General features: G+C 57.7%; 220 protein-coding genes, 1 tRNA gene and 21 pseudogenes (1 of these 242 only partly in view). 113 read left to right on the forward strand and 129 right to left on the reverse strand.

Annotated elements, in window-relative coordinates; genetic code table 11:
• The 3 genes from MK6180000_RS11935 to MK6180000_RS11945 all read right to left on the reverse strand — a co-directional run.
• Positions 1 to 117: the start of an ABC transporter ATP-binding protein gene (locus MK6180000_RS11935; protein ID WP_138934944.1), read on the reverse strand. 615 nt of this gene lie to the left of the window's left edge; 117 of the gene's 732 nt are visible here — the first part of the coding sequence; its start codon is at positions 115 to 117; its stop codon lies off the left edge, out of view.
• A 42-nt stretch (positions 118 to 159) separates the two neighbouring features.
• Positions 160 to 1,404 carry an ABC transporter substrate-binding protein gene (locus tag MK6180000_RS11940; RefSeq protein WP_138934945.1) on the reverse strand — a complete coding sequence of 415 codons (1,245 nt, stop codon included), beginning with the start codon at positions 1,402 to 1,404 and terminating at the stop codon, positions 160 to 162.
• 149 nt (positions 1,405 to 1,553) lie between these two features.
• A complete protein-coding gene (locus MK6180000_RS11945; RefSeq protein WP_138934946.1) occupies positions 1,554 to 2,480 on the reverse strand; it encodes a LysR family transcriptional regulator in 927 nt (308 codons plus the stop codon).
• A gap of 175 nt (positions 2,481 to 2,655) precedes the next feature.
• Between MK6180000_RS11945 and MK6180000_RS11950 the strand changes: the two genes are divergently transcribed.
• The 8 genes and pseudogenes from MK6180000_RS11950 to MK6180000_RS11985 all read left to right on the forward strand — a co-directional run bounded on the left by MK6180000_RS11950 (position 2,656) and on the right by MK6180000_RS11985 (position 10,731).
• Positions 2,656 to 3,861, forward strand: coding sequence for a CaiB/BaiF CoA transferase family protein (locus tag MK6180000_RS11950; RefSeq protein ID WP_138934947.1), 1,206 nt, complete (start codon positions 2,656 to 2,658; stop codon positions 3,859 to 3,861).
• Positions 3,858 to 4,217: a N,N-dimethylformamidase alpha subunit family protein gene (locus tag MK6180000_RS11955; RefSeq protein ID WP_138934948.1), complete on the forward strand. Its 360-nt coding sequence runs from the start codon at positions 3,858 to 3,860 to the stop codon at positions 4,215 to 4,217. Before MK6180000_RS11950 ends, MK6180000_RS11955 begins: the two co-directional genes overlap by 4 nt.
• Positions 4,217 to 6,457 (forward strand): N,N-dimethylformamidase beta subunit family domain-containing protein, encoded by a 2,241-nt coding sequence (locus MK6180000_RS11960; RefSeq protein WP_138934949.1) that lies wholly within the window; start codon positions 4,217 to 4,219, stop codon positions 6,455 to 6,457. The genes MK6180000_RS11955 and MK6180000_RS11960 overlap by 1 nt, the downstream gene beginning before the upstream one ends.
• A gap of 2 nt (positions 6,458 to 6,459) precedes the next feature.
• Complete coding sequence (locus tag MK6180000_RS11965; RefSeq protein ID WP_138934950.1) at positions 6,460 to 6,828, forward strand: nuclear transport factor 2 family protein; 369 nt, start codon at positions 6,460 to 6,462, stop codon at positions 6,826 to 6,828.
• Positions 6,829 to 6,848: 20 nt separating this feature from the next.
• The gene (locus tag MK6180000_RS11970; protein WP_138934951.1) at positions 6,849 to 8,309 is read left to right on the forward strand and encodes an aldehyde dehydrogenase family protein; all 1,461 of its coding nucleotides are present in this window, start codon (positions 6,849 to 6,851) and stop codon (positions 8,307 to 8,309) included.
• 31 nt (positions 8,310 to 8,340) lie between these two features.
• A pseudogene (locus MK6180000_RS20665) lies at positions 8,341 to 8,595 on the forward strand (site-specific integrase); the annotation flags it as partial.
• A 47-nt stretch (positions 8,596 to 8,642) separates the two neighbouring features.
• Positions 8,643 to 9,799 (forward strand): IS3 family transposase gene (locus MK6180000_RS11980; protein WP_425466841.1). Its coding sequence is split into 2 segments (ribosomal slippage): positions 8,643 to 8,880 and positions 8,880 to 9,799, totalling 1,158 coding nucleotides; the frame shifts between segments, so codons are not numbered across the junction.
• 71 nt (positions 9,800 to 9,870) lie between these two features.
• Positions 9,871 to 10,731, forward strand: coding sequence for a recombinase zinc ribbon domain-containing protein (locus tag MK6180000_RS11985; protein WP_138934953.1), 861 nt, complete (start codon positions 9,871 to 9,873; stop codon positions 10,729 to 10,731).
• 346 nt (positions 10,732 to 11,077) lie between these two features.
• Here MK6180000_RS11985 and MK6180000_RS20670 read toward each other — a convergent pair whose 3' ends face one another.
• Positions 11,078 to 11,329 carry a rhomboid family intramembrane serine protease gene (locus tag MK6180000_RS20670; RefSeq protein WP_246040500.1) on the reverse strand — a complete coding sequence of 84 codons (252 nt, stop codon included), beginning with the start codon at positions 11,327 to 11,329 and terminating at the stop codon, positions 11,078 to 11,080.
• Between MK6180000_RS20670 and MK6180000_RS20335 the strand changes: the two genes are divergently transcribed.
• Positions 11,211 to 11,453 carry a hypothetical protein gene (locus MK6180000_RS20335; RefSeq protein WP_171054478.1) on the forward strand — a complete coding sequence of 81 codons (243 nt, stop codon included), beginning with the start codon at positions 11,211 to 11,213 and terminating at the stop codon, positions 11,451 to 11,453. The two genes, MK6180000_RS20670 and MK6180000_RS20335, sit on opposite strands and share 119 nt — an antisense overlap.
• A 332-nt stretch (positions 11,454 to 11,785) precedes the next feature.
• On the opposite strand, the gene MK6180000_RS20340 is transcribed toward MK6180000_RS20335, so the two are convergent.
• From MK6180000_RS20340 to MK6180000_RS12005, 3 genes are all read right to left on the reverse strand, one after another.
• Positions 11,786 to 12,199 (reverse strand): hypothetical protein, encoded by a 414-nt coding sequence (locus MK6180000_RS20340; protein ID WP_171054610.1) that lies wholly within the window; start codon positions 12,197 to 12,199, stop codon positions 11,786 to 11,788.
• Positions 12,200 to 12,218: 19 nt separating this feature from the next.
• Positions 12,219 to 13,181, reverse strand: a complete 963-nt coding sequence (locus MK6180000_RS12000; protein ID WP_138934955.1) for an extracellular catalytic domain type 1 short-chain-length polyhydroxyalkanoate depolymerase — start codon at positions 13,179 to 13,181, stop codon at positions 12,219 to 12,221.
• A 316-nt stretch (positions 13,182 to 13,497) separates the two neighbouring features.
• Positions 13,498 to 13,992, reverse strand: a complete 495-nt coding sequence (locus tag MK6180000_RS12005) for a phasin family protein (RefSeq protein ID WP_138934956.1) — start codon at positions 13,990 to 13,992, stop codon at positions 13,498 to 13,500.
• Between the two features lie 271 nt (positions 13,993 to 14,263).
• Between MK6180000_RS12005 and MK6180000_RS12010 the strand changes: the two genes are divergently transcribed.
• Positions 14,264 to 15,646 carry a transposase gene (locus MK6180000_RS12010; RefSeq protein WP_138936481.1) on the forward strand — a complete coding sequence of 461 codons (1,383 nt, stop codon included), beginning with the start codon at positions 14,264 to 14,266 and terminating at the stop codon, positions 15,644 to 15,646.
• A gap of 167 nt (positions 15,647 to 15,813) precedes the next feature.
• Here the strand turns inward: MK6180000_RS12010 and MK6180000_RS12015 are convergent, their stop codons facing one another.
• Positions 15,814 to 16,623 carry an AraC family transcriptional regulator gene (locus MK6180000_RS12015; RefSeq protein WP_138934957.1) on the reverse strand — a complete coding sequence of 270 codons (810 nt, stop codon included), beginning with the start codon at positions 16,621 to 16,623 and terminating at the stop codon, positions 15,814 to 15,816.
• A gap of 49 nt (positions 16,624 to 16,672) precedes the next feature.
• Here MK6180000_RS12015 and MK6180000_RS20675 point away from each other — a divergent pair, with 49 nt between their 5' ends.
• From MK6180000_RS20675 to MK6180000_RS12030, 4 genes and pseudogenes are all read left to right on the forward strand, one after another.
• On the forward strand, positions 16,673 to 16,867 hold the full coding sequence (locus MK6180000_RS20675) for a hypothetical protein (RefSeq protein ID WP_246040501.1): 195 nt from the start codon (positions 16,673 to 16,675) through the stop codon (positions 16,865 to 16,867).
• A gap of 36 nt (positions 16,868 to 16,903) precedes the next feature.
• The gene (locus MK6180000_RS20680; protein WP_246040502.1) at positions 16,904 to 17,092 is read left to right on the forward strand and encodes a hypothetical protein; all 189 of its coding nucleotides are present in this window, start codon (positions 16,904 to 16,906) and stop codon (positions 17,090 to 17,092) included.
• A gap of 62 nt (positions 17,093 to 17,154) precedes the next feature.
• On the forward strand, positions 17,155 to 17,370 hold the full coding sequence (locus MK6180000_RS12025; protein ID WP_138934958.1) for a hypothetical protein: 216 nt from the start codon (positions 17,155 to 17,157) through the stop codon (positions 17,368 to 17,370).
• 31 nt (positions 17,371 to 17,401) lie between these two features.
• Positions 17,402 to 17,911 (forward strand): annotated as a pseudogene (locus MK6180000_RS12030) (GNAT family N-acetyltransferase); the annotation flags it as partial.
• 247 nt (positions 17,912 to 18,158) lie between these two features.
• Here MK6180000_RS12030 and MK6180000_RS12035 read toward each other — a convergent pair.
• From MK6180000_RS12035 to MK6180000_RS12060, 6 genes are all read right to left on the reverse strand, one after another.
• Positions 18,159 to 18,932, reverse strand: coding sequence for a potassium channel family protein (locus tag MK6180000_RS12035; RefSeq protein ID WP_138934960.1), 774 nt, complete (start codon positions 18,930 to 18,932; stop codon positions 18,159 to 18,161).
• 194 nt (positions 18,933 to 19,126) lie between these two features.
• Entirely contained in the window at positions 19,127 to 19,633 is a 507-nt protein-coding gene (locus tag MK6180000_RS12040; RefSeq protein WP_425466842.1) for a cell wall hydrolase, read from the reverse strand.
• Between the two features lie 386 nt (positions 19,634 to 20,019).
• Complete coding sequence (locus MK6180000_RS12045; protein WP_138934962.1) at positions 20,020 to 20,805, reverse strand: cyclase family protein; 786 nt, start codon at positions 20,803 to 20,805, stop codon at positions 20,020 to 20,022.
• A 169-nt stretch (positions 20,806 to 20,974) separates the two neighbouring features.
• Positions 20,975 to 21,424, reverse strand: coding sequence for a DUF2061 domain-containing protein (locus tag MK6180000_RS12050; protein ID WP_212751899.1), 450 nt, complete (start codon positions 21,422 to 21,424; stop codon positions 20,975 to 20,977).
• A gap of 225 nt (positions 21,425 to 21,649) precedes the next feature.
• Complete coding sequence (locus MK6180000_RS12055) at positions 21,650 to 21,919, reverse strand: oligopeptide/dipeptide ABC transporter ATP-binding protein (protein ID WP_138936482.1); 270 nt, start codon at positions 21,917 to 21,919, stop codon at positions 21,650 to 21,652.
• 47 nt (positions 21,920 to 21,966) lie between these two features.
• Positions 21,967 to 23,229: a multidrug effflux MFS transporter gene (locus MK6180000_RS12060; protein ID WP_138934964.1), complete on the reverse strand. Its 1,263-nt coding sequence runs from the start codon at positions 23,227 to 23,229 to the stop codon at positions 21,967 to 21,969.
• A 267-nt stretch (positions 23,230 to 23,496) separates the two neighbouring features.
• Here MK6180000_RS12060 and MK6180000_RS12065 point away from each other — a divergent pair, with 267 nt between their 5' ends.
• The 5 genes from MK6180000_RS12065 (at position 23,497) to MK6180000_RS12090 (ending at position 28,107) form a co-directional block, all read left to right on the forward strand.
• Positions 23,497 to 23,856, forward strand: a complete 360-nt coding sequence (locus tag MK6180000_RS12065; RefSeq protein ID WP_138934965.1) for an H-NS histone family protein — start codon at positions 23,497 to 23,499, stop codon at positions 23,854 to 23,856.
• 907 nt (positions 23,857 to 24,763) lie between these two features.
• On the forward strand, positions 24,764 to 26,323 hold the full coding sequence (locus MK6180000_RS12075) for an ABC transporter substrate-binding protein (RefSeq protein ID WP_138934966.1): 1,560 nt from the start codon (positions 24,764 to 24,766) through the stop codon (positions 26,321 to 26,323).
• 404 nt (positions 26,324 to 26,727) lie between these two features.
• On the forward strand, positions 26,728 to 27,147 hold the full coding sequence (locus MK6180000_RS12080; protein ID WP_138934967.1) for an MbcA/ParS/Xre antitoxin family protein: 420 nt from the start codon (positions 26,728 to 26,730) through the stop codon (positions 27,145 to 27,147).
• A gap of 186 nt (positions 27,148 to 27,333) precedes the next feature.
• Positions 27,334 to 27,684 carry a hypothetical protein gene (locus MK6180000_RS12085; protein WP_138934968.1) on the forward strand — a complete coding sequence of 117 codons (351 nt, stop codon included), beginning with the start codon at positions 27,334 to 27,336 and terminating at the stop codon, positions 27,682 to 27,684.
• Positions 27,685 to 27,927: 243 nt separating this feature from the next.
• Positions 27,928 to 28,107 (forward strand): hypothetical protein, encoded by a 180-nt coding sequence (locus MK6180000_RS12090; RefSeq protein WP_138934969.1) that lies wholly within the window; start codon positions 27,928 to 27,930, stop codon positions 28,105 to 28,107.
• Positions 28,108 to 28,494: 387 nt separating this feature from the next.
• On the opposite strand, the gene MK6180000_RS12095 is transcribed toward MK6180000_RS12090, so the two are convergent.
• Positions 28,495 to 28,767, reverse strand: a complete 273-nt coding sequence (locus MK6180000_RS12095; RefSeq protein ID WP_138934970.1) for a metal-sensitive transcriptional regulator — start codon at positions 28,765 to 28,767, stop codon at positions 28,495 to 28,497.
• An 88-nt stretch (positions 28,768 to 28,855) separates the two neighbouring features.
• Here MK6180000_RS12095 and MK6180000_RS12100 point away from each other — a divergent pair, with 88 nt between their 5' ends.
• Positions 28,856 to 29,377 (forward strand): DUF305 domain-containing protein, encoded by a 522-nt coding sequence (locus tag MK6180000_RS12100; RefSeq protein ID WP_246040504.1) that lies wholly within the window; start codon positions 28,856 to 28,858, stop codon positions 29,375 to 29,377.
• Between the two features lie 24 nt (positions 29,378 to 29,401).
• Entirely contained in the window at positions 29,402 to 30,217 is an 816-nt protein-coding gene (locus MK6180000_RS12105; protein ID WP_138934971.1) for a MauE/DoxX family redox-associated membrane protein, read from the forward strand.
• Between the two features lie 343 nt (positions 30,218 to 30,560).
• On the opposite strand, the gene MK6180000_RS20880 is transcribed toward MK6180000_RS12105, so the two are convergent.
• From MK6180000_RS20880 to MK6180000_RS12160, 12 genes are all read right to left on the reverse strand, one after another.
• On the reverse strand, positions 30,561 to 30,695 hold the full coding sequence (locus tag MK6180000_RS20880) for a hypothetical protein (protein ID WP_281284680.1): 135 nt from the start codon (positions 30,693 to 30,695) through the stop codon (positions 30,561 to 30,563).
• 77 nt (positions 30,696 to 30,772) lie between these two features.
• Positions 30,773 to 30,946 carry a CsbD family protein gene (locus MK6180000_RS12110; RefSeq protein WP_138934972.1) on the reverse strand — a complete coding sequence of 58 codons (174 nt, stop codon included), beginning with the start codon at positions 30,944 to 30,946 and terminating at the stop codon, positions 30,773 to 30,775.
• Positions 30,947 to 31,016: 70 nt separating this feature from the next.
• On the reverse strand, positions 31,017 to 32,219 hold the full coding sequence (locus MK6180000_RS12115) for a zinc metalloprotease (protein ID WP_138934973.1): 1,203 nt from the start codon (positions 32,217 to 32,219) through the stop codon (positions 31,017 to 31,019).
• A 60-nt stretch (positions 32,220 to 32,279) separates the two neighbouring features.
• Positions 32,280 to 33,248, reverse strand: a complete 969-nt coding sequence (locus MK6180000_RS12120) for an endonuclease/exonuclease/phosphatase family protein (protein ID WP_212751901.1) — start codon at positions 33,246 to 33,248, stop codon at positions 32,280 to 32,282.
• Between the two features lie 296 nt (positions 33,249 to 33,544).
• Positions 33,545 to 33,985, reverse strand: coding sequence for a c-type cytochrome (locus tag MK6180000_RS12125; protein WP_138934975.1), 441 nt, complete (start codon positions 33,983 to 33,985; stop codon positions 33,545 to 33,547).
• 95 nt (positions 33,986 to 34,080) lie between these two features.
• Positions 34,081 to 34,806, reverse strand: coding sequence for a copper-binding protein (locus MK6180000_RS12130; RefSeq protein WP_138934976.1), 726 nt, complete (start codon positions 34,804 to 34,806; stop codon positions 34,081 to 34,083).
• A 46-nt stretch (positions 34,807 to 34,852) separates the two neighbouring features.
• Positions 34,853 to 36,211 (reverse strand): multicopper oxidase family protein, encoded by a 1,359-nt coding sequence (locus MK6180000_RS12135; protein ID WP_138934977.1) that lies wholly within the window; start codon positions 36,209 to 36,211, stop codon positions 34,853 to 34,855.
• An 11-nt stretch (positions 36,212 to 36,222) separates the two neighbouring features.
• Complete coding sequence (locus MK6180000_RS12140; protein ID WP_138934978.1) at positions 36,223 to 37,686, reverse strand: TolC family protein; 1,464 nt, start codon at positions 37,684 to 37,686, stop codon at positions 36,223 to 36,225.
• A complete protein-coding gene (locus MK6180000_RS12145; protein ID WP_138934979.1) occupies positions 37,686 to 37,907 on the reverse strand; it encodes a hypothetical protein in 222 nt (73 codons plus the stop codon). The genes MK6180000_RS12140 and MK6180000_RS12145 overlap by 1 nt, the downstream gene beginning before the upstream one ends.
• A 75-nt stretch (positions 37,908 to 37,982) precedes the next feature.
• Positions 37,983 to 38,387: a hypothetical protein gene (locus MK6180000_RS12150; protein ID WP_138934980.1), complete on the reverse strand. Its 405-nt coding sequence runs from the start codon at positions 38,385 to 38,387 to the stop codon at positions 37,983 to 37,985.
• Positions 38,388 to 38,656: 269 nt separating this feature from the next.
• Positions 38,657 to 40,048: an ATP-binding protein gene (locus tag MK6180000_RS12155; protein ID WP_138934981.1), complete on the reverse strand. Its 1,392-nt coding sequence runs from the start codon at positions 40,046 to 40,048 to the stop codon at positions 38,657 to 38,659.
• Positions 40,048 to 40,770: a response regulator gene (locus MK6180000_RS12160; RefSeq protein ID WP_138934982.1), complete on the reverse strand. Its 723-nt coding sequence runs from the start codon at positions 40,768 to 40,770 to the stop codon at positions 40,048 to 40,050. The genes MK6180000_RS12155 and MK6180000_RS12160 overlap by 1 nt, the downstream gene beginning before the upstream one ends.
• Before the next feature lie 182 nt (positions 40,771 to 40,952).
• Between MK6180000_RS12160 and MK6180000_RS12165 the strand changes: the two genes are divergently transcribed.
• The 3 genes from MK6180000_RS12165 to MK6180000_RS12175 all read left to right on the forward strand — a co-directional run bounded on the left by MK6180000_RS12165 (position 40,953) and on the right by MK6180000_RS12175 (position 43,197).
• The gene (locus MK6180000_RS12165; RefSeq protein ID WP_138934983.1) at positions 40,953 to 41,252 is read left to right on the forward strand and encodes a hypothetical protein; all 300 of its coding nucleotides are present in this window, start codon (positions 40,953 to 40,955) and stop codon (positions 41,250 to 41,252) included.
• 654 nt (positions 41,253 to 41,906) lie between these two features.
• A complete protein-coding gene (locus MK6180000_RS12170; protein ID WP_138934984.1) occupies positions 41,907 to 42,605 on the forward strand; it encodes a DsbA family protein in 699 nt (232 codons plus the stop codon).
• A gap of 4 nt (positions 42,606 to 42,609) precedes the next feature.
• Positions 42,610 to 43,197: a cobalamin biosynthesis protein CobQ gene (locus tag MK6180000_RS12175; protein ID WP_138934985.1), complete on the forward strand. Its 588-nt coding sequence runs from the start codon at positions 42,610 to 42,612 to the stop codon at positions 43,195 to 43,197.
• 230 nt (positions 43,198 to 43,427) lie between these two features.
• Here the strand turns inward: MK6180000_RS12175 and MK6180000_RS12180 are convergent.
• Together MK6180000_RS12180 and MK6180000_RS12185 are read right to left on the reverse strand one after the other, a co-directional pair.
• Positions 43,428 to 43,898, reverse strand: a pseudogene (locus MK6180000_RS12180) (proton-conducting transporter transmembrane domain-containing protein); the annotation flags it as partial.
• Positions 43,899 to 44,165: 267 nt separating this feature from the next.
• A complete protein-coding gene (locus MK6180000_RS12185; RefSeq protein ID WP_138934987.1) occupies positions 44,166 to 44,372 on the reverse strand; it encodes a heavy-metal-associated domain-containing protein in 207 nt (68 codons plus the stop codon).
• Between the two features lie 74 nt (positions 44,373 to 44,446).
• Here MK6180000_RS12185 and MK6180000_RS12190 point away from each other — a divergent pair, with 74 nt between their 5' ends.
• Positions 44,447 to 44,692, forward strand: coding sequence for a hypothetical protein (locus tag MK6180000_RS12190; protein WP_138934988.1), 246 nt, complete (start codon positions 44,447 to 44,449; stop codon positions 44,690 to 44,692).
• A gap of 177 nt (positions 44,693 to 44,869) precedes the next feature.
• Here MK6180000_RS12190 and MK6180000_RS12195 read toward each other — a convergent pair whose 3' ends face one another.
• The gene (locus tag MK6180000_RS12195; RefSeq protein ID WP_138934989.1) at positions 44,870 to 45,748 is read right to left on the reverse strand and encodes an NAD(P)/FAD-dependent oxidoreductase; all 879 of its coding nucleotides are present in this window, start codon (positions 45,746 to 45,748) and stop codon (positions 44,870 to 44,872) included.
• Positions 45,749 to 46,020: 272 nt separating this feature from the next.
• Between MK6180000_RS12195 and MK6180000_RS12200 the strand changes: the two genes are divergently transcribed.
• The 13 genes and pseudogenes from MK6180000_RS12200 (at position 46,021) to MK6180000_RS12260 (ending at position 57,730) form a co-directional block, all read left to right on the forward strand.
• The gene (locus tag MK6180000_RS12200) at positions 46,021 to 46,614 is read left to right on the forward strand and encodes an EF-hand domain-containing protein (protein ID WP_171054612.1); all 594 of its coding nucleotides are present in this window, start codon (positions 46,021 to 46,023) and stop codon (positions 46,612 to 46,614) included.
• A gap of 179 nt (positions 46,615 to 46,793) precedes the next feature.
• A pseudogene (locus MK6180000_RS12205) lies at positions 46,794 to 47,177 on the forward strand (DUF302 domain-containing protein); the annotation flags it as partial.
• Between the two features lie 105 nt (positions 47,178 to 47,282).
• Positions 47,283 to 47,654, forward strand: a complete 372-nt coding sequence (locus MK6180000_RS12210) for a hypothetical protein (protein WP_138934991.1) — start codon at positions 47,283 to 47,285, stop codon at positions 47,652 to 47,654.
• Entirely contained in the window at positions 47,651 to 48,337 is a 687-nt protein-coding gene (locus tag MK6180000_RS12215; RefSeq protein ID WP_246040506.1) for a TVP38/TMEM64 family protein, read from the forward strand. The genes MK6180000_RS12210 and MK6180000_RS12215 overlap by 4 nt, the downstream gene beginning before the upstream one ends.
• Complete coding sequence (locus tag MK6180000_RS12220) at positions 48,330 to 48,563, forward strand: hypothetical protein (RefSeq protein ID WP_138934992.1); 234 nt, start codon at positions 48,330 to 48,332, stop codon at positions 48,561 to 48,563. The genes MK6180000_RS12215 and MK6180000_RS12220 overlap by 8 nt, the downstream gene beginning before the upstream one ends.
• Positions 48,564 to 49,078: 515 nt before the next feature.
• Positions 49,079 to 49,408 (forward strand): hypothetical protein, encoded by a 330-nt coding sequence (locus tag MK6180000_RS12225; RefSeq protein WP_138934993.1) that lies wholly within the window; start codon positions 49,079 to 49,081, stop codon positions 49,406 to 49,408.
• A 52-nt stretch (positions 49,409 to 49,460) separates the two neighbouring features.
• Positions 49,461 to 50,096, forward strand: a complete 636-nt coding sequence (locus MK6180000_RS12230) for an RNA polymerase sigma factor (RefSeq protein ID WP_138934994.1) — start codon at positions 49,461 to 49,463, stop codon at positions 50,094 to 50,096.
• 285 nt (positions 50,097 to 50,381) lie between these two features.
• Complete coding sequence (locus MK6180000_RS12235) at positions 50,382 to 50,690, forward strand: hypothetical protein (protein ID WP_138934995.1); 309 nt, start codon at positions 50,382 to 50,384, stop codon at positions 50,688 to 50,690.
• 469 nt (positions 50,691 to 51,159) lie between these two features.
• On the forward strand, positions 51,160 to 52,233 hold the full coding sequence (locus MK6180000_RS12240) for a YncE family protein (protein WP_138934996.1): 1,074 nt from the start codon (positions 51,160 to 51,162) through the stop codon (positions 52,231 to 52,233).
• 4 nt (positions 52,234 to 52,237) lie between these two features.
• Positions 52,238 to 52,906: a methyltransferase family protein gene (locus tag MK6180000_RS12245; RefSeq protein WP_138934997.1), complete on the forward strand. Its 669-nt coding sequence runs from the start codon at positions 52,238 to 52,240 to the stop codon at positions 52,904 to 52,906.
• A 170-nt stretch (positions 52,907 to 53,076) separates the two neighbouring features.
• Positions 53,077 to 55,506, forward strand: a complete 2,430-nt coding sequence (locus MK6180000_RS12250) for a heavy metal translocating P-type ATPase (RefSeq protein WP_138934998.1) — start codon at positions 53,077 to 53,079, stop codon at positions 55,504 to 55,506.
• 170 nt (positions 55,507 to 55,676) lie between these two features.
• Positions 55,677 to 56,981: an APC family permease gene (locus MK6180000_RS12255; RefSeq protein WP_138934999.1), complete on the forward strand. Its 1,305-nt coding sequence runs from the start codon at positions 55,677 to 55,679 to the stop codon at positions 56,979 to 56,981.
• Positions 56,982 to 57,043: 62 nt separating this feature from the next.
• Positions 57,044 to 57,730, forward strand: a complete 687-nt coding sequence (locus tag MK6180000_RS12260; RefSeq protein ID WP_138935000.1) for a DUF6629 family protein — start codon at positions 57,044 to 57,046, stop codon at positions 57,728 to 57,730.
• A 126-nt stretch (positions 57,731 to 57,856) separates the two neighbouring features.
• Here MK6180000_RS12260 and MK6180000_RS12265 read toward each other — a convergent pair whose 3' ends face one another.
• The 9 genes and pseudogenes from MK6180000_RS12265 to MK6180000_RS12305 all read right to left on the reverse strand — a co-directional run bounded on the left by MK6180000_RS12265 (position 57,857) and on the right by MK6180000_RS12305 (position 65,422).
• The gene (locus tag MK6180000_RS12265; RefSeq protein ID WP_138935001.1) at positions 57,857 to 58,768 is read right to left on the reverse strand and encodes a carbamate kinase; all 912 of its coding nucleotides are present in this window, start codon (positions 58,766 to 58,768) and stop codon (positions 57,857 to 57,859) included.
• A 2-nt stretch (positions 58,769 to 58,770) separates the two neighbouring features.
• Positions 58,771 to 59,772, reverse strand: a complete 1,002-nt coding sequence (argF, locus tag MK6180000_RS12270) for an ornithine carbamoyltransferase (protein ID WP_138935002.1) — start codon at positions 59,770 to 59,772, stop codon at positions 58,771 to 58,773.
• Positions 59,773 to 59,790: 18 nt separating this feature from the next.
• On the reverse strand, positions 59,791 to 61,020 hold the full coding sequence (locus MK6180000_RS12275) for an arginine deiminase (protein WP_138935003.1): 1,230 nt from the start codon (positions 61,018 to 61,020) through the stop codon (positions 59,791 to 59,793).
• A 12-nt stretch (positions 61,021 to 61,032) separates the two neighbouring features.
• The gene (locus MK6180000_RS12280; protein WP_138935004.1) at positions 61,033 to 62,475 is read right to left on the reverse strand and encodes a YfcC family protein; all 1,443 of its coding nucleotides are present in this window, start codon (positions 62,473 to 62,475) and stop codon (positions 61,033 to 61,035) included.
• 18 nt (positions 62,476 to 62,493) lie between these two features.
• Complete coding sequence (locus MK6180000_RS12285; RefSeq protein WP_246040507.1) at positions 62,494 to 62,697, reverse strand: methyltransferase family protein; 204 nt, start codon at positions 62,695 to 62,697, stop codon at positions 62,494 to 62,496.
• A 94-nt stretch (positions 62,698 to 62,791) separates the two neighbouring features.
• Positions 62,792 to 63,205 (reverse strand): annotated as a pseudogene (locus MK6180000_RS20685) (acetate/propionate family kinase); the annotation flags it as partial.
• Complete coding sequence (locus tag MK6180000_RS12295) at positions 63,198 to 63,383, reverse strand: flagellar basal body-associated FliL family protein (protein ID WP_138935006.1); 186 nt, start codon at positions 63,381 to 63,383, stop codon at positions 63,198 to 63,200. The gene MK6180000_RS12295 and the pseudogene MK6180000_RS20685, both read right to left, overlap by 8 nt.
• Before the next feature lie 18 nt (positions 63,384 to 63,401).
• Positions 63,402 to 65,156, reverse strand: coding sequence for a DUF3141 domain-containing protein (locus MK6180000_RS12300; RefSeq protein WP_138935007.1), 1,755 nt, complete (start codon positions 65,154 to 65,156; stop codon positions 63,402 to 63,404).
• Positions 65,153 to 65,422, reverse strand: coding sequence for a DUF5676 family membrane protein (locus MK6180000_RS12305; protein WP_212751903.1), 270 nt, complete (start codon positions 65,420 to 65,422; stop codon positions 65,153 to 65,155). Before MK6180000_RS12305 ends, MK6180000_RS12300 begins: the two co-directional genes overlap by 4 nt.
• 716 nt (positions 65,423 to 66,138) lie before the next feature.
• Here MK6180000_RS12305 and MK6180000_RS20965 point away from each other — a divergent pair.
• From MK6180000_RS20965 to MK6180000_RS12325, 5 genes and pseudogenes are all read left to right on the forward strand, one after another.
• Positions 66,139 to 66,597, forward strand: a complete 459-nt coding sequence (locus tag MK6180000_RS20965) for an EamA family transporter (RefSeq protein WP_342777738.1) — start codon at positions 66,139 to 66,141, stop codon at positions 66,595 to 66,597.
• A gap of 105 nt (positions 66,598 to 66,702) precedes the next feature.
• On the forward strand, positions 66,703 to 66,948 hold the full coding sequence (locus MK6180000_RS20690) for an EamA family transporter (RefSeq protein WP_246040508.1): 246 nt from the start codon (positions 66,703 to 66,705) through the stop codon (positions 66,946 to 66,948).
• Between the two features lie 174 nt (positions 66,949 to 67,122).
• Positions 67,123 to 67,611, forward strand: a pseudogene (locus MK6180000_RS12315) (IS3 family transposase); the annotation flags it as partial.
• Between the two features lie 280 nt (positions 67,612 to 67,891).
• Positions 67,892 to 68,398 (forward strand): YciE/YciF ferroxidase family protein, encoded by a 507-nt coding sequence (locus MK6180000_RS12320; protein WP_138935008.1) that lies wholly within the window; start codon positions 67,892 to 67,894, stop codon positions 68,396 to 68,398.
• A 72-nt stretch (positions 68,399 to 68,470) separates the two neighbouring features.
• On the forward strand, positions 68,471 to 69,187 hold the full coding sequence (locus MK6180000_RS12325) for a YetF domain-containing protein (RefSeq protein WP_138935009.1): 717 nt from the start codon (positions 68,471 to 68,473) through the stop codon (positions 69,185 to 69,187).
• A gap of 61 nt (positions 69,188 to 69,248) precedes the next feature.
• Here the strand turns inward: MK6180000_RS12325 and MK6180000_RS12330 are convergent.
• A pseudogene (locus tag MK6180000_RS12330) lies at positions 69,249 to 69,955 on the reverse strand (IS6 family transposase).
• 128 nt (positions 69,956 to 70,083) lie between these two features.
• Here MK6180000_RS12330 and MK6180000_RS12335 point away from each other — a divergent pair.
• The gene (locus MK6180000_RS12335) at positions 70,084 to 71,634 is read left to right on the forward strand and encodes a PAS domain S-box protein (protein ID WP_246040509.1); all 1,551 of its coding nucleotides are present in this window, start codon (positions 70,084 to 70,086) and stop codon (positions 71,632 to 71,634) included.
• A 2-nt stretch (positions 71,635 to 71,636) separates the two neighbouring features.
• Here the strand turns inward: MK6180000_RS12335 and MK6180000_RS12340 are convergent, their stop codons facing one another.
• On the reverse strand, positions 71,637 to 72,377 hold the full coding sequence (locus MK6180000_RS12340; protein ID WP_138935010.1) for a response regulator: 741 nt from the start codon (positions 72,375 to 72,377) through the stop codon (positions 71,637 to 71,639).
• Between the two features lie 165 nt (positions 72,378 to 72,542).
• Here MK6180000_RS12340 and MK6180000_RS12345 point away from each other — a divergent pair, with 165 nt between their 5' ends.
• Positions 72,543 to 73,223: a helix-turn-helix domain-containing protein gene (locus MK6180000_RS12345; protein ID WP_171054613.1), complete on the forward strand. Its 681-nt coding sequence runs from the start codon at positions 72,543 to 72,545 to the stop codon at positions 73,221 to 73,223.
• A gap of 39 nt (positions 73,224 to 73,262) precedes the next feature.
• Here MK6180000_RS12345 and MK6180000_RS12350 read toward each other — a convergent pair whose 3' ends face one another.
• Positions 73,263 to 74,297, reverse strand: a complete 1,035-nt coding sequence (locus MK6180000_RS12350; RefSeq protein WP_138935012.1) for an Acg family FMN-binding oxidoreductase — start codon at positions 74,295 to 74,297, stop codon at positions 73,263 to 73,265.
• 659 nt (positions 74,298 to 74,956) lie between these two features.
• On the opposite strand from MK6180000_RS12350, the gene MK6180000_RS20885 reads away from it, so the two are divergent.
• Positions 74,957 to 75,085 (forward strand): hypothetical protein, encoded by a 129-nt coding sequence (locus MK6180000_RS20885; RefSeq protein ID WP_281284702.1) that lies wholly within the window; start codon positions 74,957 to 74,959, stop codon positions 75,083 to 75,085.
• A gap of 830 nt (positions 75,086 to 75,915) precedes the next feature.
• Positions 75,916 to 76,470 (forward strand): hypothetical protein, encoded by a 555-nt coding sequence (locus MK6180000_RS12355; RefSeq protein ID WP_138935013.1) that lies wholly within the window; start codon positions 75,916 to 75,918, stop codon positions 76,468 to 76,470.
• Positions 76,471 to 76,782: 312 nt separating this feature from the next.
• On the opposite strand, the gene MK6180000_RS12360 is transcribed toward MK6180000_RS12355, so the two are convergent.
• From MK6180000_RS12360 to MK6180000_RS12420, 13 genes and pseudogenes are all read right to left on the reverse strand, one after another.
• Entirely contained in the window at positions 76,783 to 77,166 is a 384-nt protein-coding gene (locus MK6180000_RS12360; protein WP_138935014.1) for a hypothetical protein, read from the reverse strand.
• 437 nt (positions 77,167 to 77,603) lie between these two features.
• Positions 77,604 to 78,767: pseudogene (locus MK6180000_RS12365) on the reverse strand (IS3 family transposase).
• Positions 78,768 to 79,023: 256 nt separating this feature from the next.
• Positions 79,024 to 81,156, reverse strand: a complete 2,133-nt coding sequence (locus tag MK6180000_RS12370; protein ID WP_171054615.1) for an autotransporter domain-containing protein — start codon at positions 81,154 to 81,156, stop codon at positions 79,024 to 79,026.
• Positions 81,157 to 81,848: 692 nt separating this feature from the next.
• Positions 81,849 to 82,508 (reverse strand): SOS response-associated peptidase, encoded by a 660-nt coding sequence (locus MK6180000_RS12375; protein ID WP_138935016.1) that lies wholly within the window; start codon positions 82,506 to 82,508, stop codon positions 81,849 to 81,851.
• 954 nt (positions 82,509 to 83,462) lie between these two features.
• Positions 83,463 to 83,606 (reverse strand): annotated as a pseudogene (locus MK6180000_RS12380) (IS5/IS1182 family transposase); the annotation flags it as partial.
• Positions 83,607 to 84,117: 511 nt separating this feature from the next.
• The gene (locus tag MK6180000_RS12385) at positions 84,118 to 84,939 is read right to left on the reverse strand and encodes a type II secretion system F family protein (RefSeq protein WP_171054616.1); all 822 of its coding nucleotides are present in this window, start codon (positions 84,937 to 84,939) and stop codon (positions 84,118 to 84,120) included.
• A 171-nt stretch (positions 84,940 to 85,110) separates the two neighbouring features.
• Positions 85,111 to 86,046 carry a type II secretion system F family protein gene (locus MK6180000_RS12390; RefSeq protein WP_171054617.1) on the reverse strand — a complete coding sequence of 312 codons (936 nt, stop codon included), beginning with the start codon at positions 86,044 to 86,046 and terminating at the stop codon, positions 85,111 to 85,113.
• A 23-nt stretch (positions 86,047 to 86,069) separates the two neighbouring features.
• Complete coding sequence (locus tag MK6180000_RS12395) at positions 86,070 to 87,491, reverse strand: TadA family conjugal transfer-associated ATPase (protein ID WP_246040510.1); 1,422 nt, start codon at positions 87,489 to 87,491, stop codon at positions 86,070 to 86,072.
• Positions 87,492 to 87,496: 5 nt separating this feature from the next.
• Positions 87,497 to 88,729 (reverse strand): CpaE/TadZ family protein, encoded by a 1,233-nt coding sequence (locus MK6180000_RS12400; protein ID WP_138935019.1) that lies wholly within the window; start codon positions 88,727 to 88,729, stop codon positions 87,497 to 87,499.
• Positions 88,730 to 88,739: 10 nt separating this feature from the next.
• Positions 88,740 to 89,366, reverse strand: coding sequence for a TadE/TadG family type IV pilus assembly protein (locus MK6180000_RS12405; RefSeq protein ID WP_138935020.1), 627 nt, complete (start codon positions 89,364 to 89,366; stop codon positions 88,740 to 88,742).
• Positions 89,363 to 89,848 (reverse strand): TadE/TadG family type IV pilus assembly protein, encoded by a 486-nt coding sequence (locus MK6180000_RS12410; protein ID WP_138935021.1) that lies wholly within the window; start codon positions 89,846 to 89,848, stop codon positions 89,363 to 89,365. Before MK6180000_RS12410 ends, MK6180000_RS12405 begins: the two co-directional genes overlap by 4 nt.
• Positions 89,845 to 91,335 (reverse strand): TadE/TadG family type IV pilus assembly protein, encoded by a 1,491-nt coding sequence (locus MK6180000_RS12415; RefSeq protein ID WP_138935022.1) that lies wholly within the window; start codon positions 91,333 to 91,335, stop codon positions 89,845 to 89,847. The genes MK6180000_RS12410 and MK6180000_RS12415 overlap by 4 nt, the downstream gene beginning before the upstream one ends.
• 121 nt (positions 91,336 to 91,456) lie before the next feature.
• Entirely contained in the window at positions 91,457 to 91,645 is a 189-nt protein-coding gene (locus tag MK6180000_RS12420) for a Flp family type IVb pilin (RefSeq protein WP_138935023.1), read from the reverse strand.
• 317 nt (positions 91,646 to 91,962) lie between these two features.
• On the opposite strand from MK6180000_RS12420, the gene MK6180000_RS12425 reads away from it, so the two are divergent.
• The 4 genes and pseudogenes from MK6180000_RS12425 to MK6180000_RS12440 all read left to right on the forward strand — a co-directional run bounded on the left by MK6180000_RS12425 (position 91,963) and on the right by MK6180000_RS12440 (position 96,413).
• Positions 91,963 to 92,814 carry a helix-turn-helix transcriptional regulator gene (locus MK6180000_RS12425; RefSeq protein WP_138935024.1) on the forward strand — a complete coding sequence of 284 codons (852 nt, stop codon included), beginning with the start codon at positions 91,963 to 91,965 and terminating at the stop codon, positions 92,812 to 92,814.
• Positions 92,811 to 93,308 carry an A24 family peptidase gene (locus MK6180000_RS12430; protein WP_138935025.1) on the forward strand — a complete coding sequence of 166 codons (498 nt, stop codon included), beginning with the start codon at positions 92,811 to 92,813 and terminating at the stop codon, positions 93,306 to 93,308. The genes MK6180000_RS12425 and MK6180000_RS12430 overlap by 4 nt, the downstream gene beginning before the upstream one ends.
• Positions 93,309 to 93,774: 466 nt before the next feature.
• Positions 93,775 to 94,487, forward strand: a pseudogene (locus tag MK6180000_RS12435) (IS6 family transposase).
• Positions 94,488 to 95,435: 948 nt separating this feature from the next.
• A complete protein-coding gene (locus tag MK6180000_RS12440) occupies positions 95,436 to 96,413 on the forward strand; it encodes a response regulator transcription factor (protein ID WP_138935026.1) in 978 nt (325 codons plus the stop codon).
• Between the two features lie 546 nt (positions 96,414 to 96,959).
• Here the strand turns inward: MK6180000_RS12440 and MK6180000_RS12445 are convergent.
• The gene (locus MK6180000_RS12445) at positions 96,960 to 97,142 is read right to left on the reverse strand and encodes a hypothetical protein (protein ID WP_138935027.1); all 183 of its coding nucleotides are present in this window, start codon (positions 97,140 to 97,142) and stop codon (positions 96,960 to 96,962) included.
• Between the two features lie 488 nt (positions 97,143 to 97,630).
• Between MK6180000_RS12445 and MK6180000_RS12450 the strand changes: the two genes are divergently transcribed.
• Positions 97,631 to 98,401, forward strand: a complete 771-nt coding sequence (locus MK6180000_RS12450) for a class I SAM-dependent methyltransferase (protein ID WP_138935028.1) — start codon at positions 97,631 to 97,633, stop codon at positions 98,399 to 98,401.
• A 24-nt stretch (positions 98,402 to 98,425) separates the two neighbouring features.
• A complete protein-coding gene (locus MK6180000_RS12455; RefSeq protein WP_138935029.1) occupies positions 98,426 to 99,115 on the forward strand; it encodes an N-acyl amino acid synthase FeeM domain-containing protein in 690 nt (229 codons plus the stop codon).
• Positions 99,116 to 99,428: 313 nt separating this feature from the next.
• On the opposite strand, the gene MK6180000_RS21100 is transcribed toward MK6180000_RS12455, so the two are convergent.
• A complete protein-coding gene (locus tag MK6180000_RS21100; protein ID WP_484335611.1) occupies positions 99,429 to 99,548 on the reverse strand; it encodes a hypothetical protein in 120 nt (39 codons plus the stop codon).
• A gap of 332 nt (positions 99,549 to 99,880) precedes the next feature.
• On the opposite strand from MK6180000_RS21100, the gene MK6180000_RS12460 reads away from it, so the two are divergent.
• A complete protein-coding gene (locus MK6180000_RS12460) occupies positions 99,881 to 101,290 on the forward strand; it encodes a sensor histidine kinase (protein WP_138935030.1) in 1,410 nt (469 codons plus the stop codon).
• A 264-nt stretch (positions 101,291 to 101,554) separates the two neighbouring features.
• On the opposite strand, the pseudogene MK6180000_RS21010 reads toward MK6180000_RS12460, so the two are convergent.
• A pseudogene (locus tag MK6180000_RS21010) lies at positions 101,555 to 101,777 on the reverse strand (IS6 family transposase); the annotation flags it as partial.
• A gap of 238 nt (positions 101,778 to 102,015) precedes the next feature.
• On the opposite strand from MK6180000_RS21010, the gene MK6180000_RS12470 reads away from it, so the two are divergent.
• The 3 genes from MK6180000_RS12470 (at position 102,016) to MK6180000_RS12480 (ending at position 105,067) form a co-directional block, all read left to right on the forward strand.
• Positions 102,016 to 103,125, forward strand: a complete 1,110-nt coding sequence (locus MK6180000_RS12470) for an OmpP1/FadL family transporter (protein WP_138935031.1) — start codon at positions 102,016 to 102,018, stop codon at positions 103,123 to 103,125.
• A 328-nt stretch (positions 103,126 to 103,453) separates the two neighbouring features.
• Positions 103,454 to 103,693 (forward strand): hypothetical protein, encoded by a 240-nt coding sequence (locus MK6180000_RS12475; protein WP_138935032.1) that lies wholly within the window; start codon positions 103,454 to 103,456, stop codon positions 103,691 to 103,693.
• Between the two features lie 858 nt (positions 103,694 to 104,551).
• The gene (locus MK6180000_RS12480) at positions 104,552 to 105,067 is read left to right on the forward strand and encodes a hypothetical protein (protein ID WP_138935033.1); all 516 of its coding nucleotides are present in this window, start codon (positions 104,552 to 104,554) and stop codon (positions 105,065 to 105,067) included.
• Positions 105,068 to 105,594: 527 nt separating this feature from the next.
• On the opposite strand, the gene MK6180000_RS12485 is transcribed toward MK6180000_RS12480, so the two are convergent.
• Positions 105,595 to 105,918, reverse strand: a complete 324-nt coding sequence (locus MK6180000_RS12485) for a hypothetical protein (protein ID WP_138935034.1) — start codon at positions 105,916 to 105,918, stop codon at positions 105,595 to 105,597.
• Between the two features lie 133 nt (positions 105,919 to 106,051).
• Between MK6180000_RS12485 and MK6180000_RS12490 the strand changes: the two are divergent.
• Positions 106,052 to 106,270: pseudogene (locus MK6180000_RS12490) on the forward strand (integrase core domain-containing protein); the annotation flags it as partial.
• A gap of 79 nt (positions 106,271 to 106,349) precedes the next feature.
• On the opposite strand, the gene MK6180000_RS12495 reads toward MK6180000_RS12490, so the two are convergent.
• A complete protein-coding gene (locus tag MK6180000_RS12495; RefSeq protein ID WP_138935035.1) occupies positions 106,350 to 107,609 on the reverse strand; it encodes a response regulator in 1,260 nt (419 codons plus the stop codon).
• An 853-nt stretch (positions 107,610 to 108,462) separates the two neighbouring features.
• Here MK6180000_RS12495 and MK6180000_RS12500 point away from each other — a divergent pair.
• The gene (locus MK6180000_RS12500; protein ID WP_138935036.1) at positions 108,463 to 109,443 is read left to right on the forward strand and encodes a tyrosine-type recombinase/integrase; all 981 of its coding nucleotides are present in this window, start codon (positions 108,463 to 108,465) and stop codon (positions 109,441 to 109,443) included.
• Between the two features lie 165 nt (positions 109,444 to 109,608).
• Here MK6180000_RS12500 and MK6180000_RS21015 read toward each other — a convergent pair whose 3' ends face one another.
• Both MK6180000_RS21015 and MK6180000_RS20700 read right to left on the reverse strand, forming a co-directional pair.
• On the reverse strand, positions 109,609 to 109,686 hold the full coding sequence (locus tag MK6180000_RS21015; RefSeq protein ID WP_138936491.1) for an integrase core domain-containing protein: 78 nt from the start codon (positions 109,684 to 109,686) through the stop codon (positions 109,609 to 109,611).
• Between the two features lie 75 nt (positions 109,687 to 109,761).
• Positions 109,762 to 109,966 (reverse strand): annotated as a pseudogene (locus MK6180000_RS20700) (IS5/IS1182 family transposase); the annotation flags it as partial.
• A gap of 1,109 nt (positions 109,967 to 111,075) precedes the next feature.
• Between MK6180000_RS20700 and MK6180000_RS12510 the strand changes: the two are divergent.
• The 3 genes from MK6180000_RS12510 to MK6180000_RS12520 all read left to right on the forward strand — a co-directional run bounded on the left by MK6180000_RS12510 (position 111,076) and on the right by MK6180000_RS12520 (position 115,861).
• The gene (locus tag MK6180000_RS12510) at positions 111,076 to 112,641 is read left to right on the forward strand and encodes a calcium-binding protein (protein ID WP_138935037.1); all 1,566 of its coding nucleotides are present in this window, start codon (positions 111,076 to 111,078) and stop codon (positions 112,639 to 112,641) included.
• A 188-nt stretch (positions 112,642 to 112,829) separates the two neighbouring features.
• A complete protein-coding gene (locus tag MK6180000_RS12515; RefSeq protein ID WP_138935038.1) occupies positions 112,830 to 114,563 on the forward strand; it encodes a type I secretion system permease/ATPase in 1,734 nt (577 codons plus the stop codon).
• The gene (locus tag MK6180000_RS12520; RefSeq protein ID WP_138935039.1) at positions 114,560 to 115,861 is read left to right on the forward strand and encodes an HlyD family type I secretion periplasmic adaptor subunit; all 1,302 of its coding nucleotides are present in this window, start codon (positions 114,560 to 114,562) and stop codon (positions 115,859 to 115,861) included. Before MK6180000_RS12515 ends, MK6180000_RS12520 begins: the two co-directional genes overlap by 4 nt.
• A gap of 82 nt (positions 115,862 to 115,943) precedes the next feature.
• On the opposite strand, the pseudogene MK6180000_RS12525 reads toward MK6180000_RS12520, so the two are convergent.
• The 8 genes and pseudogenes from MK6180000_RS12525 to glmM all read right to left on the reverse strand — a co-directional run bounded on the left by MK6180000_RS12525 (position 115,944) and on the right by glmM (position 124,678).
• Positions 115,944 to 116,790 (reverse strand): annotated as a pseudogene (locus MK6180000_RS12525) (integrase core domain-containing protein).
• Positions 116,791 to 116,881: 91 nt separating this feature from the next.
• Entirely contained in the window at positions 116,882 to 118,303 is a 1,422-nt protein-coding gene (locus MK6180000_RS12530; RefSeq protein ID WP_138935040.1) for a mannose-1-phosphate guanylyltransferase/mannose-6-phosphate isomerase, read from the reverse strand.
• A 124-nt stretch (positions 118,304 to 118,427) separates the two neighbouring features.
• A complete protein-coding gene (gene rfbA, locus MK6180000_RS12535; protein ID WP_138935041.1) occupies positions 118,428 to 119,303 on the reverse strand; it encodes a glucose-1-phosphate thymidylyltransferase RfbA in 876 nt (291 codons plus the stop codon).
• A gap of 2 nt (positions 119,304 to 119,305) precedes the next feature.
• Positions 119,306 to 120,163, reverse strand: a complete 858-nt coding sequence (rfbD, locus tag MK6180000_RS12540) for a dTDP-4-dehydrorhamnose reductase (protein WP_138935042.1) — start codon at positions 120,161 to 120,163, stop codon at positions 119,306 to 119,308.
• Positions 120,164 to 120,192: 29 nt separating this feature from the next.
• Positions 120,193 to 121,245: a dTDP-glucose 4,6-dehydratase gene (rfbB, locus tag MK6180000_RS12545; RefSeq protein ID WP_138935043.1), complete on the reverse strand. Its 1,053-nt coding sequence runs from the start codon at positions 121,243 to 121,245 to the stop codon at positions 120,193 to 120,195.
• Positions 121,242 to 121,823 (reverse strand): dTDP-4-dehydrorhamnose 3,5-epimerase, encoded by a 582-nt coding sequence (gene rfbC / locus MK6180000_RS12550; protein ID WP_138935044.1) that lies wholly within the window; start codon positions 121,821 to 121,823, stop codon positions 121,242 to 121,244. The genes rfbB and rfbC overlap by 4 nt, the downstream gene beginning before the upstream one ends.
• 186 nt (positions 121,824 to 122,009) lie before the next feature.
• Positions 122,010 to 123,176: a nucleotide sugar dehydrogenase gene (locus MK6180000_RS12555; RefSeq protein ID WP_138935045.1), complete on the reverse strand. Its 1,167-nt coding sequence runs from the start codon at positions 123,174 to 123,176 to the stop codon at positions 122,010 to 122,012.
• Positions 123,177 to 123,334: 158 nt separating this feature from the next.
• On the reverse strand, positions 123,335 to 124,678 hold the full coding sequence (glmM, locus tag MK6180000_RS12560; RefSeq protein ID WP_138935046.1) for a phosphoglucosamine mutase: 1,344 nt from the start codon (positions 124,676 to 124,678) through the stop codon (positions 123,335 to 123,337).
• Between the two features lie 193 nt (positions 124,679 to 124,871).
• On the opposite strand from glmM, the gene MK6180000_RS12565 reads away from it, so the two are divergent.
• The 5 genes and pseudogenes from MK6180000_RS12565 (at position 124,872) to MK6180000_RS12580 (ending at position 127,997) form a co-directional block, all read left to right on the forward strand.
• Complete coding sequence (locus tag MK6180000_RS12565; RefSeq protein ID WP_138935047.1) at positions 124,872 to 125,897, forward strand: NAD-dependent epimerase/dehydratase family protein; 1,026 nt, start codon at positions 124,872 to 124,874, stop codon at positions 125,895 to 125,897.
• A gap of 461 nt (positions 125,898 to 126,358) precedes the next feature.
• Positions 126,359 to 126,661 (forward strand): annotated as a pseudogene (locus MK6180000_RS20890) (Bax inhibitor-1 family protein); the annotation flags it as partial.
• A gap of 115 nt (positions 126,662 to 126,776) precedes the next feature.
• Complete coding sequence (locus MK6180000_RS20895) at positions 126,777 to 126,938, forward strand: Bax inhibitor 1 family protein (RefSeq protein ID WP_281284706.1); 162 nt, start codon at positions 126,777 to 126,779, stop codon at positions 126,936 to 126,938.
• 91 nt (positions 126,939 to 127,029) lie between these two features.
• Positions 127,030 to 127,365, forward strand: coding sequence for a TFIIB-type zinc ribbon-containing protein (locus MK6180000_RS12575; protein WP_212751947.1), 336 nt, complete (start codon positions 127,030 to 127,032; stop codon positions 127,363 to 127,365).
• 140 nt (positions 127,366 to 127,505) lie between these two features.
• Entirely contained in the window at positions 127,506 to 127,997 is a 492-nt protein-coding gene (locus tag MK6180000_RS12580; protein WP_138935049.1) for an MgtC/SapB family protein, read from the forward strand.
• A gap of 142 nt (positions 127,998 to 128,139) precedes the next feature.
• Here the strand turns inward: MK6180000_RS12580 and MK6180000_RS12585 are convergent, their stop codons facing one another.
• Positions 128,140 to 128,445, reverse strand: a complete 306-nt coding sequence (locus MK6180000_RS12585) for a transporter associated domain-containing protein (RefSeq protein ID WP_246040511.1) — start codon at positions 128,443 to 128,445, stop codon at positions 128,140 to 128,142.
• A 238-nt stretch (positions 128,446 to 128,683) separates the two neighbouring features.
• Here MK6180000_RS12585 and MK6180000_RS12590 point away from each other — a divergent pair, with 238 nt between their 5' ends.
• The 5 genes and pseudogenes from MK6180000_RS12590 to MK6180000_RS12610 all read left to right on the forward strand — a co-directional run bounded on the left by MK6180000_RS12590 (position 128,684) and on the right by MK6180000_RS12610 (position 137,612).
• Complete coding sequence (locus MK6180000_RS12590; RefSeq protein ID WP_138935051.1) at positions 128,684 to 129,604, forward strand: calcium/sodium antiporter; 921 nt, start codon at positions 128,684 to 128,686, stop codon at positions 129,602 to 129,604.
• 399 nt (positions 129,605 to 130,003) lie between these two features.
• Complete coding sequence (gene secD / locus MK6180000_RS12595) at positions 130,004 to 132,466, forward strand: protein translocase subunit SecD (RefSeq protein WP_138935052.1); 2,463 nt, start codon at positions 130,004 to 130,006, stop codon at positions 132,464 to 132,466.
• Positions 132,467 to 132,644: 178 nt separating this feature from the next.
• A pseudogene (locus MK6180000_RS21020) lies at positions 132,645 to 134,434 on the forward strand (SLC13 family permease).
• A gap of 96 nt (positions 134,435 to 134,530) precedes the next feature.
• A pseudogene (locus MK6180000_RS20720) lies at positions 134,531 to 134,991 on the forward strand (transposase); the annotation flags it as partial.
• A gap of 149 nt (positions 134,992 to 135,140) precedes the next feature.
• On the forward strand, positions 135,141 to 137,612 hold the full coding sequence (locus MK6180000_RS12610) for a PAS domain S-box protein (protein WP_212751904.1): 2,472 nt from the start codon (positions 135,141 to 135,143) through the stop codon (positions 137,610 to 137,612).
• 193 nt (positions 137,613 to 137,805) lie between these two features.
• Here the strand turns inward: MK6180000_RS12610 and MK6180000_RS12615 are convergent.
• Together MK6180000_RS12615 and MK6180000_RS12620 are read right to left on the reverse strand one after the other, a co-directional pair.
• Positions 137,806 to 138,903, reverse strand: a pseudogene (locus MK6180000_RS12615) (IS30 family transposase); the annotation flags it as partial.
• An 18-nt stretch (positions 138,904 to 138,921) separates the two neighbouring features.
• Positions 138,922 to 140,085, reverse strand: a pseudogene (locus tag MK6180000_RS12620) (IS3 family transposase).
• A gap of 1,018 nt (positions 140,086 to 141,103) precedes the next feature.
• Here MK6180000_RS12620 and MK6180000_RS12625 point away from each other — a divergent pair.
• Both MK6180000_RS12625 and MK6180000_RS12630 read left to right on the forward strand, forming a co-directional pair.
• Positions 141,104 to 141,583, forward strand: coding sequence for a putative pterin-binding protein (locus MK6180000_RS12625; protein ID WP_138935054.1), 480 nt, complete (start codon positions 141,104 to 141,106; stop codon positions 141,581 to 141,583).
• Positions 141,580 to 142,959 (forward strand): sensor histidine kinase, encoded by a 1,380-nt coding sequence (locus MK6180000_RS12630; protein ID WP_138935055.1) that lies wholly within the window; start codon positions 141,580 to 141,582, stop codon positions 142,957 to 142,959. Before MK6180000_RS12625 ends, MK6180000_RS12630 begins: the two co-directional genes overlap by 4 nt.
• Before the next feature lie 420 nt (positions 142,960 to 143,379).
• Here MK6180000_RS12630 and MK6180000_RS12635 read toward each other — a convergent pair.
• Positions 143,380 to 143,658, reverse strand: a pseudogene (locus tag MK6180000_RS12635) (transposase); the annotation flags it as partial.
• A 131-nt stretch (positions 143,659 to 143,789) separates the two neighbouring features.
• Between MK6180000_RS12635 and MK6180000_RS12640 the strand changes: the two are divergent.
• The gene (locus MK6180000_RS12640; protein ID WP_138935056.1) at positions 143,790 to 145,022 is read left to right on the forward strand and encodes an IS110 family RNA-guided transposase; all 1,233 of its coding nucleotides are present in this window, start codon (positions 143,790 to 143,792) and stop codon (positions 145,020 to 145,022) included.
• Positions 145,023 to 145,283: 261 nt separating this feature from the next.
• Here MK6180000_RS12640 and MK6180000_RS12645 read toward each other — a convergent pair.
• From MK6180000_RS12645 to fabD, 15 genes and pseudogenes are all read right to left on the reverse strand, one after another.
• A pseudogene (locus tag MK6180000_RS12645) lies at positions 145,284 to 146,098 on the reverse strand (IS3 family transposase); the annotation flags it as partial.
• 53 nt (positions 146,099 to 146,151) lie between these two features.
• Positions 146,152 to 146,400, reverse strand: a complete 249-nt coding sequence (locus tag MK6180000_RS12650) for a site-specific integrase (RefSeq protein ID WP_246040514.1) — start codon at positions 146,398 to 146,400, stop codon at positions 146,152 to 146,154.
• Between the two features lie 680 nt (positions 146,401 to 147,080).
• Positions 147,081 to 147,155 (reverse strand) — tRNA-Phe (locus MK6180000_RS12655).
• 78 nt (positions 147,156 to 147,233) lie between these two features.
• The gene (locus MK6180000_RS12660) at positions 147,234 to 147,428 is read right to left on the reverse strand and encodes a DNA gyrase inhibitor YacG (protein WP_138935057.1); all 195 of its coding nucleotides are present in this window, start codon (positions 147,426 to 147,428) and stop codon (positions 147,234 to 147,236) included.
• The gene (locus MK6180000_RS12665; RefSeq protein ID WP_138935058.1) at positions 147,425 to 148,441 is read right to left on the reverse strand and encodes a ribonuclease E/G; all 1,017 of its coding nucleotides are present in this window, start codon (positions 148,439 to 148,441) and stop codon (positions 147,425 to 147,427) included. The genes MK6180000_RS12660 and MK6180000_RS12665 overlap by 4 nt, the downstream gene beginning before the upstream one ends.
• A complete protein-coding gene (locus tag MK6180000_RS12670; protein ID WP_138935059.1) occupies positions 148,438 to 149,031 on the reverse strand; it encodes a Maf family protein in 594 nt (197 codons plus the stop codon). The genes MK6180000_RS12665 and MK6180000_RS12670 overlap by 4 nt, the downstream gene beginning before the upstream one ends.
• An 86-nt stretch (positions 149,032 to 149,117) precedes the next feature.
• Positions 149,118 to 149,336, reverse strand: a complete 219-nt coding sequence (infA, locus tag MK6180000_RS12675; RefSeq protein ID WP_089270552.1) for a translation initiation factor IF-1 — start codon at positions 149,334 to 149,336, stop codon at positions 149,118 to 149,120.
• A 96-nt stretch (positions 149,337 to 149,432) separates the two neighbouring features.
• Positions 149,433 to 150,317: a carbon-nitrogen hydrolase family protein gene (locus MK6180000_RS12680; RefSeq protein ID WP_138935060.1), complete on the reverse strand. Its 885-nt coding sequence runs from the start codon at positions 150,315 to 150,317 to the stop codon at positions 149,433 to 149,435.
• Positions 150,318 to 150,408: 91 nt separating this feature from the next.
• Positions 150,409 to 152,199, reverse strand: coding sequence for an ABC transporter transmembrane domain-containing protein (locus MK6180000_RS12685; protein ID WP_138935061.1), 1,791 nt, complete (start codon positions 152,197 to 152,199; stop codon positions 150,409 to 150,411).
• Positions 152,200 to 152,295: 96 nt separating this feature from the next.
• Positions 152,296 to 153,456 carry an endolytic transglycosylase MltG gene (mltG, locus tag MK6180000_RS12690; RefSeq protein ID WP_138935062.1) on the reverse strand — a complete coding sequence of 387 codons (1,161 nt, stop codon included), beginning with the start codon at positions 153,454 to 153,456 and terminating at the stop codon, positions 152,296 to 152,298.
• Complete coding sequence (fabF, locus tag MK6180000_RS12695; protein ID WP_138935063.1) at positions 153,456 to 154,715, reverse strand: beta-ketoacyl-ACP synthase II; 1,260 nt, start codon at positions 154,713 to 154,715, stop codon at positions 153,456 to 153,458. Before fabF ends, mltG begins: the two co-directional genes overlap by 1 nt.
• Positions 154,716 to 154,816: 101 nt before the next feature.
• On the reverse strand, positions 154,817 to 155,560 hold the full coding sequence (locus MK6180000_RS12700; protein ID WP_138935064.1) for a 1-(5-phosphoribosyl)-5-[(5-phosphoribosylamino)methylideneamino]imidazole-4-carboxamide isomerase: 744 nt from the start codon (positions 155,558 to 155,560) through the stop codon (positions 154,817 to 154,819).
• A 204-nt stretch (positions 155,561 to 155,764) separates the two neighbouring features.
• Entirely contained in the window at positions 155,765 to 155,998 is a 234-nt protein-coding gene (locus MK6180000_RS12705) for an acyl carrier protein (RefSeq protein ID WP_076531917.1), read from the reverse strand.
• 276 nt (positions 155,999 to 156,274) lie between these two features.
• Positions 156,275 to 157,012, reverse strand: coding sequence for a 3-oxoacyl-[acyl-carrier-protein] reductase (fabG, locus tag MK6180000_RS12710; protein ID WP_138935065.1), 738 nt, complete (start codon positions 157,010 to 157,012; stop codon positions 156,275 to 156,277).
• Between the two features lie 33 nt (positions 157,013 to 157,045).
• Positions 157,046 to 157,987 (reverse strand): ACP S-malonyltransferase, encoded by a 942-nt coding sequence (gene fabD / locus MK6180000_RS12715; RefSeq protein ID WP_138935066.1) that lies wholly within the window; start codon positions 157,985 to 157,987, stop codon positions 157,046 to 157,048.
• 163 nt (positions 157,988 to 158,150) lie between these two features.
• Here fabD and MK6180000_RS12720 point away from each other — a divergent pair, with 163 nt between their 5' ends.
• The gene (locus MK6180000_RS12720) at positions 158,151 to 159,380 is read left to right on the forward strand and encodes a cytochrome b/b6 domain-containing protein (RefSeq protein ID WP_138935067.1); all 1,230 of its coding nucleotides are present in this window, start codon (positions 158,151 to 158,153) and stop codon (positions 159,378 to 159,380) included.
• Between the two features lie 66 nt (positions 159,381 to 159,446).
• Here MK6180000_RS12720 and MK6180000_RS12725 read toward each other — a convergent pair whose 3' ends face one another.
• Positions 159,447 to 160,019, reverse strand: a complete 573-nt coding sequence (locus MK6180000_RS12725) for a YceI family protein (RefSeq protein ID WP_138935068.1) — start codon at positions 160,017 to 160,019, stop codon at positions 159,447 to 159,449.
• A 154-nt stretch (positions 160,020 to 160,173) separates the two neighbouring features.
• Positions 160,174 to 160,680, reverse strand: a complete 507-nt coding sequence (locus MK6180000_RS12730) for a hypothetical protein (RefSeq protein ID WP_138935069.1) — start codon at positions 160,678 to 160,680, stop codon at positions 160,174 to 160,176.
• 280 nt (positions 160,681 to 160,960) lie between these two features.
• On the opposite strand from MK6180000_RS12730, the gene rpsF reads away from it, so the two are divergent.
• Genes rpsF through rplI form a run of 3 tightly spaced genes read left to right on the forward strand, consistent with a single transcriptional unit; the run spans position 160,961 to position 162,211 of the window.
• A complete protein-coding gene (gene rpsF / locus MK6180000_RS12735) occupies positions 160,961 to 161,314 on the forward strand; it encodes a 30S ribosomal protein S6 (protein WP_138935070.1) in 354 nt (117 codons plus the stop codon).
• A gap of 28 nt (positions 161,315 to 161,342) precedes the next feature.
• Positions 161,343 to 161,570, forward strand: a complete 228-nt coding sequence (gene rpsR, locus MK6180000_RS12740) for a 30S ribosomal protein S18 (RefSeq protein WP_025061827.1) — start codon at positions 161,343 to 161,345, stop codon at positions 161,568 to 161,570.
• An 11-nt stretch (positions 161,571 to 161,581) separates the two neighbouring features.
• Entirely contained in the window at positions 161,582 to 162,211 is a 630-nt protein-coding gene (rplI, locus tag MK6180000_RS12745) for a 50S ribosomal protein L9 (RefSeq protein WP_138935071.1), read from the forward strand.
• A gap of 120 nt (positions 162,212 to 162,331) precedes the next feature.
• Here the strand turns inward: rplI and MK6180000_RS12750 are convergent, their stop codons facing one another.
• Positions 162,332 to 162,985, reverse strand: a complete 654-nt coding sequence (locus MK6180000_RS12750; RefSeq protein WP_138935072.1) for an oxidase — start codon at positions 162,983 to 162,985, stop codon at positions 162,332 to 162,334.
• Between the two features lie 76 nt (positions 162,986 to 163,061).
• Entirely contained in the window at positions 163,062 to 163,346 is a 285-nt protein-coding gene (locus MK6180000_RS12755) for a DUF2312 domain-containing protein (protein WP_138935073.1), read from the reverse strand.
• Between the two features lie 132 nt (positions 163,347 to 163,478).
• Here MK6180000_RS12755 and MK6180000_RS12760 point away from each other — a divergent pair, with 132 nt between their 5' ends.
• Positions 163,479 to 163,694: a hypothetical protein gene (locus MK6180000_RS12760; protein ID WP_138935074.1), complete on the forward strand. Its 216-nt coding sequence runs from the start codon at positions 163,479 to 163,481 to the stop codon at positions 163,692 to 163,694.
• Between the two features lie 116 nt (positions 163,695 to 163,810).
• Here MK6180000_RS12760 and MK6180000_RS12765 read toward each other — a convergent pair whose 3' ends face one another.
• The 5 genes from MK6180000_RS12765 to MK6180000_RS12785 form a co-directional block, all read right to left on the reverse strand.
• A complete protein-coding gene (locus tag MK6180000_RS12765) occupies positions 163,811 to 164,956 on the reverse strand; it encodes a FliM/FliN family flagellar motor switch protein (protein WP_138935075.1) in 1,146 nt (381 codons plus the stop codon).
• Positions 164,957 to 164,980: 24 nt separating this feature from the next.
• The gene (locus tag MK6180000_RS12770; RefSeq protein WP_138935076.1) at positions 164,981 to 167,647 is read right to left on the reverse strand and encodes an ATP-binding protein; all 2,667 of its coding nucleotides are present in this window, start codon (positions 167,645 to 167,647) and stop codon (positions 164,981 to 164,983) included.
• A complete protein-coding gene (locus MK6180000_RS12775) occupies positions 167,647 to 167,976 on the reverse strand; it encodes a hypothetical protein (protein WP_212751905.1) in 330 nt (109 codons plus the stop codon). The genes MK6180000_RS12770 and MK6180000_RS12775 overlap by 1 nt, the downstream gene beginning before the upstream one ends.
• The gene (locus MK6180000_RS12780) at positions 167,973 to 168,344 is read right to left on the reverse strand and encodes a response regulator transcription factor (protein WP_138935077.1); all 372 of its coding nucleotides are present in this window, start codon (positions 168,342 to 168,344) and stop codon (positions 167,973 to 167,975) included. The genes MK6180000_RS12775 and MK6180000_RS12780 overlap by 4 nt, the downstream gene beginning before the upstream one ends.
• An 82-nt stretch (positions 168,345 to 168,426) precedes the next feature.
• A complete protein-coding gene (locus MK6180000_RS12785) occupies positions 168,427 to 169,818 on the reverse strand; it encodes a helix-turn-helix domain-containing protein (RefSeq protein WP_246040515.1) in 1,392 nt (463 codons plus the stop codon).
• Positions 169,819 to 170,015: 197 nt separating this feature from the next.
• Between MK6180000_RS12785 and MK6180000_RS12790 the strand changes: the two genes are divergently transcribed.
• The 6 genes from MK6180000_RS12790 to acs all read left to right on the forward strand — a co-directional run bounded on the left by MK6180000_RS12790 (position 170,016) and on the right by acs (position 177,318).
• A complete protein-coding gene (locus tag MK6180000_RS12790) occupies positions 170,016 to 171,389 on the forward strand; it encodes a substrate-binding protein (protein ID WP_138935078.1) in 1,374 nt (457 codons plus the stop codon).
• A 113-nt stretch (positions 171,390 to 171,502) separates the two neighbouring features.
• Positions 171,503 to 172,534 (forward strand): branched-chain amino acid ABC transporter permease, encoded by a 1,032-nt coding sequence (locus tag MK6180000_RS12795; protein WP_138935079.1) that lies wholly within the window; start codon positions 171,503 to 171,505, stop codon positions 172,532 to 172,534.
• 4 nt (positions 172,535 to 172,538) lie between these two features.
• Entirely contained in the window at positions 172,539 to 173,729 is a 1,191-nt protein-coding gene (locus tag MK6180000_RS12800) for a branched-chain amino acid ABC transporter permease (RefSeq protein WP_138935080.1), read from the forward strand.
• 12 nt (positions 173,730 to 173,741) lie between these two features.
• Positions 173,742 to 174,500, forward strand: a complete 759-nt coding sequence (locus MK6180000_RS12805) for an ABC transporter ATP-binding protein (RefSeq protein WP_138935081.1) — start codon at positions 173,742 to 173,744, stop codon at positions 174,498 to 174,500.
• 50 nt (positions 174,501 to 174,550) lie between these two features.
• Positions 174,551 to 175,306: an ABC transporter ATP-binding protein gene (locus tag MK6180000_RS12810; RefSeq protein WP_138935082.1), complete on the forward strand. Its 756-nt coding sequence runs from the start codon at positions 174,551 to 174,553 to the stop codon at positions 175,304 to 175,306.
• 62 nt (positions 175,307 to 175,368) lie between these two features.
• Positions 175,369 to 177,318, forward strand: coding sequence for an acetate--CoA ligase (gene acs / locus MK6180000_RS12815; protein WP_138935083.1), 1,950 nt, complete (start codon positions 175,369 to 175,371; stop codon positions 177,316 to 177,318).
• A gap of 44 nt (positions 177,319 to 177,362) precedes the next feature.
• Here the strand turns inward: acs and queF are convergent, their stop codons facing one another.
• From queF to MK6180000_RS20355, 5 genes are all read right to left on the reverse strand, one after another.
• Positions 177,363 to 177,827 carry a preQ(1) synthase gene (gene queF / locus MK6180000_RS12820; RefSeq protein ID WP_138935084.1) on the reverse strand — a complete coding sequence of 155 codons (465 nt, stop codon included), beginning with the start codon at positions 177,825 to 177,827 and terminating at the stop codon, positions 177,363 to 177,365.
• 18 nt (positions 177,828 to 177,845) lie between these two features.
• A complete protein-coding gene (gene queE / locus MK6180000_RS12825; protein WP_138935085.1) occupies positions 177,846 to 178,568 on the reverse strand; it encodes a 7-carboxy-7-deazaguanine synthase QueE in 723 nt (240 codons plus the stop codon).
• Entirely contained in the window at positions 178,565 to 178,921 is a 357-nt protein-coding gene (locus tag MK6180000_RS12830) for a 6-pyruvoyl trahydropterin synthase family protein (protein WP_138935086.1), read from the reverse strand. Before MK6180000_RS12830 ends, queE begins: the two co-directional genes overlap by 4 nt.
• Positions 178,922 to 178,924: 3 nt before the next feature.
• Positions 178,925 to 179,620 (reverse strand): 7-cyano-7-deazaguanine synthase QueC, encoded by a 696-nt coding sequence (gene queC / locus MK6180000_RS12835; RefSeq protein WP_138935087.1) that lies wholly within the window; start codon positions 179,618 to 179,620, stop codon positions 178,925 to 178,927.
• Between the two features lie 134 nt (positions 179,621 to 179,754).
• The gene (locus MK6180000_RS20355; protein WP_171054622.1) at positions 179,755 to 179,919 is read right to left on the reverse strand and encodes a hypothetical protein; all 165 of its coding nucleotides are present in this window, start codon (positions 179,917 to 179,919) and stop codon (positions 179,755 to 179,757) included.
• Positions 179,920 to 180,085: 166 nt separating this feature from the next.
• Between MK6180000_RS20355 and accB the strand changes: the two genes are divergently transcribed.
• Genes accB through aat form a run of 3 tightly spaced genes read left to right on the forward strand, consistent with a single transcriptional unit; the run spans position 180,086 to position 182,598 of the window.
• Positions 180,086 to 180,571 (forward strand): acetyl-CoA carboxylase biotin carboxyl carrier protein, encoded by a 486-nt coding sequence (gene accB / locus MK6180000_RS12840; protein WP_138935088.1) that lies wholly within the window; start codon positions 180,086 to 180,088, stop codon positions 180,569 to 180,571.
• A gap of 10 nt (positions 180,572 to 180,581) precedes the next feature.
• Positions 180,582 to 181,931, forward strand: a complete 1,350-nt coding sequence (gene accC / locus MK6180000_RS12845) for an acetyl-CoA carboxylase biotin carboxylase subunit (protein WP_138935089.1) — start codon at positions 180,582 to 180,584, stop codon at positions 181,929 to 181,931.
• Between the two features lie 16 nt (positions 181,932 to 181,947).
• On the forward strand, positions 181,948 to 182,598 hold the full coding sequence (gene aat, locus MK6180000_RS12850; protein WP_138935090.1) for a leucyl/phenylalanyl-tRNA--protein transferase: 651 nt from the start codon (positions 181,948 to 181,950) through the stop codon (positions 182,596 to 182,598).
• Here aat and MK6180000_RS12855 read toward each other — a convergent pair.
• From MK6180000_RS12855 to modA, 9 genes are all read right to left on the reverse strand, one after another.
• Positions 182,562 to 182,921: a DUF2155 domain-containing protein gene (locus tag MK6180000_RS12855; RefSeq protein WP_138935091.1), complete on the reverse strand. Its 360-nt coding sequence runs from the start codon at positions 182,919 to 182,921 to the stop codon at positions 182,562 to 182,564. The genes aat and MK6180000_RS12855 overlap by 37 nt on opposite strands.
• Complete coding sequence (mlaD, locus tag MK6180000_RS12860) at positions 182,918 to 183,376, reverse strand: outer membrane lipid asymmetry maintenance protein MlaD (protein WP_138935092.1); 459 nt, start codon at positions 183,374 to 183,376, stop codon at positions 182,918 to 182,920. The genes MK6180000_RS12855 and mlaD overlap by 4 nt, the downstream gene beginning before the upstream one ends.
• Before the next feature lie 24 nt (positions 183,377 to 183,400).
• Complete coding sequence (locus MK6180000_RS12865) at positions 183,401 to 183,784, reverse strand: NADH:ubiquinone oxidoreductase subunit NDUFA12 (protein ID WP_138935093.1); 384 nt, start codon at positions 183,782 to 183,784, stop codon at positions 183,401 to 183,403.
• Between the two features lie 153 nt (positions 183,785 to 183,937).
• Positions 183,938 to 185,206 carry an ATP-dependent Clp protease ATP-binding subunit ClpX gene (gene clpX / locus MK6180000_RS12870; protein WP_138935094.1) on the reverse strand — a complete coding sequence of 423 codons (1,269 nt, stop codon included), beginning with the start codon at positions 185,204 to 185,206 and terminating at the stop codon, positions 183,938 to 183,940.
• A gap of 127 nt (positions 185,207 to 185,333) precedes the next feature.
• Positions 185,334 to 185,981 (reverse strand): ATP-dependent Clp protease proteolytic subunit, encoded by a 648-nt coding sequence (locus MK6180000_RS12875; RefSeq protein ID WP_138935095.1) that lies wholly within the window; start codon positions 185,979 to 185,981, stop codon positions 185,334 to 185,336.
• Positions 185,982 to 186,092: 111 nt separating this feature from the next.
• Complete coding sequence (locus MK6180000_RS12880) at positions 186,093 to 187,709, reverse strand: ABC transporter permease (protein ID WP_138936494.1); 1,617 nt, start codon at positions 187,707 to 187,709, stop codon at positions 186,093 to 186,095.
• Between the two features lie 528 nt (positions 187,710 to 188,237).
• On the reverse strand, positions 188,238 to 189,332 hold the full coding sequence (gene modC / locus MK6180000_RS12885) for a molybdenum ABC transporter ATP-binding protein (protein ID WP_138935096.1): 1,095 nt from the start codon (positions 189,330 to 189,332) through the stop codon (positions 188,238 to 188,240).
• Positions 189,329 to 190,012 carry a molybdate ABC transporter permease subunit gene (modB, locus tag MK6180000_RS12890; protein WP_138935097.1) on the reverse strand — a complete coding sequence of 228 codons (684 nt, stop codon included), beginning with the start codon at positions 190,010 to 190,012 and terminating at the stop codon, positions 189,329 to 189,331. Before modB ends, modC begins: the two co-directional genes overlap by 4 nt.
• A complete protein-coding gene (gene modA, locus MK6180000_RS12895) occupies positions 190,012 to 190,713 on the reverse strand; it encodes a molybdate ABC transporter substrate-binding protein (protein ID WP_138935098.1) in 702 nt (233 codons plus the stop codon). Before modA ends, modB begins: the two co-directional genes overlap by 1 nt.
• A 268-nt stretch (positions 190,714 to 190,981) precedes the next feature.
• Between modA and MK6180000_RS12900 the strand changes: the two genes are divergently transcribed.
• The 5 genes from MK6180000_RS12900 to ptsP all read left to right on the forward strand — a co-directional run bounded on the left by MK6180000_RS12900 (position 190,982) and on the right by ptsP (position 196,134).
• On the forward strand, positions 190,982 to 191,461 hold the full coding sequence (locus MK6180000_RS12900) for an NUDIX hydrolase (RefSeq protein ID WP_342777721.1): 480 nt from the start codon (positions 190,982 to 190,984) through the stop codon (positions 191,459 to 191,461).
• An 88-nt stretch (positions 191,462 to 191,549) separates the two neighbouring features.
• Complete coding sequence (locus MK6180000_RS12905; RefSeq protein ID WP_138935099.1) at positions 191,550 to 192,002, forward strand: DUF1178 family protein; 453 nt, start codon at positions 191,550 to 191,552, stop codon at positions 192,000 to 192,002.
• Positions 192,003 to 192,014: 12 nt separating this feature from the next.
• Positions 192,015 to 192,419 (forward strand): ACT domain-containing protein, encoded by a 405-nt coding sequence (locus MK6180000_RS12910; protein WP_138935100.1) that lies wholly within the window; start codon positions 192,015 to 192,017, stop codon positions 192,417 to 192,419.
• Positions 192,420 to 192,602: 183 nt separating this feature from the next.
• The gene (locus MK6180000_RS12915) at positions 192,603 to 193,841 is read left to right on the forward strand and encodes an aspartate kinase (protein ID WP_138935101.1); all 1,239 of its coding nucleotides are present in this window, start codon (positions 192,603 to 192,605) and stop codon (positions 193,839 to 193,841) included.
• A gap of 49 nt (positions 193,842 to 193,890) precedes the next feature.
• Positions 193,891 to 196,134: a phosphoenolpyruvate--protein phosphotransferase gene (ptsP, locus tag MK6180000_RS12920; protein WP_138935102.1), complete on the forward strand. Its 2,244-nt coding sequence runs from the start codon at positions 193,891 to 193,893 to the stop codon at positions 196,132 to 196,134.
• Positions 196,135 to 196,146: 12 nt separating this feature from the next.
• On the opposite strand, the gene MK6180000_RS12925 is transcribed toward ptsP, so the two are convergent.
• From MK6180000_RS12925 to MK6180000_RS12940, 4 genes are all read right to left on the reverse strand, one after another.
• Positions 196,147 to 196,914 carry an EcsC family protein gene (locus MK6180000_RS12925; protein ID WP_138936496.1) on the reverse strand — a complete coding sequence of 256 codons (768 nt, stop codon included), beginning with the start codon at positions 196,912 to 196,914 and terminating at the stop codon, positions 196,147 to 196,149.
• A 34-nt stretch (positions 196,915 to 196,948) separates the two neighbouring features.
• Positions 196,949 to 197,434: a GNAT family N-acetyltransferase gene (locus tag MK6180000_RS12930; RefSeq protein ID WP_138935103.1), complete on the reverse strand. Its 486-nt coding sequence runs from the start codon at positions 197,432 to 197,434 to the stop codon at positions 196,949 to 196,951.
• Between the two features lie 70 nt (positions 197,435 to 197,504).
• Entirely contained in the window at positions 197,505 to 198,395 is an 891-nt protein-coding gene (locus tag MK6180000_RS12935; RefSeq protein WP_138935104.1) for a mechanosensitive ion channel family protein, read from the reverse strand.
• 65 nt (positions 198,396 to 198,460) lie between these two features.
• A complete protein-coding gene (locus MK6180000_RS12940; RefSeq protein WP_425466859.1) occupies positions 198,461 to 200,083 on the reverse strand; it encodes a SulP family inorganic anion transporter in 1,623 nt (540 codons plus the stop codon).
• 264 nt (positions 200,084 to 200,347) lie between these two features.
• Here MK6180000_RS12940 and MK6180000_RS12945 point away from each other — a divergent pair, with 264 nt between their 5' ends.
• The 5 genes from MK6180000_RS12945 to MK6180000_RS12965 are packed head-to-tail and all read left to right on the forward strand — an operon-like array spanning position 200,348 to position 203,898.
• Entirely contained in the window at positions 200,348 to 201,235 is an 888-nt protein-coding gene (locus MK6180000_RS12945) for an S-methyl-5'-thioadenosine phosphorylase (protein ID WP_138935106.1), read from the forward strand.
• A 29-nt stretch (positions 201,236 to 201,264) separates the two neighbouring features.
• Entirely contained in the window at positions 201,265 to 201,894 is a 630-nt protein-coding gene (locus MK6180000_RS12950) for a LysE family translocator (protein WP_138935107.1), read from the forward strand.
• Positions 201,894 to 202,448 (forward strand): adenine phosphoribosyltransferase, encoded by a 555-nt coding sequence (locus MK6180000_RS12955; RefSeq protein WP_138935108.1) that lies wholly within the window; start codon positions 201,894 to 201,896, stop codon positions 202,446 to 202,448. The genes MK6180000_RS12950 and MK6180000_RS12955 overlap by 1 nt, the downstream gene beginning before the upstream one ends.
• 56 nt (positions 202,449 to 202,504) lie before the next feature.
• The gene (locus MK6180000_RS12960) at positions 202,505 to 202,843 is read left to right on the forward strand and encodes a DUF952 domain-containing protein (protein ID WP_138935109.1); all 339 of its coding nucleotides are present in this window, start codon (positions 202,505 to 202,507) and stop codon (positions 202,841 to 202,843) included.
• Positions 202,840 to 203,898: a quinone-dependent dihydroorotate dehydrogenase gene (locus tag MK6180000_RS12965; RefSeq protein WP_138935110.1), complete on the forward strand. Its 1,059-nt coding sequence runs from the start codon at positions 202,840 to 202,842 to the stop codon at positions 203,896 to 203,898. The genes MK6180000_RS12960 and MK6180000_RS12965 overlap by 4 nt, the downstream gene beginning before the upstream one ends.
• Before the next feature lie 6 nt (positions 203,899 to 203,904).
• Here MK6180000_RS12965 and MK6180000_RS12970 read toward each other — a convergent pair whose 3' ends face one another.
• Positions 203,905 to 205,245: an MATE family efflux transporter gene (locus MK6180000_RS12970; RefSeq protein ID WP_246040517.1), complete on the reverse strand. Its 1,341-nt coding sequence runs from the start codon at positions 205,243 to 205,245 to the stop codon at positions 203,905 to 203,907.
• A 207-nt stretch (positions 205,246 to 205,452) separates the two neighbouring features.
• Here MK6180000_RS12970 and MK6180000_RS12975 point away from each other — a divergent pair, with 207 nt between their 5' ends.
• The 4 genes from MK6180000_RS12975 to MK6180000_RS12990 all read left to right on the forward strand — a co-directional run bounded on the left by MK6180000_RS12975 (position 205,453) and on the right by MK6180000_RS12990 (position 207,693).
• Positions 205,453 to 205,854, forward strand: coding sequence for a MerR family transcriptional regulator (locus MK6180000_RS12975; RefSeq protein ID WP_138935111.1), 402 nt, complete (start codon positions 205,453 to 205,455; stop codon positions 205,852 to 205,854).
• A gap of 111 nt (positions 205,855 to 205,965) precedes the next feature.
• Positions 205,966 to 206,178 (forward strand): hypothetical protein, encoded by a 213-nt coding sequence (locus MK6180000_RS12980; RefSeq protein WP_138935112.1) that lies wholly within the window; start codon positions 205,966 to 205,968, stop codon positions 206,176 to 206,178.
• Between the two features lie 169 nt (positions 206,179 to 206,347).
• Complete coding sequence (locus MK6180000_RS12985; protein WP_138935113.1) at positions 206,348 to 207,337, forward strand: response regulator; 990 nt, start codon at positions 206,348 to 206,350, stop codon at positions 207,335 to 207,337.
• A complete protein-coding gene (locus tag MK6180000_RS12990) occupies positions 207,334 to 207,693 on the forward strand; it encodes an Hpt domain-containing protein (protein WP_138935114.1) in 360 nt (119 codons plus the stop codon). Before MK6180000_RS12985 ends, MK6180000_RS12990 begins: the two co-directional genes overlap by 4 nt.
• A 123-nt stretch (positions 207,694 to 207,816) precedes the next feature.
• Here the strand turns inward: MK6180000_RS12990 and MK6180000_RS12995 are convergent, their stop codons facing one another.
• Complete coding sequence (locus MK6180000_RS12995; protein WP_138935115.1) at positions 207,817 to 208,206, reverse strand: response regulator; 390 nt, start codon at positions 208,204 to 208,206, stop codon at positions 207,817 to 207,819.
• Positions 208,203 to 209,573, reverse strand: coding sequence for a PAS domain-containing sensor histidine kinase (locus MK6180000_RS13000; protein ID WP_138935116.1), 1,371 nt, complete (start codon positions 209,571 to 209,573; stop codon positions 208,203 to 208,205). Before MK6180000_RS13000 ends, MK6180000_RS12995 begins: the two co-directional genes overlap by 4 nt.
• 291 nt (positions 209,574 to 209,864) lie before the next feature.
• Here MK6180000_RS13000 and MK6180000_RS13005 point away from each other — a divergent pair, with 291 nt between their 5' ends.
• Both MK6180000_RS13005 and MK6180000_RS13010 read left to right on the forward strand, forming a co-directional pair.
• Positions 209,865 to 211,076, forward strand: coding sequence for a GAF domain-containing sensor histidine kinase (locus MK6180000_RS13005; protein ID WP_138935117.1), 1,212 nt, complete (start codon positions 209,865 to 209,867; stop codon positions 211,074 to 211,076).
• A 79-nt stretch (positions 211,077 to 211,155) separates the two neighbouring features.
• A complete protein-coding gene (locus tag MK6180000_RS13010; RefSeq protein WP_138935118.1) occupies positions 211,156 to 211,791 on the forward strand; it encodes a glutathione S-transferase family protein in 636 nt (211 codons plus the stop codon).
• Here MK6180000_RS13010 and MK6180000_RS13015 read toward each other — a convergent pair.
• The 4 genes from MK6180000_RS13015 to MK6180000_RS13030 form a co-directional block, all read right to left on the reverse strand.
• Positions 211,752 to 212,396, reverse strand: a complete 645-nt coding sequence (locus tag MK6180000_RS13015; protein WP_138935119.1) for a Hint domain-containing protein — start codon at positions 212,394 to 212,396, stop codon at positions 211,752 to 211,754. The genes MK6180000_RS13010 and MK6180000_RS13015 overlap by 40 nt on opposite strands.
• Positions 212,397 to 212,579: 183 nt before the next feature.
• A complete protein-coding gene (locus MK6180000_RS13020) occupies positions 212,580 to 213,224 on the reverse strand; it encodes a sulfotransferase family 2 domain-containing protein (protein WP_138935120.1) in 645 nt (214 codons plus the stop codon).
• A gap of 165 nt (positions 213,225 to 213,389) precedes the next feature.
• Positions 213,390 to 213,593 (reverse strand): CsbD family protein, encoded by a 204-nt coding sequence (locus tag MK6180000_RS13025; RefSeq protein WP_138935121.1) that lies wholly within the window; start codon positions 213,591 to 213,593, stop codon positions 213,390 to 213,392.
• A 104-nt stretch (positions 213,594 to 213,697) separates the two neighbouring features.
• Positions 213,698 to 214,459 carry an NAD kinase gene (locus MK6180000_RS13030; protein WP_138935122.1) on the reverse strand — a complete coding sequence of 254 codons (762 nt, stop codon included), beginning with the start codon at positions 214,457 to 214,459 and terminating at the stop codon, positions 213,698 to 213,700.
• A gap of 178 nt (positions 214,460 to 214,637) precedes the next feature.
• Between MK6180000_RS13030 and glyA the strand changes: the two genes are divergently transcribed.
• Complete coding sequence (glyA, locus tag MK6180000_RS13035) at positions 214,638 to 215,921, forward strand: serine hydroxymethyltransferase (RefSeq protein WP_138935123.1); 1,284 nt, start codon at positions 214,638 to 214,640, stop codon at positions 215,919 to 215,921.
• 55 nt (positions 215,922 to 215,976) lie between these two features.
• Here glyA and MK6180000_RS13040 read toward each other — a convergent pair whose 3' ends face one another.
• Positions 215,977 to 216,351 (reverse strand): hypothetical protein, encoded by a 375-nt coding sequence (locus MK6180000_RS13040; RefSeq protein WP_138935124.1) that lies wholly within the window; start codon positions 216,349 to 216,351, stop codon positions 215,977 to 215,979.
• A 93-nt stretch (positions 216,352 to 216,444) separates the two neighbouring features.
• Between MK6180000_RS13040 and MK6180000_RS13045 the strand changes: the two genes are divergently transcribed.
• Both MK6180000_RS13045 and MK6180000_RS13050 read left to right on the forward strand, forming a co-directional pair.
• Positions 216,445 to 217,206, forward strand: coding sequence for an alpha/beta fold hydrolase (locus MK6180000_RS13045; protein WP_138936498.1), 762 nt, complete (start codon positions 216,445 to 216,447; stop codon positions 217,204 to 217,206).
• A gap of 52 nt (positions 217,207 to 217,258) precedes the next feature.
• Entirely contained in the window at positions 217,259 to 217,846 is a 588-nt protein-coding gene (locus MK6180000_RS13050) for a thermonuclease family protein (RefSeq protein ID WP_138935125.1), read from the forward strand.
• A gap of 18 nt (positions 217,847 to 217,864) precedes the next feature.
• Here the strand turns inward: MK6180000_RS13050 and thyX are convergent, their stop codons facing one another.
• Positions 217,865 to 218,779, reverse strand: coding sequence for an FAD-dependent thymidylate synthase (thyX, locus tag MK6180000_RS13055; RefSeq protein ID WP_138935126.1), 915 nt, complete (start codon positions 218,777 to 218,779; stop codon positions 217,865 to 217,867).
• Between the two features lie 135 nt (positions 218,780 to 218,914).
• Between thyX and MK6180000_RS13060 the strand changes: the two genes are divergently transcribed.
• From MK6180000_RS13060 to MK6180000_RS13070, 3 genes are read left to right on the forward strand one after another with little or no spacing between them, the layout of a single operon-like run.
• On the forward strand, positions 218,915 to 219,343 hold the full coding sequence (locus tag MK6180000_RS13060; protein ID WP_138935127.1) for a VOC family protein: 429 nt from the start codon (positions 218,915 to 218,917) through the stop codon (positions 219,341 to 219,343).
• Positions 219,310 to 220,059, forward strand: coding sequence for a DUF1194 domain-containing protein (locus MK6180000_RS13065; protein WP_138935128.1), 750 nt, complete (start codon positions 219,310 to 219,312; stop codon positions 220,057 to 220,059). The genes MK6180000_RS13060 and MK6180000_RS13065 overlap by 34 nt, the downstream gene beginning before the upstream one ends.
• A 28-nt stretch (positions 220,060 to 220,087) precedes the next feature.
• Complete coding sequence (locus tag MK6180000_RS13070) at positions 220,088 to 220,774, forward strand: DUF1194 domain-containing protein (protein ID WP_246040518.1); 687 nt, start codon at positions 220,088 to 220,090, stop codon at positions 220,772 to 220,774.
• 22 nt (positions 220,775 to 220,796) lie between these two features.
• Here the strand turns inward: MK6180000_RS13070 and MK6180000_RS13075 are convergent, their stop codons facing one another.
• From MK6180000_RS13075 to MK6180000_RS13085, 3 genes are all read right to left on the reverse strand, one after another.
• Positions 220,797 to 221,297, reverse strand: coding sequence for a MarR family winged helix-turn-helix transcriptional regulator (locus tag MK6180000_RS13075; protein ID WP_138935130.1), 501 nt, complete (start codon positions 221,295 to 221,297; stop codon positions 220,797 to 220,799).
• A gap of 125 nt (positions 221,298 to 221,422) precedes the next feature.
• Positions 221,423 to 221,683 carry a succinate dehydrogenase assembly factor 2 gene (locus MK6180000_RS13080; RefSeq protein WP_138935131.1) on the reverse strand — a complete coding sequence of 87 codons (261 nt, stop codon included), beginning with the start codon at positions 221,681 to 221,683 and terminating at the stop codon, positions 221,423 to 221,425.
• Positions 221,676 to 222,077, reverse strand: a complete 402-nt coding sequence (locus MK6180000_RS13085; RefSeq protein WP_138935132.1) for a helix-turn-helix domain-containing protein — start codon at positions 222,075 to 222,077, stop codon at positions 221,676 to 221,678. Before MK6180000_RS13085 ends, MK6180000_RS13080 begins: the two co-directional genes overlap by 8 nt.
• 98 nt (positions 222,078 to 222,175) lie before the next feature.
• On the opposite strand from MK6180000_RS13085, the gene MK6180000_RS13090 reads away from it, so the two are divergent.
• Positions 222,176 to 223,378, forward strand: a complete 1,203-nt coding sequence (locus tag MK6180000_RS13090; RefSeq protein ID WP_138935133.1) for a pyridoxal phosphate-dependent aminotransferase — start codon at positions 222,176 to 222,178, stop codon at positions 223,376 to 223,378.
• A gap of 42 nt (positions 223,379 to 223,420) precedes the next feature.
• A complete protein-coding gene (locus tag MK6180000_RS13095) occupies positions 223,421 to 223,825 on the forward strand; it encodes a hypothetical protein (RefSeq protein WP_138935134.1) in 405 nt (134 codons plus the stop codon).
• 22 nt (positions 223,826 to 223,847) lie between these two features.
• Here the strand turns inward: MK6180000_RS13095 and MK6180000_RS13100 are convergent, their stop codons facing one another.
• Positions 223,848 to 225,200, reverse strand: a complete 1,353-nt coding sequence (locus tag MK6180000_RS13100; RefSeq protein ID WP_138935135.1) for an MATE family efflux transporter — start codon at positions 225,198 to 225,200, stop codon at positions 223,848 to 223,850.
• Positions 225,201 to 225,269 lie beyond the last annotated feature (69 nt).

A 225,269-nucleotide genomic window follows, 5' to 3' on the forward strand; every position in this document is an offset into this window, starting at 1 on the left:
TCCATTAGGTCCGGCCAGCCCCAGCACCTCGCCCTTCTCTAGGGAGAAAGAGACGCCACGGAGTGCCGAGAGCGCTCCGAAGCTTTTTGTCAGTCCGTCAACTTCAAGCAATGCCATGCCAAGTCCAATCAGATTGCTTTTCCGTGCCAGACTATGCGCTTACTTGGCCATCCATGGTGGTGTCTGGCTGTCGCCGGTGGCATACTCGCTGGGATAGATCGTAACACGGTTTCCATCCCAGATCTGGTAGAACTGGATCGGCAGATAGCCATCGCCCTGAATGGAGAGGTGGGTTTCTGGATCGAACTTTACCCGCCCGTGGACCATTTCCTTGTCAGTCTGCGCTAGTTCAGCGTTGATTGCAGCATAGTCCATCGGATCGTCAACCTTGCCCAGCAAATCGGCATAGAGATAAACCATCTCATACACGATGTAGCCGTAGATCGAGCTGTCATAGCCATACTCAGCCTTGTACTTGTCGCCAATTTCCTTGGTGCGCGGACGCACCTCGCCCGAAATTGGACCGCCCAGCATATTGTATAACACCCCGGTCGAATTTTCCTTGGTCAGGTCGACGAATTCTGGGACCGACGGCGCATATTGGATGAAAAGCAGCGAATCCGTCGGGTCTTCCATGAACTGGTTCATGAATGACGCAGCGTTGGACGACGACGCTTCGGTATTAATGATGACCGACGGCGGGTTCTGGCGGATTTGCGACAGCATTACGCGCCAGTCATTGATCTCGACCGGGGGAACAACGTCATCGAACGTCATGGTCCATCCGGCCGCGTCCATGGCCGTTTTGAGCCCCTCATAGATCGGCATGGAGTATGGATTGTCCGACCCAATGATGGCATAAGTCTTGTCGCCCGCATCGAAGGTACCGGCCTCGGTCATCGCGTCGATAACCTTAGGCAGCTCGGTCTGGTAGGCATCATAGGACGGTGCCAGTGACCACACGTTTTTATAAAAATCAGGGTCTTCCTGAATGATCGAGCGGTATTGGTTCGAGTTCGCGGCGACCATGTAGGGCACGCCGATTTCGGCGACATAATCCATCTCAAACCCCGACAACGATCCGAACGGTGTCACGATGGCCCCTAGATTGTCGGTGGATTTTAGACGCTCGACTGCGGATAGCACTGCATCCGGCGTCATTTCCTTTGTGTCAAACTTGTCCACCTCGAACATGTAGCCGTTGATGCCGCCTGCAGCGTTGATTTCCTTGGCGGCTAGTGCAGCCCCGTTATACCCCTCAACCGCGTCTGCGGCGAAGGGACCTGCAAACGCGCCAAGTACGCCCAAAGTAACCGTTTTATCCTGCGCCATGACGGGCCCAGAAAACGAGAACGCGACAGAAACCAATGCCGCAGTCACGATGGAACCGGATTTCTTGGTCATGGTCCATCTCCCCCTGAATGATCTGTTTCTAATTCAAATGACGGGAATCCAGACCCCGCCCATGGGATCTAAATCCAGCCTAAAAGCAGCATTGCGGTTCACACGCCACGCAACAATCTTTGTTTTGGGGATAGAGCGATACAAAACTGTTATGGGCGCTGAGTGCCGCGCATCCGGTCCGAAGCGACGAGACCGCGCACCAACTCGCCGGTCACGCCCGCAATAACCTCGGCGGCACGCGAGAGCGCCCAGTCCTTGCTGGAAGCCAGATAAACCTCTCGTGAAGGGGTCGGATTTCGAATCTCAGCAGCGCAAAGCGCGCCCGAGTGGCACTCTGCCTGAATTGCGCACCACGGTAGTACCGAATGACCATAGCCCGCGCCGACCAGTTTCTTAATCGCGTTCAGTGAGTCGAGTTCGGTCTTGACGTTCAAACGTAATCCATTGTCGCGCTGGTGACGATCCAGTACCTGCCGCAGCCCATGCGCCTGCCCAGTCACGACCAGCGGTAGTTCGTTTAGCGTATCCAGATCGACCGCATCGCGCCCCGCCGCAGGCCCGCCCGGCGCAGTGACGAAATAAAGCGGCTCGGTAAGGATATAGGTTAGATCGAAGGCGGCGCTTTCCTCAACATCGAACAGGATCGCTAAGTCCAACTGCCCCGACGCCAGCCATTCAGACAAATAACCCGAGTGGTTCTCATTGACGTTCAGCGTGATCGCCGGAAACCGTTTTTCTACCTCGGTCAGCAATGGCACGGCCAGTTCGATAGACACCGACGTCGGCAGACCAATCTGGACCAGCCCTGATGGCTGCGTAGAACAGTCCTGCACATCTCGCGTAGCGTGGGTCATCTGGCGCAGGATGATCTCGGCATGATGCATCAGCGTCTTGCCGCATTCGGTGGCAACCACCCCCCGCGTCGAGCGATCAAACAGCTTTACGCCCAGTTCGGCCTCCAGATTGGCGACGTGATGGCTTAGCGCGGGCTGCGCCACGTTCAACTCTACCGAGGCGCGTGAAAAGCTGCCACAGCGCCCGATGCTCAAAAAATAGCGTAGCTGGCGAACATCCATACCGAAACCTGACTGTTGGAATTGTATAGGCGCTAATCTTGGCACTCTGCGAAGGGGGCGACAATGGGCATGCCCATAACATTATCGTCTAGCGTTAGAGGAAGGTTGTTCTTTCGCCTACGCCGTGCGCGCTGCAAACCTAATGATGCCATAACCCCGGAGCGCGTAGTCTATCATGACAGACGTACCTAAACCACTGGACGGAATCCGCGTGCTCGATCTGGCCACGTTCATCGCAGCACCTATGGCGGCGGGCATCTTGGGCGAATTCGGCGCCGAGGTCATTAAAATCGAGCAGCCGAAGGTCGGCGACCCGCTACGCCGCTTTGGCGTGCCTGCGGACGAAATTGGAGCCACCTATTGCTGGCTAAGTGAAGCGCGCAACAAAAAATCGGTCACGCTGGACCTTCGCCAGCCTGAGGGTGCCGATATTTTCAAACAACTGGTCACTGAGGCAGATGTCGTTTGCGAGAATTTCCGCCCCGGAAAAATGGAGGAATGGGGGCTGGGCTGGGATACCCTTCACGCGATCAATCCCCGGCTCGTAATGCTACGGGTGTCGGGCTACGGTCAGACCGGCCCCAACGCCGCGCGCCCGGGTTTTGCACGCATTGCGCATGCGTTTGGCGGTCTCAGCCACTTGACAGGCGACGTGGACGGGCCGCCGTTGACGCCCGGTTCGACATCACTCGCCGACTATATTTCGGGCGTCTATGGCGCGCTTGGCATTTTGTTGGCATTGCGGGTCAGCGAACATGCGGGGGTTGGCCAGTATGTCGATCTGGCGCTTTATGAGCCAGTGCTGCGCATGCTGGACGATCTTATTCCAGCCTATGCTGCCAAGGGGATCGTGCGCGGGCGGCAGGGTCTTGGCACCTCTAACGCCTGCCCGCACGGACATTTTCGCACCTCTGACGGCTGGGTTGCTATCGCCTGTACGAACGACCGGATGTTCGAGCGGCTAGCACGCGCAATGCAGCAATCTGAACTGGCCATGCCAGAGCGTTTTGGCACGACGCCAGCGCGCCTCAATAACTCGGGCGAGGTGGACGCAATAGTGCAAGGTTGGACCTTGCGAATGACGACCGACAAACTGGTCGCCTACTGCGCTGAACGCGATGTGCCTTGCGCCGCTGTGAATACGGTCGAACAGATATTCGCCGATCCGCATATCGCTGCACGCCAGAACCTCGTTACTCTGGCGCATGATATTCTAGGGCCGGTCACAATCCCTGCGGTATTGCCACGCCTATCCGAAACGCCTGGAGTGGTTGGCACACTTGGCCCTGCCTTGGGTTCTTCCAACGAAGACATATATGCGGGGCTGTTGGGCATAGATGCTGAGCACATGACTGCGTTGAAGGAAAGTGGCGTCATATGACCGATTTTCATAACCTGACCGACGACAGCGGCCCTTCCCGAGCAGTTTGGGACGCGATCTTGTCACGGGGCCCGTCGCTATATGCCGAATACGCGCGACAGCCGGTCGGGGCGCACTCGCCTGACCTGCAATTTGTGTTGCAACACTTCCGCAAAGCCCCCTGTGCTGGTAAATTCGTGTTAGTGGCGCTGGAACCGCACAGACGGTGGGCGCTGGGCACATTGACTGGCACACGCGGCGATCCCGTGACTGTTCACGATGAAGTCACCTTCGACGACCTGGCCGAGGCCGAACGCTATGTATTTCGCCAACGCTGGATCAAGTTGACCGGCGTCGACCCGGCTAAGGAAACGTAATGCCCCTTTCCTATATCACCGGCTACACCGACCACGTCAGCCTGCTGCGCGGCGGGCGCCTAAAGATCATGGCGTCCTGCACATGCGCCGATCAGTTCGAGGCCGCATTGGTGCGTATGCGCTGCGGCGACCTGAATCCGGAGGGGCCGGGATTTTCCGAAACAGTCATCCCGTCAAAGTTTGACGGCAGCTACCCCGCGCGCGAACAGATCACCAATGCTGGGTCCTCCGTTCTGATCGACATGGCCGGATGCGAGTTTACCGATTTTACCGCCATGGCACATATCTGGCCGACGTCCCACGGCGACGAACAGGTCATCTTGTCCCGTACCGGACCGAATGGTGCGTTTCGCCTGTTTCTGTCGGATGGTTGCTTAGTGGCAGAAATCACCGGCCCCGGCGGCACGGCCCGCTTGGCGGGCCGCATGCCCTTGGTCACACGGCAATGGTATTTGGTCGCGATGACGTTTGGCGGTGGTAAACTGACGGTTGCACAAGAACCCTATTCGCGCAGCGGGGCGGGTGAACGCCCGATCATCGCGGAATGCCCAGTCGACTTTGACTGGATGTGCGACACTACAGCACCACTGTTGCTCGCAGCTCGGCGCATTTCAACTGACGGGGAAAAGCTGCGCACCGATTGCCACTTCAACGGTAAGGTCGAAAAGCCGCGGCTGGCTCGCAAAGCCCTCACGCGCCTAAGTATCGAAACATTGCGCCAAGCCGCCATTCCGCCAGACCTAAACGATGAGGTCATCGGTTTTTGGGATTTCTCCCGGGAGATCGATAGCGAAATCGTGCGCGATCTGTCCCGCAATGGGCATCACGGTAAAACCGTCAACCTGCCCGCGCGCGCCATGACCGGATCGAACTGGACTGGCGAAGAGGTGAAATGGGCCGTAGCCCCCGATCAATACGGCGCGATCCACTTCCACGACGATGATATCTACGACGCCGACTGGGGCGTAGATATTGACGCGCAGTTGCCAGATGATCTTCCCTCGGGCGCCTATGCCATCCGCGTGACGGCGGGCAACAAAGTGGAACGCCTCCCATTCTTTGTACGGCCCCGGCCCACAGACAAGCCCGCGCCGCTGCTCTATGTCGCGTCTACGGCGACATACTGGGCCTATGCCAACCTAAACCCGGTGCCGTTCCCTATCGCCGAACTGTTATCCAGCCGTCTCATTATCCTACACGAGGCAAACCGCCTGATCGACGAGCATCCCGAATGGGGGCCGTCGCTATATGATATCCATTCGGACGGCTCAGGCGTGTGCTATTCCTCGCGCTTTCGCCCAATCCTGAATTTCCGTCCAGGCTATATTTCGAGTTTTGGCGCGAATGGTTCAAATTTGCGCGAATACAACGCCGACACGCATATTCTGGATTGGCTGGAGGCCACAGGGCAAGACTACGACGTCGTCACCGACGAAGATCTGCACCGGGAAGGCTATCCCTTGCTGGCGCGCTATAAAGCAATCATGACAGGCACCCATCCCGAGTATTTTTCGGCCGAAATGTGGGATGGTGTCAAAAGCTATACCGACGGCGGCGGGCGCATGATGGTGATGGGCGGCAATGGATTCTACTGGCGCATCGCATTTCATCCGCGCCTGTCCGGCGTGATCGAGGTGCGCCGCTCTGGACCCGCGATACGCACATGGGAAACCCAGCCGGGCGAGGAATACCACGCCTTTGATGGCAAACTCGGCGGCCTCTGGCGCGCGCAAGGCAGGCCGCCGCAATCTATTGGCGGCGTCGGCTTCATTTCCGAGGGGTTCGATCTTTCCACCGGCTATCGGCGCACTGATGCAGGACGCGGGCGACGCACGGCCTTCGTTTTCGACGGGGTCGAAGGCGACTGGATCGGCGGGTTCGGATTGCAGGGCGGCGGCGCAGCAGGGGTCGAGATCGACCATGCCGACACCGCCCTTGGCACGCCTACGCATACAGTAATCCTGGCTTCGTCCGAAGGACATACAGAGGCATACCGCCTGGTGAACGAGGAAATGTCGATCACCGTGCCAACCGTCACCGCCCCTGCCGAGGCGCGAATTGCCGCCGACATGGTTTTCTTCGAGACGCGCGGCGGTGGGGCGGTGTTCAATACCGGCTCAATCGCGTGGGCGGGCAGCCTCAGCCATGATGACTATACCAACAACGTGTCACAAATCACTGGGAATGTGTTGCGGCGCTTTTTGGACCCGGCGCCGTTCCAAACGCCACAGGAGGACTAAGAATGTCGGAATTTCATGCCGTCGAAGCTGCACTATGGGACTATCTCGATGGCCTATATGAGGGGGACGTCGATCGACTGGCCCGCATTTTCCTGCCCGAAGCGCATCTTTATGCGGCCTCTGCCGATGGCGTGTCGAGCCTGCCGCGCGATGTCTGGCTGGACAAAGTCCGGGGGCGCAAATCGGCCAAGGACAGCGGATTCCCCTCGACCAACTGCGTTCACTGGATCGACGTGGCCGAGACGACGGCAACCGCGCGCGTCAGCTGCTCGCATCCACCCAACAGATTCACCGACACGCTAAGCCTACTGAAAATGTCGGACGGTTGGAAGGTCATCGCCAAGACCTATCACATGGCGCCGCTGGATTGAACCACAATGAGGACGACATCATGATCTTGGCCACCCTACCCGATCACATCACCGGCCTGCTGATCGATGGCGAATGGACCACGCCGCAATCAGGACAGTGGCTAGACATCATCGCCCCCGCTGAAGGCCAGCCATTTGGCCGTATCGCGGGCGCGGGGCGCATAGACGTTGACGCCGCCGTTGTCTCAGCCCGCCGGGCGCTCTCGGCTGACTGGGGCCGGTTGAGCGCCGTTGAGCGCGGGCGCCTTTTGTCGCGTGCGGGGCTGATTGTACAAGAGCGGGCCGAAGAGCTGGCCCAGCTTGAGGCACGCGACACCGGCAAACCTATCGCGCAGGCCCGTGCCGACCTAACCGCCTGCGCGCGCTATTTCGAATACTACGGCGGCGCGGCCGACAAGGTTCATGGTGACACGATCCCAGTCCAAAATGGCTATTTCGCCGCGACTGAAAATATTCCGCATGGAGTGACGGCACATGTTATCCCGTGGAATTACCCAGCCCAGATGTTTCCCCGCTCAATTGGACCGGCATTGGCGATGGGCAACGCTGTCGTGATGAAACCTGCCGAGGATGCGTGCGCCACCACCCTGGTGCTGGCCGATATCTTGCGCGAAGTGGGCTTTCCGGCCGGATCAGTCAACATGGTCACCGGTTTGGGCGCCGAGGCAGGCGCGGCCCTGTCCGAACATCCCGATATCAATTTCATCTCGTTCATCGGGTCTTCCGAAACCGGTGTGGCGATTCAGAGTGCCGCAGCCAAGACCCATATTGGCTGTACGCTGGAATTGGGCGGAAAATCTGCCCATATCGTCTTTGCCGATGCCGACCCCGCGCTCGTCATCCCTACCGTCGTAGCGGCCATTACTCAGCATGCAGGTCAAACCTGCTCAGCCGGATCGCGCCTTTTGATTGAGCGCGCGGCGATGAAAACGCTGCTGCCGCAAATCGTGGAGGCATTTTCAAAGGTTCGGGTTGTCATGCCGCATATGGAAGGTCAGTTGGGCCCGGTGATCAGCTCGCGTCAAAAAATGCGTGTCGAACAATATATCCAAATTGCGGACGAAACGGGCCTTCCGCTGTTGGCCAGCGGCCAAATGGACCCCGGGTTAAGCCCCGACGGCTATTTCATCCAGCCGCGCATGTACGGTCCTGTCCCTCGCGATCACCGTCTGGCAATCGAGGAAGTGTTTGGCCCGGTTCTGGCCGTGATTCCCTTTGACAACGAGGTGGACGCGGTCACCCTTGCCAACGCCAGCGACTACGGATTGGTCGCCGGTATCTGGACACGTGATGGCGCTCGCGCATTACGGGTCGGACGGCAAATGCAGGTCGGGCAGGTTTTCGTCAATTGCTTCGGCGCTGGCGGCGGGATTGAATTGCCCTTCGGCGGCATGAAAAAATCCGGCCATGGCCGTGAAAAGGGCTGGGAGGCATTGCGGGAATTCGCCGCAGTCCGCACCATTCTCGTACGCCACGACTGAGATCAACCTACTCGATTAGTTCACGTCTTTTCGAAGCAAAACCCAAAAATCGGTTCGGTTTGAGGTTTCAGAAGGCATTCGCGCTTCGGTAGCGAAGTGGTTGGAGGACCCGCTGATGGTCGGATATGAATATCTCTGGCCCGGACGGGTCCTCAAACGCCTTCATATTTCTACACGTCAGTATGCGCGCATCGTGCGGGACTAGGTCGCTTCAATCGCCTTGGAAGTGACAGCCTATGGCACTCACTCAATGCGACGGACGAAAGTCACTTTGAGGTGCCCCTAGATTTGTAGACGCTTTGCTTGGTAATTTTGGAACCAAGGAGAGACGATATGAACAAGGGCATTCGCTTTACAGATGAGTTTAAGCAGGACGCTGTGGCGCAGGTCGTGGAGCGCGGATACGCGGTCAGCGAGGTGGCCGAACGGCTGGGGATCAGCACCAAGTCCCTGTACACTTGGAAGGCGCAGTTTGCGAAGTCACCGAGCGTCAGATCAGAAGTGGCGGATCAAGCTGCAGAGATAAGGCGATTGAAGCGTGAACTGGCGCGGGTCACCGAGGAACGCACCATCTTAAAAAAGGCGACCGCGTACTTCGCGCGAGAGTCTCAGTGAGGTACGCGTTTATTGAGGCTCATCGGACGGAGTTCTCGGTGCGGTCGATGTGTCGCGTGCTGATGGTGCATTTCAGCGGGTTCTATGCATGGCTTAAAGAACCGTTAAGCCCGCGTGCGCAGGAAGACATGCGTCAAACCGATCTGATCCAGCAAGCTTGGGCTGACAGCGGCAAGGTCTACGGCTACTGCAAATTACACGATGATCTTTTGGATCAAGGTGAGATCTGTTCTGAGAACCGTGTGGCACGTTTGGCCAGCCTTGCAGGTATCACAGCACAAATTGGCTACAAACGCCGCCCTGGTCGATATGGTGGCAAGCCTGCGGTCGCCGCCGACAACACGCTGGATCGACAGTTTGAGGTGGATGCCCCAGACACAGTTTGGGTGACCGACATCACATATATCAGAACCCACGAAGGGTGGTCGTATCTGTCCGTCGTAATTGATCTGTTCTCAAGACGCGTTGTCGGATGGTCGATGCAATCACGCATGACAACCGACCTCGCTTTGCAGGCCCTGTTGAGCGCCGTGTGGCGACGTAAGCCGAAGGCCAAAGTCATGGTTCACTCAGACCAAGGTTCCCAGTTTACCAGCACAGAGTGGCAATTGTTCCTTGGCAAACATAATTTGGATGCCAGCATGAGCAGGCGTGGGAATTGTTATGACAACGCCGTGGCAGAAAGCTTCTTCCAACTCTTGAAACGAGAACGCATCAGGCGGAGGACATACCTTACACGCGACGTCGCAAGGCAGGACGTGTTCGATTACATCGAGATGTTTTACAACCCAACACGCAAACACACCAACAACGGCATGCTGTCACCGGTTGACTACGAAATGAAACAGCAGAAAATGAACGAAGCAGGCGTCTAGGAAACTGGGGGCACCTCAAAGATCCCGACACCGGCAAGCGCATTTCGCGTCTGAATGATCAATCCGCCTGGGTGGTCCACGACGTTCCGGACCTGCGCATTGTCGACCAGGACCTGTGGGATCGGGTCAAGGCGCGCCAGGGTGATCTCCGTGTCAGAAAGAACACCGGCGATGGCATGTGGGATCGCCGCCGTCCGCGCTATCTTCTCTCCGGTCTTATCAAGTGCGGCCATTGTGGTGGCGGTTATTCAGTTATCTCTCAAACCCATCTCGGCTGTTCGACCGCGCGCAACAAGGGTACCTGCAAAAACCTGCGCGGGATCAAACGGGCAACACTGGAAGACTACGTTCTTGGCGGTCTGCGTCATCATTTGATGGACCCCGATTTAGCCAAACTGTTTGCCGCAGAATACAGCCGCCATTTGAATACGCTGAGATTAACAAAGAACGCCTCGATCGAGCGCGACAGGGCCGAACTCAGGAAGGTTATCGGGGAGCAGGAAAAGCTTGTGGATGCCATCTGTGACGGTGTGCCAGCAAGCAAGCTGAAAGACCGTATGATCACATTGGAAGAACGGCAACAGGATCTGGAGCATAAACTTGCAGCCGCCAAAGAAGACCCGATCTTGGTTCACCCCAACATGGGCAAGGTCTATCGCCAGCAGGTTGAGAGCCTTGCAGCGTCCCTGAACAGCGCAGGGTCCCGAACGGAGGCTGCCGATATTCTGCGCGGTTTGATCGACCGGATCACAGTCACCCCCGACTTGGTGACCGGAGAGCCGGCTGTCAGCCTTGAAGGCAACCTCGCGGGCATTCTTGCTCTGTCCCAGACAGCAAAAAACGCCGTTCCGGTTTCCCAAGACGACGTTCAGCAAGTAAAGTTGGTTGCGGGAGCATGCAACCGCCGTCAATTTCCGATAATTAACTGTTGACGTTTAAAAAGCCACTGGTCAATAAAGTAGCCACCAGCAGGCCGGGGACGATCTGATGGCCAGATGCCTGCGGAGCAAGTTTTTGAACTCGAAACAGCCGTCAGAGGTGGCTGCGCGTGACAGAGTGAACGGCTCGCCCCGATGACGAAAGAGGACGGCACATTGTGAGCCCGGGCTACCCCACACGAGGTGACCTGTCGCATTCCAATCTCACCAATCCAAGCCCTGTGCTGACGCGAGGTGAAATGCCACCACAGAATCGCCGGGTCCGCAGCTTCCTCTACGCCGTGCGAAGCTTTGTCCCAAAAGCCAGCCGACGATCCACTCGCCGAGATGCGCCTGCCAGTCAAGAGCGCCAGAGAGGATCACGAAAAGCGCGATATTGGCTGCAATCAGCCCCAAGATCGCCGTGAGGGTCGGCTGTAACGGCAGGCCCGCACGTCCGCATCCGGAAATCCATTCCCTGCCACAGCCCGATCATGCCAAATACCGCGCCCGACGACCCAATCATCGGCGCAGGGCTGGACGACAACAGCCCGAAACATACCGCGCCCGCAACCGCCGACAGAAACAGTATCGGCAATGTCCTGACTGTCATCTTCCAATCGGATCCGATAGAAAAGTTGTTCCTGCGGTTCGACTTGACCCATCATTGCGCTACCCTCCACTTCAATATGTCAATTGAATCAGGGCCATGGCAGGTAATCAACCATATTCTATGACCGAAAACACAACATCTAGAGGGTCGAGTTTTTCACCGATATCGGTGGTTTTAGGTCAGACTGAGGGAACTTATTGAAAAGCCGCTTCGAAGTCAGCGTGCCATTGGCGCAGTCAACTGCTGTGACCTGCATGCCGATCCGGACTGCGAACTTCCTTGTCGCAAACCTCAAAGAGCGAAACGGTGATGTGGGCATACCGCACCTCCCGCGCCGAGAGTTCACCCCGCTCTGAGTGCCCCAACTCCGAACAACCTTCCCGGTCGGCTGTTTCGTCCGCGCATTGCTCCATTGCCCATAGAAAGGGAGCCACGCATCCGGCGCCGCAGGTTGCTTTACCGCGGTTGGCTGGATCTGACAGGTATGGAGCGTTTGTATAGCTTGCACCGAGAGCCTGAAAGGCACGTGAGAAACAATTCAGGGTCTACTTCCGTTGCTGCAGCCAAGGAAACATCATCTGCATCCACATTTCGGTCGCCTGCTCGCTCCACTGCTTCATCATTTCGTTCTGCTGTCGGCTTGCTTCCGCCAATATCTGACCCCGCGCCGCCGATGTCATTTGGTTCGCTGCCGAAAGGTAAGCGCTCAACCAAGGATTCTTCATCACTTTTTCTCCACATTGGTTTGTAGCCGTTGATACTAAGCCAGTTAATGCCGGTACATATATTCATTCTCGCAAAAACTAGAGCCATCGCGGAGAGTACTACGAAGCGGCGCGCATAGCGTTCCACGCCGCCGTGACTGCGCATGTCGTCGGCTCTGTTGTTCTTACGGAAAGAAGATGCGCTGCGTGCCGGTGCGGCCTCTGGCCCCAGCCGTAAGACCCCAGAAATCTGCTATGTGGCGGGTCGAAGAAATGCCGACTTCCAGCATATATTCTCCCTCTTCTCCGAGACCATCGTTTCCGCCAGCGCTGATCGGCGTGCCGTGCCCCATTCCTTCGATGATGTATTCCTCGATTACCTCCTGTCCGTCAGCATTGCACCAGACCCGCCGAGGAAAGCCATCGACCGTCTCCACCCGCGTTGGCAGTCCTTCAACATTATGGACACTTTGCCACTGCCGGACGATGGAAGCAGCGTTGGAACTGTCAACAGTTCCATCGTTACTGCCGTGCCAGACCGAGATCGTCGGCCACGAGCCGTCGAATTCCGAGGCTTCGCGCACAAACGCTTCGAGCTTGCGGTCCGAGGGGCCGCCATATCCCTGCATGCGAAAGAACGCCTCCATCAGGGTGTCTGCGCTGCGGTAGGGCAGTCCGGCGATGATTGCACCTCCCGCGAACACCTCCGGATAAGTCGCGAGCATTACCGCCGTCATGGCACCACCCGCAGACAGCCCCGTGATGAAAATCCGCGACGGGTCCACACCGTGATCATCAACAACCTCCGTGATCATCTGATGAATAGAGAGCGGTTCGCCGCCGCCGCGTAGGAAATCGTCGGATTCGAACCAATTGAAACTGCCAATAGCGTTGTTTGTGCTTCTTTGCCCCGGAAACAGGAGCGCTATCCCGCATTCATCGGCGAGAGCAGACCAGCCTGACCCGATATTATAACTGTCCGCCGACTGGTTGCTGCCATGGAGTACGACAACAAGCGCACCGTTCCGGGAAAAGTTCTTCGGGATATAAGTTTTCGCACTCAGCGACCCGGGGTCGGTTCCGAACTCGCTCAAGAGCGAAAGTTGATGGCCGTTTTTCGGCTTTGTGTGTATAGAATGATCGCTCATGAAGTCAGGTTCCTTGGCGACACCGGAATGGGTCGTTGTCAGGTTGTCCTCCCGACCAGCAGAGAGATAATGCTGCGTCGCAACAAGGGCCATGGGGAAGACAAATAAACTATGCAGAGAGCATCTAGGCAGTTCAGAGTATCCGTCTTGGTCAAGCGCTGTTTCGATCCCGCAGCCGGCTCATTCGCGAACCGTTGCCCAATAGCGCCCAGTGCATCTCTTGTTACATGTTCATAATATTGTCGATTACACGAAAACGGCGAACCCCTCGCAGACCCCGCCGTTCGTTTTCCAGATGCTTTCAGAAACTGAAGCCTTAAGCGCTTTTCTTGGCAGCCGAACCGGCCTTGTCGGCGGCATTTTTCACGTTCGCGGTGGCCTTATCGGTCGCGTCCTTGGCGGCGGATGTAATCTTGTCCGTGGCCTCTTTGGCGTTGGCCGCGATCTTGTCGCTCATGTCTTCACCGGCCTCGGACGCCAGTTCCTTCGTCTCGGTCCCGGCTTGCTGGGTCACTTCGCCGACGTTCTGGGCAGCGCGCGTCATCAGGTCCATCTGCTTCTGAGCGAAGTCGCTATAGACTTTGGCGTATTCGGACGGATCGTCGCGGACCTGCGTCGCCTCACTGAGGTTCGAAAGCGCTTCTTTCGCCGTTTTACTCATGATCTCAACAGACCGGGTTCCAGCAGCAACGAAGATCGCAGTCATGCGCTCGTTCATGCTGGCCATCATCTTGATGGCGTCCTGGTTGCCCTGCGGGTTGAACAGGCTCTGGATGTTGTTGACGGCGGATTCTGTGTTTTGCGTGGCCATGTGAAATCTCCTTCTGGAGGATTGGGTGCGTTGCTGCTATTGGTATACAGGTAATGCTGCATCGCAGCATTACAACCGCTACGCCGCAGCAAGGCTGAGAGATTTCATCTTCCGCACAACGGACCTTAGGACAGCGCCACAAACCATCGTTTTTGAGCGGTCTTTGCTGGCGTAGCGAACGGCAACTTGGAGCCGATTTTGTTGAAAAACTCTTCCTTGATCGAATGGCCAATCACTGATTCAATTCCTGTATTGAACGGGAGATTTGGCGATGATGGGACCGAAGCAGGAAGCACAAGCGGCTTTGTTTTACGAGTTTTCTCTGGAAGATCACGTCCCGCAAAACCACCTTCTGCGGTCGATTGATCGGTTCGTTGATTTGAGCAGCATTCGCGCCTATCTGACCGATTTCTACAGCCACACCGGTCGCCCTTCTATCGATCCAGAGTTGCTGATCCGGATGCTGCTGGTTGGGTATTGCTTCGGCATTCGGTCCGAACGCCGCCTGTGCGAAGAGGTTCATCTGAACCTGGCTTATCGCTGGTTTTGCCGTCTCGAACTGACTGACCGGATCCCGGATCATTCTACTTTTTCCAAGAACCGCCATGGCCGCTTCCGTGAGAGCGACCTGCTGCGCCATGTGTTTGAGATGACTGTTGCGCGCTGTATGAAAGAGGGGCTTGTGGGTGGCCAGGGATTTGCCGTTGATGCCAGTTTGATAAGCGCTGATGTCCAAAAACAGAACTCCAGCAATCCTGAAGACTGGGCAGCACGGGCGCGTGATCCCAACGATGCTCCACGCGCAGTGCGCGAGTATCTCGACACTCTGGATGACGAGGCCTTTGGTGCTGCCACCACGGTCAAGCCAAAGTTCACCGCTCATGCTGACCCTGCCAGTCAGTGGACAGCGGCGCGCAAAGGCCCTGCTTTCTTTGCCTATTCTACCAATTACCTGATCGATACTGATCACAGTGTCATCGTTGACGTCGATGCCAGCCGGACAAACAAAACGGCTGAAGTGCGCGCGATGCGCAAGATGATAGACCGGACCGAAGAACGCTTTGGCCTGAAGCCGGATTGGATCGCCGCAGATACGGCCTATGGCTCCGCCGACAACCTCGTCTGGCTGACCGTCAAGCGGAAGATCCTCCCGTTCATTCCCGTCTTTGACAAAGGGGAACGTACAGACGGCACATTCTCCCGATCAGACTTTACATGGGACGATGACAACGACCGTTACATTTGCCCAGAAGGCAAAGAGATGCTGCACACGCGGCGCACCTATTCCGATCCTGCCCGGAACGCGCCAAGTTGGAAGGCACGAAAATACCGAGCTTTGAGAGCTGATTGCATGAACTGCCCGTCAAAGGCCAAGTGTTGTCCAAAATCTGAGGCGCGTGCAATCCACCGCGAGAAATATGAGATCGTCAGAAACTTCGCCCGACAGTGCGCGGCTTCCGAGTTCAACCCGACAGCGCAGAGGCGTCGAAAGAAGGTCGAGATGTTGTTCGCCCATCTCAACCGCATCCTCGGATTGGGCAGGCTCCGATTGCGCGGTCCGTGCGGTGTTCAAGACGAATTTACCCTCGCCGCAACCGCCCAAAACCTCCGGAAACTGGCAAAACTCAAGCCGTTGGTGCCAGCCGCACGATGACAAGGCGAGCGAGCATCTGACTTCCAAGTCAAATCAAAGTACTAGCGCAACTGACCACTCGCTATCAGGTGAGTTTTTCAACAAAATCAGCCCAAAGTGCAGGATACTGCGCATATGTCGAATGGCGGCTTCTGCGCAAAGCCACAATAGCAGACAGATTTTGCCCTCTACGATAGGGGTTTTTCAGATCGGGCTTGTCCGGGTGTGATCCCGAAGAATTGGCGGAATGCTGCACCAAACGCTGGGAGGCTTTCAAAACCGGCAACTTCAGCGGCGCTGGCTGAGCTTTCGCCAAGCGACAAGTTTCTTAGGGCAGTCGTTAAGCGAACTTGCTGACGCCACTGGCGAAAACTCATTCCGGTTTCCCGCTGGAAAAGCCGCGCGAGGGTTCGAGCTGAAGCTCCTGCGACTTCGGCCCAGTCTTCGAGGCTTCTGGGGTCTGCAGGGGTTCTAATCAACGCATCTGTTACGCACCGGAGCTGACGACTTTTGGGGAGGGGGATTTCCAAGGGCAGGAACGATGACTTTTCGATTTCATCCAAGGCCAAGGAGGTAATGTAATAGCCGCGCCCTTTGACGTCCCATTCCAAGGGTTCGGCGAAGGCCGCAAGGATCAATTCCCGCAACAGTGGCGTCACCGTATTGACCCTGCAGTCGCAAAAAAACATCGGGGCTGCAGACTGTTTCAAAAACAGTGTCCGTATCGCGACGGGGCCATCCATGTAGATTGTATGCACAAGATCGGCTGGCATTACCAAAGCGGTGCTGGGCGGGATGATGTAGCTGGAGCGCGCTGTTTCAACATGCATCACGCCCGTCCCTGCATAGATAAGTTGCGCCTTGGAATGCGCGTGTGCCTCGGCAAACAGGTAGGCGGGGTAGTCTTCGGCATAGCCGACGAGCGGTCGATCCACGGCTTCTACGGGAGATATTTCAGCATGTCTGTTTAGCGACAGAAATTGTCCTACTGTTCCCATGCCGCCAGCATTACAGATATTTCGGGAACCAAGAAATGGAGATCGGCCCGTGCAAATGAATCAAATGCCTAAGGGGCTATTTGGACGGGAAATCCGCCTCGTCTCGCAACCGATGATGAAGGATGGGCCCAATACACCAGGCCAGCCGCGCAAAACGGCCTATGAAGGCGATGGTATTTGGGTTGGCCAGACCGAGGTCACGGCAAGTGACATCCCAAGCCAGTGGCACCACCACGAAAACTAAGACAGCATCAAGTATATGTTGGAGGGCCGCATACGCGTGGATTGGGGTGAACAGGGTGAAAAAAGCTTTGAGATGAGATCAGGTGACTACGGCTTCTTTGGTCGCAAAGTGATCCATCGTGCGCAGATAATCGATGCACCAGAAAATTGTCGGTTCATTTTCATACGGCTGGGCGAGGGTGAATCCGTGGTCGCTGTCGAGGGCACCGTCTTTGCCGCTGAATGAGCACTTCGCGTATCCCCAAACTCATGGCGAAATTCAGCTGAATACTGAAAGAAACGAACTCAATGAACAAGCCATCTGACTACGAAGCAATCTTTCCGCGCCCACTGTCCGAGGAGAAGCTGGAAAAACTTCCGCCAGCTCTTTTGCCCGCGCGTGTGCCTTTGGTCGGCACGGACGTAACGCTGGAGTCGATGAACGCCCAACTACATGCGGCCGAGCTGTATGAGGCGTCACATGGCAGCGCAGAGGGCCTGCGCATGTGGGACTATCTGACCTAATGGTCCTTGGCCTGATCTCGCAGCCTATTCAGCATTCTTGCGCACGCAATCCGCCAGCTTTGCCCCGATCTTCTACGCAATTCGCTGCAACAAGACAGGCAAGGTCAGTGGGCAGGCGAGTTTTTTGGACAACAACGCCCAAAATGGGTCGACAGAGATCGGCCATATCTGGTTTGGCCCGAAACTGCAGCGCACGCGTGGGGCCACAGAGGCGCTGTTTTGGATGTTGGATCACGCCATGACCAATCTCCGTTATCGCCGTATGCAATGGCGGTGTAACGCGCTCAACGCGAAATCTCGCGGTGCTGCGCGCCGACTGGGTATCAGATTTGAGGGCATTTTTTACAACAACCTGATTTTCAAGGGAATGAACCGTGACACTGCTTGGTATTCTATTTTCGATGACGAATGGCCTGAAGTGCGCGTGAAAATTCAGTGCTGGTTGGACAGCGCAAACTTTGATGCCAATGGTGCGCCAAAGTCATCCCAGACCGAGATGATGCAGCAGCGCTCGCCGTCGACGCGCCGGTCATCTGAGTAAAGATGCGCAACTTCGGTTTATTCAGAACGCAGGTCTGAGCCTTGCTTACTGACGAAAGAGCGGAGAAAACTGACTTTGGTTCTCGATTTCTGAACAGCGGCTTTGTCTACGGTTTGTGGCTGCTGTCATCGCGAGATGCAGCGGCGACAAATCTGACAAGGAGGAAAGCGCGGGCGACTTTCGGTGCTATGGGCGCTATGAGAACGTGACAATCGCTGACCACATCACGACGAAACTATGATCGACTTCAAGAGGCGCCGCCCGTCTCGATTTTGAGTAGATGGCCGCAATGCTTACAGTGAACCGCGTCAGTGTCATGCCGATTAAGGGCGCACTCGGGACACATGTGGTGCAGCTTACTGGGCTGGAAAACGGTCTGTGCCAGGCGCAGGAACAGGGCAACCCCAGCGACCATGATGACCACCGCCACGAGCCGTCCAGTGGTGCCGGTCAGCACGATGTCGCCGAAGCCCGTGGTGGTTAGCGTCGACACGGTGAAATAGAGCGCATCGACATAGCCGACGATGTCGGGGTTGTAATCGACCCGCAGCACGAAGACCAATGTACTCATGAAGAAGATGAAGACGCAGAGGTTCACCGAGCTAACGATGACATCTTCATTGCGGCGAAAGAACGGCGTGTCGCGGCGCAGGTCGCGTAGGACGTGGTAGGAATGCAGCAGGCGCAGGGTCCTCAGCACCCTTAGAAAGCCGAAACTCTGCGACACCAACGGCGCCAGCAGGAGAGATAGGATAACCACCACGTCCGTGACCGTATAAATCTGGCGCATCATCCGCGCTCGGTTTGGGGCGATCCACAGGCGTGAGAGAAAGTCGGTCAAGATTAGTGTGCCTATCACAAGGTCAGCAGCAAGGATTGCCGGAGTTGGCTCACGCGGCACCGTGGCAATGAAAAACACAATGGTAGAGACGTCGAAGCCCATCAGGAGGTAGCGAAACATCGCCGCCTTCTTGCTGGTGCCCGTATACAGCAGGTTGACCTTCTTTTTAAGCTTTTCCATTGCTCCGCCCCCAAGTTACCAGCATAGAATCGGGGCGGCCGTGCGGCAGGATCAACTCCAGCAGGCCCACCGATTCATTCGGCTCTGACTTTGATTGCAACTCGTATCCCTTCAAGGTTTACGATGAGCCAAAAACTCTCGCTTGGCAAAATAACCATGTCTGTCTCAAAGGCCGTGACGGGTTACAATCTACACTATTGGATCGTGAGGCCCTCGAGGGGTTGGGGCGGGACCGGCTGTGTTACCAGTTGGCTTTCACGTTTCTCATAAAAAGCGTTACCGCCCGTTACGAGCACGTAGTGCATGTTGTCGTAGGGAAACCTGTGCCCTGCGGTGTGGAAGAAATTCGCATTGCCTGTAAGAGGATGACGCTCACCCTGCAAGACGGCATTTGCAGCTTCCGTGACTTTGGGCATGGCTTTCGCATCCATCCGGCCCGACATGATCCCCGGCGCGAATTGTCCTTTTTGCCCGACGACGCCGCAAACCGTGTTGGGAAACTGCGTCGACTCGACGCGGTGCATGACCACGCTGCCAACGGCGATCATTCCGTCTCGGCTTGAGCGGTTGGATTCAAAATGCATCGCGCGCTCCATGCACTCCAGATCGGAGTGCCGATGAGACCATGAGCAGCCTCCTAATATTAAGAAAGCGGAGGCTAACGAAGCCGCAATCGGCATTTTCGGACTCTGAAATAACATCCTCTGTCCTTCCTGCGTATTGATCGCGCGGCGCACGACCAAACTAATTACGAGATCAAGGGCATGGCGCGTTCAATTCCCGCTCCATAGGAAAGAATGATCTCATACGTGCCAATGGAATCAAGTCGCTTGTATGGTAGGCGTGGCGCATCACGCGGAAGAACGGTCTGTATCCAAAGCGGCGACGCCGCTATGCGGTGATTCAAGTGCGCGCTCTTCAAATATACCCCCATTGCCCTCGACCTCTCAGGGGCAGTCCACCCCAAGTGACCCAGAGCGGGAACATCGCCTAGATTGAAGTTAAAATGGCGTCCAAGTCAGCCGTTAGGTGCATCTCACCGCCCAGAGATCACTGCAACGGACATATTCTGGCCGTGAGGCCTGACTTAATCTCCTGGCAAATGCGCTATTATGCGCAGGGGTCCGCCGGAGCCCCCTTCGATCTTCATGGGCATGGCGATGATCATACTTCCCGTGGTGGGCAATGCGCTCATGTCTGCTACATTCTCAAAGGCGGCGACGTTATTTGTCATAAGTTCCACGTGACTCGCGAAGTCCGTTGACTGCCCGAAGTCGATAGAGGGCGTGTCGAGCCCCACCGCACCGATACCCCGCTCCACGAGAAGTTTTGCGCCATCGAGTCCAAGGCCCGGAAAATGCAGATCAGCCACTGCCTCCTGCCCGCGGGCAGCAGTGCCCATATAGATCTCGCGATCAGGATAAAGCCCAGCCCGACCGGTGTTCAGGAGAACAATCGCACCCTCCGGAATTTTGCCGTGCTCGGCTTCGAACGCTTCGATATCAGTCGCCGACACCAGATAGTCGACATTGTCCGCAGACTGCTTGGTAACGTCGATGACGAAACCCGGTCCAATCAACTGCTCAACCGGGATCTTGTCAGAGGAGTTCGCGCCTTCTGCAAAATGCACCGGCGCGTCCAGATGCGTTCCGCCGTGCTCAGACGATGCGAAATCGTAGGAGGAGTAAAAATAGCCCCCGTCAGTGTGGCCCGCGAAAACTTCGGTATGCTCGAACATTTTCGCCGTGGGCCAATAGACCGATTCAGAATTAAACGCATGGGTAAGGTCCACCCAAGTGCCCTTGGACAGGTCCTGCGCGCTGGCGGGCGATGCAAGCAACGCGGCAATGAGGGTTAATGCTGGTTTAATCATGGGCTCAATCCTTTTTTCAATTCATGGCTGTTGTCCATGTTACGGACAGGCCCAGTTTGAGACAACGTTTTTAAATGACCCCCCCGGAACCACACGACCTCAGCTTTTCAAAACGTGATACGGAGGCCCCCAACGTTAGCGGCGCGGCGGCACGCGCCAACGTCTGGCGTTAGGTATCGTGTGATTCCTGCTCCTTCCCAGTGCCGTACTGAATTCGTGACCAGGCGCGCTCGTGAAAGAAATAGAGGATCAGCTTAGTGATGACCTCGAGGCCGCCAATGGAGACGGCGGTGCCAAGGTTGCCAGTGAAAATCCACGCCAGCAAAGTCGTGTCGAGCGAGGCAATTATGCGCCAGGTGGCGGTCTTGATGGTGCTGCGCCAGCCGGTTTCCTTGCGCCCGCTATTCTCGGTCGACACGCCCCAGTGGATGCGCGCCCATCCTCGTTCGTGAAGAAAGTAGAGTACCATCTTGGTGGCGACCTCGGTAACGGCAATGTAAGCCGCAGCCTGAAGCGCGTCACCGTGAGTGTCCTCGCGTCCGAACAGTGGGCCGATATATGTAATGACCAACCATGACAGCACCAACGTGTCGAACGTGCCGACGATACGCCAGGACACAGCCTTAACTGCGGAGCGTTTTGCCGAAACTTGGGGTGGAGGTGTCTTAGTCTCTGGGGTGTCTTCCATCGCTTCAGTCTGGACCGGATCCTGCCGGGTGTCGATGACGGCGCTATCTCTGACGGTAAGGAGCTTTCCTGAGATGACGCACAGTCCTCACTTGCGGCAGAAACAACCATTCTGACAGCGTCCTAGAATCATATGGGGTGGCGATGAGAGCCAGCTTCAGCTCTCGCAGATCGGAAAATGGCAGGTAAAGCAATGCGTCGCCCCCTGCCGTTCAACCTTAGGCGCCTCGCGGCTGCAAAGCGCCTGAGCGCGTGGACAACGGCCATGGAATTCGCATCCGTCGGGACGGCTGCGGGGGCTGGGCATCTCTCCCTCCAGCGTGATGCGTGCGCGAGCGGCGTCGGGATCAGGCTCGGGATTGGCCGAGAGGAGCGCCTCTGTATAGGGATGGCAAGGCGCGCGGAATATACGCCCGGTCGGGCCTATCCCGACGGAAAGTCGTGATCAACTTGGCATTGCCGTCCAGAGCCTAGTCATGAACGAGCTTCGCCTTCAGGTCCGTCGTGGGAATAGCGCGGCTCAAACAGACGGCCGCGTTCCGCGACCAGTACCAACCCCAATGAGCAAAGCGACAAGACGAGGAACCCCGCAAACAGCGGAATGATCGTGCCGTCGTAAGCATAACCGATCACGGCACCAATTAACCCGCCGCCAAGTGTCTGGCCAAAGCCCAGAACCGAAGACGCAGTACCGGCTACATGGCCCAGCGGATCCATCGCAAGCGCATTGAAATTTGTGCCGATGAAGCCGAAGAAACAGAAAGTCGGCACGACCAGCACGTAAAACAGCCAGAACGGCGTCGCGCCCCCCATCAGCAGGGCTAGCAGCAGATGAAGCCCGCTGAGCAAGCAAAACCCGATCAGTGCGGTGTGCGAAAGCCGCCGCATACCGAACCTCTCGACCAGGCGGGAATTCAAGAAACTTGACACAGCCATAAAGATCGCAACGGCCGAAAAATAGAGGGTGAACGCGGGGCCAATATTGTAAACTTCTGTATAGATCTGCTCGGCCTGATTGATGAAGCCAAACAGGACCCCAAAGATCGTCGCCGAAGCGGCAGTGTAGCCAAAGGCGATACGGTTAGAGAGCACGACCTTGAAGGCATTGGCGGTGCGCTCTACGGTCAACGCACGCCGGTCCTCGGGATGCAGCGTCTCGGGCAGACGCAAGGCCGCCCAGATCAGCACGACAAAGCTGAACAAGGCGACAACAAGGGATATTTCACGCCAAGAGCCGAAAAGCATGATAATCTGTCCGATATTGGGGGCAATCACTGGGATGGCCATAAAAATCATCATCACCAGTGACATGACGCTGGCCATGCGCCGCCCGCCAAAGCTGTCGCGCACTACGGTGATGGCGATGACCCGTGTCGCGGCTGCGCCGATGCCCTGAATGGCGCGAAGTGCGAGAAGGACGCCGAACGTCGGGGCAGCAGCCGCGGCAAGCGCCGCAATGAAATAGAGCCCGAGTCCAAAGAATAGCACGGGCCTGCGACCATAACGGTCCGACAGTGGCCCGTAGATCAACTGTGCCGCGCCAAAGCCGGCAAGATAGCTCGTGATGACAAACTGACGCTGGTTTTCGGCTTCAACCCCCAGCGCGTTGCCGATTTCCTGAAGGGCGGGGATGAAGATGTCGATTGCTGCGGCATTGAGTGCCATCAGACTGGCGATAAGAATAATCAACTCCCATTGGGGGAGTTTGCCGTTTTTAGGGCGGTTAGCATCCGACATGGGACTCTTTCTTTTTAAAATCAGTTTTTAAGCGACCATGAAGTTCGGCGCAATGAAATGCACCCCGGCGCCAGTTGCGCTCCACTCCGCGATCGAGGCGCGACTTCCATGCTACCAAGTCTGCGCGATCAGCTCCTGCTTCATGAATCTGGTCTCCAGAATAAAGTGTAATGAATTGCGGCAGATTGCCGTAGACTCGTGCTTGGGTCCTATAGTGATAAAGAACCGAGAAAACCGCCAGATAATGTAAAAAAGGATTCTTTCCAGATGAGTGATATCAACGTGAAGAACATGTCTATGTCAGAGCTTCAAAAGCTCCAGAAAGACATAGGCAAAGCACTAGCCATCCACGAGACCAGCGAAAAGAAAAAAGCCAGAGCCATCATTGAGGCCAAGGCGAAGTCCTTCGGATTTTCTTTATCGGATCTGACTGGCAAGTCTGCCGCGCAACCCAAGCTTGAAAAGAAGGCCAAGGCGGACAAGAAGCCCCGCAAACAGCCCCGTATCAAATACCGGAATAAAGAGAACCCGGAACAAACCTGGACCGGAATGGGCCGTCGGCCGATTTGGCTGGTAATTGCGACCGACGCCGGCGCGAAACAAGAAGACTTTCTCGTTCAGGACTGATTGGTCCTTGATTGGACAGGTATTCGAACTTCGTAACGGCATATCTACAGACCATCCTCGGTTTGCTAAACTGCGGGAGGGGTTCCATTCGGGAAGATCGGGGGCAATGCCTCTGAAGTATCAGACTGGTTGTTTTGCGCATCTACTGCGAACAATGGTGCGTGGCGGAGGTCCACATGCAATTTTCATAAAGGTACCACTTGGCAGATCTCAACTCGATTATTGGGGGATCGCCGTAAGTCCGGGGCGTCTATCCTGTTTAGCAACACGCAGGCAACGTCAGAATGTCGAAAAGGGTCGGCGCGCATAGGCACACCGACCCCTTCCCTTCTCCAAAGCCCATAAGACGATCAGTCTTTGTGCTCGGGCAAGTTTTGCAGCTCATCCTTGGTCAACGCAGTCGTGACGTGAACTCTGCCGGCCTCGTCTCGCATAAATTTCATGCTCGAGGCCGGCAAAGCCACGGGCTTTGCGCCGATACCGAGAAAACCGCCCACATCCACCACGGCCTCCGCCGCTGGAGCCGGGCCGTGAAAATGGGAAATGTCCCCGATGTGATCGCCGTTCGGGCCGTAGACGTTAGCGCCTTCAATAGCTGCAGGATCCAGTTCTTCGACGCGCAGATTCGTGGCGTTCGCGCTCTCGGTTGTATTGGCTCATAAATCAACCTATACAATGCCCACCTTCACAGAACTAAGGCGCAAGCCCCTAGCCGTCGCAATCTGGCATGACGGCACAATAACCTCTGGGGCGCATCTCAGCCCGGCGGCTATTCTAGGTTGCCGCGGAGGGCAGACCTTGACACCGCATTACGCCCGGCTAACCGGGACAAAGGCGCCTCCGCCGAGACGCGTGCGGCGGGCCGAGATCCAAGACCTTGAGAAAAATAATAAAAGGGAAGATACACATGTCGCTCATCACGAATGGCCGCCTCGACCGGCGCGGATTTCTGAAGACCACGGCTGCAAGCGGCATCGCCGCATCGCTGCCGCTGGGCGGCGCCATGGCCGCCACACCCAAACGCGGCGGGCATCTGCGCATCGGCAAAGGCCACGGCGCAACCACCGATACGCTGAACCCCGGCATGTTCGAAAACGGCTATACTATCGCGCTGACCTTCGCCAAAGATGGCCACCTGACCGAAGTGCTGGCCGACGGTTCGATCGGCCCCGAAATCGCCGAAAGCTGGGAGGCGTCCGAGGATGCCAAAATCTGGCGGTTCAAGATCCGCAAGGGCGTCACTTACCATTCGGGCAAGGCTGTAACTGTCCAAGACGTCGTCGCGTCGATCAACTTCCACCGCGCCGAAGGCACAACCTCGGCCGCCAGTCCGCTCATTGCCGCGATCCAAGATATCACCATCGAGGGCGACGATACCGTCATTTTTACGCTGGATGGTGGCGATGCAGACTTCCCATTTATCGTCAGCGATTACCACCTGTCCATCCTGCCTGCCACGGATGACGGCATCGACTGGAAATCCGGCGACGGCTGCGGCAGCTACAAGATCAAATCGTTCGACCCCGGCATATCGACATCGCTGGAGCGCAACGAAAACCATTGGCGCGACGACGTCGCATGGTTCGAAAGCATTGAACTGCTGGTCTTGACCGATCAGAACGCGCGCACCACGGCGCTGGTGTCGGGCGACGTCGACACTGTCGACAAGCTGGACCTCAAGACCATCGACCTGCTGTCGCGCTATCCCGACCTCGTCATCAGTTCGATCGCAGGGACGCAGCATTTTACCTTCGCCATGGATTCGCGACAGGATCCCTATGCCGACAACAACGTGCGCCTCGCGATGAAATACGCGATCAACCGCGAGGAACTGGTCGAAAAGATCCTGTTCGGCTATGGCTCAGTCGGGAATGACATTCCAGTTGGCCAGAATCAGCAATTTTACAACACCGAACTGGAGCAGAAGACATACGATCCCGATAAGGCCAAGTTCTACCTGAAGGAGGCGGGCCTGGAGTCGCTTGACGTCAGCTTGTCAGCCGCGGACGCCGCCTTCGCCGGTGCGGTCAACGCTGCAACGCTTTACCAGAACTCAGCTAAGGATGCGGGCATCAACATCAATGTCGTGCGCGAGCCGAATGATGGCTACTGGTCCGACGTCTGGATGAAAAAGCCGTTCACAGCGGTCTATTGGGGCGGTCGCCCGGTGCAGGATCAGGCGTTTTCCATCGCCTTCACTTGCGGGGCGGAATGGAATGACGGCTTCTGGTGCAACGAGACGTTCGACGCATTGCTCAAAGAGGCCCGCGCCGAGCTGGATGAGGACAAGCGTCGTCAGCAGTATTTCGAGCTGCAGGAGATCGTCAGCACCCAAGGGTCCGTCGTCATCCCGATGTTCGCCAATTACGTCTATGCCACGACCAAAAAGATCGGGATGCCCGAAAAGGCTGCGTCGAACTGGGACATGGACGGCGAGCGTTGGGCCGAGCGCTGGTGGTTCGCTTGAGAAAAAACCGCTGAGCGCGCGGCTTACCGGCCGTGCGCCCGGTGCTTAAATGGAATGCTGCCGAATCCCAAGTTTGGCAGCATTTTTTGTTACTTTACCCCTGAAGAATACCAAGAGGCTTGCGGCGGGCGCTATTTTTCTGGTGAAATTTGCAGACAGCACCTTGTCGAAGCGCATACGAGGGCCAGCCTCGCCAGAGGCACGTTTGCTCGACGGCCAAAAAAGGATCGCTCCACGACATCGCTCGACGGTTTCTGCCAAACTAAAACTAGTTCGTCCGTTTCGCGATTGAAGGAGCCATGCTGCAGGGATCAAAAACGCACGGGCCTTTCGTTTCAAATTAATCCAATCAGTTGTGACCCTTTGACATTGCTGTTAGCCGCTCAATCAAAAGGGGATTAACAATGGATGGCAAGCTCACACGAGCAACCGAGGTCGAACGAGTATCAGAACTCTTAGGACTACCTGAAGAAATCAATGATACAGATTCTCTGATCGCCCAGATTACAACGGGTCTTCCCACCAAGTCCGTAGAGAAGATTTTAGAGGTAATGAACTCACAGCCAGTACTAAACCTCATTCCTGAACGGGCCTTCCGGCGAGCGAAGGCCGGAAAAATCCCCCTAAGTCCCGACAGGAGTAAGGTCCTATATGATTTTGCGCGCGCATACGTGGCCGCAGACAAAACTCACAGTGGCAACGGTGCCCTGGTGATGCGGTTTCTTGAGAAGCCTAATCCAGATCTTGGAGGCGCGGCTCCAATGGCACTAGCAATTTCGAGCCCTGCCGGTGCTGACGCAGTGATCGAACTACTTAGTAGATAAGCTAACCAGCCTCACGTCGACGCACGTCCTTAAGTGGATCGGTATTGCCAATTTGGTTTTCGCCGCGCTGCGCTGGCATGGCCTTTTGGAAACGCCGGTTAAACATGCAATCTCCTGCGGACTGTGTTACCCCGGTATCAAGTGCGCGATCCTGCGCATTCTTCCCAAATCAGATTGGTCTAAAATATGCAATTTCCCGAATGGATAAAACCTGCCCTCTTGGGTGTGGGAGCAGGGGCTATTGCTGTTTCTATTATTGGCTTTAATTGGGGTGGCTGGGTCACAGGTGGCGCTGCGGCTGAAATGTCGAGTGACGATTCCGCTGCGGCCGTCGTCGTTGCCTTAACGCCTTACTGCATTCGTAAATCCCGGAATGATCCGGGCGCACCTGCGATCTTGGCAGAACTCGAAGATGCCTCTTCTTATCAACGTCATACCGTTGTTGAGGACGCAGGATGGGCAACCCCGCTCGGCGCTGAAGAACCCAGCAGGGAACTTGCGGATGCCTGCGAGAGCGCCCTGAGTAATGACACATAAGCTTCCGTAGAACTGCGATAGTAGGCGGGAATGAGCTTCGGTTTTTCCCGCCTATCTTCAACAAGACCGCCGGTCCTTTGGCGGCGACCATACCCGATTTCCTGTGCCGCAAGTCAGAAGATCCGTTCAGACTACACGACTACCAAAGATCCGTTCAGACTACACGACTACCAATTTCATCAATTCATCGCCTGCGTGTTAGCAGTGCGATCCTAGGAATACGTACATCAAGGATATTTGTTAATGAACAAGCTGGCAAAGACGACAGTATTTACAAACTCGAAGCCCGAAAGGGAAACGAAGCTGGACAAAACCACGCGTGCAGTGAAGGCAATCGCTGAAGAAGAAACGGAAGAACGCCAGATCAAAACCGCGCGCCTTCGTAAAGATCGGCTTGAGAAAGAGGAAGATACGCGTTTGTAGAGGACAGCGACAACGTCCGAAGTCGAACGGCTGAAACTATAGCAAACTTTCAGGCTAGACGCGGCTCACTATTCCCGTGTGCCCCATCCTGCACAACGACGCTATCGTGCATCGCGGCCGCTTGCACAAGCGCAGACCTTGCACGGACTTCACGGCCTGGGCTGATGGGGATTGCTGCAGCAACCCGAATGGGCTGGCAATTCACCGAACTATTTCAAATCGCGGGCCATGTGGAGACATACTATTCAATGTGCGCAATATCTAGAAACGACCTGCCCGCAGGGAGACAGAATTTTAGTTAATACACCGGCCTGTTTGGGTGAAAACACCCTTGCTCTGGTCGCGTCCCACGCTTCTTGCCGATGATGGCCAAACCGGATTCTGGGCCTAACCTTGCGTCTTCTGTAGCAAGACGATCAACTCAATGAACTTCTCACGCTGCTGTTGCGGATCGCCGCTGCCGATGGCGTCCTCGACGCAGTGATGGGCGTGGTTCTCCAACACCATCCGTTCCACCCCCTTTAAGGCGGAGCGAACAGCCGCTGTCTGGGCCAGAATGTCGACGCAATAGCGATCCTCCTCGACCATTCGGGCAATCCCTCGCACCTGGCCCTCCAACCGGGCAAGCCGATCAAGTGTGCGCTGCTTGTCCTGCTTCATGTCATCTCCCTGGAACCCATTCATCTCATCGGCGTTTATCATACCTACGGGGGGTATATATGCTCTAAAAAGGAAAGGTTCACCGATCATGGCAAGAAATATGAACAGATACGAGAGCGGTGGCATGGGATACAGTCGGTTCTTTGCGATGATCGTCACGTCGACGGTGGTGATGTTCGGGCTGATGTATCTTAACACTTACGCCTTGGACCACATCTTCTTTTCGCAGACGCGGATGTGGATGGCGCTCTACATGGGCGGGATCATGGCGATAATCATGCTCGCCTTCATGCTAGGCATGTATACAAATCGGGCGGCCAATATCGCGATCTTCGTTGGCGCACTTGTCGCATTCGTGGTCGGCGTCGGATTGGTCCGCACGCAGGCCACTGTCGGCGACGTGTCGTGGATGAAGGCGATGATACCGCACCACTCCATCGCGATTCTGACCAGCGAACGTGCCGGCATTTCGGATCCGCGTGTGCGCGCTCTGGCCGATGCCATCATCGAAGCGCAGCGGGCCGAGATCGCCGAGATGAAGCTCTACATCGCCGATATTGAGGCGAACGGCGACGCGCCCGCGGGCACAGAACGTGATGAGCAATACTGACATTCGAACGATGGAGACGAACCCATGACTACAACAGATATTATCGACGGCCCTGATACCGCCCGCGCCAAAAGCAAAGGCACCGAAAAGACCGCGTCGCTCTACCGGATGGCTATGCCGGGGCATCTATGTCCGTTTGGGCTCAAGTCGAAGTCCATGCTCGAACGCAAAGGCTATGAGGTCGACGACAACCTTTTAACGACACGTGAGGAAGTCGATGCGTTCCAGGCCGCTCATGACGTCAAGACCACCCCCATCGCCTTCATCGATGGCGAGCAGATTGGCGGCTACACCGACCTGAAAAAACATTTCGGGTATCGCGTCCTCGGCAAGGACGACACCACCTACACACCAATCATCGCGATCTTCGGCTCGACCGCGTTGATGGCCTTGGCCGTTGTTCTGAACCTTTACGCTGGCTTCCCGGCATTGACCTTCTTGATGTGGTTCTTCGCGATCTCAATGGTTGCTCTCGCGATCCAGAAGTTACAGGACGTCGAAGCCTTCGTGAATGGGTTTCTGGGATACGATCTGCTGGCGCGGCGCTACGTGCCGTACGGCTATGCATACCCGTTCCTGGAGCTTTTCGCGGGTGTCGGTATGATGGCCCTGATCGGCACGGGCTCCGCGCTGATCTGGCTGGTCGCCCCGGTCGGCATCTTCATCGGCACCATCGGCGCAGTCAGCGTCATCAAGGCCGTCTACATCGAGAAACGTGACCTCAAATGCGCTTGCGTCGGTGGCGGGTCGAACGTGCCGCTTGGAGTGATTTCTCTGAGCGAAAATCTGATCATGGCTGGAATGGGCATTTGGATGTTGGGTATGTGGCTCTCGGCCTGACCGCGCCAATCCTGCCGGATCACAAAGAAAGAGGTTTGTGACAAAGCCGCGCCTTTGCTTTCGACTAATAGTCAGCTTCCGAAGCATTTTTAAGTTCTTAGGTTCCGCCCTGAGACAAGTCTGGGTGTGACAGATACATTTTCGAACGGCTGTGACGTCCTAGCTCGCTGTGTCTATTTCACAGAACTTTGGAAGGCCGCTTTTCGGTGCCTCAGACAAGTTCTTGACCGGATGCCCAGTCTTGGTGATCACCAGGTTCTCCGTAAGTGGAAGAGTGGTGGTGTCTAGGATGGTTCACGAACGGACATCTATGCTGGAAATGGGTCGGGATCGTTTGCCATGATCAATCCGCCACTCGTGATCGCTCGGTGGGATTTGGATCACTCGCCGAAGCATCTCCAAGCGTTTCCTCTTGCCTATGCAACTCTTCTTTCGGTTTTTCCGGGGGCTTCTTCTTGTCATCATCTGGCTTGGTCACAATGATCTCCTGGCTCTCAAAATTTTGGGTGTTGATGGTAAAAAGGCCCAGTGCGAACTGGGCCTCTTTATCGGTGGTCAGTCCGACAACTTGTCTTTGGCGTCGCCGACACCCTTTTGGACCTTACCCTCGGCCTGATCGACTTGGCCATCGCGCTTCATCTTGTCGTCGCCGATAGCATCGCCAGTTTCTTCTTTGATCTTGCCGCCAACGTCCTTGGCCTTGCCTTTTACTTGATCTTCATTCGCCATTTTCATCTCCATGATTGAGTGATTGCTATGGCAACTCAACTTGTGGAACCTGTCGGGGTTCCCCACGAAATCACGTGTCTTCCAAGATAAACAGGACACCCCGAACCAGATCGCGGCTGTCAGATCGCCCTCCGAGTGATCCTGCAAGCACGCCCATTGCCGCTAGAAAAAGGCTGAGTTTCAGATGATCGAGTGCGGTTGTAGCTTCTCCCGCACCGGGCCAGCTTTCCATTAACTGCTGGGGAAAAACGGTAAGAATGCCGAAATACATGAGGCCCCCGAAGAACATGAACATGACCAGAAGGGTCAGCAGCAGCGACAAGAAGGTCACGGCGATCGTGACGACGCTGGATTCCGTAATCCGCCTGTCCCGACTGAGCAACGTGTTAAAGGCGAAAGCGCGATAAAGGACGAATACGGCCGCCGCCAGACTTATGATCGAGAAGAGGACAATCTGTGAAACTGTCACTGCATGGGCGACATCCCATGTCTCCGCGCTGAACAACAGAACGATGATCACCGACAGGGCCGCCGCCAGCATGGTTGGCATACGGGTAAGCAGGCGAAACGGGTTGGCGCGCATGACTGCCCGCGTGATCGCGCCCGCATCCTGAATAAGGATCCGGCAGGCGAACACCAGCTTACCGTCACGCGTGGAGCGTTCGTTGGCCTCCTGCGGCAACATGTGGGCGATCCGCTCCTGTTGTGCTTTGGTCAACTGCCTCATGTGATCAAGGTCCTCGACACCTTCGAGCGGATACATGACGTTGGCAGGATCACGCTCGTGCTTGAGTGCAACCAGATGACCAAAGCTGTGCAGCATCAGCGTTGCCAGACGCGTCGCGGCCTTCTCAGGATCGGGTGCGTAGCCCCAGAACCCGGGGTCAAGGCGGCGCGTCGAGATGATTGCAATGTTCGTCAGCCGACTCGGCAACGCGAGCGTGTAGGCGAGTGACGAGGACGAGAGGTCAACCTCGGTGACGATCAGCAAGAACGGCAGATCGCGCTCCAGTTTCTCGGCAAGACCGACTTCCAAGAAATCGAGCGGCGCGTACTTACCGGCCCTTGGTGTCAAATGCGGTCCCGCAAAAGCGAGGGATTTAGTGCTCAGACGGGGCACATGCGCCAAAGCGGCCTCAAGTTTGATAACGGAGCGCGCCACAACGTCGTGGAAGAGCTTCGCGTCCCGGCCTTCGACCTCCATTTTCATAACGCCGACGGTGAATGGCGAGTGACCTTCCTTGTGTGATTTTCTATCCTGATCAAAGTCCATCTCGTGTCCTTCGGCTCGCCAAATTAATGCTTCCATTTTCACTTCAGGTTCAGGAAGGACCTACAATTTCGAATGACCAAGCATATCGCGCGTCTTAACAATCGAATCTTCGATAAGCTTCTGTTCATCCTCAGAGATCGGTTCAGGCGTGCTGTTCAGCCTGTCGGCTATGCTGCTGTCGAGCCTGACCGTGGTGGCCATCGGAAAATGGTCCGACCCGATAAATGGGAGACGCTCTAATGACACAACGGCCACATCCTCCGTGACGAACACCTGATCGATCGGAAAGCGCAGCCAGAATTTCTTGGCGTCAAAGCTGGAGAAGAAGCCGCGGCCGATCCGTGGATCAAGATATTGCCCGACATGTTTGAATGTCCGCGATGTGTCCGACCAGGCGACATCGTTGAAATCACCTGCCGCGATCAAAGGAACGTCGGCCTTCCGAGCGAACCTTGCGGCATAATATATCTGAGCGTCCCGTTCTTTCGTGCTCTCTCCGGGGACCGGGGGACGCGGATGTAGGCCCACGAACCTGAACTTCGTGCCATTCGGGCCTTGCATCTGCGCAAAGATGGAGGGCGTGTCCTCAGATGTCAGATAGACGATGCGCGCTTCGTTAACGTCGAGTCGTGTTGCGAAGACCATGCCGTAGTGGTCATCGCGCGGTTCGCGAACCACAGTGCTATATTCGCCGAGGACAGGGGCAAGCGCCTCAAGCCAGATCTGATCAGTCTCCATCAAAAGAAGAATATCAGGATCGAATTTGGTGATGATGTCAATAAGATCGCCGTGACGGTCGTTCTCCATAAGAACATTGGACGAAAGGATCCTAATGGACTCCTCACCGCCAGCTGCGAGCTCAAGGTCCGGTTTTGCGAGCATGGTATAGGGATAAACCCGCCAAGCCTGATAAAAACCAACCGCCATCATCAAGAGTGGGATGAGCACTCGACTAGGGCCGGAAATGAACAAACCGATAACAAGAACGATCCCGGCCACCACAGCAATTTGGATGCGGGGAAAGTCCATCAACCGTATCCACCAGGTATTGGTGTTTACCATTGGTATGAACGTCACCAATACAAGGCCGATCGCTATGCACCATAGGAGCACTAGAAGAGACAAGTAGAAGAGGTGAACATACTTAACCGAGCCATCCATGCCTTCTTATAGATGTATTCGGTCGAAGAAGCCCATTGTTCAGATTGTGCTCATGGATCAGCTCTTCGAGAGCTTGGCATCCTTGCGGGGCACCACCGCGTGAGCCAAAGGATACCAGGCACGGCCATCGCACTGAGGGAAGCCGCGCTTGTCCTCGTTGGTAATTATTTGATGCCATTTTCCCGCTGCAACGCTCGCACGTAGGCGACGACGTCCAACACGTCCTCTTGGGTGACTCCCTTCACGGCAGGCATGTTGCCGAATCTCCAGTGATGTGCGCGGACGCCGTTTTGCGCAGCAAGGACGAACGACATGTCGCCATGGTGGTTAGTCTCATAAATCTTGTGGACGAGCGGAGGTGCGACTCCCTGTTTTCCTTGCGCATTCTCTCCATGACAGGCTGCGCAAACAGCGTCGTAGGCTCGACTACCAATCTGTTCTTTTTGTGAGAAAGTTGCGGGCACCGATACAAAGGCAATCGCGTCACCGGGCAGCTCCGCAGGCTTTTCAGAGGCAGCTGGCCGCCCCTCATTTCCCGACTGCGTCAGATACCACGCACCTGCGACCAACGCGATCACGGCAAATACTATCGCTCCCCACTTCATTCTTGCGACTCTTTCTTTTTTAGCTCTCGAATGTGAGTTCTCCCATGGCGGCAAATGGCGGAGGCGGCGATACGCATCGCCGCCTCCGCATTGCATTATTTCATCTGAGTGACGGTCAGCTTGCCGTTGACGCGATCCGCGACAAATTCGATATCCTGACCTTCCGACATTTTAGCGATCGCTGCCTCGTCGGCGCGGAACACCATCGTCATTCCGGGCATATCGAGATTAACTAGCGGGCCGTGAATAATGGTCACCTTGCCCGCCTTGGCGTCGATCTTTTTGATCGTGCCGGTGGTGTATTCCACATCGGCCTGCGCCATTTTATCTCCCACAGTGATTGGCCCGTGCATGCCGGATTCGTAATGGCCGGGAATCAAGCAGGCAAATTCGAACGTGCCTGCGTTTGAGAACGTCCACACCACTTCGCCGGAGGCGCCGACGTCGAGTCGGACAGAGTTGGGATCATCGTGCTCCATCTCCATCTTCGCCATCATTTCCTTGTGCGTCGCATTGCCCGTCATCGTATCGAGGACAAACTCATGCTCAGTTCCGCCCTCGTTGACGATATTAAACCGGATCGTTTCGCCCGTCTCGATTTCCAACTTGCGCGGCTCGAACAGCATTTCGCCGTCATCGGTCTCGCTCATTGAGACGTCAATGGTGCGGTCGACCTTGGCGGGATCACCCGGCATGCCGATCAACATCACGGCTTGACCCTCGGCCTTGTCCGTATCATGTCCGCCATCGTGGCTACCCGAGGCAAAAACTGGAGCCGCCAAGGTGATCGTCAGCGCAGTTGTCAAAAGTAGATTCTTCATCAGTATTTCCTTTGGATTTTGTTGAGGAATTGGATCAAATGGCCAGTCAGCCATTCGAAGTTGGTTTGGGTGTAAGAATGGTTTGGGGGCTGTCGTTAGAGGCAAATTCAGGCAACTCGCCTGTCCATTCATAGGCCTGTTCGCCCGGAGGGTTCTTGTACCAGCCGGGATCGGCGTAATCGTCTGCGTCAATGCCATCCCTCACCTTCACGACAGAAAACATGCCGCCCATTTCGATCGGTCCGTATGGCCCCCAGCCGGTCATCATCGGCACAGTGTTATCAGGCAGCGGCATTTCCATTTTACCCATATCCGCCATACCCGCCGTACCCATCGGCATGTATTCAGGTTGGAACTGCCGGATCTTCTGCGTGAGTGGCTTCTTGTTCACGCCAATGAAGGTAGGCACATCATGGCCCATGGCGTTCATCGTATGATGCGATTTATGGCAGTGGATCGCCCAGTCGCCCAGATGGTCGGCGGTGAACTCATAGGCCCGCATGGCCCCCACTGGGATATCGACGCTGACCTCGGGCCACTGCGCGGCCTCCGGCACCCAGCCGCCATCTGTGCAGGTGACCTTGAAGTCATAGCCATGCATGTGGATTGGGTGGTTTGTCATCGTCAGGTTCCCGACGCGGACGCGCACCTTGTCGCCCTTGTTTACGACCAGCGGGTCGATGTCGGGAAAGATCCGGCTGTTCCATGTCCAGAGGTTGAAGTCCGTCATCGTCATGATGCGCGGGACATATGTCCCCGGATCGATGTCAAAGGCGTTCAGCATAATCAGGAAATCACGGTCGACCGGCATAAAGGTCGGGTCTTTAGGATGAACCACAAACATGCCCATCATTCCCATCGCCATCTGCACCATCTCATCCGCGTGCGGGTGATACATAAACGTGCCGGACTTGATCAAATCAAACTCGTAAACGTAGGTTTTTCCCGGCGGAATGCCGGGATGGCTGAGGCCACCAACACCGTCCATGCCTGAGGGCAGGATCATGCCATGCCAATGCACGGTGGTGTGCTCCGGCAATTTGTTGGTGACGTAAATACGCACGCGGTCGCCTTCCACGGCCTCGATCGTCGGGCCGGTCGATTGGCCATTGTAGCCCCAAAGATGTGCGATCATGCCATCGGCAAGTTCGCGCTCCACCGGTTCCGCGACGAGGTGGAATTCCTTGATTCCATTGTTCATTCGGTGTGGCAGCGTCCATCCATTCAGCGTCACGACCGGATTGTAGTCAGGTCCCGACGCCGGACGCGGCGAGATCGACGTTGCTGCGCTATCCCTCTGGGCGGCGTCAGGTAGACCCATATTCGTGGTCTTGCTCCATGCTTGGGACGAGACAAACGCTGCTCCTGCGGCGCCGGCCCCGAGTAATTGACGTCTATTCAACATGTCATATCCTTTCAGTGTCCTGCGCCGCCACTAGCGGCAAGTGTTGCACCCATCCCACTGGCACCGCCGCTGCCTGCGCCGCCGCCGTAGATCGCGGCGGTCAGATTAGCCTGAGCCATAAAGAATTCGCGTTTTGCGTTCGCAGACTCGAGTGATGCACCGAGTTTTTCGCGCACATCGGTCAGCAACTCGAAGGTGTTGGTGATCATGCCGTTGTAAGACAGCAGACCCTCTTCCTCGACGGTCTGGCGCAACGGCACCAGAACGTCGCGATAGTGCCGCGCGATCTTGTAGGAGGCCTGATAGGCAGTCTCAGCGCCGCGTGCTTCGGAGCGGACATTTACCGCCTTTTCGGCAAGGACATTGGCCGCCTGTAGGTATGCCAACTCGGCTTTTCGCATCCGGGCCTTGCCGGTGTCGTAGATCGGGATGACAAACTCCAACTCCACCTGAGGGGTGGTTTCGGTCGACCTCTCTCCATCTTCGACCTCTCGCTCCGCCTCAAAACCAGCGATGATTTCGAGGTCTGTGACCAGCCGAGTCTGATCTGTCAGCCCAAAGGCCGCTGCCTGCGCCTCGAGGCCCAGCTTTGCCACGCGCAGATCAACACGGTTGTTTAGCGCCTTGCTCTCGATGTTTGGCATGCGCCCGACAGAACGCGGCAATGCGGGCAAGGCATCAGGGACGTAGTAATCCACATCGGCTCCCCAAAGGCCCATGAGCCTTGTAAGCTCTTCCTTCGCACCGGTTGCATTCATCCGCGCTTGCGCCAACTGCCCCGCCAGTTCGGCGTTGAAAGCCTGCTCTCGCGCCTGACCGGCCTTGTTCAGCGCGCCTGTCTCACCCAACTTGCGAGCCAGTTCGGACCCCGCGTCGGATGTGGCCTTGGCGCGCTTGAGGTAGCTCACCGTCTCGAAGGTGGCGACAGCGTTGATCCATGCCTGCCGGGTTTGGTTCGCGAGTGTCAGCGTTTCGTTCACTGCTGTCAGCTGCGCTGCCCGGAAATTTACGTCCGCCAGTGCGACCCGCTGCTTGCGTGTTTTGGCGTCCAGAATGTTGGTCGCAATCATGCCCTCAATCGCACGGTATGCGCCCAGTTCGGCAGCCCCGATGCCGAGCAGGCCTATAGACACCACGGGATTTTCTGGCGTCGCCTGTTGCCACGCCTCGGTGGCCGACAAACCAACATTTGCGTAGGCGGCCTGCAGCCCCTTGTTGTTGAGCAAAGCGACCTGAACGGCTGTGTCAGCGGAAATCGTCTTGCGTTGCACCATGCCTTGCACTTCACGGTTCAGTGCTTCGTTTTCGGCCTGTGTTTGCGCGAACGCAGTGCGCTTTCCGATGGCCATAGATGTCTGGCCCGCCACATTGCCAAAACCCGCCTTGGATTCTGAATAGACGCCTGGGATCGCGGTAGCGCAGGCGCCAAGGACCAATGGAAAGCCGACGACCAATGAAAAGTTCATCAGACGCATCAGTTGCCCTCCGACTGTTCTTGGTTGACCGAGCGCCAATCGCGCGGGCCGGTGGGGCCGCGATAGGTGTACCCCTCCAAGGGGCTCTGGTACCCGATTGGTGAGGATATCGCCGTGTTGGTGACCGCCTGTTGTGCCGTAACGTTGGGCAGCGGAGCAGGCTCGTATGCACATGCACCAAGAGTGAGGGCTGATGCCCCCATAAGTAGATGGGTTTTCATGATGTAACCTGACTGATGGACTTCGGGTTCACGCACAAATATGCGGAAAGCGATGACCCCGTTAGGGGCCTTGGATCAGATCAGGGATTGGGGAGGCCGTAGAAAATCGGACGCTTCGAGCGAAGCCGCCTGCATGTGCAAAACTAGATACCTGCCAGCCGCAGTGCGTTCGACAAATACACCGTCGGCCTCTTCGAGTACGACCGAAACGCAGATGCCGTTGCAACATTTCCCAGACGCTTGATTTGGTTCTCCGTCTTTGGAGGCAGAGTTACTTTCGCCATGCATGGAATCTGATGAGTCAGCGCCATGAGCATGACCCATATCAATTTGGTCGGAACTGACCGATGCGACGTGATGGTCGCCGTGCATGCCAGACGCAGCGTGTGTCGCGGAGGTGGGCAAAAACAACAATGCGCAGACGATCACAAGCTGTGAAAGTGCCTTGATACATGCAACAATGGTCTTCTTGGATTTCATACATTGCATTTTCAGGGTAAACGGAACACCTGTCAATCCATTGGAGGGCGGTGGGCATCAAACTTCTCGTGAGGTCGGCTTTCAACTGCCGTTGGTTTTCAAATCGCACTCAATTTCGCAAGTGGCACGTGTCGGCGTGCAAAGCTGACCCCGTGGTGGGGTGATCGGACGCGTTTTCCATCGTTGTCGGCACGCGCATCATGTTCTGATCAGAGCCGCCAGAAGAACGCGCCCCGCAGGTCACTTGCCTGCGGGCGCATTGATAGCAGTTAACTCTGGTCCGCACCCTTTCGCGGCAGGACGAGCGCCGCCAACAGCCCACCATCTGGCCGGTTCTCCAGACGAACATCGCCACCATGGGCGCGGGCAATCGTTCGGGCGATTGATAGGCCCAGTCCTGTCCCGCCCGTATTGCGAGAGCGTGATTTCTCAAGCCGAAAGAAAGGCTCAAAGACGCGCTCCAGATCCGCTTCGGGAACGCCCGAGCCGTTATCGACTATTTCGATAGCGATAGTTTCTGCAACGTCCGTAACAGACACCGTGGCACCGCCCCCATATCGCTGTGCGTTCTCGATGAGATTCCGCAAGGCGCGGCGGATTGCGTTCGGACGCATCCGGACATTTACTTGGTCGATCTCGCCGACCTCAAAACCATCATGCATGTCCTGCTGAAGCCTCTTCAGAAAGTCGCGCATTTCAACAGTCTGCGCTTCTTCCGAGGTGGCCATGCCGTGCGCGAATGCCAGGGTGGATTCGACCATAACCTGCATCTCTTCGATGGACGAAATCATGCTGATGCGAATGTCCTCCTCATCGACGATTTCGGCATGCACACGTAGCGCCGTCAGCGGCGAGCGCAGATCATGTCCCAGCGCCGCCAGCACTCTGGTGCGGTCTGCAATGTGGCGGGTCAGGCGGCCTTGCATGTCGTTAAAGGCGACCGTCAGATCGCGCACCTCGCGCGGACCCGTTGCGGGCAAGGCGCCCGGCGTCTCGCCTCTGCCAAAGCTTTCGGCTGCCGATGCCACACGCCTCAACGGGCCAGTAAGGCAACTCAGAAGAAACCATACCGCACCGATCAGCAACAAAGCGGCGGTGATGCCAAAACTGAGGGTCGAGATCACCGGCCATTGCAGCGGAGGTCGATTGAACCGCGTATCGACATTCAGCCACCGCCCATCCTGCAATCCAACCGACACGCTCATTTCCAGCGACGACAGCCCGCCTTGCATCATTTGCAAATGCAGATTGCTGGCATCCGCGTTGATATGGGACATCGGCATCAACGTGCCGTCGGCCTCGTGCAGTTCGACCCGGATTGGGCGATCATCGCCCGGCCCCAGAAGCGTGCGCATACGCGCCTCGACGCTGCCGCCATCTACATGATTCAGATGATCAACAGTCGGCGTGGAGGTCACGTCAAACCGCACCAACGGCGAGTCAGCCGCGCGCAGGATCGAGGCCTGCAATTCCGGCGGTGCTTCCTCGATCAGGCGGGCGACGTTCGCGGCCCGCCCCGCCGCCTCAGCCCCCAGTGCCGCGCGAACCGCAAGCCCGCGTTCGTCCACGAAAAGCCACAGGCTGATCGCTTGTGCCAGCATCAAAGAGCCGATGATCAGCAGCACCAATTGGCCCTGCAAGCTGCTCAGAAATCTGCGCATCAGCCTGCATCCTCGACATCAGTAGACAGGCAATACCCCCCGCCCCGCACTGTCGTGATCAGCTTAGGGCGCATGGGGTCCTTTTCGACGCTGCGTCGCAGCCTGCTGACTTGATTGTCGATCGTCCGGTCAAACAGCCCGGGCGTTCGCCCAGCAGTTAGATCAAGAAGCTGCTCACGCGTTAGAACGAGGCGCGGCCGCTCCAGAAGGACTGTCAGAAGCTTAAACTCAGAGACAGAGAGTTGCGACTCGGCGCCCTCATCACTTGTCAACACGCGCGTGTCGGTATCCAACGTCTGATGCCCGAATCTGACCCGCGTTCCGGTGAATGTACCGCCAAACACCTCGGGCCGGGACGAACGTCTGATGATAGCCTTTACGCGCGCCAGTAATTCGCGTGGATTAAAGGGCTTGGCCAGATAGTCGTCGGCGCCGACTTCCAGGCCGACAATGCGGTCCATCTCTTCGCCAAGGGCCGTGAGCATCAAAATAGGTATTGAACCATTTGAGGACAGACGCCGGCACACCGAAAGCCCGTCTTCGCCCGGCATCATGACATCCAGCACGATCAGATCAAACCGGCTCTTCGCCAATTCTGCATCCATTTCAGCCGCATTTTCGGCCTTCGTAACCCGCATCCCGTTCTTCACCAAATAGCGAGAGACCGCATTTCGAATTTCAAGGCTGTCGTCGACAATAAGGATATGATGCAGATCGGCCATGCAGCAAGATTATAGGCATTGAACCGAGATGTATCCGCTAATTGACTGAAAAATGTAACGAAACGTATCATGGATTGCCCATGTGACAGTCCATTACAAAGCCGCCCGCGCGGCCCATTGCGAATGGTTTTGCAATGCTCAAGTTGGGGTCATCGACAACGAGAGCAGAAGGAATCTTCACAATGAAAAGCAATATCATCCAAGCCTTGGCACTTATCGGCGCCATTTCCGCAGGCGGCGTCGCCCAGGCAGATAACGGCTTCAAAACAGGCCATCACCCATTTGTTGCATCGAGCGCCGGGACAAGTTCAGGCGTAATGACGAAAGGCAGCGTCGGGCACAACGGCGCCTTTATCGACGGCAAGGTTCAACCTGACCGCGCTGACGCCCATTCCCAGAGCGTAACCAGGGGTGAGATGACCATGGGACGCGATATGCAGTCCAATGGCCCGCTTCCGCCGGAGGCCGGCAACGAGCGCTGATGCAGTATGCCCTATCGCGCCAGAGAGCGTCCTAGGTAAATTGAAGAGAATGCGGGCGGCCGGGGCATAAACCCACGACCGCCCGCGAAGCTTGATAGCTCCAAAACGCGGCAAGGTAAAAGGCCGCACGATCAGCTCTGGCTTTCCAAAGCGCTACAAAAAATCCCCGCAATGCCGTGCGGGCGTTGTCTGAGATGGGACCGCTGCATTAATATGAATGGGCTGGCAGTTAACCAAAACATTGCAGATTGTGGACCATAAGTAGACATACTATCTCGCAACACAGGTATATCTGAAAATTGCCCGTGCGCAGGGAGTCAGAATGTTAGTTAATGCAGCACTCCCTATTAAAGTTACCATGTGGACGTCAGCTATGAAACACGCGAAGAAAAGTCACGTCTTTTCGTATAGACGCTTGGAGACTCATGCCTTGATCAATTGGATCGACACCTATTTTCGGATCCAGGGCACGACGGATCTTTGGCCCATTGGAGCGTCAGCCTCGAATGGCTGTATCCGGAACTCGAACGATCACGTCATCCCGTTTTATGACCAAGGGCTGATGAAACCGCTGGAAGCAGTTCTGTGACGACCAGTCGTCGGGATCTACTGATCATAGGTGGGATTGTTGGTGCTGTATACGGACTGCGCGCCATGCCTTGGAATCTTGTTCTCGGTCGTGGTCCCAAGTACTTTGCCATCGATTCACTACCCCCGTTTCGGACTGTGCAATCCGGGCGAGAGATATCGGGGGCGTCCGCGGCCTTCATCGGCCTCGATGCGCCGAACGGAGACGCCGAGGCCAGGCGGGCACGCGCCGCCGCAGTCAAGTCCGACCTTTGTGGCGCATTGTTTGGGACTGCGATCTCTCAGGATGTTGTTCCCATCGCCTATTTCAGCGAGTTTCGTTGCCCATACTGCCGCGCGATAGAGCGTGACCTTGATGACATCATGGCGACCGATCCCGACACGATCCGCATAATTCAACATGAGCTACCGATTTTTGGTCCATCTTCGGAGCTTGCAGCACGAGCATCAGTGGCCGCTGCGCGGCAGGGATTGCAGCAACCTTTGCGACGACGGTTTATGCGTACGCCGTTTTTGGCTGACCAACGCTCCGTTCTCGCCATCGCATCCAGCGTCGGCCTCGACACCGACAAATTGGTGAAGGACATGAACTCTCCCGAGGTGCAGGCCGAACTGGACCGCACGCGCGCGCTGGCCGACGTCTTCGGTTTCGTTGGAACACCGGGGCTTGTTGTCGGGCACACGGTGATTCTGGGGGCACTGCCGACACCGCTTCTAAGGCGTATCATTACCGACGAGCATTCAATGCCCCAAGTAGCGTGCTGAAACCATGAACACACCGTCGCACATGCTGCTCGGAGCCGCAGTCTTTGCGCGTCCCATGGCTCCAACGGTCCTTGTGGCTGCATTGCTTGGCGGGCTCGCGCCGGACGTTCCCATGTTCGTGATGGTGTTTTGGAGCACGCGGCTTTTAGGGATTCCCGAGCATGAGGTGTTCGGGCAGCTCTACTTTTCAGATGTCTGGCAAGCCATCTTCGCCATTGATCACGGGTTCTTCGTCTGGGGTAGTCTGTTCGGTCTTGCGGTCTGGCGCGGATCAATCCTATTGCGCGCCTTCGCAGGCTCAGGAGTGCTGCACGCCTTCGCGGATTTTCTGACTCATCACGATGACGCGCGCCGCCAGTTCTGGCCACTCACGGATTGGGTATTCCGAAGCCCAATTAGCTATTGGGACACAAGGTACTACGGCAGCATTTTTACGATGTTCGAGTTCGGTTTGGTGCTTGTACTCACCTGTTTCCTGCTGTGGCGGCTCCGTAGTCCCCTAGAACGCATCTTGGTGCTGGCAGTTTCAGCGCCGGTTATTCTGTCAGTTCTTCTGACGGGGACCTTTCACGGACTTCACGGCATGGGCTGAGATGAGAAGTCAACCTAGATGGCGACGCAGAAGCTGCGTGTCGATCGCGACTGATGGTCGACAACGACATGAACAGCATCTGCGTTTTGATGCCTAGGTGTTTCGACCCTCAGGACTAAATCAAGTTACTCACAACTGCAACTAGCCAATGGGCAAGAGCGTAGCGGCATCGAAGTTTCAGGGATCAACCCCGCCAACGGCGTCACCGCCCGCGTAAGGATGCCTGCGATCTACATCGCGACGGCACTGGTTCTACCTAGCATTTCGATTTGCTCTCCGGGCGGATCGAAATACTTCCACCCCATAACCCGCGCAGAGTAGAACAGTGACGCGATAGTATTAGCGGTTGCGGCCAGCGCCAACCAAACGAAACCGCCTTCTATCGTCGCCATGAACAGAGTGATCTTGCCGACAAAACCGATCAATAGCGGGATGTCTGTCTGCGACAGCAACGCCAATACCTGAATTGGGGCCGCTGCAGGCTGGCGTCGGGCCATACCCGCATAATTTTCAATTTTGGTGCAGCCGCGCAGATGCACCACACCGGAAAACGCGGCAACATTGCCGATGGCATGGGACAGCAGAGGAGTCAGAAGCGCCATGACTGCATCGTCACTTTGCCCAACGAGAGCAACGGCCGTCAAGACATAGCCTGCTTGGACCACGGGAGACCATCCGACCAGCCGTCGCAGATCATGCTGCCAAAGAGCGACCTAGATATCGCTAAGCTGCGGTCCGACATGGAGGCATCCGATATCCAGAATCATATCGACGAATCAATGCTGCTACCACAGGCTTTGGGTTTCAATGGCACGCCATTACTTGTCGCTCGGCGACAACCTCATCCCCGGCTTCATTGAGCAAAATCAGCTGGAGACGCTGATCGATCAAGCTCGCAACAGCGAATAAGCGAGTGCGAAACTGGCAACACTGAACTGGCGCCCGAATGTCCGGGCGCTGGTCTCGTTTCAGATCGACGCGACTGTCGTGACGTCATACCCGGCACTCCGGATCGCCTCGGTCAGGGCGCGCGCGTTCAGAATACTTTCGACGTCGACTTTACGCGCGTCGGTATCGCAGGTCACTTTTGCGGTCGGGTCTATCGCCTTGATTGCCTTTTCAATCGCCGCTGTGCAGTGCCCGCAGCTCATCTCGGGAACATCGAATCTGGTCATGGGGGCTCTCCTTTACATTGTCTAACAGATGGGGCGTTCCCGCACAGGAAGGTCAAGGAGGTGAAGGTTATGGATTGAAGAAATTAGATAATCCTCTGATCCGAGGCGATCATCAGCAGATTGAAAAACAATGCTCATTCCTGGCCGTCAATGTCTTGGATAATTGTTCTGCAACTGCTAGCTTTGGGTTTTTCGAAACCAATTTTTCCACCATCCATGATAACAAAGCTGACCAGAACCGCATTCCTAAGCCCAGCACCAGAGCGGCTGTTTTCCGGAGTGAAGTCATTCATGCCGCAGAAATTATCCCGTATCGATAGTTACAATGGTTGTCTCGGTTTTCGGGAAACAATCCCGATAGCACAGCGCGACATTGGTTCCACGGAACAGTCGAACAAGGTCAAATGAGGTAATTGTACCTTCCACTGCGAACTAAGGCTGTTCAGACAAGAGTTCCGTTTTCCAGGCTCTTATTATTTGAGCGATGTTATTAATGCCTATCCAAGTATTCTCCTTGGCAGATCGTTGTGGATCGCCGTTGCGGCCAAGGCGGCCTGGCCCATCGCACTTGCGATTTGATCAAGCCCGTCTGTAACATCCCCAATAGCGTAAACCCTTTCAATGCTGGTCTTCTGCTTGGCGTCACTGACAACGCAACGGTCTTCACTAAGATGGACGCCAAGCCTGTCCGCGAGATCTGAACATGCTGTCGTCCCCAACGCGACATAGAGCGTGTCAAAGTGCCGTGTCTCGCCACCTTCAAGCGTGACGATGACATGCGCGTCTGACAACGCCAAACTTTTCATTGGTGACTCCAGAACGCCTATACCGTCCTTTGCCTTGGCCCGAGAGCCGTCAGGCGGGACCAACGTAACCGTTGGGGAATAGTCGCGAAGGAAGCGCGCCTCGGCAAATCCATGCGCACCATTGCCGAGGACGGCGACACGCTTGCCACGGATCTCATAAGCATCGCAGACGGGGCAATAGCGGATCAACCCTCGCTTTAAACCCTGATCGTGGCTGCTGCTCGACAGCGGCGGGCGACGGTTAACGACTCCGGAGGCGAAGATGATATTATGCGCGACCTCGACCCGGTAATCGGTCGTGACGTGGAACACATCGTCTTTCTTTTCAACCGTGCTGACCGTCTCAGTTATAATCTCGGCACCATAGAGTTCGGCATGAGACCGCATCCGATCAAGCAGAGCACGACCTGAAATTCCGTCTGGGAAGGGCGACAGATTGTGCGTTTCCGGGATCATCCGAGCCCGTCCTTCCTCTGCGTCAAAAACCATGACGCTGCGGAGGAATCGAGCAAGATAAAGCGCGGTGGTTAGTCCCGCAGGGCCGCCACCCACGATGATGCAGTCTTTCATGTTCGGCTTTCTACTTTAATGGGCTCTTTCTGCAGTGCGAACTCGGCCAAGCCCACGAACGCTTCAATGAAAATCTCTGATCCATATCATCAATCAAACGTTTCTGCATGCCGCTGGCGCCCCTCTTCTCAAAGCCTTTTTGGTACGGCAAAAAACCGCCCGACCCCCCCCCCCCCATCTACAAAGCGTTACAAAATAATTCACGGCTAAGCCATGCAAGCTCAATGTGAGATGCCTATGTCAAACGCATGACAGTTGAAAAGGAGATCCCCATGTCACAACGCTTCATTCTCACCCTCTCGTTAGCTGCCGCAACGGCACTCGGCGGTGCGGCCTATGCGCAAAATAGCCACGGCCACGGCGCGAAAGCAAAGCCCGCTGATGGCGGTATGATGATGCAGGGCGGCGGTTCCGGTATGATGGGCGATATGTCCGGCATGATGCAGAAGATGCACCAGATGCATGGCGACAAGATGGGCGGAATGGGGTCTGGTATGATGGGCGGCGCGATGATGCAGATGCTTGATGCCGACGGCGACGGCAACGTGACACTCGAGGAAATGCGCGAGCAGATGCAGGCCAAGCTGACCGAGTATGACAGCGATGGCGACGGTACATTGTCGATTGCCGAGTTCGAGACGCTGCATAGTGCGATGATCCGCGAGAAAATGGTGGACAAGTTCCAGCATCTTGACGCGGACGGCGACGGCGCCATCACCAGCGACGAAATGACCGCGCCAGCCAAGAAAATGGAGCGGATGCAGAAGATGCATTCCGGCATGATGGGGCAGATGCAAGGTCAGCCCGGCGATGGTCAAGGCATGGGGTCTGAAATGAACAATGCGGACGATTCCGGCGATAATTAAGGAGTGCGGCGTCAGCCCACGGCTGACGTGACGCCACCTCTTCGCGAATAGGAATAGGAGGTCGACATGATGGGTTTCGGAATGGGGTGGCTTCTGGATGCTGCTCATCATCATCTTGGTCGTGCTGGGGGTCTTGGCGCTGGCCAAATACCTGTTCAAATAATTGAAAGGAAATCGAATTGGGTTATACCTATGACCGCATCCTAGAAGATATTGGCATCGATGACGCCGAACTACGCATCCGTGATGCGTTGGCCGAAAATGGCTTCGGGATTCTGACCGAGTTCGATGTCAAAGCAACGATGAAAAAGAAGATTGGCGCGGAGATGGAGCCTTACCGCATCCTTGGGGCCTGCAACCCAGAAATGGCGCATAAGGCGATCAGAATAGAGCCGCGAGTGGGTGCGATGCTGCCCTGCAATGTGATTCTGCGCGAAGTGCCCGGCGGTACCGAGATCAGTGCCATCGATCCCGTGGCATCCATGCAGGCCATCGACAATGACCAGCTGCACAAGGTCGCAGGCGAGGTGCGGGACATGATGCGTGCCGCTGTGGACGCCGCCTTACAAAAACATCTCTCGGCAACGCCTATTCCCTCCGATGACCGAATTCATCAGGGTTGGAGGTAATTGAACACGAAACCGGGCGGACGACGGAGATGTCGCAGCATGACAGATGATGGAGTTCAGACCCCCGCGCCTGTCCAGAAGGCTGGTGCAAGCTCCGTCGGCTTGGGCCTGTTCATTCCCCTTTTGCCCGTCCACCTGTCGGTGCTTAAAGACGCCTCTGTGGCGATTGCCGCACTTACGTTTGCATTGATCGGTGGTGCCTATATCGGCTTTGGCGCTTGCCGGACTGCTCTGAAACCTGCTTGGCTTACTGCTGGGGTTCGCGGCCCCTGCCGTCTGGCTATTTCTGCGGTACGACGCGGCATTAGCCACGACTATTCCGAAGCTATCATTGCCGTTCTGCGCCGTTTTCGATTCGCCTACAGTTTCACTTCCCGTCGCTATCTTTCTGTCGTAAGTTGTGTTCAATGACGCGCAGGCTCTCGATGGGAACGACCACAAAAGTGGTCCTTGTAGCTGTCATCGTCCTCACTGCCGTGTCCTTGTTCTTCGGCCCCCTGTCCCATCTTGCCGAGAACCTTGATGGCGAGCGCATATCCGACTGGGTAAACGCCGCGGGCGCGTGGGGCCCAATCCTCATCATTGCCTTGATGACCGTCGCGATTGTCGCGACGCCCATTCCAAGTGCGCCGATCGCTCTGGCCGCCGGTGCCGCATACGGTCATACCTTGGGAACTGTCTATATCGTCATCGGTGCGGAACTCGGCGCATTGGTCGCCTTCTGGCTGGCAAGGTTTCTGGGGCGTGACGTACTGACCCGGTGGTTGGGCGATAAGGTGGACAAGGGCTGGCTTGGGTCTCAGAATGCGCTAACCTTCACGGTTTTTGCCAGCCGATTAATGCCATTCATTTCCTTCGACATTGTCAGCTACGCAGCCGGGTTCAGTCGTCTGCATTTCTGGCGCTTTGCATTGGCGACTCTCGCCGGGATCATTCCGGCCAGTTTTGTTCTGGCCCATTTCGGAGAAGAAGCCGTCAGTGGAGAGCCGGGGCACGCCGTCTGGGCCGCCATCGGCTTGGGTGCGCTGACGCTGACGCCTCTTGTCATCGTTGCGGTAAGGGACCGGCGCAGGAAACAGCTGCGCGATGACTGAATGCGTGATTATCGACCGCGTACTGCTCCGGAAGCCCGGTTTCCGACATTTCTCGGACAACTTGGGGATTGAGCAGTTGGTCGCGACGAAGGGCACGCCGGAACCCCGCGAAAGGACAGTTAAGATGGCGTCACAATACGAGGCGAACAGCATTACAATATCCGGAGCGATCGCGACGGGCACCGGCGTGATGATCGGCTCTGGGATATTTGCCCTGACAGGGTAAATCGCAGAGCATGCGCTACATTTTCGGAAATTGGAGGCTGATGATGGGACAAAGGCTCTCGGCACCGATGATCCTTTTGGGGGTTCGTCTTCTCGGGCTCTCCAGTCAACCAACAGCGGTTCCCGCATGAGAAAGGGCTGGGTTTATAAAACAAAAAAACTGGGCAGAGGAGCATAAAAGGGTCCGATTTGATTTCATCGCTCCTGCGGAGCGCCCAAGCGTGACCGCACTTGCCGTCGGTGTAACAGTGGATTGAACGGAGGCCGACGAGCACTGCGTCCCAATCGATATCTCTGCTAAATTGCGCGCTTGCATAGTAGGCGTGTCTGACGTCAGCACCGCTTTGAACAGACGAGCCAGAAAAGGTTCGCTTTGCGCGTCATACCCGGCTGTAGGTCAGCTTGAATATTGACCCAGATCAAAGTGAACCATAGCGCGGGCAGCTATAAACGAGGCATCGCACGTCAAAAGTAGGAACTATGTTCAGGTCAGTGCAGAAGAATTGGGGCGTATGGATGCGTGCGGTGACAGTCACCGCCGCTGTCATGGTTATTGTTCTCTCTGCTTTAGCAATTTCACCGGAAATTGACCATCACGACCCTTCGACGCAACCTGATATCGCTTTGGTCGTGGGCACCGATGCGGTCAATGCCGTCTTCGTGCAGTCCGTGCCGGACACAGCTTGTCACGGTGGACTTAGCTGCGTTCTTGCGATTATGCCCAGTGACGGCTTGGCTTTGACGCGTCGCGAAAGTGCGCAAGACTTCCCCCGTTTGATGCGCGTTAAACCGTCTCGCGCAGGGTACCTCCCCTTTCAGCCACCTCGAAATCTTTCACAGGTTTAACGCCCAGCATCGGATTCCGGTGCTGCACGACACTATGTGAAAGGAGCGAAACATGTTCGCTGAACCAAAACTCCTAATGACGGAGGTCTCGCGCCGTGGCGCCGAGGCAAAGCTTATCGAATGCCGTAAGAAGTTTCTGGGGTATCTTCGCAAACGTCTGAACTCTCCGCAGGACGCCGAGGACGTTTTTCATGACTTCTGCATCAAGGTGCTGCGCAGTCACGCATCTATCAAGACTGGCGAGCGACTGGATGCCTGGCTGGGCATCACCCTGCGGCACACCCTGACCGATCACTATCGGCGCCAAGGGAGCCGTAATCGTGGAGCAGAGGCTTACGCAATCGAGGCCCACATCATGGAATCAAGGGCAGAAGAGTCCGATGCGCCCTCCTGCAGTTGCATAGCTGCAGCCATGCATGAATTGCCGCCTGCACAAGCCGAATTGCTGACACGTCTGGACTTGCAAGATGAGCCGCGCAAGCAGGTCGCGGCTGACCTGGGGGTCAGCCTGAACGCATTGGGCGTACGCATTCATCGCTCACGAGCCGATTTGAAGAAGCGGATCGCGGAGATCTGCCCGGTTTGCGGCGAGGGCGGCTTCATGGAGTGTGACTGTGATCATTCCCGCGACGTCCAGCCCCTGTCGGTCCCAACCCCATCACGGGCTGAAATGCTGCGCAGTTTATGAGTGTTGCACAGCGTTTCGCGAAAAACCTGAGATATGATATTTTGCGAAACTTTTTAAAAGTAAGGAAAGGTCACGGTGTGCGTCTTTTATTCAACAACACCTTTTTCGGGAGGCGCAAATGACCGGACCGCTATGGAACCATCGCGAACCTGAACTGCACGACCTGCTGTTGAGGTTTCGTGGGGTCCGCCGGACGGGGCGATATCGCTTCAGAAGTACCGTTTCGCCGAGTAGAAAACCTAATCCGCGAACGCTCTGTTGTAACGGTGCATTGGGAACAGGCTTGTGAAATTGCCCGGCAATTCAGATCCAACCCGCGATGATGAGCTTGAAGCGCTGATAAGCGACTGTTTTGACTTGCTTTTGTCTACGGTTCCACCGGAACAGGCGAACATTGTTCGCGCCGTGGATCTAGAGGGGGCGATGCCCAAGGCTGTTGCTGACATTCAGGGGATCAGCCTGAACGAGGTGACCAAGCATCTTGCACTCGGACGTCGGAGCCTGAAAGACCGATTTGGGGAGATGCAGATGATCTGCCCACAGCACGGCCTGGCGGGCTGCGCCTGTCATTTAAAGGGCGATGCAAAAACCTGAGTTCTCGACGCGTGTAATGCCGGGCCACCCCGCGCGTCTATATCCAACAGAAACCAATTCCAAATGGAGGATATGAACATGGGCTCGACGGCGAACACGACAACCAAGACAGAAGACCAGAAGCAAAGCGGCTGTTGCTGCGGGTCGACATCTGACGCCCCGAAAAGCACCACGACTGAGAATCGCAAAACTGTTCCAGCAGTTGAGCCAGGCTCTGCAGTCAAAGATATCCCCAGCGATCAATCTGGCGGGTGTTGCGGCGGCCGTTGATCCGCCGAAACCCCGTCACTCGCTCAGGTTGATGAAATTCACGGAGGCCCAACATGACATCCATTCTGCTCTTTATTGCGACCGGTCTGTCTCTCTTGCTTACAGGGTGCGGAATCTGGCGGCGCAATGAAATGATAGTTTTGGCGAGCGTCAAATGCTCCGCCGAGAAAGCCAAAAGAAGCTCGAAGGAACAATTCTGATGCACAAGACATTAGCCACCGCAATCGCGGCATTGATGATGACAACTACAATGGCGGTCGCTCAATCCATCGTATTTGTGCCGGAGGGCAGCGCTAACACGGTCCTTATGGTCAACGCTGAAACTGGCGAAGCGATGAAGAGGATTACCGGGCTTGAGGCGGTGCATGGTCTGTCGGGAGCGCCCGGCGTGCCCTATCTTGTCGCGGGCAGCTATGCCGAAACCGATCGCGAGGCGATTGTCGAATTGACCCAGCCCGAAGATGTGTCTGACGACGAACATGCTGCGCACCACGCCAAGCCCGCAGACAAGCCGATCGGCCCGGCTGATGCGGGTATCAGCATTCTGAGTATCTTGGATGCAGCGTCGGGCGAAATCCTTCGCCGGATCGAAGTTCCGGGGGCTGTCCACCATACCGCAGTGTCGCCCGATGGCCGATTTGCTGTGGCGACCCATCCTTCGGGCGACGGGATTTCCGTCATCGACCTTACGACTTTCAAGCTGATAGCTTTCGTACCGACGGGCAGTATTCCTAACTACGCAGCCTTCGGGCCAGACCCGAGCCTTGTTTATGTTTCAAACGCTGGCAACGGAACGATCAGCGAAGTCGATCTTGAACGCGGAATCGTCCGGCGCAACATGGTGACCGGCTCTGGACCCGAACACATCGTCGTCGATGCGGATAAAGCCGTGCTTTACGCCGCCGACGCAGATGCGGGTAAAGTGCTGGAACTATCCCTGAATGACGGCTCCGTCACACGCAGCTTTGACATTGGCGGCGAGTTGCACGGGCTGGATCTGTCGGATGATCGCACGACCTTGTTTGTCGCAGGTCGTGGCGAAGACAAGATTGCGACGGTTGCGCTCTCAACCGGGGCCATCGCGTTCGCGCCCCTGTCCCCGGAGCCATATCATCTCATCAATGTCCCAGGGACGGGCACACTCTATGTCTCATCTCGAGTCGAACCAAAGGTCTGGATTGTCGATGAGGCGACACTGAGTGCCGTGGGCGAATTCCCGGTCGAAGGTGAAGCGCACCAAATGACAGTAATCAGCCGCGATATAGATGGATAAACCCATGAATGAATCGTTTAACCATGCTGGAGCATGGGGCCTCACACTGATCGTTGCCGTCTTGGTGTCTTGGTTTTTCTATCGCTATTTCGCGCCAAAGAACTGGCGAGAATGGGTCGGCGCTGGGGTGGTTCAGGCTTTTATCATCGCGCTTTATGCAGAAATGTACGGGTTTCCGCTCACCGTCTATCTGCTGGTGCGGTTTTTCGGTCTGGACAGCGAGTATATGAGCGCCAGCCTATGGTCTTCCTTGGTAGGGCTCGGCGAAACCGGCATGATGATCTCAATGTTGCTTGGCTATGCGCTCGCCTTCATGGGTATAGGACTTTTTGCTCAGGGCTGGCGTCAAGTTCACAAGGCGCGAGGCGACGACCGTCTGGTGACAGACGGCTTGTATGCGTATGTGCGACATCCTCAGTACACAGGGCTATTTATTGCTCTGTTTGGAGAAGGCGTGGTCCATTGGCCTACGTTTTTCTCGGTCGGCCTTTTTCCAGTGATCGTGCTTGTTTACACATGGCTGGCTCGGCGTGAGGAACAGCAGGTCCTCAAACAGTTCGGCGAGGCGTACCGCGCCTATCAGCAGCGAGTGCCAATGTTCATCCCTCGTTGGGGTCGTTGGCGTCAACTCGCCGCGGCGTCACGAGATAGGAGTGATGATGAGGCAGCGTGAAGCACCATGCCGATCATTGCCAACTCGGATGATGCCTTCCTCACAACTCGGCCGTCTAGAGGTTTGCGCGACGCAGAATCAGGCGTCGATCAAGCGTCACCGCCGGCGCTTGTGATGCGGGGTGATGAGTCCACAGCCGCCACACTTGGCACCCAGGGAAGGACGACACAATGAAAACGAGCGTAATCAAAGTGGGCGACATGTTGTCGGTATGGAGCCTCGACGAAGTGGAAAGTCGGATTGGCGAGGTGCCCGGCGTTGAAAGCGTTACGGTGAACTTCGCAGCGGAAAACGCCACGGTCCGCTATGACGAAACCCGCGTTGCGGTTGCCGAAATCAAATCGACTGTGCGCGAGCTTGGCCTGCAATCCGCCAAACCCGCTGAGGATGTGGCCGTTGCCGAAGATGCGCCCACCGAAAATCGTCAAGGCCACATAGACGAGCGCAAACAGGATGTAGCAGTCCAATCCGTCGAGCCGAAGTCAAAAGCCGATGTCTCTACCGTCACGCGCGACGCACATGCAGGGCATGACCAACACGACGACTCGGCGTCGGATTCATCGAAGCATTCAGCTGACAAGCAAACCGACAAGCCGAAAAAACCATCCGGCCATGAGGGCCACGAAAGCCATGACAAGCACCAGGGCCACTCTCCCGCGATGTTCCGGGACCGCTTCTGGCTATCCCTGACTGTCACTGTTCCGGTAGTCATCTGGTCTGCCCACATCCAAGACTTGCTTGGCTACCAAGCCCCGGCATTCCCCGGATCGGGCTGGATGCCGGCTGTGCTCTCTACGGCTGTCTTTCTTTACGGCGGTCTGGTTTTCTTGCAAGGCGCGTGGCAGGAACTGAGAGACCGGCTGCCGGGGATGATGACCCTGATCTCGCTCGCCATCACGGTTGCCTTCGTGTTTTCATGGGTCGTTCAGCTTGGGTTAATTGACTCGAGTGCTTTGTGGTGGGAGTTGGCCACCCTGGTCACGATTATGCTGCTCGGCCACTGGATCGAGATGCGATCCATCAACCAAGCCCAAGGCGCTCTGAAAGAGCTGGCAAAGCTATTGCCTGACACCGCAACGCGGATCACCGATGCGGGCGAGGAAAAGGTTAACATCAGCGCCTTGCAGAACGGTGACCTGCTGTTGGTGCGCCCGGGTGAGAGCGTTCCCGCGGATGGCGTGGTGCGCAAAGGGACAAGCGATATTGACGAGGCGATGATCACTGGTGAATCGAGGCCTGTGAAAAAAGGGGAAGGCGACGAAGTGATCGCCGCTACGATCAACGGCGAGGGGTCCCTGCGCATCGAGGTCACCGGTACGGGCGACAAGACCAAGTTGTCCGGCATCATGCGATTGGTCGCCGATGCGCAGACGTCCAAATCCAGATCACAGCATCTGGCCGACCGCGCAGCCCGGCTTCTGACCGTTGTAGCGATCGTCGCTGCCGTCGTAACTTTCGCCGCGTGGCAACTGGCAGGGGCGGAGATAGACTTTTCTGTGGTGCGGATGGTGACGGTTCTGGTGATCGCCTGCCCGCACGCTCTAGGGTTGGCGGTGCCGCTGGTGGTGGCCATCTCTACGACGCTGGGGGCCCGCAACGGCCTTCTGGTACGGGATCGTCGCGGGCTCGAGGAGGCCCGCAATCTTGATACTGTGGTATTCGACAAGACCGGAACATTGACGCTGGGCGAGTTTCGGATCGTCGCCATGTCCGTCGCGGAAGGCCTGCCGGAGGATGAGGCCCTTCGCATCGCGTCCGGTATTGAAGCCGAGTCCCAGCATCCGATCGCCCGAGGGATCGTGAAGACCGCGGAGGACAAAGGCATCGCGGTCCCGTCAACCGATGGTTTCCGCGCGATCACCGGCAAGGGCGTTGCCGCCACGATCGACGGCGTAGAGTACCATATGGGCGGTCCGGCGCTACTTAAGGCGGAAAAGGTCACTGTTCCACCGGCGCTTCAGGCAGCATCCGATGCGGCGGCAAGCCATGGCCAGGCGGCGATCTATCTCGTCCAGAATGGCAAGGCCCTGGCCGTTTACGCAGTAGCGGACGCGATCCGCAATGAGAGTCGCGAAGCCATCGAGGCTCTGCATGAACGGGGCATTGAGGTCGCCATGCTGACGGGCGACGCACAGGCGGTGGCCGATGCGGTCGCGAAAGAACTTGGCATCGACACCGTGTTCGCGGAAGTGCTGCCCGACGACAAGGCGTCCAAAATTCGTGAGTTACAGGCGCAGGGCAAGAAGGTGGCAATGATCGGAGATGGAGTTAATGACGCACCCGCCCTTGCCACCGCCGATATTGGGATTGCGATCGGCGCTGGGGCTGACGTAGCCGTCGAGGCTGGGCATATCGTGCTGGTGCGATCGGACCCCCGCGACATCCCCCGTATTATCACACTGAGCCGGGTTACATACCGCAAGATGAAGCAGAACCTATGGCTGGCAGCCGGCTACAACATCTTTGCCATTCCGCTTGCCGCCGGTGTACTTGCGCCATGGGGTATCTTGCTCACACCCGCCGTGGGCGCGATACTGATGTCGGCAAGCACGGTCGTGGTGGCGATCAACGCGCAACTGTTGAAGCGGGTCAAATTATGAACGCTTTGGCGGGCAACGTACCCGCAATCCGCACGCGGATTTGCGAAGGCTTGGGCTTTTCTAGCGTACAACTTGAAAAGAACCGGCACACAGCCGGCGCACCACTCATTTTCGCCGATCCGGGCGTGTCCGGTATAACCAATCGAAAAGACTAAGATCGAGGCAGATGCATGACCCATTCACACGATGACGATACGTTAAAAAAGGGCTCGATCAGTCTGGGTGGCGCCGTCGGTATGGGCACAGGCGTGATGATCGGTGCGGGCATTTTTGCACTGACCGGTCAGATCGCGCAGCTGGCTGGCCCCTATTTCGCTCTGTCATTCGTGCTTGGTGCCATCATCACGTCCTTTAGCGCCTACAGCTACATCAAGATGTCGAATACTTGGCCCTCATCCGGCGGCATCGCGATGATCCTGCAAAAGGCTTATGGACCAGGTGCCATTGCCGCCGCCGCCGCGCTCTTGATGACATTATCAATGGTGATATCGGAAAGCCTAGTGGCGCGGACCTTTGCCACCTATGTATTGCGTCCCTTCGACATTTCGGGCGGCCCACTTGTACCGGTGTTGGCGGTTGGGGTTATCTTATTCGCATTTCTCGTGAATATCTCGGGAAACCGATCAGTGGGCCTTCTCTCTATTATTATGGCTATTGTTAAGATCGGCGGCATCGCTCTGTTCGGCATCGTTGCTCTGTGGTCCGGCGGCTTCAGCTTTCCTGACGCCAGCAGCAGCGACGGTGGATTTGACGTCACCGGCTTTATAGCCTCTGTGGCGCTGTCGATCTTGGCGTTCAAAGGCTTCACCACAATTACCAACAGCGGTGGGGAAATCACCGACCCGCACCGCAACGTGGGGCGCACCATCATGATCTCAATCACAATCTGCGTTGTGGTCTATCTGCTAGTCGCCCTTGCCGTCGGGTCCAACCTGACCATTGATCAGATCGTGGCCGCAAAGGACTATTCGCTTGCCGAGGCTGCGTCGCCGGCACTGGGTCAATTTGGGTTTTATTTTACGGTTGTTCTAGCTGCAGTGGCCACCGCGTCCGGGGTTCTGGCCAGCGTCTTTGCCGTTTCGCGCATGCTCGCAATGCTGACAGAGATGAAGATGATCCCACACAGCCACTTTGGTATGTCCGGCCCGATCCGCAGCCACACGCTGGTCTACACCGTAGTCCTTGCGTCCACGCTGGCGGTATTTTTTGACTTGAGCCGCATCGCGTCACTTGGTGCGTTCTTCTACCTAATTATGGACATGTTGGTGCATTTGGGTGTGTTTCGTCACCTCCGGCATGAGATCGGTGCGAACGGGGCCATCATTCTGATGGCGCTAGCTTTTGACGCGACCGTTCTGGTCGCGTTCACGTGGATGAAGCTGGGATCGGATCCCATGATAGTGCTTTATGCCGCAGTCGGGATCATGGCGGTCTTTACCTACGAGCGGATATATCTGTCACGCTGGACAGCGTAACAGGTCGAAGTATGTTACTAGCGCACTAGCGTAGCCGAAGAAACATAACGAGGTTTCGCAAAATGTGCCTTTCCCAAACTGTAAGTTTCACGGCAAGCGTTTTTCTTGTCGGGGGTGGCACCCTTTCGGTTGTCAGGGCATGGCAGATCAACAAGCGGTACCTGCTGATTGCTCTGATGCCGCTATTCGCTGGCCTGCAACAGTTCATGGAAGGCAACGTCTGGTGGGGCGTAAATACCGGCAATCCCGGGACGACACTGCTGGGCGCTTTGGGGTTCATCTTTTTCACTTGGTTCATGTGGCCGTTCTGGATTCCGCTTGCCAGCTACGTTCTGGAGCCAAATGGCAGTCGTCGTCGGCCCTTTATGTTGGCGCTGACATTAGCGGGACTTGCCTTCGGGCTGGCGCTTTACGTGCCGCACTTAGTGAATCCAGAGTGGATCGAGGTTACAGTCAATCAGGATTCACTGGCCTATGAGGGCACGATGCTCCTGGATTATCTGATGCCACGTGGGATGACCTATGCGCTCTACCTGTTCTTGATCATTGTGCCGCCACTGATTTCTACATATCTGCACATGCGCTGGTTCGCGCTGACCATTGTGACCGTAGTTGTCGTCGACATTCTGTTTCTTCGGTATGCCTATATTTCGTTTTTCTGCCTGCTGGCTGGGCTTGGCACGCTGCACCTGATCTACATAATCCTGCGCAATAAATGCGCGCGGGAATGCCCGATTTTGTTTGCCTAGTTCCGGCTTGCATCGCGGTCTTACTTATAGACAAGAGTGCAGTGATCGCCTGTGACGCACCAATGGACAACGCTCTACATCTAAGATGTTCCCATCTCATTTTCTGATCTTCGAACTGTTCCTTTCTCACCGGCCTGGATCGTGTTTGGAAACACGGGTGCCGGCTGCCTTGTTTATGATCTCGTTCGCGTCCCGCAATCGCCCGATACCTGCCAATCCACCTGTTTCGGAAAATGCCGCTGCAGCCGCTAGTTTTGGGGCCATCGATCCTGCGGGCGCATCGAATTGCAAAGCGTCCTGGGGCGAAAGCCATGATAGTTTTGCGGCGTTCTCCGATCCGAAATCTCTGTAAACTGCATCAACATCGGTCAACAGTAATAGCACGTCTGCACCCAGCGATTCGGCAAGTAGGGCGCTTGACGCATCCTTGTCCACTACTGCTTCGACCCCGGACAGACTGCCGTCGTCCCGCCGGATCACCGGAATGCCGCCACCGCCGGTGCAGATGACCACGACGCCGGCATCGAGCAACAACCTTATAACGCGGGTGTCGGGGATTTCACGCGGCGTCGGCGAGGCAACGACGCGTCGCCACTTTGGGCCATCCTGACCAATCTTCCAGCCGTTGGCGTCGGCCATGGTCTGCGCCTGCTTGAGGTTATAAACTGGCCCAACGAACTTCGTTGGCACTTGGAATGCTGGATCGTTGCGGTCTACCACAACCTGCGTCAGCAACGTGGCGACAGGGCGGTCGTGGTCTAAGACATTTTCGAGCTCCTGTTCGATGAGATAACCGATCATTCCCGCCGTTTCCGCTCCCAGAATGTCCAGCGGATAACCATCCTCAGATGGGTTTTGAAGCGCCAGCAGACCGACCTGCGGCCCGTTGCCATGCGTGATCACCAACCTGTGCCCAGCACGTAGCACCTCAGCGAGGGACTGCGCTGCGATCTGCACGTTCCTACGCTGGTTCGCGGCTGTCGTTGGCTCTCCACGCTTTAACAAAGCATTGCCACCAAGGGCTGCGACGACCAGCATTCCTAGCCCCCCAACGTGGCGACAAGGACCGCCTTTATGGTGTGCAACCGGTTCTCGGCTTGGTCGAACACGATGGAGGCTGCGCTTTCGAAGACCTCTTCGGTCACTTCCATCGCGGTGATATCGAAGCGCTTGGCGATCTCGGTCCCGACCTCGGTGTCGGTATTGTGGAAGGCGGGGAGGCAATGCATGAAGTTGGTAAGCGGGTTGCCAGTTTGCGCCATGACGCCAGAGTTGACCTGATAAGGAAGCAGCTGTCGAATTCGCTCCTCCCATTTATCTTTCGACTCGCCCATCGACAGCCAGACATCAGTGTAGATGAAATCGACGTCCTTGACCGCCTTCGTCACATCGTCGGTGATCGTGATCTGCGCGCCGGTCTCTTTGGCGATCTGCTGCGCTTCGTCCTGTATCGCCTGATCTGGCCAGCAGACCTTGGGCGCACACAGGCGGACGTCCATACCCATCTTGACGCCGCCGATCAGCAGACTGTCGCCCATGTTGTTTCCCGCATCTCCGAGGAAAGCATAGGATATCTGGCGCAAAGGTTTGTCGGAATGCTCTGACATCGTCAGGAAATCAGCGAGGATCTGGGTAGGGTGAAATTCGTCGGTCAATCCGTTGTAGACGGGCACTCCCGCGTATTTAGCTAGCGTCTCGACGATGGGATGACCAAAGCCACGATATTCGATCGCGTCATAAACCCGGCCCAGCACGCGGGCGGTATCCTTGATAGTCTCCTTCTTGCCCAGATGCGATCCGGACGGGCCGAGATAGGTGACATGCGCGCCTTGATCGTGTGCGGCCACCTCAAAGCCGACACGGGTCCGGGTACTGTCCTTTTCAAAGATCAGCGCGATCTCCTTACCGGTCAGGCGCGGCACCTCGTAGCCACCGTATTTCGCCGCCTTCAGATCGGCAGACAGTTTCAGCAGAAAGCCTATTTCCGGCGGGCTGAAGTCGCGCAGGGTCAGGAAGTGCCGGTTTCTCAGGTTGTAGGACATGGGGTTCCCTCTCTTTTTTTAGATTGCGTCGCGGATGGTAGGGCAGCTCATGCAATGGCTACCACCACGGCCACGGCCCAGTTCGGCACCGGGGATGGCCAACACTTCGATGCCGGCATCTTTCAGCGCGGCGTTCGTATCGTCATTGCGGTCGTAACCGACGACGACGCCCGGACGCAGTGCTAGCACGTTGTTACCGTCATTCCATTGCTCGCGAGATTGCTCAGCTGCATCAGAACCGCCCGTGGGCACGAGGTGCAGTTTCTTATGGTCAAGGATCTCGGCAGTGATCTCGAACAGGTGACGGGCATCGCGACGAATATCGAGCGGTGTCTTGCCTGAACCTGGGCGCAGATCGTAACTGGTGATCGCATCGGCCACTTCCTTGAAGGTAGTAACAACATCGCCGCCACAATGCGTAAACACCGTGTCGAGATGCATAGCCGCGCGCGAGCGGGGCATCTGGCAGGCGATGACCCGGTGAACATCGCCGCCCTTGAACAAGGCCTCGGCGAGTTGTCCGACGGCCTGCGGGGTCGAGCGTTCTCCCATGCCAACCATGACCACACCATGCCCGATTGGCATGATGTCGCCGCCTTCCAGCGTGGCCGCGCCGAACTCCTGAGTCGGATCACCGAACCAGACCCTGACCTTGCCTGCGAATGACGGATGGAATTGATAAACCGCAGCCAAGAGCAGAGTTTCGGGTCGCCGTGCCTCGAAATGCATCGGGTTCAACGTCACGCCGCCATAGACCCAGGCCGAGTTGTCACGTGGAAAGATGAAGTTTGGCAGCGGCGGCAGGACAAAACCGTCATGCCCCAGATAGCTGCCGAACATGCCCGAGGGCGTGAACGGAAGATCGCCCACCGTGATGCCACCAACCAAGAACCGCGCGAGGTCGGCACCCGGCAATTTCTCCATCCAGGACCGAATGTCATCACGCATTCCAACGCCCACATCATTGCGTGTGATGCGGTGGTCCAAAACCCAGGCGCGCGCGTCGGGGACGTCGAGCGTTTCGGCCAGAAGGACCATGGCGTCGAGCACCTCGACACCTTCGTCGCGCATGATACCCGCAAAAACAGCGTGATCCTTTATCGCCTGCTTGACCCAGAACACATCGTCGAACAGCAGGTCTTCGCGATTGTCCGGTGTCAGACGGCGGTGGGCGAGGCCGGGGGGCGAAACGATCACCTGCCGCAGTTTTCCAGCTTCCGAATGTACGCCAAGCTTATGGTCAGTCATGATTTTCTCCGATTAAAAAAATGTGGCAAGGCTGAGTGTCGCCATGAGGAAAAGGGTCAGAATGAAGAGCAACGGCCAGATGAATACGATCCAGCGCTCGAACGGGACGCGCCCGATGGCGAGGCCGCCGATTACCACCGCGAAGGTCGGGTTGACCAGATTCACGAGGCCGTTAGCCGACTGATAGGCTGTCACCACAAGGTCACGCCCGACACCCGCAAAATCGGCGAGCGGTGCTAGGATAGGCATCGACAGCACCGCAAGGCCTGAGGAGGATGGCACGAAAAAGCTCATCCCGACCTCAATGGCGAACATGGTGTTGATGAAGGCCAATTCGGGTAACCCGCCAAGCGTGTTAGCGGCCGCGTTCAGAATCGTGTCGGCGATCAGCCCCTGCTCCATGATCACGACGATGCCGCGGGCAAGGCCGATCACCAAGGCGACACCCAGAAGATCGCGTGCGCCGTCCACGAAGGCACCTGTCAGTCCCTTTTCGCCCAAGCGGGCGATCAGGCCGATTACAACGGCCGCACCAAGGAACAGCCCACCCATCTGCGCCATCCACCAGCCCTGGCTGGACACGCCCCAAATCATCACCGCAAAGGTTGCGCCGAACAGGATCAGAACGATGCTTTGCAAGCCGGAAAGCGTCGAGTCGGCAATCGCATCTTCTTTGATGAAAGCCTTGTGATGCGCTTCCCGCTGTCTTGCGACCACAGACTTGCTCGGGACTTTTTGCACCTTCATCGCATAGCGCATGACATAACCGATCGAGATCGCCAGTCCGCCCAACAGGATCACCAGCCGAAGGATCAGCCCGTCAGTGAACGGAATACCCGAGGCATTGGCCGCGATAATCGTGGCAAAGGGATTAATGGTGGATCCCATCACCCCAATGCCCGCACCGATCAGGATGATCGCTACACCCGTGACGGCATCGTAGCCCGCGACGATCATCACCGGCACGAGGATCGCATAAAAGGCCAGCGTCTCTTCGGCCATTCCGTAGGTCGTTCCGCCAAGCGCGAAAAGCGACATTAGGATCGGGATCATCCAGATTTCCCGACCCTTCAGTTTTTGCATTGCGGCCCGGATGCCGGTATTAATGGCGCCGGTCGCATTCACTACGCCGAGGAACCCGCCCAGGAAAAGGACGAACAGCGCCACGTCGATTGCGTTTGCGGCATAGCTGTCGGGATCGTAAAAGCCGGCCGTAGGTGCCAGCATCACGTCGATCAGCCCCTGCGGGTTGGATTCAACCGTCTGATAGGTACCTGGCACCGCAACCTCGCGGCCCACCTCCTCGTTCATCGCGCGGTCATACTGTCCCGCAGGAATGACCCAAGTCAGAGCGGCAACAATGGCAATCAACGCAAAAAGGATAGTGTAAGCAGTTGGAAACCGAGACGCTATGCCTCCAACCTCCGGATCGGGGCTGATTTTCTGGTCGCTCATGGGATCACTTCCTTGTTGCTACTGAGTTGCGCTATGTGTTGGTGTGAGGTTCGGAACGCGGGCCGCATACGCGTCGAACTGCGTATCGAATGTTGTCCGGGTTTCCCGCTCCTCAGCGTGGGCCAGCCGCACATACATCCAGATCAGCACCGGATACATCGCAAGTGTCAGCAAGGTGGGCCACTGAAGCAGGAAACCCGTTAGAACCAGAACGAAGCCCACATATTGCGGATGACGGACCCATGCATAGGGACCGGCGGTCGCCAATGTGCTGATGAAACGAGGTATCAAAGCAGGTCACTTGCGGCAAATCGGGCCGCGCCTCCTGCACTGCTTTGATGCCCGCAAGGTTGGCTGGCATGTGAAGCGGTGCTAGCGCCCTCAGTCGACGCAGCCGCGCCACAAGGGCGGGCGTGACGCGCTTGGGGCAGTAGCATTCCGAACCGCCATGAACAAAACGGTGCCCGACAGCAACTAGATCCAGTGATCCTGGTAGATTTGCAATGGCCTGAAGCAGCCGGGTCAGCGCTGTCCTATGGTTGTCGATCGAGCCCGGTTCGTCGATCAGGACCGTTCTGCGTGCATCGTTCAGCAGGAAATGCGCACCCGGCAGTCCGATCCGGTCAATCGCCCCCGACCACAGTCGTCTTGGATGACCAGAGGTAGTGAACAGCGCAAACTTGAGCGAGGAAGAGCCCGCGTTGAGTGTCAGGGTGCCCCGTTCAGTCATTGGAACCTTCCTTTGATCGACCGGTCGTTTTCAAGTCGCTCGCTGCAGTTTTTTTCGTCGAGTGGTGATGCGCATTTTTCCGCCCACTCTTGTGTCCATGACCGTGACCAAACAAATGCATGGCGATCATTCCGCCACCCACGAGCAGCAGCAGCCAATTCTCGTAAACCCATTGCATTTCGCGTCTCCTTTCCAGTCAAACGGGCACGTGGGGGGCATTGTCGATGTCTGACTTGTCGCTACCGTAAATGGCCCTGAACGTCCGTTCATGCTCGGCGTCGCGAGCGACGCGCGCGCGTTCGATGGCATTTCCTACCGCCTCGAAGCTCGCCCGCTCGCGCACCATCATCGGATCGTCTGGCTCCAGTGGCGTGCGAGTCTCGGCGATGCTGTCCGCCGTCTGCCGGATCAGGCGCATCCAGGGATTGTACTTCTCTGAAAACATCAGGCGGCTGGTGCGCATGGGATGCATCAGTTTCAACATCTCGGCGCTGGCCGAGGTCGTCATCATCTGCACCCAAGGGCTGACAAAGGTGGAATAGAACGCCTCGTTCATCTCCGACACGCGCCGGACCTTATCGAACGCCTGTTCGGGCACCTCTTGTGCAAGGTCGCTCACCTTTCGTGCTTCGAACCGAACCTTGTAGTGCGGTGCGTGGCAATCGGGATCACCGGACGGGTTGTCGATCTTCATCTCGTAAAGACCGGGTTTCAGCTTTTTGATCCGGTCCAGACTTTCCAGTATGGCGCGGTGCTCCAGTTTGGCCACCGAAGCGGAGACAAAGATCCCTAGATGTCCAACATGGGTATTGGTCAAATAGACAATGCGTTGGTCCGCCGCCTTTAAGTCCGCAGTGTCCTTGTAGACTGCTGGAATCCAGCTCAATGCCTGCGCCGGTGGCGTGATGTTGTCACCATAGGAGGCAAAGACGATCATCGGGTTCTTGATCTTGCGCAGGTCGGCTACGCAGTGATCGCCGATCGCCATTTCTCCATTTTCCAATTGGTTGCCAATGAAGAGGTTCTGGGTGATCGAAAGGATCTCCGGGCGGCTTAGGGTGTAAAACCCGTTCCACCAGCGCTCGAAGTCAAGAAAGCGGTCGCGCTCGGTATCGACATTTGTGAGCAGGTTGGCGTATTTTTCCCAGACTGCCTTTTCGGGTTTTAAGCTCTCGAAATTCTGTGCCAGCCAAGCGCCATCAAAGTTCCCGTCGCCCAGATCGGCTGTTAGATGGGCCAACCAGGCCCCACCCAGCAACCCGCCGGACACGCGCATCGGGTTCACGCCTTCTTCGCCTGCCCAGTAAGACAGAGGCGAGCCGTTCAGGACAACTGGCCCTGCCAATCCTTCACAATGAGCCGCGAGCAGCGTGACAGCCCAGCCTGCTTGGCAATTGCCATAGAGAACGGGGGCCGCGCCATCGTGTCGGGCCGAGACCTCTTCGACAAAACGGCGCAACGCGTAGAGGACATCCTCAAGAGTCTGGTTCGGGGCGGGCTTAGGAAAGAAGATGACGAAATAAACAGGATGACCTTCGGCCATCGCCATGCCGACCTCGCTGTCTCGCTTGAAACCACCAATGCCCGGTCCGTGGCCTGCACGGGGGTCCATCACAATGACTGGCGGCTTTGCGGCATCGACGCAATCGTCCCAGCAATTGTCCTCGACCTCGGTGATCCTGAGAAGTGCATAATTGGCCGGTTGGTCGAACTGCCTTGCATCCAGCAGTGTTTCATACTTGAAATCCAGCAGTGGCGGCATTCCGGCGCGTTCATGCGCGATCATGTTGTCGGCTCGTTCGCGTAGCGTGTCCAGAAACAGTACCGAGCGCTCCCAGAGATCACGACCGTATGCCGCCGGATCTTCCTGAAGGGCAGGTTTGTCGGTAGATGAAGTTGACACGTTCGCGCTTGCAGGAACGAGAGCGGTAATCGCAGCGATAGTGTTCATGGCGTTGCCCTTTTTGCAAAGAAGTTAAATGCGGGCACAACGATCACGGCGATGTACCAGCCATATGCAAAGCTTTCGACAAGCCCTAGCACGGCGCTCGTCCAGCTGATCCAGCTCACACCAGGCAGCAAAGGCAACCACGCCTGGTACATAGTGCCCCCCGGGAAGAGCAGTCCGAACACGACACACAGCGCAAAGCTCAGTGCCAGCAGAACGCCAAGGGACATGGCGACGGGATAGATCTGGATGTGGTTTGAAGCTGACATATGGCGTGCTCTTTCACAGGCGAGGTCGCGCGGGCATGGCGAGCCTTAAGTTTCGAGTGGTTCAGTATTGAGACGTTGTGAGTTGAAATTCATTACAGCGTCAGGGTGCAAAACCCTTAAGGCGTTTCAGCTAGCCTTCGGTTGTCAAGCAACCGGTGATGCATGGCCCAATGTAATCTTGTGGCCATTGGCATGGGTTTGATTCGGCAGATGCCGTCCCGACGCTGGAGCCTGAAAGATGTTACAAACCATGCGGCCCACAGGTTTCGCTCTGTGGCTTTCTAGCGGAAGAGAAAATATCTCGTAACAGAACACTCCGCCGACCGTCAGACTCTGTGAAAGAGGTGTCAAATCAGGAGTAGTCCAAGATGAGGCAGAGCAATTGCGAAGGCCTGACGCTACTTGATTATACGCCCCTGTTATGGAGATGCGGTGTGCCGGATTTGGAGGCTCCCGAGGAGGCGGAAGTGGCGATGCTATTCCATGAACTAGTTCGGGCGCTTTTCAGCCCTATGGGATCTGACGACGCCAGTATCCTTGCACGATCCGAATTGCAGGGGCAAACACCTTCAGATATCGCAGCCGAAATCGGGTGTTCCCAGACTAAGTCGGCTCTTTCGCCCCAACCATGCTAAACACTGTTTCTGTCGCCTTGTGGTCCTGACACTCGCGCCGGTGAAATCCGAATGATATTTGGTATGTGCTGGAATTCATTCATGAGGGCTTCAAGCGCCGCACACAAATTAGTGCTTTATCGATCTCCAAAATTATGGCGGAAATGTTATTCTGGGCACCTGTTTTCCGCTATTGACTGTCGGGATTGCGCTGGCACCACACCTCACTTTGCAACGCTGCGCGCGGTGATTTCTGGCCTAGTGCTGGTCGCTCTAGCCTGCCTTCTAAACCGGCCGGTTCCGCGCGGCATTGGTGCATGGGCATCATTGTCTGTCATGGGAGTCGGCGCTAGCAGCTTCGGTTTTATGGGTATGTTTCATGCGGCTGAATTTGTTTCGCCGGGAATCGCGACCGTCATCGCAAACACGCAACCGTTGATTGGCAGCAGGCCTCGGAGGCATCGTACTGGGCGAGCGTTTACAACCCGGAGGGAAAGCAGGACTTTTCATCGGGTTTCTCGGCATCGTGGTGATCGCTGCTCCGCAGGTGTTTGCCGGTGATCAAGCCAGCTACCTGCTCGGAGTCGCATACATTATGCGCGCAGCCCTCGGAATCACGGTTAGCAACGTGATGATTAAAAAATCGCGGGTCGGATCGACCCATACATGGCGATGGGGCTGCAATTGTTAATCGGTAGTGTGCCGCTGGCCGTTCTTGCCGGCATGACCGAGGATCCCGCAGCGATTCAATGGTCGTTTACATTTGTCGTGGTCTTGTTGACGTTGGCGTTGTTAGGCTCAGCTCTGGTGTATGTTCTCTGGATGTCTGTGTTGACTGAGGTTCCACTCAATCAGGCCAACGCGTTCAGCTTTCTTGCGCCAATCTTTGGACTGATAATTGGAGTGTGTTGATTTCTCCATCTAAGTCATGAACACACACAGCGGTGGAATCAAGGGATACATCAAGGCCAGCATAATGTTTCATGGGTCATCTCCATAGGGTTACTGATAGCTACCAATATGGCGGCGACTCAGCCGGATGACCGCATCTCTCTTATCAAATACCGCTATTTGGACCCACAAGTGCTGACGTCAGACACCTACATCAAAACGCACGAAGGGTTCTCGTATCTGGCGGTCGTGATCGATCTGTTTTCGCGACGTATTGTCGGATGGGCGATGTAGAGTCGACAACCAACAGATCTCGTGTTGCAGGCGTTGCTCATGGCTGTTTGGCGACGTAAGCCAACTCACAAAATCTTAGTGCATTCCGATCAGGGTTCACAGTTCACCAGCATAGATTAGGCATCATTTCTTAGGCACCACAACTTGGAACACAGCATGAGCAGACGCGGAAACTGCCATGACAACGCGGTTGCGGAAAGCTTCTTCAATCTGCTGAAACGCGAACGCATTCGCCGCAGGACATACAAAACCAGAGAAGACGCAAGATCTGATGTGTTCGGCTACATCGAGATGTTCTACAATCCTAAGCGCAACCACGTTAGGAATGGCATGTTGTCGCCAGCAGACTTTGAACGGCAACAACAGCGGAAGCGGCAAGGCGTCCAATAAACTAAAGGCTATTCACATTGTTTATAAGAAAGTCGGTCGCCGCAACATGCGCCAATGGCACCTTCGGCCGGTGGCCAGACCGAGTTAGTTGGCAAAAAATACGGATTTCTGCAACTGCAACATTTACCTAGCTAAGCCATTGATGCCTTTCCATGTCGTCAGCATATGTTTTTTTCGCCTTCTCTCCAAGCAATAGGGAACGGCTGACTGCGCTCGGCGTTCTGTCTCTGCTACAGGACATCCGCAATTGACATGCGGTAACAGCAATGAGGATGCGACAATGGCTAAGATGAAAACCTTGGAAGACTTGTTTTTGGACACGTTAAAAGACATCTATTACGCCGAGCGTAAGATATTGAAGGCCCTACCTAAAATGAAACGCGCTGCGACCGACGACAAGCTGGTTGCTGCATTCGACAAACACCACGCCGAAACTGAGGAGCAGATTGAAAGATTGCAGAAGGTGTTTGAAATCCTTGGTAAACCTGCCCGCGGTAAGACATGTGATGCTATCGAAGGCATCATTTCCGAAGCCGAAGACATCATGGATGAATTCAAGGGTAGCCCGGCTCTTGACGCGGGCCTCATATCCGCGGCTCAGGCCGTGGAACACTATGAAATCACCCGATATGGCACACTCCACCGCTGGGCGAAGGAGCTTGGCATGGACGACGCGGCGCAGCTGCTCGACGAGACTTTGCAGCAAGAGTGGAAGACCGATGCGGACCTGACCAAACTAGCTGACAGGACCGTAAACGACGCTGCAAAAACTCCGACCGACGCCTGAGATTCCAAAACTTAGAGATGGGCGAGGTTTCTTGCCCACCTCGTCTAAACGCCAGAATCAGGATGGCAGTCTGTGGAAGATTTGATCGTTCCGTTTGATCTGTCACGGATGTTCTTCGGGACTGATCCGGCACTTTTTTACCTCGAAATCGTATTTCGCACATGTGTAGTCTATGCGTATGCACTGCTACTCATCAGGTGGGTCGGTGGGCGCGGCATCGCACAGATGTCGACCGTGGAGTTTCTACTGGTCATTGCTCTTGGGTCCGCCGTGGGCGACGCGATGTTTTATCCCGAAGTGCCACTGTGTCAGGCCATGCTGGTTATTACCGTCGTGGTGGTCATCAATAAGATCCTCGACATCCTGATCTACCGTCACCGAACAGCCGAGAAATTCGTCGATGGCCTGACCGCAGAAGTCGTTCGCGCGGGGGTCGTGAATGTCCGCACCCTGCATGGCAGCAAGATCGGCAAAAGCGAGCTTTTTGAAAGTCTGCGGGAAGCCGGGTTCGTCAACTTGGGCGAGGTGCGCCAAGCCTATCTCGAATCCTCCGGGCGCTTCAGCATCTTCCGCTCAAAGCCCCCGCAAACCGGACTGCCGATCGAACCCGCTTGGGATGTCTATCCTCCGGCAATGTTTGGCCCCGGCACGGTGGTTGATGACATATCAATGGCCTGCTGTGAGTGCGGCACGGTTACCGACGTGCTCGGCAGAACGCCGATCGCTTGTCCGCACTGCGGCGGCACGGTTTGGACCCCCGCGACCTTGGCCGCACGAAACGACACTTAGCTGTCAATGTTGGTGTCAGACGAATGCGAATTCGTCTCAGTTTTCCGGTATCGGCAATCTGTTACGCCGCACAAAGGTCGCGCCACGCGGCAAGAGCGGCGGCACGGTTCAGCTTGAAATTTGACCGGCTGTAGAAGCTGCGCTCCTGATTGAAATGGTTGTGAACGGAGGCGTGGACGGCGACAAATTTCTGCAGACTTCGCACGCGCCGAAAGCGGAGCATGGCCCGTTCTCGTCGTCGGAACGGCAGGTGTGAATTCTCCGCCCTGTTGTTGAGCCAGCGGCCAGTTTCCTGTTTGTCTACGTGCCAATGACCTTCATCGCCGCGCCGTAGGAACGCAGTTTGTCGGTGACGAGCACCTCAACCTTGCCATGGCGTTTCATGGTTTTCCTGAGGAATTTCAATGCGGCTTTGCGATCACGGCGTTTGGTCACATAGCTTTCCAGCATTACCCCTTAGTGATCCCCAGCCCGCTAAAGGTAGTGGGTCTCCCCACTGATCTTTACGAAAACCTCGTCCAGGTGCCGCTGCCAGTTCGAATACGACCGCAACTGCTGTACCCGTTTCCGCCGGATCTCGGCAGCAAACATCGGGCCAAATCTGTTCCACTAAACCCGCACCGTTTCGTGGCTGATATCGATGCCGCGTTCTTCAATAAGGTCCTCCACATTTCTAAGCGAAAGCGGAAAACGTTCATACATCATCACCGCGAGGCGGATAATGTCAGGGCTGGTTTTGAAGCACCGAAATCGGGAGTGGTTTGTCATCCAGAGAGGCTACGAAACCGCCCTGCCCGCTTCAAGTCGGTTTCGTCTGACAAAACCGTTCGTTTCAATGTGGCATAGCTAATGTTAAGATCACGCTGGGGAATGAACCCTACGGGGGAATTCAGACCATGGCATCAGATGAGGCAACAAACACGCGCATGGGTCCTCACGAGGCGAAGCTTCATGCCATTCTGTCCTCCGCAGTCGATTGCATCATCATCATTCAGCACGATGGCACAATCGACACAGTGAACCCGGCAGCAGCACGTCTGTTTGGGTATGCACCCGAAGAGTTCCTTGGCCAGAACGTGAAGTTCCTGATGCCTGATGAGCATCGCGTCAAACATGATGGCTACCTGCACAACTATATGACCACCGGCCATCGCAAGATCATTGGGATCGGCCGAGATGTGTCAGGGAAGCGCAAAGACGGCAGTGTTTTTCCCATGCATTTATCCGTTGGCGAGTTCGAGGAAAATGGCGAGAAGTTCTTCACGGGCATTATTCATAATCTAACAGCCCGTACTGAAGCCGAACAAGCCCTGCGCCGGGCACAAAGAATGGACGCAATTGGTCAGCTCACAGGGGGTGTCGCCCATGACTTTAACAACTTGCTCACCATTATTGTCGGCAATCTGGAATTGTTCGAAATGCAGACGGGGGAGTTCGAGCATTCCGCGCTTGTGACCGAAGCATTAGAGGCCGCCGATCTGGGTGCGCGCTTGACCGATCGCTTGCTGGCCTTTGCGCGCCGCAGTCCTTTGGAACCTCGCGTTGTCGATCTGAATGGCCTTACGGTGGGACTGACCGACATGCTGCGACGTACCCTCGGTGCGACGATTGAGCTGTCTACGGTATTAGGTGGCGCGCCATGGCATGTGAAGATTGATCCGGCACAGTTCGAAAGCGCCTTGGTCAATCTTGCAGTGAACGCGCGCGACGTCATGCCGGACGGTGGGAGATTGATTATTGAGACCTGCAACATGCCGCTCGATGAGAGCTACATTGCTGATGAGCTTGGGCTGGACTTAGGGGACTACGTGCAAATCTCGGTGACGGATACCGGATCTGGCATTCCCGACGATATCATTGATCGGGTCTTCGAGCCTTTCTTTTCCACCAAGGATGTGGGTAAGGGCACAGGATTGGGCCTTTCGATGGTCTACGGCTTCACTAAACAATCGGGTGGCCACATCACGATTTACAGCGAGCTCAACAAGGGCACGACCGTCAATCTGTACCTTCCGCGACACCAAGATGTCCCCAATGTGGTCCAAGACGTCTCCGTAAAGGTGGAGCCCACGCCCCTAGCCACTGAAACCATCCTTGTTGTAGAAGATAATGATCGCGTCAGGCGCTTGACCGTTGCACGACTAAGTGCGCTTGGTTACCATACCATCGAGGCCATCCACGGCCCCGCTGCAGTAGAAACGCTTGCGGCGCATCCAGATGTTGAATTGGTCTTCACCGATTTAGTCATGCCCGGCGGGATGACAGGATACGAAGTCGCAAAACACGTTCAAAAAACCTACCCTGGCGTCAAAGTTCTGCTTACTTCAGGCTACGCAGAGGAGTTGATGAACGGTGACAAGCTCTCTGAGCGCGGTTTGAAACTGCTGCGGAAACCTTACCGGCAGGCAGCTCTCACAGACGCCATTCGAGAAGCGCTTGATCAATAGCCCTACTTGGCTTTGCCAACGGCGACATCTTCCGCAAACATGTATCCGATACCTCGCACGGTCTTAATCAGAAGGGGGGATTTTGGGTCTCGTTCAATCTTCTTTCGAAGACGCGCGATCTGATTGTCGATCGTTCGATCTAACGGGGCCCAATCAGTTCCCTTCAACAGATCCATCAAGCGATCACGGGACATTATTCGCTTGGGATTTTGCAGAAAGACAGTCAGCATCCGGAAGTCGCCACTTGTCATTTCTGCCATGTCGCCGTTTCGATCCAGAAGCTCAAAGCGATCAAGATGCGCGGTCATACTGTCAAAGGTAACGCTTCCTTCGCCAACGGTCTTTGCCTGCTCTGCTGATGGGGCTACGTCAGTTTGCAACGAACGACGCAACACGGATCGAACGCGCGCAAGCACTTCCCGGACATGAAATGGCTTGGTGATGTAATCGTCCGCACCAACTTCGAGACCCACAACCCGATCAATCACGTCACTTTGGCCTGTTACAATGATGATTGGCACGGTGGAAGTCTGGCGAATGCGCTTTGCAATTTCTAATCCACTGTCCGCACCAAGTTGAAGATCGAGCGTAATAAGCTGCACATCCTCTGATTTGAGGATGTTGTGTGTGCTCGCTTCGTCCTCTGCCTCGAACACGACATAACTGTCGCTCTCGAGACATCGCCTCAGCATGAGACGGATCTTAGGATCGTCGTCGACGACAAGAATTTTGTCAGTGCTCATTGGTTTTGGGGCCCTTCGCCGATCCCATGACCGGACGCCTGTTCGCTTTCCCATTTTACACAGAACTGTAAGGCGATGGCAAAGCTTTACAATTCAGTACATTGCGGCGGCTTCGCGACTTACAATTACCCGCCACATTCTTCCTTAGCGAACAGGGAGACGACCATGTACATCACAAACGCAACTGACTTTGGGACCAAGACCGTAAATGCGGTATTAGCGATTTCTTCACCTCAACCGTCCATTGGCAAAAAAACAAAATTGCTGAAATGCTCTGACAACCTGTTCCATGAGGGGGATGAGGCCCTTGCGGTTTACGAGGTTGTCAGCGGCGTCCTACTGCTGAGCAAAGTCTTTGAAAATGGCCGCAGACAGATAATCGCTTTCGGCTACCCTGGCGACATCATCGGTTTCCCCCGCAACGGCGACTATCATACCGAATGCGATGCACTCACACCGTCCACAGTGACTGCCCACAATGTGAAGCATTTGGAGGATTCAGAAGCCGATCCGCTCCTTCACCTGCGCCTTGTCAGGGCAGCGATGGACGAAATCTCGGCCATGCAGGATCATTTCATGATGCTTGGCGGCAAGACAGCAAGTGAAAAGGTGGCGTCGTTCTTGTGCCTGATGATGCAGCGGGTGGGCAAACCTTTGGGTAACTACACCCAGTTTGATTTTCCGATGACCCGATCCGATATCGCTGATTTCTTGAGTGTGACGCTTTACACCGTCAGCCGGACCATTAGCTCGTTCAAGGCAAGAGAAATCATCGCTTTGGAAAGCGCAAAGTCGATAATTGTGCTCAACCCAGAGGCTTTGATGGCCATGGCCGAGGCAAATTAAGAAGTTGATGCCTTGTGGCGGAACAAGTCTCGGTTCCCGCTACATTACAATGACGTCTGCCAATTCTCTCCTGACCGACGGATCAATTTCGTCGGTCGATCTGCCAACCCGTAAAAGAATCTGAGGATGTCCGGTAACGCCAACAGCTTCTGCCAGTTTTTGGCGTAGCGCTTCGATCTCAATGGGTTGATTCAAATATGACGCTGTGAGGCCCTTGGCAGTCAGCGTCAGCAACACTCGAACCAAGGCGCGACCGGTTTCCACCCAACTTTCAGGATCGTCATTTGTACTGCTAATTACTGCCAAAGCAGGCGAGGCCGACAGTATCTTCTTCTGATCAGCCGCCGCGACACTGTCGCCCAAATCAAATGTGCGAATGACAAAGCGTCCTACAGGCGACAAAATATCGGGCATTCCAAAGCCCTTACCCGACATGCCATCCCTGCTTCCCAGAACCGAAGACCGGACCCAAGAACCTAGTTCGCGTCGGAAGGCTGGATCGTCAAACTGGATTTGATCACCTTCGGCTACAAGACCAGCAACAGTCTCCATTGCATCGTTATCTTCGATCCAATTGAGGGTGACGCTGGAACCAGCAACCACATCAATGCATTCACTCAGCAACTCATTTGGTAGTTGTTCCATAAAATAGGCCGTTCGGTTTGTACGGCGTGCCTGAATTGCGTCGAACAATTCAATTTCGTGGTCATCAGGCGGCACACCATCCGAGAAAGCGATCTGCGCAAGATGGTCTGGGTTGCCGCCATCAGGCAAAAGCACGACGGACGCTTTTAACCCGAACCGCCGGGCAGCCACCTCTAATGTTCCGATTGCTGCACCGCAACTGATGGCGAGTTCTCGATCCTGCGGGTCAACAACAGGAAGCGCACGAATACGATCAGCGAGAACGAATATATCATCACTACCAACGCCAAACTGCCAAGGCTGGGAGTTATGGCCAGAGGGGGCAAGTGTGGCGTACCCTACTAGAAACCTGAGTTTTTGTTCAAGCGGTTCGGTTAAAGGGAAATCCTCCAAGCTCCGCGACCAGAGATTTTCCGCTGTGCCGTACACTGATTATCTCTCCAAGACTGTGTTTACTCGGAGATGATGATACTACGATTCAACAAGTAAGGTTTGATCTTGCGCAATTCATGAAACGAAGGAAGCAACTTCTCAGTTCTCAGAGCGGACCTTCTTCAACTTGCGTCAGCTGCAGCGGAATGGTGGTTTGTCGGCAGTCCGCGGATTGGTGGACAGGATGGTGTAGACGTGAGGCACTGTGTGGCCGATACCGAAGAACTGGGAAGTGTCTGGGTCGGCGGCTTGACGATGAGGCCACCGCAGATATCATCGGCCTTTAGACGCTAGTTACACCGATCAATTTGATGTTCGCACCTTATCACGCTCACCGCCCAAGCGGGATAGCTTCCTGCAGACGCTTCAGAGCTACGTTGGATGGTGTCGAGCGATACGGGGTAAGATTGAAGACATAGAATCATAAAACATTTGGTCGCTTGATCTGGTTCCCGCCGTCTGGTGCTGCCTTATGCTTCTAGAACAGCGACGGCTAAGAATGGCTCAATTACGTACGGTACGGCGTGTATTGGCCGATGAAAAAACTGCTTTGGGACGAATACCTTGGCGACGACCTTTCAATTTTCACAGCGGATACGATTTGAAATACAGGTCCGGCACTGTGCCGAGCCGCCTACCATTTGGGAGAGTCGAAGATGTCCGATCCGAAAAGCCCCGGCCAAAAACCCGGTCAGAAGTCAGACCAGAAGACCGGCCAAAAAACTGACCAAAAAACCGGGCAGCCGTCGGGACAGAAGCCCGCCGACAAATCGAAGCAGAAGTAAGCGCTCATAAGTAAAGAGCAGGCGGCATCACAGCTGCCTGCTCTCCGGCGCAAACAGCGCGTTAGCAACCGGAATACCGCACACGCTAGTAAATTGCGGGTCAGGAAAAGGTGTCTCGTGATGTTACCCATTGTCTCGGCTCCGCTGATAGTGTCCATGACAAATCAGTACCGAGACCAATTGCAGCGAGGCTTCCCAGCATATGCTGAAAGCGGCCACTCAGATTTGACGCAGGCTTTGGTGTGACCAGGTCAGCCAAAAGTCAGCCCTTTTTGGAAAGCAAATGATGTTCCAAATGCTAGGACTGAACGCGCTCCGCCCTACCACGTAATAGCAGTGCAAGTGCATGTTTTCTATCAATTATAATGTCCCAGCCCCCGCTCCGCACCGATCAATACCGAGAACGCTCCCGAACGAGAGGCCACTCGCGGCAAAATCGCAAGCTGGAACCGATACTCTTGGTCGGCCGTTGATCAGCCGGAAAGGTTGAGTTTGCTATTTCTTAAACTCATGCATGTTGAAATATGCCGGTTTGTGAAGCTGATCCTTGGCGTCTGCAATATTTTGAGGGGCTGCCATGCCCGGAAAACGTGTTCATACCCACCGAGGATGGAGACGCATGGCAGTGGTTTCCGCAGCATAGATGGGTTTATAACAAGCTAAGGATCGCTGAGACACAAGGCTTTGCTTGCGGTCCGCACGGAATTGGACCGTCGTCGTTTCCAGTCTTTTCCAAGCCGATTTTCAATCTGCGGGGCATGGGAACCGGCAGCCGCCCACTACGCATACTGCGGGAGTATAAATCTGCACAGTGTCCCGGCCACGTCTGGATGCCCATGTTCACCGGCGAACATGTATCCACAGACGTGGCGGTTGTTGAAGGGCGCGCCAGATGGTGGCGCCACACTGTCGGTGAACCGATTAAAGACGGGATGTTCGATCATTGGTTGGTGCTGGCCGAGCAACGCCCCGACATTGAGGCCTATGGGGGTAATTCGATTGCGGCGCATCTGCCAGATTACACTGGAATGTTGAATATTGAGACTATCGACGCCAAAATCATCGAAGTGCATTTGAGGTTCGCTGACCAGTGGCCCGATCTTTATGGTGGACGTGACTGGGTCGCTGCTTTGGTCGAATTATATGCGCAAGGACAATGGAACTTTACCGATTTCGACCGCCGCGATGGTTATAGTGTCGTGCTTTTTGGTGGTCATGGCCTGCAATACAGGCACCCACCGCAAGATTTGATCGACGAGATTACAAAAGAATGGGCTTGGGGGCCAAACGTTCCTATGCCCGACGAAGGAGCGCGCACCAAAATGACCTACTTTCGTTCTACCCTAGTGACAGGGTTTCCTCCGCCGTTGACCGTCCCGAAATAGCACATTTTCTGCAATATTAAAGAAGTCCCCAATATTATAAGTTTTAAATCCAATTTTGAACTTTGGGAAAAGACCACAGCGCGATGCCGACTAGATCGACTATTCGGGAATGTCGCTTCTCTCCAGCTCCGAGGCCCTTTTGCTGGTCCTGAACGATCATAGGCTCTTTCCGGGGCGGGAAATTATGCGGGTTTTGAGCGACACCGCGGCTGGACACGACAATGCGATCAGTCCGGATTAGGAACACATAGCGTAGCCCTGATCATCATCGCAGGTGCTGATCCAGCTCGCCGCTCATGAAGCCCACTTCGTTTATTGACCGTCGAACATCTTTGATCGCACGGACAGAGCAAACCGGCGCAGATCCAACTTGACTGGATCAGGTTTAACTTCTGATCCGGGACGGGTCAGTGACATGCTTTCACCTTTTACGCGCAGTATCTCTGAAAGATACACATCATTGTCCACTTCGCCCATCAATGGGTCGGCCTTACTCGCTTCGGCTTCGTCGTTTGATTTTGCTATACGATAGTGCTTGAGCAGCGTTGATACGACAGAGGGTGAAACCCCGTGATATTTTCCAATTTCGCGGTCAGTTAAACCAAGATCAACGAAGGCGCGGAGCGCCTCTTTAGGTTGAGGTCCAAAAGTTCTACAGTCCAATGTAGTGTCAGATGTAGTTTGGTGATCTTGCATAGCTCACCTCTCTGTTGCCGTGGCGCCCGTCGCTTTTGGATCTTCTGCGATGCGTCATATCGCAACGCTGCCGAACAGGAGATCCTCCAGTTCACAAATCTGCGCTTTGCACGCGGGTCAAGGGTTAACGTCCGTGTTCAATTGGTGCAGCTAACGCGTGATGCATTATTTTTTCCGTTGCATCAGCCGTACCGATCAAACATTCCAGCTCGGCTAATTTGTACTCATGCGCAACCCTATTCATCGTATCCCTCGGGCTCATAAAAAGTAAACTAGTCGATCTATTAAAAGAGAACTCTAACTAAAGGTGGTGAAGACACCAAGGATCACCGATACGTAACTAACTAGGTTTAAACATAATCATCTCCACCGCCGCCATCTTGATTTATACTCACGTAACTCTTGGTGTGCCCCCATCGGGTGGTCCAGTTTAAATGTTAATGCATGGTCGGTCTCTGGTCTATCGGTACGATGCTTTTTGGTGCCGGTGGACGATAATCCAAGGCGCTGTGTGGCCTGACTGTGTTGTAGTGCCGGCGCCATCTTTCGATCAGGATCTGAGCCTCGCGCAACGTGAAGAAGACCTCCCCGTTCAGCAGCTCGTCGCGGAAGCGGGAGTTGAAGCTCTCGCAGTATCCGTTTTCCCATGGTGAGCCTGGCGCGATGAAAGCGGTTTTCGCGCCAACTGCCCCGATCCAGGCACGCACTTTTTTTGCGATAAATTCCGCGCCATTATCCGATCTGATATATTCTGGCGGCCCTCTCAGGATAAACAGATCGGTCAAGGCGTCGACCACGTCTGTTGAATTGAGCTTACGTTTAACTCTGATCACAAGCGCCTCCTTCGTGAACTCATCGATGATATTCAGTGTGCGGTAGACCCGCCCATCGTGTGTGCGATCTTGGACGAAGTCATACGACCAAACGTGGTTTGGGCGCTCAGGCCGCAGCCTCACGCAAGATCCGTCGTTCAGCCAGAGCCGCCCCTTCTTGGGTTGTTTTTGTGGAACTTTCAGCCCTTCGCGCCGCCAAATTCGCTCTACGCGCTTGTGATTCACATGCCATCCGCTGTTGTTCAACATCCCGGTGATCATGCGGTACCCCCTCTCGGCGATGCGAGCATCGCCTGCCGGGCAGCGCATAGCGTCCGAACTCTTCCGTCAGTGCAATGATGTCCTCGGTTAGCCGCGCTTCGTCCGGCAAGCCGCAAGGTTCCTTGCGCTGTGTCGAACGATGCTGCCCGAGTGTGCGGCAGACCCGGCGCTCAGATACGCCAAGGGTCTGCCGCACATGATCAATGCACCGACGGCGGCGGGAAGGGCTTAGAAGTTTCCCCGTGCGGCCTCAGTCAAGATCATCTTGTCCAGTGTCAGATCCGACACCGCACGCCTGAGCCGAGTATTCTCTGTTTCCAGCTCTTTAAGCCGCTTGAGCTGATTGCGGTTCATGCCGCCATATTCTTTGCGCCATCGATAATAGGTCTGAACCGTCACACCGATCTGACGCACCGCTTCCGCCGTCGACCGCCCTTGCCCTTGCAGCACTTCAACTTGCCGTAGCTTCAGCACAATATCTTCGGGCTTCTCTCGCTTGCCAGCCATCTCGTCGTCCTCCTGAAAACGGGATAATTCTATCCCAAAAGGTGGACCACTTCAGTGGGGGCATTCCACACGCGGTTATGACGTCGCCTGGATGTCGGCTTCCACCTTCGTACCCTGACTACGGTGCTGATGGTAGTCATCTTGAGCTACCGACCTCCACAAAAGGCGCAATCCAAGACACTTATTCAGTATTTTTGATCGGGAGCGCCGCGCGTTGGGCGCCCTCGATGAAACTCGTGGAAACAGGTAGTAAGCGTTAGATCGAAAACCGCAGGCCGACAGTAACACCGACCGTTGGCTGGCTTCCTTGGGTTGCCCCACTTAACCCACCCGTAAGCGTAGAGGTCTTCGAAAGCGCGTAGTCAGCATCGAAGGTCATCCGTGCCCAAGTGGATTCTCGCTTGGTGCCTGCGAGGTCGAACGAATACAGATCCGTGACATTGCCGCTCACTGCATGACGGCCATCTTCGAACTGATGGACCGCTTCAACGCCAAGCCGCAGATTTAGCGCGTCGGACGGCGCGGTTGTGAAGGCTGCACCAATCCGCAGGTCGCCAGTGTCCGCAGATGACTCGCCGTAGCTGGCGGGGAACGCACCACCGGTTTCGGTGTAAGCGCTCACTTCGGCCCTCGAGAGGGTGAGTGCGGCATATGGAGAGACATCCACGTCGCCCATCGTCGCTGCTTTGACCCAGTCAACCTTAGCCCTTATCGCCGCTGATTTGAGGTCGGGGCGTCCACTGGAGATATCCGTTCCGGCGCCGCTGGCGTAGGCTCGGTTTAGATCGGTGTCGAAGGACGCATAGTAGCCAAGCAAGCTCGCTTGGATGGTGCTGCCCCCGGCAATGTCGAACGCGCGGTCAACCTCTGCCAGAAAGTAGACACCTGTGAACTTGGCATTGCCACCTAAGTCCCAATCCTGTCGGCTTTTTGTTGTGCCTATGGCAACTCCGATCCGGTAGTTGCCAATATCCCTGCCAAACCCTGTTTCAATCAGAGCCGTGGTTGTGTCGGTATAGTCGTTCTCCGCCGCGTCCGCCGTGGACCAGCTAAACCAGCCGCTCGGCGTAACTTGGAATCCCATATCCATCAAACTTCTGTGGTGCCCGCCGTGAACCGCCATGTCGGTCGCTTCTAATGCAGTGGATACAGATGCGCGCCCGGCCTGGACGACGCTGCGATCAAACGCTGCGGTGTCACTCAGAAAGCCGTTGCCTTTTGCCAGCCAAGCAGTCTGATTTCCATTCGCACTACCGTATCCTATGATGACTGTTCCATCTGCGCTAACGCCGAGGGCTTCATAAAGTACATATCCCGTCGGAACAGTCCCCCCTTCATTCACGACCCAATCAGCAACGCGTTCCATTCCTGTGATTTCAGCCCAGCGGAACGCATGGCTTTGGGAATTGCCGCTGTTGGCAGAGCTGCCAACGACGACCGCGCCATCCGCCGAGACAGCCGATGCATAGCTATAGGTGCCGCCCAGGGTCCCGAGGTCAGCCATTGTGCCGTTAGCCCATCGGAACGCGTGATACTCAGCATTACCGCTGATGTTCGAGTTGCCGACGACGACCGCGCCATCCGCCGAGACAGCGGACGCATTGCTGTAAGTGCCGCCCAGGGTCCCAAGGTCAGCCATCGTGCCGTTAGCCCATCGGAACGCGTGATACTCGGCATTACCATTGGTGTTCGAATTCCCGACAACGACGGCGCCATCAGCCGAGACAAATCTCGCATCACTACTGGTGCCGCCCAGAGTCCCGAGGTCGGACATCAAACCGCCGACCCAGCGGAACGCATGGTACTCGGAATTCCCGCTGATGCTGGATTGCCCGACGATGACAGTGCCATCCGCCGAGACATCTCTCGCCCCACTAAAGGAGCCACCGAGCGTCCCGAGGTCAGCCATTGTGCCATTTGCCCAGCGGAACGCATGGCTTTGGGAATTGCCGCTGGTGTTCGAGTTGCCGACGACGACCGCGCCATCCGCCGAGACAGCGGACGCATCGCTGTAGAAGCCGCCTAGGGTCCCGAGGTCAGCCATTGTGCCATTTGCCCAGCGGAACGCGTGGCTTTGGGAATTGCCGCTGATGGCAGAACTGCCAACGACGACCGCGCCATCCGCCGAGACAGCGGACGCATAGCTATAAGTGCCGCCTAGGGTCCCGAGGTCAGCCATTGTGCCATTTGCCCAGCGGAACGCGTGGCTTTGGGAATTGCCGCTGATGTTCGAGTTGCCGACGACGACCGCGCCATCCGCCGAGACAGCCGATGCATAGCTATAGGTGCCGCCCAGGGTCCCGAGGTCGCTGAACTCGCCTTCTGCATAAGCAGAATTGCTCCAGAACGCCATTGCAGGGAGGATGGCTGTCGTGGTCAGCAGTGACATTAACGGTACTCTAGAAATTGTCATATTAATCCTGATTTTCTGGTTAAGTGATTGAGCGCAGAACAAAGTATTTAACGCCCAAGAAACCAATTTTGTGGCGGATTCAGGGCAAAAAATGACAGCCAGAAAGAAACTACATAATGAGGCAGGGAGGGCGCACAATTTGGTCTTTAAGTGCCTCAAGTTTCCACTGGAGGACTAGAACGGAACTGAACCCATACAGTCGAGGTGAACACGCGGCATCCGTCACGCAATAGCATTAGCAACACGGTCGGCACTTGGTTCAATGTGCTAGATAAACGCGGGTTTATATTCTTGACCCAAGTCCCGTATCTGGGGCCGTCAGGCATCGGGTGCGCATCGGTCTGGGGTTTCGCGGAGGAAGCTCAGCCAGACGGTCGGCCCGCTCGACAGACATTTATAAAATTTCAAAACCCCCGCACAAAAACCGTGCATGCCCGTCACAAAAAAGAGGACGCCTGTTGATGAAAGCTAAGTTGAGAGCGTGAACCGTCCTGTTTTCTGTGACGCAATACCGAATAATTAGCGCTGCGGCGTCACAATAACCCGGACATATATACATCTAGCCATAGGCAGGGCAATTGATGGACGCTGTTCGTTGTCTACCAGCCGATCAGTCAATGCACTCATCTAAAAAACTGAACCGCTTGACGCACTGACACATTGCGAGGCTACCCCGGGTCGGCTCGTTTACCCCTTGCGACTATCTCAAGCCCATCCTTCGGAAGTGGCATTTGCAAGCTCAATGCCGCCTCTGTCGGCTCAGTCAGCCATGCATCCACTTGAGCCGTAGTGGTCAGGATGACGGGCATCGCCTTGGGGTGAATCGGCTTCACTATCTCATTCGCATCTGTGGTCAGAAATCCAAACAGGTTGTTAGTGGTTTCGCCTTCGGCAAGTTTGCGCACTGACGTCCATTCGGTCCAGATCCCCGCGAAAAATGCCAGCGGGCGCGTTTCATCCACGGCAAACCAAACTGGCTCTTTGTTCTTACCGGGGCGGGTATCGTATTCGCAAAAGCTCGTGACCGGCACAACGCATCGGTTTTCTGGACCCAGCCACCGCCGCCAATGGGGCGATTTGGTATTGCGGACATTGGTTACGCCCGTATCAGTCTTACGATTTTTCAACGCGAATGCGGGCGATGGCATACCCCACCGCATGATGGTTAATTCCCGACCGCCTTCAATGCTGCGCACCACGGGCGCAAACTGGTCAGGGAATATGCTGGGGGATGGCTCTAGGTTGCCGACCGCATCTGCCACGGTCATAGCCCGCGCCACATCGACTATCGCTTGGCGGTTAGAGGTCATGCTGTAGAGGTTACACATGAATAAACGCTAGAGCCGAAATCGTGCTTGGACAAGCACTCCAGTGTGTTCTATTTTTGTTCTCACAATGCCAGCATCGATTCTTCCCATACGCGCCCACCCGGCGAAGCCTTTTCGCACCATCGCGGATGCCGCCCGATCGCATCAGTTGCTGACCCTGCGCTGCAACGTTTGTCGGCGGCGCATGTCGTATCTCGCCAGTGACCTTGTGCAAGTGATCGATCCGCATTGGCCTGTCCACCTCCCGCCATTCGGCTGTGGCAGATGCGGCAAAGATTACGTCAACGTCACATGCTGGTCGCCAAAGTCTGAGGACTTAGGAAAGGTAGCGGTCAGACGTCCCCATAAGCTCATCCAAACATGGCGCACGGTTATGCTGGGAGACTGAAGCAAGACCGGACGTTTAATGAAAAATCAGGTTCAGAGACCAAATCGGTGCCTACAGTCTACGATTAGGATCTGGTTGTTCCGCCACCATGCCACCCAAAGATGATCAACTTTCCTAATGATATCGTAAATAATAGGAGGCCACACGTGGGTGGATACGGCTCAGGACGACTTAGTTTTCGGCAAAAGGCAGAGAGCTGCCGCTCACTGGATGTTACCGCTTTCACAGTAATTGTTGTCTACGTCCCGGCAGGCAGGGCAACTGGGTTTGGTCCCAAGATGGCGAGGAGGTTGGGTGGATAGGATACAAGGCAGAGGACGGGCGACTGGTCTTAAACTACCGTGTGCGCCAGTATGCGGCGACTGGGAGCCTATAATCGAAACCATCCGTATCACACATACGCAGATTGCAACTATGGCAATGGACGTCCCTATTTTATGTGTCCGGGTGTGGTGAACGGTCGGCATTGCGGTCGGCGCGTCGGAAAGCTGTTTTCAGGCGGTCGCAATTTGCTATGCCGTCACTGCTACAACATCAGCTATTCCAGTCAGTCAGAGGCGCGCTAACTGACCCAGATATTTTAACGCGCGGAGCGCGTCTTTGCTTGGCGTCCATGGCTGGGCGTTTCTGCGTGGCGGGATGACCGCAGCAGCTCCGCGGTCAGCGATAGCGTTATGGCATCTGCGCATGTCGTATGCTCCATCCGCGGTCGACAACTATCTTGCTCATAAGAACCGGGTTCGACGCTGGCTATAGCCCTTCTAAGCATTGCAGGCGCTGTCCCTGTGGCCTTGTGTTCGCGGCACAGAGCGGCCGTCTACCAACTCTCCCGATGCTGCGCCGCAGCTTTCGCATCGCAGCCATTCAGCCGCCGTATGCTGCGCGATGCCGGATGCGACGTGTTGATCTGTCACCAGTCGGCATCTTCATCCGCACCGGCGGGCTCTTACATGTGCGCAGGCTATAACCCGAGACACACCTTGACTAGGACTATTGAATTCATGGGCGCACAACTGTGATGCGAATTTTGATCAACAGACGAAAGCAGGCTGCCATGCGCTCAGATCTACTCAAAGGGCACCTATATTCAGCTAGCTGCCAAGGGCGGTTTCTTCATCTGGTAATTTAACAGCTATCCTTTGCCTTACTTGAAGTTGGATAGGCTTTACATCGCAATTCAGTTGCATCTGAGCACACATCTACATATTGCCTTCACGCATCTCAGCCTACTTCAATATATCGGATAATGATTGGAGTCAGCGTGATTAAAAACAACGCGGGCAGCATGAGAACGGACATCACCGCCGACATCTGCACTGGCAATTTGTTCGCCTTTTCCTGCGCAGCCAACTCACGCATCTGCCGCATCTCAGCGGCATAGGACTTGAGCGCGGCAGTCAGGCTCGTACCAAACTGCATAGACTGCACGATAACGAGTGCAAAAGACTTCGCTTCTTCGATGCCCATCCGCTCAGCCATGTCAAATAATGCAGTTTCCCGATCACGGCCCGCCTGCGTCTCCATCTGCAACAGCGACAACTCATATGCCAATTCCGGTGACACACGGTCCAGTTCGTGGGCGACGCGCGCCACCGCGGAATCGAACCCCATACCAGCTTGAACAGAGATTTGGATTAGGTCCATTGCGTTGGGAAACGCTATCGTGATCCTATGCCTACGATAATTGATGCGCTGTTTTAACCAATAGCCTGGAACATAAAAGCCAACGGCCGCGAAGATGGCGGCAATCTGCATCATGGACAGGCGAGATGTCTTGCCGATTAGATCATCCAGACCTCCGGGTAGCAGCCCCGTTTGCGACAGACCCATCAGACAAAAGACCATGGCCGGCGTGAATAACGCCAGCGCAAGTCGGAGGATGAAGAACAATTCAACCGAATCCGGGCGGTCAAATCCAACCTTCGCCAGCTGGAATCGGATCTGTGCGCGCTCTGATGGGTCTTCGGGGATTAGTGCCTTTTTCCAGCCACGCGGGGCGGGTGCCTCCTGTCCGCGAACCAGTGCGGGACCGTTGCCGTTCATCGCATCCGAGAGCACGCGCAGACGGTTGCCACTGCGGTCCCGCATTGCAAAGATGCCAAACGCACCCGAAGCGAGCAGCAAAGCGGCAAAGCCAACAACTATGACAATCAGACCTTCTTGGCCAATCGTCATCACGGCATTGATTGCGTCATCGAAAAGCATGTGGGGTCCTCATATTCTGAAGGTAACAAGCTTGCGCAGGGCTAGCGCGTTTCCGACCACAAGCACTACGATGCCAATAGCAATGGGCATAAAAGCGGGAGCATCACTAACATTCGTGTAATAACCCGGGGAACTGATTGAGACGCTGAGAAAAATTAATATCGGCAGGGCTGAGAGCAGGTAGGCCGACAGCCGCCCTTCGGAAGAAATGGCGCGGATCCGGCGGCGCATTATGATGCGTTCGCGCACGACTTTTGACAGCGTGGCAAGCACATCGGCCAGATTGCCACCAGATCCATGCTGGATACTGATCGCAACCGACAGATATTCGACATCTTCCTGCCCGACCCGTTCCGCCAAGTCAGCAAAGGCGTCAGTTAGGTAATCGCCGTGACTGATCTGCTCTGACAGAATGCGGAATTCACGCCCGATTGGGTCGGACATTGTGCGGCCTACATTGGCTACTGTCGCACCAACTGGGTGACCCACCCTTAGGCCGCGCATCATTAGGTCCAGCGCGTCCGGGAGTTGATGGGTCAGCGCGATAATGCGCTTTTGGTAGCGCCTCTTTAAGTAGCCGATGGTGCCGATTACGCCAATCAAAGCGCCTAATACTAAGCTTAGCACGACATTCAGCAGGAACATTAGCGGAATCGATACCACGGCACTAACAATTACCATACCGAGCAAAATGGCAGTTTCTCGGCCTTCCATGTCGGCATGACGCACAAGCAGCCTCGGATTACCAATCACCGGCCAATGGCGGCCCAAGCTTGACTGGCGTTGTTTGAGAATGGCGGCGGCAGTCGCGTTCTGGCGAGCGCTGTCCTCGCGGCCTTTCAGGCGGCCTGCGGCGACCTGCTCCTGACGGGCCTCGGGGCTAAAAATCAACCACAACGCCAGCGTCAACAACAGCGTACCGCCGAGCGCGGCTGAAATCAGCATTAGGTTGTCAGCGCCTGCTAACATTAGTAAACCTCGCCGACTTGACTAAAGGCATCGGCATCGAGCGTTACACCCGATGCCATGATCGCCTCGAAACAACGCGGACGGATGCCACTGGCCATCATCCGGCCCATTACGTTGCCTTCGGCGTCCAAGCCCATTTTCTTGAAGGTAAAAATGTCCTGCATCATAATCGTGTCTCCCTCCAAGCCAACGATCTCGGAGATGCTGATCACCCGGCGGCGGCCGTCCGCCATGCGGTTGAGCTGCAGCACGAGTTGCACTCCTGCCGAGATCTGCGAGCGGATTGCTTGGATTGGGAAGTCGCCACCGATCATCATTACCATTTGCTCTAGTCGGCTGACAGCGTCGCGGGTGGTGTTCGCATGGATAGTGGTCATTGAACCATCATGCCCTGTGTTCATGGCTTGCAGCATGTCGAAAGCTTCGCTGCCGCGCACCTCGCCGACTACGATGCGGTCCGGACGCATTCGAAGAGCATTAATCACCAGATCGCGTTGTGAAATCCGCCCCTTCCCTTCGGCGTTGGCAGGCCGCGTTTCTAGGCGCACCACATGTTCATGTTGCAATTGCAGTTCAGCTGCGTCCTCGATCGTCACCATTCGATGGCGTGGGTCAATGAATGAGGACAGGGCGTTCAACAAGGTTGTCTTACCAGAACCAGTCCCACCTGAGATTAGCACGTTCATCCGCGCCTTGATCGCTGCTTCAAGAAAACTCGCTGCAGGTTTGCTCAGGGCACCATGCTCCAAGAGCTTGTCCATATCCAGCCGCGTGCGTGAAAATTTGCGGATTGACAGACTTGCCCCATCGATGGCGCAGGGGCGTATGATGGCATTCACCCTGCTGCCGTCCTCCAGTCGGGCATCTACCCAAGGCTGGCTTTCGTCGATGCGGCGACCGACGCTTGAGACTATCTTGTCAATGATGCGCAGCAGATGTCGTTCATCGCGGAATCGCGCAGGTGCGCGCTCCAAAATGCCCTCTCGTTCCACGAAAACATGAGACGGCCCGTTTACCAGAATGTCGGACACAGAGGGATCGGCCAGCAACGGCTCCAACGGACCAAGTCCGAGTACTTCATCCAAGAGTTCGTCGATCAATTTCTGAAAGGAAGTCGCGGGCATCATCTTGCCACGGTCCTGTAAATGCTGCGCCGCCAATCCTGCAATCTCGCGCCTTAGGTCGCCTTTTGGAACCTTGTCGAGCAAAGAGAGGTTCAGCTGTTCCAGCAGAAGGTTGTGCAATTCGCTTTTCAGCGCGTTGTTGGGGTCGACCCTTGCACGGGTTACAAATTGGATCGGAAACTGGTTTCCGGCCATTTCCGGCTCCATCGGCGCGGATTTGGCGACACGTTGTTGCGGCTGCGGCGCGGGAGCGCATGTGGCGATGTTTCGAGAGGCGGCGTTGAAAGATTTGAACATTGGAATCAGCCCTTCTTCGGCTGGGTGAACAGCGATTTTCCGAGCGCAGAGATTGCCTTGGACGCGCCCGACCGCTTGGCGCCCAAACGCAACGGCACGCCCATGTCCACTGCCCGCCGTGCTGCACGCGGGTCATTGGGAATCCAATGTTCCAGCGGTCGCCCTATAAGGCGCGCGGCCTCCTTATGCACCTGTGACGGCATCTTTGGGCGTTTTTCAAAATTAATAATGGTTCGGATCGGGAGGGTCATATGCTCCTCGCTGATCAGGTCGATTAGGCGGCGCACCCGTATGACAGAGGGCACTGACATGTCACTGACGATCAGGGCACGTGTTGCATCCGCAAGCACCGGACTCGTCCAGTCCACTACCGCCTGTGACAGATCGAGGATGATATGATCGTAGCGCACTTTCAACTCCCGGATGAGGCTGGTGACCATGTCCGGCGTCATCGCGCTGAGCGGGGCAAAGATGTTTGGCGCGGTAAGAACGTCGACGCCGCTGCTGTGACGCACCATCGCACGGTCAAGAAAAGTTGCAATCTGCGGCATGTCAGCCTGGATCAAAGCCGTCATCTCAGCGCTATCAGGTAGATCAAGTGCGAGGCCAATGCTGCCGTTTTGCAGATCAAGATCGACGAGTGCGATCCGGCCTGATCCGGAGGTCACGGCGAGATCTATCGCAAGGTTAACCGCAACGGTAGTGGCTCCCGCGCCGCCACGGGCGCGAAGAACAACGGTTACATCGCCGCCCGCGTCGGGCGCTCCTTCCGCAACAGGTGCAGCAATTTCCTGCTGACTCGGTACTGGCTCCGTCACGGGCACAACGTCAGAGTCGGCGCAGGCTGCGTCCAGCACCAGAACCTCGACTATACCCGCTGAGGCATATTGTGTCTTCACCGCGTCGGTCATTGGGCCCGCACTAACGGCGATGAATTGCAGCGTGTTACCATGTGCCCCTCTAAGCTTACGCACCGCATTCAGATCGGCCTCCATGTCTTGACTCACCTCGAAGACTAGGTAATTGATAAGGTCCCAGTTTTGCCGATCAGAGTTGACCACATGATGAAAGTCAGCGCGTAGCGTTTTGCCCTGCACGTTGGCATCCGAGGCCATTTCTTGGCTTAGCATATCCAGCAATGCTTGCGACCGCGCGATGATCATGACCTGCGTCAAACCAGAAACTACAGTGACAGCCTGTGCCAATTGATGGTCGCTATCTTTGTGTGCAAAGCTCATGATATAGATCCTATCTAAGGTCTTCGGAGGGGAGCGACGCGCTCATTGAGGCAAATGTAAAGCTTTGCCCCAGTGTGGAGTTAGACGTGCCAGCGGCTAAGTCAGCCAGCGCCCCCAGCGGGGATATAAAATCAAAGAGTAGATCGACGATTTCAACTGAAATGATCGGCGCATAGGCCGCGCCGACTCGGTTGAGATTGGCGTCGAACGTATAGGATAGTCGCAGGTTGTCGGGCTGGGCACCTGTGGGCATCATCGGACTGACACGTTCCCATATTGCCGCCGCGGTGGCATTGGACAGCGACGCAGTGCAACTGATTGTGCCACTGTTTACGCATAGACCGCTGCGCGCAGTGCAAGAAGTGCCATTGGGCAGATCGAGTGAGAGAGTGCCCGCTAGCCCGCGGTTTACAATACGTGGCACATTGGGGCAGACCACCGGGCGCACCGTGGCCATTCGCACGGCCGTTTCGGTGGCCTTGTCGGCCATGACATTGGCGAGGCCTAACCGCGCAAAATCAATCAACCCGAAAACCAAAAAAAACATTATCGGCACTACTAGCGCAAACTCTATTAGAAAAGCGCCTTCTTCTCGACGAGCGAAAGAGTGTACGTATGTGCGCAGGTTACCAATCATCGGCTTAACACCCGAGCGCTGTCTGTCACATTGGTCGTAATCGAAGGGAAGCTGCCGCCGACAAGTTCGATCAACCCGGCCAGCGGGTAGGTCATGTGCAGGGTCGCGGTTACACTTGCCACTCCAGCTTGCCCCCCGCGGAACGACCCTGTTGTGCAACCCAATTCCGACCGAACAACGGTGATTGACACCGATTTGGGCATGAGGTTGCTTCCCGACTGGCTGGTGCGGACGATCTCACCCAGCTTGGCGTTCCAGACTTCCGTGCTGCGGGCGGCACTGCACGAATCCGCAGGCAACACGCGTGACAGATAGCGTGTCGCATCCTGTACGCCCGCTACAGTGGCCTGGAACGCCCAGAACATCCGCGCCCCGTCGATCGCGAGGCCGAGAAACAGCAAAAGCATCGGCAGGATGATCGCGAATTCAACAATCGCTGCACCGCCCTCTTTTTTCCAGAAAGTCAGGACCGGCAGCGTCATTCTACGAGCCTTACAACTTCAACAACTTCCGTGTTGAGGTGCCCCTTGTCACAGTTGCCGCCCAGGCAGGCGGTGATCTCTACCTCCAAGACACCACCCGCACCAGGCCCCAGACTGAAGACTTCGAAAAACTGCTGCACTGGCGCTGTCGAAACGCGGGCGTCTACACTTGCCGACAGACAGTCGATCCCGGCCACCACCATCAGGCGGCGGGTGGGGTCAATGTCCTGTTGTGCAGTGCAGTAAGTTGGCGCGGGCGCGTTTCCGCTACCCAGCAGACCGCCCGTCAGACCACCCAAAAGGTCACCCACCGTACCGCCCAAAGTGGACAGCACTGACGGCGGAATCTCAACACTGCCAGAGGCCGCGAGTTCGGCCCGGTAGAACTCAAAACGGGTCTGCGCCTCGGGATGGGGATCAGTGCCGCCGTAATGGGCCTCTACATAGGCCAGCCGTCCAGCCTGCCAGTTGCCATCGCCCTGCAGACCGCATGTGCCACTGCCAACGCAATCGTCTGCAGGCAGGCTGGATTCGCCTTCAGTGGTGCCTAACGGCACACACTGCCCAGCGGCACCGGTCAGACCGTTAAGCACGCTAGGTACGCCAGAAAAGTTCGGATTGCCTATTAGGTTTCCAACAGTACCAGCAAACTGGCCGAATCGTGTGTTGACCGCGTTGAGCACATCGGTGCCGGTTACATTGGCTGAGATTTGCAGACCTCCCTGTCCGGAGCAGGCGGTCTCGGGCTGGCGTGCAGCTAAAAGGCAGGCATCCAAAGCCCCGCCCAGCAGATCGGCACAGATGGTCAGCCCGTCCAGCGAGTCTGTCAGCGTATCGACCAATGCGATCTGACCGGGCAAAAGGTGCCCGACGTTGATATCAGCATTCAAGCTCAGCGTCTGACCGACACTAGTACTGGCGTCGAAATCAAGCGTGGGGAGGCAGACCGCCACAGGTGCCACATTACATGCTTCCAGCGAAAAACCGGCAACAGCAAATGCGCCGACGTTGTCGTTGCTGGTGGTGTCGCCGTTCATGCGTCGAAAGGCCCCCGACAGGCCGGCGATGACTGTACGCTCGGCCAAGCGCACTGAAACAAATCGCGCGCTGTGTGCATTATCGGTAAAGTAACCGGCATCACGGGAAAAGCCGCCCGTCTCGTTCGGCTTGTAGAAAGAAATCTCGACGACGTCCGACGAGCCCAGCAGGCGGGTGCCCGCCGCGAATGTCTGGTGATCGGCGATGAGGGAGTCGACAGCATTGCGAGCGCGGGAAATTGCATCGGACTGACCGTCCAGTTCGGCCGCCGCGGCAAGGCTGACCGAATCCACGAAATTCTGCATCTCAGCGTGAGTGCTGGCCCTTCTGCCAAAATCAAATATGAACCCGACCATACCCAGCATCAAAACCAGCGTGACCGCCCCCAGCAGCAGAATGCTGCCGCGTTCGTCGTCGCAGAATCTTGTGATGGATAGGCGGAGAGACATTTAAAGTTACCTTTCGGGGCGCAAGTGAAAGCCCAACGCGCCCCAAGGACGCATTGGGCGATGTCTTGCACTTCTGTGCTGTTACCGGAGCTAACCCGGGCGAGCCGCTCTGGCCTCAGATTTACGGGGAGGTCGTGCCGAACGCGTCCGATGCAGCTGTCACATTGGTCGAAACCTTGCCACCCAGTGTAGTGAAGCCAGCGACGCCAACTGCGGCAGCCACTGCCAGTGCGATACCGTATTCTACGAGGGTTGCGCCCTGCTCACAGCTGCGGAGGCGTTTGAAAAGGTTTTGGATCTGGGTTTTCATTATAAATATCCTAGTTTCCGGCTCATATGGCCTGTTGATTTTGTCTTCCTCTAGCCCGCAATATTCTGGGCGACGATAAGACTAAATTAACCAAGTTCAGCGTGACTCACATCGTTCAGACGGATGAGTGAGCGGGGCCATATCAGGGCAATTTTGCACTTATTGGGCCCTAAATGAGGCCAATAGGCCACAATTGGACCAGTTTCTTACGCCACGGTATTCGTAAACGGCCTTGAAATGTCGACAGCGCAGACATCGATTCAATCGCCAAGCATAACACAGGAACCAAATCTGAACGCCCCCAAGGATCTACCAACATGCCTCACCGTACCCCTAAGGATCGCAGCGACTTAATCCCTTTCGCCGGTGCAACCGAATTGCACATAGAAATTGCGCGTACACTAGACTTGATCAATATTTGGAATACCGCGCTTTGCGGGCAATTCCAGATTCACGATGTGTTAATGGTGTTCGCTGGTCAGTTCTCAGCGCGCAGTGTCGTACTCTACCGCTACGAAAATGACCGTATGCTGACGGTTTCGGCGGCGTACCCTACGGTGGGCAAGGCAAAGCCCGAAACCAGCAGCGGCGGTATGCTTCAATATGTGCAGGACCATCATGCAGCTGAAATGTTGCCCGGCGCTATCTTCCAGTCGAGTGATCTGCGCCGGGAGCCAACCTTTGAAAAGTCTCAGCTACGTTTGGAATGGGACCCACGGCTTGAGATTATGGAAAACAGCCTGATCCTGTTAGATAACGCCGAGGGACGGATCGACGCGCTAGAGCTGGCCTTTGATACACCTCCGAACACCACCCCGGAGGTTCCGACCACACTTACCGCGGTGGCGATGGCCAACGCTTGGGAAAATCGAATACCCGGGGTGATCTCGCGCAGTATTCGCGATTATTCGCGAGCCCGCAGCGTGCCAGCCGACTTGGGGCGTGCGGACATTCTGGGTCCACGCAACTCTGCTGGGCTCAGCCGCGCAGAACAACGTGTTTGCCGACTACTGGCCAGTGGCGACAGCGCCAGAGAAATTTCCGAGATGCTTAACGTTTCGGTCGCGACAATTCGCACCCATCTGCGCAGTATTTATTCCAAAACTGGTGCCAACGGCCGGGTACGGCTGATCGCACTGATTAATGATGGCAGGGGCATGCTGGAGTGAACGCCCCCCCCGTGATCTCTGTCGGTTGGCTTGTTATCCCGCTGCTTCTGGCGGTGATCGCATACGACATGCGCTTCATGCGCATCCCCAATTGGCTCGTAACACTTTTCGTCATCGTCGCTATATGCAGCTTGCCATTCTCTGTGTCTTGGATCGAGCTAAAGTGGCGTCTGATTGCGGGTGCCGGCGTATTCCTTGTCAGCCTTCTGATATTCGCGCAGCGGCTGATAGGCGGCGGTGACGTAAAATTGTTGACCGCCCTTACACTTTTGATCCCCGTCTGCGCGCTGCAGCTGTTCGGGATGATCCTGTCACTCAGCATCTTCGCCTCCGTGTTGGCACTCTTTATAACGCGGCGCGCGATGCTTGGCCGCCCGACGCGTTGGCTGGCAATCTCCGACAGGAGCGGCTTTCCGATGGGGTTGGCTATTGGCGTCGCGGGAATCATCTTTTGGCTGTTCGGTCCGAATCTTATGAGAATGATCACGGGCTAGGCGACCTGCACCCGTCTATAACGTTTAGATATGTACAGTTGGGGATGTTGCGTTATTCTGGCATGCTCAAGCGTTCCAGTTCGTCTCCGCTATTGTCCGTCGTCGGTGATCGCCGGAGTTGCTCGCATGGAGCTAACGGCAACCTTCGCCGCTGCAGTTTCTGCATCGCATCGTTCTGCGTCCATAACATGAACTGCACTGAGCAGTGTCTCGAAATTCCATTTTTGTCGCGTCCCATTACGATTTCACCCTTGCCGCCGCAAAACTCACACAGGATTTGGCCAGTTGCATGACAACGGTTGCAACGTTGCCTCACCGACTTCTTCGGCTCTTGAGAAGGATGCTTCCACATTCCGCCGTTGGCCCTCTACAAAAGGAACACGCATTAAGACACCATATTTACGAGCTTTTGTCACGGCTTTGTCAGGTTATTAACGCGCCCCGACTGCGCGCATAGCCCTCTGTCATGATCAGCAAAGTTTCACACAGCCTTGCCTGAAGGGCTTTCGCTTCCCCCGTTCCATCATCCCTTACGCCGTCTGGGCGTATCACCGCTTTGCGCTGAGCCTGCGCGATGTCGAGAATCTGCTGGCCGAGCGAGATGTGATCGTCTCCTACGAAAGCATCCGCGTTTGTTGCCAACGGTTCGGAGCGCAGGTCGCCGCGGGTATCCTTCGCGACCGTCCGGGCTCGACCGACAAATGCCACCTCGACGAGGTCGTGATCGCAATCCGAGGCCAGAAGCACTGGCTTTGGCGGGCGGTCGACGCGAACGGCGACGTGCTGTAGATCCTGATCCAAAGTCGTAGGAATGCCCATGCTGCCAAGCGATTTTTTCGAAACCTGGTGCGGCGATGGGGCGTACCGCGGGTCATCGTAACCGACAAGCTCCGCAGCTATGGCGTCGCCGTCCGGGGGCTATGCCTAAGCATCGAGCACCGCTCGCATAAGCGGCTGAACAAGCGGTCAGAAGCCTCGCATCGACACACAAGAAGACGAGAAAAGATCGTGGGCCGCTTCAAATCTTCGCGCCAAGCGCAGCGATCCCTTTTTGTTCACGATCAGACCGCAACCCTTTTCTGTCCGAAACGTCATCGCCTCTCCGCAATATCCTATCGCCACTCCCGGGCTGATGCGTTCAGCCTGTGGAACGAATATGCTGCTGACATGACCGCATGATGGTGACGCCGGTGTTCGTCACGTCGCGATAGAACAAGCGGACAAAGCCAATTGCACTGCTGTTACGTGGTCAGCCGGAGCGCATTCAGTCGTTGCAGCGGGAACATTATTTGTTTTCCAAAAGGTCTGACTTTTGGCTAACCTAGTCACACCAAATTCCGGGTCATTTCTGAGTTGCCACTTTCAGCAAATGCTGGGAGGCCTCGCTGCAATTGGTTTTTTTGCGTTCTCAGCACCCGCCAGTATTGCCGTGAGGCTCGGTATCTTCGCGACGGCGCTCGGATGCTTTCGCCATTGCAAATCAAGGCTGAAAAGTCTCGATTTACGTACTGTAAAGATGTATAGTACTTTTCATGCGAACCGGGCGACTCATGCGAGCTGGTCGGAGTGCGTATGGAGGCTACGAGCCACGCTCCACCCTACTTCAACGGGGCTATGGAGCGGCGGTTAGGCCATCTCCCGGACGTCCCCAACGGTCGGGGGTAAACATTGGTGTGTAGGGTACGAGTCGTTACATCTAGCGCGCCGGTCCCCCATTCGGGATCGGAGTGAAGTGGCCGGGGCAGGTCTTGTGGCGGTCGTGAACGACCACCGGAAACCGCCCCGGCTGCAACTTTGCATTAGTGCCTCATTGGCAAGTACGTTGCTGGACGATGTTTATTAACGGCATTCGAGCAAGGGGGCTGTGATTTTCACGATATCGTATCTCACAATCATGCGCAGAAGCTTTTCACCATGTAATTTTCACCAATGAAAATCGATCATGGTCAGGCCAAGCGACGCGGAAACCTATCCGCATACAGTGTATCTGTGATATCTGCGTCATGAGACGCCAATGTAAACGCCACCTTGAGGATTTCCGGGTACCACTGTTCGTATGATATAGTTTTAAGAGTAAGTGCATTTCTAGCTTGGTCTGGTCAGGCGTCTCAGAACTCTGAGGTGTATATGAAGATACTATCCGTTGATGACGACCTGTTCATTCTCGAACTTCTGTCCATGATGGCTGCCAAGGCAGGTTTTTCGGATGTGTCGACAGCGCTCTCGGGGGAGATCGCATTGGGCATGCTGAACAATGGTGATGTCACCTACGACTGTCTGCTGCTTGACATCAATATGCCCGACATGGATGGGATCGAGCTTTGTAAACTGGTTCGCGCCATGCCCTCTTATCACAAGACGCCAGTCATTATGCTGACCGCAAGGGCCGAGAAGGATTACATCGACCGCGCCTTCGAAGCAGGTGCTACCGACTATGCTAACAAACCTTTCAACATCGTAGAGTTAAGTGCCCGCCTCCGCATGGCGGAAGAGGTGGTCATCGCGCGGCGCGAGGTGGCAGCAGTCATATCGACAGTGGATGCACATCGCCCGACAATCGCGAGACAGCACACCTTTGATCTGCCTGACGCGATCCACATTGATGGCATCAAGAATTTTATCGAATATTCCGCCTTGGGAAATTATCTGACGCAGCTTTCACATGCAGGACTGGTCGGCTCGCAAGTGCTGGCATTCAAGATCGACCGGATCGGGGCGATCTACGCTCGAGCCTCGACAGATGAATTTTTCTACGCTCTCACGGAGGTCGCGGATGCCATTGGCGATGCGCTAAGCGCGAGTGGCTACATGATGGCCTATGCTGGAAACGGGGCATTCGTCGTTGTCTCAAACAAGGCCGATCTTGAACCGTCCGGCGGCTTGGAAAGCAAAATCCAGAACGCGATTGACGAGAAGAATACCGAATACGACAACGGCGACCCGCTGGACATTGAAATCTCCATCGGGAATCCGCTGCGTCCTAACATGAGTAAGACACAGCGCATTCGCAAAACCTTCGACCGTGCCCTTGCCCGCGCCGAAAACCGCGCTTTGAAAAAGCGAAATGACCCGAGGCGGCCTAACATTCGCCTGATCGGCAGGTAGGACAGCCACATCAGGGCATCACCTCCCAGTCCTTCGCGGAAATCGCAATGTTATTTACATCCCGAAGCGACCCGGGCTAGCGTATAATTTCCTTTGAAAAATTGACCCATGTGAGCCTTCCCCCGACGCAACTTACTGCGGGTGGCTGTGAGCGAAGCATGATTTCTGACTGCTAGGATTCATAGCTTCTTTGCAAATACAACCTGCAACGCAAGCAACAAGTGTTTCGGATTGTAAAGGCTTCGATATTATCTGTGCATCTATTCCCATGATCACTTGACCATCAACGGGAACGTTCCCCGTATGAACTACGAATGGAATAGAAAAAGTCGCTAGTTTTTTCGCAACGGCCTCGCAGGTATGATCCCCAAGATTGACGTCGAGAACGGCAGAATTGAGTGAGAGCCCCATCGCGATGGTATCAATGGCCTCCAGAGCATTTGCAGCTGTCAGAAAAGGCCCAAGAATTTTCGCACTTTCTGACGTCAGCCGACGGGGTCTCTCCCGGTTTAGGTCGCACGACCCGTTGTGCGGGCTCGATAATAGTCAAAAGCCGAAATCCCCTTCCGCCTTAGAGATGCCTTCAAGGACTGCAATCGGCGAGGGCGCAGCGTTGTCGTTGTCATGCGCTGCGATACCGAGAAAATGCGCGACGAGATCCAGCACAATTTGATCGTCATAGCCCGATACCAACACCGTCGGATCATCATAAACCGCTAATACTTTCATCACGACTCCAAGTTTGCTTCGACTTTACGATTCGCTCGTTGTCGCCAAACATTGAGGTCGTATTTTGGCGGATTTGCGAAATTCACCGTCGAAATTCGCCGCCTTTGCCACTTCAACGTCACATTGTCGGTTCAGCGCACTGCGACTTTTGTGAAGCAAGCGAAACTTTCTCACGCGGCCGATCCGGGCAGCCCTCATAGGACTCAAACAGGTCAAGCCCACAGACTGACCTCACAATTTGAGGTTGTGCCTTCATCCGAAGCACATTTGGCGACGATAACAACGCCAACGAAACTGGATGTCTCACTCTTATCTCCTTCAAGTTAGGTCACCGGTCTGCGCTCAGCCTGTTGCCGAATGGGAAACAATGAGGGCATAATGGCACCACTGTGTATAAAAGTCCTTGTAATGTCAGTTTGATGGCGTCACGTTTGTGACAAAGGCCGTGTAGCAAATCATTCCCAATTGAACCTTGGAGTCTCCCCCCCATGCAATCAAACACTCGTGCTTACGGGTCAGGTTCTGACAATCTCGATACGTCTGAAACAGCAAATCGGTCGGTGCGTGCCGATTGGAGTGCCTATGCAACGGCCTATGATCTGCTGTCCGAGCACAACCCTGAGTACCAAGCGATACTGCACAACTTTGAGGCTTTCCTTGCGACGATAGAGACGCCGCGCTTGATCTATGACATCGGCGGCGGCACCGGAAACTACACCGAGATCGCGGCCCGTGCTTGCCCGGAGAGCGAGATATGTCTCGCAGAGCCCGACGCTGGCATGATCGGGGCGGCGCGGTCCAAATTGGCAGCCCATAAAAATATCAGTTTTGAAGCTCTACCGCTTGAAAATATCGTAGCGCGAGGCACAGCTGATCTTGTCGTCTGCGTTCACGCGCTATACGCGATGCCCGCGCCAAAGCAGCGACTCGAGGATATGCGTCGGTTGCTCCGTCCAGGCGGTTGGCTCTACCTCGTCGATCTCGGTCGTCACATGAACGTGGCCGACTGGCGCGACTACCTGTTCTCACAGTTGAAAAAGAAACAGGGGTTGGCAGGCGCGCTCGGGGTCTTCTGGCAGGGTAGAGAGATCGCCAAGCAGAACAAGGCCATCCTCAAGGCACAAAAGAACGGCGTCTACTGGACGCACACCGGGGCCCAGATAGCATCCGCTGCCACCGCAGCTGGTTTCGAAATCCAGAGACAAGAAGTCGTTTATCGTGGCTACAGCGACCTACTCGTATGTCATGCCAAGCCATAGTGCGCACGGGCAATAGGATCGAGCATGAACGAACAAGTTATCGACGCGTTGAAGCACGTCCGCTACAAAGTTCTAACTGACAGCAAAGACCTCGAAAATCTATATCGCTTGCGTTACAAATGCTACCGTGCCGGACGATCGATCGCCGAGAACGAGCTTGGCATCATGACCGACGCATTCGACGAGACCGCGAATTGCGTCCATGTCGCGGTTGAAATGGACGGGGAGATTTTGGCGTCGGTGCGCCTCCATTTAATGTCCAAGCTTTCGTTCACATCGCCGACGCTGGAGGTGTTCCCCGAAATTCTGGATAATCTCACGCGCGGACAAACGATCCTTGATGCGACCCGTTTTGTAATCAACCCAGCGGCCCGCAAAAAGCGTGTGCCACTGCATTTTTTGGTCCTGCGCATCCCGTTTCTCGCGACGATGTTCTACGACATCGACTTGGCCCTTGCTCCGGTGCGGGCCGAACATACCGCGTTCTACCAACGCTACCTCGGCTATGAATTGGCGATGGGACCACGCAGCTACCCGGGATTGAGAAAGCCCATCCAGCTTCTGACCGCTGAAGTTCGCGAACAGCGCGCCGCGGTTCTGGCACGCACACCAGTTTTCGGTCCGGTGAACGAAATCCCACAATCCGATATTGCGTTTCCAGACCTATCAGAGGTTTACGCCGCTTCAAAGTATGGCAGTTTCAAGACGGCGTGACCGCCTCCCGTCGCGCGCGTTCGCCACGCCACCACGCTCGGTTCCCATTCTTCGTGGACGACATCTCCGGGTCCCGCGCGCGCGCCTTGTTCTTCGTCGAGGACGGCGCACCAACCGTAATCGCATCTAGGAGCGTACCCGAGCGCAGCGTGATGGCCTTCTCGACAAGGTGACCGTTCACCTCAGCGAAGAGCGCCTTGGTCAACTCGCGCCGCTCCAGCAGATGCCGGAAGTTGAGAGTTGTGGACTCATCCACTGCTCGGCATGGGTATGCGAAGCAATCACTGCAAGGGGGGATGCGGTCATTGCCCAGTTAGATCCCCGCTAAGCGGCGCATCGCCTCGCTGTGATAGAGCGTTTCTTCCGCCGTCGAGTCTCTCGGCGCATACCAGTTCTGAGCGAAGTAAGCCCGCAGCATTTTCTTAAACAGCATCGGCGGGGGTCCACCCTTCGATCCGGCCTTCGGATAGTAAGGCGCGATCAGCGCCAGCAGCCGCCCCGCGGCACCACCCCGTCCATCTCAGAAAGGAACAGTTCCCGCCACGTCTGCTTTTTCTTCATCTCATGGCGCAGTCCGGGTATGGCACGTTGTTTCGGCAGTGGAACGGCTCCTCGTGGGAATGGCAAAGCTTACCAAATTACGCCGAAAGAGGCAGATTTTTCATACGTTTTCTACGGAAGAATCCTCAACGCGCCCTGCGTATGGTCTAATTTCGACACATTTCGACCTTAGCTGTCTACCTTCGCAGAGTTGCAGAGGCAAACATGACGGATCTCAACACATTTTGGGCGGCCCGGATCAACTGGTTCAACTCCGATGGTCGCGAACAGAGCATCAAAGATTACATTGACCTTGCCAACCAGCTCATCTGGAAACGGCAAGCGAGCTTTCTCGCTGCGGCCATACTGGCGGCGTTCTATTTCAACCCTCTCTCGATTTTTGCGTTCTACGGAATCGTAGCCCTTACCGAAATGCTCGACTTGCTTCTCGGACGCCAATCAAAGGCTTGGAATGGCCAGGACCCCGTCGTGGGTCAGCAGATCCTCAAGCGCATCGCGATCAACACGGCCGTGAGCGCGATAGCGATCAGCGTTTTCATCGTCAACATTGCGCTTCAGCAGACTTCGCCAGGGCATTTCACGCCCCTCTTCTTTCTATTCTCTGCATCGGTCTTCGCGGCGATGTACAATAGCCAAATGAAAGGCATTCTGCTCTTGCGTCTGCTGATCTACGCTTTCGCGTTTCTATACATCGCATTTCTCGATGTGGTCCGCTATCTCCCACCAATCAGTTCTGACATTTGGTTGGAGTTCTTCACGATTTTCTTCGTGCTCTACTTCACTGGCGACATATCGGTGAAATTCTACCTCAGCCACAAGCAGCGGCTCGCACAGATGAAAATGATCAATGAAGAAAACGAGCGCACTAAGGCTGCCTTGGAGGTTAAGTCACGGTTTCTGGCCACGGTTAGCCACGAGTTGCGCACGCCGCTGACGTCGATCATCGGATCGCTCGAACTCATCAAGAACGACAGACTTGGCGTGCTGCCCGAGACCCTCAAGCCTGTTTTTAGCATAGCAACCAGGAACGGGCATCGCCTCGCTACCCTAATCGATGATCTGCTGGATCTGCAGCAGATCGAGGCCGGCGCGATGGTGTTTCATTTCGAACCGATCAATGCGAACGATTTGGTACAAGAGGCAGTGGAATCCATCGCAGGTTACGCCAGCAAACTTGGCATCCAAGTTATGTCTGACCCTTGCATTGAAGATTGCCAGATCAATGGTGATCGCAATCGCTTGATCCAAGTGATGAGCAACCTGCTATCCAACGCTCTGAAGTTTTCCGACGAAGGCGGCGCGGTTAAGGTGCGCGTCGAAACTCAGGGCGCCCGCATCCGTATTTTGGTCCATGACGAAGGATCAGGTATTCCGGAAGGCGCGAAAGACTGCGTGTTTGGCAAGTTCAGCCAAGTAGATTCCTCTGATATTCGCAAGGTCGGCGGCACCGGCCTTGGCCTCAACATTGCCAAGCAAATCGTCGAGCGCCACAACGCCATTATCGATTACGTCAGCGAACCGGGTGTCGGTTCAACCTTTTATATAGAGTTCGACCGGCAGACAGGGGGAGATGACCCGAGCGCCAAGATCAAACCGCTCGCAACGGCGGCCTGAGGTGCAGAAATTCCATCGCAGGTGCTGTCAGACCGATTCGAACCAATTTCAGCTAGGACAGGGAGGCTACAATTTAGTCTGCGCAAAGATTGTGCGGTGCTGTCAGGCAAATGCGAACCGGTCTCTGAAAGAGCAGTGAAGCTGCCCCTTATGCCGCGCCGAGATCGCGCCACTCGGCGAGAGCGACAGCCCAGTTCAATTTCAAATTATCACGTGAGAAAAGGTGGCGTTCCTGATTGAAGAGGTAGTGAACTGAAGAATGAACCGCATCCGCCTGACCCGGCTTCTACAGATCTCCGCGGGTGAACACTGAACCAAATCTGTTCCACCAGACCCTGACCATCTCGTGACTATTGTCGATGCCACGCTCATGCAGAAGATCCTCCACATCCCGAAGCCAAGTCCGGACACGGACATATAGCATCACCGCCAAGGGTATAATCTCGGGGCTCGTCTTGAAATAGCGAAAAGGACTGCGTTTTGCTATGTCGCGATGCTAGCAAGCCGCCCTACCTCGCTCAAGCCGGTTTGATCTGACAGTGCCGCGCGACCGCATAGCTCGTCATATCTCAGCTATGGCTTCTGCAACAACGGGCGGCCATTCTATATATGTATCATCGGCAACACAGCATTCTGCGGTCTGACAGATTACTGGCAAATTCTCTTGCTAATCTAGGTGTGCCCGCCGAGAGTCGCTACTCTCGGTGGAGGTCGCGGACGGGTAAATGACGAAATTTGCTTTGGTACTTGCCATTTGGTTGGGTTTTCTGACGAGTACATCGGCCGTCGCCGGTAATCTTGATCGCAATAAGACACCAATCGACCTGATCTTCGATGAAGGCAACCGCGCTGAGCTGTCGATGACTGTGGTCGCCCCCAATGTGACGGGCCGGGACAGCTCTGGCCATGCAGTCGGCAATGTCGGCGAGGATTTCGGAAGCGTCGCCGCTGGCATAAAGTTGCAGTTCGGGCAGCGCCTGTCTTTCGCGATGATCTACGATCAACCCTACGGCGTTGACACCCAGTACGGCGGATCGCCGACGACAACCCTCTTCGGTGGCGCTCGCTCCCAAGCGGAGAGCGACGCTTTGACGGTTTTGATAAGCTACGACGTCACCGACCGCATTGCCATCTATGGCGGTCCGCGTGTCGTGCAGGCGCGGGGCAATATTACCCTTTCTGGATTGGCCTATGGCCCCCTCAACGGATACGATGTGCATTTCGCCACTGATAGTGCGTTGGGATATGTCGTGGGTGCGGGCTACGAAATTCCCGAGATCGCATTCCGCGCGGCGCTGACATACCATTCAGATGTCGACTTGGAGATGCAGACTGTCGAAACATTTCCCGGCACCACTCCGATTTCGACCGGACCGACTGGGGCCACGCTGCCTCAGTCGCTGAAATTTCAGGTGCAGTCCGGAGTGGCTGAGGACACATTGCTGTTTGCCAGCGTTCGTTGGTCCGATTGGAGCAAATTTACGCTGGACCCGAACAGTGCGGTGACGAACCTAGCAATTCTCGACGATGCATGGACATACGAGATTGGCGTTGGGCGTCGGTTCACCAACAATTTTTCCGCCCGCCTGAGTTACAGCTATGAACACGAGGAGGGTGAGAAGCTGGTATCACCTTTGGCACCGGCAAAGGGTGGCCAGACCGTAACGCTGGGAGGCATCTATCAGCTGACGCCCCGGATCGATATTTCTGGCGGAATAAGCTACACTTGGCTGGGTAAGGCCCCACTTGAAACCTACCCGGAAAATGTAGTGCGCGGCACATTCGACGACAACGGAGCATTTGGTGCTGGCCTCAGGGTTGGTGTCAGTTTTTGATCAGTCTCGACAACGGCAGTATCAGACGAAACCGGCTTGAGCGAGGTAGGGCGGCTTGCTAGTATCGCGCCATGACGAACCGACAGACCCCAAAACATGACTGACCGCCCGAACGCCCTGACCATCCATCTAAGCGACGAAGAGTTGGCGTTTCTAGAAATGTCAGCGCATCGGATGAGAACCCTTGTCGCCCGTTGTGATCCAAAGGAAGCGCCGCTCTCTATGTTGAAGGTGACTCCTTGCTGCTGGCTGTCTTGCTGATAGAAATGGTGCTGAGCCAGTTTCTGAAAGGTCAGGAGGCCGAAGCATGACGCCAAGGGAAGCGAGTTTGCGGCGCGCGACGGATTATTTGGTTTTGAATGTACCGGTCAGCGTTCGAATGAGAGCGGACGAGCTTCTCAAGCAAGCAGATGGCGACAAGCAAACTGCCTTAGAGCTGGCGCTTGTGTGTGAAGATCAGGCGCCAGATTGTGCCTATGTTTTTGCGGTCATGGTGCGCTCGCTTAGCCAATCGCGCGCCCAAGCGGACAAAGTGGGCAGTTATGTTCTTGTCGAAGTGATTGAGTAAACCGATAGGAAAGTTCAAGTGTTGGATCAAGGTATGACACGGGAGAAAGAACCCGCTATTACCGACGACGAACTGATGAGGGCGCTTCACTAGGGCAAGGGTTGTCCAAAATGTGGCGGCACAGGGTGCGTGTTTGTGGAAGATGCGCAAAACGTGGAAGATTGCCCATCGTGTGGACATGTCATAGCGTTATTGCCAGACAAAGGATTGAGTGTCGCACATACCCTGAGCACCTTTCCGCAGGTGTTTGTCGATCCAGTCATCAGAAAGATCGACACAATCTCTTTTGGAAGGAGGAATTATGATTGACCGCCGTTGCCCTCCGACGATCCATCTGAGCGCCGATGAAATCGGTATTTCTTTAGAAAGTCGCGCAAGAGACCAACAGCTTTATGGCCGACAGCCACCCGCCGAATTTTCTCGCACCGCATGTCAGGCTCCATTCGCCAAGCGCAGTGAAGGGGTCAGGTTCCCGTAACAGCGGGGCTAACGCCTGCGACAGGGGCTAGGCATTCAGATCATGCGTTCGCTCCAGCTTCCTTTCTCGGTACAGAAGACCCCAGCGCAATGCATGCTGGCAAATGAACGATCTGACGGTTCTCAGTTTCTTTGCAGAGACCGCCTGCAACGCAAGCAACAAGTGTTCCGATTGTGAAGGCTTTGATACTATCGCTGCATCTATCCCCATGATGACTTGACCATCAAAGGGAGTTTTCCCCGTATGAACTACGATGGGACAGAAAAATCCGCTAGCGCACCGGTAATGTAACAACAGCACCATTCTGACGAATTTTAACCACAGATCCCTGCCAAACTTGGAATCAATACATTACATATTGATGAACAAGGGTTGAATTGATGGGACTAAGTGACTTAAGGCGAGCGAACAAACATATTGTTTGCAAAGTCGAAAGTGCCAGCTTCAACCTGAACTGCGATGCCTTTTCGGACGACAATTACCGTGACATTCAGTTCATCCTGCCGCTGGAGAGTATCAATGTCACTGAAGGTTTGATGCGTGGCGACGAGTTAAGGTCTGATGTCGACATCGTCGCGGGCGACGAATATCGTATCGCTTGCAACGCCTCTTGGAGTGCGGCCAAAGTATCCGACTTTCGGGGCCAATGGTCACTGAAACTTGAGCACGTGGAGATAGGTCAAAGGCACATTCAGATCACGCAAAAGTTAATCATCAATCTTATTTCTGATGACGGGGTGATAGTTAGAGCCATCCTGTTTACGCTTAGCGGTAAACTGAAGTTCAAACCGCTACTTTGGGTTGCGAGCAAGCTTTCTTCAGAGCGGAGTTACACAGTCATCCGCGTGAAGGAGGTTCCAGACGGCATTTTTGCAGAACTCACGCTTGGAGCTTAAGCTCCCTTTTCCCCGTTAGCTTCGGGCCAGGGGCAGGATCTCGGCGGTGCCGAGGGCCGAAAAGGAATTCGGAAGGGCGATATGGACAGTAAATTTCTGCGGTTTAGCAGTCTGGACCTGTCGCGGCCTAAAACTCTGAATCCTGACGGCCCAAAGTTGGGTGGCAGCGCAATTGTCAGGCGCACTTTATTTTAGACTGAGGGATTCCACGGGGGAGCAGGTCAGCGCGAATGTTTCGCACGCGAAACATTTTCCGCCACTTAGTACGGCTCTGAAAAGAGGCAACTGCTCCCACCTAACCAGAATCTATGGCCTAATTCCAAGACCCAAGTCTGCATTTTGGCTGTGGCTGTGGCTGTGGCTGTGCGATTGACGGTCGAAAAGAATATCTCGGGGAATTAGTCTGCGCTGACGTTAGATACTATTTTCGCTCCCACGCCAATTTTTATCCGTGCCCGTGTATCAAGCGCTTTGAATTGTTGATAAGCCACTTTGAATAGATCTATACGATTCGGGATCCTACAAAATTAGCCCCCAGCGGACCCAGTGTGCTTTACCCCAATGGGCTGGGTCTCTTCCTTCGCACTTTCTTGTTTTCCCCAAATTGGTGGAAACCGCCATGCCTTTAATCTTTTCGTATCCGTCATACTAATAAAGTACCGGCGTGCCTGATCCGTTTGACCATACTTCTCGATATAACTTGATAGAATTGTTTCTAGCTCTGCTATCCTTTTCTTCGACATCAGTGCCTCATCAAATTTCAACTTAAGCGCACTCTCTCTAACTTTTCTTAACAAAAAGTTAATGTACACGGTAAAACCTAAGCGTTGCTGGGTAGGATGATCTTTCATGAAGTGAATCTAGTGTAGGCGAATGATTTGACTGCCCTTTTGCTGCATTCTAGGCAGCAGACCGTCGACACGAGTGATTTTGCAGATGGTAATGCGGGCAGTGTGCCTAAAAGACAAGCCGGCCGAAAATTGATTTATAGAAGCGTTCAACAGCAAGTTCCGCGCAGAGTGCCTGAGCCCCCACTGGCTCTCGACGCTTGCAGATGCGCCGAAAAACTTGGAGGACTGGCATAGAGACTACAACGAGATTCGGCCACGCAGCGCGATCGGATACAACATTCCGGTCGACATCGATAATCGCGGCAGCGAAACCAGTCCCAGCCGTTCTCAGAGGCTAAAATCTGCATACTGACGGTTCAAGGTTGGGTAGCAGCACATTTGCTCCAATGCCTCTGGCGCCGGTTAGGGAAACTTGGGGCTCAGGTCAGACGCTATCCCATGAGAAGGCCAGCAACTGGCCTGCCATGTTTGTCCACCGCTCTGCTTTCCGCCATGGTGATCACGTGATCCGTCGCCATTTTTGCGCGCTCTGCCTTTGTGCCTTGCAGCGTTATTGGCCCCCCAACCGATACGCCTATCCGTGTGCCATACACAGAAGCGTTGCCTTGGAGCCTTCTTTCAATGTTCTTCTCGATGATAATCGCAGGCAGTTGGTTTGCAGAATTAACAGCAATCAGAAGGGTTGCGTTGTCGGTGTAGGCCATCACGGTTTGGTCAACACCAAGACAATCGGCCGCTACCGCTGAAACATCTTGGAGGAGCGAGACAAACTCTTGGGGTGAGGATCGCATCTGATCTGCTTCGATACCATCTATGATTGCGGCGAAAACTTGGATGTCTGTCACTCTTGTGCGGGGTGATTGGGTAAGATAATTTGAGAAGGCTGTGTGATCGATGAGACTTTTCACAACTTCGAGACGTAACCCGTCGGGCAATTCGAAGCCGTAGCAACGAATTGGACTCCAACCGTATCCCGTGCCTTCCTGTTTGCCATGGCTCGGCTCTCTCTGCACGTGGATCGCTTTCTGTGCCATCCGCAAGCGGGTGCCTAGCTCTTCAATTATGAATGGCTTGGTGGCATAATCAGTCGCACCGGCTCGGTAAGCGTCACCCATATGTGAAATGTCGCGCATCGCAGTCAGCATGACGATCGGCGTCTGGCAATATTGGGGTAACTGGCGAACACGTTTGCAAAGTTCGATACCATCCATTCCCGGCATGTTGATGTCGAACAAGAGGCAGTCGAAAATCATTCTGGTGTCGGCCAACAATCTCAGCGCCTGTTCAGCCGATGCAGCAGGAATAACTTCGAAAAAACCTACCTTCGCCGCAATCTTCGGTATTAGCTCCAGAATGAATGGGTCGTCATCGACGACAAGAATTCTCATTGAGGCGTTGATAGCCGCGCCCTGCTGTCTGGCCGAGGACTCACAAGAGCGCAGATATCCGGTCTCGTTCCAGTTGCCTTTGGCAGGTGGGGCTTCGCCGTGATTAATAAAGATGCCAGAGATCAACCGGGCAACAGGCAGCAGGATCACGGCGAAGGAGCCGACCAAGGTGTAAAGGCCTAGCGCTAGCCAGACTGTTGCACCAACGAGAAGGGCAGTAACGGATGCGAGCAGACCCGCAACGGCACCGACCAAGACATATCCAACTATCAAATGAGCATCTCCGACAATTCGATCTACCATTAAAACAACCTAACGTTGTTACTTAAGTTTGCCAATCAGTTCCGGACAGCATGCTTGGCACGTATTTTCTCCCTTGTTACGCGGGTTATAAAGTGGCCATATGAAAAGAGTCGCTCAACTTAAGGACGACATAGTTCGTAACATGAATGTTTGGTAACTACCTCGCTCAAAGCGCTGCCGCAGAGGTATTCCTGCAAAGTCAGCTGTTGTCTTGTTACATAACCGGAGCCAACTATGATCGCAGAAATTCAGACCTATTATCGATAAAGCTCGAGGCTGAGAGCCAACGACTAGAGCATTCAGTGTCGGATCTGACACTGGATAATCTGATCCTGACTGTGGCTGCTCTGCGAAACCTCTAAGCCTTTCCCTCTGCCGACGATGCATTGATCATGTGCGGCAAGCCCTAGCGACGTGACCGATTTTGACGCCATGTCGCACTATTCAGCGTTGAAACTCGGGTTGATCCCCGATCATGAACATCTCCTTGTTCCCAAACCTGGGAGTTAAGGAAAATGTCGCGCGAGAAACGGCATATCTACAGTTTAGCTCCCGCTGACTACGTATTCTCGCATTCTCCAGATTGGTGAAATCCACCATAATCTTCAGTCTTTTCGTTTCTGACATATTAATAAATATCGGCGCGCTTTGTCCTTTTGACCCGGCTTTTCAATTTAACTCGACAAGATCTTTGCTAGTTCGGCAACCTTTTTCCGCGACATCACGGCCTCACTGAATTCCAACTTAGCCTCACTTTGCCTGGCCTTTATTAACAAATGGTTAACGGACTCAGAATAGCCTTAACATTACTGGTTAGGATGCACTTTTATGAAATAAAGATAGGAGACTTTCGATGGAACACAATTTTGATCGCTCCAACGAGCGTATGGCTACTGCGATACAATTGGTGAGCACTTCTGCTGATGCTCGGGAGCAACTGAAAGCAGAATACCACAAGCGGTCTGATGCCGCGTTTGCCCCAGAGACGTTGAGAAATTTCCGACAGATTACAGCCATGTTCTGCAGTTGGTGTCGTGAAAAAGGCTATGATGCAGCCCCTCCGGTCGACCCCAAGGCGGTAGCCGCTTATGTTGATTACCTAGGAGGTAAGGTTAGGAGCACTGCGATTGGGGTCCGGCTTTGGGCTATCTCGGAAATGCATAGGGCTCAATTTCAGCCTTCAACCTGTAACCACCGGCTAGTCGAACTAGCGGTGAAGGCAGTGAAGCGTAAGTATGGTGCTGCAGTCCGACTAGCGCCGCCACTTGGAAAAAAAGAGATGATTGAGACAATTCAGAAATTAGGTAGCAGCCGATTGGAATTACGAGACAAGGCAGTACTCTGGGTTGCAACTGACAGTGGGTGTCGTGCGTCCAAGATTGTGGCTTTCAAGGTGAAAGATCTGGTTCGCCAAGATGACGGATCGAGCTTGCTCTATGTTAGCAGATCCAAAACAGATCCGTACGGAGAGGGTGCCTATTCATTTTTATCTGAGGCCGGGACGGAGGCTGTTTTGCGCTGGATTGAAACCGCTGGATTAGAATCTAGCGACCCTATTATTACCAAATCGCAGCCCAACTCGCAAATCCGGCACATGGACCCCGCAACGATATCGCGCATTCTCAAGCGATGCACAGGGCGATCGGAAGTATCTGCGCACAGCACGCGTGTAGGCGGAGTTCAAGATGCTTTCAGGCTTAGATGTGATCTATCATCCATCATGGTCGCAGGTCGCTGGAGTTCGCCCGAAATGCCTGACCGTTACGGTCGGCGCATCATGGCAAGCCAATCGACTTCAGCTCAAGTATCGGCTGCGTTCAGCAAATCACGGTGAGAGTTGATCGATACTCTGCACTTATATAGATGCTCAGAATGAACATTGCCCTAAGTTCATTTCAGCACTGTGCGGAGTCCTTGGGGTTAAATCTTTGGTCTTAGACTGCCATCTTGTCCATCATCATTCCCTGGAAAAACTCCGTCGGGGTTAGGTTTGCCAAGGCTAATGTGGCCTACGCCAACTGTATTCCTCCTGCCATTCTTCAAGTGTTTCGCGGGCATCGCGCAACGTCCCGAACAGCGTTTCGTTAGGTCATTCGCCTCGCAGCTTATATCCACTCCAATTCCGCCACAGTGCTAGGACCAGATACCTTCATGCGCGAAGTGCATCATTCCGGACGTTGCCTCAATGTTTGGCTTCCATGGCTGGGCACTATTGCGTGGCGGAATGAATGCGTCCGCACCGCGGTCAGAGATGGCATTATGGCATCCGCGCGTATTAATGCTCCATCTGCCGTCTCGCTGCCAATCTCCTGGTCGCGAGGGGTCTGATTGAGCATATGAGGTAACATTGTTGCATCCCGGCATTGCTGCCGCGGCACGGGCGCGAGCCAAGCCGCAAAGTCACGCCCTCGGCGGTAGGTCTTGAGGCGGCGCGAGGGCAACCAGAGCCGTGGCGATTAATGGCCCTATCACCGGAATTCTAATCAGAATGCGCCCCACCTTATTCTCTTTGGCACGCATGCTGATCTCAGCGTGAGCTTGGCGATCTGGTCGTCGAGGCAGGTCTTCGTTTCAACGAGGACCGGCAACGTCGCCTAGGCTTCCTCGGGCAAGCCGCTTGCAGGATCCTCTATGATTGCAATCAGACGCTTCGCTTTCGGTGCCCCCTGTGGAACCACCTCGCCGAATTCCATCAGGTGACCTAGCGTCAAGCCAAAGGCGTGCTTTCAGCACGACGCGCATCGAACGCTTAAGTGCGCTGCCCGATCAATAGCTCCCGGACCCGAAGACCATCGCCGCCGGTATCATTCTAGCGGTTCAGGTCTTGTGCTTCCAGCCAGACGTTCAACTCATCGAAGCTGCCAAACCTGGACGCAGGCACGAGAAAGTTCCGCCGCCCAAAGCCGCCTCTCATCGACGCTGCGCATCGCTTGTCGGCCAGCAGATTACACCTTTGACGTTGCCGCTATCGTTGCCCTTGCCGGGCCTACCGAACTTGTCGCCAAACAAGTAGTACAACTGCAACTCTGAAAAGACCCACATGCGTAACCGGGTACCGTCCAATGCCCGGCAGTGCCTGTTCTTATATGCCCAAGAGGAGCCAAGGATCTTCGTCATCGTGATCATTGTATTGTCATACAGGATCAATACTTGGACGCCACCGATGAACGCACCAGCAGAGGCATGCCGGTCGCAGAAGGCTTCTTCGGTCCCGCCGAATAGGCTTCAGGGCATTGTTTTACGCAGGCCAATTCCTTGTGCGATAGCTCAGGAGAGTCTTATCTGTGCATTCTATCATACTGAATCTTCAGCACAAATCCTCATCAGACGGCCACTTTCGCAACAAAGCATTGCAAAAATATACAACCTTTAGTATCATTAGTTAGATGATACACACGTACAGGTTGTTGCGCTTTCCTGTTGTTATCACAAATCTACATATCGAACATTTAAGAAGGGAAATGAGATGGCAACAACAGGCGTGCGCTCGACGGGTGGATATCAAAATCTTGCAGCTACGGGAACGGAGGGTCTCAGTGGTGGTGACGGCGATGATACACTTGAAGCGTCGGTAGCGGAAAGTGGACAAGTCCATTTGTTCGGTGGAATTGGGGACGACACTTTCATTTTGGATTTGACTAACAACAGCGGCCGACAAGGACATCATGCGTATGGTGGTGAAGGCTCGGATACGTTCAATTTTACGAACGTCCATCTAGTCAATTCGCCTGTGGTTGGTCGCTTAAATGATTTTGAGCCAAGCCGGGATGTGATCAAAATTGAAGGTCAAGTCATTGATTTGAAGAATCTGCCCTCAACGATAGCTCTTACAGATGGAAGTAGTATAATAGTTCGGGTTGTTGAACACATGTCTACCGGCACTTCGAATAGTGCCGATGTATTGGGGCTGGGGCCTCAGCATTTCTTGCAGATTGGTGACAACGTTTTCTATGCATTAGATGGTGCGCGAAATGGCGGCACGGAACACCACTTTATAAATGTTCCAAGCCCCTCAGATCTCACAGAAGTTATATACCTTAACGAAGTTAATTTTGTTCCTTTTGATTTCTACGATGATTTGGATCTGCGAATTCGGGTCGTCAAACATAGTGATGATGATTTTAACGGATGGAAGATATCAGAGTATATTCGCGGTCATGTGAATGGGAATATCGACGGGGAAGCAAGTGGTGCACATGAAACTATTTTTGCAGACAACGGAAACGACATCGTAGATGGTGCGACCGGCGACGATTTGATCTATGGCGGCAATGGAAATGATTTAATTGCAGGCGGAATCGATCACGATACATTACACGGAGAGCTTGGAAACGACAGGCTTTGGGGTGGAAGTGGAAATGACTCCTTAATTGGAGGGGACGGGAATGACACATTGGACGGTGGGTCAGGAAATGACACGCTTAAAGGTGGATCCGGCGACGATGACATCTTTGGCGGAAACCAAGACGACTTGATCTACGGAAACGGTGGTGCAGACAGCCTACTCGGAGGTTTAGGTGACGACGAGATACGCGGAGGAAGTCACGATGACACGCTTCACGGCGGGGATGGAGCCGATATACTAAAGGGAGAAAACGGAAACGACCTGCTTTATGGGGAAGCTGGGGATGATGCGCTCTCGGGGGCCAATGGAAATGATACCATTCTAGGTGGCGAGGGTGACGACAAACTCTATGGCCGGGCCGATAATGACCTCCTAGAGGGAGATGAAGGAGACGATCGCATTCAAGGTGACGGCGGAAACGACACTATGTGGGGCGGGAGCGGCGCCGACAGATTCGTGTTTAAAGACGGTGACGGAAGCGATGAAATCGGAGATTTCAATGTCTCGGAAATTGGTGAGGTTATCGATTTGTCTGACATTTCCAAGATCACCAGCTTTACCGACTTAATTGCCAACCATGCAACTGACGTAGGTCCCGACCTCGTCATAGATACGGGCGGCGGCAATCAGTTTAGAATTTATGATGTTCTCATGGCTGATCTCAGCGCTGACGACTTTGTATTCTGAACAACTAGATCTGCTGAAATAAGTCTCTTGGAAGCCAAAAAAGTTGGAACATTCTGATCATTGCTCATCGTATTCCACCGACGCCGACACTTATCATCCCGACAGATAAGTGTCGGCGAATATTGCAAAACGACACCAGCATGTCCGGGACCGCTCAGTCACCCACCACGGCGGCACCTTCGTCTACGATGAGGTCCCCTCCCCTCAGGCCCGGCTTTCCCGAATTGCGCACGGCGCGCCGCGCATCGCGCGGGCTCTACTGGTTCGTTGGCATTCTCAGCTTTTTTGTGAACCTGCTGATGCTTACCGGGCCGCTCTACATGTTGCAGGTCTACGATCGCGTGCTGGGCAGCCGATCGGTCGAAACACTTGTGGCGCTGACACTGCTGGTGGCGTTTCTCTTTGCGATGATGGGGATCCTCGACTTCTCCCGCGGTCGCGTCATGGGCCGGGTCGGGGCGCGGTTTCAGTCGTCGCTGGAGCGCCGAGCGTTCGACGCGGTGCTGCGCAAGTCCGCACGCAGTCCCGATCAGGGCAGCGCCACCGGGCTGAGCGATCTGCAATCGGTGCAACAGCTGGTGACTTCGCCAGTTCTGACGTCGGCGTTTGATATCCCTTTCACACCGCTTTTCCTGGCGACCATCTGGTTTTTTCATCCATGGCTGGGAGTTCTCGCGCTCAGTGGGGGAGCGATCCTCATCTTGCTCGCGGTGCTCAATCAGTTGGTCACGCGGCGGTCGGCGCAGGCGGCAGGCCGCGCCAGTGTCGACGCCGATTTGATGGCTGGCGAAATCCGGAACGAGGCTGATGCCGTACAGGCGATGGGCATGCGGGGCGCAGCCTTCGACCGCTGGCAGACAACACGCGCGCAGGCACTGACGCAGCAGGTCGGACTGGCCGACCGGGCCGGCACCTTTACCGTATCGATCAAGATGTTCCGCCTGTTTTTGCAATCAGCTATGCTGGGCCTCGGCGCTTGGCTGGTGTTGCAAAATCAGCTGACAGCGGGCGCGATGATCGCGGGCTCGATCCTGCTGGGCCGTGCGCTGGCGCCGGTCGAACAGCTGGTCGGCCAATGGTCCATGGTACAGCGCGCGCGGCAAGGCTGGTCCAGTCTCGGCCGCCTTCTGGCCGAGGTGCCGCCTGAAGCTGCGCGGACGGCTCTGCCCAAGCCAAAGGCGCGGCTTGAGATCCAAGGCGTCACAGTGGTGCCGCCGGGCGAGCGCGAGCCCACCCTGCGGGGCGTCACCTTTGCGCTGAAGCCCGGTCAGGCATTGGGCGTAATTGGTGCCTCCGGGGCTGGCAAATCGTCATTGGCACGGGCAATCACGGGTCTCTGGCCGCCCATCGCGGGCAAGATCCGGCTGGACGGTGCAACACTGGATCAATTCGCGCCGGATACGCTGGGCCAGCACATAGGCTACCTGCCACAGCGCGTGCATCTCTTCGCCGGAACCATCGCGGAGAACATCGCGCGCCTCTCAGCCTCCCCGGATGCCGAACAGGTCGTCGCAGCAGCACAGCGCGCCGATGCGCATGAAATGATCCTTAAACTGCCCAAAGGTTATGATACACAGATAAGCGCCGGAGGCGGTCGTCTGTCCGGAGGTCAGATGCAGCGTATTGGCCTCGCGCGGGCCATGTATGGCGATCCGGTTATCCTGGTCTTGGACGAACCGAACTCGAATCTCGACAACGAGGGCAGCGAGGCCGTCAACGTCGCCATCCGCTCTTTCAAAGAAGCCGGTAAGACTATCCTGATCATGGCCCACCGCCCCGCTGCGATCAAGGAATGCGATCTGCTGCTGATGCTCGAAGGCGGGCAGGTGCGGAGTTTCGGCCCCAAGGATGGGGTGCTGCGCGAGGTTGTGCGCAACCGCACCCAGATCTTGCAATCGGTCGGACAGGGGGGCGTGCAGTGAGTGACGAATCCGAATGGTCTGCGCGCTGGCCAATAACAGTCGGGGTCACGGGGCTGGTAGTGCTGCTTGGCGGCTTCGGTGTCTGGGCTGGTTTTGCCAGTATCGCCGGGGCGGTCATCGCGCAGGGGCAGGTCGAGGTCGACCAGAACCGGCAGGTCGTACAGCATCCCGATGGGGGCGTGGTCGAGGCGATCCTCGTGACCGAGGGCGCGCGCGTCGCGGCAGGCGACACGCTCTTGCGGCTGGACCCGACACTACTGGCCTCTCAACTAACCATCACCGAAAACCAGCTCCTTGAACTGATGGCCCGACGCGGACGCCTTGAGGCCGAGCGTGACGACCGCAGCGAGATCACCTTCGATCCGCTGCTGCATGAGATGGCCGGGACACGCCCCGTTGCAGTCGAGTTGATGGATGGCCAAACCCGCCTCTTGGCCGCTCGCGCCGAGACGGCCGCAAATGAGACGGAGCAGCTGGGCAAACGCCGTATGCAGATCACCGACCAGATCAAGGGCATCGAGGCTCAGCAAATCGCGCTGAGCCAGCAGAGCGATCTCATCATTGAAGAGCGCGACACGCAACAATCGCTTCTGGACAAGGGGCTGACGCAGGCGTCGCGGCTGCTGGCCCTGCGCCGCGAAGAGGCCCGCATGGCAGGCACGTTGGGCGAACTGACGGCTCAAAAAGCACAGGCCAAGACGCGCGTCACCGAAACCGACATCGAACTGTTGAAGCTCGGCGCGATGCGTCGTGAGGAGGCCATCACCACCCTGCGTGACCTGCAATATCGCGAATTGGAGTTGCGTGAGAAGCGCGTGGCCCTGATTGAACAGCTCAGCCGCCTCGACATTGTCGCACCGGTTTCAGGGGTGGTCTTCGGCCTTCAGGTCTTCGCGCCCCGGTCGGTTCTGCGTCCCGCCGATCCGGTCCTCTACATCGTTCCGCAGGACCGCCCACAGGTGATCACCGCGCAGGTGCCGATCACCGATATCGACCTTTTGCATCTGGGACAGGACGTTATCCTCCGGTTCTCGGCGCTCGACCAGCGCAAGACGCCCGAACTGGTGGGCGAGGTCGTGCAGGTTTCCGCCGACGCCTTCCGCGATGAAACAACCGGCGCCAGCTACTACCGCGCCCGCATCATCCTAAGCGATGAAGAGCGCAGCCGCCTTCCCGAGAATACGGCGCTGATCCCCGGCATGCCGGTCGAGGCGTTTTTCCGCACTAGTGATATGACCCCCATCGCGTATCTCGTGAAACCCCTGGCGGACTATTTCGCGCGCGCCTTCCGGAATTGATAAGTACAAAGTTCCGGCCTCCGGACTGTTGCGTTGTCGAGGCTGTAAGGTGCGGTTGCTCGCGGGACATCCTATTTGTTGATTATAGCTTTTCTCTGAGCGCTACGTAAGGCGTCTTTCCATTGTGCGCACCGTGCGGTCTGTGGAAGTTGTAAAAGCACTCCCAATCGTCGAGTTTTGCTTTGAGATCAACATCGCCTTTGTAGCTAAGCAGTTGATAGAAATCCTGTCCATCCGACCGATGCGAGCGTTCCACTTTGCCGTTCAGCTGGGGCGTATCAAGCTTGATGTAGGCGTGGCGGATGCCAAGATCCTCGACATACCAATGGAATTTCGCTTGGAACTCATGGCCATTGTCCGCTGCAGTTGATTGCAAAGCAATCAATGAGAGGGCGTCATGATTTCGCGGATGCGTAATGGGAACTTTTCAGTGATATGATCAACGAAATTGATTACTGCCCGGCAGGGCATTGCGTAGCAATGTCCCGAGAGGGGGCGTTGGCCTGGGCATGTTTCTGGTATACTTTCAACGCCCGAACCCGCGTTGCATCATCGATGGCTGTATACTGACAACGGCGAACCTTTCCCCCTGTTTGCCTTTGAAGGTCAGGAACTTAACATCCATCTGGATGTGATGACGCGGAACCTGTTTTTCATAGCGCTTTGTGTGAACCTTGCGCATCCGATTGCCTCGAGAAAGTCGGTTTAAGCCATTGCGCCGTAAGATGCGCGAAACTGTGGCGTCAGACATTTTAATGTCGTGATAGCGCTCCAGATACCAAACGATCCGCATCGGCCCGAGATGATATTTGCGACGAAGATAAAGGACTTTCTCTTCTCGTTCAGGCGGCGTTCGATTGGCGTGCCATTTTGGGAAAGCTGGATCGGCCGATCCCAAAATAGTGGCAAGTTTTGGAGACATGGCCGATCTCCTCGGCATATCTACAGCTACTGGCTTGAGGTGACGGGCTTCTCGAATAAGCTAAGGATCGATATTTGCTAGGTCCGCTTCAGAAGCCCTTAACTACGAGCATAGACATCCTCGTATCGGATGATGTCATCCTCACCGAGGTAACTGCCGGTCTGCACCTCGATCAGGACCATCGGCAACTTGCCGGGATTTTCCATCCGGTGGACAGCACCGAGCGGAATATAGATAGATTGGTTCTCGCTTAGCAGTTGGACGTCCTCGTTCACCGTAACGCGGGCAGTGCCTTCGACCACTATCCAATGCTCCGAGCGGTGGTGATGACTTTGCAAACTGAGCGCCGCACCGGGATTGACCACAATCCGCTTTACCTGAAATCGCCCGCCGACGACGAGGCTCTCGTACCAGCCCCAGGGGCGGTAATCGCGCGGCAGTTGCACCGCTTGCGACGCGCCGCGCGCCTTCAGTGCGATCACAGCCTCCTTGACGCGCTGCGCCTCAGATTTATGCGCGACCAGTACCGCATCGTTCATCGCGATGGCGACGATATCCTTTAGCCCGATTCCGACCAGCTCCAGCCCCGGCGTCTCCGAGCGTAGGAGTGTATCCTCGCAGGAAATCGCGATGGCGTGGTCCGAGCAGACGTTGCCCTGCGCGTCGGGGCCGGATTCTAGCCAGACCGCATCCCAGCCGCCCAGATCAGACCAACCGGCGGCAAATGGCATGACGACCAGCTTGTCCGCCTTTTCCATGATCGCGTAGTCAATCGAGATGTCATCGGCCTTAGCCCACGCATCCGGCTCCAGCCGCGTAAAGCCCAGATCGCGATTGGCACCAGCCAGCGCCTTGCCTACCGCGTCCAGCATTTCGGGCGCGTCCTTGCGGTAGGCCTCTATCACGGTTTTGGCGGTAAAAAGGAAAATACCTGCGTTCCAGAGGAAGTTACCGGCCGCCAGCATGTCTTTGGCGCGCGCAGCATCCGGCTTCTCAATAAAGTCAGCAAGGCTTTGGGGGGTGCCCGCGCTGGCATCGGCGCCGGGCGCCAGCTCAAGATAGCCATACCCGGTTTCGGGGTGGTTGGGCACGATGCCGAACGTCACTAGATCACCGGCCTGCGCGCGCGGCGCGGCGGCGGTGATGGTGGCGCGAAAGGCGTCTGCGTCGGGGATGACATGATCCGAGGGCGCCACTAGCATCAGCGCGGCCGGATCTGTTTCGGCCAGCCACAGCGCAGCGGCCAGCACGGCGGGGGCGGTGTTGCGGCCCTCAGGCTCGATCAGGATGCCTTGGGGCGCCAGCGCGGCCTGCGCCAACTGCTCGGTCACAATAAAACGGAACGGATCGCCCGTCACGATCAGCGGCGCGGCAAAGCCTTCGCCAGACAAGCGGCGGGCGGAGGCCTGAAACAGGCTCTCGTCGCCCATGAGCCGCGCGAATTGCTTGGGGTATGACTTGCGCGACAATGGCCATAGCCGGGTGCCTGACCCGCCGCACAAAAGAACTGGATGAATCATAACACAACCTTTTCAGTGTCTTTCTAAGGTGAACCCAAGCCGGGTGTCCCAAGGGATGGTCGCCGGGAGCCTTGATCTTGTCATGGTCCGCCCCCGTAGTCTACTGCACGCCGGCGCGGCGCTATCAGCTCTTGAGCAAGCCTAGCAGATAGTCGCCGTAATCGTTCTTGGCGAATTTCGTCGCCCGCTCGCGCAGGTGTTCGGCGCTGATCCAGCCCTTGTTATAGGCGATCTCATCGGGGCTACCGGTCTGCAATCCCTGCCGCTGCTCCAGCGTGCGCACGAAATTGCCGGCATCCAGCAGGCTGCCATGGGTGCCGGTATCCAGCCACGCATAACCCCGGCCCATCTGTTTTACGCTCAGTTGCTCGTCGGCCAGATACATCTCGAGCAAGGTGGTGATCTCCAGCTCGCCGCGCGCGGACGGTTTGACTTGGGCTGCGCGTGCGGGCGCTGTTCCATCCAGAAAATAGAGCCCGGTAACCGCGTAGGATGAGGGCGGCACGACCGGCTTTTCCACGATTGCGCGCGCGCGGCCGGTCTCGTCGAAATCAACGACGCCGTAGCGCTCGGGATCGGCCACGCGGTAGCCAAAGACGGTGCCGCCGACAGTCTGCTTGCTGGCCTCGCTTAGCAATTCGGGCAGGCCATGCCCAAAGAAGATGTTGTCGCCCAGCACCAGCGCGCTGGCGGCGCCTGCCAGAAAATCCTCGGCCAGAATATAGGCCTGGGCCAATCCATCAGGGCTGGGCTGGACGATATAAGTCAGCTCCAGTCCCCATTGGCTGCCATCGCCCAGTGTGCGGCGGAACTGTTCCTGATCGTGCGGGGTGGTGATGATCGCGATCTGCCGGATGCCCGCCAGCATCAGCGCCGTAAGCGGGTAGTAAATCATCGGCTTGTCGTAGATCGGCAAGAGCTGTTTGGACACGCCAAGCGTCACCGGATATAGCCGCGTGCCCGACCCGCCTGCCAGAATGATACCTTTGCGCTGCGTCATGGCTATGATGCTCCTAGATCGGTCAGAATGTCGGCCAGCCCATCGCGCCAATCGGGGCGGGGGATGCCAAAGGTGGCCATGGCCGCGCTACAGTCCAGCCGCGAATTCATCGGGCGCTGCGCGGGCGTGGGATAGGCGCTGCTGGGGATGTCGGTGATTGTGCAAGGCAGGCCCGCCTGCGCGAAAATCTCGCGCGCGAAATCGGCCCAGCTGACATCGGGCGCGCCCGAGAAATGATAGGTGCCCGCCTTGGTCGGTGCCACAATAAGCTGGCCCGCGATGGCAAGGCAGGCATCCGCGATACCCGCCGCCGGGGTCGGCCCGCCGATCTGGTCGGCGACGATATTCAGCGCGTCCCGCTCGGCCCTGAGGCGCAGCATCGTGCGGACAAAATTGCTGCCATGGGCCGATACCACCCACGACGTGCGCAAGATGGCATGGACGCCGCCCGCGGCGCGCACTGCCGCCTCGCCCGCCAGCTTGGTGCGTCCGTAGGCGCCCAAGGGGGCGGTGGGATGATTCGGCGCAAAGGGCACCTGCCCTGCCCCGTCGAACACATAATCGCTCGAGATATGCACCATTGGGATACCGCGCGCGGCGGCTGCCTGCGCGATCGCACCGGGGGTATCTGCGTTGACGCACATCGCCGCCGCCTCGTCCTCTTCGGCGCGGTCGACGGCGGTGTAGGCAACCGCGTTGATGATTGCGTCCGCGTCCGTTTTGGCGACATGCGCGGCGCAGGCGATGGGATCCGTAAAGTCCGCCACATCGCGGCCCAGCACCTCTAGCACGGCATCCCCTGCCCTGCGCTGCACCTCTTGGGCGACTTGGCCCGTCTGTCCGAACAGCAGGATTTTCATTGTGCGGCTCCTGTCTTTTTGGGCTCGAGTCATGATTTGTGACCCAGCCGCTGGCCCACGCCCGCGCGGCCTTGCAAGGGGCGCCACCAATCCTCGTTGTCCAGATACCAGCGCACTGTCTTTTCCAGCCCTTCTTCGACGCTCACGCTGGGCCGCCAGCCCAGTTCGGCGCGGATGCGCGCGGGATCAATCGCATAGCGCGCGTCATGGCCGGGCCGGTCGGTCACAAAGGTGATCAGATCAGCGTAGGAGCCGCCATTCGCCTGCGGGCACAGCCGGTCCAGAATGGCGCAAAGGTTCTGTACCAATTCCAGATTTGTGCGCTCATTCTCGCCGCCTATATTATAGGATCGGCCTAACGCGCCCTTGCCCAGAACGCAGAGCAATGCGTCGGCGTGATCCTCAACATAGAGCCAATCGCGAACGTTAGAGCCGTTTCCGTAGATCGGCAGCGCCTTGCCGGCCAGCGCGTTCAGGATTATGACCGGCACCAGTTTCTCGGGGAAATGGTATGGTCCGTAATTGTTCGAGCAGTTGGTCAGCAGGATCGGCAGGCCGTATGTTTGGTGCCAGGCGCGTACCAGATGATCTGATCCGGCCTTGGACGCCGAATAGGGGCTGCGGGGGTCATAGCTGGTGTCTTCGGTGAACTGCACGGATGGGTCGGCGGGAAGCGATCCAAACACCTCGTCGGTGCTGATATGGTGAAAGCGGAACGTGTCCGGCCTGCCCGTCCGCTCCCACAGGGCGCGGGCCGATTGCAGCATGTTGAGCGTGCCCATTACGTTCGTCTCGACAAAGACTCCCGGCCCATCGATGGACCGGTCCACATGGCTCTCGGCGGCCAGATGCATGATGGCATCGGGCGCATGGGCGGCAATGCAATCCTCCAGCGCGGGCGCATCGCGGATATCCACCTGCTCAAAGGTATAGAGCGGGCTGGTGGCTACCGAGGCCACATTTTCGAGGCAGGCCGCATATGTCAGCGCGTCGAGGTTGACGACCTCATGCCCCCGCGCCACCGCAAGGCGCACCACCGCCGATCCGATAAACCCGGCCCCGCCGGTGACCAGCAGCTTCATTGCGTAGACCCTTTGGCAGGCCCCTCATAGGTGAACGGGCTGTCAAAGCTGTCCAGAGACGGCGCTGCCTCATCCTTGGCGGATAGAACGGGGGCTGCGCCGTCCAGCGGCCAGTCGATGCCGCAACTGTCCCAGCGCACCGCGCCATCGCAGTCGGGGGCATAATGATCGGTGCATTTATAGATAATCTCGGTATCAGGCTCTTGCGTGACGAACCCGTGCAGAAACCCTGCCGGCACCCATAGCTGGCGCCCGTTCTCAAAGCTCAGCTCGGCGCCCGTCCAGTGGCCGTAGGTCGGGCTGCCCCGGCGAATGTCGACCGCCACGTCAAAGAGCCGCCCGCGCCCGCAGCGCACCAGCTTGGCCTGGGCATGGGGGGGCGACTGATAATGCAGCCCGCGCAAGGTGCCCACCTGCGCCGACATTGAATGATTGTCCTGCACGAATTCGGGCAGATCCAGCCCGGCCTCAGTTAGCCGCGCCTTGCTCCAGCTTTCTGAGAAGAAGCCACGATGATCCCCGAAACGCGCCGGGGTCAAAATTATCACTCCCTCAAGGGCGGTTTTCTCGATCTGCAAGGCAGGGCTCTCCGGCTGGGGTATGTTGCACGAGTCGCCAAACTGGATAGCAATCCCGCCTGCGATTGTCACCCGCCATATGGGGCGTCTGAACTGCCCTTTTGGTCCGGGCCGGTGATCTGCGGCACGGCAGGGGGCGGCATCGCGAACGGCTCTGTAATGGGCATATTGCAGGCGCGCGCCCGGTCAGTCTGCGCCGGACAGATCGCGCGTGAATATCTTGGCCGCGCAATCCGAGATATCGTCGGTCACTCGGTTGGCGACGATGATGTCGGCCTCGCCCTTGAACGCGGCCAGATCGCTAATGACGCGCGAGCCAAAGAAGTGATCCTCTTGCAAGGTCGGCTCATAGACGATGACCTCGATCCCCTTGGCCTTGATCCGCTTCATGATGCCCTGGATCGACGATTGGCGGAAATTGTCGCTGCCAGCCTTCATCACTAGGCGGTAGACGCCCACGATGCGCGGGCGCCGCGCGATGATCTGGTCCGACAGGAAATCCTTGCGCGTGCGGTTGGCGTCCACGATGGCGCGGATCAGGTTCTGCGGCACTTCGGAATAATTCGCTAGCAGCTGCTTGGTATCTTTGGGCAGGCAATAGCCGCCATAGCCGAAGGACGGATTGTTGTAATGCGCGCCGATGCGCGGGTCGAGGCCGATGCCGTCGATGATCTGGCGCGTGTCCATGCCGCCCGCCATGGCGTAGCTGTCCAACTCGTTGAAAAAGGCAACACGCATGGCGAGGTAGGTGTTGGCAAACAACTTGATCGCTTCGGCCTCGTCGGAATCGGTAAAGAGAACCGGCGCGTCCTTGGTGATTGCGCCCTCCAGCAGCAGGTCTGCGAACACGCGGGCGCGCTCTGACTGCTCGCCCACGATGATGCGGCTGGGGTGCAGGTTGTCGCGCAGCGCGCGGCCCTCGCGCAGAAATTCGGGCGAAAAGATGATCTGATTTGTCCCCAGCGCCGCGCCGAGTTCGCGGGTAAATCCGACGGGCACGGTCGATTTTACCACGATCGTCGCAGATGTGTTGACCGCGATGATCTGCCTGATCACCGTCTCGACCGAGGATGTATCAAAGTAGTTCGAGTGCGGATCATAGTTCGTCGGCGTTGCGACGATGACGAAATCGGCGCCTTGATAGGCACTGTCGCCGTCGGTGGTGGCGGTCAGGCGCCGGGCGCCATTGGCCAGATATACCTCAATATCAGGGTCTACGATGGGGCTGCGGCCCGCGTTCACCATCTCTACCCGCTCGACCGAGATATCGACGGCGGTGACGTCGTGGGCACCTGCCAGAAGCACCGCGTTGGACAAACCGACATATCCGATGCCTGCAACCGCTATTTTCATGATGTCACTCTCTGCTAACTACTAATGGGCCGCTAAATATACGCAACCTTTGCCTTAAAACCGGGCTCTTGAAGGCAGAGCACTAGAACCTCATCCTGGCAAGAGCGCGGCAGGGAGCGGGCGAAATACGGGCGCGCGCCCCCCTTAGCCTGCCCGCCTTAGTCTGCACTGCGCACGGCGTCTGCGATAGTGCCCACGACATCGTGCAGCATCGCCTCATCCTCGCATTCGGCCATGACGCGGATCAGCGGCTCGGTGCCTGAGGGGCGGATCAGCAGACGGCCCTTACCCTCTAGCCTCTTTTCCTGATCGGCGATGATGCGCTGCACGCCGGCATCCGATAGCGGGGCTGCGCCATTGCTGAGCGACACATTCCGCAAAAGTTGCGGCACCGGATCAAAGCTGTGCAGCAGCGTGCTGGCGGGTTGCCCGGTTTGTGCCATGACGGCCAGAAAATGCAACCCGGCCAGCAGGCCGTCGCCGGTCGTGGCATAATCGCTCATCACGATATGGCCCGACTGCTCGCCACCCAGGTTAAAGCGTCCGGCACGCATCCGCTCGACCACGTGGCGATCGCCGACCTGCGTGCGCTCCAGCGTGACGCCGATACCGTCCAGATACCGCTCTAGCCCCAGATTAGACATGACCGTCGCGACCAGTGTGTCGCCCGCCAATGTGCCTGCCTCGGACCATTGCCACGCGAAAAGGGCCATTATCTGATCGCCATCCACGACGCGGCCCATCTCATCGACCAGAATGATGCGGTCGGCGTCGCCATCCAGACAAATCCCCAGATCGGCGCCATGATGGCGCACCGCATCCGCCGTCGCCTGCGGCGCGGTAGAGCCGCATCCAAGGTTGATGTTAAAGCCGTCGGGCGCGCATCCAACGGGGATCACGTCAGCGCCCATTTCCCACAGCACGTCAGGGGCGGCGCGGTAGGCGGCCCCGTTGGCGCAGTCGACGACCACCTTGAGGCCGGTCAGGCGGGTGGCGCGCGGCACGGTCGTTTTGGCATATTCCACATAGCGGCCGCGGCCATCGTCGATCCGCCGGGCGCGGCCGATATTGATCGGCTTGGCGGGCGTTATCTGGCCTGTCAGGATGCGCTCAATCTCGTCCTGGGATGCATCGTCCAGCTTAAATCCGTCGGGGCCGAACAGCTTGATCCCGTTATCGTGGTGCGGGTTGTGGCTGGCCGAAATCATGATGCCCAGATCGGCCCGCATCGAGCGTGTCAGAAACGCGACCGCAGGCGTCGGCACCGGGCCCAGCAGCAGCACGTTCATGCCCGTCGAAGTCAGCCCGGCGGTCAGCGCGTTTTCGATCATATACCCTGAGCGGCGCGTATCCTTGCCAATCACGGCGCGGTGCTTGTTCATGCCGTCGCGGCGAAAATGTCGGCCCACTGCCGCGCCGACGCGCAGCGCCATTTCGGCGGTCATCGGATAGGTATTGGCAGTGCCGCGGATGCCGTCGGTGCCGAAGATCTTGGCTGTCATGTCTGGTGCCTTTCGCAGAAGGTGGCCTGAAGTGTAGCGTCTATATCGCTATGGTGCGGTCTTGACGAGGGTGGCAGGCCCAGCTTGACTTGGCGAGAGTTCGTTTGTCGGATACCTAGACAGTTTGGGTATGCCTGCTCTGCGAATGGGCTGGAATGTCGGCCAAAACCCCCGAAAAGTGGGAAAGCAAAGTATGACACGCAAAATCCTGATTACCGGCAGCGCCGGATTCATCGGCTTTCATCTGGCAGAGCTGCTGCTCGAGAAAGGCTGGCAGATCCACGGTCTGGACGCCATGACCGATTATTATGATGTCCAACTAAAACAGCGCCGCCATGCCGCGCTTCTTAAGAATCCCGGCTTCGCCTGCACCGAAGGCCGGATCGAGGATATGGATCTGCTCACCCGCATCGGGGATGAGTTTGCGCCAGATGTCATAGTGCATTTAGCCGCGCAGGCTGGCGTGCGCTACAGCCTTGAGCAGCCGCGATCCTATATCGAGAGCAATATAGTTGGCACCTTCAACGTGATGGAGTTGGCGCGCGCCCTGCCCGTTCAACATCTGCTGATGGCCTCGACCTCCTCAGTCTATGGTGCCAATACTAAAATGCCCTATGCAGAGACGCATAAGGCCGATTTGCCGATGACGATCTACGCCGCCTCGAAGAAGGCAACCGAGGCGATGAGCCATTCTTACGCGCATCTTTATCATCTGCCGACTACGATGTTTCGTTTTTTTACCGTCTATGGCCCTTGGGGGCGTCCCGACATGGCGCTGTTCAAATTCGTCGAGGCGATCGAGAATGGTCGCCCCATCGACATCTATAATCACGGCGAGATGTATCGCGACTTCACTTATGTTACCGATTTGGTGCGCGGCATTGCCCTGTTGATTGACACTGTGCCAGTACGCCCGCAGAGCCCCGACGATATTGCGCCAAACGACAGCCTGTCGCCCGTCGCGCCGTGGCGCGTGGTCAATATCGGCAATTCAGGCAAAGTGCGCCTAATGGATTTTGTCATTGCTGTGGAGGCTGCGATGGGCAAGCCTGCGATCCGCAACTATTTGGAGGCCCAGCCCGGCGAAGTGCCTGCCACATGGGCCGATGCGTCACTGCTGCACGACCTGACGGGGTATCGCCCGGATACGGACCTAGCGATCGGTATCGACGCCTTTGTGCGCTGGTACCGCGAGGAGTATGGTTCCAGTCGGGGCTGAGTGCATCGTGACAAGCTCTCATAACTATGGCTCCTTGGCGGGTTCATCGTCAGTCTTACCTCGTTTGCTGTCGTCACTGCTATTTTCGCCGCCGGTGCCGTTGCGATGCTGAGCTTCTCTTGATCTTTTTTTTACCGGCAGGCTGAAACGCGCTTGGACAGCGAAACATTACATTCGTCTATTGAAGCTTTTCCGGCCTATAGCCACTTCAGTCATGCGAGCCGGGCCCTTCTGACGGATGATGCATAGCAAGCATCTGCCGTGATGTCGGATCGCTCCCCCGAAGGGGAGTGTACTAACCGATGCTCGCCATCCAAAGCATCAAAAAGCCGCTTTCCTTCGGGGTCACACTGAAGGAGTTATCAATGGAAAGAACTGTTCCACCACGCGACTACGTAGCGCCCGAAGGGCGTCAATACGACGTAGGACTGCGCAAGTATCTGACAGGCATATTTGCCTACATGGGCGGCGGGTTGGTGTTGTCGGCGCTGGTTGCATTTGCTGTGGTAAATTTCGACCTGGTCACAGCCCTCATCTTTGGCACACCGCTTAAATGGCTCGCAATCTTCACACCACTGGCGTTGGTGATGTTCGCCTCATTCCGTTTTGACCGGTTATCCGTCGGTGTCCTGCAAGGTCTCTTCTGGGGGTTTGCAGCATTGATAGGCGTGTCTTTGGCCAGCGCGCTGCGGGTTTTCACAAGCACGAGCATCGTCACGGCGTTCCTGAGCGCGTCCATCCTCTTTCTGACGATGGCCCTGTGGGGCTACACGACGAAACGCGACCTGTCCGGCTGGGGTAGCTTCCCGGTGATCGGCCTGATCGGGAATCATCGGTGCCTCAATAATCAACCTGTTCTTGGCATCTGGCGCACTGGCCATGGCCGTCTCTGTCATCGGGGTGATCGTCTTCACCGGCCTGACCGCCTGGGACATGCAGCGCCTTCGGAACGAGTATCTGGCGCATCAGGAGGCAGGTGGGATGTCTGCCACAGCTGATCTCGGGAAATTACAGATCATGGGGGCACTCTCTCTATCTTAATCTCATCAACCTGTTTCAGATGCTGCTGAGCCTTTTTGGCCAACGGCAGGAAGGATAATCAATCATGCGAACTCAAGAAACTGTCTCGGCCATGCTATGCCCTGTTTGCCAGACCGGCCTGTCTATGTCTGACCGGAGCGGGGTGGAAATTGATTTCTGTCCTTCATGCCGGGGTGTCTGGCTTGATCGGGGGGAACTCGACAAGATCATCAAACGCTCCACCGCACCGGCAGCGCGGGAGATGGAACCTCAAAGGGGCTCCGACCGACGCGGAGAAGGCGGCGGGCTTATGGGGATGGCTTCATCCCTCCTGAAAGGTGATGACGACCGCTACGGTGACCGACGCCGGGATGACCAGTATGACGACGATGACCGCTACGAAAAACGACGGCGGAAAAAATCGATCTTCTCGGAATTTTTCGACTGACCGCCTTATGAACACCGCCTTCGAAAGGAGGCGGTGTGCTGCGTTGTAGTTCATCCACGATAGATTTCCTTAGGGTCGGTATGCCAACCCGGTTAATCCAGCCGGACACTCTTTGCTTGTAATAATGGAAAGAAGCTACCATGTGGCAAGAAATCTGGACGGCCGTCATAGTCGAATTTTCCGACATCCCCGATCTGGCCACCATCACGCGCATTGTGCTGCGCCTAGTGCTGGCCGCAATTCTGGGGGGCGTCATTGGATATGAACGCGAGCGCAAGGCCAGCAGTGCCGGTGTAAGAACCCATATGCTGGTTGCCGTCGGTGCCGCGCTGTTCGTTATTGGCCCACTTCAAGCCGGTATGGAGATTTCGGACATGTCGCGTGTGCTGCAAGGTATCGTTCAGGGCGTCGGCTTTTTGGGAGCTGGAGCAATTCTTGTCCGTGCCAGTCAGCAAAAAATACTCGGGCTGACCACAGCAGCAAACATCTGGGTGACTGCGGGGATCGGAGTAGTCGTCGGCCTTGGCCTCGAAGCAACCGCGATCCTTTCAACGGTTATCGTGCTGACCATTCTGGCTGTTGTGCCCTTTATTGTGCAGCCATCCGATCACGACAATATCACTCCAAAGTAGTACGTCATTCTGATTATCGCTCCTAACCACTAACCCACGATCATTCGGGCACTCTGCGGCTAAGGTTGGCGTTGAGTGATGTTTGCAGAGAGACAGACGAATGTGTGACGGGACGACAACCTGCTTGCTACCGCCTTGTACCTTAGCCCACGCGCGTCACAAGAATCTTGTCTATGCGGCGACCATCCAGATCGACAACTTCGATCGACCAGTTCTGCAGATCAAGTCGTTCCGCGACCTCCGGTAAATTGCCGATCTTTTCAAGGACAAATCCGGCTTTCGTCTCGCAATCACGATCATCCTCAAGCTCCAGCGACAGCAGATCGGCAAATTCGTCTACGGGCATCCAGCCTGCGACAAGGTAGGATCCGTCCACACGGGTCACAACTTTTGGCTCATCCGTCTCGCCGTCCAAGAAATCGCCAGATATGGCTTCCAGAACGTCCATCGGCGTAATGATTCCTTCGAAATGGCCATACGCGTTTAATTTTTGGCAGGAACGCATAATGTTCTCCCGCACCGCATCCTATGATGAGAGGTCATCTCAATGCAGCATTTCTTCAAGGTTTGATTTTTTTGGACGATTTGTCGGTTCGTGAATTATCTTTACGCTTCCCTTGCAAGCGCCCGGCTTCATTCACAACTTCTCGTGAAGGGCGGATCAATTGCCCTTTGGGGGCACCGATTTGGACTATCTTTACCTGCTTATCGGTCTGATCGGTCTGTTCTTTGGCGGCGAGGCGCTTGTGCGAGGCAGCGTTGGCATCGCCCGACGCATGGCTATCCCACCGCTGCTGATCGGCCTGACGGTGGTAGGCTTCGGCACATCGACGCCTGAACTTCTGGTTTCAGTCGACGCAGCCTGGCGCGGCGTGCCTGATATTGCATTGGGCAACATCGTCGGGTCCAACATCGCCAACATCCTACTGATCGTCGGCCTTTCGGCGCTGGTCTGGCCGATCAAGGTCATGGGTGCGACCCTGCGGCGTGACACGGCGGTCATGATGGCGGCGGCACTTTTGCTGGTCCCGATTTTCGCCTTTGGTCAGATAACGCGCCTGTCCGGGCTGGTTCTGTTCGGCGGCTTGGTTGCTTACCTTGTCTGGGCATATCTCAAGCCGGGTGAGGCAGAGGCCGAAGACGACGGCCTGAGACCGCCAGCATCGACGTTTGTTTCAGTGCTCTGGATCATAGGCGGGCTTGTTGCTTTGATGGTAGGTGCGCGGTTCCTCGTGGATGGCGCTGTGTCGATCGCGCGTGGCTATGGCATATCGGAGGCCTTCATAGGTTTGACCATCGTTGCCGTTGGCACGTCTCTGCCGGAACTGGCCACGTCCCTGATCGCGGCCTTCCGCCGCCAGTCCGAAATCGCCATCGGCAATATCATCGGATCGAACATCTTCAACGTTCTGGGCATTCTCGGCGTCACCGCGCTGATCGCACCGATCCCGGTGGCATCGCGGTTCCTAACCTTCGACCTTCCGGTGATGATTGCCGTGTCGCTGGTACTTACGGGGCTTCTGCTGACCCGGCCGGTGATCGGACGCGGCATTGGGGTCGTGATGCTGGCGGGCTACTTCGCCTATGTCTGCGCTGCGCAGGGATGACAATGGGGCGTGGCTGGGCAACAAGAGGGATGGCCGCGATTCTGTCGCGGCTTTTCCTTGTGCTGGCGATTGCGCTTTTTGGGGCGTATCATGTTGTGGCGGAAAGATCTGTCACCCACGATGGTCCTGCTGCGGCACTTGAGACCGCATTTGCAGAGGTCATCCTGACGCCGCAAAGCCATCTCATCCGCGCGCCATTGCCCGAGGGCGACACACCGCTGGCCACCGCGCCCGGATCAGAAATTCCTACGCCACGAAAAACGCTTGCGCGTGTTTCGTGGGAACCTGGGGCATCTGTTTCTACCCCTGCAATCAATATCCTTCCACCCGTTCGGGGACCGCCTGCGGTCTGACATTTCGACGTCAGACCGAACACTCAGGCACCAAAGGATACTGAAAATGCGCCGGCCAGCATGGGTCGTGATGACCTATGCCGTCCTTCTGCTTGTGGCAGTTGTGACGGCCCTTCCGAACTTTCTTTCCAAAGACATACGCGATCGACTGCCGCCTTGGGCAACCAGCCAGATGGTATCACTCGGCCTTGATCTACAGGGGGGCGCGCATCTGCTGCTGGCCGTCGATCGCGCGGATCTGGCAACCTTGCGCCTTCAGGAGTTGCGTCAGATACTTGTATCCGAGATGCGCAGGCTGAGCTTGAACCCGGCAACCATCCGGGCCGAAGGCACCGCATTGTCCGCTCCTGCGAACGAAGCGCTGCTGGCCGCTCTGCAGGCGGTGGCGTCAGCCACTACTCATCCCGGTATCCCACCCGACTTCACCGTCGACCTGTCTGATGGGCTTGTGCAGCTTTCCATAACCCCGTCCGGGCTTGACCGCGCCACCAGCGCCGCCGCCGATGCCAGCCTTGAAGTGATCCGCCACCGGGTTGATCAGGTCGGCGTGTCCGAACCGGTGATCAGCCGGGTCGGCGATGACCGCATCCTTGTCCAGATGCCGGGCGTCGAGAACCCGGCCCAGTTGCGCGCGTTGTTGGGATCGACCGCGAAGATGAGTTTCCAGATGGTCGCGCCCGGACCGGGACCGGGCGTGACGCTGCTGCCGCTTCGGGACGGGTCTGGTGATATTCCGGTTCAAGACGATGTCGCACTCTCGGGTGATCGACTAGACGCCGCTGCATCAGGGTTTGAACCCGATACAGGCCGCCCGATGGTCACCTTCGATTTTGACCAACAGGGTGGTGCTGCCTTTGCCGAGATCACTGCGGCCAACATCGGTCAAAGGTTTGCGGTCGTACTGGATGGCGAGGTTCTGACCGCTCCGGTCATCCGGCAGGCCATTCCGGGCGGCCACGGTCAGATAACCGGGGATTTTACGCTGGAAGAGGCGCAGACGTTGGCCGTATTGCTGACCTCGGGCGCGCTGCCTGCGTCGCTCGACGTGATCGAAGAACGCAGCGTAGGGGCGGCACTTGGTGCGGATTCCATCCACGCGGGTTTGGTCACGGGCGCCATCGGTTTGGCGCTGGTGGTTGCGATCATGGTTGGGCTTTATGGCGGTTGGGGCCTTCTGGCCAGCGCCATTCTTGGACTAAACGTAATGCTGACGCTGACTGCGTTGGGCCTTTTGGGAGCCACGCTGACACTGCCGGGGATTGCCGGGATCATCCTGTGCCTTGGCATTGCGGTGGACAGTAACATTCTGATCTTCAGCCGTATCCGCGAAGAAACCGCCAAGGGCGCGATTGCCATCAAGGCGCTGACGCTCGGTTATGGGCGGGCCTGGGCGACAATCCTTGACGCCAATATCACTACGCTTCTCGCGATGGTGTTGCTGTTCATGTTTGGTGCCGGGGCGATACGGGGATTTGCCGTCACGATGAGCATTGGCATTGTCATCTCGATGTTCACGGCTGTCGCGTTGATGCGGTTCATGATGGAGACACTGGTGCGTCGCCGCAAACTCAAGCGGCTGGACATCGCGCCGCTGTTCGGTGGCGTGCCAGCGCCGGGGAAACTGTCCTTCATGCGGCGCGGACGTCTGGCGCTTGCGGTTTCGGCGGTGCTCTCCTTGGGGTCGCTCGGCCTGCTCGTGATGCCTGGGCCGAATCTTGGAATTGATTTTACTGGCGGGGTGCAGATGGTCCTGCGCTCGGACGCGCCCGTCCCGTTGTCCGAGCTGCGTGCCGCCATCGCGCAACAGGTTCCGGGCGACGCGAGCCTTCAGGCCTTTGGCGACCCGAACGAGGCGCTGATCCGGGTGCAGGGAGAGGTCGGACAGACCACTGTTGCCGCTGTCGAACGTGCAGCAACAGATGTGATCCCGGGTGCGGTGTTCAACCAGATCGACCTTGTTGGCCCGACGATCAGCGGGGAACTGGCAACCACCGGCCTGCTGGCGCTTGGCCTCGCCGTATTGGCGATGCTGGCCTATATCTGGGTCCGGTTCGAATGGCACTTTGCCGCCGGGGCCATCGCGGTGCTGTTCCTCGACGTCACCAAGACCTTCGGCGTCATCGCCCTGATGGGATGGGAGGTGAACTTGACCACCATCATCGCCCTGCTGACGCTGATCGGCTATTCGGTCAATGACAAGGTTGTGGTCTATGACCGGATCCGCGAACATCTTGCCGAAGGTGGCGACGTACCCCTGGCAGATGTAATCGACAGAAGCCTCAATCAGGTTCTGGCACGATGCATCTTCACCTCTGGCACAACGCTCGCAGCGATTGTGCCGATGGCGATCTGGGGCGGGCCAGCGGTTTCAGGGTTTGCATGGCCAATGATCGCAGGCGTGACCATCGCCACCGCGTCTTCGTTGTTTGTGGCGGGGCCGGTCCTCCTTTGGCTCGCGCAGCGCAACAAGGTTGCGATCATGCCGGATGCTTTGCGCAATCAGGCCTGAAAGCGAACATCGCCGGGGGCGCAATCCCCCGGCGAGATACTTCCTATCGCAGTCGACTAGGCAATCTCACCCTGACCGTTTCTTGCACCTGAATGTATGATCAGAACACAAGGCTGCGGTTCGAATCGAGAAAACCTCAGTCCGCGCTGCCACTGGCCCAAGGGAGCCCGATCACTGAATGTCCTTCGACTTTGCAACACTGGCACCTTACGCCGCCGTCGTCTTGTTCCTCGGCGTTTTTACAGCCTTTGTCCTGGAACTGCGATCCCCGGATGTTGTCGCCTTTTGCGGGGCGGCAACAGCTCTTGCCATCGGACTTGTCAAGCCGACCGATGTCCTCGACGCGCTCGCCAATCCTGCACCTGCAACCATCGGCGCGATGTTCGTCCTCAGCGCGGCCCTTGTCCGGACGGGCGTACTTGAGGCCCTCAGCATTGTCCTTGGTCGATATGCTCAGGCGCGTCCGGTCCTGACGCTCGGGCTGTTCTTCAGTGCCGCCGCCGGAGCCTCGGTCTTCATGAACAACACACCGGTGGTCATTGTGCTGATCCCGGTGGTGATCACCCTTGCGCGTCAGATGAAGGTTGCGGCGTCGCACCTTCTTATCCCGCTGTCCTACATGGTCATTCTTGGCGGCACCTGTTCGCTGATCGGGACCTCGACGAACCTGCTGGTGGATGGCGTTGCACGCGATCTGGGGATGGCACCGTTTAGTCTGTTCGAGATCGCGCCTGTCGGAATCGTTGTGGCCATTGTTGGCGGTGCTTTTCTGGCAATCGCCGCCCCGCGCCTTCTGCCCGTGCGACATACCGTCGGGGAGGTTCAATCCAAGCGCGACGGGCGCACCTGGCTGGTTGAACTGTTCATTCCCGCAGGCTCGCCTCTGATCGGCAAGACTGTGCTGGAAGTGGAGGCGTTCAAGAAGGCCGGAAGCCGGGTTGTTGATCTTGTCTGCGGGGACCTTTCCATGCGCGCAACCCTTGCCACATCGACGATGGCGGCTGGCGATGTTGTGGTTGTGAAGACCACAGATACCGAGATCATGGGTTTTCGCGACGGCGCAGCGGTGGGCAACGCCGTTCTGGGCACCGAGCCGTCGACCGCCCGGCGCACGTCGGTTGTCGAGGTCCTGATCGGCCCAAATTCAAAAGCGCTGCACAGAATGGTCGGGCGTTTGCAATGGCGTCGCCGTTTCGGGGTCTATCCGGTCGCACTTCACGAAAGGGAGCAGCGGTCGACATGCGCCTTGCGATGATGAAACTGGAGGTCGGCGATACCTTGTTACTTGACGGTGCGCCGGAAGATATCGCGCGGCTTGCCGATGAAGAACAACTGATCGAACTGTCCTCGGTCACCTCTCGGGGGTTTCGCCGCAAGAAAGCGCCCATCGCGATTGCCACCATGGTTGCCGTCGTCGTTTTGGCGGCCCTGAATGTGGCCCCGATCCTGACACTTGCGCTGATCGGGGTTGCAGTGGTTTTGCTGACAAACTGCATTGATGCGGATGAAGGCGTGGGGGCGATCGACGGCCGGTTGCTTTTGCTGATCGTTTCGATGCTGACATTGGGGAGTGCTTTGGGCAATTCCGGCGCGCTTGCGCTGATTGTGGCCAAGGTATCGCCGCTGCTGGCTACGGTCCAACCAATCGTCGCACTTGCTCTAGTGTATGCCCTCACGTCGATCCTGACGGAACTGGTCACCAACAATGCCGTCGCTGTCCTGCTGGCACCGATTGCGGCGGGCGTGGCAATTCAACTTGGCCTTGACCCGCGCCCTTTCGTTGTGGCCGTGATGTTCGGCGCAAGCGCAAGTTTTGCGACGCCAATCGGTTACCAGACCAATACGCTTGTCTACAACGCCGGAGGGTACAAGTTCACCGATTTCCTAAAAGTTGGTGTTCCAATGAACATTATCATTGGGTCAGCAACTGTTGTTCTGATCCCGCTCATTTGGCCACTGATGCCCTAAAAAGGTGCAAGCTTTGGTTGGGCATCCGCTGGAATGCCCCACTGATGTGGTCCACCTTTTGGGATGGAATTATCCCGTTTTCAGGAGGACGACGAGATGGCAGGCAAGCGAGAGAAGCCCGAGGACATTGTGCTGAAGCTGCGACAAGTTGAAATGCTGCAAGGGCAAGGACGATCGACGGCGGAAGCCGTGCGTCAGATCGGCGTGACGGTTCAGACCCACTATCGATGGCGGAAAGAATACGGTGGTATGACCCGGGACCAGCTTAAGCGGCTCAAAGTGCTGGAGACGGAAAACACCCGGCTCAGGTGTGCGGTGTCGGATCTGACACTGGACAAGATGATCTTGACTGAGGCCGCACGGGGAAACTACTAAGCCCTTCCCGCCGCCGTCGCTGCATTGATCATGTGCGGCAGACCCTTGGCGTATCTGAGCGCAGTGCCTGCCTTACATTGGGTCAACATCGCTCGACGCAGCGCAAAGCTCCTTGCGGCTTGCCGGACGAAGTGCGGCTGACCGAGGACATCATTGCAGTGACGGAAGAGTTCGGACGCTATGCGCTGCCCGGCAGCCTCAGGAAAAGAAGGCAACAAGACTTCGCCGCTGCTGAAATCTTACATATGGAGATGAAAAAGTCGACATTCGCGCTGGCCGACCTCTTTTAGAAAGCTAATCTATGTGCATCCTGTGGGTTGGAGAGGCCGCAATGGCTCAGGCCATGGGTGATCAAAATGTGAGGGCTATGATGCAAAACGTGTTGGGCATGACTAGCGACCGACTGGGGCGTATCGTCGAAGATGCTGTCAGCGAAGTTTACGTCTTCTCGGAGGACGACTTTAGGTTCTCTCTGGTTAACCGGGGAGCCCGTGATAACCTTGGGTTCACCATGGAAGAGCTTCGAGCTAAGACCCCATGGGACCTCAAGCCCACACTATCACGGCAGGAGTTTCTTGACTTGGTTGATCCCCTGCTCAAAGGGGATCGCTCCGGCTTGGAATTCGAGACGGTTCACGAAAGGAAAGATGGCTCGCGCTACAACGTCTGGGTCCATTTGCAGCTGATTTCCACCGACGGTGAAAGAGTATTCTACGCGGCCATTCAGGACATCACGAACCAGAAAGAGACTACAGCGGCCCTGGCGAAGGCCTCGACGCGGCTGGACGCCATCCTGAGCAACACCACCATGGCAATTTTCATGATGGATGAGGGGCAGCATTGCGTTTTTATGAACAAGGCCGCCGAAACGCTCACAGGCTACAGGTTTGAGGAAGTCCAAGGCCAACTCCTTCACGATGTCATCCATCACAGCCACCCCGACGGACAGAAATTTCCTATTGAAGACTGCGAAATTGATCGCGCCTTTCCTGAGGACCACCAGGTCCAGGGCGAAGAAACCTTTGTCCACAAAGATGGGAGCTTCTACCCGGTAGGGTTCACGGCATCCCCCATGAAGGACGAAAGCGGAAAGACCGTGGGGACGGTCATCGAAGCGCGGGACATCACCGAGGAATTGAAGGCCCGAAATGCCGAAATCGAATTCAACAACGCACTAAAGGCCCGGGTCCAGGAGGCGATGATTGAGCGCGACCGCCTTGAGGCACGACTCGTCCAATCGCAAAAGATGGAGGCGGTAGGTCAGTTGACCGGCGGTGTCGCGCATGATTTCAACAACCTCCTGCAGGTGATCGGCAGCAACCTTCAGTTGTTGCTGAAGGAGCTGCCAGATAGTGACCCCAAGAGAAAGTTTGCCGAGAGCGCGATGACCGGTGTCTCGCGGGGCGCAAACCTAACCGCGCAACTCCTTGCCTTTAGCCGTCAGCAACCCCTCGAACCCAAGCCGAAGAACGTTGGCCGACTTTTGCGCGGGATGGACGATTTGCTCCGACGAACGCTGGGAGAAGCGATAGAGATTGAAACGGTCATCGCTGGAGGTCTGTGGAATTGCCTCGTCGATCAGGTCCAGCTGGAAAACGCCATCCTCAATCTGGCCATCAACGCGCGCGATGCGATGAACCACTCCGGCAAACTCACGATTGAGGCGGGCAACGCATCGCTCGACGATGCTTATGCCGAGGCTCACTCGCATGTCGTGCCCGGGCAATACGTGGCGCTTGCCATCACCGATACCGGCAGCGGTATTCCCCAGGACATCATCGAGAAGGTCTTTGACCCGTTCTTTACGACGAAGGCGATTGGCCAGGGCACCGGCCTTGGCCTAAGCATGGTATATGGTTTTATCAAGCAATCGGGCGGTCACGTCAAAATCTACAGTGAAGAAGGCCATGGCACAACGGTTCGGATCTATCTGCCGAAAACGCGACGAGAGGAAGACGTGCTTCAGGCGCTGCTAGGGGTAGAGACGCCCAAGGGGCACGGGGAGATCGTGCTCATCGTCGAAGACGATCAAGCGGTGCGCGAAACCGCCGTCGATCTGCTGCGCGATCTCGGCTATTCGGTTCTGACCGCCGAAAACGCCGACAGCGCGCTGGCCATCGTGAACAGCGGTGTGAAGATCGACATCCTATTTACCGACGTGGTCATGCCCGGCACACTGCGCAGCCCTGATCTTGCCCGCAAGGCCAAGGAGAAACTGCCCGGTATTGGGGTTCTCTTCACATCGGGTTATACGCAGAACGCGATTGTCCATGCCGGACGACTGGATGACGGTGTGGACCTGCTGAGCAAGCCCTATACGCGTGAACGTCTTGCCCAAAAGATCTCTGAAATACTCGAGCGGCACCCGGCGTCGCTGCCGCAGGAACGCCAGCAGGGCAAGAATGGCGGTTTCGTCTCTGGAAGCAATCTGCCCGTAAGGGGGGCGCGCGTGCTTCTGGTGGAGGACGACGTCCTGATCCGCATGGCGACTGCGGAAATGCTGGCAGATTTGGGTCACGAGGTTGTCGAAGCCGGCACGATAGCGGAAGCCTCAGCATTGTTAGGTAGTGAGGTCTTGCATGTGATGGTTGCTGACCTTGGTCTTCCTGACGGGCATGGGATGGAGCTGGTGCGCCTCGTTTCAGAAACTCATCTAGATATCGCGGTGATCATCGCCTCGGGTGCTGATCTGCGTGAATATACAGAGGGCAGCAAATTGGGGTGTCCCATAACCGGTTTGGTCAAACCCTATGATCAACGCGCTTTGGAGGTTGCGCTTCAGCAATGTATCGGCGGGTCATGAAGCGCAGGCTTGAAAGGCGGGACCTTTTCCTGACCCGTTGATGAATGAGCGCGAATACTGGACCCACCCGTCCGCTTCTGTGCGGAATCTATACCCCAGATGTAACAATGTTACTTTAGCCAAGTCCGCCAGCGCTCACCGAGCAGCTGACGTTTGAACAGCGCGCGGCGAATGTCCGGTATCCGCGGCGATCTCAACTGATCGACGCAACACACTCCGCAAACTTCTCCGCTGGGGTTTGGTATTGCAAGGTCTTGCGGGGGCGTTCGTTCAACTGCCTCGCGATTGCGCTGAGTTTTGCTTGAGAATGGACGGATAAGTCTGTTCCTCTTGGTAAATACTGCCTCAAAAGCCGGTTGGTATTTTCGTTTGATCCGCGTTGCCACGGTGACTGAGGGTCGCAAAAGTAGACGTCGACGTCAGTTGCCATGGTCAGGCGTGGGTGATCCGCCAGCTCTTTGCCGCGATCCCATGTCAGAGATTTGTAGAGTTCGCGGGGTAGTCTCTGAGCTGACTTGATGAGCCCTGAGATGACGCTTTCGGTGTCTTTGTTAGCGACTTTGACCAGCATGACATATCGTGACTGGCGCTCGACAAGCGTCGCAACATAGCTGTTCTTGGAGCCGCCAATCAAGTCACCTTCCCAGTGCCCCGGTACGGCACGATCCTCGACAGCTGCGGGCCTTTCACTGATCGATACAGCGTCTTTAATTTGACCAAGACCATTGCGTTTGAGGCTTGCGTGTCTGGAGCGGCGGACTGTGCGTTTGGCGCGCAAGTGCTCAAGCAACTCCTTCTTCAGCACGCCGCGCGCTTGAATATAAAGGCTTCGATAGATCGTCTCGTGTGACACCTGTTTGTGCGCCTCTCTCGGGAACGCGCGTTTGAGCCAGCCCGCAATCTGCTCGGGAGACCACTTACGCCGTAGCTTTGCTGATACTGCGTGGGCCAATGCTGGGTGGCAAGCCAGCTTACATATCTTTGGGCGCAGAGCACGGTTCCATGCCGCCTGATCTGATGCCGTCGCACGATAACCCGCAACGCCACCATTGCGCCGGACCTCCCGGCTGATCGTCGAGGGTGCGCGACCCAACTGGCGCGCGATCATACGAAGGGACTGCTTCATACTCAGACCGCGCGAGATCTCTTCGCGTTCCGAAAGACAAAGAGCAAACTTTCCGCGTATTCGATCTGGCGGGCGAATGCCTCCTGTCGGGGAAATCACTGAGAACACCGATGATGACTGACGGTCAAAAACCCGTCCAATCGATCTCATGGTGTGCCCCCATCGGGTGGTCCAGTTTAAATATTAATGCATGGTCGGTCTCTGGTCTATCGGTACGATGCTTTTTGGTGCCGGTGGACGATAATCCAAGGCGCTGTGTGGCCTGACTGTGTTGTAGTGGCGGCGCCATCTTTCGATCAGGATCTGAGCCTCGCGCAACGTGAAGAAGACCTCCCCGTTCAGCAGCTCGTCGCGGAAGCGGGAGTTGAAGCTCTCGCAGTATCCGTTTTCCCATGGTGAGCCTGGCGCGATGAAAGCGGTTTTCGCGCCAACTGCCCCGATCCAGGCACGCACTTTTTTTTGCGATAAATTCCGCGCCATTATCCGATCTGATATATTCTGGCGGCCCTCTCAGGATAAACAGATCGGTCAAGGCGTCGACCACGTCTGTTGAATTGAGCTTACGTTTAACCCTGATCACAAGCGCCTCCTTCGTGAACTCATCGATGATATTCAGTGTGCGGTAGACCCGCCCATCGTGTGTGCGATCTTGGACGAAGTCATACGACCAAACGTGGTTTGGGCGCTCAGGCCGCAGCCTCACGCAAGATCCGTCGTTCAGCCAGAGCCGCCCCTTCTTGGGTTGTTTTTGTGGAACTTTCAGCCCTTCGCGCCGCCAAATTCGCTCTACGCGCTTGTGATTCACATGCCATCCGCTGTTGTTCAACATCCCGGTGATCATGCGGTACCCCTCTCGGCGATGCGAGCATCGCCTGCCGGGCAGCGCATAGCGTCCGAACTCTTCCGTCAGTGCAATGATGTCCTCGGTTAGCCGCGCTTCGTCCGGCAAGCCGCAAGGTTCCTTGCGCTGTGTCGAACGATGCTGCCCGAGTGTGCGGCAGACCCGGCGCTCAGATACGCCAAGGGTCTGCCGCACATGATCAATGCACCGACGGCGGCGGGAAGGGCTTAGAAGTTTCCCCGTGCGGCCTCAGTCAAGATCATCTTGTCCAGTGTCAGATCCGACACCGCACGCCTGAGCCGAGTATTCTCTGTTTCCAGCTCTTTAAGCCGCTTGAGCTGATTGCGGTTCATGCCGCCATATTCTTTGCGCCATCGATAATAAGTCTGAACCGTCACACCGATCTGACGCACCGCTTCCGCCGTCGACCGCCCTTGCCCTTGCAGCACTTCAACTTGCCGTAGCTTCAGCACAATATCTTCGGGCTTCTCTCGTTTGCCAGCCATCTCGTCGTCCTCCTGAAAACGGGATAATTCTATCCCAAAAGGTGGACCACTTCAGTGGGGGCATTCCATCATCGACTCGCCACGCTGCCAACGATCCCAGATATCCGCACGTTGCTCAGCCGAATAGTAAATCCTGGTACGATACTTCATTGCCAACACTCCATCTCTTCCTAAAGATTAAAGTGTTGCGTCCACCTGTTGAGACCACCGCCCGACATGCCCAGTCCCGCCAATTAAAGGCGCGGCCTGATGCTATCCTCCGAGGCTAGGCGGCAGAGCGCTGCCCAGCTTACATCTTTGCGCCCTACCGTAGCACCAGCGTAGCACCGTGGGTTTGCTTCGAAACGCAAAAAGCGCTCCGAGGGGCGCTAGATCATCAGTATAATTAAGTAAATTTGGTTGCGGGAGGGTGCAATGACCTTGACCGAACATCGGGAGTACTCCGAATTAACAGAGAATTAGCGCGTTATGAACGAGAAAGCGAACTGTATGTTGCCTCTCAGTGAGGACTTGATCTTCCCACAATCAGCCGCCAAACGCTTTTTTTGATTGTATCCGGCACAACCAGATCATGATGGTTACCGATATTTATGAGGTGTCGGCCAATGCGGCCTGAACGACGACGTCCGCGCCAGTTATATGAGTTATCCATTTGGCCGTAGCGCCTGCGCCTCGGACCGTTTGAGCTGGCACCCGCCTTAGCTAAACCGCCTCTGGCGCGACCTATCGCTCCCTGTGGAGGGAAATCTGGCAACAACGAAGAAAGATCGCGACAAACTGATCGATGTAATCTTCACAAGAATTCCGGCGGAGCAAGCCCAACATCTGATGCTTGCGCTTGACGCATTTAGGACTCCGTGCCGCCTTTCAGTTTCTTGATCGTCTGACGCCAGTTGAGCAGGCTGATCGACGAAGAAGATGACAGCTAGTCATATATTCAACCTATAGTATAAATTGCCATACTTTTGTTGTAGCATATTCCGATAACCAAAAAAAAATCACCATGAAAGGTTAAAATATGAGAGAGAAATTGCTTCGTGCGGCCCGCAACACCTTGGCAATGCTCTTCCTTGCGCTGCCTACTGTGAGTTATGCAGAAGGTCTGCTTACGGTAACTACCGATGGCGCGTCTGAGTCGCTGAGCCTGGATGATTTGCTCGCCATGCCGCAATCCACGGTCACAACTAAAAATGACTATGTAGATGATACCACGGAGTTTTCTGGCCCAGCACTAAAAGACTTGCTGGTAAGGTACGACATAGGCCCAGACGAGACACTGACCCTGCGCGCGATAAATGACTTTTCCGTCAGCGTACCGGCTGCCGACGCCTACCAGTACAATGTAATCTTGGCCCTTTTCAGTAACGGGGAAAAATTGACAAGCCGGGACAAAGGCCCAATCTGGGTCATCTATCCCATGAGCGATCACGAAGAGCTGCGCGATGATATCTACAACAGCCGAATAATCTGGCAACTGACAAGCATCACTGCCGAATGATCAAAGCTGGCAGCGCACTTCGAATTGCCCTTGCGCTTTTGTGTTTGGCTGCGGTCCTTTTGGGAGGCACCGTCATTTGGAAACTCAGCGACCGTGTATACCAAATCAGAACCGCTGAACAAAGTGACCCGTTATGGATCGCGTCAAAGCTACAATTCGAGCTTCTAAATTTTAACGCTGAACTAGCAGAATATGCCATCGGCGCACGATCGGCTGAGGAAGTGGCGACTCGGTTTGATATTCTATGGAGCCGACTCAACGTCATGCAAGAAGGGAAGATGGCCGAGATAATAAGTGAAGCTAATATTGACCAGGCTGCACTCGTTGAATTCGAGCGGGTGCTCGAGAAAGTTGATCCTCTGGTTCAATCGCTTCCTGAATCGGATATCTTAGGGCTCGACCGCCAAGTGGCGGCGAGGGAAATACTTGTAGAAATCGATCCATACAATCTAAAATTCAACCAGCTGTCCTTATCAATGGCACAGGAGCGATCCCGCATTCTATCGGAGTTTCGGAACGGCCTCCTGTCGCTGTCGAACGCCATTGCTTACTTGGGTATCGTTATTGTGGCGCTCGCAAGCATCGTCGTTATCATACTCATAGCTGACCTTCGTTTGAGCAGACGAAAGTCGCAACAACTTCAGAAGCTCGTTCTTGAAGTTGAGGCATCATCAAAAATGAAAGACAACTTTATGATTGTTGTCAGCCATGAGTTACGCACGCCCCTCACGTCGATTGTTGGAGGGATCAGTCTATTCAAGGCAAAGTTTGGAAAGGGATTGGACGAGGGGGCGACTAAATTGATTGATATCGCTCACCGCAATTCAGAACGACTGCTAAGCCTGGTAAATGATATTCTCGATGCGCAATCTTTGAGCGAAGGAAAGATCAACCTCAAGAAGGAGTGTATGAACTTAAATTCAGTAATTGTAGCGACAGCCGAAGAGTGTGAAGTCTATGCTAGTGAACTTGGTGTCAAGTTCTCAGTCGCGCAACCCGGTGCAGAAGTGATCGTGAGCGCTGATGAGGCCCGTATTTCACAGGTTATAAGTAACCTACTCTCGAATGCGGCTAAATTCAGCCATGCTGGAGGGATCGTGGACATCAGCGCACGGCAGACTGGCTCTTGGATACGGGTCGAGGTCACTGACTACGGAAAAGGGATGTTGCGAGCAGATCAAGAAAACCTATTCTCTCGTTTTCATCAGATTAACCCAGGAACAACGACCGCTCGAAAGAGCAGTGGTCTGGGTTTAAGCATTACCAAGAATATAATTGAGTTACATGGTGGAAAAGTTGGGGTGAACTCAATCGAAGGCGAAGGCTCAACTTTCTGGTTTACATTGCCTTCTGCCAATGCCCCAAAATCAAAATAAGTCTGGCTTCAAAGTGAACACTTTCATTTAGCCTGAAAAATTTACAGCTACGCCATGCGCTCGCAATTTCTAGAAGCATTTCCACTAAACTTCCGGGAGTCGATATCAATTTCTTGATAGTCACCAGGCATATTTTTAAGTGTGCTTATTAGTGAATAATCACTCTCATACAAATCTCTGATTTTGGCCTCCGTTTTGCTGGATATTTCGATATCAAACTTTCTACTTTCGTTTCGATCCAATGGAGACAATACCTCCGGAGTATCGGTAACGTTGTCAATCCAGCGGTATACCCTATTCAAACCTCTTTCGAAAAGAAAGACCTTAATATTAGCTCCAATAAAATCGATCTGCGGTCTTATGTGATTATCACAGGCGCACGGTAATCCCCCCATTTTTAATGGGGTCCAGCCGTAGAATTCAGGCGGCTGTCTTTAGTTTCATGGCAGGTGTCATGCCGCCGATTCCCATGTTGGGTCGCTCGTTGTTGTAAGTCCAGAGCCATTCAGTTGCTTGGTCCTGTGCCTCCTCGATGGTTTCAAAGACGTATTGCCCCAGCCATTCACCGCGAACGGTACGATTGTAGCGTTCGATGTAAGCGTTCTGTTGTGGCTTGCCCGGCTGGATATATTCCAGCCGAACATTGCGTTTCTCGGCCCATTCCATCAGCTTACCACTGATATATTCTGGGCCATAACACATTCGGAATGACGCTGATTGAGAGGCTATGGCCACCTGCGCAGCCCTCAAATAGCGCAGCAGGTGGTCATAGCCGGTTCTCAGGTCCCTACAGTGGTTTTGCACAAACCACACTGTAAAGGAGACCGACTATGACCGAGATTATTGTTGCACAAGATGCACCTGTTTTGGTGGCCATCGACATCGCCAAGGCCCGGCATGAAGTTTTGATCGCTATTCCAGATAAGAAACGGCGACGCCGCTTAACTGTTTTGAACGAGCTTGCCGACTTCAACCGCCTCATCGACACGTTGAGGGATTATGGATGCCCGGTGCGTGTGGCCTTCGAGGCGACCGGCAATTATCACCGCGCCTTGGGTTATCATCTGGCAACAGCTGGCTTTGAGGTGAAGCTGGTGTCATCAGTTGCTTTGGCGCGTACGCGGGAAGCACTCAACAACAGTTGGGACAAGAATGACCCCAAGAACGCCCAGGTCATCCTGCATATGATGGAGATCGGGAACGAGCAGTTTTATCATGATCCATTGGTGCATGGCACGAATGACATTCAGGAGCTGTCCAAAACCCACGATATCGTCTCCAAGTCGAAGACCGAACTTTGGCACCGCGTGCTGACACATTACCTGCCGTTGTACTTCCCCGAAGCTGACCGCTTTCACCGCAGCTCGCGCAGTGATTGGTTCTTTGCATTCCTTGAGCGCTATCCATCACCACATTTTATCACGGCAATGGGCAAAGACGCTTTCACCGTTGATGCTTGGGGCGTCATTGGGCGCAAGGTCGCGAAAGAGCGTTTGCTTGCAGATATTTACGAGACAGCCAGGTCTTCAGTGGGATTGCCGGTTGCCCCAGATTCTGATGCGATCAGTATGTTCCGCTTGGTTCTTGGGGAAGGCCGCAGTCTCATTGCGCAACGTAATCAAATCGAAGATCGCGCCGTCGCGCTTCTCAAAGATCTGCCTGACTATCAGTTGCTGACATCAATACCTGGGATCGGCCCGATCAACGCCCTGACCATCCTGGCAGAAGCTGGCGACTTGCGCCGCTTTGGACACCACCGGCAGTTCATGAAGTTCTGCGGTATGGATTTGGCAACCATCCAGTCCGGCACATTCCGTGGCCAAACCAAGTTGTCAAAATACGGGAATGCCCGCTTGCGCCGCACCCTGTGGATGGCCGGTCAGGTTGCCATTCTGCAGCGGACCAACAGCTTCCGGGATAAGTTCGAGCGCTACATCGCCAAGGACCGACAAAACACCCATTTGCGCCGAAAGGCGTATACCGCAATCGCCGCCAAGATGGCCCGTACTGTCCACGGGATTATCAAACATGGCGAGCCCTATCGCCCCTTCTTTGAGGGGTGATTGATCACAGAAGGACCTTTCTCTGTAAGGGCCGTGGAGGCAGACATCTGACCTCGTAGATAATGTTTAGGCCTTCTGTGTTAGCGACCCGATGATCTCGTCTTAAGGACGGTGAGAGCCGCAAAAGCGTACTCTGTGTTTGTTATGGGAGAGACTGTCGTTGACCAAATCGCCAAACTGAGGCATTTTCTGAACGTGTCGAGGCACCTCGATACGACAATGACCTGATGCCAAATCAGCCAGTTATTCCGCGCATAGGACGTTATCGACGCGAATTGTCTGCGGTTGTCCGCGCCATTCAATGATCTGGTTTAAGCTTCTGACAACTCTCTCTGCGGGCAGCGAAAAGTCCACTTCGATGCATAGACCCTCGCGGTTAAAGTCATCCAGCACGTTTAATGTCCTAATCGAGCGCCCGTCTGCCAGCTGATCCGCCATGAAATCCATGGACCATGTCTCATTGGGCTTATCAGGCACCGCCAGGGGCTCCGGCTTGTCCCGCTTCAAGCGTTTCTTCGGCTTGATACGCAGGTTTAGCTCCATTGCGCAGTAGATCCGGTAAACCCGCTTGTGGTTCCAGCCGTAACCCTGGACGTTGCGCAGATACAGGAAGCACAGGCCGAAGCCCCAGTTGCGCTTGTTTGCTGTCAGACGTTCCAGCCAATCGGCGATCTCTTCATTCTCATCGCTCATAACAGGGCTGTATCTGTAGCAGGTCTCGCTGATCTGGAACGCCCGGCACGCCGACGCGATGCTTACGCCGTGTCGTACGACCGCATTCATGGCCATCTCTCGTCGCAGAGACGGCCTTAACGCTTTTTTCCAAGGGCTTCCTTCAGCAGATCATTTTGCATGCTCATCTCAGCATACATGCGCTTCAGACGGCGGTTCTCCTCCGCCATATCCTTCATCTCAGACATCAAAGACGCATCCATGCCGCCAAACTTGGCGCGCCACTTATAGAAACTGGCGCTGCTCATGCCATGCTCACGGCAAAGCTCAGAGACCGGCACACCGCCCTCCGCCTGCTTCAACACGGCCATGATCTGCGCGTCGCTGTATCGTCCGTTCTTCATCGTAAATCTCAGATACCTTGCCGAGAAAATTCTACTTTTGAACACCACTAATTTTAGGTGGGATTACCGTTCACTGTCGCGCCCAGGCTGGCGGAGCTTTCCCGGTAGCGTGCGAAGCCGTCTGGATGGGTACGCATGGCTTCGAGCGAGACGCCAAGCAGAGGGATGGTCCGCCGCGAGCTCTTCGTCTTGAGCTGCCGCCCATGCGGCGCGAGCGCGATATGCGGCATGTTGGCATCAAGCCGGATCTCCTTGGGCGTCAGCCCGGCAAGTTCACTCGAACGTAGCCCTGTGTTGATCATGGCAAGCAGGATGGCCCGCGCCTCGTCATTCAGGCCGGTCAGTGCGCCGGGGCGCAGAAGGTGCGTCGATCCACGTGCGCGAGAAGGGTGATCTAAGCAGCCTGTTCCGAGACTTCGGCTCTCAGCCGGGGCGACCTCGCAAACTGAGCCTTTCCATTCGAAAAGATCGATGGTCTTAGGCGTCAGAAGAAAGACACTCCATCAAGACCGGAATTGATCCGTCTGCTCTTGGAAAAACACCTAGTGGACTTAAGGCGGTCGGCATAGCGTTGGATGGCATTCGACGTGCTTGGCACTGGTCGAAGCAATCTGACCTCGTGACTTCTTGTACGCGCACCAACCCATTCAAAGCTTTTAGGCACCGAGATATGATCCAGTGTCTGGGCGACGTCATTTGATGCGCCTAGTGTCAGGATAGACCACTCCACAAGTGGGCATAAAAGAGCGCAACTTATTGCCTTTGGGGGACGCGTTCGAAGCCTTTGCCTTCCAAGCTGCAGCCTTTGGGTCTGTCGGATGTGGCGACACAGCAAAGTGCGAAGCGTAAAAATTTCCACAAAACTCACTAAATAAGATGAGGGCGAAACTTTTTGCGTCCCCAGTGCGTCCCCGAAGAAATCGACACCTTTGAAGTCCTGCGGCTAAGATCAGAATATCTGTATGTATTCAACTATTTAAAGTGGTGCCCAGGGGCGGAATCGAACCACCGACACGAGGATTTTCAATCCACTGCTCTACCCCTGAGCTACCCGGGCACCGGGAACGCGGCTGCGTTCGGGTGAGGGCGTTCTAGGCGACGGTTGCAAGGCTGTCCAGAGGGTTCGGCAAAAATATCAATTGGGTTTTGTGCGCTCTGCCTCGGCAACTCGGGCGGCGGCGTCGAGAGCGGCCTCGATATCTTCGGGATCGGTTGACGGGATGGCGTATCCGCCGCCCAGCCAACGACCCAGATCGACGTCGGCGCAGCGCTTGGAACAGAAGGGCCGGTGCGCCGCCTCGGTGGGCTTGTTGCAGATCGGGCAGCTCATTGCGGCACCTCCAACGGCGCACGGTCGCGCTTGCGTTGTAGCTCGTAGTGGCCCAGCGGCGTCCAGCCAACCAGCGCCGTTTCACCCGGATCGGCGCGGAAGGCGGCCCTCAACGCATCCTCGAACTGTCGGCGGTCCTTCTTTGCCATGGGGGCCAGATCCAGCGTGATCTGCCCGCCCAAACCGCGCAGGCGCAGCTGACGTGGCAGCTCGCGCGCGGCGGCCAGATTAGCCTTGTGGCCTGCCGCCGGGCTGGTGTCGCCTCCGGTATTGACATCGACAGCTATCAGCGCGCGGGTCGGCTCCACATACATCGACGCTCCACCACTGAGCGCGACATGCGCGGCGCCCAGCAGCGCAATCTGGTCCAGCACGCCCTCGGCCTCAAAGCCGCCAGGATCGGTCACAACATCCGCAGGTTCGGTCCACTCGCGCCACGCCAGCTGGTGGGGGCCATCGCCTTCGGTCAGTGCCTCGGCGTCGCCTGCGATATCGGCCATGACGGCGGCGGCCAGATCGGCCATAGCGCGAATATCCTCGGCGATGGCAGCATCATCGCCATCCGCACAAGAGGAGCGCAGGATGAGGCCTGCATCCCCGTCCATCTCGCTCTTGGCGATCTGCATCAGGACGTCGCGGCGGTCATCGTCCCGGATCGCGCGGCTGATGTTCAGGCCCGGCGCGCCCGGCGTGACAATGGCATAGCGCGACTTGAACAGCAGCTTTTGCGTAACGGGTAGCGCCTTGCCCGGTTCGGCCTGTCCGGTGATCTGCACCAGAAGTGCCTGTCCCGGCGCCAGGCCGCGCACCTGACGCAGAAAAGCCGGCCCATCGGGCGTGCGCAGGAACATGCCGCCCTGCCCCTTGACGGGCCTGTCGGCAATGGCGCGGTAGATCGTACCGACGCGGGGGCCGCCGCCGTCGATTAGTACATCCTCCAGCCGCCCGGCCACAAGGCGCGCGGCGGCCTCAAGGCCATTTAGGTGGTCCAGAACGATCGTTTCGCGGCTCATGCCTGCGCCCTCCAGCCTGCAGCTTGCAGCAGCGCTGCGGTCTCTGCCAAGGGCAGACCGACGACAGCGGTGAACGAGCCTGAAATCCACGGTATCAGCGCCCCGGCGGGGCCTTGGATGCCGTATCCACCTGCTTTGCCTTGCCAGTCGCCCGTGGCGAGGTATGCGGCAATCTCGGCGTCCGAAAGGCGCTTCATCCGTACCTTGGTCAGCACGTCGCGCTGCCAAGTGCGTGCGCCGCGCCGAACGGCGACCGCAGTGATCACGCTGTGGCGGCGGCCAGACATGGCGCGCAGAAATGTGTCTGCCTCAGCGACATCATCGGGTTTACCCATGATACGGCGGCCCAGCGCGACTGTTGTATCGGCCGACAGCACGATATCATCGTCGCCCGCATCCACAGCCTGCGCCTTTTCCAGAGCCATGCGGATGCAATAGGGGCGCGGTAACTCCGCCTTGCCGGGCGCCTCGTCAATGTCGGGCGGGCGAATGTCGTCCGGTGTCACGCCAATCTGCGACAACAGGTCCAGACGGCGCGGACTGCCAGAGCCGAGGATGAGCTTTGGGTGCAGATCAGAGGAGAGCGTCATTGTGGCACCCAGTTTGCAGGCGGTGTGCGGACGCATTTCGCCTGCGGCAAAACGCTTGCCCGCACTGCGCGAAACTTTGTTTTGCGCTATTTAAATCTGTAATTGATCCGACCCTTGGTCAGATCGTAGGGGGTCATCTCGACCTGTACCTTGTCGCCAGCCAGAACACGGATGCGGTTCTTGCGCATCTTGCCTGCCGTGTGTGCGATGATCTCATGGCCGTTTTCCAGCTCGACCCTGAACGTCGCATTCGGCAGGAGTTCCCTAACGACACCGGGAAATTCGAGCAGTTCTTCCTTAGCCATGTGGTCTCCTAAAGCGGTAAGTTCCGCACGGGCGGCGGAACAGCGCCTTAGATGGCCCTATTCCCCGGCTATTTCAAGGGCTATTAACGCCGCACTTTAACGCAAGGTCACCGTGGGCGGCGCGTCATCGCGTCCGCTCTGATCGGACCAATGGGCGTGGTTCAGCACACCGCCATCGGCGCGCACATGCGCCACGCGGGACAAGTCGACCTCGCCAATGGTCCAGCCGGGTTGGTTCAGCACGCCTTCGGCAATCACGCCGGTCGAGGGAAATCCAATATCTGGCGGGCCGAATATGCCACCCATCCCGACATTCATGTCAACTGCGGGCGACCATGGCGCCGCGCCCACGAGGGAGGACATCACACTGACGCATTGCGCCTCTAGCGCGCGGGCCATGGCGCCGATTCGCACGCGGCTGTAGCCGGCCAGCGCCTCGGTGCAGGACGGGACCAGCAGCAGTTCGGCGTCTGAGACGGCGCGCGCCAAGAGCGGAAATTCGCTGTCATAGCAGATGAGGATCGCGATCTTTCCCAGCGCGGTGTCAAACACCTTAAGCTTGCCGCCCGGCGCCACGTCCCAAGGCGTACGTTCAAACCGGGTCATAATTTGCTTGTCTTGCACGCCGCGCCCGCCGCCCGGTGCGAAAAGCCGCGCGCGATTTACCGGCCGCGGGCCGATAGCGTCGTCAAAGACGGGTGCCGACGCGGCGAGGATATGCACCCCGTACCGCGCCGCCAGATCTGCGTGTAAATCATCGGCATCTACCATCAGGTCCGAGGTGGCGCGAAGGCACTCTTCGAGGTCGCCCGCTACGGCAGGCCCGGCAAGCATCGACAACTCAAGCGCGCCGTATTCGGGGAAAACCAGCAACTCGGCCCCCTGCCCCGCGGCGTCCGCGACCCATTCTGTCAGTTTGGCATTATAGGCTGCCCAGTCGGGCAGCGGGTCCAGCGGGTATGCGGCGGTTGCTATTTTCATGGCGGCGACAATACCAGTGCCGCATTCGCCGTCTAGCCCTCACTTTTCATCCGCGCAAAAATACTCGATGTTTCCGGGGCCAAGCCCCGGCTCAGACGCCGCCGGTGAATTGCAGCTTGGCCAGACGCGCATAGAGGCCGCCTTCGTCCACCAGACTATCATGCGTGCCGGTCGCGACGATGCGCCCTTCCTCCATTACTATGATACGGTCCGCCTTCTTAACCGTCGCGAGCCGGTGCGCGACGATGATCGTCGTGCGCCCCTTGGCCAGGGTGTCGACAGCATCCTGCACCGCTCGCTCACTTTCAGCGTCCAGCGCGCTGGTCGCCTCGTCCAGTAGCAGCACGGGTGCGTCGCGAAGGATGGCACGCGCGATAGCTATGCGCTGTTTCTGGCCGCCCGACAGCATGACACCGCGCTCGCCCACTTGGCTCGCATACCCCTCTGGCAGGGCCATGATGAAATCATGCGCAGCTGCAGTGCGCGCGGCCTGCTCGACCTCTGCGTCAGTGGCGTCCAAGCGTCCAAAGCGGATGTTTTCGCGCGCAGATGTGGCGAATATCACCGGATCTTGCGGCACCAGCGCCATAACCTTGCGGAAATCATCGCGCCGCATATCGCCCAGTGCCACACCGTCCAACAGTACGCGGCCCGCCACCGGATCGTAGAACCGTTGCAGCAGCTGGATCACCGTCGTCTTGCCCGCGCCCGACGGGCCCACCAGTGCGATAGTCTCTCCGGGTTGAATATGCAGATCGAAACTGTGCAGCGCGGGCACTTCGGGCCGCGCGGGATAGACGAAATCGACATTGTCGAACCGGATATCGCCAGTCACACGGCTGGGCAGCGCTTGCGGCTGCACCGGGTCCTGTACCGGATCATCGCTGCGCAGCAATTCGACCAAACGCTCGGTCGCGCCAGCAGCGCGCTGAAGCTCGCCCCAGATCTCGGACAGGGCGCCGACAGCACCCGCAACCATCACCGAATAGATCACGAACTGGACCAGCGATCCCGCGCTCATCCCGCCGCCACGTACATCCCGCGCGCCGATCCAGAGAACGCAGACGACCCCGGTAAAGACGAGGAAGATCACGATCACTGTCATCAATGCCCGCACACGGATGCGCTGGCGTGCGGCGTCATAGCTCCGCTCGGTCGCGGCGCCGAAATCGGCGCGCGTCGCGGCCTCATGTGTGAACGCCTGCACGGCCTGAACGCTAAGCAGCGCCTCGGACGCCTTGCCCGAGCTTTCGGCGATCCAGTCCTGGTTCTCGCGGCTAAGGCGGCGCAATTTGCGGCCGAGCGTCAGGATAGGTACGATGATCAACGGCACGATCAGCAGGACCAACCCCGTCAGCTTGGGCGAGGTGGCCAGCATCAAAACGAGGCCACCAGCAAAGATCAGCGCATTTCGCAGCGCAATCGAGACGGAGGAGCTAATGACGCTGAGGATCAGGGTGGTATCGGTCGTGATCCGGCTGAGGACTTCGCCGGTCATGATGTTCTCAAAGAACACCGGGCTCATCCCGATCACGCGATCAAACACCGCGCGGCGAATGTCGGCGACCACACGCTCGCCCAGCTTGGTCACCAGCGCGTAGCGCAGGCCGGTGCCAATGGCCAAAAGCGCGGTAATCACCAGCGCGGCCATAAAATACTGGTCCAACACCGCACCATTTTCAGCACCGAAGTTATCGATAACGCGGCGAACGGCCAGCGGCAGCGTCAGCGACACGCCCGCCGTCAACATTAGCGCGGCGATGGCGGCGGCCATCAGCGCCTTATAGGGCGCAAGGAAAGGGGTCAGCGCAGCAAGCGCGCCGATACGTTTGGAGGGATCGCGGTCGCGCATTTCTGCGGCGGTTGCACCGTTGCGGGCCATGATACGCTCCTGTCGCGGGGGGATTGGATTGCGGCCTGTTCTTGGCCCTGCGGCAGCGTAGGGTCAAGCAACCAATCGCCGCAGTGCGGCCCGCTGTTACTCAGCCTCGGTACGCTCGGCCTCGATCTGGCGCCACTTGGCGACGTTGGCGTTGTGCTGTTCCAGCGTTTCGGCAAAGGCGTGCCCGCCGCTTCCATCGGCGACGAAGAATACAAAATCCGTTGCCGCCGGGTCTACCGCCGCCTCAATGCTGGCACGGCCCGGATTGGCAATCGGCGTAGGCGGCAGCCCCTCGATCACATAGGTATTCCAGGCTGTCGCGGCACGCAGCTCACTGGCGCGTAGACCGCGGCCCAGAACGCCTTTACCCTCGGTGATGCCATAGATCACGGTCGGGTCGGTCTGAAGGCGCATGCCGCGCTTTAGCCGATTCTCGAATACGGACGCCACTTGGCGGCGCTCATCCGGCAGGCCGGTCTCTTTCTCGATGATCGAGGCCAAGACCAGCATTTCCTGCTCATTCTCCAGCGGCAAGCCATCGACGCGGCTGGCCCATGCAGCGGCGACCAGCACCTCTTGGGCGTCGGTCATGCGCGCGATCACGCTGGCGCGGGTGTCGCCCTTGACCACCTCATAGCTGTCGGGTGCGAGTGTGCCCTCGGCAGGTATCTCGGCCACATCACCGTCTAGCACGTCGATGGATTTCATCGCCTCAACGATCTGCCAGCTTGTCGTACCCTCGGCGATCGCCACGCGGTAGCGGGTGTCAGCCTGCGCGCTTACCTCGGCAAAGATCGCTGGAGCTTCTTCTTCGCTTGCGGGGTCAAAGGCGGCCTTTTCGACATAGCGGTTAGATTCCAGATCCAGCTCGCGCACCTCAATCTCGTTGCTGTTCACGCCGATGCGGTACACGACTTCGGTGCCGCAGGTGCTGGCCCCACCGCGCGTGATTATGCGCGTAATCTCGGACATGGTCGCGTGCTCGGGGATCAGCCAGCTGCCGGCTTTCAGATCGCCGGACTTGCCTGCGTAATCTGCACCGATGCGAAAAATCATCGGGCTGGTGATCGCGCCCTGATCGGCCAGCCGGGCAGATGTGGCACGCATGGATGATCCGCGATCGACCCGCAGACAGATCGGCGCGGTGGCCGGGCCTTCGGCCTTATAGGTGTTCTGACCCCAGACGATCACACCGCCAAAGAGGAACGCGACCACGACCAGAAAGCTGATCGCGCTGGATGTAATGTTACGCCACATTAGCGCACCGCGCCAAAGCAAACGCTGGCATTCGTGCCACCAAAGCCAAAGCTGTTAGACATGGCGAACTTCACTGACCGCTCAACCTTTTTGTGGGGGGCCAGGTCCAGAGGCGTCTCGACCGCCGGATTGTCCAGATTGATCGTCGGCGGCACCACCTGATCGCGGATCGCGAGGATCGAGAAGATGCTTTCGATAGCGCCCGCAGCCCCCAAAAGGTGCCCGGTCGCCGATTTGGTCGAACTCATCGTCGCTTTGCTAGCCGCGTCGCCCATCAGACGCTCAACCGCCTTCAGCTCGATCGTGTCGGCCATGGTCGAAGTGCCATGCGCATTGATGTAGTCAATGTCGGATGCCACGATGCCCGCATGGCCCAGCGCCATTTTCATGGCGCGAAAGCCGCCATCGCCGTCCTCGGCGGGTGCGGTGATGTGATGCGCGTCGCCCGACAGACCGTAGCCCAGAACCTCGGCGTATATCTTGGCGCCGCGCGCCTTGGCATGTTCGTACTCCTCCAGCACGACGATACCCGCGCCCTCGCCCATGACAAATCCGTCGCGGTCAACGTCATAGGGCCGGCTGGCAGCCTTGGGGTCATCCGCGCGCCTGGTGCTGAGCGCCTTGCACGCGTTAAAGCCCGCGATGCCGATCTCGCAAATTGCGGCCTCGGCGCCGCCCGCGATCATCACGTCGGCATCACCAAAGATGATCAGGCGCGCCGCGTCGCCGATGGCATGCGCGCCAGACGAACACGCGGTAACGACCGAATGATTCGGCCCCTTAAAGCCATAGCGGATGCCCACTTGGCCACTGATGAGATTGATCAGTGCACCCGGAATAAAGAAAGGAGACACGCGCCGCGCCCCCTTGTCGCGTATGACCAGCGTTGTCTCTTCGATTGAGCGTAGACCGCCGATGCCAGACCCGATCATGACGCCGGTGCGCTGGCGCGCCTCCTCGTCCTGAGGCATCCAGCCGCTATCCTCGACCGCCTGCTGGGCCGCTGCCACACCGTAAAGGATGAAATCATCGACCTTGCGGCGCTCTTTGGGCTCCATAAAGTGGTCAGCGTTGAACGTGCCGTCCGTGCCATCGCCAAGTGGAACCTCGCAGGCATATTTAGTCAGCACTTGCGACGGATCGAAGCGCGTGATCAGGCCCGCGCCCGATTGTCCGTCTAAAAGACGGCTCCAGCTTTCTTCGACGCCTGAGGCGAGCGGTGTGACCAGTCCTAGGCCTGTTACGACGACACGGCGCATATTGCTGCCCCTCTTCCACTAGTTCATTGGCGCTGCTCATACCCCGGCTTGGGGCCGGGGGGCAAGTGTACGCTGGCGGATACGGCAGCGCTACGCCAGCCTTATTGGAAGTCGGCGATAGGCTCATTCGGGGTACTAGCCAATGCAATCGCCTCGCCCAGATCAACGTCATGCGCCAACAGTGCGCGGCCAATCAGCGTGCCGGCAATGTTTGGCACGTACTTCAGACGTGCCACATCGTCGAGGCTGGCGACCGTGCCATGCGCAATGACGGGGTGCCGCGTAGCGGCGGCAAGTGCAGTTATGACGCTGAGGCTGGCATCACGCTGGTCGATATGCGCGTCCACATCGGTCACGATAATCCCGGCCAGCGGGTCGGTATCAAACGCCGCGATGAAGGTATCCGGCGCAAAGCTGGAGCGCTCGCGCCAGCCGTCGGTCACCACCGCGCCCTCATAGATATCCACTGCCAGGACAATCTGGTCTGGATGAAACTTGGCCAATTCGCGCAGCAGATCGGGATTTCGTGCGGCCATAGTGCCGACCACGATACGGCCAGCGCCCCGGTCGATCCAGCCCGCCACCTGAGCTTCGGTGCGAAAGCCGCCGCCCAGTTGCACCGGAACACGTGCGGCGCGGATGATCTGTTCGACCAGTTCGTTATTATCGCCATCGCCGCGCAGCCCGTTGATATCTGTGACGTGCATCCACTCTGCGCCCGCATCCGCAAAGCTGCGTGCTGTCTCGACCGGATCGACGTGCCACAGCACAGGCTCGTCCAGCCGCCCGCGCGTCAGCGAGACGCATTTGCCGTCCAGAATTTCGAGAGTGGGATAGATAATCATAGCAAAGATTCCCCGTTATTGCGCACCCCCGTCATAGGGAGACGCGGCCATTCTTGCACAGAATGGACCTGTAAGGGGATTACAAATCGGCAATTGCTGCGCCGTTCGCGGCGTGGGGGGGGGGCCGCGCCCGCATACGAAAAAGCCCCCGCCGCTAGGGCGAGGGCTTGGACCAAGACCAGTGCAGCCGCAGCTGCGCGTGGCTTAGGACGCTTCTTTGATGAACTTAACCGCATCGCCGAAGGTCTGGATGTTCTCGGCGGCGTCGTCTGGAATCTCGATGCCGAACTCTTCTTCGAACGCCATGACCAGCTCGACCGTGTCGAGGCTGTCGGCGCCCAGATCGTCAATGAACGAGGCGTTCTCGACAACCTTGTCCTCTTCGACGCCCAGATGCTCTACGACGATCTTCTTAACGCGGTCTGCGATATCGCTCATGACATAATCCCTATTCTTCGTTGGGCGCCTGTGCCCGATTGTGCCCCCGCACGTGTGGCGGGTAGCGGCCTGATTGGTGCCCCGAAGGGCGTTAACTAAATGCCCAGCTAGGGGCAATCGTGCCGGGCCGCAACGCGCGGCCGCCAGCAAATCTGCGCCGCCTATAGCATATGGCGGCGCATTGGCAAATGATTTACCTGCCCACAGCCTGAGCGGCAAATCGCTGAGCCGCAAGGGCAAATCGCGCCTCTTGCGCGGCGAAATGCGCCGGCAGCCCTACAGCATCGCCATGCCGCCATTCACATGCAGCGTCGCACCGGTAACATAGCCTGCCTCGGTGCTGGCCAAGTAGAGGACCGCCGCCGCGACCTCATCCGCCTCGCCCATGCGGGCGGCGGGGATCTGGCCGTTGATCTTGGCCTTTTGGTCGTCAGTCAGCCCGTCTGTCATGGGCGTAGCGATAAACCCGGGCGCGACCGCGTTAGCCGTTATACCCCGGCTGGCGACCTCGTAGGCAATAGATTTTGTCAGGCCGATAACTCCGGCCTTGGACGCGGCATAATTGGCTTGGCCGGGATTTCCGGTGGACCCGACGATCGAACTGATGTTGACGATCCGCCCCCAGCGCGCCTTCATCATCGGGCGCATCACGGCGCGGCAGAGGCGCATGGTGCTGGTCAGGTTGACGTCCAGAACGTCCTGCCAATCCTCATCCGACATACGCATGAACAACTGATCGCGCGTGATTCCTGCGTTATTGACGAGGATGTCCAGGCCGCCCATCGCTTCTATTGCTTGCTTCGGCAGTGCCTCAACGGCGTCTTTGTCGCTGAGGTTGCAAGGCAGGACGTGCGCCCGCTCGCCCAGTTCTTTGGCCAAAGCCTCCAGCGGCTCTGTCCGCGTGCCGCTCAGGCCCACGGTCGCGCCAGCGCCATGCAGCGCGCGCGCAATCGCGCCGCCGATGCCGCCTGATGCGCCAGTGACCAGCGCCTTCTTTCCCGTCAGATCGAACATGTCGAAATCCCTTTTCCTGTCATTTGTCTGGCGTCAGCCTTGCAGCGCGGCGGCGGCCGCCACGACATCCTCAGGTGCGCCGATATTGCGCACCGCGATATCCCGCTCAATCCGGCGAACCATACCTGACAGCGCTTTGCCTGCGCCGATTTCCCACGTCTCGGTCACGCCGTGCTGCGCCATGTAGCCAACACTTTCGCGCCAGCGCACCGATCCGGTGACCTGTTCGACCAGCAGCGCGCGGATAGTATCCGGATCGCTTACCGCCTCTGCGCGCACGTTGGCAATCAGCGGCACGGAGGGCGCCTCCATCGGGACCTCGTCCAGCGCGGCGCGCATCACCTCGGCGGCGGGTTGCATCAGGGCACAGTGAAACGGTGCGCTGACCGGCAACAGCATGGCGCGCTTGGCGCCCCGCTCCTTGGCCAGAACGACGGCACGCTCGACCGCCGCCAGATGCCCAGATACGACCACTTGGCCGGGATCATTGTCGTTGGCGGCCTGGCAAACCTCGCCCTCTGCGGCGTCATTAGCCACGGCTGTCACCGCCTCAAAGTCGAGGCCGAGTATCGCGGCCATCGCGCCCACGCCCACAGGCACGGCCTGCTGCATCGCGCGGCCCCGGATGCGCAACAGTCGCGCGGTGTCGGCGATGCTGAGTGCGCCTGCTGCGGCCAGCGCCGAGTACTCGCCCAGCGAGTGACCCGCGACAAAGGCGGCGGCGTCCAGCGTGACCCCTTCGGCCTCCAGCGCGCGCAGGGCGGCCAGCGATGTGGCCATCAGCGCTGGCTGCGCGTTTTGCGTCAGGGTCAGCGTGTCTTGCTGCCCCTCCCAGATCAGCGCCGACAGCGCCTCTCCCAGCGCATCGTCGACTTCGTCGAAGACCGCGCGCGCGGCTGGGTATGCCTCGGCCAAGGCTTTGCCCATGCCGATGGTCTGTGCACCCTGCCCCGGAAAAATAAATGCTCGGCTCATGCCCGCTCTCCCTCGTCTTGATGCGAGACGGATAACGCGCAGCGAGGCGCGAGGCAATGGCGCAGGGCGCATGTGCGCAGGCATGGGATTGCCGGCGGGGCGCGATGCGTTACTCTTCGGAGAGGCGTTATTGGCGCCATACAACCATAAGAAGGACACGTTCATGCATCTCGGCAATACCCGCACCAGCTATGGCACGGTCACCAAGACGTTTCACTGGACCATCGCGTTGATGATTGCTTCGATGTTTGTGCTGGGCTGGATCGCCACCACATTGGCGGAATGGATCGAGGCGCCTGACATCGCCACCACCGACGCGACCATCACACTTGCCAAGGTACTGTTTTCTATACACAAGACGATGGGAGTCACGATCTTTGCGCTGGCAATCCTGCGCATCGCCTGGGCCATCTCGCAGCCCAAGCCGGGCTTGCTGAACGGCGATAAATGGCTGGAATCGCGGCTGGCCGAGACAGTGCATTGGCTGCTTTACGGCTCGCTGGTTCTGGTCCCGCTCAGTGGCTGGGTGGATCACGCAGCGACGACCGGATACGCTCCGATCTGGTGGCCTCTGGGTCAGGGTCTGCCCTTTGTACCCAAGGATCCGGGCGTGGCCGAGATCGCAGGCGCGCTGCATGTCATCCTGCAATGGGTGCTGCTGGTCGCAATCACCCTGCACGTCGCGGGGGCGGCGAAACATCATTTGATCGACCGCGACGCGACCCTGCGCCGCATGCTGCCCGGCAAGCAGACCGCCCTGCCGACGGCACAGCAGCCGGGTCATGCGCTACCGGTCGTAGCGGCGCTGGCGATTTGGGGCGCGGCGCTGGGTTTGGGGGCATGGGCCGGCTGGCTGACCCCGGAGGCGCGTGCAGACACCGAGGCATTGGCCGAGGTTGTCAGCGGCTGGCGCGTCGAGGACGGCGCGCTGAACATCACTATCATTCAAAACGGATCAGAGGTCACCGGCAGCTTTGACGACTGGACAGCAGACATCACCTATGACGAGACGCCGGACGCAAGCGGCGTTAATGGTGCGGTCACAGTCACAGTCTCGATCCCGTCGCTGACGCTAGGAACGGTCACCGCGCAGGCGATGGGCGCAGACTATTTTGCCGCCGAGCAGTGGCCGACAGCGACTTTTCAGGCGAATCTGGTAACATCCGGCGCGGGCCTGATTGCTGACGGAACTCTTGGTATCCGTGACCAGACAGTTCCTGTGCAAATACCAGTGGAGCTGAGCATCAACGGCGACACCGCCAATGCGGCAGGGCAGCTAACGGTCAATCGGCTGGATTACGGCATCGGGACCAGCACACAGGACGAAGGATCGCTTGCCTTCGATGTGCAGATCGATTGGAGCCTCACAGCCACCCGCGCGGCTGGCGAGTAGCCTAAGAAAATGCCCGCGCCCCTTTCAAAGGACGCGGGCTCAATAGCTCTGCTATCAGGTGCGGAGTTACTCAGCCTTGCCAGCCTCGATCGAGATCTCGACATCCAGCTCATCGCTGATGTTAGGCGCAAAGGCGCCAACGCCGAAATCGGAGCGTTTGATGGTTGTCTCGGCATCAAAGCCCAGCCAATCCTTGCCAGCCATCGGGTGTTGGCCGTGCTGATTCAGTTCTGCCTCCAACTGTACCGATTTAGTGATGCCGTTCATGGTCAGATCGCCGGTGATGATTGCCTCGTCGTCGCCCGTCACCTCAATGGCGGTCGACTTGAAATTAATCATATCGCCATCCTTGGCGTCGAAAAAATCAGGGCCCATCAGATGCTCAAACCGCTTTTCCCAGCCGGTGTAGAATGATGCCAGCGGGATCGACACGTCCACCGATGATGCGGCGGGATCGTCGGCGTCGAACATGATCTCGCCTTCCCAGCCAGCCAACATGTTGTGGGTCGTGGAATATCCCAGATGCTCGTAAGTGAACATCACTTGGCTATGGCTTGAATCCAGCGTGTACGCCTCGGGGGCGGCTACAGCGCCTGTTGCGGCCATGGTTACTGCGGCTGCGATAAGTGCGGTTCTCATACATCGTCTCCTGATTGTTGCGGTTACTGCGTAACAACCTACCGCAATCAGACGACAAGGCAATTGCGCACAACTCAACACCTCGTGTGGAAACATACAGGGTGGCGGCTTCGCGCGCACCCAAGCCGAGAGACGCGACGATCGGCGCGCGCAGCTAGCGTGCGCCGCGCCCCAGCATCGAACGCAGTGCGGCCTCAACGGAGGGGTCGCTGACAGGAAGTACGATCAGCGGCTGGCCCGACCCATCGCGCGCTGTCAGCAGGCCATCGCGCAGCACCAACTCGCCCAAGGTATCGACCGAATAGGCAGTCTCAGACAAAGTGTGCCCGTGCGCGTCTTTCTCGACGATTGTCAGGCAGCGCGCCACGGTGTCAATCTGCACTTCGGGACCAGCATCCGACGCCCGCGTGGGCAGCAGAAACGCGCCCCCGGCGGCCAATGCTATCGACAGCGCCAGCTTGGTCAGCTGCATCGCCCCGTCACCCGGAACCACCGGGATCAACCAAAGGCCCGCAGCCGCAATCAGCGCGGAGATACCAGCAACGCGGATCGCATTGCGGCGCACTCGGCCAGGGGCTGCGACCTCGATATAATGCTGCGGAATTAGCCGTTCGTGGCGCAGCGGGCCATCAGGCATAAATGTGTCAGGAAGTGATGTCATCTGTCTGGTCCCTTGCGTTATCTCTTGGTTAACGATTCGCAGGGAAACGCGGCATGAATGCGGCGGGGGTGCGATATCTTCGCGTCTAAATGAGGTACTGAAGAGTGGCGGTCAAGCGCCAGCGACCGGCACGGGTCTGGCCCTTGCGCGCGCGCGGCGATGGTAGTACGAGGCACCTTCGTCTCGCATACAATATGAACCGCGCAGTCTCTCGTGGTGGGGCCGCGAGCCGACATCGCCCCACCTATGAAATGCGCCCAAGACAGAAGTGGATTAACACATGCCCCTTTACGAGCATGTCCTTATCGCGCGTCAGGATTTGTCCAGCGCGCAGGCCGAGGGCCTCATCGAACATTTCGGCGCCGTGCTGACCGATAACGGCGGCAAACTCGTGGATCACGAGTATTGGGGCGTCAAGACGATGGCCTACAAGATCAACAAGAACCGCAAGGGCCACTATGCCTTCCTGCGTTCGGACGCCCCGTCCGAAGCCGTGCAGGAAATGGAGCGCCTGATGCGTCTGCACGATGATGTCATGCGCACGCTGACCATCAAAGTCGACGAGCACAAAGAGCTGCCGTCGGTCCAGATGCAAAAGCGCGACGAGCGTACAGAGCGCCGCGAGCGCCGTTGATCAACGCCTGAAGAAAAGGACATAAACCATGGCTACAAAACCATTTTTCCGTCGCCGCAAGGTCTGCCCCTTCTCGGGCGATAACGCACCTGCGATCGACTACAAGGACACGCGCCTGCTGCAACGCTACATCAGCGAACGCGGCAAAATCGTGCCCAGCCGTATCACCGCCGTATCGGCCAAGAAGCAACGCGAACTGGCCCGTGCCATCAAGCGCGCCCGCTTCCTCGCCCTGCTGCCCTACGCCGTCAAGTAAGGAGAATAGACATGCAAGTTATCCTTCTGGAGCGTGTGGCCAAGCTGGGCCAGATGGGCGACGTCGTCGACGTCAAAGCCGGTTTCGCACGCAACTATCTGCTGCCCCAGCGCAAAGCGCTGTCGGCTTCGCAGAAAAACATTGCCGATTTCGAGACGCGCAAGGCGCATCTTGAGGCGCAAAACCTTGAGACTCGCAAAGAGGCAGAGGCGATGGCGGACAAGCTGAACGGTCAGCAGTTCGTCGTGATTCGCCAGGCCGCCGATTCGGGCGCACTTTACGGCTCGGTCACCACGCGTGACGCGGCCGACGCATCTACCGAAAACGGTTTCCAGGTTGATCGCAAACAAGTCAGCCTGATCAGCCCGATCAAGTACTTGGGTCTGCACGACGTTAACGTTTCGCTGCACCCAGAGGTTGATGCCACCATCACACTGAACGTCGCTCGCTCGGCTGACGAGGCCGAATTGCAGGCATCTGGCAAGTCGATCCAGGAGATGGCAGCCGAAGAAGAAGCGGCAGCCGACTTCGAGATCGCTGAGCTGTTCGACGACATCGGCTCGGCCGCATCAGATGATGACGATCTGGCGCAATCAGTCGGCGACGCAGCAAACAATGATAGCGAGGACGACGACGCGTAAGCGTCTGCCATCCGCTACCAGCCACATGAATAGGCCGCGCAGATCACTCTGCGCGGCCTATTTCTATTCCAAGTCCCTGATCTAATTTTCAGGGATGGGCTTTATTGTCCTCTTGCGACATTAAAGGGCGTCTGTCACGCCCGGCCTCAGCCGATACGCCGCAAGGCGAAAGCAAAGATAAACCCATGCGGCCGCGCCGACGAACTTGAACCCCTCCTCGGCGATCTGCGTATACTCGTAAGGCATTGGCAGACTCTCCTGCACAGCGTCCACCACGATGGACATCGCCAGCAATCCTCCTGCGATCATGAACGCCGTCCCGTCAATCTGCCCAATGATGCGGCGGTAGCGCACCAAAAGAGTGATGGCGAAAATCGCGTATAGCGGCAAAAGGATGCCCTCGGCCAAATAGTTGTCGTGAATCAAGAAGAAATCGTCGATCCCCAAGAAGAGCGAAAACGCGCCCATCAATACAAGTAATCGTCTGTAGCGGTCATCACCGCCGCGTGGCTGAAGCGCATAGCGAAAGAAGCATAGCGTCGCCGCCGCAACCCACAGCCATGTGCCAATGCTGGATAAAAAACCCAGCAGACTGGACTGGTCGGTTTGCTGCATCACATCGCGCAAAACTTCGGTCGTAGTGAAACCGGCGAGCTTCATGAGGCTCAGCGCTCCAGCATAGAAGATAAGGGCAGGCAGGCATCCCCACAGCAGGCACGCGCGGATGTGGTCAGCTCTGGCGATCCCGCGCAGAAATGTCGGTTTGCGGCTCACGTGTTTTGATCCATCTTATTGCGCGGCGCGTGGCGGCGCCCAGTTTTAGGAACACCGGTCCGCACCGCCTGAGGCCTTAGGCCATGCCCAAAGCTTCTTTGTACATTTCAAGCACCGCTTCTTCTTCGGCGATGTCGTCCTTGTCACGCTTGCGCAGCGCAATAACCTTGCGCATGACCTTGGTGTCGTAGCCGCGTGCCTTGGCCTCGGCCATGACCTCTTTTTGCTGCTCGGCGAGGTCTTTCTTTTCCGCATCCAGCCGCTCGATACGCTCAATGAACTGGCGCAGCTCGTCAGCGGTCACGCGATAAGTGGCGTCGGTGCTTTGACCGGGGGCCTGATCGGGGGTTTGATCGTCCATGTAACTTCTCCGCATCCTCAAAGATGTCCGTGACTACAGCGCGCCATGACGCCCCGCAAGCCCCAGCTGCTTGAGCTTGGGAGCGGCGTGGATTAGACGGACCATATCGGCAAAGCGCCGGGAGGGATTGATATGGAAATTCTCGTCTGGGCCGGTGCGGCCGTTTCGCTGATCGGGCTTTTCGGCCTTATCTGGTGCATCCTGCGCGTCTGGGGGGCACGTCGCGCCAAGCTAGGCGAGGACGCGATGCGCAAAGTTTTGCAAAAGGTGCTTCCGGTCAATACAGGCGCGCTATTTTTATCGGTGATCGGGCTGATGATGGTCGTCATCGGTATCTTGCTGCAGTAATCTTGCCGCCCTACCTCTTGTTTTCGCAGGCGAAGGTCGCAACGCCTAGGCTGGTGGTTTCGGCCTGTGCGGCACACACTAGCCCGCCTTCCGCGCCCTGAGCAAACAGGACCAGCCTATGTTTGTTGTGGTTCAGGAACTGGCATTGGCTTTTCACTCACAACGCCCGGATCCTGCATCTGAGCGGTGCCGGTCACGTGAGCCATATCCATCATCGGCGTCTCGGCCGCTTCTTGCACAGGAACCATACCGACGTCTGCTGGTGCGCGCTGTGGCGCCGGGCGGACGTCACCCGCGCCGTCGGGCGTGAGGCGGACGGCGCGGTTACCGTTTAGCTGGCCCAAACGCGCCAGCGCAACGACATGTTTCTGGCTAACCTCCAGCCGGATCTGCATAGGCCGGTCCATGTTAAACGGCAGCAATGCGCCCGGTCGGAATGCACTCACTTTATCCAGCGGAAGGCTAATCCGGCCCAGTACCGCCTCAAGGCTGACGGGCGCATCCATAGCGCTTTGCTCTAGCGTGCGTTGCAATGCGCCGCCGTCTGCGTCTGGCGCGGGCGCTGGTGGCACTTCGGGCACGGGAAGCAGGAAGGTTATCGCGCCGGGATACGCATCGCCGCCGATTTCGACCATCAGGCGGAACACGTGAAAATCCGCGGCGTGAAGGGCCAGCGACATGCCGCGCGCGTCCTCCATCATGACGCCAAAGCGATACCCGGTGGCCCAATGGGGCGCGGCGGGGCTTTCGCTGCCGTGGTCCTCGCCTGCCAGCTTGGCCTCCGCCCCCTTCAGTGCGGCGTCGATCAGCGGCGCGGCAATTGCGGCGTCGGTGCGCGTCACAGCGCGTCCGCCTGATCCGCGTCCGGTGACCCGGCCAGTCGTCTGCACCTCAATCAGCGCCGCGAGCAGCGCATCATCAAGTCGAACCGCGCCGCGCGCGCCATTCGGGCCATCAAGTAGCACCAGTAGGCCGCCGCCCTCAAATTCCGGCTTTAGCGCTGTCTGGCTCAGTTCCACCTGTTCGACCGCGGCAACGACCAGCGGCAGATCAAAAAGAGCATCTGACGACTGAGACAGCGCGAGGCGCAACGCCTTGGCTGGGGACATTGCGCGCGCCTGATACTCCTCGCGCGAGGCCCGCGCCTTGCGGTGAATAACCGTAGTGCCGTCGACAGATGCCATACGCTGCGCCACCATCCCTTGCAGGTTTCCTATGGCGCCGACCGTAACGCCCTTTTGGTTACCAAAAGGTTTCGCCAATGCGTCCTGCGGCCTATTATTCGCCTAGCTTGCTCCAAGCGGCAGCGTCACGCGAAACGCCGCGCCGCCCTGCCCCGGGAGGTAGGTGATCGTGCCGCCCAGTCGGTGCATGATCTCGCGGCAAATCGCGAGGCCAAGGCCTGCACCCGGCGCGCGCGTCTGGCCTAGCCGCGAGAACTTCTCAAAAATCAGCGCTTCATCCTTCAGCGGGATGCCAGTGCCGTTATCAACGAAATCGATCACCAACCCAGCCTCGCCGATCTCTGCGCGGACCTCCAGCATCGGCGCGGGGGCATCGCAATACTTGCGAACGTTGGCGATCAGATTGATAAACACCTGCGCGAGGCGGTCCATATCGGTGCTTAGCTGCACGGCCTCACCGCCCGCATCGCGCATGATCCGCAGGCTGCCCGGAACACCGCCCATCGTGGCCGCGACGGCGCGGTCCAATACCTCGGCCAGCGTTCCGGTTTGCGCATTCAACAACACTTGCCCCGATTCCAGGACCGAAAGATCCAGCAAATCATCCAGCAACCGCGTCAGACGCAGCGACTCGCCATGGATGATCGTCGCGTATTTCTGCAACTCGTCCGGCGCTAAACCGCCATCGCGCAAAATCTCAGAAAAGGCGCGGATCGAGGTCATGGGCGTGCGCAGTTCGTGGCTGACCTGGCTCAGAAAGCCGTCCTTTTGCACGGAAATCTGGGTGAGCTTCTCGTTCACCTCGCGCAATTGCCGCGCAGTGCGCGCCTGCTCTTCCGATTTCGCCTCTAGCTGGCTGGAGTATTCCATGATCTGCGCCGTCTCGTCCGCGACGGCCAGCAGATCCTCAACCGACACGGTGGCCCGCCCGACGATCTGGCTGATCATCGCGTGCGCCGTGGCGGCTCCGACAGAGCCGGACAGGCGCCGTTCCAGCCATTCCAGAAATTCTGGTGACGGCTCGGGTAGATAACCGCTCAGGCCTTGGCGGCGGGCGGCGCGGGCGAACATCTCTTGCGCCTCAGCGGCCCCCATGATGCGCTGCGCCATGATCAGCAGGTCTTCGGATTGGCCGAGGCCGCCCGTCCAACTGCCGGGGCTTTGTGAATGATCGAAAACGTTGACGAATTGCGCGCCTTGCAGCCGCTCAACCGGGCTGGGAAACCCAAGGATCGACACGACGCAGAACGCCGCCGTGTTCAGCCCCATCGACCACATCACCGCATGGACCAAAGGATCCATGCCGCCCGTCCAGAATAGGGCCTGCGGGCGCAGCCAAGTCAGTCCGAAAGGGCCTGCATCAAACACATGCTGCGGCAGGATCACCCCCGCACCAAAGCTGGGCAGAAAGAGGCAATAGACCCACAGTGCGAAACCAACGCCAAGCCCCGCCAACGCGCCGTTGCGCGTAGCGCCGCGCCACACTAATCCGCCCATGAGGGCGGGCAGAAACTGCGCCACCCCGGCGAACGCGACGAGGCCGATAGCCGCCAGCGCCGTGCCACCACCCGAAAGGCGAAAATAGAGGTACCCCAGCATGACGACGCCGCCGATGGACAGGCGGCGGGCCAGCAGCGCCACCTGCCGCACATCGCCCGACATCATCGCCGCGCCCCCGGTGGCGCGCAGCCAGATCGGCATCACGATATGGTTCGACACCATTGTTGATAGTGCAATGGCCGCAACGATCACCATCGACGTCGCAGATGAAAATCCGCCAAGGAACGACAGAATCGCCAGCCCGTCCTGCCCCGCCAGCAACGGCAGGTTCAGAACATAGAGGTCCGGGTTTGATCCCTGTGGCATCAGGTCCAGCCCGACGGCGGCGATAGGCACGACAAAGAGACTGATCAACATCAGATAGAGGGGAAAGGCCCATGCGGCGGTGCGCAGATGGCTTTCATCCTCATTTTCGACCACCATGACCTGAAACATGCGAGGCAGGCACAGGAACGCGGCCGCCGACAGCAGCGTCAACGCGGTCCAGCGGCTGCCTGACACGTCAAAATCGCCGATAGGCGAGGCGTCGATACGCTCCAGCGTCGCGGCAAGGCCGCCCTCCAGACCCCAGACGACAAATATACCGACGGCGAGCAAGGCCAGCAGCTTCACGATCGCCTCCAGCGCGATGGCGATGACAACGCCGTGGTGCCGCTCGTTCGCGTCCAGATTACGGGTGCCAAAGAGGATGGTGAACACCGTTAGGCCCAGCGCCACATAGACGGCGATGGATTGAACAGACCTGCCCCCTTCTGGCCCTGGCGGCGAAAAGGCGGCAAAGGATAGCGTGACCGATTGCAATTGCAGCGCGATATAGGGCGTGGTGCCGAACACCGCGAGGATGGTGACGCAAACCGCCAACAGGTTCGACTTGCCATACCGGGACGAGATCATGTCGGCGATCGAGGTGATGCGCTGGCTACGGCCCACCCGCACCATCTTGCGCAGGGTCCACCACCAGCCAATCATCACAAGGCTGGGCCCGAGGTAGATGGTGACGTACTCCATCCCCGATCTCGCGGCAAAGCCGACGGCGCCGTAGAATGTCCACGCCGTGCAGTAAATCGACAGCGACAGCGTATAGACCAGAGGCGAGCGCAGCCATGCACCTCGCCCGCGCCTAGCTGCGCGGTCAGCGGCAAAGGCGACGGCAAAGAGAAAGATCACATAGATCACACAAACCGCGGCGAGGATGCCGGGCGTGGCCATCAGCCGCGCCGCGTGTCTGCGGCGCCCGCGTCATCGCTTGCCGATTGGGGCGCAGCGCCAATCCCCAAAATACGCGTGATAACCGCCGAAAGCATCACTAGTCCGGCCCAGACGGCAAAGACGTAGATCATCACATGCGAGGTACGCGCCTCGCCGCCATTCTGTCCCAGCCACAGCAGCGGCAGCGCAAAAAGAAGCGCGCCCAAAATGGGCAGAAGCGCGGCGGCGTCCCTCATGCGGCGTTGGCGGTACGTGGCGCGTGCAAGAAAGACGGGGCGCGTGACCGGCGGCGCCGCATTGGGTTTTTTGGCGGGTTCAGGCGCACTCATGCAGGGCCAGCCAACGCGCGCACTGCCTCCAGCATCTCTGCGTTGGAGAAGGGTTTGGTCATGAAACGGCTCGCGCCCGCACGCTCGGCCATCTCGCGATCCTTGCGCTGGCCGCGCGCGGTCAGCATCAGAACGGGCGTGGCTCCCAGATCCGCATCGCCGCGAATATCCGCAAGCAACTCAAAGCCAGAGCGGTGCGGCAGCATCACGTCGAGGATGATCAAATCAGCGCGACGTTCGCGCACCGCGTTCATCGCGCCCTCGCCGCCCGAATGGGTGCGCACGTGCCAGCCATCGCGCGACAGAATAAAACTGATCGCCTCGATGATGTTCGGCTCGTCCTCTATGATCAAAACCTGCCCCGCCATGCCGTGCGCCCCTCCCAAAGTGCAAGCCCGTATGGCGCCACTATTGGGCCAAGGGCCGGCGCATGTCAAAACCGGGTTTAGTCTAAGCCGCGCCCATCTGCGGCAGGATCGACGGCTCGCGCCGGGCAGCGCAGGCAGTGCGCGGGCAGATCCGGCATGATGTGCCAACCTGCATCGCGTCCTCTGCCTCCACATTTGGGTCCGCAGGCATAAGCAGCATAGTGGCGCGCAGCAGGGGGGGCATGTTCAGCTGAGGCGCGCCAACCTCCTCGGTGCAGGCCAGCGCGCGCACCGGACGCGCGCCCCTGCCCGGCTGCACCAGATAGGTGCCCAGCGCCATGCCGGGCTGCGCCATCGCGCGAAACAGCGGCCAAAGCGGGCAGGCCCCCGCGAGGCGCGTGGCAACAAAGCCGCCGACGGGTTTGAGCGTCAGGATCGCCCCCGACGCATCGACCGAGATCAGGCCAACCGGGCCAACTGCATCCTCCGGCATCGCGGCCAACCGGCGGCAGACGCGTGCAACCGGCGCACCCAAATGCTGCGCCAACGCGACCGGGGCAACTCCCAGCGCCTCCACCATGTCCAGCAGACGCGTCTGCGGCAGCGCGGCAGCATCACTGCGATACGCCTCCAGCGCCGCGCGGGCCAGATCGTGCGCACCCGTCCCTGCGCGCAGGCCGCCTGCCTGCAGCGCGGCGTCTATGTCACCGTCACCGCCAGCCTCAAGCTGGCTGAAATGATGCCCGGCTCCCTCAAGAAATCTGTCCAGCTCGTCCTGCGGCGACAACATCCCTGCATCCGCGCCCGGCCCGTCGTCTAAGTAGCGTACCAAACGCTCGGCGCTGCCAGCCAGACGCTGGCTGTCTTCGCCCAGATTGCGGTGAAAGCGTGCCTGCCATTCTGGCTCCAGCGCGGCGGTGTCAGTCAGGATCGACGCAGTCGAACGGATCGCAGTCACAACCGACAGCACTTCATGCAGGGACGCGGCCAGATGCGGGTCATGCGCCAGCCGATCCGTCAGCGCGTCGGCCCGGCCCGCGTGTTCCTGTCCCCGGCGCAGTGTCGCGACCAGCAGCTGCGCCCAGCCCGGAAAGCGGCCGGCGAATTCCTCCATACGGTCAAGCTCGGGGCGGGCGGGTTCAGCGCGCGCCGCCTCCTGCGCGCCTGCCAAATCCGCCATATCACCCGCCGCCTCGCGCAAGCCTGCCATCAGCACCGCCTCCCCGCCATTGGCGAGCGCTTGCGCATCCACCTCGAGCGCGGCAGCAATACGCAAGAGGATCGTGCCACCGATTCTGCGGCGGTTATGCTCGATCAGGTTGAGGTATGAGGGCGAAATGCCCGCCTGCCGTGCAAGCGCACCTTGCGCTAATCCGCGCGTCAGACGCCTCTCGCGGATGCGGGTGCCGGTCAATGTCCCCATGACGGCCCCCTGTCCCGCGCCGATCTGATCGCCATTATCGTTTTGTTTCAATCCGATTCCCCAAATAATTTACAGATATTTACACAAAGCGACAAAGTTTTGTGCACTTATTTACAAAATAATTGTGCGGCGCGGGGTAGTTGTTGAGAAGTTTTCTTGCGCCGTGCCATGTTGTGTTTGCACACTGTGCGATCCGGCAAACCGCGGAGGAGGCGCTTGCCGTGATTAGTCTTTAAGGGAGGGTATTCATGTCCACATCGAATTTCACACGTCGCGGCCTGATGAAAACAAGCGCGATCGCAGGCGCTGGTCTGGCGATTCCGACGATTTTCACTGCATCCAGCGTTTCGGCGTTTACGAACGACCCGTCTGATGCCAGCAACGTCACGCTGGGCTTTAACGTGCCGCAGTCGGGGCCGTACGCCGATGAGGGCGCCGACGAGTTGCGCGCATACGAACTGGCGGTCGAGCACCTGAATGGCGGCGGCGACGGCGGCATGATGCAGACTTTCAGCTCCAAGGCGCTGCAAGGTAACGGCATCATGGGCAAGAAGGTCGACTACGTTTCGGGCGATACCCAGACGAAATCGGACGCAGCCCGCGCATCGGCCAAGTCGATGATCGAAAAGGACGGCGCTGTCGTCATCACGGGCGGCTCAAGCTCGGGCGTGGCTGTGGCTGTGCAGGCGCTGTGCCAAGAGGCGGGCGTCATCTTTATGGCGGGCCTCACCCACTCCAACGACACGACCGGCAAGGACCGCAAGGCCAACGGTTTCCGTCACTTCTTTAACAGCTGGATGTCCGGCGCGGCGCTCGCGCCCGTTCTGGCAAATGCCTACGGCACCGACCGCAAGGCCTATCACCTGACAGCTGACTACAACTGGGGCTACACCACCGAGGAAGCGATCCGCAACTCGACCGAAGCCATGGGCTGGGAAACTGTCAATGCGGTGAAAACCCCGCTGACCCAGACCGACTTTAGCGCCTATATCACGCCTGTCCTGCAGTCAGACGCGGATGTGCTGGTTCTGAACCACTACGGCGGAAACATGGTCAACTCGCTGACCAACGCCGTCCAGTTCGGCCTGCGCGACAAGATGGTCAACGGCAAGAAGTTCGAGATCATCGTTCCGCTTTACTCCGAGCTGATGGCACGCGGCGCCGGCAAGAGCATCGCCGGCATCTTTGGCTCGCAGAACTGGGACTGGAAGCTGGAAAAGGAAAAAGGCGACCGCTATGTCGGCACAGACGCGTTCGTGAAATCCTTTGGCGAAAAGTTCGGCTTCCCGCCCAGCCAGGCGGCGCATACCTGCTACGTGCAGACCCTGCTTTACGCGGATGCGGTCGAGCGTGCAGGCAGCTTTAATCCCTGCGCTGTTGTCGAGGCCCTCCAAGGCTTCGAGTTCGATGGTATGGGTAGCGGCCCGACCCTCTATCGCGGCGAAGATCACCAGTGCTTCAAGGACGTGGTCGTCGTGCGCGGGAAAGAGAACCCCGAGAACGAGTTCGACCTGGTCGAGATCGTCGAAGTCACGCCCGCCGAGCAAGTGACCTACGCCCCAGATGCGCCCGAGTTTGGCGGCCCTGAGGCGACACTGGGCGAATGCAACGCCGGCGCATAAGCGCATAGCCGGGCCGTCCCTATCGGGGGCGGCCCACCCAATGCGCGCGGCCCCCGAGGGGGGCCATTCCGGCGATCATACGCCGGACTGAACTCTGACATGCGAGGCAAACAATGGATGCGATAATCCTGCAAATCCTCAATGGTCTGGACAAGGGATCGGCCTATGCGCTGATCGCCCTTGGACTGACATTGATCTTCGGCACGCTGGGGGTGGTCAACTTTGCCCACGGCGCTCTGTTCATGATCGGCGCGTTTTGTGCCGTCACGCTCAGCCGCATCCTGACGTTCAGTCACGAGGTGGTGGACCCGACGCGCACCGACTTCCTTGGTAATCCGATGACGGTCGACGTGCCCTACATTTACAGTTTTGTGGGGGAAAACGCCGGACGCACCATTATCGACTGGGCCGTGCCGCTATCCATTCTCTTTGCCATTCCCGTTATGATCGCCATTGGCGTCATCATGGAGCGGGGCCTGATCAAGCATTTCTACAAGCGCCCCCATGCCGACCAGATCCTGGTGACCTTCGGCCTCGCGATCGTGCTTCAGGAAGTGATCAAGTATTTCTACGGCGCAAACCCGATCCCGACGCCCGCGCCGTCCGCCTTTCGCGGGTCCTTCGATTTTGGCGCGTTCCTTGGGATGCAGGCCAATTCGATCATCTATCCCTATTGGCGCCTCGTCTATTTCGCATTTTCGTTGGTCATTATCGGCGGGGTCTTTGCCTTCCTGCGCTATACCACCTTCGGGATGGTCGTGCGCGCAGGGATGGCAGACCGCGAGACTGTGGGCCTGCTGGGCATCAACATCGACAAGCGGTTTACGATTATGTTCGGCATCGCCGCCGCCGTCGCGGGCCTTGCCGGGGTGATGTACACCCCCATCAACAGCCCGAACTACCACATGGGCATGGACTTTCTGGTCCTCAGCTTTGTCGTGGTCGTCGTGGGCGGCATGGGCAGCCTGCCGGGCGCTGTGCTGGCCGGGTTCCTCTTGGGCATACTCGAAAGTTTCGCCTCCATGTCCGCCGTGCTTGAGGCGCTGCCGGGCATCAATCAGATCGTCATCTACCTGGTGGCTATTATCATTTTGCTGACCCGCCCGCGCGGCCTGATGGGCCGCAAAGGCGTGATGGAGGAATAAGCCAATGCTAGGACTGACACGCAAAGACACCATGTTGCTGGTGCTGGTTACAGCGCTCTCGCTGCTGGCCCCTTTCCTCCTGAACCCCTTCCCGGTGAATTCCGGTATGGCGCAGTTTAATGCTGGGTATCCCGACCTGATGCAGCGCTTTGTGATCTTTGGGATATTCGCCATCGGTTTCAACATCCTGTTTGGCCTGACCGGCTATCTCAGCTTTGGCCACGCGGCCTTCCTTGGCGTCGGCAGTTATGCCGCGATATGGATGATGAAGCTGCTGACAGCCAACATCATTCCCGGCATTGTTATGTCGGTGATCGTTGCCGGCCTTTTTGCCCTCATTGTCGGCTTTATTTCGCTGCGGCGGTCAGGCATCTACTTTGCCATCCTCACGCTGGCCTTTGCCCAAATGTCATACGCGCTGGCCTATTCGGTGCTGACCCCGATTACGGGCGGCGAGACCGGCTTGCAGTTGAAACTGAACGATGCGCGTGTCCTTGATGGTGCGCTGCAGCAGGGCGAGCGGGCGCGGGCAAACCTCTTTGGCCTCGATATGACGTCCAGCTTCGATCTGCACTTCGGTGGTTGGCACTTCACGTTCAACGCTGGCTACTACATTGCGGCCGTCGTGCTGATCCTAGCCTTCTATCTGTCGATCCGCATCTTTCGCTCGCCCTTCGGCATGATGCTGCGAGCGATCAAGAGCAACAACACCCGCATGACATATACTGGCCTTAATGCGCGTCCCTATGCGCTGGCGGCCTTTGTCATATCGGGCATGTATGCGGGCCTCGCCGGGGGCCTCATGGTCGCGATGGATACCCAAGTGGGCCCCGAGCGGATGTTTTGGACTGCGTCAGGCGAGGTGGTGCTGATGACCATCCTTGGCGGCGCGGGGACGCTGATCGGTCCAGTTTTGGGCGCGGGCCTGATCAAATACATGGAAAACATCATTTCCAAGATCAACAGCGGCGTCCTGCACGACTGGTTTTATTGGATGCCCGACGGGCTGGAGGATCTGGTAATCACGCTGATTTACCCGTTCGTCGGTAAGGGCTGGCACCTGACGCTTGGCATCGTATTCATGCTGGTTGTCATCTTTCTGCCCGGCGGTCTTGTCGAGGGGGGGCAGCGTATCTCGCGCCTCGTTCGCGGCAAACGCGCCAAACCGTCCGATCAAACCACTCCGGCTGAATAAGGAAACGCGACTATGGGCATTCTCGAAGTCAAGAACGTGAACAAGCGTTTCGGCGGCCTTCAAGCGCTGGGGGACGTAAACCTAAGCGTTGCGGAAAATACCGTCCACGCCATTATTGGCCCCAACGGTGCAGGCAAATCCACCCTGCTGAACGTGCTGGTGGGCAAACTCATCCCAGACACCGGATCGGTCATGTTCGACGGCCAATCGGTGCTGGGGCGCAAGCCCTATGAGATCAACCAAATGGGCATTTCCCGCGTGTTCCAGACGCCCGAAATCTTTGGCGATCTGACTGTGCTGGAAAACATGATGATCCCGATTTTTGCCAAACGCGATGGATCGTTCCGCATGCATGCGATCGAGGCCGTCGGCAGCGAGCGCGCGGTGATCGAGCAGGCCGAACATATGCTGGAGAGTCTGAACATGGCCAACCAGCGCCACAATCATTCGGCTTCGATGAGCCGTGGCAACAAGCGGCGGCTGGAAATCGGCATGTGCCTTGCACAAGAGCCGCGCCTCTTGTTGCTGGACGAGCCGACGGCAGGCATGGCGCGCGCCGACACCAACAACACCATCGACCTGTTGAAACAGATCAAAGAAGAGCGCGACATCACCATCGCCATCATCGAGCACGACATGCATGTGGTGTTCAGCCTTGCCGAGCGGATCACCGTGCTGGCGCAGGGATCACCGCTGGTCGAGGATACACCGGACAAGATCAAGGGCCACCCCAAGGTGCGCGAAGCCTATCTGGGCGAGTCTGCCGACTGACGCCCAGCGCGCCGGATACGCCCCAGACGCCCCACACGAGGACCTAAATAATGACCGACAAACCTGATTTTTCTAACAACGCCAATATGGCCGCCACGGCCCCCGCCTTCCTTTCGGTCTGGGGCATGCAGGCCTATTACGGCGAAAGCTACATCGTCCAGGACATTAGCTTTAACGTCCACGAAGGCGAAATTCTGGCCCTGCTGGGCCGCAACGGCGCGGGCAAGACGACGACACTGCGCGCCATTGCCCGCATGGACAATCCGCAACTGAACCACGGCGAGATTTGGCTGGATCACAAGCCACTGCACAAAATGAAGAGCTATGAGGCAGCCGTCGCCGGTATCGGCCTCGTGCCAGAGGATCGCTGCATCATTCCCGGCCTCACGGTCGAGGAAAACCTCCAACTGGCGCAGATCGCACCGCCTATTGGCTGGTCGCTTGAGCGCTTGTACGATTTATTCCCCCGCCTTGCCGAGCGCCGCAAGCAGGACGGCGTCACACTGTCGGGCGGCGAGCAGCAGATGCTGGCCTTGGCGCGTGCGCTAGCCCGCGATATCAAGGTGCTGCTGCTGGACGAGCCCTACGAGGGGCTGGCACCTGTTATTGTCGACGAAATCGAGAAAACTCTGCGCATTATCAAGGCACAAGGCATCACAACCGTGATCGTTGAGCAGAACGCAGTGCGCGCGCTGGAGCTGTCTGACCGCGCCGTGATCCTTGACACTGGCGGCATCGTCTTTGACGGTAGTGCTGCCGAGGTTCTGAACGACGAGAAGCTGCGCGCAGAATATCTGGCGATTTAGCCCAATGCGGCCTTTGGACCGCGTCTCATTCGCCAGCACTCAAAGTTACAAAGGTCATTTCTATGCCTGATACAACATATCCGCCGTCAAAAGAGTTCGCCAAGTCCGCGCATGTCAATGCAGACAAGTACGAGAAGATGTACGCCGCTTCGATCAAGGATCCCGAAGGTTTTTGGAAGGAGCACGCGCAGAAACTTGACTGGATAGAGCCGTTCACCAAGGTCAAGAAAACGTCCTTCGAATTGGGCGGTGTCGATATTCGCTGGTTCGAGGACGGCGTGATGAACGTCGCGGCCAACTGCATTGACCGCCATTTGGCCACGCGCGGCGACCAGACCGCGATCATATTCGAGCCGGACGAGCCTACCGACCCAGCCCAGCACATCACCTATAACCAACTGCACGAAAAGGTGAATCGCTTTGCCAACGTGCTGCTAAGCCAAGGCATAATGCGCGGCGACCGTGTGGTAATCTATCTGCCGATGATCCCCGAGGCGGCCTATGCCATGCTGGCCTGCGCACGCATCGGCGCCGTCCACTCCATCGTCTTTGCGGGCTTCTCGCCCGACGCGCTGGCCAACCGCATCAACAATTCGGGCGCCAAGGTTGTCATCACCGCCGACGAGGCCCCCCGCGGTGGCCGCCGTACAGCGCTTAAATCCAACACCGATGCGGCGTTGCTACATTGTGACGACAAGGTGCGCTGCCTCGTGGTAAAGCATACCGGCGGCCAAACGACATGGATCCAAGGCCGCGATATCGACGTCAAGGCGCAGATGGAGCAAGCCAGCCCTGACTGTCCCGCCCGGCCTATGAATGCCGAGGACCCACTGTTTATTCTTTATACTTCCGGCTCCACCGGACAGCCCAAGGGCGTTGTCCACAGCTCAGCCGGCTATCTGCTTTATGCGGGCCTCACGCATAAATATGTATTCGATTATCACGATGGCGACGTGTTCTGGTGCACCGCCGATGTCGGCTGGGTCACGGGCCACAGCTATATCATCTATGGCCCGCTGGTGAATGGCGCGACCACCGTCATGTTTGAGGGCGTGCCGACCTACCCCGATGCCAGCCGCTTCTGGCAGGTCTGCGAAAAACATAAGGTCAATCAGTTCTACACCGCCCCGACCGCGATCCGCGCATTGATGGCGCAGGGCAAAGAGTTCGTCGAAAAATGCGATCTATCGGACCTCAAGGTGCTGGGCACTGTGGGCGAGCCGATTAATCCCGAGGCTTGGAATTGGTACAATGACGTCGTCGGCAAAGGCACGCGCCCAATCGTCGATACGTGGTGGCAGACCGAAACGGGCGGGCACCTGATGACCCCCCTTCCCGGTGCCACGGCGACCAAACCGGGCAGCTGCACCAAGCCATTCTTTGGGATCGAGCCTGTCATTCTAGATGCGACATCTGGTGAGGAAATCAGCAGCGTCGAGGCCGAAGGTGTCTTGTGCATCAAAGACAGCTGGCCCGGCCAGATGCGTACCGTCTACGGCGATCACGAGCGTTTCGAGAAGACGTATTTCAGCGACTACAAAGGCTACTACTTCACTGGTGACGGCTGTCGCCGCGATACGGATGGCTACTACTGGATTACTGGCCGGGTCGATGACGTTATCAACGTATCGGGCCACCGCATGGGCACGGCAGAGGTCGAATCGGCCCTCGTCGCGCATCCGGACGTAGCCGAGGCCGCAGTCGTCGGCTATCCGCACGAGATTAAGGGTCAAGGCATCTATGCCTACGTGACCGTAATGAACGGGGTCGAGCAGACGGAAGAGCTACGCAAAGAGCTTGAGAAATGGGTGCGGACCGAAATCGGCCCAATCGCCAAGCCGGACTTGATTCAGTGGGCGCCCGGCCTGCCCAAGACCCGCTCAGGCAAGATCATGCGCCGCATCCTGCGCAAGATAGCGGAAAACGACTTTGACACGCTGGGCGATACTTCAACGTTGGCCGATCCGGCGGTCGTCGACGATCTGATCGGAGGCCGGAAAAGCCTTGGCTAACCGGTAGCGCCCCGTTGGCTATCTGGCTACGGGGCGCAAAGGTTTCATCCGCGTCCGCGATAGGGCGGCACGCCCTGATCGGGAATCCAGACGCCGTCCGGCGCGACGCCCGTCTGATAGAATACGTCGATCGGAATGCCCCCGCGCGGATACCAATAGCCGCCGATGCGCAGCCATTTCGCCTCAGTGAATTCCGCGATGCGGCGCCCGATACTGACGGTGCAATCCTCGTGAAACGCGCCATGATTGCGGAAACTCCCCAGATACAGCTTCAGCGATTTACTCTCGACCAGCCAATTGCCTGGCACATAGTCGATCACCAGATGGGCAAAATCGGGCTGGCCAGTCATCGGGCACAGCGACGTAAATTCGGGCGCGACAAAACGCACATTATAGAGCGCATCAGCCTGCGGATTCTGCACCCTCTCCAATTCGGCCTTGGCCGGATCATCGGGAAGCGCGGTATTCGCGCCGAGCTGTTTCAGGTCGCTGTAAATATTTTCGCTCATCTCGTCTCCTATCGCGGCCTAAACGCCGCGTTTGTTTCCCCATAGCATGACATGCAGCTGGGGTAGCACGCGCGCCGCGTGCCAACGATCCGCGATCACCAGATCAACCAGCCACCGCATCCGCGCGTCGATACCGGGCAGGTCGACGGCGGCGCTGTCATCGCCGGGTGGGGGCGGTGTGTGATTGCCGGGCTGCAAGTAAACTGGCAAATCAGGATGGCGCGCGGCCACATCGCGCGCATAAGCGTAGTCGGCATCATCGAACACCACGATCTTTAGCACGGTGGCGGCACCCTGCGCGGCATCCACGCACTCTTGCAGCATCGCCCAGTCAGTCTGCATTTCCGATGATGGCGGCTTGGGGCTAAGGACCAGCATATCCAGCTGCGAAAACCAGTCCCTGGATACCGATCCTTGTGTTTCCAGAGCAAACCCATAGCCGCCCTCGCGCCCCATCTCGATCAAATCTCCAAATGGCTGGATCGCTGGATTGCCGCCTGACAGCGTCACAGTCAGCGGCTGGCCACCCGACAGGCGGCGCACCTCATCCATGACCGCAGACGCGCTCATCGGGGTCCAATCATGGCGGTATTCGCTATCGACAGCATGCAGGCTATCGCACCAGACGCAGCGATAATCGCAGCCGCCCGTCCGCACGAAAACCGTTGGCACACCGATCAGCGCACCTTCGCCTTGTATCGTGGGGCCGAAAATCTCAGATATGCGGATTGCATCGCTCATGGCCGGTATTCAGCCCATGTTTTCGGCGTCTCGCTAACCTTAATGGCTGCCGTTTCCGGCCAGCGGGCGGCGCACCAATCATATAGGTGCTTGGCCAGTTGCTCGGCGGTGACGCAATCATCGCCCAGCACATCGTTCAAATGGCGATGATCCAGAGTGTCGTCAATGTACCGCTTCAGCGGCGCCAGTTCGAGGTAGTCCCGGACAAATCCATGTTGGTTCAGCGTGTCCGACGCCAGTTCGACCACCGCGACATAATTGTGCCCATGCAACCTGGCGCATTGGTGATCTTCGGGCAGACCAAAGAGCTGGTGAGACGCCGAGAAGTGGAATTCCTTAGTGATGCGATACATATCCTACCCTTCCGTTCCGGTGGCCACGCGCCAAAAATCGGCGTCGGCATAGATCGTGGGGTCAACAATGCCCGCCAGATGAAACGCCTCGCGCCGTTCAACGCAGGTGCCGCAGCGCCCGCAATGCAGATCGCCGCCCTTATAGCACGACCATGTCTGGTCAAACGGCGTTCCATGCTTGGCGCCGTCAATGGCGATATCGGCCTTTGAGCCATGAACATAGGGCGTCAGCAGTTGCACCTCTGCGTAGCCGTCCATGGCCCGGTCCTCCATTGCCTGAAAGGCCGCAATGAAATCGGGTCGGCAGTCGGGATAGATAAAGTGATCGCCGCCGTGCACGGCAGTTGCCACCGCATCCACTTTCTGCGCCGCTGCCATGCCAAAGGCGATGGCCAGCATTATCGCGTTGCGGTTTGGCACCACGGTAACCTTCATCGTATCTTCGGCGTAATGGCCGTCTGGCACCTCGATATCGTCGGTCAGGGCGCTACCACCGAGGGCGGCCCCGACGCTCGCAATATCGATAATATGGTGGGGAACGTCCAATCGCTGCGCACATTGGGCGGCAAAAGCCACCTCTTTGGAATGGCGTTGGCCGTAGTCAAGAGACAGCAACGCGTGCAGATTGCCCTCTGCCGCAATGCGATGGGCAAGCGCTACAGAATCCATCCCGCCGGAGCAGATGACTATCACTTTCATGTCGTGTCCTTGTTTTGAGCGGGTAGGCTGCGACCGCGTATACCCTGCATTTAAGGGTGCGCCGCGCCCAAGGCAACCCGCCCGGCCGCGTTATCGGGTGATCAAGTCGCCGTCGATAGGCATGGCGGTGCCGATTACGTCATGGGACAGCGGACTACCTCGCCAGAGGCCTTTTCCCCGATCTCAGCAGCGTTGATGACGCCGCCCATGGGCTGCTTTTCGCCCAAGAGGTCGGCGATTGCAGCCTCGCGCCCTGTGCAATATCCCAGCCCGGATTTCTCGGATCGAGCCAGTGACAAGCGCTATCTTTCCTACCAGATCCGTCATTTCAGGCCCCTTTCGCCGTCGCGCAGCGCTGCGCAGGCCATCCCATGCACAAACCCGGTTTTCTATGGCGGCGGCATGACATATAAGCGGTCGAAATCATAGCGCGCCAAAAGGCGCGCAAGCCGTTCGAGGATACCAATGCCAAAGAAAACGCATGACGACGACGTCGCCTTCATCAAAGCGCTGGCCGAGCTGCTCAATGAAAACGAGCTGACTGAACTTCAGGTCAAGCGCGCATATGGCGAGGACGACAGCCTGAACGTGCGCGTCAGTCGCAAGGTCGAGGCGGCGCCGCAATACTTGGCGCAGGCACCTGTGCCGCAGCTTGCCGCGCCGGTCGCAGGCTCTGTCCCCGCACCTGCCACCCAAGGCGAAGATCCCGCCAGCCATCCCGGCGCGGTTACTTCGCCCATGGTCGGCACCGTCTATACGCAGGCCGAGCCGGGCGCGCCGTCCTTTGTATCCGTTGGTGATAAAGTGTCCGAGGGCGACACCCTGCTGATCATCGAGGCGATGAAAACGATGAACCATATTCCCGCCCCACACGGCGGCACGGTCAAGCGTATCCTCGTCGAGGATGGCGCCGCGGTCGAGTATGGCGCACCCCTGATGATTATCGAATAAGGCACCAGCAATGTTCGACAAAATCTTGATCGCCAACCGGGGCGAAATCGCCCTCAGGGTCATCCGCGCCGCGCGCGAAATGGGCATCCATAGCGTCGCCGTGCATTCCACTGCCGACACAGACGCGATGCATGTACGCATGGCGGACGAGAGCGTCTGCATCGGCCCGCCCCCCGGCATCGACAGCTATCTGTCGATCCCCGCGATCATCGCGGCTTGCGAGGTGACGGGCGCGCAGGCGATCCATCCCGGTTATGGCTTTCTGTCCGAAAACGCAGCTTTCGTGCAGATTGTCGAAGATCATGGCCTGACATTCATCGGCCCTACGGCCGAGCACATCCGCGTCATGGGTGACAAGATCACGGCCAAGGAAACAATGCGCCAGTTGGGCGTGCCGTGCGTGCCGGGCAGCGAGGGCGGCGTTCCGAACTTGGCCGAGGCCAAGCGTATTGGCGACGAAGTCGGCTATCCGGTCATTATCAAGGCAACTGCCGGCGGCGGCGGCAAGGGCATGAAGGTCGCTCAGAACGCTGGCGAAATGGAGCGCGCATTTCAGACCGCGCGCGCCGAGGGCAAATCAAACTTTGGCAATGACGAAGTCTATATTGAGAAATATCTGACCACGCCGCGCCACATCGAGATTCAGGTTTTCGGTGATGGCAAAGGCCGCGCGGTTCATTTGGGCGAGCGGGACTGCTCACTTCAGCGGCGCCACCAAAAGGTATTCGAGGAGGCCCCCGGCCCCTCAATCACCGAAGAGGAGCGCGCGCGTATTGGCGCAATCTGTGCTGATGCCGTGGCTCGTATTAACTATACTGGCGCTGGGACGGTAGAATTCCTTTATGAAAATGGCGAATTCTACTTCATTGAGATGAACACACGCCTTCAGGTCGAGCATCCGGTGACCGAAGCGATCTTTGGTGTCGATCTCGTACGCGAACAGATTCGCGTCGCCGCGGGACTGGAAATGGATTTCCATCAGGACCAGCTGAAAATCAACGGCCACGCTATTGAGGTCCGCATCAATGCCGAGAAGCTGCCGGAATTCGCGCCACGCCCCGGCAAGATTACGCAATTTCACGCGCCCGGAGGTCTTGGCGTGCGTATGGATAGCGCGCTTTATGACGGCTACACCATCCCGCCCTACTACGATTCGCTGATCGGTAAGCTGATCGTCCACGCCCCCGACCGCCCCGCAGCGCTGGCGCGGTTGAATCGGGCCTTGGGCGAGCTTATCGTCGACGGCGTCGATACCACAGTGCCCCTCTTCCACGCGCTTTTGCAGGAAAAGGATATCTTGACCGGAGAATACAACATTCACTGGTTAGAGCACTGGTTGGAGACGAACCTGCGGGGATAAGGCCACGGGCGAAATGATGAAGGATGACGACTTCTCCCTGACGCCTGAACTCTTGCTACATGCCTATGCTGCCGGCGTTTTCCCCATGTCCGAAGGGCGCGACGACCCCGAAATTTTCTGGGTCGATCCCCATAAGCGGGGGGTATTGCCACTGGACGGCTTGCACATCTCGCGCAGCTTGGCCAAGAGGATGCGGCGCGGCGGATATCATGCGACCCTCAACATCGATTTCGCGGGTGTCGTCGATGCCTGCGCAGACAGGCCCGAGACGTGGATTAACGCAGAAATTCGAGCGCAATACATCGCGCTGCATATGCTGGGCCATGCCCACTCTTTGGAAATCTGGCAGGATGACGCGCTGGCCGGTGGCGTCTATGGCGTAAGCTTGGGGGCCGCATTCTTTGGCGAGAGCATGTTTTCGCGGCGAACGGACGGATCAAAACTGGCACTGGTTCATCTCGCCGATCACCTCAGGCGCTGTGGCTTTGCCCTGTTTGATACACAGTTTCTGACCGATCATCTGGCCAGCCTCGGCGCAGTAGAAATCACCCGCGCGTCCTACCGGTCGCAACTGGCCGCCGCACTGGACAGACCTGCGGCGGTGACGCGGTACGCGCTGGATACGTCGCCTTACTCAATTTTGCAGCGCAGCACCCAGATGTCATAGCGTGGATGGTCGAGCGCATTCAGCGCTGGCGACGATGCGATCATCCAACCTGAGAATATCGGCGCATCCTGCCCCTCTTCGCGGATCGTCAGGAAAGCAAAAGCGTCTGCCGCCGGATCACCCTGCGGATAGCGGCACTGTGCCATCTCGACGGTCAGCGGCCCAAATTGAGCCTGCTCGCCCGGTCCAAGCGGTATGTCGATCACATCGCCCGACAGCTTTTCCAGGCCGCGCAGGATGGCGCCCGTGCCAACAGCCGCATTCTCTTGCGCAGTTGACGCCAGCGGCAAAAGCGCGGCAAAGCAGATCGCGATTAGTCTCATTCAACTGGCGCCTTGTCATCACCGCCGACGAATTTCATCAGCAGCGATACGAGGCTGATCGACCCTTGGGTAAATTCGATCTGATCGCCGGGCGCGAAATAAAGCGGCGAGCCGCCGGGCAAAATCTCAACGTAGTTGCCACCCAAAAGGCCTTCGGACGAGATCGCCAACGCACTATCATCGGGCACGTCTATGCCCTCGGCTACGCTGATCGTGGTATCCGCGCGGTAGGTGCTGGGGTCCAGCGCCATCGACGTGACGCGCCCCACCTTGACGCCCGCAAGGCGCACATCCGTCCCTACAGTGATACCGTCAGCAGACCGGAAGCTGGCCGCGAGCTCATAGCTGTTGCCGCCTGCCTGCGCGCCAGTCAGTTTGCCCGCATAGACGACAAATCCTAGTGCGACGGCCAAAACAACGCCGCCTGCGATTATTTCGCTTTTGTTCTCAGCCATTTGCGTCCTCCGCCTGCACGCACATTACTCGGGGCGCCACGCCTCATAATCGCTACGCGGCTTTGGCTCGCTGCGGCGAATAGATCCGGCGGGCGCATAAGCCAGCGCGGTGCCGGTCAAATTTTCCAGATGCGGCTTTTCCCAAGTCTGGTGCGGAAGCGGAGCCTCTGTCGGCGGCTCTTGATAAGTGTGATGTAGCCAGCCGTGCCATTCGGGGCTCACGCGGGTTGCTTCGGCCTCGCCATTATAGATTACCCAACGCCGTACGCCGTCCTTGGAGCGATAGAAAATGTTGCCCTGCGCGTCCTCGCCTACTTTGGTGCCCTTGCGCCAAGTGTAGAACTGCGTGTTGAGGGTCTGCCCGTGCCACCAGGTCACGGAGCGTAGCAGCGAATTGAGAATACCCATGTCGTCCTCCGGCAATCATTGCCTCTGATATGGCGTATCGCCGGGCAAAGGTCCAGTGTTCAGGATACTTTGAGCGGGCAAGTGCGCGCGGCCAACAATGCAAAAAAGGCGGACCAATCGGCCCGCCTTTGAAACTGACTGAGCGCCCGCTAATTACCCCGCGCTGGCGCCTTCCTTCTTGGCGCTTTCGGCATAGATCATCAGCGGTGCGGCGGCTGACGTCGCGGCCTCCTCGTTGACGACGACCTCTATGACGTTCTCCATGCTGGGCAACTCGAACATCGTGTCCAGCAAAATATCCTCAAGAATCGACCGCAGGCCTCGTGCGCCCGTCTTACGTTCAATCGCACGCTTGGCGATGGCAGTCAGCGCGTCGTCAGTAAAGCTGAGCTGCGCGTTCTCAAGTTCGAAGAGGCGCTGATATTGTTTGACCAATGCGTTTTTCGGCTGTGTCAAAATGGTGATCAACGCATCCTCGTCCAGATCCTCGAGCGTCGCAATCACTGGCAGGCGGCCAACAAATTCGGGGATAAGGCCAAACTTCAGCAGATCCTCTGGCTCCAGATCCTTAAAGACCTCGCCGATACCGCGATCATCCTTGTCGCGCACGTCGGCTCCAAAACCCATGGCACTACCCTTGCCGCGCGCGGCAATGATCTTGTCCAGACCGGCAAACGCACCGCCGACGATAAAGAGGATATTGGTCGTATCGACCTGCAAAAACTCCTGCTGCGGGTGTTTGCGCCCGCCCTGCGGCGGCACAGCGGCGACCGTGCCTTCCATCAGTTTCAGCAGCGCCTGCTGCACGCCCTCGCCCGACACATCACGGGTGATCGAAGGGTTTTCGGACTTGCGCGTAATCTTGTCGACCTCATCGATATAGACGATGCCGCGCTGCGCGCGCTCAACGTTATATTCGGACGATTGCAGCAGCTTGAGAATGATGTTCTCAACATCCTCGCCGACATATCCGGCCTCGGTCAGCGTTGTCGCGTCGGCCATAGTGAACGGCACATCGAGAATTCTCGCCAAGGTCTGCGCCAGAAGTGTCTTACCGCAACCAGTGGGACCAATCAGCATGATGTTGGATTTTTGCAGCTCAACATCGCCGCTTTTGCCGGAATTGTTCAGCCGTTTGTAGTGATTATGAACAGCGACCGACAGCACCTTTTTAGCGGTTGCTTGCCCGATTACATAATCGTCCAATACATCACAAATCTCGCGCGGAGCAGGAACGCCGTCGGACGATTTCAGCCCGGCAGTGCGCGTTTCCTCGCGAATGATATCCATACATAGCTCGACACATTCGTCGCATATAAACACGGTCGGACCCGCGATTAGCTTGCGCACCTCATGCTGGCTCTTGCCGCAGAAGCTGCAATAAAGGGTGTTCTTGCTGTCGCTGCCTGAACTATTCGACATGATCTACCTTTCGGGCGGTGCGTTGCATGGGGGGCCCGGCGCGGGTGCCGGGCCGCCGTCATCTTTAGCTTATGGCAGGCGCCGGGCGGCGACAATCGCAAAATGCCGCGCCCTCTGCCTGACGTATCTACCCTTTGGGCTTGGGCTTTTCGTCGTCTTCGGGCTTAATCCGATTCTCGACGATCTCGTCGATCAGGCCCCATTTCTTGGCGTCCTCAGGCGACATGAAGTTATCGCGCTCCAGCCCCTCTTCTACCTTTTTAAGGGTCTGGCCGGTATGCTTGACGTAAATCTCATTCAGCCGCTTTTTCAGCTTCTGCGTCTCTTCGGCGTGAATCATGATATCCGTTGCCTGGCCCTGATACCCGCCTGACGGCTGGTGGACCATGATGCGCGAATTTGGCAGCGAGAAGCGCATGCCCGGCGCGCCAGCAGTCAGCAGCAATGAGCCCATCGAGGCCGCCTGTCCGATGACCAGCGTCGACACCTTGGGGCGAATGTACTGCATCGTATCGTAGATCGACAGGCCCGAGGTGACAACACCGCCAGGGCTGTTGATATACATGCTGATTTCCTTTGACGGGTTCTCCGCCTCCAGGTGCAGCAACTGCGCGACAATCAGGCTGGACATACCGTCATGGACGGGTCCGCTGAGGAAAATAATACGCTCCTTCAGGAGGCGCGAGAAGATGTCGTAGGCACGCTCGCCGCGGCTGGTCTGTTCGACCACCATCGGGACGAGTGTGTTCATGTAGGTGTCCATCGGGTCTGTCATAATCCGCCTTGCCTGCTGGTTTGTGTCTGATCCATACCTGACCAGGTCCTAAAAGAGTCTTAGTAGCGCGCCCAAGGGGCTGCAAGGGCGCGCCGGGAATTTGTATCTTAGCTAGGCCGCTGTGCTTTCGCGTCCAATGGTGCGGCACAGTAGCAGTACCGGGATCAGACCGAACGCCACCAGTGCCAATGACGGCACGGCAGCTTCGTGCAACCGCTCATCCGCAGCAAGGCGGTAGGCCTGTACTGCCAACGTCTCAAAGTTGAATGGGTGCAGAATCAACGTTGCGGGCAATTCCTTCATCACGTCGACAAAGACGATCAGCAGCGCGGTCATAACAGACGTGCGCGCCACCGGAAGGTGAACGCGCCACAAAAGGCGCGCAGGCCCCTGCCCCAGACTACGCGCGATCGCGTCAAAATGCCCCGGAACCGTCGCCATACCGCTGTCATACGCATTCAGGGCTGCGGCCATGAAACGCGCCATGTAGGCCAGCACCATCAGCCAGATCGATCCGGTGATCAGCAGCCCAGTATCGATGCCAAACCGCGCCTCCATCACGCGGTCGATGGCATTGTCGAGACCGGCCATTGGCACCATTAGCCCCACGGCGATTACCCCGCCCGGCACCGCATAGCCGAGGCCGGCGCCCACCACGAGGCCGCGTGACACGCGTCCCGGCCGGGTGCGCGCCCTGAAGCCAATTAAAATCGCTCCTATCACAGTCAGCACGGATGCAACGCCGGCCAGCGTCACCGAATTAGTCATCAGATGCAGGTAGCGAGGCTGAAGCAGGCTCTGCCCCGATCCCCACGCCATAGTGCCCAGCATAATAACAGGGATCAGAAATCCCAGCAGAACGGGCGTCAAGCAGACCGCCGTCGCGCCCCAGCCGCGCCAACCGGCCAGGCGCGGCTTGGTCAGCACCTCGAAACGCGCGCCACCACGGCTGGCCCGCCGCGCCTTGCCGCGCTGCGCCCGCTCTAGCCCGGCCAGCAGCAACGCAAAGCTAAGTAGGCATAGCGATAGCTGCGCCGCCGCCGCCCGGTCGCCCAGCGAAAACCAGGCCTGATAAATGCCCGTGGCAAATGTCTGAACGTTAAAGAACGCCACCGTGCCAAAATCGGCAATCGTCTCCATGATCGCCAGCAACGTGCCGCCCACGATAGCAGGCCGCGCCATGGGCAGCGCAACGGACCAGAATGCGGCCACCGGCGAACGACCCAGCGTACGCGCGACCAGAAACGCATTCGAGCTTTGCTGGCGGAAGGATGCGCGCGCCAGCAGATAAACATATGGATAAAGCACGATGGTCAGCATCAACGCCGCACCGCCAAGGCTGCGGATTTCGGGAAACCAGTAGTCGCGCGGGCCCCATCCGGTGACGTTTCGCAGCAGCGTCTGCACTGGACCGGGATGATCCAATAGCGATGTATAGGCATAGGCCAGCACATACGCCGGAAAGGCCAGCGGCAGCGCCAGCGCAATCTCCAGCCAGCGCGCACCGGGAAAGCGGTAGACAGTGACCAGCCACGCGGCACTCGTGCCGATGATCGCGGTACAAGTGCCAACGATGGCCACAAGCGCCAATGTGGTTGCCGTGTAACGCGGCAGGACCGACCACAGCACGTCGCGCCAGGTCGCCAGATCGCCGCTCAGCGCAGCCAGCGCTGCCGCAATGATGGGTGCGACGCACAGCGCGGCAACTGCCCAAGCCAAGCGATACATCAGCCGTTCGATCAAGAAAGCGCCCCTCGCTGCCCGGCGCCTATGCCTGAGCGTTTCGATCAATAATCAGCGGTGAGTCAAGGGTCAAGGCCGACACGGCAGAGCGCGCGGCGGCACATCACCGCAGCAAAGGCATTGCAAGTCGTTGGGCCGCGCGATCATGGGGCTGCTAACGCCGTCCTCGGGCGAAATCTACTTTCGCGGGGCGCGCATTGATACGATGGACGAGGCCGAGCTTGAGCCCATCCGCGCCGACATGCAGATGGTGTTTCAGACCCCCGACGCCTCGCTCAACTCGCGTCGAAACGTGTTCCAGACATTGGCCGAACCTATCCGCCACCTGATGCCGGAAAGACCCCCAAACATTCATATACGCAACTGCTGCTCGCCGCGATTCCGCGCCTGCGCGAGTTCGGAACCAGCGGAACGACGGCTGCCTGCCATTTCGCTGAATGAGCCAATTGTTCTATTTAGGCGACTTACGCTCCAATGTTCGCGTATAAGTTGCAGACGATTGCATTAAAAAGACTAGGCGCCCATTGCCCCGATATCTGCCCGTGCCACTGCTGTCGCCTTCAATATCGCGTAGCAAGAGGCACCCGGCGCAAGGCCTAGCTCATCCATCGCGTCTGCAGTGATCCGCGCCAGCAAGCGGTCCTCGCCCAGCCTTAGTGACAGGGCTACGCCCGGACCGTCGCCGCGATGAACTGCCTCGACTACGGCAGGCAGGATGTTGCGCGAGGACAAGCCCGTAGGCCTCTCTTGCGACACCAGAACATCCTGCGCCAATATCCTGATGCGCAACAATTTCCCCACCTCCGCCTCGATACCCGGAAGCCGCAGTTCACCGCCGTCGATGGAAAGGCGGCTAAGGCCCAGCGGTCTACATTCCATCACCCGCGCAATCAGGACAGATCCCGCCTCGCGCACGCCGATCAGCGGCACCATGGCCGGATCGCTTAGTACGTCCGTCACATCGCCGGCGCGCAGCACACGGCCCGCACGCAGTACAATGATGCGATCCGCCAGTCGGGCGATTTCGGCCATGGAGTGCGTGATATAGACGATAGGTACAGCCCCACTGTCGCGAAGGCGCTCTAGATAGGGCAGGATCTCATCCTTGCGCGGGCCGTCCAGCGCAGCCAATGGCTCATCCATTAATAGCAGACGGGGCCGCATGGTCAGAGCGCGGGCAATAGCCACCCGTTGCCTTTCACCGCCAGACAGGTTTGTCGGGCGGCGACGCATTATTGCGCCGATACCCAGCATGTCTTCAATCTCGCCGCCATCTAGGCCCGGCGCATCGCGCGGTGCATACCGTGCACCGAACGCGATGTTCTGCGCGGCTGTCAGGTGCGGAAATAACCGCCCCTCCTGAAAGACGACTCCGATCCTGCGGCGCGCCGCAGGCAGGAAAACCCTATGCGCCCGATCCAGTAGCACGTCACCGGCCAGCACGATCCGACCAGCATCAGGCCTCAGCAACCCTGCAATAGCATTCGCGATACTGGTCTTGCCTGATCCAGATGGGCCGAACAGTGCAGTAACGCCCGGTCCAGCCTCAAACGCCGCGTCCAACGTAAAATCGCCAAAGCGATGCGATATGTCGACGTTCAGGGTCATGCTCGCACCCGCGCTGCCATACGCCGCGCCAGCCATTCGGATATGAGCACGGCGGCAATGGCGACGCTGGCCGACAGGACCACCAGCCGCATCGCAGACCCCTCGCCGCCCGGCACCGACAGGAACGCATAGATTGCCGAGGGCAGCGTCTGCGTCTGGCCCGGAATGTTGGCGACAAAAGTGATCGTCGCGCCAAATTCGCCCATCGCCTTGGCAAAGCCCAGCACCGTGCCCGCCAGTATCCCTGGCCCGATCAACGGCAGTGTCACGCGCGCGAACGCCTCCCAGCGTCCAGCCCCCAGCGTCGCAGCGGCCTCCTCCAGCTTGGGATCGACCGCCTCAATCGACAAGCGAATGGCGCGCACCATCAGCGGGAATCCCATGATACCGGCGGCAAGCGCTGCGCCCGTCCAGCGAAAGGCAAAGACGATGCCGACCTCAGCCAGTGCGCCGCCGATCCAGCCGTTTCGCCCAAACGCAAGCAGCAACAGATAGCCCGTCACAACCGGCGGCAAAACCAGCGGCAGATGCACCAGCGCGCTCAGCACCGCATGGCCCGGAAACTGGCGCCGCGCCAGCAGCCACGCCACCGCAATCGCGAACGGCAGGCTGAAAATGACCGCCGTCAGCGAAACCTGCAGCGACAGCAACAGCGCGTCCCAGGCAGCCGCATCCAGCATCAGGGCGTTCCCCCAGGCAGCACGAAGCCATGCGCGGCGAAAATTTTACGCGCAGCGTCAGCTTGTAGAAACTCAACGAACGGCTTGCCTGCCTCGGTGAGTGCAGCGGCGGGATAGACTATTGGCGCATGAAGTGCATCCGGCACGCCATAGAGGATGCGCACGCCAGCCTCCGCCGCCGCGTCGGTGACATAAACGATGCCCAGCGGCGCCTCGCCCCGCGCGACAAGCGCTAACGCTGCGCGGACGCTGTCCGTTTCAGCCAGGTGCGGCTCCATTGCGGCCCACAATCCGGCCGCCTCCAGCCATTCCCGGCCATAAATCCCCGCTGGCACGCCGCGTGTCTGGCCCATCGCGATGCGCCCGCCATCCAGCCGTTCCAGCAGTGCATCCGCCGTGACATCAGGCAGTTCAGACGCGCCGGATGGCCCGATTAGCACCAGCCTATTGCCCACTAAATCGACGCGCCGGCCATGATCGACGCTGCCCTGCTCTTCGAGCCAGTCCATCCAAGCGGCGCTCGCTAAAATTACGACATCGGCGGGCGCGCCCTGTGCGATTTGCCGCGCGATCTGGCCGCTGCCGCCGACCGATACGGCGACATCGCCCGTGTAATGCGAAGCGATCTCGGCCAGTACGCCATGCAAAGACGCGGCGGCGAAAACAACAGTACGGTCATCTGCCATTGTGCGAGCAGGCATCACGGACAGCACCACCACCGCGCACAACGCACGAAAAGTTGCTACATACAGGCCTTTGCTTGTTGGCTGATGGCTCAATTCTTAGCCTCCTGCGCGGCATCCGGGCCGGTCGCGAGGCGCCTGCGCAGACGGCCCTCCGGCACCCGCAATGTTCGGATGGTTGTTTTTCGCGACGTTTCGCAATATATTGTGTAAAAGCAAGAACAAAAGCGCAAGATCGCAGATACGGCGACCACTCGTGCAGATATTGAGACAAAGCAGACAGATCGTGAGCACCACCTTGAACATGGCCCAGGCCCCCATTGACCTGACCGATGCGCACAAAAGCGATGTGCGCACACAATTCGGTGCGCTCTGTTTTCGGATGGTGCGTGGCAAGCCCGAGGTGCTACTGGTCACCAGCCGCCGCACCAAACGGTGGATCGTGCCAAAGGGCTGGCCGATGGATGGCAAAACCCCATCCGAAAGCGCCGAAATCGAGGCATGGGAGGAGGCAGGCGTGCGCGGCAAAGTGTACGACCGGTGCCTGGGCGTCTATTCCTATCGCAAAGCAATGGAAGATGACGAGGATCTCCCTTGCGTCACAATGGTCTATGCGATGAAGGTCCGCGAATGTGCCGCAAAATACCCCGAAGCGCAGGAGCGCAAGCGCAAGTGGCTGCGCCCCAAGAAGGCCGCCGCATTGGTTGATGAGCCCGATCTGGCGCATATGATCCGTAATTTTGACCCCCAGCAGGTCAAAAGCTGATCCAACGCGGCGACGCGCAGCGCAAGTGCGCGCTTGTTTTTCGCCTCATCGCCGTTATCTACGTCTTAATGTCACCGGGCAAAGAACGATGATCAAATTTTCCCTAAAGTGCGGGCAGGACCACCGCTTTGACAGTTGGTTTCAATCGTCGGATGCCTTCGACAAGTTGGCAGCGCGCGGATTGATCAACTGCGCCGTATGCGGGGGCGGCGATGTGGAGAAATCCATCATGGCGCCTAACATACAGGCAGGACGTTCCGTGCCCGTGGTTGTACCCGCAAGCGTGCCGGGGCGCGGATCGCTGTCTACCCCTGCCTCGCCTGCTGAACAGGCGTTGGCTGAAATGCGCCGCAAGATTGAGAAAAATTCTGAATATGTCGGCAAGAATTTCGCTGCCGAAGCGCGCAAGATGCATGAGGGCGGCGTTGGCGGCGAGCGGTCGATCCACGGCGAGGCCCGCCCCGAGGAGGCACGAAAGCTGATTGAAGATGGTGTGCCGATCATCCCACTACCATTCAAAACGGCGCGCAAGGTGAATTAACGGAGAATATTGATGGCTGGCGAACAGGATCTGGAACGATTGCTTGCCGAAATGTCGCCGGTACTGGACACGCAGATTTATGTGTACGTCACGCTACCGAGCCGCGATGTCCCGCCGCTCATAGCCCCCCGCATGATCATGCAGGAGGCCGAAGGCACAACGATCATCGTTACCAGAGCCGCCGCAGATGAAGCGGGCCTCGCCCATGTATTTGCTTGCCGGATGATCACCCTGAATGTGCATTCGGCGCTTGATGCCGTCGGTTTTCTCGCTCGCATTACCGCACGTCTGGCCGAATTGGGCATGGGCGTTAATCCAGTGGCGGGCTATTTTCACGACCACCTCTTTGTGCCCGAGGCGCGCGCCGATGATGCGATGACCGCCCTGCACCAGATGGTGCTTGAGGCGCGCAGCTAACGGCCTGCGCCCTTGCCCTTGCCCGCGCCCCCGCGTAAACCGCCCCCGAACTAAAAGCGTTTTGCATTTTTGCTGAATCAGCGAACATGCGAAGCGCCCACCGTCCGTCGAAGTCGTCGGCGTTTTGCATCCAGTCTGTGCAAGAGATAAATGCAAAACGCTTTAGCCCAGTGGATACCGGCCATGCCCGTTCTCGTGATGAAATTTGGCGGAACTTCCGTCGCCAATCTGGACCGGATCCGCCGCGCGGCCAAGCGTGTGGGCGTCGAGGTGGCCAAGGGATATGACGTGATCGTCATCGTGTCCGCCATGTCCGGCAAGACGAATGAACTGGTCGGCTGGGTCGGCGAGACGTCGCCGTTATATGATGCACGCGAATATGATGCCGTTGTGTCATCGGGTGAGAATGTCACCGCCGGCCTCATGGCGCTGACCTTGCAGCAGATGGATGTCCCGGCGCGCAGTTGGCAGGGCTGGCAGGTGCCGGTACGCACCACCAGCGCCCACTCCACTGCTCGCATTCTCGATATTTCGCCCGATAACCTCATGGCGAAATTTGGCGAGGGAATGCGCGTCGCGGTCGTCGCCGGCTTTCAGGGCGTCAGCCCTGAGGGGCGCATCACCACGCTGGGCCGGGGCGGATCAGACACCACCGCCGTCGCCTTTGCCGCCGCACTGAATGCCGAGCGCTGCGATATCTACACCGATGTCGATGGCGTCTACACCACCGATCCGCGCATCTCGTCCAAGGCGCGCAAGCTGGACCGCATTGCCTATGAAGAGATGTTGGAACTGGCCAGCCTTGGCGCGAAGGTGCTGCAAACCCGCTCGGTCGAGCTGGCGATGCGCTATAACGTCAAGCTGCGCGTTCTCAGCAGCTTTGAGGAACAATCAGATGACGCCGGCACCCTTGTCTGCGCCGAGGAGGAAATCATGGAATCCAATGTTGTGACCGGCATCGCCTACTCCCGCGACGAGGCCAAAATGACCCTTCTATCGGTCGCCGACCAGCCGGGGATCGCCGCCGCCATCTTTGGCCCGCTGTCCGAGGCGGGCGTTAATGTCGACATGATTATCCAGAACATATCCGAGGACGGACGCACCGACATGACCTTTTCCTGCCCAACCGATCAGGTGGCGCGCGCTGAAAAGGCGCTGAAGGATGCGGTCGCGGCGGGCAATATCGACTACGGTGATCTGATTATCGACGGGGCGGTGGCCAAGGTATCGGCAGTCGGCATCGGGATGCGCAGCCAGTCTGGCGTAGCGGCTCAGATGTTCCGCACGCTCCGCGACGAGGGCATCAACATCAAGGTGATCGCGACCTCCGAAATCAAGATTTCCGTGCTGATTGACCGGAAATACATGGAACTCGCCGTGCAGGCACTCCATGATACGTTTGAGCTGGACAAGGTGGGCTGAGACGTATCCGCCCCCTTTTGCGACAGACAGACGGATAGGCGATACGCCAATGAGCGACGAGTTTCAGACCGATAGCCGCCAGATGCTGGGGCGCCTGCGTGCCATCATGGCCGAGGATGCCGCAGGTCAGGCGCGTCTGGACCAGATCACTCGGCTGATCGCCGAAGAGATGCGCATAGAAGTTTGTTCAATCTACCTGTTTCGCGATGAGGAAACGCTGGAACTGTGCGCGACCGAAGGGCTGAACGCCTCTGCCGTGCACGAAACACGGATGAAAATGGGCGAGGGTCTGGTGGGACGCGTTGCGCGCACGGGCGAGGTTATCAACACCGACGATGCGCCCAATACACGCGGTTTTCGCTATATGCCCGAGACCGGAGAGGAAGGATATTCGTCCTTCATGGGCGTTCCCATCCAGCGGCTGGGCGAAAAACTGGGCGTGCTTGTGGTGCAGTCCAAGTATGCGCGCAAATTCTCGGACGAGGAGATTTACGCCGTTGAGGTCGTGGCCATGGTCCTTGCCGAAATGGCCGAGCTGGGCCAATTCGTTGGCGAAGGCGCGGCAATGTCCGCGCGCCACCAGCAGGCTGTCCTCTTTCGCGGCGCGACTGCCCAAGAGGGCGCGGCACGCGGCCATGTGTGGCTGCACGAGCCGCGCGTCGTCGTCACGAACCTCATCGCTGAGGACCCCGCACGCGAGCTGGAGCGCCTGAATGAGGCCGTCGAGGAGTTGCGCGTCGGCGTTGACCGGATGCTAAGCAGCGCCCGCTTTGGTGACAAAGAACAGCTGGAGGTGCTAGAGGCCTACCGCATGTTCGCCAACTCCAAAGGCTGGATGCGCCGGATGGAGCAGGACATTAATCGCGGTCTGTCAGCCGAGGCAGCTGTCGAAAAAGAGCAATCGACTGCTCGCGCCCGGCTGGGACAAGTGGCCGACGCCTACCTGCGCGACCGACTGCACGATCTGGACGATCTCAGCAATCGCATGCTGCGAATCCTGACCGGCCAAGGCGCCGAGACGGGGGCCGAAATGCCGCCCGATCCCATCCTGATCGCCCGAAATATTGGCCCTGCGGAGCTACTGGACTATGGCCGTAGCCTGAAGGGCATCGTGCTAGAGGAAGGCGCCGTCGGCAGCCATGCCACCATCGTCGCACGCGCGTTGGCGATCCCGCTGGTGATAAACGCCAAAAATATCACAACCGAGGCGCTGAACGGCGATCCGATTCTCGTAGATGGCGATCAGGGCATCGCCCATCTGCGCCCCGATGACACCGTCTATGCCGCGTTTCGCGACAAGATGGCGATGCAAGCAAAAGCGCAGGAACGCTACGCCTCGATCCGAGACAAGCCGGCGACGACGCTCTGCGGTCAAACGCTGTCTTTGTCGATGAACGCTGGCCTGATGGCTGATCTGCCCAGCCTTGAGGGGTCAGGCGCCGATGGAGTGGGGCTTTTCCGGACCGAATTGCAATTCCTTGTTCGCTCGAAAATGCCCCAACGGGCCGAGCTAAGCGAGCTGTATTCCCGCGTCATGGATGCCGCAAAGGGCCGTCCTGTTGTGTTTCGCACGCTCGACATCGGCTCGGACAAAGTGCTGCCCTACATGAAGGCCACGGACGAGCCGAACCCGGCCCTTGGCTGGCGCGCGATTCGCGTCGGTCTGGACAAGCCCGGCGTCATGCGGATGCAGCTTCAGGCGCTTATTCGCGGCGCCAAGGGGCGGCCTCTGTCGATCATGTTTCCATTCGTTGCCCAGCGCGAGGAATTTGATGCTGGCCGCGCCGAGATGGACAAGGCCATGGCGCGCGAACGCATTCTGGGGCATCCCCTGCCCGAAACGCTGAAACTGGGTGCGATGTTGGAGACGCCCAGCCTTGCCTTCGCGCCCGATCAATTCTATCGCGATGTCGATTTTCTGTCGATCGGTGGCAATGACCTAAAGCAGTTCTTTTTCGCCGCTGACCGCGAGAATGAGCGCGTCAGGCGCCGCTATGACACGCTGAACGTCAGCTTCCTCACCTTCCTGCAGAGTATAACAGAGCGGTGCATCGCTACCTGCACCCCGCTCAGCTTTTGCGGCGAGGATGCCGGCCGTCCCGTTGAGGCCGCATGCCTTGCGGCGATTGGGCTGCGCTCGCTATCGATGCGCCCGGCGTCCGTCGGGCCGGTCAAATCGATCCTACGCCGGACCGATCTAAACGAACTGCGCGCCGTTATTGACGCCGCTGGCGTGCGCGGCGACCAATCCGTGCGCCCATCGGTGATGGAGTATCTGCGCGAGAAGCTGTGATAAGGCTGGCGCTTAGCCCCGTTTTACCGGCGCCGCGACCCGCACGCGAAACGCCTCCAGCACATCGGCGTGGCTCAGATCTGCCTCGATTGCGAGGCGGCGCAGACCGAAATGCACATGCGCCATCTGCTGGTAGTAGCTGGTAAAGGCGTAATTCGTCGCCGCCCCCGCCGCCGCGCCCAGGACCGGCACCGTCTGAGCGGCCAGTTTTTGACCCAGGACCACGCTCAGCCGCGGCGCTACCTTGGAAATGAGCGCCTGCATCGCCTTTCCTGTCACCGCGACCCGCGTGGTAAGAAAGGCCAGATCAGCCCCGTCGTCATGATCCAGGGGTCCAGCTGCGGCAAAGACCTGCACACAGTCAAAGCGCACGCCCTCCTCCGCCGGATCAAAGCCGTACTCGCTTGCCACGTCCTGAATGGCGCGCAACAGGATCGTCGTGGTGATGGGCAATTCGGCCAGCGCGCTGGGTAATCCACCAAAGCCGCCAGCGGCGCCCATCGCTGTGGTCACGGCACGGTTCAGCCATCCCGGCTGCGTACCAACCACCCCGCGCGAGCGGTGCGCGGCGCTCATCGCCGTCTCTAGTGCTTGCTGCGTTCCGGCCTCAAGGCGACCCCGGACACCCTCGGGCAACCTGTCCAGCAGCGCCTCGGCACGTCCACCGATCACGTTCAGCACCTGAATGCCCAGATTGCCTGCGCGGGCGTGCCGCCGTGCCAGCGCGTCCAGCCTTGCTGCGACAGCGGCCTTGTCTATCGGGGGGTCTAGAAGATCCATCATCGGTTATAGATCAGCCTATCCGCCCGCGGTTTCAAGGCGCGCGCGTCACTTTTCCAGCAATATTCGCCCATGCGCCGGGCGTCAGCTCATGGCCTAGCACCCTGTCCGGGTTCGTCGGCGGTGGCATTTGGACATGATCCAGCCGCTCAAAGCCAAAGCGCGCATAGTAGGGCGCATCGCCCACCAGCATCACCCGATCCCATCCGTCCGCGCGCGCCACGGCCAGCGAGTTATGCATCAGATAGGCGCCCAATCCCTCGCCCTGATGGGTTGGATGCACCGCGATCGGGCCCAAAAGCAGTGCAGGCGCGCCTGCCACACAGACCGGCCAATACCGGATGGCACCCGCCAAGATACCGCTTTCGTCGCGCGCAACGGCGCTGAGGCCGGGGATAGGCGGGATGCCATCGCGCAACCGATAGGACGACAGCGCCTCGCGTCCCGGCGCAAAGCAAAGATCAAGCAGCGCTTCGACCTCCCACCAGTCGTCTGTCGTCTCAGGCCTCAGTTCCAGCACCGCGCCGCCTCATGCAATTTACGGGATGACGCTTGGCTAGCACGGCATTCGGCAGGGCACAATTGCGCGGTCAGTCCGCGTCCGTGCTGCCTGATAACGTGACAGGGACGGGCCCGGCAAAAGTTATCACACGGTAGGGATAGGGGATTTCGATACCGGCGTCGTCCAGCGACCGCTTGACCGCCGCGACCACCTGATCGCGCGACTGGCGAATCTCGAGCGGGCTGGAGCCTGTCCACCATGTCACTTCGAAATCGATGGACGCGTCCCCAAAGGACTGCGCAAATATCTGCACATCCTTGATGTCCGAGCGAACTGTATCCAGCGCCTCAACCGCCGTTCGGATCACGTCGCGAGCGTTGTCCACATCTTCGCTGCGCGCAACTCCGCAAATGATTGTGGTGCGCCTCAGATCCTTGTCCGTGCGTACGGTGACGGGGTTCTGAAACAGCGCGTGATTGGGCATGACGACCAGTTGCCCGTCGGTTCGGCGAATGCGGCTGTCGCGAATTGTGATCGCTTCAATTCGCCCCTCGACGCTTTCGCATTCCACATAGTCGCCGATGGCGAAGGGCTCGCGCAGCAAGATCAGGATCCCGGCAAGGAAATTTTCAAACGTATCCTTGAAGGCAAAACCGATGGCGACCGAGCCAAGGCCCAGTGTCGTCAGCGCCTTGCCCGGCGTGATGGACGGAAAAAGAACCGTGAGCGCGATCAGAATGCCTGCCGTCCAGATCAGCACCCGCGTCAGCATCAGCAGCACGTCTGTCAAGTTCTGGCGCAGGTGCATCCGGCGCGCGAGGCGTCCTTCCAGCGATCCAGCCAACCGCGAGATCGCCCACGTCAGAAGGATTATAACGAGTGCAATTACGATCTTGGGCGCTGAGGCGGCCAGTGCGCTTAGATAGCCATCAAGCCGCGTTACAACGACTTGGGCAGCAGCGTTCAGATCAAATTCCATACCGGCTTCGCCCCTTTCGCTGAACAATCATCGCGCGCGGGCGCAAGTTTGGGTGCCGGGTGCGGTTAGTGACCCGCGCCCAGAACGCCTGTGCGTACGTCATAATCGACAGCCACCTGATATTCCGGATCATCGTCGCTGTCGATTACGAGGTGCCCTGCGCGGGTCAGCAACTTGTGACAATCGCGGGTCAGGTGGCGCAGTTGCAGCGTCTTACCCGCGGCCTGATACTTGCCCGCCATCGTCTCAATCGCCTGAAGCGCGGATTGGTCTACAACACGGCTCTGGTCAAAATCGACTATCACCGTATCAGGGTCGCCCTCAACGTCGAAGAGTTCCGCAAAGCCTTCGGCAGAGCCGAAGAAGAGGGGGCCTTCGATGCCGTAGACGCGCGCGCCGTTCTCGTCCAATTTTGTCGTCGCGTGGATACGCTTGGCGTTATTCCACGAATAGGCCAGCGCCGAGACGATAACACCGACGACCACCGCGATGGCCAGATCATATTTAACCGTGACAGCCGTCACCAAGATAATCACCATCGCGTCGGTCAACGGCACCTTTCGCAAGATGGCAAAGCTGTTCCACGCAAATGTGCCGATCACGACCATGAACATCACGCCGACCAGCGCAGCCAGCGGTATCTGCTCGATCAGGGGGGCTGCGAACAAGATAAATATCAACAAGGACAGGGCCGCCGTAATGCCGGCAATGCGTGTTCGCCCCCCTGATTTCACGTTAATCATCGACTGACCGATCATCGCGCAGCCGCCCATGCCACCGAAAAATCCGGTCAGGGTATTGGCAAGTCCCTGCGCGATGCATTCCTGCGACGCGCCGCCCCTGCGGCCAACCATTTCGCCAACAAGGTTCAGCGTCAGCAGGCTCTCGATCAGGCCAATTGCCGCGAGGATGATCGCATAAGGTAGGATAATTTCCAGCGTTTGCAGGTTGAATGGCGCCAAGGGCGTGCCGTAGAGGCCAAGGCCCTCTCCGAATGGGTTATGAAAGCTAGGAAAGCTGCCCTTGATCGACGACAGGTCACCAACGCGCGGCACATCAAGGCCAAAGACGATAACCAGCGCCGCAACCACACCGATCCCGGCCAGCGGCGCAGGAATGATGCGCGTGATGCGCGGCATGATCCAGATAATGCCCATCGTCAGGGCAACCAATCCTAGCATCAGCAATAGCGGCTGACCGCTAAGCCATACCCCGCCGCCCATACCGTGGCCGGTATCAACCATCGTGCCCGGCACCTTGAACTGGCCCATTTGCGCCAAGAAAATTACGATTGCGAGGCCATTTACGAAGCCCAGCATCACCGGATGCGGAACGAGGCGAATGAACTTGCCCCATTTCAGCACGCCGGCCGTCACCTGCAAAATACCCATCAGCACTACAGTGGCGAAGAGGTACTCGACGCCGTGCTGCGCAACCAGCGCCACCATGACCACCGCCAGCGCGCCCGTCGCACCCGAAATCATACCCGGCCGCCCGCCGATAAGCGCCGTAACCAACCCGACGAGGAACGCAGCATAAAGCCCGACAAGCGGATGTACCCCGGCGACAAAGGCAAAGGCCACAGCCTCGGGCACCAGCGCCAGCGCAACGGTAAGGCCGGCCAGAAGCTCAATCCGGACGCGCGACACGCTAAGTTTCTCGTCCTGCATGACACGCAGATCGGGCATTGTGATGGTCTTGGCGAAAGCAGCCAGCGAAGTTTTCAAAATGTGCGTCCTGTGATCATGCGTACTTGCGAAAGTGGCCCTTTACTCCTCTGGCGCCGCATTTACCACCTTGATCTGGTCAGAGCGAGATAGAGAAAAGCCTAACACCCACCCACCAGCCAACAAAATTTATCGAATTTTCCGCCTAAGTATGCGTCCGGCGATGCTTTTCATCCCCAGCGGCGCCACCTAAACTTGCGCCCGCACCAGAGGCAGGAGAGCTAAGTGACACTCAACATGATCGCCGTAATCGGCGGCTCGGGCGTTTATGACATCGACGGGCTGGAAGGTGCGGAATGGCGTACGGTCGACAGCCCCTTTGGCGCGCCGTCGGACCAAATCCTAACTGGGACGCTTGACGGCGTTCCCATGGCATTCCTGCCGCGTCACGGGCGCGGGCATGTCCACACCCCATCGTCGGTGCCCTATCGCGCCAATATCGACGCGCTCAAGCGGCTCGGCGTGACGGACGTCATCAGCCTGTCGGCCTGCGGGTCATTCCGCGAAGAGATGGCGCCGGGCGACTTTGTGATCCTCGACCAGTATATCGACCGCACCTATTTGCGTGAGAAATCGTTTTTCGGCCCCGGCTGCGTGGCACATGTCAGCGTCGCGCAGCCCACCTGCCCGCGTCTTGGCGACGCGTGCGCCGATGCGGCGGAGGCCGCGGGCGTGCGCGTTCATAAGGGCGGCGCATATCTGGCGATGGAGGGGCCGCAATTCTCGACGCTTGCTGAATCGCGTCTGTATCGCGAAGTGTGGGGCTGCGACGTCATTGGCATGACCGGGATGCCCGAGGCAAAGCTGGCCCGCGAGGCGGAGCTTTGCTATGCATCCGTCGCGATGATCACTGACTATGACAGTTGGCATCCCGATCATGGCGAGGTCGACGTGACCGCAATCATTGCCACGCTGACGGGCAACGCAGCACGCGCCAAGGATATGGTGCGCGCCCTTCCCGCCCTACGGGGCGAGGATCGCACAGCCTGCCCACATGGATGCGACCGGGCGCTGGAATATGCGATCTTGACGGGACCGGACGCGCGAGACCCAGAGGTCACACAAAGGCTGGACGCGGTCGCCGGGCGCGTGCTGAATAGGACAGCGGGCTGATCCGCGATGGCCCCCGTAGGAGCATGCAAATGTCATTCGATCTCTGGCTCGCGTTCGTCGCGGCGTCCACTGCCCTTCTGATAGTTCCCGGCCCCACTGTTCTGTTGGTTCTCAGCTATGCCCTCAGCAAAGGACGCAGCGTCGCGCTGGCATCGGCGGCTGGCGTGGCGTTGGGCGACCTGGTGGCAATGACAGCCTCGTTGATGGGCCTCGGCGCGCTGGTGCTGGCCTCTGCCGCGCTTTTCACCGCGCTGAAATGGATTGGTGCGGTCTATCTCATCTGGCTGGGGGTCAAGCTGATCCGAAGCGCGTCAGGTGCCGTTTTAACTTTGCCGCAAGGCGCGCAAGTGACGGGGGGCGGGGTGTTTTGGCACGCCGCCGCAGTCACCGCGCTCAATCCCAAGTCCATTGCGTTTTTCATCGCCTTCGTGCCGCAGTTCGTGGTGGTCGACGCGCCGCTCGTGACGCAATTCGTCATCTTGATCGGCACGTTTGTCGGCCTCGCCGCGCTGAATGCGTTGATCTATGCGCTTCTGGCGGACCGGATGCGCGCGCGCATCGCTCGGCCCGGCGTAGTTGGATGGCTGACCCGCGCAGGCGGCGGCGCGCTGATCGCGATGGGGCTGGCGACGGCGCTGATCCGGCGCGGTTCCGCATAATGCAGTCACCTGAATCGACGGACCGCGCGCCCCTACGCGATCTGATCCGCACAATCCCTGATTTTCCCAAACCGGGGATCATGTTTCGCGACATCACCACCCTATTGGCCGATCCTACCGGACTGCGCCGCGCCGTCGAGGACATGGCCAGCCCTTGGGCGGACAGCGGCATCGACAAAGTCATCGGGCTAGAGGCGCGCGGCTTCATCCTTGGCGGCGCGGTGGCATGCCGCCTCGGCGCGGGGTTCGTTGCGGTGCGCAAAGCGGGCAAGCTGCCGGGTACCGTTATTTCGCAGGACTATGCGTTAGAATACGGCAGCGCGACGTTTGAATTGCACGAAGACGCCATCGAGGCCGGCGCGCATGTCCTGATCGTCGATGATCTGCTTGCTACCGGCGGAACTGCTCTCGCCGCGGTGGCCTTGTTGGAGAGGCTGGGCGCGCGCATCGCCGCCTGCACCTTCGTCGTGGATCTGCCTGACCTGGGCGGGCGCGCTCGGCTGGAGGCGATGGGCATGGACGTGCGCACGCTTTGCGCATTTGAGGGCGACTGAGGGCGCGCGCCGCCTCTCCGCTTGACCCACGCGGCGGCGCGCGGCATCAGGGGCGCATGATGCTATACAAGATATTTCGCCGTGATGAGTGGGCCGCGTTGCGCGCCGCCAAAACCAGCCCAGGCGCGCCTGTGGACATCGCCGATGGCTATGTTCACCTGTCGACGCCCGATCAGGCGCCCGAGACGGCGGCGCGGCATTTCGCGGGCGAGGATGGCTTGATGCTACTTGGGATTGAGGCAGATCGTTTAGGCGATGAACTGAAGTGGGAGCCGTCGCGCGGCGGCGCCCTCTTTCCGCATCTTTACCGCGACTTGCGGCTCAGCGATGTGGCTTGGGCGCAGCCTCTGCCACTACTTGATGGTCTTCACCAGTTTCCGTCGGGCGCGGCATGAGCGTGCTGGACCGCGCCGGATTGGCCGTGCTGCACAGGCTGGACCCTGAGCGCGCGCACGGGCTCGCGCTGCGGGCTCTGCGCACCGGGCTGGTGCCTCTGCCGGGGCGGGTCACATCGCCGCGGATTGCTTGTAACGTGGCCGGGCTGGCGCTGGATAATCCCGTCGGGCTGGCTGCCGGATTTGACAAGAACGCGCAGGCACTGGCGCCTCTCGCGCGCGCCGGTTTCGGCATGATCGAGGTGGGCGCCGTGACGCCCCGCCCGCAGATCGGTAACGCACGCCCGCGCCTTTTTCGCCTGCCGGAGGACCGCGCGGTCATAAACCGTTTCGGATTCAACAACCTCGGAATGGAGGCGGCGGCGCATCGGCTGGCGCAGCGGCCCAAGGATGCGGTGATCGGTCTCAATCTGGGCGCGAACAAGGACAGTGACGACCGGGCCGAGGATTTTGCCCGCGTGCTGGCCCATTGCGGCCGTCACCTGGATTTTGCGACAGTGAACGTATCGAGCCCGAATACCGAAAAGCTGCGCGATTTGCAGGGGCCCGCCGCACTGGGTGCGCTACTGGCCGGGGTGATGGAGGCGCGCGACTGGCTAGAGCGGCCTATCCCGATATTCCTGAAGATCGCACCAGATTTGGATGACAGCGCCTTGGAGGGCGTTGCCGAAGTGGCGCGCCAATCCGGGCTGGCGGGCATCATTGCCACTAACACCACGCTGGACCGGACCGGCCTGACCAGCGCCGCGCGCGGCGAGGCGGGCGGGCTGTCGGGCGCGCCGCTGTTCCAGCGATCGACGCGCGTTCTGGCGCGGCTGTCGCAACTTACGGAGGGCGAGTTGCCCCTGATCGGCGTTGGCGGTATCGCCACGGCCGAGGATGCCTACGCCAAGATCCGCGCAGGCGCGAGCGCGGTACAGCTATACTCGGCGCTGGTTTACGAGGGACTGGCGCTGGTGCCGCGCATCGCGCGCGGCCTGGATCGATTGCTGGAGGATGGCGGCTACGCAAATGTCGCTGATGCGGTAGGTACCGGGCGGGAGGAGTGGCTGTAGACGCAGCTATTCTGCCGACCGCTCCAGCGCTGGATACCGCATCCCCAGCGTGATACCCCGCACGGCGAAGGCGATCAGCAGCGCCGCCCATAACCCGTGATTGCCAAAGAGCGGCATCAGTACCGCCACCGCCGCGCCATAAACGGCGAGGGACACGATCATCATGTTGCGCATGTCGCGCGTGCGTGTGGCGCCGATAAAGATACCGTCCAGCATCCACGCAGCCGCACCAAAGATCGGCGCCGCCACTAGCCACGGAAGGTAGGAGCGGCCCGCCTCGCGCACGGCATCCGACGCGGCAAGCGTATCGATTGCCGCCCCGCCAAAGAGGCCAAAGCACAGCGCCAGAACAATCCCGGCGCCCACGCCCCATTGGCTGGTCAGGATCGACGCGCGCCGCACTGCGCCTGCCGCCCGTGCGCCGACCGCCTGTCCCACAAGCGCCTCGGCGGCGAAGGCAAAGCCGTCCATGATATACGAGCTGACGTGCAGGAACTGCACCAGCACCTGATTGGCCGCCAACGTTACGTCACCCAAGTCGCTCGCGAGAAAGATGAACGATAGCATCACCACCTCCAGCAGCGCCGAGCGGATCAGGATATCGGTGTTGACCGACGCCATCCGCCGCAGGCGCGCAAGATCGAACACAAGCGCCCAGTTGCACCAGTCCGGCACGCGAAATGCATCCCGGCACATGAAAAACGCACAGATTACTCCGGCCCATTCAGCGGTAAAAGTGGCCCATGCGACGCCGCTTACGCCCCACTCCAGCCCCAGCACAAACCACAGGTTCAGCACGATGTTCAGCCCGTTCATCACCAACTGGATTATCAGCACCGCACCTGTCCGCTCCATCGCGATCAGCCAGCCAGTCATACCAAACATGGCGATCATGGCAGGCGCGCTCCAGACGCGGACGCTCATGTACTGCAGCGCGAGCATTTCAACCTCAGCGCTCGCGGGGGCAAGCGCGAGCGCGCCCGCGAAGAGCGGCACATGAACCAGTACGACCAGCACACCGCCCATGGCCCCGATCAACAGGGCGCGTGTCAGCATCGCCGCCACTTCGCCGGTGTCGCCCGCGCCGCGCGCCTGCGCTGTCAGGCCGCTGGTGCCCATCCGCAGAAAGCCAAAGATCCAATAGATCGCCGTCAGGACCACAGCGCCCACGCCTACGGCGCCGATTGGTGCTGCCTGTCCCAATTGGCCGATCACGCCCGTATCGACGATACCCAGCAGTGGCACGGTCGCGTTTGACAGCACGATGGGCCACGCGATGCGCAGCACGCGGCGATGCGTTAGGCGGATATGTGCAGCCGCGCCGGGCTGGTGTTTTTCACGTATCACGTGGCGCCTCCGCAAAAGTAATGCACCGACGGCGCATGCCGCCTTGCCTTATTGGCGCGCTCCGGTTAGGGCGCAAGCCCCGATGCGCGGCTGCGCACACGCAATCGTGACGCTTCGTCCGCCCGCTAGTCTTCAGCCAGACATTGCAACTGCGTCATAGCGCATTATTTGGCGATCTATCAGATGAACAAGCAAATCAGGATTTTGATGACCAACACGACCATGACTATCCGCGAGATGTGCGACACTTTCGAAGTGACTCCCCGCACGCTACGGTTTTACGAGGCCAAAGAGCTGCTTGCGCCTATTCGGCAAGGGCAAAAGCGGCTTTTTACGCACCGTGACCGGGCGAGGCTGACGCTAATCCTGCGCGGCAAGCGCTTTGGCTTTTCGCTTGAGCAGATACGCCAGTTGCTGGACCTGTATGGCGCGGATGACCAACAACATAGCCAGATGGTGCGCACTCATGAGATGGCAGCCGAGCGGTTGGCGGAAATGATCCGCGAGCGCGATGAGTTGGACGCCGCGATCAGCGATCTTCGGACCCAGATGGACGGGATTGCGCGCGCGCTGGATACGCAGCAAGCATCGAATCACGCGGCAGAATAATCACGCGGTGATAGCCGCCCTCTCCGTCATGGCGAGGGGGGTGACGCGGTCGCGCGCGCCGCGGTAGAGTACCTCAGACGACAGGCCAATCCCACGCCCGAGGTAAAGAAGATGCCCAAACGATTTCGAATGACCAGACGCTTTAACGTCGCAATGACAGAAGACGGGTATCGCCGCCTGCGTCGCCTCGCCCAAGAGGCCGGGCTGGACGAAGGTGAGGCGCTATCGTTCCTTTTCGAAAATTTCGATAGCGTGATTAACGAAGACACCTTCTCGCATAGGTTGCGGCTATTCAATTCCGAACTTGAAGCGCGAAAGCGCTAGTTTTACTGAATTTTTAAGCCATTTGTGGCCTGCCGTGCAGACCACGTTAAATCTAATGTAACATCAAAGCGCTATTTCGGGGCCATAATTAGAACACCTTTTTTCGCGATTTTGGCCTTTGGCACGATGCAGGTTCGCCCGACATTGGTGCAGTAAGGCGGGGGACACCATGAAGATATTGGCGGTGGACGATGATCCGATCATTCTTGAGCTTCTCGCGCATTTCATCGCCGCGTCAGGCGATCATAAGTTGGTGACAGCCGGATCAGGCGCCGAGGCGCTTAACATCATTGCGCAAGTCGGCCTGCGCCCCTTTGATTGCTTTTTGTTCGACATAAACATGCCTGAAATGACCGGCATTGACCTGACCCGCGTGGTGCGCGAAATTTCGCGCCATGCGCATACGCCCACCCTCATGCTGACGGCCATGTCCGACAAACGCCATGTCGATGCCGCCTTTACGGCCGGGGCGACAGATTATCTCACCAAACCCTTTGAGATGGGCGATTTCACATCGCGCCTTGGGGTGGTCAACCAGATGGTATCCGCCCGCCGCCCGCGGACGAAAAAGATATTCAGCGCCCCCGCCTCAAAACGCGATTCTGGCGGCCCTTTAATACCGGAACATTTGCAGTTGCACGCGCCGATCGCGATCCATGACGTCGAGAACGTGATCGAATACCTCGCCATGGAAAACTACGTTGCGCAACTGTCACGCAGTGCGTTGTTCGGATCGACAACATTTGCATTTTCCATACGCCAAATCGACGTGTTCCACAGTCAGATGACCAGCTTCGAGTTCTACAGCCTCGTATCCGATGTCGCTGAAGTCATCTCTGACACGATGATCGCACATCAATTCTTGATGTCCTACGCTGGTAACGGCACATTTGTCTGCGTAACCGAAGGCGGCTGGCGACCTCAAGCCGCACAAATGATGGATGCAGTCAATCTGGCCCTGTCGCAAACCGATTTGTTTGACAATGCAGGCCTGCGCTTGCAACCGCGCGTCAGCACGGGCCAGACTATTCGCCTAATCTGGCAGACTGGCGCGTCCGCTATGGGCGCGATCGCACAGGCCCACACCAGCGCCGAGGCGGCAGGCCTCGCACACGAGGCTGCCCGTAACACACTTTGGACAGTGGAGAACTCAGCATGACCTCAAATGCTCATGAAGCCCTGCCCGGTTTTGCCGCGCTCAGGACCAAATTTATGTTGATCCTGGACGAACGACAGGCCGCGGTTGCCACCCATGCAATGGACGCTTGGAACGCCGAGACAGCAGAGGCCAAGAGGACCAGCCTCGCATCGGCGCGCGCCATCCTGCACAAGATCGCAGGCACCGCCGGAACATTCGGCCTGCCGGACGTGGGCGCTGCCGCCTTTGCTTGCGAGGGGTTGATCGACGCGCACCTGGACGATCCAGAAAGCGTTGAACTGTCCTGCCCGCCTGAAATCCTAATCGAGATCGATGATTTTGTCTCGCTCTGCGAGCCTTATCTAGCTGCCGCCTGACCAAGCACAATTGCAGTCTGTACCTGCCAAATGTGACACCGAAATGTAACGCACTTGGCCGCGAATTTGAGCGCTCATAGACAACAAAATCTGGCTGCCGCCCTTTTTCGTCATGCCCCAACGTCAGGTGCTAGCGTGGCCAGTTGTGCGGTGAAGGATTTTCTTGAGTTGGTCGCCCAGCGTCATCGGATCAAACGGCTTGGGGATAACGTCCGCAGCCCCAGCAGCGCATAGGTTCGCAATTTCGACATGCTCTGCGCGCGCGGTCATAAAGACAGCGGGCACACGCGTCAGGTGCGGCATCTTGCGCAGTTCTATCAACGTTTCGCAGCCCGTCATACCGGGCATCATCATATCTAGCAGCAAGATATCAGGGTGCTGATCTGGTGCAACGCTCAGCGCGGCCTCGCCGCATTCGCATTGCGTAACCTCAAAATCGCCCGACATAGACAGGGCCATTTCGGTAATCTCGCGAATATCGCTGTCGTCTTCGACGTGCAGTATGCTGATCATGGCGCGGTGGTCCCCGGTCTTGTGTCATCGGCGGCTGTAAGGTGCGCCATGTGACTATTTAGCGCAGCTTTTGGCAACGTAAAGTAGAAATCAGTGCCTGCGCCCTCGCGCGACTGAAATCCGATGGTGCCGCCCATCCCCTCGACGATGGCTTTGCAAATGCTTAGGCCTAAACCCGTTCCGCCCTTGGCAGCGCGGTCAGAGTTAGGCATGTCGGCAAACCGCTGGAATATCTTGTATTGATCGGACGCAGGAATCCCGCCGCCCTCATCCCGGACGGATACACGCAAATGGTCCGCGCTATCGCGGATTTCCACAGTCACGCGCCCGCCCTGCGGAGAAAACTTGCAAGCGTTCGACAAGAGGTTCGTCAGGACCTGAATAAATCGGTTTGGGTCGGTCACGAAGGGCAGCGGCGTATCCGCGCCAATAGTTTCGACCGTCACGTCGAACCGATCCTGTAGGATCTGCGTCGCGCTATATGTCTCGTGCACCAATTCGGCCACGTCGGTTTCGCGCATATCGGCCACCATTTCGCCGCTCGCGACTTTGTCGAGGTCCAGAATGTCGTTGATGATAAGGATCAACCGGTCCGAGCTGCGATGCGCGATCTCAAGCAGGGCCAGCGCCTTGTCCGGCAGGTTCAGATCGCTACTGCACAGCAGCAAGCGCAGCGCGCCTTTGATTGACGTCAGGGGCGAGCGTAGCTCATGACTGACGGTCGAGATGAATTCGGACTTGCGCTGATCTTGGGCGACCTGGTCTGAAATATCGCACATCAAGATCAGAAAACGCGTGCTGCCGGTCGTATCGCGCAATTGCTTGATGCTGACATGCAATGGAATGTCTCTGTGCATCACCTCGAAATGGGTGCCGTTGTTGCCGTTGTCTTTTAGCGATCGGCAGGCACGCGCGATGTCGCGCAGCTCGGCACTGTCGGCGAATTCGTCCAGCGGCTCCTGTGGCAGGTCGCCACTCGCCCGGCCCAAACGCTGCTCTGCGGCGCGATTCATATAGCTGACGCGCCAGCCATTCGCGTCTATAATCCAGATATCGTCGCGCAGTTCGCTAAGGGCCTCGAGCTGGCCAGCGGCGTCGATTGCGTCGGCGACGGGGCGCGCCCCTTGCGCCTTCGACTTCTGCTGCTTCTGCATCCGCGCCAGTTTGCGGTCGTAGCGCCGTTTTAACAAAAAACAGGGCGCAGCGGTAGCCAAAGCGATGGCTCCAGCACCGGCCACCAGTGGCGCCGCCGGGCCGGTGAGAGCCAGGATCGTGCCGCCGTACCAAGTGGCACCCAGCGCGACGCCGCTTAATGCGGGAACGAGATAGACACGATTGAAATCGGGGGAGGTTTTGTCGGCAATCATCGGTTGTTCCAAATCGGGATCGTGACCTGATTGGCGAACGCGCCGCACGAAACAGATTACTCTTGAACATCACCTTCGCTTCACAAATCGGCAGAATTATGACGCCGCAGCAATTTGCTGGCCGCCGTGGTGCGCAACCGCCGGGCGATGCACGAAAGCGTCGCGGCGCGGATTGGGCGTATTGTAATCATCTAGGAACTTGACACGTGCGCCATGCACCGACAGCGTCGAGGCACGCCGCAGTTATTAGCGCGCTTCTCTCGCAGAAAGGTCGACCACGGTGCCTATCCGATGAATTCATACCCCATCCCGTTTAACGAAGAGGCCCGGCTAAAGGCAGCACGCGCCGCCCCTGGCCTGACCCGCGAAAACGAGCCTCTATTCGAGGCGCTGACTGACACGGCGCGCATGGTGCTGGACTGCCCAATCGCACATATCAGCGTCGTCGAAGAAGACAGCCAATGGTATAAATGCGTCGTCGGGGTTGAACTGGATGAGATGCCGAAAGAGAACTCCTTTTGCACCCATACCATCATGTCAGATGCCCCCATGATCGTGCCCGATCTGTCGCTGGACCCGCGGTTTCATGACCACCCGATGGTGCGTGAGGGCGGGCCAAAGGCGCGGTTTTATGCCGGGGTGCCGCTGATACTGTCGTCGGGTTACCGCTTTGGCAGCCTTTGTGCGCTGGACTTTGTGCCGCACGCAGCCCCGACAGACAAGCAGATGGACATGCTGGCAAGCCTCGCGCGCGCAGTCATCGCCGCGCTGGAGAAGGCCCCCGCCAAGGACGCGGCACCCGATGACGGCACAGGCTACGAAAATTTCGTCGCCCTTGTTGGGCACGAGCTACGCACGCCCCTCACCGTCTCGCTGGGCGCGCTTGCGATGCTGCGCACACGGCTGGTGGACGGCATTGAGGCGCGGCTAGCGAGCAGCTCGCATGCATCGACGCAGCATCTGGGAAAGCTGATCGAATCCATATTGCATTTCAGCAATGCCGAAACGGGCGAGCTACGCCTGAACGAACAAGAGACAGACCTCGCAGCGCTGCTGGCCGAGATCAGCGAAACTCACCAGCCCATCGCGCAGATTTCTTCTAAGACCGTGACAGGCACAAGCGGTGTTACTCCACTGATGATGCGCGTTGACCCTGAGCAGTTGCGCATTGCGATCACCTCGATCATGCTGAATGCCGTGCAGCACGGCGGCGCATCCATCACCACCGCGCTGCGCCTTGATGCAGACGGCAACGCCGAAATCCTGATTACCGATGATGGATCGCTGGGTGATCATGTGGAGTTGGACGCGCTTTACCGCCCATTCGTTGTGGGCGGCGATCTGGATCATCGCGGCACGGACACGTCCGGCTTAGGGCTTGGTTTGCCGCTGACGCGCAAGCTAGTCGGAATGCATGGCGGCGCCTTCGAAATACATGCGGATGCGCACTCCACTACCGCCTGCATTCGCCTGCCGGCGTGGCGCGCCGCGGCTGCTGTGTGATGGCGTTCCTGAATTTTATCGTGGACAGAACACTTAAGTGCTGGACAGGCAGCTCGCGCATGCCGACGAAAGGATCACAATGATGATGAAACTCTATTGCATGGGCGAAAGCGGCAATGCCTATAAGGCCGCCCTGCCCCTCGCTCTCAGCGGGCTTGAGTGGGAGGCCGTCTATGTCGACTTCTTTGGCGGCGAGACGCGCACTGCCGAGTTTCGCAAGCTCAACATCATGGGCGAGGTGCCTGTGCTGGTGGATGACGGCGAGATCGTGACGCAATCGGGCCTGATTCAGATGCACATCTCGGACAAATGCGGCAAGTTTGGCGGCGCCGATGCCGCCGAGGCACGCGATATCCTGCGCTGGGTCCTTTGGGACAATCACAAGCTCAGCAGTCAGGCCGGGGCCACCCGCTATGTGATGAATTTCCTGCCCGAGGCCAAGCGTGACGCTGGCGTTATCGCCTTTGCCCAAGGTCGACTTGCCGCGGCCTACGCCACGCTGGACGCGCATCTGGCGGCGCGCGACTGGATCGTCGGGGACGGGCCGACCAACGCCGATTTCAGCTGTTGTGGCTATCTGTTCTACCCCGAGCCATTCGGGTTCGCGCGGGCAGATTGGCCCGCCATCGACCGCTGGCTATCACGGATCGAAGCGCTGCCGGGCTGGGCGCATCCTTATGATCTGATGCCGGGAAGCCCGGCCGACCGGGCCTGATCCATATCGTCGCTCAGCGCCTGCGCAATACGCAACGCGTCCTCCATATCAAGGACGGGATAGCGAGCGCTGGACGCGGCACAATCCATCAAGTCAGGCGCCGCTGCAGGGCAGTGCATCATCGCGCCGCCGGCGACAAAAACGATTTGCTCCATCGCAAAGGTTAGCGTGATCAGCATCTCGTCCGGCGCCGGCGGTACCCGGCAAATACCGCGCACACCGTCCAGCGCACGCGCGCGTATCAACGCAAAGGGATCGTCGCCTTGCGCCTCTGCCGCGTCGCTTTCAATTTGAATTGGTTGGTCCGCGGCAAGTTGCATGACCTCGCGATTGCCCAATGCCCCTTGGGGCACCTCGACGGGCCACAGGTTGCGCGGACACGGCCCGGGTCCGGCCCATGCAGGGACGGCCCTTGCGGACAGTACGCGTTGCAGCCCGCCATCAAAGGTCAGCACCCCCTGCCCGACATTGATGTCGCCTAGTTTCTGCCAACCCACAGAGGTGGCAACAACGATGCCGCTGCCCATGCCGCGTCGTCCGACGCCTTTGGTCTGAATATGTGCTGCTTGCCGCCCCTCAGTGGCCACGCCCTGCCATCCCAACATCCCGTTCGTCCCCGTTATTTCAACTGGCGTGCCCTTGCGCACGACAAAAGCCCATTAAGAATGGTTAACGCGAAGTTATAGGCATTATATTGCCCGGATCGTGTCCCCATCGTGTCATTGATCAGGTTTTGGCATCAATCAGCCCTAAATTGCTTGATTGAACGCTGGCATCACGCGGGTTGATTAGAAATTGTATCCAAACCGTGCAATATCCTCGCCGCATAGTCCCTCGACCAGCTCAGCTGTCTGGGCTGTATAGTATTCAGAGTAGCCGGGCGCGCGGTCGGACGGATTCAAAACCGGCAGTTCCAGCCTAAAACCCAAGTGATCCCAAAACGGCTGCGCATCCACTTCAAATGCCTCCAAACGCATAAAAAGGCGGGCACGCTCGCACCCGGTCCTATCGCGCATGTAGTGGCTGTACGGGTGCGCGCGAATTGCTGCCTGCATCTGGGGATCGCGCAAAAACGCCTCAAAATCGCTCTGTCGCGCCAGTGCGACGGCGAAGTTGTCAAAGTCCTGCTTCCGCAGCCAGCGATAAAGGCTAACCATCCGATCCCACGGATTGCGGACAAGCGTTACTGTAAAGGCTTGAGCGATCCAATCGTGGCCAACCAGTCCGTCTATATCTGCCAGCGTCGAATGTTTCCACAATCGGCCGGCCGCCTGCGCCCCCTTCAGGCGGCCTCGCCTGCGCCGCGCTTTGGGCGTATCAGCAATGAGGATATCATCCTTCATTGCCCGCCCCTCTAGTGCAGATGTCAGCGACGTGCCGCCGGTTTTCGGAATGTGAACAAAGATGTAATTGCGGCCTGGCGAGATGATCATGCCCAGAGGTTAATATGCGTAGCTTAGCCCTGAAAGGCCTACGTGGGGGCTTGACGCTATAATTTGAGAATCCTCTAGAAAAGCGCTATCCATTAAAAAAGGCGGCCCCGATTTGGGACCACCTTTTTCGATCATGACACTGATCTGCGGGGGGGACTTGCACGCCTAGCGTTTATGCTTGGCTGCGAATTCGTCCACCTGACGCTCTGCTTCGTCCTTGGCTACGCCGTAGCGCTCTTGGATTTTTCCGACCAGCTTATCGCGCTCGCCTGCGGCTTCTGTGACGTCATTGTCAGTCAGTTGGCCCCAGTGCGACTTCGCCTCGCCGGTCAACTGCTTCCAGTTACCTTTGATTGTATCCCAGTTCATCTTTCGCTCCTTAAACCTAGAAACTTGGCGGCTCGATCACGTCCAAGCCGTCACTGATGGCACAACGGATCATCGCCCAGATAGTTCCGTTAGGGGCTAGAATTTCAGACGAATTGTTCGCGCAGCAGCCGCTCTTCCAGCCCATGCCCCGGATCGAACAGGATGCGGTGCGCAATACTTGGCTCAGACCGGATCTCGACCCACAGCACGTCGGCGACGGGCGTGCTATCTGCGACGGCCATTACTGGGCGCTTGGCGGGCTCTCCTATATCAAAGCGCACCACAGCGGCCTTGGGCAGCAGCGCCCCGCGCCAGCGGCGGGGGCGAAAGGCGGCGACTGCCGTCAAGGCCAGCACATCTGCACCGATGGGCAGGATCGGGCCATGCGCGCTGTAGTTGTACGCCGTCGATCCGGCGGGCGTGGAAACCAGCGCGCCGTCGCAGACCAACTCGTCCAGCCGCTCAAGACCGTCGACTGAAATGCGCAGTTGCGCCGCTTGCGGGCCGCCGCGTAGTAGCGAAACTTCATTGATCGCCAGAGCGTGGTGCTGCGTGCCATCGGCAGATTCGGCGCGCATCGATAGTGGGTTCAGCACCTCCTCGCCGGCCTCGGCCAACCGCTCCATCAGCCCGGTTTCACTGTATTCATTCATTAAGAAGCCGACGGTGCCGCGGTTCATGCCATACACCGGCACGTTCAGCCCTTGGGTTCGGTGCAGCGTGTGCAGCATGAAACCATCCCCGCCCAGCGCCACGATAACGTCGGCGGCATCCTCAGGCGTGTCGCCGTATCGCGCGATCAGCGCCGCGCGAGCGGTCTCAGCCGTTGGTACGTCGCTGGCCAGAAAGGCGATGCGTTGCGTCATAATGGGCTGGTCCGCTTCGTTAGAAAATCATGTGGCGCTGATGACAACACAGTTTGCCCCCCTCCGCCAGCACTGCCGCATGGAGGTCGGATATTGTCGCATTCCATGCTTACAATGACGCGGGCTATCGTTTACGCCAACCAGCAACAGATTTTAATTTCTCCAAGGAGCCTCCCCAATGTCCGATACCGGTTTCTTTACTCAGTCCCTCGCAGACCGTGACCCCGAGCTATATGCCTCCATCACCAGTGAACTGGGCCGCCAGCGCAGCGAGATTGAGCTGATCGCCTCTGAAAACATCGTTTCGGCGGCCGTCATGGAGGCCCAAGGGTCGGTCATGACCAACAAATACGCCGAAGGGTATCCAGGCCGGCGCTATTATGGCGGCTGCCAGTATGTCGACGTGGCCGAAAACCTGGCGATTGAGCGGGCATGCAAGCTGTTCGGTTGCGGCTTTGCCAATGTGCAGCCCAATTCGGGTAGCCAGGCCAACCAAGGCGTGATGCAGGCGCTGCTGACGCCCGGCGACACTATCTTGGGGATGAGCCTTGATGCGGGCGGGCACCTGACCCACGGCGCCAAACCTAACCAATCGGGCAAATGGTTTAACGCCGTCCAGTATGGCGTGCGGCGCGATACACTGGACGTCGACTACGATCAGATGGAGGCGCTCGCAAAGGAGCATAAGCCCAAGATGATCATTGCTGGCGGCAGCGCCATCCCTCGCCAACTGGATTTTGCCCGCATCCGCGAGATCGCCGATATGGTCGGTGCCTACGTGCTGGCAGATGTCGCGCATTTCGCCGGCCTGATTGCAGCAGGCCAATACCCCTCGCCGTTCCCGCATGCGCATGTCGCAACGACCACCACGCACAAGACGCTGCGCGGCCCGCGCGGTGGCATGATCCTGACCGATGACGAGGCGCTGGCCAAGAAGTTCAATTCTGCCATTTTCCCCGGTATTCAGGGCGGCCCCCTGATGCACGTGATCGCGGGCAAGGCTGTCGCCTTTGGCGAAGCGCTGCGGCCAGAGTTCAAGGGCTACATCACTCAGGTCATCACGAACGCGCAGGCTCTGGCAGATCAGCTGATGAAGGGCGGCCTCGACATCGTCACTGGCGGCACTGATACGCATTTAATGCTGGTTGATTTGCGCCCCAAAAAAGTGACCGGAAATATCGCCGACGCCGCATTGGGCCGCGCGCATATTACTTGCAACAAAAACGGCGTGCCGTTCGATCCCGAAAAGCCGACCGTCACCAGCGGCCTGCGTTTGGGCAGCCCGGCAGGCACGACACGCGGCTTCAAGGAGGCCGAGTTCCGCCAGATCGCCGACTGGATCGTCGAAGTAGTCGATGGGCTGGCTGCAAATGGCGCCGACGGCAACGAGGCGGTCGAGGCTAAGGTGCGCGGCGAAGTTGCAAAAATGTGCGAGCGCTTCCCGCTTTATCCCAACCTATAAGCGCTTCACTTGACCTAATACGGCGTCTCTGGAAACAGAGGCGCCGTTTTGCGTTTCAGACCAAACCGCGCCAGCGCAAGACGGCTATCACTAGCAGCGCCAGTAGCAGGATGTTGGCCACCACGCTCCCGGCGAGGCCTAGCAGACGGTCCTTGCGCCGCTCGCCCGCGTTCACTTTGTCCAGATGCAAGTTCAACTCGGCGAGCGCGGCATTTACATCGGGCGCACGTACCAGACGGCGCATACGGGGATGCGCGACCATCGCTTGCAACTCCACCAGTCGCCAGCCTGCCTGCCGCGCCGAACCCGGCAGGGCGCGCCCCGCCCGCCTCAACCGCTGTGCAAAACTACGACCCCGCACACCGATGCGCGTGCGCAGCTTGTCCGACGCCGCGTCAATATCTGTCTGGAATGCCTTTTGGTCGATCATATCGCGCCCCTATTTGCGCGCGACATTACCCGCACGGAACGCCAGCCTCAATGGGGCTGGAACGGCGGCGGCGGGCAGGTTATCACCAGCCCCATGTTGAACATGATTGACCATGGCACCCGTACGGATGCGCCCACATTGCTGATCGCGCACGGTCTCTACGGCTCCGCGCGGAACTGGGGCGTCATCGCCAAACGGCTGTCGGGAACCCGCCGCGTCGTGGCCGTGGACATGCGCAATCATGGGGAAAGCGCGTGGCAGCCCACCCACAGCTATGCCGATCTGGCCGGCGACCTGGCAGAGGTGTGCGAGGCGCTGGACGGTCCCGTCGACGTGCTGGGCCACTCAATGGGCGGCAAGGCGGCGATGATGCTGACGCTGACGCAGGGCAATCTGGTGAACCGTCTGATTGTCGCCGACATCGCGCCGGTCACGTATTCTCATAGCCAGATCAAATACATAGACGCCATGCGCGCCGCCGACCTCAGCAGGATCGAGCGCCGCAGTGACGCCGCGCCCCAGCTAGAGGCAGCAGTGGACGACCCGGCGCTGGTCCCGTTCTTCCTGCAATCGCTGGACGTGTCCGGGCGGCGCTGGCGTTTGAACTTAGATGTTCTGGCAAAGGAGATGCCGCAGATTATCGGATTTCCCAAAGTACGCGGGCAGTATGACGGCCCCACCCTGTTTCTATCGGGCGAGAAGTCAGACTACGTGCTGCCCGAGCACCGCGAGGTGATCAAGCCGCTGTTCCCCAAAGCGCGGTTTATGGCGCTGAAGGGGGCCGGGCATTGGCTTCATGCGCAGGAGCCGCGGGCATTTGTGGATGTGGTGGGCGGGTGGTTGGAGCGCGCATAAAGCTGTTCATTATCGCCAAATTTGCGCCCTATTTTTGGCATATGCCAAAGGCATGTCTATTATCCTGAAATTCAGAGCGCGCAATCGGGTGGTGCGCCATGATCCGCCTCAACGGCGTTGCCCCATACCGAACCCGCGCAGTCGCCAACGTGAACCGAAGCAGGATCGGAAGCCGCATCTTCTCAGTGTGTTGATGATCAGTTTAGTCGCGACTGGCTTAGGCGTATTGGAACTGGAGGACAATTATCACCGCTCAGGCGCTAATACCGGCACCGCGCGATACCACGCCCCCATGCCTCGCAGCTTGAATGGTGGTAATGCATGGAACCGTATCGGCGGGGGATTTGCCGGAGTGGCAAGCCAGACCATCACAGGACAGGTCACCCATGTGCGTGACGGCGATACGTTCGTAATCGGCTCGACACCTATCCGCATCGCCAACCTGAATTGCGCTGAAAGTGGTACATTGGCAGGCGATCAAGCAACGCAGCGCGCCCGTCTGGTCGTGGCGGGGCAGATAGTGACGTGCCGATTGAACACTCAGAAGTCCTATGACCGACTAATTGGGAAATGCAGCTTAGTCGGCGGACGCGATTTCGGTCAGATCATGATTGCTGAAAGCAGTTGCCGCCCGAACTAAGCTGAGGCGATACCAACCTCAGCTGGGATCACTCAAGACCCCCTCAAACTCCCGCCATTCCCCCTTGCTCATCCCTGAATTCTCTTGCGTTACCTCTTCACCCTTTAACATCCGGCGCACGCATTCCAGCGCGGTTGACGACATCTGCGCGCCGCCCATGCGGTAATCCTCAAAGGCGCGGTAGGCGAACGGCACCCAGTCGGCGACAATCTTGCACATCTCCTCGGCGTAGACGCGGATCTCGTATTGGGCGTGGGCATCGCTGCGCAGGCGCAAGAAGTGCAGCAGATTGTGCAGATCCACCTTCCAATACCACTGCGTATAGATGTTGGCAGGCAAGTTCATGCGCGCCAGTTCCCGCGCCAGACCCTGCTGGCCCTCGTCCGAGATCATCTCTTCGTAGTGGTCATAGGCGCGCATCGCGTCATCGGTCAGGTATTTCAGGACGCGCTGCGCCTCCTCGCCCTCCAGCACCTCGCCGCGGCCCTGATTGTTAATCACCGACTGCGCGTTCAGATTGTCCGGCGCGGGGATATAAAATTCACGGTCTAGGATCGAATAGCGGGCCGAGTATTCGTTGACGTTGGCCGTCCGGTGGCGAATCCACTGGCGGGCAACAAACACGGGCAGTTTGACGTGCAGCTTGATCTCGCACATCTCGAACGGGGTCGAATGCCAGTGACGCATCAGATAGCGGATCAGCCCCTCGTCGTTTTGGACCGATTTCGTGCCCTTGCCATAGCTGACGCGCGCCGCCTGCGTGATGGCGGCATCGTCGCCCATATAGTCGATAACGCGGATAAAACCGTGATCCAGCACCGGATAGGCGGTGTATAGATGCGCCTCCATCCCCGTTGCCGTGGCGCGCAGCGTTGTCTGCGGTTGGGCGCGCTGCGCCTCAATTTCGGCGGTCTGCTGGGGAGTGAGGGGCATAAACTTGGTCCTAGCTGCGGTGAATCGGTGTTGCGGTATATCTAGCCGATGCCCGCCGCAAAAGGCCAGCCGGACTGGACGGGCGCACGTTTCCCCCTAAGGTAGATGAAACACGAAATTCTACAGGAGGCGACAATGACGATACGCTATCTGCACACTATGGTCCGGGTAAAGGATCTGGACAAGACCATGGCCTTTTTCCGACTGCTGGGCCTGCGCGAGACGCGCCGGATGGAGAATGAAGGCGGGCGCTTTACTCTCGTTTTCATGGCCGCCGAGGGGCAGGACGAATGCCCTGTCGAGCTGACGTATAACTGGGACGGCGACGACAAACTGCCTGATGACAGCCGCCATTTCGGGCATCTGGCCTATAGCGTCGATAACATTTACGAAACGTGCCAGCATCTGCAAGACAACGGCGTGACCATCAACCGTCCGCCGCGCGATGGGCATATGGCGTTCGTACGAAGCCCCGACAACATCTCGATCGAGTTGCTTCAAACCGGCGACGCGCTGGATAAGGCAGAGCCGTGGGCAAGCATGGAAAACACCGGCCATTGGTAAAACTTCGGGCGTTAATAAGGCTCGCTGCCGTTCTGGCGCTGGCGTGGGGGGCGCCTGCGGCGGCTCAGGATGAGTGCAGGCTTGCGCTGGTTCTGGCACTGGATGTGTCCGCGTCCGTCGATGCGGAAGAGTATGATTTGCAACGTTTAGGCCTTGCAGCGGCGCTGGATGCGCCCGATGTGCGCGATGCGATTCTGCGCGGGCAGGACGGGCATGTCGCGCTTGCGGTGTTCGAATGGTCCGGGCGGTTTCAGCAGTCGATGCATGTGGACTGGACCGCCCTGCGCAGTCAAAGCGACATTGACCGCGCCGTGCTGGCCCTTGGCAATATCACGCGCAGCTACGAGGGGTTCCCCACCTCGGTCGGTGAGGCGCTGGGATATGGCGCATCATTGATGCGGCGCGGGCCTCTTTGCGACAGGCGGGTTATCGACATCTCTGGCGATGGCATTAACAACTACGGATTTGCGCCGGAATATGCCTATCGCCATTTCCCACTGCGCGATGTGGTGGTCAACGGCCTCGTCATCCTCGGCGACGATCCGGAGGTCGAGGCGTTCTATCGCAGCGAGGTGGTGCATGGCCCAGGCGCCTTTGTCGAGCTCTCCGCCGGATTTTCCGGATTCCGAGCGGCCATGACCCGGAAGCTGTTTCGCGAGATTAACGATCTGGTGCTAGGCGGGTATGGATTGCCGCGATCGTCCCCGCATGGCTAGGTGGGCTGCCTTTTTCGCGGCAATCGCCATGCTAGGCGCGGCCCCGGCGCAGAGCGCGTGCCGTCTTGCACTGGCACTGGGCCTCGACGTCTCAGGCTCGGTCGATGCGCTGGAGTACCGCTTGCAGCTAGACGGCGTGGCAGCGGCGCTGGAGCATCCTGAAACGCAAGCCGCGCTGTTCGATATGCCCGGCGCCACGGTCGCGCTGGCGGTCTATCAATGGGGCGCGCCTGACCAGCAATATGTGCTGGTGGGCTGGACTGATCTGACCGGCCCGGTCCAATTGCAGCAAGTGATCCGCCAGCTACGCGGTGCAAATCTGCGCTTCGACGATCCTTACACGGGGCTGGGCGCGGCAATGCAATTTGGGGCCAGCTTGTTGGCTCAAAGGAACGATTGTTGGAGCCATACCCTTGATATTTCAGGCGACGGGCCGTCGAATTCAGGCCCGCACCCCGGCACGATCAACTTGGGGATGTCGCCCGAGATTACCATAAACGCACTCGTGATAAATCCCGGCGGCCGCGACAATGTAACCAAAGACCTGACCCATACGCGAACGCTGCTGGATCATTACCGCGTCCACGTCTTGCGCGGTCCCGGCGCATTTTCCGAGACCGCGCAAGACTTCGAGGATTTTCGAGCCGCGATGACACGCAAGCTGCTGCGCGAACTGCGCCCGCCCACGTTATCGCAGCTGGACGCAGACGGCTGAGCGCTGCATCCGGCTGGCGCGCTTAATAGATATAGCGAATCTGATCGGTCCAGTATCGCTCCACCCGGCGCAGCGACCCGGCGATCTGGTCGATCCCGTCTGTCCCCAGAACGCCATGCGCCTGCATCCCTTCGGCATGCCGTCCAAAGAGGTCGGTTACAACGTCGCGGATCTCGCGTCCTTTGGGCGTCAGGCGCACGCGCACGGACCTGCGGTCGATTTCGCACTTTTGGTGGTGCATATATTCCATTTCGACCAGTTTCTTGAGGTTGTAGCTGACGTTGCTGCCTTGGTAATAGCCGCGCGATTTCAATTCGCCGGCCGTCACCTCATTATCGCCGATGTTGAACAAAAGCAGCGCCTGCACTGCGTTTATATCTAACACGCCGACGCGCTCGAATTCGTCCTTGATGACGTCCAGCAGCAAGCGGTGCAACCGCTCGACTAGTGACAAGGCGTCCAAATATCCGGCCATGAAGCCCTGTTCGGCGGCTGGGGGCGCCATGGATTTGTGCAAACTCATTTCTATCTCCGTGCTTGACTGCTCAAGAACAGAAACTGAACTAAATTGCCGAATAATCGGTTAAACTACGATCAGAAAACGCTTTTACCGATAAAATGCGATCTATTTCGCCGAAATTGCGGGCATTACGCTGTATCAGGCACCGCAGAGATATCTTCTATAATTGCGCGATACTGCCCGGGGGCGGCGACTTGGCCGCTGACCCACTGATAGATATCCTGATCGTTTTCATCCAGCAGCGCATCGTAGATATCAAGTTGCGCATCAGTCAGCCCGTCAAGGCGCGCGCGGGAGTAGCGCATCAAAATGATGTCCATCTCGCGAATACCCCGCCGCATTGAGCGCATGGTCAGCCTGCGAAGGCGGATATCGCGAGACTCACTCATCTTCGTCTTTCAAAAGTGCGTGAAGTTCCTGCTCGACGCGCAGCAGACGCTCGGCGTTTAGGGACATTTGCGCCGAAATGTTGCGGATTTCGTCCAGCAATTGGTGGCTGCCGCGCACATAGCTTGTCGCAGTCCCCAGATCGCCGGGCCCATCGCCCTCGCCGGTCAGCAGCCACAGCAGCGAAACATTCAGCAAGCCCGCCAGCATCGACAGTCGCATCGCGCGTGGATCGCGAATGTCGTCTTCCCAATCTTCCAGCGTCTTTTTCTTAACGCCTATGCGTTTGGCCAGTTGGGCTTGCGTCATCCCCGCAATCTCGCGTGCACCGGCCAGACGGTCGCCGAAGGTTGTTGCCTCTGGGTCGAACCATTCCTCATTCGTCTCATCGTTCATATTCATGTCCTCTCACGGGCATATCTCTTTATCCTGCTTGATCAGGCTTCCTGCGCAACCTAGAACAACAGCGCCGAACTTTCAAACCGGAGACCGCCATGATCAGCCTGTCCAAGACCCTGTCGCGGGTAAAGCCATCGCCCACCATCGCAGTCAGCACCAAGGCACGCGAGCTAAAGGAAGCCGGCCGCGACGTGATCGGCCTAGGCGCCGGTGAGCCAGATTTTGACACTCCCGAAAATATCCGCGAGGCCGGAAAGCGCGCCATCGACGAAGGCAAGACGCGCTATACCGCCCCCGACGGCATCCCCGAGCTGAAGCAGGCGATCTGCGCCAAGATGAAGCGCGATAATAATCTGGACTATGTCCCGGCGCAGGTCAGTGTCGGCACCGGAGGCAAGCAGATCCTCTACAATGCCCTCATGGCCACGCTGAATCCCGGCGACGAAGTGGTGATCCCCGCGCCTTACTGGGTCAGCTATCCCGACATGGTGTTGCTCGCGGGCGGGGAGCCTGTGTTCGTCGAGGCGAGCATGGATACCGCCTACAAGATCACCGCCGATCAGCTGGATGCGGCCATCACTCCGCAAACCAAGTGGTTCATCTTTAACTCGCCGTCGAATCCCACTGGCGCCGGATATAGCTGGAACGAGCTAAAGGCGCTGACGGACGTTTTGCTGCGCCATCCCCACGTCATGATCATGACCGACGATATGTACGAGCATCTGGTGTTCGACGATTTCAAATTCTGCACCCCCGCCGAGGTCGAGCCGAAGCTGTATGACCGCACGTTGACCTGCAATGGCATCAGCAAGGCCTATGCTATGACCGGATGGCGCATTGGCTATGCCGCCGGTCCCGAATACCTGATCGCCGCCATGCGCAAAATCCAGAGCCAGAGTACCTCGAACCCGTGCAGCATCAGCCAATGGGCGGCTGTCGAGGCGCTGAACGGGACGCAGGACTTCATCCCCAAGCATAACGAGATTTTCCAGCGCCGCCGGGATCTGGTGGTCGGGATGCTCAATGACGCAAAGGGTATCGAGTGCCCGGTGCCCGAGGGCGCATTCTATGTGTATCCGTCGATTGCAGGCTGCATCGGCAAGACGGCACCCAGCGGCACCAAGATTACCGATGACGAGGTGTTCGCGACTGCGCTGCTAGAGGACAAGGGTGTCGCCGTTGTTTTCGGCGCGGCATTCGGGCTATCGCCTAACTTCCGCGTCAGCTACGCTACCTCGGACGAGGCGTTGCTCGATGCCTGCACTCGGATTCAGGACTTTTGCAAGAGCCTGACCTGAACGCTTGGCAAGAGCGTCGCCTGACAGCTTAAGGGAGCGGATATGACCGGAGAGCTGCCCGATTATTACTTCCGGGTGCGTGAGAACGGTGCCTTTGTGTTTCGCGTGGATACCGAGAACCGGCAGCGCCGGATCGATCTGGACCAGATCGCCGTGGTCAATATCCGCAAGGGAGAGATTAAGCCGCATGGCGAGCGCGAGTTAACGGACGAGGATAACACCGTCATCCGCGAGTGGATGGCCGAGCGATTGGAGCTGCTGGAATACCGCGACATCGACGATATCCACCGTGCGGTGGACTATTTGAACACCACGTCACACTGGGTCCAGAGTAAGGCGACAGACGAACAGCTCGAGGCCGTCACCGACGCGCTGCTGCTGGCAATGCATGATTTGCGGACGGTGCTCGTGCGAAAAAAAGCGGACAGGCTGCTGGGCGAGGAGTGAGGCTCTGTCCGCTCACGCGGCCTCAGGCGTCCCAGCGGTCCGTCCAGCGCCAGAACCGCACGCCCAGCAGTACCGATGCGGCTACCAGACCGATCGCCAGCCCGATCCACACGCCTATGCCGCCCAGCCCCATAGGAAATCCCAGAACATAGCTGACAGGTATCCCGATCACCCAGTAGCTGATCCCGGCGATGATCATTGGCGCGCGCGTATCGCGCACCGCACGCAACAGGCCCAACGCCATGACCTGCCCCGCATCGGCCAGCTGAAACACCGCCGCCGCAGCCAGCAGGCCGGTCCCGATGACCATAACGGCTGCGCGGTCCGGTTCGGTCGGGCTAATAAACCCCGCGACCAGTAATTCAGGGATCGCCAGCATGATCGCCGCCGTGGTCAGCGCAACCCCCCCCGAGAGCATCGCCGCAACCAGCGCACCCGAGCGCAAGCTGGCCCGGTCGCGCCGCCCAAAGGATTGACCTGCACGCACCGTGGCGGCATTGGACAGGCCCAAATGGATCATGAACGTAACCGACACCACTTGCAGGGCGATACCATGCGCCGCCAATTGCAGCGTGCCCAGCCAGCCCATCATCACCGACGACGCGGCAAACAGTCCTGTCTCAGCCAGATTGGTCACACCGATAGGCCAGCCCAGCCGGACGACGTCGCGCAGCGCGTCCCAATCGGGCCGCCAGACGCGGGCGAACAGCGAATGTTCGGGCGTAGCGATCGCGACATAGATGCACAGCGCCACCAGCGTCAGACTGGTCACGCCCAGCGAGGCGATGGCCGCGCCGCGCACGCCCATTTCTGGAAATCCCAGATTGCCAAAGATCAGCGCATAGTTAACGCACGCGTTCAGCGCGACGCCGCCCACGGTCAGCCACAGCACCACCTGTGTCCTCTCCAGCGCGGCCAGGTATGACTTCAGCACCATCACGATCAGCGCAGGCACAATGACCCAGCCCGCGATGCGCAAGTAATCAGCGGCCAATGCAGATGTCGCCGGTTTCTGCGCCAGCGCCAAAAAGATCGTCTCTGACCCAACCATGAACGGCAGGACCAGCGCGGCAAAGGCCAATGACGCCCAGCAGCCCATGCGCGTGATGCGCCTGACCTGACGCTCGTCCCCTTCGGCGCAAGCGGTCGCGACCATAGGCATGACCGCAAAGGCAAAACCGGACCCGACGATGAAAAACGTGAAAAAGAACATATGCGCAAGCACTTGCGCGGCCAGCGCCTCGACCCCGTACCAGCCCAGCATGATGGCGTCGGTTAGTTGAATCGCCATCTGCGCCAAGTGGCTGCCGATCAGCGGCATTCCCAGCGACAGGAGGGACCGCGCGTCGCGGCGGTATGAAGGGGCGGATTGCATGAGCGGGCTCGTTATCAAAAGGACGCGCGGCGCATCCTAGCGGCAGACACGCCGCGCCCGGATGGGCGG

The organism is Roseovarius arcticus, assembly GCF_006125015.1.
Lineage (GTDB): Bacteria > Pseudomonadota > Alphaproteobacteria > Rhodobacterales > Rhodobacteraceae > Roseovarius > Roseovarius arcticus.

Excerpts from the sequence above, each read along its gene's own strand:
- MK6180000_RS11940 (WP_138934945.1), bottom strand. The coding sequence starts at position 1,404 with ATGACCAAGAAATCCGGTTCCATCGTGACTGCGGCATTGGTTTCTGTC.
- MK6180000_RS11945 (WP_138934946.1), bottom strand. The coding sequence starts at position 2,480 with ATGGATGTTCGCCAGCTACGCTATTTTTTGAGCATCGGGCGCTGTGGC.
- MK6180000_RS11950 (WP_138934947.1), top strand. The coding sequence starts at position 2,656 with ATGACAGACGTACCTAAACCACTGGACGGAATCCGCGTGCTCGATCTG.
- MK6180000_RS11955 (WP_138934948.1), top strand. The coding sequence starts at position 3,858 with ATGACCGATTTTCATAACCTGACCGACGACAGCGGCCCTTCCCGAGCA.
- MK6180000_RS11960 (WP_138934949.1), top strand. The coding sequence starts at position 4,217 with ATGCCCCTTTCCTATATCACCGGCTACACCGACCACGTCAGCCTGCTG.
- MK6180000_RS11965 (WP_138934950.1), top strand. The coding sequence starts at position 6,460 with ATGTCGGAATTTCATGCCGTCGAAGCTGCACTATGGGACTATCTCGAT.
- MK6180000_RS11970 (WP_138934951.1), top strand. The coding sequence starts at position 6,849 with ATGATCTTGGCCACCCTACCCGATCACATCACCGGCCTGCTGATCGAT.
- MK6180000_RS20335 (WP_171054478.1), top strand. The coding sequence starts at position 11,211 with ATGCCAAATACCGCGCCCGACGACCCAATCATCGGCGCAGGGCTGGAC.
- MK6180000_RS20670 (WP_246040500.1), bottom strand. The coding sequence starts at position 11,329 with ATGACAGTCAGGACATTGCCGATACTGTTTCTGTCGGCGGTTGCGGGC.
- MK6180000_RS20340 (WP_171054610.1), bottom strand. The coding sequence starts at position 12,199 with ATGCGCAGTCACGGCGGCGTGGAACGCTATGCGCGCCGCTTCGTAGTA.
- MK6180000_RS12000 (WP_138934955.1), bottom strand. The coding sequence starts at position 13,181 with ATGAGCGATCATTCTATACACACAAAGCCGAAAAACGGCCATCAACTT.
- MK6180000_RS12005 (WP_138934956.1), bottom strand. The coding sequence starts at position 13,992 with ATGGCCACGCAAAACACAGAATCCGCCGTCAACAACATCCAGAGCCTG.
- MK6180000_RS12010 (WP_138936481.1), top strand. The coding sequence starts at position 14,264 with ATGATGGGACCGAAGCAGGAAGCACAAGCGGCTTTGTTTTACGAGTTT.
- MK6180000_RS12015 (WP_138934957.1), bottom strand. The coding sequence starts at position 16,623 with ATGGGAACAGTAGGACAATTTCTGTCGCTAAACAGACATGCTGAAATA.
- MK6180000_RS12025 (WP_138934958.1), top strand. The coding sequence starts at position 17,155 with ATGAACAAGCCATCTGACTACGAAGCAATCTTTCCGCGCCCACTGTCC.
- MK6180000_RS12035 (WP_138934960.1), bottom strand. The coding sequence starts at position 18,932 with ATGGAAAAGCTTAAAAAGAAGGTCAACCTGCTGTATACGGGCACCAGC.
- MK6180000_RS12040 (WP_425466842.1), bottom strand. The coding sequence starts at position 19,633 with ATGTTATTTCAGAGTCCGAAAATGCCGATTGCGGCTTCGTTAGCCTCC.
- MK6180000_RS12045 (WP_138934962.1), bottom strand. The coding sequence starts at position 20,805 with ATGATTAAACCAGCATTAACCCTCATTGCCGCGTTGCTTGCATCGCCC.
- MK6180000_RS12060 (WP_138934964.1), bottom strand. The coding sequence starts at position 23,229 with ATGTCGGATGCTAACCGCCCTAAAAACGGCAAACTCCCCCAATGGGAG.
- MK6180000_RS12065 (WP_138934965.1), top strand. The coding sequence starts at position 23,497 with ATGAGTGATATCAACGTGAAGAACATGTCTATGTCAGAGCTTCAAAAG.
- MK6180000_RS12075 (WP_138934966.1), top strand. The coding sequence starts at position 24,764 with ATGTCGCTCATCACGAATGGCCGCCTCGACCGGCGCGGATTTCTGAAG.
- MK6180000_RS12080 (WP_138934967.1), top strand. The coding sequence starts at position 26,728 with ATGGATGGCAAGCTCACACGAGCAACCGAGGTCGAACGAGTATCAGAA.
- MK6180000_RS12085 (WP_138934968.1), top strand. The coding sequence starts at position 27,334 with ATGCAATTTCCCGAATGGATAAAACCTGCCCTCTTGGGTGTGGGAGCA.
- MK6180000_RS12090 (WP_138934969.1), top strand. The coding sequence starts at position 27,928 with ATGAACAAGCTGGCAAAGACGACAGTATTTACAAACTCGAAGCCCGAA.
- MK6180000_RS12095 (WP_138934970.1), bottom strand. The coding sequence starts at position 28,767 with ATGAAGCAGGACAAGCAGCGCACACTTGATCGGCTTGCCCGGTTGGAG.
- MK6180000_RS12100 (WP_246040504.1), top strand. The coding sequence starts at position 28,856 with ATGGCAAGAAATATGAACAGATACGAGAGCGGTGGCATGGGATACAGT.
- MK6180000_RS12105 (WP_138934971.1), top strand. The coding sequence starts at position 29,402 with ATGACTACAACAGATATTATCGACGGCCCTGATACCGCCCGCGCCAAA.
- MK6180000_RS12110 (WP_138934972.1), bottom strand. The coding sequence starts at position 30,946 with ATGGCGAATGAAGATCAAGTAAAAGGCAAGGCCAAGGACGTTGGCGGC.
- MK6180000_RS12115 (WP_138934973.1), bottom strand. The coding sequence starts at position 32,219 with ATGGACTTTGATCAGGATAGAAAATCACACAAGGAAGGTCACTCGCCA.
- MK6180000_RS12120 (WP_212751901.1), bottom strand. The coding sequence starts at position 33,248 with ATGGACTTTCCCCGCATCCAAATTGCTGTGGTGGCCGGGATCGTTCTT.
- MK6180000_RS12125 (WP_138934975.1), bottom strand. The coding sequence starts at position 33,985 with ATGAAGTGGGGAGCGATAGTATTTGCCGTGATCGCGTTGGTCGCAGGT.
- MK6180000_RS12130 (WP_138934976.1), bottom strand. The coding sequence starts at position 34,806 with ATGAAGAATCTACTTTTGACAACTGCGCTGACGATCACCTTGGCGGCT.
- MK6180000_RS12135 (WP_138934977.1), bottom strand. The coding sequence starts at position 36,211 with ATGTTGAATAGACGTCAATTACTCGGGGCCGGCGCCGCAGGAGCAGCG.
- MK6180000_RS12140 (WP_138934978.1), bottom strand. The coding sequence starts at position 37,686 with ATGCGTCTGATGAACTTTTCATTGGTCGTCGGCTTTCCATTGGTCCTT.
- MK6180000_RS12145 (WP_138934979.1), bottom strand. The coding sequence starts at position 37,907 with ATGAAAACCCATCTACTTATGGGGGCATCAGCCCTCACTCTTGGTGCA.
- MK6180000_RS12150 (WP_138934980.1), bottom strand. The coding sequence starts at position 38,387 with ATGAAATCCAAGAAGACCATTGTTGCATGTATCAAGGCACTTTCACAG.
- MK6180000_RS12155 (WP_138934981.1), bottom strand. The coding sequence starts at position 40,048 with ATGCGCAGATTTCTGAGCAGCTTGCAGGGCCAATTGGTGCTGCTGATC.
- MK6180000_RS12160 (WP_138934982.1), bottom strand. The coding sequence starts at position 40,770 with ATGGCCGATCTGCATCATATCCTTATTGTCGACGACAGCCTTGAAATT.
- MK6180000_RS12165 (WP_138934983.1), top strand. The coding sequence starts at position 40,953 with ATGAAAAGCAATATCATCCAAGCCTTGGCACTTATCGGCGCCATTTCC.
- MK6180000_RS12170 (WP_138934984.1), top strand. The coding sequence starts at position 41,907 with ATGCCTTGGAATCTTGTTCTCGGTCGTGGTCCCAAGTACTTTGCCATC.
- MK6180000_RS12175 (WP_138934985.1), top strand. The coding sequence starts at position 42,610 with ATGAACACACCGTCGCACATGCTGCTCGGAGCCGCAGTCTTTGCGCGT.
- MK6180000_RS12185 (WP_138934987.1), bottom strand. The coding sequence starts at position 44,372 with ATGACCAGATTCGATGTTCCCGAGATGAGCTGCGGGCACTGCACAGCG.
- MK6180000_RS12195 (WP_138934989.1), bottom strand. The coding sequence starts at position 45,748 with ATGAAAGACTGCATCATCGTGGGTGGCGGCCCTGCGGGACTAACCACC.
- MK6180000_RS12200 (WP_171054612.1), top strand. The coding sequence starts at position 46,021 with ATGTCACAACGCTTCATTCTCACCCTCTCGTTAGCTGCCGCAACGGCA.
- MK6180000_RS12210 (WP_138934991.1), top strand. The coding sequence starts at position 47,283 with ATGACAGATGATGGAGTTCAGACCCCCGCGCCTGTCCAGAAGGCTGGT.
- MK6180000_RS12215 (WP_246040506.1), top strand. The coding sequence starts at position 47,651 with ATGACGCGCAGGCTCTCGATGGGAACGACCACAAAAGTGGTCCTTGTA.
- MK6180000_RS12220 (WP_138934992.1), top strand. The coding sequence starts at position 48,330 with ATGACTGAATGCGTGATTATCGACCGCGTACTGCTCCGGAAGCCCGGT.
- MK6180000_RS12225 (WP_138934993.1), top strand. The coding sequence starts at position 49,079 with ATGCGTGCGGTGACAGTCACCGCCGCTGTCATGGTTATTGTTCTCTCT.
- MK6180000_RS12230 (WP_138934994.1), top strand. The coding sequence starts at position 49,461 with ATGTTCGCTGAACCAAAACTCCTAATGACGGAGGTCTCGCGCCGTGGC.
- MK6180000_RS12240 (WP_138934996.1), top strand. The coding sequence starts at position 51,160 with ATGCACAAGACATTAGCCACCGCAATCGCGGCATTGATGATGACAACT.
- MK6180000_RS12245 (WP_138934997.1), top strand. The coding sequence starts at position 52,238 with ATGAATGAATCGTTTAACCATGCTGGAGCATGGGGCCTCACACTGATC.
- MK6180000_RS12250 (WP_138934998.1), top strand. The coding sequence starts at position 53,077 with ATGAAAACGAGCGTAATCAAAGTGGGCGACATGTTGTCGGTATGGAGC.
- MK6180000_RS12255 (WP_138934999.1), top strand. The coding sequence starts at position 55,677 with ATGACCCATTCACACGATGACGATACGTTAAAAAAGGGCTCGATCAGT.
- MK6180000_RS12260 (WP_138935000.1), top strand. The coding sequence starts at position 57,044 with ATGTGCCTTTCCCAAACTGTAAGTTTCACGGCAAGCGTTTTTCTTGTC.
- MK6180000_RS12265 (WP_138935001.1), bottom strand. The coding sequence starts at position 58,768 with ATGCTGGTCGTCGCAGCCCTTGGTGGCAATGCTTTGTTAAAGCGTGGA.
- argF (WP_138935002.1), bottom strand. The coding sequence starts at position 59,772 with ATGTCCTACAACCTGAGAAACCGGCACTTCCTGACCCTGCGCGACTTC.
- MK6180000_RS12275 (WP_138935003.1), bottom strand. The coding sequence starts at position 61,020 with ATGACTGACCATAAGCTTGGCGTACATTCGGAAGCTGGAAAACTGCGG.
- MK6180000_RS12280 (WP_138935004.1), bottom strand. The coding sequence starts at position 62,475 with ATGAGCGACCAGAAAATCAGCCCCGATCCGGAGGTTGGAGGCATAGCG.
- MK6180000_RS12295 (WP_138935006.1), bottom strand. The coding sequence starts at position 63,383 with ATGCAATGGGTTTACGAGAATTGGCTGCTGCTGCTCGTGGGTGGCGGA.
- MK6180000_RS12300 (WP_138935007.1), bottom strand. The coding sequence starts at position 65,156 with ATGAACACTATCGCTGCGATTACCGCTCTCGTTCCTGCAAGCGCGAAC.
- MK6180000_RS12305 (WP_212751903.1), bottom strand. The coding sequence starts at position 65,422 with ATGTCAGCTTCAAACCACATCCAGATCTATCCCGTCGCCATGTCCCTT.
- MK6180000_RS20965 (WP_342777738.1), top strand. The coding sequence starts at position 66,139 with ATGAGGGCTTCAAGCGCCGCACACAAATTAGTGCTTTATCGATCTCCA.
- MK6180000_RS20690 (WP_246040508.1), top strand. The coding sequence starts at position 66,703 with ATGGCGATGGGGCTGCAATTGTTAATCGGTAGTGTGCCGCTGGCCGTT.
- MK6180000_RS12320 (WP_138935008.1), top strand. The coding sequence starts at position 67,892 with ATGGCTAAGATGAAAACCTTGGAAGACTTGTTTTTGGACACGTTAAAA.
- MK6180000_RS12335 (WP_246040509.1), top strand. The coding sequence starts at position 70,084 with ATGGCATCAGATGAGGCAACAAACACGCGCATGGGTCCTCACGAGGCG.
- MK6180000_RS12340 (WP_138935010.1), bottom strand. The coding sequence starts at position 72,377 with ATGAGCACTGACAAAATTCTTGTCGTCGACGACGATCCTAAGATCCGT.
- MK6180000_RS12345 (WP_171054613.1), top strand. The coding sequence starts at position 72,543 with ATGTACATCACAAACGCAACTGACTTTGGGACCAAGACCGTAAATGCG.
- MK6180000_RS20885 (WP_281284702.1), top strand. The coding sequence starts at position 74,957 with ATGTCCGATCCGAAAAGCCCCGGCCAAAAACCCGGTCAGAAGTCAGAC.
- MK6180000_RS12355 (WP_138935013.1), top strand. The coding sequence starts at position 75,916 with ATGCCCATGTTCACCGGCGAACATGTATCCACAGACGTGGCGGTTGTT.
- MK6180000_RS12360 (WP_138935014.1), bottom strand. The coding sequence starts at position 77,166 with ATGCAAGATCACCAAACTACATCTGACACTACATTGGACTGTAGAACT.
- MK6180000_RS12370 (WP_171054615.1), bottom strand. The coding sequence starts at position 81,156 with ATGTCACTGCTGACCACGACAGCCATCCTCCCTGCAATGGCGTTCTGG.
- MK6180000_RS12375 (WP_138935016.1), bottom strand. The coding sequence starts at position 82,508 with ATGTGTAACCTCTACAGCATGACCTCTAACCGCCAAGCGATAGTCGAT.
- MK6180000_RS12385 (WP_171054616.1), bottom strand. The coding sequence starts at position 84,939 with ATGAACGGCAACGGTCCCGCACTGGTTCGCGGACAGGAGGCACCCGCC.
- MK6180000_RS12390 (WP_171054617.1), bottom strand. The coding sequence starts at position 86,046 with ATGCTGATTTCAGCCGCGCTCGGCGGTACGCTGTTGTTGACGCTGGCG.
- MK6180000_RS12395 (WP_246040510.1), bottom strand. The coding sequence starts at position 87,491 with ATGTTCAAATCTTTCAACGCCGCCTCTCGAAACATCGCCACATGCGCT.
- MK6180000_RS12400 (WP_138935019.1), bottom strand. The coding sequence starts at position 88,729 with ATGAGCTTTGCACACAAAGATAGCGACCATCAATTGGCACAGGCTGTC.
- MK6180000_RS12405 (WP_138935020.1), bottom strand. The coding sequence starts at position 89,366 with ATGATTGGTAACCTGCGCACATACGTACACTCTTTCGCTCGTCGAGAA.
- MK6180000_RS12410 (WP_138935021.1), bottom strand. The coding sequence starts at position 89,848 with ATGACGCTGCCGGTCCTGACTTTCTGGAAAAAAGAGGGCGGTGCAGCG.
- MK6180000_RS12415 (WP_138935022.1), bottom strand. The coding sequence starts at position 91,335 with ATGTCTCTCCGCCTATCCATCACAAGATTCTGCGACGACGAACGCGGC.
- MK6180000_RS12420 (WP_138935023.1), bottom strand. The coding sequence starts at position 91,645 with ATGAAAACCCAGATCCAAAACCTTTTCAAACGCCTCCGCAGCTGTGAG.
- MK6180000_RS12425 (WP_138935024.1), top strand. The coding sequence starts at position 91,963 with ATGCCTCACCGTACCCCTAAGGATCGCAGCGACTTAATCCCTTTCGCC.
- MK6180000_RS12440 (WP_138935026.1), top strand. The coding sequence starts at position 95,436 with ATGAAGATACTATCCGTTGATGACGACCTGTTCATTCTCGAACTTCTG.
- MK6180000_RS12445 (WP_138935027.1), bottom strand. The coding sequence starts at position 97,142 with ATGAAAGTATTAGCGGTTTATGATGATCCGACGGTGTTGGTATCGGGC.
- MK6180000_RS12450 (WP_138935028.1), top strand. The coding sequence starts at position 97,631 with ATGCAATCAAACACTCGTGCTTACGGGTCAGGTTCTGACAATCTCGAT.
- MK6180000_RS12455 (WP_138935029.1), top strand. The coding sequence starts at position 98,426 with ATGAACGAACAAGTTATCGACGCGTTGAAGCACGTCCGCTACAAAGTT.
- MK6180000_RS21100 (WP_484335611.1), bottom strand. The coding sequence starts at position 99,548 with ATGCTGTTTAAGAAAATGCTGCGGGCTTACTTCGCTCAGAACTGGTAT.
- MK6180000_RS12460 (WP_138935030.1), top strand. The coding sequence starts at position 99,881 with ATGACGGATCTCAACACATTTTGGGCGGCCCGGATCAACTGGTTCAAC.
- MK6180000_RS12470 (WP_138935031.1), top strand. The coding sequence starts at position 102,016 with ATGACGAAATTTGCTTTGGTACTTGCCATTTGGTTGGGTTTTCTGACG.
- MK6180000_RS12480 (WP_138935033.1), top strand. The coding sequence starts at position 104,552 with ATGGGACTAAGTGACTTAAGGCGAGCGAACAAACATATTGTTTGCAAA.
- MK6180000_RS12485 (WP_138935034.1), bottom strand. The coding sequence starts at position 105,918 with ATGAAAGATCATCCTACCCAGCAACGCTTAGGTTTTACCGTGTACATT.
- MK6180000_RS12495 (WP_138935035.1), bottom strand. The coding sequence starts at position 107,609 with ATGGTAGATCGAATTGTCGGAGATGCTCATTTGATAGTTGGATATGTC.
- MK6180000_RS12500 (WP_138935036.1), top strand. The coding sequence starts at position 108,463 with ATGGAACACAATTTTGATCGCTCCAACGAGCGTATGGCTACTGCGATA.
- MK6180000_RS12510 (WP_138935037.1), top strand. The coding sequence starts at position 111,076 with ATGGCAACAACAGGCGTGCGCTCGACGGGTGGATATCAAAATCTTGCA.
- MK6180000_RS12515 (WP_138935038.1), top strand. The coding sequence starts at position 112,830 with ATGAGGTCCCCTCCCCTCAGGCCCGGCTTTCCCGAATTGCGCACGGCG.
- MK6180000_RS12530 (WP_138935040.1), bottom strand. The coding sequence starts at position 118,303 with ATGATTCATCCAGTTCTTTTGTGCGGCGGGTCAGGCACCCGGCTATGG.
- rfbA (WP_138935041.1), bottom strand. The coding sequence starts at position 119,303 with ATGACGCAGCGCAAAGGTATCATTCTGGCAGGCGGGTCGGGCACGCGG.
- rfbD (WP_138935042.1), bottom strand. The coding sequence starts at position 120,163 with ATGAAAATCCTGCTGTTCGGACAGACGGGCCAAGTCGCCCAAGAGGTG.
- rfbB (WP_138935043.1), bottom strand. The coding sequence starts at position 121,245 with ATGAAGCTGCTGGTCACCGGCGGGGCCGGGTTTATCGGATCGGCGGTG.
- MK6180000_RS12555 (WP_138935045.1), bottom strand. The coding sequence starts at position 123,176 with ATGAAAATAGCGGTTGCAGGCATCGGATATGTCGGTTTGTCCAACGCG.
- glmM (WP_138935046.1), bottom strand. The coding sequence starts at position 124,678 with ATGACAGCCAAGATCTTCGGCACCGACGGCATCCGCGGCACTGCCAAT.
- MK6180000_RS12565 (WP_138935047.1), top strand. The coding sequence starts at position 124,872 with ATGACACGCAAAATCCTGATTACCGGCAGCGCCGGATTCATCGGCTTT.
- MK6180000_RS20895 (WP_281284706.1), top strand. The coding sequence starts at position 126,777 with ATGGCCGTCTCTGTCATCGGGGTGATCGTCTTCACCGGCCTGACCGCC.
- MK6180000_RS12575 (WP_212751947.1), top strand. The coding sequence starts at position 127,030 with ATGCTATGCCCTGTTTGCCAGACCGGCCTGTCTATGTCTGACCGGAGC.
- MK6180000_RS12580 (WP_138935049.1), top strand. The coding sequence starts at position 127,506 with ATGTGGCAAGAAATCTGGACGGCCGTCATAGTCGAATTTTCCGACATC.
- MK6180000_RS12585 (WP_246040511.1), bottom strand. The coding sequence starts at position 128,445 with ATGGACGTTCTGGAAGCCATATCTGGCGATTTCTTGGACGGCGAGACG.
- secD (WP_138935052.1), top strand. The coding sequence starts at position 130,004 with ATGCGCCGGCCAGCATGGGTCGTGATGACCTATGCCGTCCTTCTGCTT.
- MK6180000_RS12610 (WP_212751904.1), top strand. The coding sequence starts at position 135,141 with ATGGCTCAGGCCATGGGTGATCAAAATGTGAGGGCTATGATGCAAAAC.
- MK6180000_RS12625 (WP_138935054.1), top strand. The coding sequence starts at position 141,104 with ATGAGAGAGAAATTGCTTCGTGCGGCCCGCAACACCTTGGCAATGCTC.
- MK6180000_RS12630 (WP_138935055.1), top strand. The coding sequence starts at position 141,580 with ATGATCAAAGCTGGCAGCGCACTTCGAATTGCCCTTGCGCTTTTGTGT.
- MK6180000_RS12640 (WP_138935056.1), top strand. The coding sequence starts at position 143,790 with ATGACCGAGATTATTGTTGCACAAGATGCACCTGTTTTGGTGGCCATC.
- MK6180000_RS12650 (WP_246040514.1), bottom strand. The coding sequence starts at position 146,400 with ATGATCAACACAGGGCTACGTTCGAGTGAACTTGCCGGGCTGACGCCC.
- MK6180000_RS12660 (WP_138935057.1), bottom strand. The coding sequence starts at position 147,428 with ATGAGCTGCCCGATCTGCAACAAGCCCACCGAGGCGGCGCACCGGCCC.
- MK6180000_RS12665 (WP_138935058.1), bottom strand. The coding sequence starts at position 148,441 with ATGAGCCGCGAAACGATCGTTCTGGACCACCTAAATGGCCTTGAGGCC.
- MK6180000_RS12670 (WP_138935059.1), bottom strand. The coding sequence starts at position 149,031 with ATGACGCTCTCCTCTGATCTGCACCCAAAGCTCATCCTCGGCTCTGGC.
- infA (WP_089270552.1), bottom strand. The coding sequence starts at position 149,336 with ATGGCTAAGGAAGAACTGCTCGAATTTCCCGGTGTCGTTAGGGAACTC.
- MK6180000_RS12680 (WP_138935060.1), bottom strand. The coding sequence starts at position 150,317 with ATGAAAATAGCAACCGCCGCATACCCGCTGGACCCGCTGCCCGACTGG.
- MK6180000_RS12685 (WP_138935061.1), bottom strand. The coding sequence starts at position 152,199 with ATGGCCCGCAACGGTGCAACCGCCGCAGAAATGCGCGACCGCGATCCC.
- mltG (WP_138935062.1), bottom strand. The coding sequence starts at position 153,456 with ATGTGGCGTAACATTACATCCAGCGCGATCAGCTTTCTGGTCGTGGTC.
- fabF (WP_138935063.1), bottom strand. The coding sequence starts at position 154,715 with ATGCGCCGTGTCGTCGTAACAGGCCTAGGACTGGTCACACCGCTCGCC.
- MK6180000_RS12700 (WP_138935064.1), bottom strand. The coding sequence starts at position 155,560 with ATGATTATCTATCCCACTCTCGAAATTCTGGACGGCAAATGCGTCTCG.
- MK6180000_RS12705 (WP_076531917.1), bottom strand. The coding sequence starts at position 155,998 with ATGAGCGATATCGCAGACCGCGTTAAGAAGATCGTCGTAGAGCATCTG.
- fabG (WP_138935065.1), bottom strand. The coding sequence starts at position 157,012 with ATGTTCGATCTGACGGGAAAGAAGGCGCTGGTCACTGGCGCATCAGGC.
- fabD (WP_138935066.1), bottom strand. The coding sequence starts at position 157,987 with ATGAGCCGAGCATTTATTTTTCCGGGGCAGGGTGCACAGACCATCGGC.
- MK6180000_RS12720 (WP_138935067.1), top strand. The coding sequence starts at position 158,151 with ATGCATCTCGGCAATACCCGCACCAGCTATGGCACGGTCACCAAGACG.
- MK6180000_RS12725 (WP_138935068.1), bottom strand. The coding sequence starts at position 160,019 with ATGAGAACCGCACTTATCGCAGCCGCAGTAACCATGGCCGCAACAGGC.
- MK6180000_RS12730 (WP_138935069.1), bottom strand. The coding sequence starts at position 160,680 with ATGACATCACTTCCTGACACATTTATGCCTGATGGCCCGCTGCGCCAC.
- rpsF (WP_138935070.1), top strand. The coding sequence starts at position 160,961 with ATGCCCCTTTACGAGCATGTCCTTATCGCGCGTCAGGATTTGTCCAGC.
- rpsR (WP_025061827.1), top strand. The coding sequence starts at position 161,343 with ATGGCTACAAAACCATTTTTCCGTCGCCGCAAGGTCTGCCCCTTCTCG.
- rplI (WP_138935071.1), top strand. The coding sequence starts at position 161,582 with ATGCAAGTTATCCTTCTGGAGCGTGTGGCCAAGCTGGGCCAGATGGGC.
- MK6180000_RS12755 (WP_138935073.1), bottom strand. The coding sequence starts at position 163,346 with ATGGACGATCAAACCCCCGATCAGGCCCCCGGTCAAAGCACCGACGCC.
- MK6180000_RS12760 (WP_138935074.1), top strand. The coding sequence starts at position 163,479 with ATGGAAATTCTCGTCTGGGCCGGTGCGGCCGTTTCGCTGATCGGGCTT.
- MK6180000_RS12770 (WP_138935076.1), bottom strand. The coding sequence starts at position 167,647 with ATGGCCACGCCCGGCATCCTCGCCGCGGTTTGTGTGATCTATGTGATC.
- MK6180000_RS12775 (WP_212751905.1), bottom strand. The coding sequence starts at position 167,976 with ATGAGTGCGCCTGAACCCGCCAAAAAACCCAATGCGGCGCCGCCGGTC.
- MK6180000_RS12780 (WP_138935077.1), bottom strand. The coding sequence starts at position 168,344 with ATGGCGGGGCAGGTTTTGATCATAGAGGACGAGCCGAACATCATCGAG.
- MK6180000_RS12790 (WP_138935078.1), top strand. The coding sequence starts at position 170,016 with ATGTCCACATCGAATTTCACACGTCGCGGCCTGATGAAAACAAGCGCG.
- MK6180000_RS12795 (WP_138935079.1), top strand. The coding sequence starts at position 171,503 with ATGGATGCGATAATCCTGCAAATCCTCAATGGTCTGGACAAGGGATCG.
- MK6180000_RS12800 (WP_138935080.1), top strand. The coding sequence starts at position 172,539 with ATGCTAGGACTGACACGCAAAGACACCATGTTGCTGGTGCTGGTTACA.
- MK6180000_RS12805 (WP_138935081.1), top strand. The coding sequence starts at position 173,742 with ATGGGCATTCTCGAAGTCAAGAACGTGAACAAGCGTTTCGGCGGCCTT.
- MK6180000_RS12810 (WP_138935082.1), top strand. The coding sequence starts at position 174,551 with ATGACCGACAAACCTGATTTTTCTAACAACGCCAATATGGCCGCCACG.
- acs (WP_138935083.1), top strand. The coding sequence starts at position 175,369 with ATGCCTGATACAACATATCCGCCGTCAAAAGAGTTCGCCAAGTCCGCG.
- queF (WP_138935084.1), bottom strand. The coding sequence starts at position 177,827 with ATGAGCGAAAATATTTACAGCGACCTGAAACAGCTCGGCGCGAATACC.
- queE (WP_138935085.1), bottom strand. The coding sequence starts at position 178,568 with ATGAGCGATGCAATCCGCATATCTGAGATTTTCGGCCCCACGATACAA.
- MK6180000_RS12830 (WP_138935086.1), bottom strand. The coding sequence starts at position 178,921 with ATGTATCGCATCACTAAGGAATTCCACTTCTCGGCGTCTCACCAGCTC.
- queC (WP_138935087.1), bottom strand. The coding sequence starts at position 179,620 with ATGAAAGTGATAGTCATCTGCTCCGGCGGGATGGATTCTGTAGCGCTT.
- accB (WP_138935088.1), top strand. The coding sequence starts at position 180,086 with ATGCCAAAGAAAACGCATGACGACGACGTCGCCTTCATCAAAGCGCTG.
- accC (WP_138935089.1), top strand. The coding sequence starts at position 180,582 with ATGTTCGACAAAATCTTGATCGCCAACCGGGGCGAAATCGCCCTCAGG.
- aat (WP_138935090.1), top strand. The coding sequence starts at position 181,948 with ATGAAGGATGACGACTTCTCCCTGACGCCTGAACTCTTGCTACATGCC.
- MK6180000_RS12855 (WP_138935091.1), bottom strand. The coding sequence starts at position 182,921 with ATGAGACTAATCGCGATCTGCTTTGCCGCGCTTTTGCCGCTGGCGTCA.
- mlaD (WP_138935092.1), bottom strand. The coding sequence starts at position 183,376 with ATGGCTGAGAACAAAAGCGAAATAATCGCAGGCGGCGTTGTTTTGGCC.
- MK6180000_RS12865 (WP_138935093.1), bottom strand. The coding sequence starts at position 183,784 with ATGGGTATTCTCAATTCGCTGCTACGCTCCGTGACCTGGTGGCACGGG.
- clpX (WP_138935094.1), bottom strand. The coding sequence starts at position 185,206 with ATGTCGAATAGTTCAGGCAGCGACAGCAAGAACACCCTTTATTGCAGC.
- MK6180000_RS12875 (WP_138935095.1), bottom strand. The coding sequence starts at position 185,981 with ATGACAGACCCGATGGACACCTACATGAACACACTCGTCCCGATGGTG.
- MK6180000_RS12880 (WP_138936494.1), bottom strand. The coding sequence starts at position 187,709 with ATGTATCGCTTGGCTTGGGCAGTTGCCGCGCTGTGCGTCGCACCCATC.
- modC (WP_138935096.1), bottom strand. The coding sequence starts at position 189,332 with ATGACCCTGAACGTCGACATATCGCATCGCTTTGGCGATTTTACGTTG.
- modB (WP_138935097.1), bottom strand. The coding sequence starts at position 190,012 with ATGCTGGATGCGGCTGCCTGGGACGCGCTGTTGCTGTCGCTGCAGGTT.
- modA (WP_138935098.1), bottom strand. The coding sequence starts at position 190,713 with ATGCCTGCTCGCACAATGGCAGATGACCGTACTGTTGTTTTCGCCGCC.
- MK6180000_RS12905 (WP_138935099.1), top strand. The coding sequence starts at position 191,550 with ATGATCAAATTTTCCCTAAAGTGCGGGCAGGACCACCGCTTTGACAGT.
- MK6180000_RS12910 (WP_138935100.1), top strand. The coding sequence starts at position 192,015 with ATGGCTGGCGAACAGGATCTGGAACGATTGCTTGCCGAAATGTCGCCG.
- MK6180000_RS12915 (WP_138935101.1), top strand. The coding sequence starts at position 192,603 with ATGCCCGTTCTCGTGATGAAATTTGGCGGAACTTCCGTCGCCAATCTG.
- ptsP (WP_138935102.1), top strand. The coding sequence starts at position 193,891 with ATGAGCGACGAGTTTCAGACCGATAGCCGCCAGATGCTGGGGCGCCTG.
- MK6180000_RS12925 (WP_138936496.1), bottom strand. The coding sequence starts at position 196,914 with ATGGATCTTCTAGACCCCCCGATAGACAAGGCCGCTGTCGCAGCAAGG.
- MK6180000_RS12935 (WP_138935104.1), bottom strand. The coding sequence starts at position 198,395 with ATGGAATTTGATCTGAACGCTGCTGCCCAAGTCGTTGTAACGCGGCTT.
- MK6180000_RS12940 (WP_425466859.1), bottom strand. The coding sequence starts at position 200,083 with ATGCCCGATCTGCGTGTCATGCAGGACGAGAAACTTAGCGTGTCGCGC.
- MK6180000_RS12950 (WP_138935107.1), top strand. The coding sequence starts at position 201,265 with ATGTCATTCGATCTCTGGCTCGCGTTCGTCGCGGCGTCCACTGCCCTT.
- MK6180000_RS12955 (WP_138935108.1), top strand. The coding sequence starts at position 201,894 with ATGCAGTCACCTGAATCGACGGACCGCGCGCCCCTACGCGATCTGATC.
- MK6180000_RS12960 (WP_138935109.1), top strand. The coding sequence starts at position 202,505 with ATGATGCTATACAAGATATTTCGCCGTGATGAGTGGGCCGCGTTGCGC.
- MK6180000_RS12965 (WP_138935110.1), top strand. The coding sequence starts at position 202,840 with ATGAGCGTGCTGGACCGCGCCGGATTGGCCGTGCTGCACAGGCTGGAC.
- MK6180000_RS12975 (WP_138935111.1), top strand. The coding sequence starts at position 205,453 with ATGACCAACACGACCATGACTATCCGCGAGATGTGCGACACTTTCGAA.
- MK6180000_RS12980 (WP_138935112.1), top strand. The coding sequence starts at position 205,966 with ATGCCCAAACGATTTCGAATGACCAGACGCTTTAACGTCGCAATGACA.
- MK6180000_RS12985 (WP_138935113.1), top strand. The coding sequence starts at position 206,348 with ATGAAGATATTGGCGGTGGACGATGATCCGATCATTCTTGAGCTTCTC.
- MK6180000_RS12990 (WP_138935114.1), top strand. The coding sequence starts at position 207,334 with ATGACCTCAAATGCTCATGAAGCCCTGCCCGGTTTTGCCGCGCTCAGG.
- MK6180000_RS12995 (WP_138935115.1), bottom strand. The coding sequence starts at position 208,206 with ATGATCAGCATACTGCACGTCGAAGACGACAGCGATATTCGCGAGATT.
- MK6180000_RS13000 (WP_138935116.1), bottom strand. The coding sequence starts at position 209,573 with ATGATTGCCGACAAAACCTCCCCCGATTTCAATCGTGTCTATCTCGTT.
- MK6180000_RS13005 (WP_138935117.1), top strand. The coding sequence starts at position 209,865 with ATGAATTCATACCCCATCCCGTTTAACGAAGAGGCCCGGCTAAAGGCA.
- MK6180000_RS13010 (WP_138935118.1), top strand. The coding sequence starts at position 211,156 with ATGATGATGAAACTCTATTGCATGGGCGAAAGCGGCAATGCCTATAAG.
- MK6180000_RS13015 (WP_138935119.1), bottom strand. The coding sequence starts at position 212,396 with ATGTTGGGATGGCAGGGCGTGGCCACTGAGGGGCGGCAAGCAGCACAT.
- MK6180000_RS13020 (WP_138935120.1), bottom strand. The coding sequence starts at position 213,224 with ATGATCATCTCGCCAGGCCGCAATTACATCTTTGTTCACATTCCGAAA.
- MK6180000_RS13025 (WP_138935121.1), bottom strand. The coding sequence starts at position 213,593 with ATGAACTGGGATACAATCAAAGGTAACTGGAAGCAGTTGACCGGCGAG.
- MK6180000_RS13030 (WP_138935122.1), bottom strand. The coding sequence starts at position 214,459 with ATGACGCAACGCATCGCCTTTCTGGCCAGCGACGTACCAACGGCTGAG.
- glyA (WP_138935123.1), top strand. The coding sequence starts at position 214,638 with ATGTCCGATACCGGTTTCTTTACTCAGTCCCTCGCAGACCGTGACCCC.
- MK6180000_RS13040 (WP_138935124.1), bottom strand. The coding sequence starts at position 216,351 with ATGATCGACCAAAAGGCATTCCAGACAGATATTGACGCGGCGTCGGAC.
- MK6180000_RS13045 (WP_138936498.1), top strand. The coding sequence starts at position 216,445 with ATGTTGAACATGATTGACCATGGCACCCGTACGGATGCGCCCACATTG.
- MK6180000_RS13050 (WP_138935125.1), top strand. The coding sequence starts at position 217,259 with ATGTCTATTATCCTGAAATTCAGAGCGCGCAATCGGGTGGTGCGCCAT.
- thyX (WP_138935126.1), bottom strand. The coding sequence starts at position 218,779 with ATGCCCCTCACTCCCCAGCAGACCGCCGAAATTGAGGCGCAGCGCGCC.
- MK6180000_RS13060 (WP_138935127.1), top strand. The coding sequence starts at position 218,915 with ATGACGATACGCTATCTGCACACTATGGTCCGGGTAAAGGATCTGGAC.
- MK6180000_RS13070 (WP_246040518.1), top strand. The coding sequence starts at position 220,088 with ATGCTAGGCGCGGCCCCGGCGCAGAGCGCGTGCCGTCTTGCACTGGCA.
- MK6180000_RS13075 (WP_138935130.1), bottom strand. The coding sequence starts at position 221,297 with ATGAGTTTGCACAAATCCATGGCGCCCCCAGCCGCCGAACAGGGCTTC.
- MK6180000_RS13080 (WP_138935131.1), bottom strand. The coding sequence starts at position 221,683 with ATGAGTGAGTCTCGCGATATCCGCCTTCGCAGGCTGACCATGCGCTCA.
- MK6180000_RS13085 (WP_138935132.1), bottom strand. The coding sequence starts at position 222,077 with ATGAACGATGAGACGAATGAGGAATGGTTCGACCCAGAGGCAACAACC.
- MK6180000_RS13090 (WP_138935133.1), top strand. The coding sequence starts at position 222,176 with ATGATCAGCCTGTCCAAGACCCTGTCGCGGGTAAAGCCATCGCCCACC.
- MK6180000_RS13095 (WP_138935134.1), top strand. The coding sequence starts at position 223,421 with ATGACCGGAGAGCTGCCCGATTATTACTTCCGGGTGCGTGAGAACGGT.
- MK6180000_RS13100 (WP_138935135.1), bottom strand. The coding sequence starts at position 225,200 with ATGCAATCCGCCCCTTCATACCGCCGCGACGCGCGGTCCCTCCTGTCG.